This window comes from Fodinicola feengrottensis (assembly GCF_039530045.1).
GTDB classification, from domain to species: Bacteria; Actinomycetota; Actinomycetes; order Mycobacteriales; family HKI-0501; genus Fodinicola; species Fodinicola feengrottensis.
This window is the reverse complement of record NZ_BAAANY010000001.1, coordinates 282,899-474,717: the sequence shown is the minus strand read 5'-3', so window position 1 is coordinate 474,717 and position 191,819 is coordinate 282,899. Positions and strand designations below refer to the sequence as shown.

Sequence of the window (191,819 nt, the reverse complement as noted above, 5' to 3'; positions counted from 1 at the left end):
ATAATTCCCCTCTCTCGCCGAAAAGTCACGCGTCGGGCCTATTCAGCCCATCGTGCGTTTAGAATGCGGCCAACCCGATGGGGCTGCCGACGCCGGTGGGTGCGTCGTAGCCGGGCTGTGCCGTGCACAGATAGTCATTCCCACAGTCAGCGCCAGTTCCTGAGTGGTCGTTAGCGCCGGTGGTGATGTCGTTGAATGACTCCGGGTGCTGGTAAAGAGTGTCGACTGTTGCGTTGTTGTTGACTTGCCCGTACATCCCGGCGATGAACGGAGCAGCGACGCTCGTGCCGGCAACGTCGAACCAGCCTCCGTTTCCGGCGTTGAACATGCTGACGTTGTCGGCGACCGCGGAAACATCAGCCACCGTACGCATTGAGCAGTGCGGATCATGTTGCCGTGCCGGTTTCGCGACGTAGGCGGAGCAGCCACTGCTGCCGTCCGCCCAGGTGGACTCGGTGAATCCACGAGTGTTGTCGGCTTTTGTGAGCTCCGTGCCACCCACCGCGATGACACTGGCGACCGTCGCAGGAAACGACGCCTTGGTGAATCCATCGTCTCCGGAGGAGACCACCACTTGGTGATTGGGTTGGTCGTAAGCGCCGGCGAATTGTTGGGCAAGGCCATTTTCAGGGCCGCCATAACTGTTTGAGACCACGGTCGCGTGCTGGCCGGCCATGACGGTCGCCGCGGCCAGGTTGTTAAACGAGTCGTCTGTCGCTTCCACGACGACGATACGGCAGCTCGGGCAGGACGCTGACACCATCGACACGTCGAGGGTTTCCTCGACCTCCCACCCGGGATCATTCTCTGGAACGGGCGTGGCGTCGCCGTTCTGGTTCAGGACTGTCAGACATCTATTGGCGACGGTGCAGGCCGACAAACCGTACTGTTTCCGGTAAGTGTTGAGATCACTTTCCAGAGTCGGGGAGTGGAATGCGATCGCAATCGCCACAGTCGCGCCCGCTGGTGGGTTTTGCGGAAGTTGATAGGCCTTGCGCAGGTCCTGGACGCCCAGTCCATCGGGCTTCGCGGCAGCGGCTTGAGGCGACTTGCCGTTGGCGTGCCGTGGAGCAATCAAAGTGAGGCAATGAAAATAATTGCCTGAACGAGCCGTACAGGCCTGCCGGTATCCCTGCTTGGCGGAGGTGGCCGGTGGGGTGGCCGAGTATGCGGGGGCTGCCGAGATCGCGCCGAGCAATCCCATCGCCAGCGTCAAAGCGCCCACTCTGGTGGCTGTGAAACGCAACATTCCCCCTCCTTTCATACTGTCTGGTAGGCGTGATTTACGGTCTGGATGATTGAGCCGCCAACTGTGTCAGTGCCGGACACTCGCAGGCTGACAAAGCCGGTGGGAGCCGTGAAAACAGCGAGGTAATGCCCGTTTCCCACTCGCACGGTGCGCGCCTGGTGCCAGGTCGTGCCATCGTCCGTGGAAAATTCCACCTTGGCGCTGGGGATGGGGGACTGCGGTGTCAGCTGGAGATGGCTCAGCGTCAGGTCCATCGTCTGCAACCCCGCGGGTACGGTGCCGTGCAGACTCATCCCACGTACGACCGTCTGCGCGGTCATGAGGGGTTCAACCGAGCAGTTCGTGGGCGACACAAACTCGAATCCGCATCCATAGCCGGGTGGGAGGGTGCCCTCTTGGTGGTGACTCTGCCAGGTCCATTCGGAGTGATTGCCAGTGGACAGTTTGTAGTCCGGCCCGGACCTTGCCGCATCAATAGTCAGATGTAGCGTCGAGACGGCGGCCTTCACCGTCGCATCTGGTATCTGGGCTGTCTTGGCTATGACGGGGCCATCCGCGATTTTACTGCCATCCTGGTCGAGCTCATAGGTCTCCGACTCGGGGTCCCTGTGATTCCCGATATCAAGCCATCCAACATGTCCTGTCTCGTTGTCGGAAAATGGTGAGAGGTTGAACGTCTCAGTGTCACCGGATCGTACGACTCCAGGTTCGAATTGCCCGTTTGTCTGCGATCCGGCCAGATTCACCGGGGCGCGTGTGGAGAGCGGGAATTCATTCCACGCCTCAGTCACCTTCTCACCGGGCGTGTAGCGTCTCGCTGAGCCGCCCTGACCGCCGCCACTCATCGGGAAGCCTGGGAATCTGGGGTCAGTCCAAACATTCGTACTCGCAAATGCCGCCCATGCGATCGAATTGCCGGCCGAAACGTATTCCAGTCGGCGGGTAGGCATCGACAGTGGGTTACCAAAACCGTGGAAGACAAAATAATTCAGTTCGAAGGGGTAAAAGGCTGTTCGGCCTTGGAAGCCGGTCGAGTCGATGTCCGAATAGTACGAAGCGTCAATGGTGGCAGTGTTGGCGGATGAGGCCGTGTAAACCTGCTGTGGGATGACGCCGGTGCTCAAATACTGCAGTGAGTACGTGTATGGCTCCCCGCGGCCGGCCGGCGATGTCAGCCGCCGGTACGGGTAGCTGTGCATGGTGCCGATGGTCACCGGTGTCGTGGTGGGCGACACCCAGATCGGTCCGCCCGGTGCGACGGCGACGTCGGTGTATGACCCGTACCCAGCGGCGCCGCCACGGTCCAGCACGAAACCGCCCTCCTGAAGCTCGGCAGGGCGCGGTGTACGCATGGTGACTTCGCTGGTTGCTTCGGTGGCGGCGAACGACATGGTCGCATCTTCGGTTACCGCGAACTGGGGTCTGGTCACCACCCGCAGGCCGGTGACGTCGCCATCGGTGTTGACGTCGAAATAGACGATGGTCGCCGCGTAGTTGCCAACCGGGACGCTTTCTCGTGCTTCGCCATCAAAGAACGGGTCGATCTCTTCAAAGCGGTTGCCGTTGTCCAGGTTCTGCACCAGAGCCGTCGCCGAGTTGGCCGGCGCGCCATCGATGTCGCTGGCCTTGAGTGTCAGGGTCTTCATCACATACATCGGTTTGGGCGCTGGCGTGGTGGCGCCAGCGAGTGACAACTTCGCTCCGCTGGTGAAGGTGGGGCTTGCCATCGGCTTCGGTCCTGATTTGCGATGGTCCGCTACAAACTGCCTGGCGACGGCGTCACCGAAAGTCCTCGCGGATTCGGCACTCAGATAGCCGGTGTGCGGGCCGGTCATGGTGACGCCGGCCACCGCCGGCTGATTTCCCTGGTAACCGAGGCTAACGGGGATACGTCCATCAACTTCGGCGGCACGCAACGCGGCTACGTCGAACAAACTCAGATCCAACCCACGTCCCAGGTACGGCAGCGCGGCGGCGGGAATCTCGTACTGCTTCCCGTTCAGTGTCAATGACATCAGGGTCCGGCCCAGTTTGGTCGTGCTGGCCGGCGTTACCGTGCCCATCCTCCCCGATCCGGCTCCCGGAAGAGTGGTCAGCCGCTCGCCGGTAGGAAGCAGGACCGCCGACGTGTTTGCTGGCTCGGGCCCAGCTGCGGCCGCTGGCAACTCGGCCGCGGCCGCTGGCAAGTCAGCCGCGGGTGCCACCCAACTGGAGACTGCCAGTGACACCGCTATTGCGGCGCAGACAGATGTTCGCTTCCTCATGGTCATTGGCTCGCTCGATTCTTGGCGGATTCATCGGCTCCTTGATGAGAAGGGCCAGGAGGAAGTCGTCGTTTCATGCGAATTTTCTCCAGTGAGTCGGGGGTCCTCATTGAAGTGGTGTCCGGAAGTCGCCCTGTATTTCACCGCTGGCCCATATCGGCCAGCTTGTGAGCGGAACTGTGATGGTGGTTTTGGACAGTAAGAGGCGTGAAAACAACAAGAACATCTCAGCGTTTGCGCAAGAGTGTTGTTGTGGTGGCCGCGGTCATTGCCGGCGCTACCGCTGGCGGCGCGCCCGCCATCGCGACGGCGGCCCCGCCGCCCGTCCAACCGGCTCGTACGGTCATCCTTCCGACTGGCGAAAAAGTGGCCCTGACCTGGGTGAATGGTCATGTACGGGTGGGCCGGCTGGCCGGCCAGCCGGCGTCCGCGCTGACCGTGGTCACAGTCGGGGCGGACGTGTACGCCATTCCGGCCGAGGCGGTTGGGCATCTCGCGACTGGGCTTGATCGGGAGCTGTTCGACGTGACCCGGCTGGCCGCGCTGCCCGCCGACCGGATCCCGGTGACGGTCCCGCAAGGCGGCCAAGCGGTGCCAGGCGTGACGATCACGTCCCGAAACGGCACTGTGACCAAGGGCTATTTGGATGCGGCTGGGGCCAGGGTTTTCGGTGACACACTCGGTAAAAACGCCAGTCCGGTGCGGATGGCGCTGGATGCGCCCACGGCCGGCACCGTGCAGCCGAACTATGCGATGGTGACGCTGACGGTCCGCTACACCCCGCCAGCCGGAGTGACTTCGCTGGGCACGCTCGCGATGATCACCAACACCGACGACAACCGGAAATACACGAACTTCGTGGGGATAGGCAGCGAGAACTATATCAAGGTCAGCCTGCCAAAAGGTCATTACACGATTATCGTCAATACGATCGCGAAGTCAGTTGACGGCAAGGCAACAGACAGCTACTTCGCGACCAGTACGGACAATGCCGTCACCGGCGACGGACAGACTGTCGCGCTCGACGGCGGTAGGGCGACCGCGACCCCGTCCTTCACCACCCCGAGGCCAAGCTCGGTCTTGGACGCTGGTGCAGACCTGATACCGGCTCGCGCCACCGACGGGATAGCGAATGGCTTCGGGGTGCTGGATGGCCCGAACGACCATGTCTTCGTACAACCGACTTCGGCGCCACGACACGGAATCCTGGAATTCGACGCGTACGAGCGCCGGTCCGCGACCGAGCCCGACGGCACTCCCGCCACCTATCACCTCACCGCCGACTGGTCCGCTGGAATTCCGGCGGACCTGCACCGTACGGTCCAGCCGAACCAGCTGGCGCGCGTTTCCGACCGCATTTTCGGTGGTGACGCGAGCGGGCAACGTGCGTTCGGCCGCGGTCCGGTTTACCCGGACCTGCGCGGCGAAACCAGCTCCGACACGGTGCCGAACACGCCGTCGTTGGTCGACTATTTGTACGGGCCGCCGAATGTGCGTTGGGACGCGGCTGCGTATCAGGGCGCAGCCAGCGGCGCTGAAGGCATGGAGACCGTTCCGCAGGCGTACCAGCCGGGACGGTCCTACCCGGTGGACTGGATGCATGGCCTGGCGACGGCCGGTTTCTTCGGTGGTAAGCCGTTTCCGCGGCCATACTGCGTGGCCTGCCGGACGGCTGACAAGCTGGCCTTGTCGACATTCGTGATGGACTCGAATCCAGACCATTCCGGCTGGGTCGGTGGTGCGAATCCGGGTTTCGAACGGCTCCAGGTGTTCCAGGACGGCACCAGCATCGTTGACACCACTGACAAAGACGACCTGACCGTGCCCCTTCCGGCGGACTCGCACACGTACCGTATTGAGGACACCGTCGATCGCGCGGCCATGGGATTCAGTACGTCGACGAAAATATCGTCGGTCTACACGTTTTCGTCGTCGGCGACCTCGGGCGCGGCGGTGCCGACCGGCTGGAACTGCGCCGCGAGTGCGACCGAGGCGTGCACGATTTTGCCGCTGCTGACGATGAATGTCCCGCTGCCGGTGAGCCAGGCCGGCACACTGCCGGCCGGCACTTCAACTTTCGTTGTCACAGCAGGACATGTGACCGCCGCGACGAAGTCCGCGATTACCGGTCTCACCTTCGCGACCAGCGTCGACGGTGGGGCGTACGTGCCGGCGACCGTCACCGGCCTTGGCAATGGCCGCTACCGGGTGACGCTGCGGTCCGCCGCGACCGGCCACCCGGTGTCCGTACGGGTCACCGCCCAGGACGCCGCCGGCGGCTCGCTCAGCACGACGACCGAAAACGCCTACACCGTGACCGGGAGCTGACCGATGACCCGCAAAACCCTGATCGCGTTCGCCTTCGTCGCGGTGCTCAGCGCCGCCGTCCCGGCCAACGCGGCTCCCGCCCCGGCCGGCACTGTGGGCCGCACCGGCTGCGCGGTCGTACAGGCCGGCCGATTCCACTGCTTCGCCGACATCGGCCGCTCGCCGGCCAAACGCGCCGCACGTACGAGCGCGCTGCCCGCTGGGTTGGGCCCGGCCGACATCGCGAGCGCGTACCAACTGCCGGCGAATGTGCAACCCAACAGCCTGGTGGCGGTCGTCGATGCGTACGACAACCCGAATGCCGAGGCGGACCTCGCGGTCTACCGGCAGACATACGGCCTGCCGGCGTGTACGAGCGCCAGCGGTTGCTTCTCCAAGGTCAACCAGCGTGGCGCGGCCACCCCGTTGCCGACGCCGGATCCGAACTGGGGAGTGGAAACGTCGCTCGACCTGGATGCCGTGTCGGCGTCCTGCCCGTCCTGCCGGATTCTGCTGGTGGAGGCCGACAGTTCGCTGCTCAGCCCCAACGACCTGGCCGCGAGCGTGGACACCGCGGTCGCCCTCGGCGCGCACGTCGTCTCGAACAGCTATGGCAGCGATGAGTCGCCAAGCATGGGCGCGGACGCCGGGCATTACCAGCATCCGGGCACTGCGATGGTCGCCAGCGCCGGCGACTCCGGGTTCACCACCGCGTCCTTCCCGGCGGTGCTGTCCAGCACTATCGCGGTGGGTGGCACCACCCTGAGCAAGGCCGCCGGCAGTGCCCGTGGGTGGACGGAAACGGCCTGGTCACACGGAGGCAGTGGCTGCTCGGCGTACGTCTCGAAGCCGTCCTGGCAGCACGACAAGCACTGCTCACTGCGTACGACTGCCGACCTGTCCGCGGTCGCCGACCCGGCCACCGGTCTCGCTGTCTATGACACGTTTGGCCTGATCAACGGCGGAGGTTTCATCGTCGTCGGCGGGACCAGCGCGTCCGCGCCGCTGGTGGCCGGGATGATCGCTCGGTCCGGCCACGTCATCACCGACGCGCAGCCCGTCTATGCCCACCCATCGGCGTTCTTCGACGTGGTCGGCGGAAGCAACGGCTTCTGCGGTGGCGACTACCTGTGCACCGGTAAGCGCGGTTATGACGCGCCTACCGGCATCGGCAGTCCCGCCGGCCTCAGCGGACTTTAGGCGGTTGTCAGGCGATAAAGACGCGCGGTGCCCGGGGTGCATTGGTACGAGATCGCCCGGGCACTGGTCAGCGGTGTCGGCTGGTACGTCTGTGAAGCATTGACGAATTCCTCGACGGTCGTGACCGCCGGCCCGACAGCCAGGCTGGCGGTCGCGGTCGTCGAGTAGGACCGGTTGGCGACGAAGATCCACCGCTGCTTCGTGCTGTTCCGGTTCAGCCGGGTGACGATGACCGGGCTGCCGCTGATGGCCGAAATCCAGCCGTCGTTGCTGAAACCGATCACCGCGGACGGCAGTGTCTTCTCGCCGAAATGCGCGGTCCGCTCGGTGGTCAGGGTGAGCAACTCCTTGCCCATCGGACGCAGGTAGTCGTTCTGGAAGTGTTTGAGATAGCCATAAACATCGCTCTCTGCGCCGCTTACCGTGAGAACCGCGTCGCCGAAGTCGGCGCCGCCGGGGGACCAGTAGGTGAACCACTGCAGGCCGCGGGCGCCGTACGCGAGTGCCGCGTTGATCTGCCAGATCGTCTCGCCGTAGTTCGGGTGCCGGAAGTAGTTGGCGCCCGAGTGGTGGGCGACGCCCTGCAGATAGCACCAGAACGGAACGCCATTAGCGACCGACTTCAGTCGGGAATTCGCGAGGGTGGTGAAAAACTGGCTTTCCGCGGTGGCCTGCTGGGCCGGCGTGTTGTGGTAGCCGTCCGGCATCAGCAGCATGTAGCGGTCGAAGCTGAAGTACGACGGGTGCACCTGGTCGATGAAGCCCTGCACGACCCCGCCCCAGTCGGGACCGCCGAAATAGCCGGCGAGGTTGTTGTCGACGAGCTTGGTCGGCGCCAGCTGACGGACGAGCCGCACAGCGGTGCCGATCGGGGCGTACTGCGAGGGCACCGGTTCGTCGCCGGTATGCAGCCCGGCGAAGGCCGGATAGGGGTTGTAGTCGTTCAGTACGGCCTGGGTGATGGGCTGCCACTGGTCCTGCGGTGTGGTGCTGGCCCCGACCTGGCCCATCCGGGTGTCGTTGACGATCGCCAGCAGACCGTGGTTCTCGCACAGTGGAAGCAAAGTCCGGTTCGCGGCGAGGTTGTAGACATCGCAGCCGCCGGTGCCGGCCGAGACGAAGGTGAAACCCGCGTCGGCGATCTCCTGGTACCGGGCGTCGGTTGTCTGGGACAGCGGCGGCGGCCGGAACATCCCGATCGGGAAGACGCCGTTGGACAGGATATCCGGCACAGTCGCGGGCGCCGCCGATGCCCTTCCCGGGCCGAGCGAGGCGGCGAGGGCGACTCCGCCGGCGGCGGCCAGCAGTTCGCGCCGGGACAGACGGGCACCACGGTTAGCGGGCATCGGCACTGGTCTCCTTCGATAAGGCCGCGCCGATAATCTGAGCAAAAATGACAAACGTCAAGTGCCAAACCCGCATATCGCCACTTCGACCGGCTATTTAGTTAGTCGGCGTTTCGTACGCGGAAGACATGCCGATTGTGCGAAATCTCAGCCGAGCAACCGCTGGCGCTGACCACGATCATCCTTCCCGTTCAACTTAGGGCAGCCTAACTTGCAGGGTGGGGCTAGCACCACTGAGGTCTAGGCCCAGCCGGATGTCGTACGCCCGATGGCGTCCATAACGTCAACGACAGCAGGCAAAACACGACTTTCGGGAGATCGTCATGGACATTTCGTTGAATCGCCGGAAATTGCTTACCGCGGGCGGCGTCGCCGCGGCGCTCGTCCCCAAGGCGGCGGCTGCCGCGGCACCGCCGACCCCGGCGGGCTTCGGGCCGATGAGCGTACGCCCGACCGATCCGCGCTATGAGAGTTTGTTGCGTGGCAACAACTTCCGCTTCGTTGGCCGGCCGGACGAAATCCGGGTGGTCGGATCGACCGACCAGGTGGTGCGGGCGGTGTCCGACGCGGTGCGGTCCGGGCGGCGAGTCGCCGTACGCAGTGGTGGGCATTGCTTTGAGAACTTCACCGCCGACCCGGCGGTGCGGATGCTGCTGGACCTGGCGCCGATGGACGCGGTCGGCTTCGACGCTGACCGCGGCGCGTTCGCCGTACAACCCGGCGCCACCCTCGGACACGTCTATAAGACCTTGTTCAAGGGCTGGGGTGTGACGATCCCGGCCGGCGGCTGCCCGGATGTCGGCGCCGGTGGGCACTTCGCCGGTGGTGGGTACGGGCCGCTGTCCCGCCGGTACGGGTCGGTGGTCGATCACCTGGATGCCGTGGAGGTCGTCGTGGTCGACCGGAACGGCACCGCCCGCGCGGTGGTGGCCAGCCGCGAACCGGACGACCCGAACCACGACCTCTGGTGGGCGCACACCGGCGGCGGGGGTGGCAATTTCGGTGTGGTCACTCGATATTGGCTGCGTACGCCCGGCACCTCGCAGCTGCTGCCGCCGGCACCCAGCCAAGAGCTCGCATGCTTGGTTATTTGGCCCTGGGAGCAGATGACCGAATCGGATTTCGGCAAGCTGATGCGAAACTTCGGCACTTGGCATGAGCGCAACAGCGCGCCCGGTTCGCCGTACGCCGGCCTCTACGCGATTCTGATGCCGACGCACCGCAGTGCTGGCAGCTTCCAGCTGTTCATCCAGATCGACGCCGGCATCCCGAACGCGAACGCGCTGGTCAGCGCCTTTGTGAAGGAGGTCACCGCGGGTGTCACGGTGAAACCGATCCTGAACGACCGGCGGGACGATGCCCTGGTTGCATTCGACCACCTGGCCGGGCGCTGGTGAGCCGGGCGATCTGATCACCCGCCGCTACAAGAACAAAGCGGCCTATTTGCGCCGCTCGTACACGGACACCCAGCTCGCCACGATTTACCGCCACCTGACCAATTCCACCGGCAACTCGGGCGGCGGCATGCTGCTGGTCGGATACGGCGGCGAGGTCCAGGCCGTCAAGCCGAGTGACACCGCGGTGGCCCAGCGGGATGTGGTCATGAAGGCGGTTTTCGCGGCGCTCTGGACGAATGACTCCGACGATGCCAGCAATTTGGCCTGGATTCGCAATTTCTATCGTGACGTTTACGCCGACACAGGTGGGGTGCCGGTGCCCGGCGAGGTCAGCGACGGCTCGTACGTCAACTACCCCGACGTTGACCTCGCGGACCCGGTTTGGAACACCTCAGGCGTGCCATGGTCCACCTTGTATTACAAGGAAAACTACCCGCGGCTGCAGCGAATCAAATCCCGCTGGGACCCGCGAAATGTTTTCCGGCACGCCCTCTCGATCGAACCAGCCTAGTTGTCTGAAAGCGTCGCGCCGGCAATTACTCCGTTGATGAGGAGATCGACGAGCCGCAGCGCGAGGTCCCGCTGCTCTTCGGCGATCAGGGTGATCCCGCCGAGGCCCATCAGCACGTCGTACGGGTCGAGGCCGGCCCGGATCGAACCGTCGGCGGCGCCCGCGTTGAGCAGCATCGCGATCGCGTCGCGCAACAGGAAGCGGGTACGCATGAGGTCGTCCGGGGAGGTGAGGACGACCCGCAATGCGGCGGCCATGCCCCGCTTGGCGGTCATGAAGTCGACGAACCGCTCCGACCACGCCTGCACAGCGTCCACCGGCGACAGCTCAGCCAGCAGGGTCTGCGCGGCCGCACAGAGGTTCGTCACTTCGTTGCGATAGACCGCTTCCACGAGCGTCTCGCGGGTGGGAAACCGCCGGTAGAGGGTGCCGATGCCGACGCCGGCCGCTTCCGCGATCGCCTTCAGCGACGCTCCCGTCCCGTCCCGTGCGAAGGCCTTCGCGGCCATCTCAAGCAACCGTTCGTGGTTTTGCTGGGCGTCGGCGCGCACTGCTCCTCCTTGCATCCGGAGCTGACTCCGCTTATTCTCGGATTTAGCGGAGCCGCATCCGCTTAAGCGTACAGTCATCGGAGGCGCCATCATGAACACCCCTTTCGGGGCCTTCTCGACAGCGGCCGACGTGGTCGCCGGGATCGACTTGGGTGGCCGGCGGGCGATCGTCACCGGCGGCGCATCGGGCATCGGCGTGGAGACCGCCCGGGCGCTCGCGGGCGCCGGTGCTGAGGTGACACTGGCCGTACGCAACGTGGAAGCCGGCCGACGTACGGCCCTGGAAATCGGGCGGAACGTGCTGGTCGCGCCGCTTGACCTCGCCGATCAAGGGTCGGTGGCCGCGTTCGTCGACGGCTGGACCGGACCGCTGCACATCCTGGTCAACAACGCCGGCATCATGGCTACCCCCGAGACCAGGACTTCGCAGGGCTGGGAACTGCAGTTCGCGACCAACCACCTCGGCCACTTCGCGCTCGCCACCGGCCTGCACGACGCCCTCGCCGCGGCTGGGAGCGCGCGCGTGGTGTCGGTCAGCTCGGTCGGGCACGTGAACAGCGATGTCGACTTCGACGACCTCCAGTTCGTCCGCCGGCCGTACGACCGGTGGCTCGCCTACGGGCAGTCGAAGACGGCGAACATTCTCTTCGCCGTCGAAGCCGCCAAACGCTGGGCCAGCGACGGCATCGCGGTGAACGCGCTCAACCCGGGCCGGATCACCGCCACCCACCTGTCCCGGCACATCGATGACCTCGCGGCCGCGCCGGCTTCCTTCGACTCGACCAGCACGGACGTGTCGTGGAAGACCGTTCAGCAGGGCGCCGCGACTTCGGTGTTGCTGGCCGCGTCCCCGCTGGTGGAAGGTGTCACCGGCAGTTACTTCGAGGACTGCGCGCAAGCTCCTGAGCACCAGCCCGGGATCCGCCGCGGGGTTGCCGCGTACGCACTGGATCCCGAGCGCGCGGCTCACCTATGGCGAGTCTCGCTCGACCTCATCAGACTCTGATGTGCACGACCTGAGCGACGCCGAGCGAATCATGGCCGCCCAGTTCCGCGACTCCTCGATGCCCTGACGCTTCCGTCAGTCGATACCACTAGCGTTCTAGCCGTCTAGGTTGCTAGCATAGTAGCCGTGGGAGACGACGACGTGAAGCAGTTCAACGTGTACCTACCGGTTGGGTTGATCAAGCAGGTCAAGTACCGCGCCATCGAGGCGGAGCTGTCGCTCTCGGCGCTGGTCGCCGACGCGCTGCGCGCCTACCTCGACCGCGCCCACCTCGACAACCCGACCGCCGCCGACAAGGAGAAATGACATGACCACCGAAGGCATCGAGACCGTTTTCCTGGACACCCACAACTGGGGCAAGTCCGCGAAGTTCTTCCAGGCCCTGGGCTATGAGCTGGAGTTCGCGACCGACCACAACTCCGGCCAGCTGCGCAACGGCGACAGTCCGCCGATCTTCATCGCCGAGGTGCCCGAAAGTCAGCAGTTGGGGATCCAGCTGGTGCTGAAGGTGCCGGACGCCGACAAGTTCGAGCCGGACGCGATCGTTGAGGTGGTGAGTCCGTTCGAGGAAACCCACTTCGGCAGCAAGATGATGACCGTACGCGACCCCGACGGCCGGACGTGGACGCTGCAGGCTCCCGCGAAAGATGCCTGAGGCGATGGTGAGCCAAACAGTCGACGCGCCGCCTGTCCAGGCGCGGCGCGGGCTGGGCATGCTGGTCGTGATGATCGGCGTGCTCATCGCCGCGATCGACGGCACCATCGTGGTGCTCGCGCTGCCCGCGATCCAGCATGAGCTGAAGATCTCGCTGGCCTCGGTCACCTGGGTGGTGGTGGCGTATCTGCTGGTAGTCACCGTGTTGGCCACCCAGGTCGGGCGGCTGGGAGACATGTACGGCCGGGTCCGGATGTACGAGGTCGGCTTCGGGATCTTCGTCCTGGGCTCGGTGCTGTGCGCGGTGGCCTGGGACGGGCCGTCCATCATCGGTTTCCGAGTGCTGCAGGGCCTGGGCGCGGCGCTGGTCGCCGCCAACAGTGGCGCGGTGATTTCCGAGCTCTACCCGCCGGAGGAACGCGGTCGCGCGTACGGCATCAACGCGCTCGGCTATTCGCTGGGCTCGGTGCTGGGCGTGCTGCTCGGCGGGGTCATCGTCACGTACGTGTCATGGCGGTGTATCTTCTGGATCAACCTGCCGATCGGTCTGGTCGCGCTGGTGCTGGCGGCGCTGGTGCTGCGCGATCGCGGCGAGCGGGTACGCCGGCGGCTCGACCCACTGGGAATGATCACGCTGGGCCTCGGGCTGTTCGCCGTGGTGTGGGTGATGACGAAACTGGCCGTCGAGCCGTTGAACGCCGTCCAGGTCGGTTTCCTGGTCGGCGGCGTGGTGCTGCTGGTGGCTTTCGTGTTCATCGAGTTGCGGCACAAAGAGCCGACGTTGGATCTGTCGCTGTTCCGCATTCCGACGATGGTGCCGGCGTTGGTGGCCGCACTCCTGCAAAATCTCGCCAGTTTCGCGGTGCTTTTCCTGGTGATCATGTATTTGCAGGGTCCGCGTGGACTGACCCCGATCGACGCGTCGTTGCTGATGGTGCCGGGCTATCTGATCGGCGCGATCACCGGCCCGTACACCGGGCGGGTCGCCGACCGGCTCGGGCCGGTCATCCCGGCGACCGCCGGTTTGGGAATTTCGGTGATCGCCTTGGTGATTTTCGCGCAGATGACCATTACCAGCAGCCTGTGGCTGCCGGCGATCGGTAATGCGGTGATCATGGTGGGCGGCAGTTTCTTCTATTCCGCCAACAGCTCCGCGGTGATGAAGGCCGCGCCAGCGGAGCGGCTCGGGATCGCTTCCGGTGTGATGCGTACCTTTGCCAGTGTCGGCATGGTGTTTTCCTTCACCCTCGCCATTCTGGTCGCCGCATTCGCTATTCCGCGGAGCACCGCCTTCGCCATCTTCGTGGGCACCGCCAGCCTGCACGGGCCTGCGGCGGTCGCTTTCACCAGCGGAGTCAGTGTGGCTTTCTACACCCTGACGGGAATCATGGTGCTGGCCGCCGTGCTGTCCGCGATCCGTGGCCGTGCGGTCCGCGCCTAGCCTGCGCACAGATGTCCGTACGAGCGACCGGGAGACTCGTTGCATTCCACCGCGCAGCACCTGGCCAGCATCGCGGAGATCGCGACCAAACTCCGCACCCTGCGCGACGAGAGCGCGAAACTGGAGGCATTCTGATGGGTTCGCCGCCCAACTCGCAGGAGTTGAATGCGCGCGCTCTATGTTTCGTTGGGATTATTGTGAAAGTATCCATTTCCTGATCACCCGTACGCGACCAAACTGTCGGTGCCGGCGGTAGAATTAATGTCATGGCCGCCGGCGACGACACCACCACTCCAGAACTCTGGAGGTGTGACCCAGACGAGCTCGGCGAGCTGCTACAGAAGAAAGAAAAAGCGGTCCGGCTACTGCAGGTCGAAGTACTGGACATTGTCGCCGCGATCCACCGAGGAAACGTCGGCAAGACGCTCGGACACCGCAACACCCTGGGCATGCTGCAAGACCTCCTTCGACTGTCCCCCACAGAGGCATCCCGACGCTACAAACGAGCCCTGAACCTGTGCCCCAGCCAAGCCCTGACCGGGGAAACACTCGCACCCACACTCAGCATCGCGAGCCATGCGATGCGCCGCGGGGAACTCGCCGACTCCCAAATCGACACGATCGTTGGGGTCGTTAACAGGCTCCCGGCCAGGGTGACCATCAAGGACCGTGAGGAAGCCGAGGCTTCCCTGGTGGAGCACGCGAAACGGTACACCGCACCCGGTCTGGCCAAAGTAGGGCGACGCATCCATGATCACCTGGACCCCGACGGACCCGCGCCCTCCGAACACGAAAACGAGACACCACGCCGAGAACTATCCCTCCACACCGGCACAGACGGACGACTGAACTTCAGTGGCTCCTTCGACGGCGAAACCGGGACCCTCTTCAGCGAGATCCTCAGCCCCCTGGCCAAACCCCGCCCGGCCGAGAACGGGACCCCTGATCAGCGGTCAGTGTCCGAGCGCAACGGGGACGCGTTAGCGGAAGCGTTGAATCTGATCGCGGACTCCGGGAAACTCCCGATCCAGGGTGCCGAGCGGCCGCATCTCACCATTACCATCAGCTGGGACATGCTGCGGGACCGGATCGGTGTCGCCTATCCGCACAGCGGCGCACCGATTTCCCCAGAGGGCGTCCGCCGGCTGGCTTGTGACGCGGACATCATCCCGATGGTGCTGGGCAGCGACAGCGTGCCCCTTGATGTTGGACGCAACGAACGACTCATCACACCAGCCCTACGCAAAGCCTTGATAGCGCGCGACAAAGGCTGCGCCAGATGCGGTCGACCACCCCGCTGGACACGGGGGCATCACATTTGTCACTGGGCGGACGGTGGAGCTACTTCCCTTGAAAATTGCGTGCTCCTTTGCGATAGGTGTCATCGGCTCGTCCATCACGGCGGTTGGGATGTACGCATTGTTGACGGAATTGTTGAATTCCTGCCGCCCGCGTACGTTGACCGCGAACGAAGACCCATCCGCGGCATCAACCAACTCGCCGCATAGAAAAATCCACCCGGCCGCCGGGCACCACTACGCCCGGCGGCCCACAACCCTGCTCTACTAGATGACCTATTCCAAGGACATGGCTTGCTCAGAGTCGAGGCGAGGGCGTCCATGATCGTTTTGTGACGAACAACCTGGACATCCTCGCTACTGCACTTGTACGTGACGGTTGACGACTTGCTCAAAGCCGCACCCGGGCTGGCGCCGTGGCGACCGGAGGTGGGATCGCCCCGAAGCTGACCGACGCTGAGTTGGTCACCTTGGCGGTGATGCAGGCCTTGCTCGGATTCACTTCGGAGTCACAATGGCTGCGCCCGGCCCGCAAAGGCGAAACCGAACGCCCCGGAGCGCACCTGTTCAAACCTTTGCGGCAGGTCATCGAATCGATCAACCAGACCTTCAAAAACCAACTCGACCTGGAACGACACGGAAGCCGCACCCCCAACGGCGTCATCGTGCGCGTCCTGCAACGCGTACTCGCCCTCACCGCCGCCATCTGGCACAACGACAAATAGGTCATCTAGCCTCGGGATTTCGTCTGTTGGCGAGTGACACGGTCTGAAATGCACGGAAGTGCCTGTCCAGTGCTGGAAACTTGGGATTGCGATGTCTCAAGTCACTGCGTCGGGCGTTGGCGCCGTGGCGGGGCAGTCGGGCCAGTCATGATCCGGGGAAGATCGTGGGTGATATCGCGACCGCGGTCGCGTTGGGTGGGCTGCTTCCATGATCAACTGGGGTCCAACACCAAGCCCATAGTCCAAATGTCAAGCTAAGGTCAGGGTTTGTGTGCGACGGCGCCGAGAATGATGTCGTAGATCGGGTCGAGGTCGCCGTTGGGCGGCCCGGCCGGCCACCAGCGGGGCAGCGCTACCAGCCCGGGCGGGACGATCTCCAGGCCGGCGAAAAGGGTTTCGATCTCGTGCCTGGGCCGCCAGTGGGTGGTCGCGTTGGTGGACCGGTAGCCGGCCTCGATGCGCTGCGCGAGCTTGCTGGCCTCGCTCCCGTCGGCCGGGTCGTGGACGTGGGTCATTGCCACGTACGAGCCGCTGACCAGAGTGTCCACATACTGGCGCATGATCGCCTGCTGGTCGGCGAGCTGGTCGATGTGGTGGATCGTGCCGCACTGGATGAGCGCGGCCGGGCGCTCCAGGTCCAGGAAGTCCACCAGCCCGGCCATCCGGAACAGCTTCTGCGGCTCGCGCAGGTCGGCGTTCACGAACCGGGTGTTCGGGTTGTCCTCCAGCAACGCCCGGCCGTGCGCGATCACCACCGGGTCGTTGTCGACATAGACCACCCGCGCGTCCGGGTCCACCTGTTGCGCGACCTCGTGGGTGTTCTCCATGGTGGGCAGCCCGGAACCGCAGTCCAGGAACTGGTCGATCCCGACCCGCTCGACCAGCCACCGGATCACCCGCCGAGACCAGTCCCGATGCGCCCGCGCCACCGTCGGGATCTCCGGGTCGATGAGCAACATGCTCGCCAGCACCTGGCGGTCCACCTCGAAGTTGTCCTTGCCGCCGAGCGCGTAGTCGTACACCCGCGCGATGCTCGGCTTGCTGGTGTCGATCTCCGGATGCCCGCCGGTGCTCATCGGTCAGCCCCCATCATCGGTGTTGCTGACCTCGATTCTGCCTCACCAGGCGGCTGTTCGCGGTCCAACCCCAGGCAATCCGGGTGTCGTACGGCTTCGGTCCGCTAGCGGAGCCTTGCCGGGTCCTGGCCCGGTGGTACGCCGAACTGGCGGCGATATTCGCGGCTGAACTGCGAAGCGCTGTCGTAACCCACCGAAAGACCGACGCTCGCCACATCCAGCGGGCTGCTCATCAGCAGCAGTCGCGCTTCCTGCAGGCGGATGCGTTTCTGGTACTGGATCGGCGTCATCGCGGTGACCGCCCGGAAATGCCGGTGCAACGCGGACACGCTCATGGTCGACAGCCGAGCCAGCTCGTCGATCCGGATCACCTCCGCGTGGTGCTCCCGGATCCAGCGGATCGCCCGACTGACATGGGAAAGCCGGCTGTCCGCGAGGCCGATCTGGCGGACCATCGCGCCCTGCTCGCCGGTGATCAGCCGCCAGAGAATCTCCTTTTCGACCATGGGGGCGAGCACCGGACGGTCGGCTGGGCTGTCCAGCAGCCTGATCCGCCGGATGACCGCGTCGATGAGCTCGTCGGTCGCATCGCTCACCGCGATGCCGGCCGGGGTCTGCGGCCGCCGGCCGGCATCGCCGAGATGTCCGGTCTCCAGTCCAGCCTCCAGCAGCAACGAGGCAATGGCGGCCGGCCGCAGCCGCAGGCCGAAACCGAGAAACGGCCGCTGGACACTGGCCTCGGTGAAATGGCCGGTGATCGGCAGGTCAACTGACACCACCAAATACTGGCCGGCGCCGTAGTCGTAGACCCGATCGCCCACCATCAGGCGTTTCGAGCCCTGGGCGACCAGGGCCAGCACCGGATAAGAGCTGCTGGCGGTCGGCGGAGTCGGCTTTCGGACCATCGACAGCAGCATGCCGTCGAGTCCGTCGGCGGGCCGCTCGGCGTACTTGGTGATCAGCGTGCGCAGGTCAGCCAGGGACATGGACCGATTGAAACACACGCTTGGTCCTGTCGAAGTCGCCACGATCGTGCAAGAGAGCGCTCGTATCGATCTAACCTTCGCCCAGGTGGCGGCGCTGTACTCGACGTAGTGGTTCGCAAGCGTCTATCAACGGAGAGCGAAAATGACATTCGACTCGTACGTCAGCCTCGGCCGGTCGGGACTCAAGGTGAGCCCGTTCTGCCTGGGTACGATGAATTTCGGCGAGGATCACGGGTTCGGTTGCAGCGTTGAGGAATCCGAGAAGATCGTGCAGACCTATCTCGACCGCGGCGGCAATTTCCTGGACACCGCCAACTTCTACACCAACGGCCATTCGGAGCAGATCCTGGGCGACTTTTTCGCCCAGCGGCCGGGATCGCGCGATCGGATCGTGCTCGCCACCAAGTTCTTCTGCAACCTGCATCTGGGCGACCCCAATGGCGGCGGCGCGAGCAGGAAAGCCATCGTCGCGCAGCTGGAGGACTCGCTGCGCCGGCTGCGTACCGACTACGTCGACCTTTACTGGCTGCACAACTACGACTGGTCCACGCCGATCGAGGAAACCCTGCGTACGCTCGACGACCTGGTCACCGCTGGGAAAATCCGCTACGTCGGTTTCTCCGACACACCGGCGTGGCTCACCGCGAAAGCACACACCACCGCGCTGCTGCGTGGCTGGACGCCGATCACCGCCCTGCAGATGGAGTATTCGCTGCTGGAACGTACGATCGAAGGCGAGCTGGTGCCGCTCGCGCAGGACAGTGGAATGGGAATCCTGCCGTGGAGCCCACTCAAGAGCGGATACCTGTCCGGGAAATACACGCGTACCAACGAAACCCCCGACGACACCAAGCGGTCGGCTGCCCTCGGTCGGCCGAATGAGGCCCAATACCAGGTGATCGACGTGCTGGCGGGTGTCGCGCAGGAGGTTGGTGCGAGCTCCGCCGCGGTCGCGCTCGGGTGGGTCCAGCAGCGGCCCGGCGTCTCGTCCGCCATTATCGGGCCGCGCCGGATCGAGCATCTGGAAGACAACCTCGCCGGACTGGACCTGCGGCTGACCGCTGAACAGATCGCCGCGCTGGACGAGGTTTCGGCTCCTACCCTGAATTTCCCGGCCGACCTGAACCGCGAGCTCGCGCCGATGCTCAAATACTCCGGCGCCACCGTCGACGGACAGCAGACGCAGGCGTACCCACCGCTGCTGGCGAACCCTGCTCGCTATTGACCACCCTTCACGTACGGCGAGCTTTCAGCCAGGTGTCGATGTCCTTTTTCAAGCTCGGACAGTCGGTGGCCGGGTTGCTTCGAGGACATTTCAGCGAGTGCCGCAAATACGCCTTGGCCGCGGTGAGGCGCTCGATTTGTGCGTCGAAGGCGTCGATGCGGTTCTGGACGACATCATGCCAGTCATGGGCGTCATCTCGGCCGGCGAGCACCGCGCCGATGTCGTCGAGGCTCATCATGCCGGTTTCCTGCCAGAACCGGATCATCGCCGCCCGGCGGACCTCCGCCGGGCGGTAGTGCCGCCGGCCACCCTTACGCTCTGCCGGCGCGAGCAGGCCCTGCTTTTCCCACCAGCGCAACGTCGAGGTGGCGACACCTAACAGCTCGGCGACCTCGCCGATCGACAAGGACTTCATCCGCTAAGAGTCTCACTCTATCCGTACGTTGTAGACACGTAGCCACTCAGCGACCTGCAGGAGGAAGGAAAGCGTGTCGGCCGAACGCCACATGGCCTGCTCTTGCTGCTCCCCCGCGACGAGATCCAGCACAGCGGCGGGTCGTACGAGCGGCCGCAGCGCAGACTGCGGATCTGCCAGCTCGGCCCGCATTTCCTCTCGGAGGGCCTGCTCGTACGCCGGATTTTGGCTGACGGGGAAGGAAGTCTTCTTTCGGTTGAGCACGGCTGCCGGCAGCAGGTCCGCCACGGCGTCACGCAGGAGGCCCTTGATTCGGCCGTCGGCGGCTTTGAACGCCCAGGGCGTGTTCCAGACGTATTCCACCAGCCGGTGGTCGCAGAACGGCACCCGGACTTCGAGGCCGACCCGCATGCTCATCCGGTCCTTGAATTCCAGCAACATGCTGAGCCAGCGAGTGAGGTTGAGATAGAACATCTCTCGTACCCGAGCGTCGGCCGGCGCCTCCCCAGCAAGCCGCGGAACTTCGGCGATCGCCTGCGAATAGCGGTCAGCGACGTATTCGCGTGGCCGCAACGCCTGCCAGAGCCCCGGGTCCAGCAACGGCTCGAAAGCCGCCAAACTGGCAGCCCAGGGAAAAGTCGGCGCGTCCCGCATCCGTGGATCGAAAAACCACGGGTAGCCACCGAAAATCTCATCCGCGGACTCGCCGGACAGCGCTACTGTCGAGTGTCCCTTGACCTCACGGAACAGCAGATACTGGGCCGCGTTGATGTCGGCGAAACCGGGCAGATCCCGAGCCCGCAACACTTCTGGCCGGGCCTTGATCACGTCGTCGGTCCGCAGTAGCAACTCGGTGTGGTCACTGCCCACGTGCTGGGTGACCAGCCGCGCGAACGGTGTGTCCTGCTCCGGTCTTATCGCGGTGGGTGCGAAATTATCTTGATTGCCCTCGAAATCAATCGAGTACGTGGCGAGTGTGCCGCGCTCCTGTTCGCGCAGGACCTCGGTGGCCAGTGCGGTCACCGCACTGGAATCCAGACCACCTGACAGCAGGGTAGCGACCGGAACATCGGCGATCAGCTGTCGTCGCACAATGTCGTCGAGCAGGCCCCGAACCGTACCAACCGAGGTGGGAAGGTCATCGGGATGCGGTGCGCTTTCCAGCGCCCAATAACGCTGTTCGTGGCAGCCCTGGCGATCGATCCAGGCGTAATGACCTGAACGCAGCGGCCGGATATCGCGGAAAATCGGCACGCCCGGGGTCTGCGTGAAGCACAGAATCTCGGCGAAACCTTCCAGCCCAACCGCCGGCGACGCGAGTGGATGGGCGAGGACAGTCTTCAACTCCGAGCCGAACACCGCACCGGTCGCATACGGAAAATAGAACAACGGTTTCACGCCCAACCGATCACGTACGAGCAGAAGGCCCTGCCGGTTCGGGTCCCAGATCCCGAAGGCAAACATGCCGTTGAGCTTCGGCACGCATTTCTCGCCCCATTCGAGGTAGCAGTGCAGCAAGACCTCGGTGTCCGAACTGGTGCGGAAATCGTGGCCCAACTGCCGTAGCTCAGCGCGCAGCTCACGAAAATTGTAGATCTCGCCGCTAAAAGTCAGCACACACGGCTGCTGGCCATGGCGGGCCGCCCGCATCGGCTGCACCCCACCCGCAAGGTCAATCACCGCCAGCCGTCGATGTCCCAGCGTCGCCTGCGGCGAAAGCCACACACCGCCGGCATCAGGCCCACGCGGCACGAGCGTGTCGGTCATTGTCTCTATCGTCGTGCGTTCCTGGGTAAGGTCCCGCTCCCAGTCCACCCAGCCAGCAATGCCACACATCGTCTGCGCTCCTTGTCGTCGTACGAACACCACAAGGCTCACAGTTGAAGTCAACTTCAAGTCAAGCCTGTAGGTTTGCGGGCGGCCCTCGGAGTGAACATGTGTCTTGCGGCAGGATGGGGAGGTGTCCGATCCCGAATTGCCACCCATCCGTACCGGCCGTCCGCCGCTTACCTCGCGTGACCAGATCATGGCGGCGACGCGGCGGCTGATCGATCGGGATGGGTGGGAGCGGCTCACGATTCGGCGGTTGGCGGCTGAGGTCGGGGTGGGGGCGACGACGCTTTATCACCATGTACGGGACAAAGATGACCTGCTGATCCAGTTGCTCAACGACTCCGCCGCGCAGATTCAGCGGCCGGAGCTTCCGAGTGACCCGCGTGAGCGAATTATCGTGGCCACCACGGTCATGCACGATTCGCTGGGGGACTGGCCGCAGGCCGTTGAGATCCTGACCGCGGACGACCTCCTTGGCGAGTCCGCGCTGTGGATGGTGGAAACCATCGTGGGCGGTGCGGTTGACTGCGGGTGTACGCCGGAGCAGGCCGTGGAGCTTTACCGCAACCTCTGGTATTTCACGGTCGGCGAGATTCTCGTACGAGCGCACTCAAAACAGCGCGCGAACGATGACCGGCCTCGTTATCGCGACACGGTTTTCCAGAGCCTGGACGAATCCCGGTTCCCGCACCTCGCGGCGGTCGGGAACCGCTGGCCCAGCCTGGCTTCCCGGGACACCTTCCCGCACGGGCTGCGTGCCTTCGTCGACGGACTCCTCATTAGGAGATGAGCGTGTGGTGCCAGGGAGTGACCGCGCCGACGTGGACGACCGCGTCGTACGCGGCCAGTGGGTCCAGCGGAGACGGCTGGCTCCCGGTCATCGTCGAGCGGGTCGCGGCGAACCTTTCGGCGACCACTCCGGTTGTGGGCACCGAGCGCAGGTCGAGGAGGAAGCGTGGCATGCCGGAAGAAGCGAGCAGTTCGTCGATGCTGTCCGGGGCGAGTTCGGGCAGCTCTTCGACGCTCGTACGGGTGTGGCCTGGGAGCCCGCCGGGAATGGGCCGGTGGACGAACAGCTCGCCACCGCCGAAGGTCGTACCAATCACCACCAGTTCGTCGCCAAGGCTCGCGGCCAGGTGCTCGCCGACCGTGGTCAGCGGGTCGTTGATGATGGGTGGCGCCGAGAAAGGCCAGCGTTGGACGTGCCCGTTGGCGCCGGCGAGGACGATGCGTTCCTCGCGGCCCAGGATCCATTCGACGTTTTCGGCCATCGCCACATCGCGGATGTTCGCGCCGGCGTACGTACGCTCGGCACCGGCCGCCATCGCCTGCAGAAACGCGTCGGTATGGCGACCGGTGATCGCACATTGGTACGCCACCTCGAAGGCTTCTTCGCCGGAGCGGCTCACGTACGTGACTCGCATCGCCCGCATCCGCTCGACGAGTTCGCCGATGCGGGCCGTCATCTCGAAGCGGGCAGCCGGTGGCAGCGCGAGATATGCCTGCAGCGTGGGGGCCGACCAGGCCAGCCCGCCGCGGTCGGTCGGCAGGTAGTCGTACAGCGGCATCAGCCGGCCTCGGGCCGCGTCGGCGTACGGCTGGTCGACCTTGTCCAGGTAGGTCAGCGCGGTCTGCGTCGCTGGTCGCGACGACGCGCTGGAGTCCGGTATGTCCATGCCGTAGAAGTGCACCGGTAGTTCCTGTGCGCGCATCCACCTGAGCTGGTCACGCATTTCCGCGCAACGGCCCATGTGGTACGTGATTCCGTGGCGCAGCAGCGATTCCAGGTCGCCGGCGCCACCGGTGACCCACTCGTTTACCGCGAAACCCTCCGGAAAGCCGGACTCCATCACGAAGGCGGTGAATCCCAGTTCGCGGACCAGGAATCGGGTCAGCCGGTGGCGGATCTGATAGAACTCGTGGATCCGGTGGGTGTTCTCGCCAATGGCGACCACCCGGGCCGTGCCAACGATGTCCCGCAGCGGTTCCAGGTCGCTGAAGTCGTCGTCGTTCGGGTCGAGAGTTCGCAGCAGGCTGGCGTTGTCCCGCAGCCAGCCGCCGATGTCAGGGGTGGTCATACGGCGACCCTAGAACCTCACGTCGGGGGAGGTTCAACCGTTCCGGCGACGGAAATGGCCGTGGCGGTGTGTTTCTCCGCCCAGTCACAGATCGCGGCGAGCAGTGGGGCGATCTCGCGGCCAGCGTCGGTCAGGGTGTATTCGACTCGCGGTGGCACCTCGGGGTAGGGCGTACGGTCGACCAGCCCGGCCCGGATCAGGTCGCGCAATGTTTGGGTCAGCATTTTTTGACTTATTCCGCCGATGCGGCGACCGAGGTCGGCCGGGCGGCTGACGCCCTCGTCGAGCGCGTGCAAAACCAGTACGCTCCATCGCTGGGCGATCAGGGTGAGCAGCTGGCGCGACGGGCAATCGGGATCGTATATGTCGTAGGCGGACGGCAATTCTCACTCCCCGGAGGGTTACGAACCTCGGCGTACGTACTTCCGCCAGGCATCGGCCGGCCTTACCGTACCTCTGCGGGTCTCTCAAAATCAGCCACCCGAAATCAGCAATATCACGCAGGAGGACGAATGCCGCTCGACCCGAAGAACGCCGAGACGATGTCGCGCTATTACGAACGAACCAATACCGGGGATTTTTTCGGCGCGTTGGACTTTCTCAGCGACGATGTCGTCTACACCGTTCCCGGCCCGGCCGACCTGGTGCCGTACTCCGGCCAGTGGCGCGGAAAGAGCCAGGTCATGCTGTGTTTCCAGGCGTTCACCGCGGCTTTTGGCCTGGTGGACATGGTGGAGACGCGTTCGGTCGCGGGGCCCAGCGAGGTCTTCTCGCTGAACGACGAGATTTTCGTTGGCCGCTCGACCCGGCAGCCATGGCGGGTCGGCGTCGTCCATCACATGATCTTCGACGCTGACAACCGGATCTGCCGGCTGGACAACTACACCGATATGGTCACCGCGGTGCAGGCGCTCGGTGGGCAGAGCGCGATCGAGGTGCCGGTGCTGCCTCCGGACCTGGTCAGCGGTGAGCAGGACATCTCGGCGGACGCGGCGATCGCCGCGGTCGAGCGCTTCTATGCCGCGTTCCCGGACGTGCGGGAGTTGCTCGACGAGAAGGCGACCGCGCTGATGCCGGGCGACCCGCGCCGGCTCAGGTTCGCTGGTACGTGGCATGGCCGGGACGAGTTCGTCCGGATGACGGCGGCGATGCGGGACAGCCTGGAACTCACCGACAAACCCGTGCCGCATCTGGTGGCCGAAGGCGGTGCCGTCGCGGTGACGACGACCGTACGCGGCACCTTCGTACCGACCCGGACCGCCGTCGACCTCGGTGCGGTGGACTTCTTCCAGGTCACCGGCGAAGGCCGGATCGGTCGCTGGTGCCGTTACTTCGACACCCACGCGATCACCCGCTTCTGATCCGCTGCAATGGACGACAATAACCGGGTCCTAAAACCTTTCAGGACCGCAGCCACTTTCCGACCTCGCTCATCACGTCCATGTCGTAGTCGTCGCCGACCATCCGGCGCAGGTCCGCGATCGACACCTCGGCAAGCGCGGCCCGCCAGGCGCGGTCGGCGGCGAACATCGTACGAGCGATCGCGCACGGCGCGGTGCACGCCTCCGGCGGTGCGGCCAGCGGGCCACGCTGGCGGATCTCCGTGCACACGTACGTCGGCTCCGACCCGTCGACCGCCTCGACGACGTCCAGGACGGTGATCTTGGCTGGCGAGCGGGTCAGCACGTACCCGCCGGATTTTCCCTGCACGGAGTGGACGAGATCGGCGCGGGACAGCGCCTGCAGCTGTTTGGCGAGATAGGTCGCCGAGACGCCGTGCAGCTCGGCCAGCCGCGTCGCGGGCACCGGCTCGGCCGTCGACGTCAGCACCACACAACAGTGCAACGCCGATTCCACCCCACCGGACAACCTCATCCCACGAGCCTAACGGCTTGCCCGGACAATGTATGTCCGAGTTGTGGCTACCTCGCCGGGACGGCGTTCATCGCCCTCGCCAGCTCTGGATGCGCGGCCAGCCTTTCCAGGTGTACGGCCGTGATCCGCTCGCTCAGCCGCGGGTCGAGGTCGTCGGACAGCCGCATCGGATGCAGTCGGGACAGGTATGGCAGCAGTTCCAGGTCGCCGTCGATCAGGTAGTCATGGTTCATGTAGTGGTAGAGCGCCTCCTCGTCCGGCAGCATGGCGCAGTACGCGTGCGTGTAACCCTCCGCCGGATCCCCCAGGTCCTGCCCGACGGCCGAGCCCAGCGTCCCGACCGAAGCGGTTCGCTTCATCAGCTCCAGCACTCTGGCCTTCTCTGTGTCGGTCACGTCATCACGGAACGCGAACCGCAAAACGATAGCTATCATCGCGAAAACTCCTCTCGAATGAACCTGCGGGTTCAATGTAATGTTCCCGTGAGACCTGACGCAAGAGGCTGAGATACTGAACTCGCGGGTTCAGGTACGATCGGGGTCGTGAGCAGCACCGGGCGGATCGACAAGCGACAGGCGATCCTGGACGTGGCGTTCGAGGTCTTCGCCCGACAGGGCTACGCGCAGACCCAGGTGCGCGAGATCGCCGATGCCGCCGGGGTCGCGAAGCCCACCGTCTACAGCCATTTCGGGGACAAGGAAACGCTGTTCCGGGCGGCGATGGCGGCCGCGGCGGCGCAGGTCGACGCCGAGAACCTGCCGATCCTGGACCGGCTGCGCGATCCCGGCGACGACCTCGCCGCGACGCTGCGCGACGTGTCGTACCGGCTGATTCAGGCGTGTTGCGCCGAGCGCTCGCGTTCCCTGCGGTGGCTCACATATGCCCAGGTCGGGCGCTTCCCGGACCTGATCGCGACGGTTCAGGAGCGGACCCAGGTGCGGTTGCGCGAGGCGCTGGCCGATCGGCTGGGCCGGCTCTGCGCGGCTGGCCGGCTGCGGGCCGCCGACCCGGTCCAAGCGGCTGAGCAGTTGCTCGCGCTGCTCACCGCGCCGATGGAGATCCGGTCGCGGCTGGGCACCCGGCGGGTCCCCGCGGCCGAGGCGCGCAAGGTCGCCGAGGCCGCTGTCGAAACGTTCCTTTGCGCGTACGCGTGACTTGGCGGTCAATTCGGTTGCCAAGGCCTGCGCTGGTACGGATGATCTTCCGGTGAACAGTCTTCCCGCCGATGGTCGTGCTGGGATCGATGCGGCCCTGGTCGAGCGCCTTATCGCCGCACAGTTTCCGCAGTGGAGCGGCCTGCCGATCATTCCGGTCGCGGTTGATGGCTGGGACAACCGCACCTATCGCCTGGGTGAGCAGGCGACCGTACGGCTGCCCACCGCGGCCGGTTATGTGCCGGCCGTCGCCAAGGAGAACTACTGGCTGCCGCGACTCGCGCCGACGCTGCCGGTCGCGGTGCCGACCATTCTCGGCGAGGGCGAGCCGGGCGAGGGATATCCGTTTCCGTGGTCCGTACGAGGGTGGCTGTCCGGCGAGACGGCAGCGGATCTGGACCGAATCGGGGATCTGCAACGGTTCGCGCTCTCCGTAGCCGAATTCATCCGAGCCCTGCAGCGCTGCGATCCCACCGGCGGTCCGCTTGCCGGCGAACACAGTTTTTACCGTGGAGCCCCGCCAAAACACTATGACGACGAAACGCGGCGGTGCCTCGCCGAGTTGGCTGGGCACATCGACACCGATCGTGCCACAGTCGTCTGGGAGGCCGCCTTGGCGGCCGAATGGACCGGTCCGCCAGTGTGGTTCCACGGTGACATCGCGCACGGGAATCTGTTGGTGGAGGACGGAAAACTCGCGGCCGTCATCGATTTCGGCACGTCCGGGATCGGCGACCCGGCCTGCGATCTCGTTATCGCGTGGACGATGTTCTCCGGCCAGAGCCGTGCGGTGTTTCGGCACGTAGTCGACCACGACGACGGCGCCTGGGCCCGGGCGCGCGGCTGGGCCCTGTGGAAGTCGATGCTGACGCTGGTCAGTTCTCGCGGCAAGGACGACAAACTGGCAGCGGTCAACGAACACATCATCGAGCAGGTGCTGGCCGACCACGACCTTGCTCCGCGTTTTCGGTGATGGCCGCGTCGACCTCGGCGGCGTAAAGGAGCGCCGGATCGAACGCCATGCCGACGAAATGGCCGGCCAGTTCCAGGCTGAGGACGCCGTGCACCCGCGTCCAGAAGGCGAGCGCACGGTGCAGCGCCGAGTCGCCAGCGTGCTCGTTGCCGGCCCAGTCGCGGTGAGTGGCCAGGTGTTTTTCCAAGGCAGTGGCCGATTTTGAGCCAGGTGTCGACGGGATGTCCGCGAAGGCGTCCAATAGCAGCGCCATGAGACTGGCAGCGAGGGTGGTCGCTTCCGTCGGCGCCACGTAACCCGGCACTGGTGTGCCGTAAATAAGTAGGTAGCGATGCGGTTCGGCGAGCGCCCATTCGCGGATGGCCAAGGCGATCGCGGCCAGCTGGGCGGCCGGCGTTTTGGCTGCTGCGGCGGCGGCCTGGCCAGCCGTGGACAGGTCGCGGTAGGCGTCCAGGATGAGCGCGGTGATCAGCTCGTCTCGGCTGGCGAAATAGCGGTAGAGCGCCGGACCGCTCACCCCCATCTGCTTGGCGATCGCGTTGAGGGACAGTGCCGTGGCGCCGGTGGTGGCGACCTGCCGCCAGGCATGCGCCTTGACCTCGTCGCGTACCTGCTCGCGATAACGCTCTCTTGGACTTCTCAACTCACACTCCTCGACATTCACGATCGCGAACACATCGTACTCTTGTCAGACCATCTCACCCAAGTTAGCGGTAGTAACCACGCATCAGGGCCTTGCGAATAGTTGGTTATGCGCATAACGTTATGCGCGTAACCAACTCGCTGAGGAGGTCGCGTGGATTTCGAGAGCGCCGATGTCCTCAACCAGGCCATCCGCCTGCTGTGTCTGCGGCACCGCGCGAGAGCCGCGGAGTTGCTGGCCCCGCTTGGTCTCTATCCCGGGCAGGAGGCGCTGTTGCTCGAGCTCGCCCGTACTGGCCCGATGATTCAGGCCCAGCTCAGCGAGGCGCTGGGCTGCGAGCCGCCCAGCGTCACGCTGATGAGTCGCAAGCTCGAAACCATCGGGCACATTCGTCGTACGCCCGCGCCTTCCGACAAGCGCGCCAGCATCGTTGAGTTGACCGACCAGGGTAAAGCCCTCGTCGACCAGGTCAAAGAGCTGTGGCGTGGACTGGCTGACGAAACTGCCGCCGGCCTGCCCGCTCGGACGGTGGCCGAGTTGCCCCACGTTTTGGGTGCCATGACCGACAACGTCGACACCAGACGCTCCAGTCGTCGGTTTTCGGAGAAGAGAAGCTGAACTACGGAGGTTTCGATGGACTTTCTCGATTACGAGACGATATTCGCCCAGGCGTGGGCCGATCCAGCCAATACCCGCTATGAAATGCGTCCGATTGATGTCAACAGCGTGCTGGCCGAACGGTACGAACCGAGTGAACGCCTGAGCCGGGCTCAGCTGTGGGATGTCGAGGTACGCAAGGCGCGCCGACCCGATCTGTTCATTCCTGGTGTGGTGGCCAAAGGCAGTGCGCAGGCTTGGGGAGGTGACGACACCTTCGTACGCACCTCGTCCCAGCGTCTGTGGCTCGCGCGTGAGCAATACGGCTTGATTATCGAACAGACCCACCTCAACCACGCCGAACAGAAAGTCACCTTTGTCGGGGCGGCCGAACATCCGGACCGCGACGGTGTGCAGCTCCACGCCAGCACCGACCAGCCGATCTTCCATGTCGAGCATTCCGTTGGTGGCGACGAAAACCGGCCACTGAACGAATGGCGGATCGTCCATCTCGCGGCTCAGCCGGACGAGCGGCTGCTGGAAGTGTTCGCCAGGATAGACGCTGATCCGTGGTTGCCGGAGTTCATCGAGATCTACATTCGCGATGTCCTTGGCATCGGCCTGGCCCGCCGGGCGGACCTCGCTGGTGGCGATCGGCCGGTGGAGCTGGATTCTGGCGCACCAGTTTCCTAACGCGAGAGCCCTTGGTATTTTCATGCCATGAAGCTGCGCTGGGTCGTCGCCACCGTCCTGATTTCGCTGTCCGGGTCTCTCATCGCCGCCGCGCCGGCATCGGCCGCCGCCCCGGTGGTCCGGTGCACCTTCACCCCGACGCCGGAAAATCCGGCGGCCCGCCCGGTCCTGCGGCCGACGCCGTACGCGCTGACCGTAGGGACTGTGGACGTCACGTTCCGTTTCAACTACGGGCCAGTCACTGTACGGCTGAACCGCGCCGGAGCCGCGCCCTGCGCTGTTCACAACATGGCGAGCCTGGTGCTGCAGCATTTCTATGAACACAGCCAATGCTGGCGGCTGACCAACAGTGCGCGGCTGGGAGTGCTGCAGTGCGGAGATCTCGTTGAGGTGGAGAAGGGCGGTCCCGGCTATAAATTCCCCGACGAGGTCAACGGCACTGAGACGTACCCTCGGGGCACCATCGCGATGGGCAACCAAGGGCCTGGGACGAACGGCAGCGAATTCTTCATCGTGCATTCTTTCGCCCACATTCCGGCGAACTACTCGGTGCTGGGCCGGGTTGTCAGCGGCATGGACACCCTCGACCGGATCGTCGCCGCCGGCATCATTCCCAGCGACCGCGGCCCACTCGACGGCCTGCCGGCCAAGCCGGTCGTCATCAAGCGTACGAACTTCGGCTTCTGACTGGTTTAGAGTACTCGACGGACGCCGGGGAGTTTGCGGATCGCGCCGGCGAGCAGAAAACAGACCGGCAGCGCGACGACGGCCCCGATAGCGAATTTCGCCAAGGTGGGTACGGCCGCGGTGCTGAGTGCGTAACCGGCTGCCGTCACCACGAAAGCGTGAATGACGTAAACTGCGAACACGTTGCTGGACAGGTATCGGCGTACCGGTCCATGCCCGTTGACCTTGCCGCGGAAGAAAGTCAGCAACGCGAGGACCATGCCAACAGCGAAAGTGGAGTCCCAGAGGGCGTAGAACAGCGAGCTGAGAGTGCCGTGTCCGAAGATCGCCGTGGTTCCGCCCATGAGTGCGACCGGAAGGAAGATCAGGGTGGCACCGGTGGCCAGTCCGAGCCCGCCCCAGCCCATCGCGGCGGTGATGGTGGTCAGCCAACCGCGTCGGTACGCCACTGTGCCCAGCACGAAAAAGCTGATGTACTGCGGCAAGTAGCCACTGCTCGGGAAGCCGATGATCGGTACGAAGGTGCCTTCCGGAACGATGACACGCCACGCGTAGGTCGTCAAAGCGAGCGCTAGTACGAACCCCAGCACCATCGGGTAGGTGAGTGGCTGGGAACGGCGTTCGCGCGGCGTGCGGTTCCTGGTCAAGTGCCGAAAAGCCGCGTACGCGCCGTCGAAGACGAAAAGCGCGAGCACGAACCACAACGGCCCGGACCCGATGGTCCGCAGGTAGAAGTCCACTGGCGAACCGCCTGGGTAGGCGCCGAGGTAGAGCAATGGGTTGAGCACGAAATAGAACACCGCCAACGGGATCCCCAGCCGGACCAGCCGGTCACGCAGGAACGCGCGCGGACCCTTGCGATCGTACGATCCGGGCGTGAAATAGCCGGAGAGCAGGAAGAACGCGCCCATGAACCAGGACTGGTTGACCAGCGCGAAGATGGTCAGCCCGAGCCCGACGGCCGCGCTGGCCGGCTTTTCGTTGTAATACCAGACTGAAAGCCCACTGTAGGTGACCGCGATGTGGTGCAGGATCACCAGCGCGGTCAGGATGACCCGCAGATTGTCGACGAACCACAGTCGTGCGGCGGGCAGGGTGCTGGGAGCGGCCGAAATCTGGTCGGCCCTGGTGGGTTTCAGGTCTGTTTCTTTTCTCGGGGTGAATGTCATGGATGTGACAGTAGGAAACGCGGGTCATCGGCGGAATGGGCCTGGCCGCACGGTTGGGTGTGGCTAGACCTACTTCACGCTCTCAACGGCGAGAATCGGGCCGTCCAGCGTGCACAGTTGACTCACCGAAGTCGTTCCCGGCCGTACAGTCGGGTCACAGAATTGCGAAGAGGGGTCATGAAACAGCTAATGGGGTGGCTTGCGAGCGCCTGCATCGGGTTCGTACGAGCGAGTGTCGTCCTGGCTGTCGCGCTGGTGATTCCGGCTCTGTGGGCGGCCGTGGTGGTGGCGGTGATCTGGTGGGGCCTGTGGGCCTCGATAGCGCCGATTGTCTGGGCGGGCATCGGAACTGTCGCGCTCCCGCGCCCACTGTCCCGGCTGGTTCGGTTCCTGGTCGCGAGGTGGACGGGCACCGCGATTGCGGCCGGGTACCGCAAGGCCGTCCCGGTGACCCGGATGGCGACCGGCTACTGGTGGAACGGGTTCACGTACGCGCGAAGCCAGCGAGACGCCCGCCAGCAGCAGCGCTGGCGGCTGGTGTGGAACGACCCGGCCACCTGGCGTGACCTGCGGTTCGTCTTGATCGCGCCGCTGACGATGGGGGTGGTCGCGGCCATCCCGCCGGCCGCCGTGGTGGCGGCGATCCTCGGGTTCACCCGCTTCGGGGTCGCCGCCGCGGTTGCCGGCGCGATCGTCGCGGTGGGCACCGCCCCGTACGCGTGGCGGGTTATGAAGCCGGTCGCCGTCCGTTTCCTGCGCCCGTCGGCCGCGATGGAGCTGGCGGAGCGGGTGGGTGACCTGACTGACCAGCGGGCCGACGCGACGGTCGCGCAGGCCGCCGAGATCCGCCGGATCGAGCGGGACCTGCACGATGGCGCGCAGGCCCGGCTGGTCGCGCTCGGGCTTTCGCTGGCGACCGCGGAAAAGCTGATGGAAACCAACCCCGACCAGGCCCGGGCGCTGCTACGGGAGGCGCGGGTCGGCGCCTCCACGTCCCTGACCGAGCTCCGTGACCTGGTCAAGGGCATCAGCCCGCCGGTTTTGAACGAGCGCGGTCTCGTCGATGCCGTACGCGCCCTCGCCTTGGACAGCCCGTTGGAAACGACCGTCAACGCCGATGCTCAGTCGCGTCTGGACCCGCCGATCGAGTCGGCGGTGTATTTCGGGGTCGCCGAGTTGCTCACCAACGCCGTCAAGCATGCCCACGCGTCCCAGGCGCGGATCTCCGTCGCCCACGACGGCACCGGGATCGTCGCGGAGGTCGAAGACAACGGTCAGGGCGGCGCCAGCGTACGTACCGGCGGCGGACTGGAGGGGCTGCGTCGCCGGCTCGCGGCCTTCGACGGCACCCTGGAGGTCGACAGTCCGGCCGGCGGTCCGACCCGCGCGAGAATGGTGGTGCCATGCGAATCGTTGTAGCCGAGGATCTTTACCTTTTACGCGACGGAATAGTGCGCCTTATAGAGGCGTACGGGCACGAGGTCGTGGCGACCGCGACGACCGGGCCCGAGACCCTCGACGCCCTGTTGGCCTGGCAACCGGACGTCGCCATCGTGGACGTACGGATGCCGCCGACCCAGACGGATGAGGGACTGCGGGCGGCGCTGGAGGCCCGCCGGAAAGTCCCCGGCCTGCCGGTGTTGATCCTGTCGCAGCACGTCGAACAGCTCTATGCCCGGGAACTGCTGGCCGACGGCGCCGGGGGCGTCGGCTATTTCCTCAAGGAAAGCGTGTTCGACGCCGACCAGTTCATGGACGCCCTCACTCGGGTTTCTGGTGGTGGCACCGCCATGGATTCGGCTGTCATCACCAAACTGTTCGCCAGCGGCACGTCGAACCGGCGGCTGGGAAGCCTCACCGAACGCGAACAGTCCGTCCTCAGCCTGATGGCCGAAGGCCTGTCCAACCAGGCCGTCGCCCAACGGCTTTTTCTCAGCGAGAGCGCCATCAGCAAATACACCACGTCGATCTTCGGAAAACTCGGCATTACTGACGACGACAACAACAATCGCCGCGTCCTCGCCGTTCTCAGCTATCTCAACAAACCCTAATCGCTGCCGGCGGCGAAAAGGGGTCGCTGAATTCGGTCGCTGCCGTTTCTTTAGTTGGCCTGGCGGTACGCGTCGATGATGGAGCTGGACAGCCGGCCGCGGCCAGCGACCTGCATTCCCTGCCCCTGCGCCCAGGCGCGGACGGTCTGGGTGTCGATCGCGGCGCGACGGCCGGGGCGCTTCGCGGCCTTACGTGCCGGTGCGGCGACCTTCTTGCGCGGACGGCCGGGGCCGCGTTTGGCCACTGCCGGTGCGGCCTTTGCCTTGCTCGCCTTCTTGGCGGCCTTCTTCGCCGCCGCTGGCGCTGCCTTCTTGGCAGCCTTCTTCGCCGCCGGTGGAGTCACCTTGCGACTGGCCGCGACTGGGCCGCCGTCCATCGCCTTTTCCAACGCGGTGATGAACTGTCGCAACGGAATCTTCTTCGCCCGGCCGACCCGGCTGGCGCCCTTGCGCCACTCCACTCCCGAATGGCCGATCCGCACGTGCCCGACGACCGAACCGGAGTTATCCGAAAGCGACAGCTGAACTCCCTTGTCGCCAATATCGATAACCGCGTCCGCGACATCCAGGTTAACTCGCATGATGACCTTCTCCTCGGGGGAACTGTGACATGTTCCCGCGATACTAATACGAAGAGGTGATTCGCGCGCGTGGAAACGCTGGGAGCGCCACTGGAAACTGTCGGGACACTTTTCCGGGCGTTTCGGGTCTGATTATTTACCGAGGAAGGCGGCCGATGCCAACCGCAGCACGAATGGCTGTTCGGAGCCGTCCTTGTTGCCGGTCGGGTTCAACACATAGACGATTTTGCGCTTCAGGTCAGGGGTGGCGAACACGCCGTCCGTGTAGCCGGGACGTGAGCCGGTCTTGCCCCACGCGAAAATCGTGGTGCCGGGCAGCGAGACCTTCATCAGTCCCATGCTGTAGCAGGCGTTGCCGCCTGGGCAGTTGGATGCGTCAACGTACGGGACTGGTGTGCCGTCCGGGCTCACCGGCAGCGTGAACATCTCGTTGAGCTCGCTGGCGGGTACGATTTTTCCCTTGAACAGTGCGGTAAGGAAGTGGTCCAGGTCGGCGGCGCTGGAGATCAGGCCGCCTTCGGCCCACGCCCACGGGCTTTCCTCGGTTACGTCCACCAGCTTGTCGCCAACAGCTACATATCCGTGCGAATGTGGGCCTGGAATCGCGAAATCGTACGGGCCAGGGACGGACGTGTCGTGCAGTCCCAGCGGGCTGATAATCCGGTGCTGGACCTCTGCCGCGTACGTGTTGCCGGTGATTTTCTCGATCAACAAGCCGGCCAGGTAGTAGTTGATCCCGTCGTACTTCTGTTTCGTACCCGGCGCGAACTGCATCGGATGCCGACTGTCGATGGCGACGATCTGCGCTGGGGTCCACACGTCGAAACGGTGGTCGACGAACCATTGAGCGTCGCCGGTGGTCTTGAATGGACTGTCGTCGTCCGGAAGTCCGCTGGTGTGGTTGAGTAGCTGGCCGATGGTGACCGGTGGCAGATTTTCCGGTAGCAGGCCGGGAAGGTAGTGCTGCACGGTATTGGTGAGAACGATTTTGTGTTCAGCGGCGAGCTGCAGGACGACGGCCGCGGTGAAGACCTTGCTGATGCTGCCGATCCGGAACCGGCCGTTGAGTGGCACCGGCTGGTGGTTCGCGATGTCTCCGGCACCGGACGTGCCAGACCATTGGCCGGCCGAACCGGTGATCCGCAACAGCGCGCCGGTGACTTTGTCGGTCGGCCGGACTTGCAGTGCGTGGCGCAAGACCGAGTCATTGAGCGGCGGCAGGTCCTGGTGCGGAGCAGCGATCGCGACACTGGCCACCAGTGCGGCCGCGGCCAGTGCGAATGTTTTTACCATCATCGGTCCTTTGGCGTGGCATAAGGGAAGTATGCCGAGCCTGACACGGCTGGCCGGGTCCGGTGAGTCGTGTCAACCCACCAAAGCAGGGTAGGGATGCCCCTACTGTGACAAATGATGCAGGAGCCGGTTGGCTTGCCTGTGTCGCCTGGTGGAGACCTTGTTGAGCTGCGAAGATGGCCGCATGACGAGTCGTTTGAACCCGTACCTCAGCTTCCGCGGCGACGCCCGTGCGGCGTTGGAGTTCTACCAGACGGTCCTCGGGGGGACCCTGACGATGTCGACTTTCCGGGAGTTCGGCATGCCGGACTCGCCGGAGGCGGATCAGATCATGCACGGCCAGTTGGAAACCGACAGCGGCTACACGCTGATGGTCTCCGACACACCGCCGGGCATGGAGTACAACCCCGGCACCAACATCACCGTCAGCCTGAGCGGAGACGATGCCGACGAGCTGCGTGGCTACTGGGAGAAGCTGTCCGCCGGCGGCACCGTGTCGACGCCACTGGAGAAGCAGATGTGGGGTGACGAGTTCGGCTCCTGTACGGACAAATTCGGCATCCCCTGGCTAGTCAACATCACCGCCTCCTGACCTCAGGCCCAAGGCTCGATCCCAATGATGAGCGCTGTCTTTGATTGCATCATGGCGCCCATACTCTGACGAAACGCGTCACCCACCTGGCAAGTCATAAGCGGAGCCTTCCCGATCGAGTCACGCGCTTTTCCTGATCGGGCAGATGGCACGGCCGTGTCACGTCTTCTCGGTGAGTGCGGGTGAGCGGAGGCGACAGGTGGACAAGACCGGGGTGGACCAGGCCAAACAGTGGGAGGCCCGGCCGGCGCCCGCGCGGGCGGTCCCACCAGATCGCCCGGTGGCCCGGCCAGTTCTGCCGCGCGGTGGCGATCGCGGCGCCATGGCGAGGGCGATGGGAACCATCCAGCGCACGGCCGGCAATCGCGCGGTGCAACGGCTCGTACGGTCAGGCCGCCGTGATGAGGACACACCGCTGGGCAGCTGGACAGTTCAGCGGGCGCCGCTGGACAAGGACGCGGACCCGAACGGCTATTCCTCGAAGGACGGCCGGTCGTTCAAGGACGAAGGGGTGGTCCGGCGCGAGGTGCATGGGCTCAAGTACGGCCTGAAAGGCAGCTTCCAGGACAAGTACACCAGCACCCGTACGACGGTGGACCCGGTCACCAAAGAGAAGAAGACCGTCACGGTGGACCATCAGAGCACCGAACGGACCAAGACCCACGAAGACGTCGACCACATGGCAGTGGCGATCTTTCCCAGTTCGCTGGGCAAGGAGCCGGTCCAGGTGGTGCTGCACTTCCACGGTTACGGCTTCCGGGGAGGCGATCCGTACGCCGGTTACACCGTGTCGGCGGAGGCGGGCAAGAAGGGCACTGTCCGCGATGTCGATCAGGAGCACTGGGAACAGCAGCTGGGTGCGGTCGACAAGGAGCGCGAGGCGGCCAAGGGGCCGTCGGTGGTGACGATTTTGGTGCAGGGCCGTGGCATGTCCGACTTCGGCAAGGTGCCGACCTTCGACTACATCGCGGACGTGTTCAGTAAGGTGCCCGAGCTGAAGGAAATCACGAACTACTCGTTGATCCAGACCGCGCACAGCGGCGGTGGCTTCGCCCTCGCCAACAGCCTGAAGAGCGGGACCGCGAAGACGTCCGATCGGGGCAAGCTGCCGGCGGCCGAGGACGGCAAAGCCGCGCCACAGCCGTCCGACATGGTGGTGGTGTTCGACGCCGAGGGAGAGGTTGAGGTCACCAAGTGGGCGATTGAGCAGGTCAACGCCCTGACGATCGCGCTCAAAACAGTCGCCAGACCTGAGGACGCGCAGGCGGCCATCGCGGCGACCCCGAAGCTGCGGGCCTACTTCGCTGCCGGCGGGTTCTACGTGGCTCGCTACCAGAAGCAGAACGCGGCGCTCGGTGAGGCGATCGAGAAGGTGCCTGCCCCGTGGCGCGACCCGACCTCCTCAGCTGTGACTGTGGCGGACCTGTTCCGGTTCATCGAGGTTTCCGCGGCGGGTGTCGACCACGAGCATTTGATCAGCAAGGGCACCAAAGGCGGCGCGAAGAACGGGGCAGTGGCGGACGCCTTGCGCGCGTCTACGGACCCGACCAGCGACCGGGGTCAGGCAGTGAAATGGTCCTGGGCCGGTACGACGAAGGCAGCCGCACCTGTCGTACCAACCAAAATCCCGCCAGCGGTCAAGACCACGCCAGCGGTCAGCGGAACCGCCACGACCATGCCGGCCGCTATCAAGGGGACGACCGCGACGGCGCCGGCCACCGCACCCGCGGCGGCGGGCGCGCTCAAGGGCTGGCGGGCGAGTAGCGCGGCGTCGGAGTATTCATTGACTCAGGCCCAAAAAGACGCGATCGCCGCGCAGACCCCGGAGCAGCGGGCGACGGACGCCAAGGCACTCAAGGACGGTACGAAGCGGCTCGCGGCGCTGATCAAGGCCGAGAAAAAGGCCACCAAGGCCAAAACCGAGATGCCCGAGGCGGACGCCAAGGAGCTGGCCGACCTGCGAGCCCTGCGGACCAAGGTCGCGGCCGCGCAAATGGCGCTGAAGACCGAGGATGTCGAGGACATCTTGAAGGCGGCCGGTCACACGGTCGTCGGCTGGTACGGGGACGTTCAGCAGGGGAAGTTTCTCAACGTCTCGGTACGCGTACACAAGGACCTGGCCGAGGCGCTCCAGCGGGCCGAGGCGGCCCTGGTCGCCGACCCGAAAGCCAATCCGGACAAGCTGGACGCGGTCGCGCTGGGCAAGAAGCTCGGCATGAGCCCGCGGGCCGCCGACATGCGGATCCCCAAAGCCGCCGTCGGTGGCACCAGCATCAGCATGCACACGTTCGGGCTGGCGGTTGATCTGAACTACGCGGGCAACCCGTACCTGGTGCTGAACGGCCGGACCGCGCCCAACGTCATCGTGCGCGCGACCAGCCTGGTCGCTGGCAGCCCGGTGGATGTGGGTACGTCACTTGGCGACACCAAGACGTCGTACGACAAGCTCACCGGCGCCTCCAGTGCGCTGATCACGTACCTCTCGTTCAAGGATCCCGCGAACAGGCCGGCCCTCAAGGCGGCGGTCGACGCGCACACACCTCGCAAGGGCGAGCCGACGGACGAGGCCGGCTGGCTGGCCCAGATCGAGAAGGACGACAAGGCGATTGTCGGGAGCAAGGACTTCGCCGGCCACACCTCGCCGGAGAAGGGCTTCATCGACTTCCAGGAGTCGGTGGTGATGGCCCTCGCCGGCGCCGGTCTCACCTGGGGCGGCACGTACGGCGGCACCAAGGACCTGATGCACTTCGACCTCCGCTCCGGTGAGGGCGCCAAAATCGACGCGGCCCGGCAGAAACACAAGGCCGAGAAATAGCTGTTTCTCAGATCATCCGACGCAGCGCGGTCTCGACGGCATCGACCAGCGGATCCCCGCCGGTGCGTGGGTGTCGGGTGAGGCCGAGTTCCACGTCCGGCAGGGTGGGCAGGGCGTCCGGGTGGTGGCAGGCCATGGCCGGGTCGACGTTGGCGGGCATGAGGGCGGTGACGCCGAGCCCGGCCTGCAGCGCGGCGAGCAGGCCGGCGAGGGTGTCGCTTTCGAACGCGACCCGCCAGCGCCGGTCCGCGCCGGCCAGCGCCTCCAGGGTCGAGGTCCGCCACGTGCAGGTGTTCGCGAACAGCACCACGGGCAGCGGATCCGCGGCCACGTCGACGCCCTCGCCGACCGCCCACACCAGCGGACGGTGGACCGTCCAGCGGGGTGGCGCCGGCAGGTAGATGACCTCGTCGAGTACGAGCTGGACGCGGCCCGCGTCGTAGGCATCGCGCATCGCGGCGGCGGGGAGGCAGAGGACCTCCAGCGTCACGCCGGGGTGCAGCCGGGCCAGGTCGGCCAGGACCAGCGGAAGGTGGGACGGAGCGAGGTCCTCCAGGAGGCCGACGCCGCAGTGGCCAGTCAGCGCGCGCCCGGTCTCGGTGAGTGCCTGTGTGCAGAGTGAGAGGATGCGTTCGGCGTACGGCAGCAACTCCTCACCCGCCCGGGTCGGCGAAACTCCGGACGGCGACCGGTTCAGCAGCGGACGACCGACGGTGCGTTCGAGCCTGCGTAGCTGCTGGCTGAGCGCCGGCTGGGTGTGCCCGAGCGCGGTCGCGGCCCGGCTGATGCTGCCGGCCCGCACGGCGGTGACGAAGGAGCGGAGCAGAGCGGTCTCCAAGTCCCGGGCCATAAGCAGACGTTATGTCAGCTCCAACGGATTCACCAGTTCCTATGGCGTAAGGGGCGATCTATGGTTGCGCCGGTGACCAGCTACCGACAGGTGCTCGCCGCGCCGGGGATGGCGCCGTTGCTGGGCGTCTCGCTGGTGGCCCGCGTCGCGATCACGGCTGACGTGATGGCGCTGACTATGTACATCGTGCTGGGCCTGCACATGAGCTACGCGGCGGCCGGCGGTGTCGCGGCGGCCATGACCGCCGGGATGGCGCTGGGCGGGCCGCTGGCGGGTCGGATGGTCGACCGGCGAGGCCCGCGGATCGTCCTGCTGGTCACCGCCGCCGCGCAGGTGGTGTTCTGGCTGGGCGTGCCGGCACTGCCGTACGGGATCCTGCTTCCCGCCGCCGGTGCGGCGGGCCTGTTGATGGTGCCGGCCCAGTTGGTGACCAGGCAGGCGATCACCGCGACGACGACGGCGGGACAGCGCCGGGCCGCGTTCGCGCTGGAGTCGGTGCAGGGCGAATTGTCTTATATGGTCGGCCCACCGATCGCGATCCTCTGCGCGTCACAGCTGTCGTCGGGCGTGGTGGCGTGGGGCGTCGGCGCGGCGATCGCGGCGGGTGGGGTGGGGATTGCCCTGCTCAATCCGCCGCTGCGGGCCGACAGCGAGATCGATGCCGGGCCGGCCGGCCGTCCCCGTCTCCGGGAGTGGATGGGCCCGCGCATGATCGCCGTGCTGGTGATGGCGTTCGGCACCACGATGCTGCTCAGCGGCACCGACCTCGCCATCGTCGCCACCCTCAAGGCGGTCGGCCAGGTGTCCTGGGCCGCCGTGGTGGTGGCCGTATACGGGGCGTCCTCGGTCGTCGGCGGGTTGGTGTACGGCGCGCTGTCCCGGCCGCTGTCCACCTGGCTCCTGCTCGGCCTGCTCGGGCTGGCGACCATCCCCGCGGGGCTTGCCCCCGGCTGGGCCTGGTTGTGCGTGGCCGGTGTCGGTGCCGGGCTGCTCACCGCGCCGACCTTGTCCGCGGTCGCCGACGCGGTCAGCCGGCTCGCGCCGGCCGGCGTGCGCGGCGTCGCGACGGGCCTTCAGTCCTCGGCACTGAGCGCGGGCTTCGCACTCGGCTCCCCGATCGTCGGAGGAACGATCGACGCCTGGGTGCCGGTGGGCGGCTTCGCGGTAGCCGGGCTCGCCGGCCTCGTCACCGCACTCACCGGATACCTGCTGTCACGCCGACCGCCGGCCCAACACCGGCCTTCGCCCAGTGCTCCCGGGCCAGCCGAGCCACCGGCTCTCGAGTCGTGCACCGCCGCCGTCCGGCCCACCATGTGAGCGCCGGCGGCTCGCCAAGTGCCACACTTTTCTTGCCACTGAGTAGGAAGCAGCTCATCGACTGCAGCACAATGTCCCGCACTCGACATCGACTGCGGGACATTGTCCGGCGCTCGACGGCTAGCAGGTGATTTCGACGTTGGAGTAGCCAGGAATGGTGAAGTCCTCGAAAGTCGTGGAGAAGAAGGTCTCTTCGGGGGTGTCGCGTACGGAGTTAATCCGCCATTCGCCGTAATTATTGTTGTTGCTGTAGCCGTCGAACCGGTAGCCCACCTTCCAGTTCGGCGCGTTGTCGTACGAACAGAAGTGGCCCATGACCGGTGGGCTCGGGGCCAGCGACTGGCTGTTGCCGGCCCAGGCCGGGCCGGCCGTGGCGACCAGGCCGGCGAGCAGTGTCGCGGCTATCGAGGTTCGCAGTCCCCATCGCCAGCAGCTCGTACGACGCATGGAAGTGTCCCTTTCAGTGGTGGCGGGCATCTTCAGCAGGTCCATTCGACGTTGGAGCTGGAGCCGGGCGGATCCTGCTGGTAGTAGGTGGCCCAGTAGAACGTCTCCTCAGGCGTGTCCCGGATCGCGTTGATGACCCAGCCGCCTTCGGTGTTGTTGTTGGCCGTTCCGGAGAAGCCGTAGTCGACATGCCAGCCGGCCGGGTTGGAGCAGAAGATCGAGTGAGTGGGTTCCGAGGGCGCGTTCGGCGAGCTGTTGCCGGCCCACGCGGGCGAGGAAATCAGTACGAGGCTGGCCAGCGTGCCGCCGGCCAGCGTGACCGCTCGGGCCCAGGTTTTCTGACGGTTCACCATCACGTCCTTCGTCGGTGCACGGGTACGGCCAGTTCTGTCTAGCCGACCAACGTTGTTCGGCATCGACGATCGCGCACCGAACGACAAACCCCGAACATCCCCCGGGCGTACGAGTGCGGCCGGTCGAGCGGTTGTCCGGTGTTTGTCGTTCGGTATGGGCGAACCGAACGCGAACAGCCCGGATCCACTAGACAAAGGCTGTCGAACGGGAAACCAGCGATCCTTGGGAGGATGGAAGATGCGAACAGCCAGACTGATCGCCGCGACCGGGTGCGCGCTCACCGCGGTCGGCCTCTGTGCGGCGACGGCGATGCCGGCCGCGGCCGCCGAGCAGACTTCGCAAGCCGAGCAGGTTGGGCAGTCGGGGGTGCACCTGCAGATCGTCAAAGCCACCATCGGGCCCAACGGCATCGGCCCGGGATCATGCAGCGATGCGTCCGCGATCGGATTTCTCACCGGTGTGGAGACCGGTGCCCCTTGGTGGTATTGCTTCTCCGGGCACGGGACGCTTAACGAGAAAGTGTCGGACGTGAGTGAATACAAGTCCTCTTATGGTGCGGCTGGTCAATTCACCATATCGTTCGCGCCCGGTTATAACTGCCAGACTGTCCGGATCTTCTATCACAACAACAGCGAGGATTACTCTCCCGCGGTCAACGTCTGCCAGATCACCCTGGACTGACCCGCGATCGCCGTCACGAAAGGAGGAGGCCGGCTTGAGCTGGATCCTGCTCGACGACGAGCGCTGGCGGCAGCGTTTTCAGGCCGACTTCCAGTTTCGCCCGGGTACGACGGTGTCCAGCTGGCCGGCCATCCGCGAGCCGGCCGGTGCGGTGACGATCGACCTGGCGCCGATCTTCACCGCCGCCGGCCGCGGTGCCGACGACCTCGACACGCAGGTGCTGGCCGCGATGATCGAGGCATTTCCCGGCGGCACCGGGCTGGCCGCTCTTGACTGGTTCCATTCCGGCTTCTGGTTCGTACCAGCTCATGGCGAGTTGCCGCCGGTCCGCCCTTTTCCGAACGGGGATTACCATATTTTCCTTACCGAAGATCTGACCAGTGGGCTTTTCGGACATCCATGGGAACAAACCCTGTGTGTTTTCGGCGCTGGCCTGGTCGCCGCGCTGGTGCCGGAACTGACGCGATGGCTGCCGGTGAAGCGGGATAAGAGGGCCGCACCAGTCAACGAATAGCGATGTTTGCGCTAAACCGGTGGACATCGGGCGGCAACCGGTTAACCTTCGTGATCATGCCGCGTCCGGAGCGTCCGTTAGACACCGTGGACAGCGCGTTGGTACGGTTCGCCGCCGATTTGCGGGCGGTACGCGAAAAGGCCGGCAGCCCGCCGTACCGCGAGCTGTCCCGTCGTGCGCATTTCTCGGCCGGCACGCTGTCCGACGCCGCCGGTGGCCGCAAACTGCCGAGCCTCGCGGTGACCCTCGCGTACGTACGCGCCTGTGACGGCGACGACACCGAGTGGGAGCAGCGCTGGCATGCGGTCGCCGCGGCGGTGGCGGCTGAGGCGAGTGGTGCGGAATCCGAGGCCGAACCGGATCCGCACACCGCGCCCTACGTCGGGCTCGCCGCATTCCAACCCGCCGACGCCGACCGGTTTTACGGCCGGGAGGACCTGGTCGACGAGATCAGCCGCCGGCTGGAAAGGCAGCGGTTCCTGGCGGTGTTCGGCGCATCCGGGGCCGGAAAGTCCTCGGTGCTGCGCGCCGGACTGGTGCCCCGGTTCGGCGCCACCGAGTCGCGCCCGGTGCTGCTGCTGAGCCCGGGCGCGCGTCCACTGCAGGAGCTGGCGCTCGCGGTGGCCACGGCGACCGGCAGGTCCGCGAGCGCGGTGCGTACGGAGCTGGACGCCGACCCGGCGAGCCTGCATCTGATCGTCCGCCAACTGGTCTCGGAGACCGACGACGACGTGCTGATCGTGGTCGATCAGTTCGAGGAGCTGTTCACGCTCTGTCCTGACAAACAGGAACGCGAAAGGTTCGTCGACTGCCTGCTCTATGTGGTGAAAGCGCCGACGAGCAGGGTCCGGGTGGTCATTGGCGTACGCACCGATTTCTTTACCCACTGCGTCAGCCACCAGCCGCTCGCCGAGGCGTTGCAGGATGCGCAACTGCTGGTCACCCCGCTGACGGCGGACCAGTTGCGGCAGGTGACCACCAGGCCGGCGACGCTGGCCGGCTATGTCGTCGAGGGTGCGTTGCTCGCCCGGGTGGTCGCTGACAGCGTGGGTCAACCAGCCGTGTTGCCACTGGTTTCCCATGCATTGCTGGAAACCTGGCGGCGCCGCCGCGGAAACACCTTGACGCTGGCCGGTTATGAGGCCGCCGGTGGGATCGTGCATGCGGTCGCGCAGACTGCGGACGCCGTCTATCGGGACCTCGACGCGGCCCAGCGCAAGCTCGCGAAAGACCTCTTCCTGCGGCTCACCGCGCTGGGGGAGGGCACCGAGGACACTCGGCGGCGGATCGATCGTGCCGAGCTCTGCACCGACCGGCCGCAGGTCGAGGTCCTGCTGGAGCGGCTGGTTGCCGCGCGGCTGATCACCGTCGACGCGCAGTGGATCGAGGTCACCCACGAGGCGCTGATCCGGAGCTGGCCGCGGCTGCGCGAATGGCTAGCGGAGGACCGCGACGGGCTCCGGATCCACCGGTCCCTCACTGTCGCGGCCGCCGGGTGGGAGTCACTCGACCAGGATCCTGGCGCGCTTTATCGGGGTGCCCGGCTGGCCGCCGTACGGGACTGGATGGCGAGCCACGATGCTCACCTGACCGGCCCGGAACAGCGGTTCCTGACGGCCAGCGAGGCTGCCGAGACGGCGGAGAACACCGCGACCCGGCGGCGAACCAGGCGGTTGCGGCAGCTCGTCGCCCTGCTGACCGTCGCGCTCGTGCTGCTCACCACCGCGACCGGCTTCGCGACCTACGCCGAAGGGACGGCGAACCAGCAACGGGACCGGGCACAGGCGGACAGCGTCGCCCAGCAGGCCACTGCGCTGCGTGCCACCAACCCGGCGCTGGCCGCCCAGCTGAGCCTCGCCGCGTACCGGCTGAGCCCGACCACGGCGGCTCGTAGCAGCTTGGTGAGTACGCTCGCGCAGCCGTACGCGACGGCGCTGACCGGCCACACTGACAGCGTGGAGGCGGCCGCCTACAGCCCCAACGGGAAGGTGCTGGCGACCGCGGGGGTGGACGAGTCGGTCCGGCTGTGGAGCGTCACCGACCCGCATCATCCCAGCTCACTGGCCCTGCTGACGGGTCACTCGAACGTCGTTAACGCGGTTGCTTTCAGCCCGGACGGGACGATGCTGGCCTCCGCCGGCAGCGATGGCACCGTACGACTGTGGGGCGTCGCCAACCCGCGCCACCCGGTCACCGAGGGCGTGCTGCGGTGCGCAGCCGCGGTGACGTCGGTGGCATTCGCGCCGGACGGCCGGACTTTGGCCGCTGCGCAGGAAAACGGGGCGACGCAGCTGTGGTTGGTGGGCCATCCGCGGCTGGCGGGGACTATCCCCGGCACCGCCGCGGTGTTGTCGGTGGCGTTCGGCCACGACGGGGGGACGCTGGCTACCGCGACCGCGGATCACCTCGTACGGCTGTGGGATGTCGCCGATCTTTCCCATCCCACCAGCGATGCCAGCCTGACCGGCGCCGCGGACAGCGTCAACTCGGTGGCGTTCAGCCCGGACGGCCGGGAGCTGGCCGGCGCGAGCCGGGACCACACCGTACGGCTGTGGGATGTCGCGGTGCCGAGCCAGCCGAGTCCGCTGGCCACCGTCAGCCAGGACAACCAGGTCCTCTCGGTCGCTTTCAGTCCGGACGGCCGGACCATCGCCACCGGCGCGGTCGACCACACCGTACGGCGGTGGGATCTCACCGATCCCCGGCAACCGGTGGCGCTGCCGGTGCTCGGAGGGCAAACCGACGAGATCAACGCGGTGGCCTTCAGCCCGGACGGTCGGACGCTGGCCACCGCGAGCTCGGACCACACGGTCTGGCTGCACGACCTTCCCGGGCCGATGCTGGCCGGCCACACCGACACCGTGAACGCCGCCGCGTACAGCCCGAACGGCGGCATGGCGGCGACCGCGGGTGCGGACGGAACCACTCGGTTGTGGAATGTCACCGACCCGGACCACCCCGGCGCGATGGCCGTCCTCACCGGCCCGGCGACCGCGGTCTTTGGTGGCAATGCGATTTTCGGCCTCGCGTTCAGCCCGAACGGGCGGACGCTGGCGGTCGCCAGAAATGACGCCACCGTGCAGCTCTGGAACATCGCCCAGCCGCGCGACCCGGTCCGGCTCGGCGCCGTCACCGGTCACACCGCGGCCGTTTTCGCGGTCGCTTTCAGTCCGGACGGGCGCACCCTCGCGACCGGCAGTGTGGACGGCACCGCCCGGATCTGGGACCTCGCCGACCCGACCCACCCGGCCGTCGTCGCGGTGCTGCCGAACTCGCACTCCGATGGCGCGCTTTCCCTTGCGTACAGCCCAGACGGTCGGACGCTCGCGGTGGTGGACGCCAACACGATCCGACTGTGGAAGGTGGCCGATCCACACCACTGGTCGCTGTCGGCCACGCTGGGCGGGCATGGCGGAGCGGTCCAGTCGGTCATGTTCGGCCGAGACGGCCGGCTTCTGGTCAGCGGGGGCAATGACCGGACCGTACGGCTGTGGGATGTCAGCAACGGGTCGCGGCCCGCCGCCCTCGCCACCCTCGTCGGACCGACCGACGCGGTGGACGCGGTCGCCGTCAGTCCCGACGACCAGACCGTCGCCGCGGCCAGTGCCGACCACACCGTCGTGCTCTGGGACATCGCCAACCTCCGGCAGCCGAGCCCGCTGGCCACTCTCAGCGCGGCCACCGGATCCGTACGAACGGTGGCTTTCGGGCCGGATTCGCACCGGCTGATCAGCGCCGGCGACGACGAGACCGCGGTGCTCTGGCAGACCGATCCCGACCAGGTGGCGAACCAGGTGTGCGCACTGGTGTCGCCGCAGATCACCAAGGCCCAATGGAACCAGTATTTCCCCGGCATGCGCTACTCGCCGCCGTGTCGCGGGTCCTTTTCTTGATTTTGTACGGTAAAGGTCGTGGGTAGGATTCTTGGCTCCGACCAGATGAGGCAGACAAATGACGCAGGATTCCCAGACGCGAGCGCGGATAGCGGAGCACTGGACGGCCTCCGAGCGCGGGGACGTTGACACCGAGCACGCGGTCTATGCCGCCGACGCGATTTTGGACTATCCCCAGTCGGGGGAGCGGTTTCGAGGCCGCGCAAGAATCCAGGCGCAGCGTGGCGGACACCCGGCCGAGCGCCATTTCACCATCACCCGCATAGTCGGCGGTGGTGACCTTTGGGTGAGCGAATGTGTGATCACCTATGACGGCGTACCGACCAACACGGTCAGCATCATGGAGTTCGCCGACGGTTTCGTGACGCATGAAACGCAGTATTTCGCCGACCCTTTCCCAGCGCCTTCCTCGCGAGCGGCGCTAGCCGAGCCGATCACCGGCTAGATCGGCAACTTCCGGCCGTCGCGGACTTGAGCGTCAACCGACCGTTCACCAGGTGGGAGGCGCTCCTGCGGGCAGCAGGACTTAGTTCCATTCGCTGGCGAGAATGGCGTAGACGTACGTGGAACTCCACTCGCCTTTGAAGAACTCGTCTTCCCGGAAATGCGCCTCGCGCCGCAAACCAAGCCGTTCCATCAGCTTCGCTGACGCGGTGTTCCGGGCGTCGCAACGGCCAATCACCCGACGCAGTCCGAAAGCGTCGAAGGCGAGGTCAAGCCCGACCCGGGCGGCCTCGCTGGCAAATCCACGGCCTTGGTGGTCGGGATGGAAAATGAACCCGAACTCGGCCTGGTTGTTGACTTTGTCGTAGTCGAACAAGCTGATGTCGCCGATCAGTTCTCCGGTGTCCTTGCGTTCGACAGCGAGGATGAGGCCGTCGGAGTCGGGGTCGAAAACGGTCTTCTGCATGCGCCGGTCGAGCATCTCTTTGGTCTGTTCATGGGACTTCTCGGTCCAGTAGAGATAGCGCACCACGTCGGATCGGCGGTGGATGTCGTGCAGCTGATCGAGATCACTGTGCTGGTAAAGGCGGAGGAAGAGGCGGTCGGTGTCGATGGGGTAGGTCGGCTGGCGCATGCGCGGATAGTACGGGTGGGCGATCATGATGGCACCCGGTTTGTTTGCCTACCTCGCGCGTTATCTATAGTTTCCGATCATTGACGGTCCGGGTTTTGGAGAAGTGCTGCGCGGCCATCGGCGCGCGGCGCGGCTGACGCTGGAACAGTTGGCCGAGAGGTCGGGGGTCAGTGCGAGGACCCTGTCGGATCTGGAGCGTGGCCGAAGCAAGGGGCCGCACCATCGGACTGTCACGGCCTTGGTGGAGGCGCTTGCCCTGGAAGGGGATGCCGGCAAGCAGCTTGTCGAGCTGGCGCGGGACGGCCGGCTACGGGATCACTGGGCCCGTCCAGCCAGCCTCTGTGAACTGCCCCGACCGGTCGACGACTTCACCGGCCGTGCCGCGGAACTGGCCTGGACGAGTGAGCTGGAGTGCGCCGAGAGTGTGGTCTCGTTGATCACCGGCTCCGGGGGCATGGGCAAGACCACCCTTGCCGTCCGGGCGGCCCACGCCCTGCGTCCAAGCTTCCCCGGCGGAGTGTTTTTCGTTGACCTGCTGGGGATGTCCCCGCGGCCAGCGACCGCCGCGGACACGTTGTGGCTGCTCCTTCGTACGCTCGGTGTCGCGGACGAGGAGATCCCGGACGATGCCGGGGAGCGCGCTTCGGTGTATCGGTCGCTGCTGCGGGACCGGCATGCGCTGGTCGTGCTGGACAACGCCGGGTCGGAGGAGCAGGTGCGCCCCCTGCTGCCGGGAGATGGCGCGAGCCGGGCGCTGATCACGGCCCGGCGGCTGCTGGCTGGTCTGGAGGGCGTACGCCGGCTCGCCCTCGGACCTCACTCACCGTCCGAGGCCACCGAGCTGCTGGCCGGGATTCTGGGCGTGCGTGCCGCCCGCGACCAGGAATCGGCACTCCACCAGCTGGCCGAGTTGTCCGAGGGCATGCCGCTGGCGCTGCGGATCATCGGGAACCGGCTGGTCAGCCGGCCCGGCTGGGATGCCGCCGCACTGGTGGCTCGGCTCGCCGACGAGGAACACCGGCTGGATCAGTTCAAGGCCGGTGACCTGAAGATCGCCACCGCGTTCGGGATGTCGTACGAGCAGCTCTCGGACACCGCCCAGCGGGTGTTTCGGCGGCTGGCCGTGGTACCGGAAAGCGACTTTGACGCGGCCCTCGCCGCGGTCGTTGGCGAGGTGCCGATGGAGGTCGCCTGGGATGCGCTGGACGAACTCGTCGACCTTGGCCTGCTGATGGACAGCGTGGCGGGGCGCTACCGGTTCCACGATCTGGTCCGGCTGTTCGCTCGCCTGCGGCTGGAGGCAGCGGAGTCCCCAGCCGAACGTGAGGCACTGACGGCACGTGCGGCACAGGCGTACGCCACGCAGTCCTGACCGATCGGGAGCGCTCTGCGTACGCACTTCTGCGTGCTGTTCTGCGTGGTGCCGGCGATTCCCCGCCGGTTGACTTGACCGCAGCGGGACCGGCGTCACCGGTCAAGATGTCACTCGACGAGAAGGAAACAGCATTCATGTCGGATCACCCGACCAAGATCAGCTTCGTCTATTCGAACCCGAAGGACCCGGCCGCCTTCGAGGCCGCTTACCCCGACCAGCTCGCGCTGGCGCGCAAGCTTCCCGGTCTGGTTCGGCTCCAGGTGTCGAAAGTCTGGCCAAAGGAAGACGGCGGCCCAACCCCGGCGTACCGGCTGTTGGACCTTTACTTCGCCGACTACGCGGCGGCCAGCGCCGCCGCCGCTGAGGCGGGCAGCTTGGTCGGCGCCACCGTCGAGCACTCCACCGGTGGCGTAGCGATCGCATTCGCGGAAATAGTCGAGGACATTTAACCGCTTTTAGCTCCAGGCGGCCCGTACCAGGTTGGTACGGGCCGCCCGCGCGTTAGAAAGCGGTGTTGCTGGCCCAGACCGGGCGGCTGTTCTGGTTGTAGATCACCACGTTGCCGTCATTTTGGATCGCGAGTTGGCATCCGTCATACACCGCCGAGCACGCGCCTTTGGTGTTCGTCGCCCACATCGCCGCGCCGCCGGCCGCGTAGACGACCAGGTTGCCGTCGTGCTGCCACACCGCGTACTGGCCGTCGTTGTTGTTCGACGTCCATTCCGGGTCGCTCCAGTGAAAAAGCTGCAGCCCGTTGTAGCCCATCGGGAACTTGCTCAGCTGCAGGACCGTACGTCCACTTGGTGAGGCCACGCCCTGCCCCGGTGTCTGGAACACGAAGCCGTGGTTGACGCACGTGTTGCTGCCGTCGTTGCACAGGAACGCCGGAGCGGCGGTGGCTGCGCCTGGCAGCATGGCGACCGCGAGACCGATGCCGGCCGTCAAGGCGACGACCGTTCGTCTGACAAATGTCATTTTTTTGTTACCTCCCACCAAATCTTGCCAGATAGTGGTTCGATCGGGAAGCTTTTGGACGAGGTCCTGTCTGGTTATTGCGGCGGGCGATAGCCGAGCCCAGGAGCCGCCTGGCGGCACCGCGGAAAAGCCCCCATAGCGCTGCTATGAAGGCTTTCCCGCGGTGCCGCCAGCCGACTCCTGGATCTCGACTCTCATCCCACCGGAATAACCAGACAGGACCTAGCTGGCCATGCCGAACCACTGGGACAAGTGGCTGACGAGATCGGCCTGATCCTCGCCGGCCCAGGCCACGTGGCCGTCCGGGCGCAGCAGTACGGCCGGGGCGTCCAGTTCCTCGCTCACGTCGACGACGTGGGCGACTCGATCCGTCCAGCCCGTCACCGACAGTCGGCCGGTCTGGTCGATCAGCAGTCCGCGGCCGGCGTGCATCAGCTCGTACAGCCGGCCCCGCTTCAAAGCGATGTCCTTCAGCCGCCGGCCCAGCAGCGGATGGCCATCGCCGAAGTCATAGCGAACACTGATCGCGGTGACCCGCTCGATCAGCAGCCGGTTCACCTCGTCGAAGTCCATCAGCTCTGTCATCAGCCGGCGCAGGGCCTGCGGACCAGGCTTGAAGGACATCAGCTCGGCCTGCGCTCGTACGTTGTCCAGTACGCCGGCCGCGACCGGGTGCCGTTCGTCGTAGTAGCTGTCCAGCAGCCCCTCCGGAGCCCAGCCCCTGATCTGCGCGGCCAGTTTCCACCCCAGGTTGAACGCGTCCTGGACACCGAGGTTGAGGCCCTGACCACCGATCGGCGGGTGGACGTGGGCCGCGTCGCCGGCCAGCAGCACCCGATCGACCCGATAGCGGTCAGCCAGCCGGGTGGCATCGCCAAAGCGCGACAGCCAGCGCGGCGAGTGCACCCCGAAATCGCTGCCACCAAACACATTCAGCTGCCGTTTGATTTCGTCGAGAGATGGCGGCACAGTCCGGTCCTCGGCCACCGTCTCGGCTGGCACGATGACGCGGTACGACCCATCCCCGATCGGCCAGACGCCGTACCAGTGCTGGGTTTTGCGGACTTCGGCCACCATCGTGGCCACCTCGTCCTGCGGCGCGGTCAGCTGCATCTCACCCAGCAGCCACTCCATGCTCGCCGGCTCGCCGGGGAAGTCGACGCCGAGCAGTTTTCGCACCGTACTGCGACCGCCATCGCAGCCCACGAGATAGCGCGTACGCAGCTGCGTGCCGTCGGTCAGTTCGACGGTTACTCCCTGCTTGTCCTGGCTGAACCCGACCAGTTCAGTGCCGCGCCGAACCTCGGCGCCGAGCTCGACGGCGTGCTCGGACAGCAGGCGATCGATGACGCTCTGCGCGAGCCCGAAGACGTACGAATGCGCGGTGTCCATCCGCTCGGGCCACGGCTTGTTGATTCCGGCGAAATAGCCGCCGATCTGATGTTTTTTGCCGCCGTTCTCGATGAACCGCTCCAGTAGGCCGCGCTGATCCATGATCTCGGCGCTGCGTACGTGCATGCCCAACGCACGAATAACCTTGGTCGGCTCGGTCTCCTTCTCCAGCACCAGCACGGGTACGTCGTGCAGCCGCAATTCGCTGGCGAGCATCATGCCGGTCGGTCCACCACCGGCCACGATTACGTCAAACAATGAGCCATCCATTCACTACAGACTGCGTTTCGCCAATCCCGCGGATCTGTTTCCGCAGGTGGTGGCATCGGGCTCGCAGATTCTGCAGCACGATGGGGGTCTTGTGGCAAGCCCCCCCATGCGATATATGTTAATAATGGCGGGGAGTGAAACTCCTCGCTATCTTGGTTTCACCGCCGAAACCGCGCCTTTGTCGAGGTCAACTCGTCGGTGGGTTTTCTGGTACGGGACCGGAGTCCGCCGCGGTGCCGCGCGGCACGGTGAGGGTGAAGACCGCGCCCGCGGAGTTCGCGACCTCCAGCCGGCCGCCGTGCAGGGCGGCGTTCTCGTACGCGATCGCCAACCCCAGGCCGCTTCCCTCGGTCTTCTGGCGGGCGCGGTCGCCGCGGGCGAACCGGTCGAACACGAACGGGGCGAGGTCGGCGGGCAGCCCCGGTCCGGAATCGGCGACCGCGACGCGTACCAGGTCGACCGCGCTGCCGTCGATGGTGACGGTGATCGGTCGCGCGCCGTGGCGGTCGGCGTTGGTCACCAGGTTCCGTACGATCGTGTGCAACCGGCGCGGATCGCCGACGATAGTGGCGTCCCCGGTGACGGCCACCTGGATCCCGGCTTCCGGCGCGCTCAGCGCGACGGCGTCGGCCGCGAGGGGTTCCAGGTCGACGGACTCCGGCCGCAGCTCGGCCACCCCGGCGTCGAACCGGGACATCTCCAGCAGGTCCTCGACGAGCGAGCTCAGCCGCTGGACCTGACTGCTGACCAGCTCCGCCGAACGTACCCGGTCGTCAGTGTCCTTGGCGTTCAGGCTGGCCGCCGCCGCGATCATCGAAGCCAGCGGGGTGCGCAGGTCGTGCGCCACATCGGCGATGAAACGCCGCTGGCGCTGGTCGTTCACCTGCAGCTGTTGGATGGATTCGCTCAGTCGTTGGGCCATCGCGTTGAACGAGCTGGCGAGGTCGGCGAGTTCGTCCCGTCCGCGCACCGGCAGGCGGGTGTCCAGCGCGCCGTCGCCGAGCTTTCTGGCCGCCACGGCCGCGGTGCGTACGCGTCGCTGGATGCGCCCCGCGGCCACCACTCCGATGAGGACGCCGAGCAGGGCCGCCCCGGCCGCGATGCCATCGAGCTGCAGCCGCAGGGTGGACAGCTCGCTGTCCAGTTGATGGGTGTCGAACGCCTCGGCGAACAGCAGACCCGGGCCGAGTTGGCCGACGATGATCAGCTTCGGGCCGAGCTTGGTGTTGACGATACGGGTCACCGGCTGCGGACTTCGCCGCGCGAGGCTCACCGCGGATTGCACCATGTCCGCCTCGGGCAAGGAGAGCTGGCTGACCAGCAAGCTGCTGTTACCTGCTGTGACGACGAACTTCTCGTCGCCGGGGGCGGCATCGCGGCTTATGGAGCCGCCGGGGCTGCTGTCGACCTTGGCGGTGAGCACCGCCCAGATGATTCCCGGCCGGGTGAGCTTGTAGTCGCGGAACTTGTTGACGTCGATCTTGGTGGCAACAGTGGCCGCGTTGACTTGCTCGCTCAGCTGCCGGGCGTCGTAAAGGAAGTTCACCGTGGCGGCCCCGATGTACCGGTCCCTGGTGGGCCCGGTCTGCAACTGGTAGGTCACCAGTGCCATCACGGCCGCCGCGAGGGTGGTGACCAGCACGACTGTGAGCGCGATGCTGGCCCGCAGCCCCAGTCGCCACGTCATGGTGTGACCAGGCGATAGCCGAGCCCGCGTACGGTACGCAGCACGGTGGGGTTGCCGGGATCCGGCTCGATTTTCGCGCGCAGGCGGGACACCGCGGCATCGACCAGCCGGGTGTCGCCGGTGTATCCGTAGTCCCACACCCGTTGCAGCAGCGTCTGCCGGCTCAGCACCTGCCCGGTGTGGTCGGCGAACTCCACCAGCAGGCGAAGTTCGGTCGCGGTGAGGACCAGCTCGGTCCCGCCCTTGGTCACCACCAACGCCGTACTGTCGATCTCCAGGTCGCCGATCCTGCGGGTGGTCCGCTGTGCCGGTGTCGTACGCCGCAGGATCGTCTTCACCCGCGCGTCGAGCACCCGCGGTTCGACCGGCTTGACGACATAGTCGTCGGCCCCGCACTCCAGCCCCACCACGACGTCCATCGCGTCACCTCGAGCGGTGAGCAGGATGACCGGGAGCGCGTCGGCCGCCCTGATGCGGCGGCAGACCTCGAATCCGTCTATCCCGGGCAGCATCACGTCGAGCAAGACCACCTCGGCTGGTTCCCGCCGCTCGAACAGTGACTCCAGGGCCTGCTCACCGCTGGGAGTCACCACCACCTCGTGGCCGAATCCACGCAGTGCGCGGGACAGTGTCTCGGCCAGCACGGCGTCGTCCTCGACGAGCAGCAGACGAGAAACGGTGACGACTCCTTACCAGACAGTGGCCAGCACCGGTTCGACGCGACCATAACTACATTAAGCCAGGGTTATCGCAGACGTGCTGACCTGTCGACGAACTGTCACAGTCCTGGTACAAAGCCGCCCTAGCGTGATCGACATGTCACCGCTGACCTCGACGCCCCCAGCGCGCAGTCGATCGCGGTTCGCCAGTGAATGAAACCAGAACGCGGATCGCCGTTGTGTACGGCGGACCAAGCGGTGACCACGACGTGTCATGCGAGTCCGCCGCCAGCATCGTCACCCACCTCGACAGCCGTCGATACGACGTCGTCGCGGTCAAGATCAGCGTTGCTGGCCGCTGGCGGATCAGCGGCCCGGACTTCCCCAGCCGCGGGCGGCTCCCCGAGGCGGATCGACTGCGCAGCATCTGGGGCACCTTGGAGCGGTTGCGGGACGTCGACATCGTGCTCCCGGCCCTGCACGGCTGCCATGGCCAGGACGGCACCATTCAGTCGTTGCTGGAGCTGGCCCGCCTCCCGTACGTCGGAAACGGCACCTTGGCCAGCGCGGCCGGAATGGACCGGGAGTACGCCAGGAAGCTCCTCGCCGCCGCCGGGCTGACCGTGCCGGACGGAGTCGTGTTGCGAGCGGGCCGCAGTGACCTGACCACCGCGGAAAAAGAACGCCTTGGTTTGCCGGTGTTCGTTAAACCCGCGCGCGCCGGGTCCAGTCTTCATGTGTCCACAGTGGACAGTTGGGATGACCTGGCCGCGGCCATCGCGGCGGCCCGGCGGATCGACCCGAAGGTCCTGGTCGAAACGGCGGTCCGAGGACGAAAGATCGGCATCGGCGTACTCGAGACGCCCGACGGGGCCGTGCACGTGAGCCCGCCGCTGGATTCCACCGCTCTCGAAGTTCCGGCCAGCGTGGATCAGCAGACTCTCGTACGGCTGGACCGGGTGGCCCGGCAGGCATTCGCCGCGTTGGACTGCACGGGGCTGCTTCGCGTCACCTGCTTCGTCGACGCGGACGGCGAAGTCGTCGTCAACGAGGTAAACACCTTTCCGCGCTTTACCTCCGCGTCGCCGTACCCGCGAATGTGGCAGGCGGCCGGCCTGGACTACCCGGAACTGCTGGACACCTTGATTCAAACCGCTTTGCGCCGCCGATCGGGGAACCAGAAGTGATCCCGCTGTCAGACCGTCGCCCCCATGCCGTCCCCGTCACGATCTATGGATGCGAGCGGGACGAAGCCATCTTGTTCCGAGAGCTGGCGCCTCGCTTCGGCGTTATGCCCACCATGACCGAAACACCGGCCTCTGAGGGGAACATTCACCTGGCGTCCGGAAAACGATGCGTCAGCGTGGGCCACAAAACTCACATCACGAACGCCACGCTGCTCGCGCTCAGCCGAGCCGGCGTCCGGTATATGTCCACCAGAAGTATCGGATACAACCATATCGATGTGAAGTACGCCCGGAGCGTTGGCATTTCCGTCGAAAACGTCACCTATTCGCCCGACAGTGTGGCCGACTACACGCTGATGCTCATGCTGATGTGTGTACGAAACGCAAAGTCCATGGTCCGGCGTGCGGACGTTCATGACTACCGACTGGATGACGTACGCGGGAAAGAGCTGCGCGACCTGACCGTCGGAGTGGTGGGAACAGGACGCATTGGTGCCGCGGTGATTGACCGGCTGCGGGGCTTTGGCTGTCGGATATTGGCCTATGACACGTTTCCCGCGACTTCCGTCGACTACGTCCCCCTCGACGAATTGCTCGGTCACAGCGACATCATCACGCTACATACGCCGCTTAACGCGGACACGTACCACCTCTTGGACTGTCAGCGTATCGAACAGATGAGCCGTGGCGCGTACCTCGTCAACACCGGGCGCGGTCCGCTGCTGGACACCGAGGCTCTCGTCTCGGCATTGGAATGCGGTCGACTGGGTGGTGCCGCGTTGGATGTTCTCGAAGGAGAGGAAGGAATATTCTACGCGGACCGTAGAGACAGGCCCATCGAAAGCAAGTTGTTGCTGCGGCTTCAGGAACTGCCGAATGTGATCATCAGTCCGCACACCGCGTACTACACGGACCACGCTCTGGGCGACACCGTCGAAAACTCCATTATCAACTGTCTGAGATTTGAAAGCGAAAATACCGCATGAACAAGACGAAGATCGGCATCATTTTCGGGGGCGCCTGTGAAGAGCACCCCATCTCCCTCAAGTCCGCGCGAGAGGTCGCGAGGAGCCTCGATACCGACAAGTATGACCCTTTCTGGATTGGCATCACCGAAAGCGGCGTCTGGAAGCTGTGTGACGGTCCTGACGAGGGCTGGGAAAATAACGGCCGCCGTGCCGTGCTGTCACCAGATCGCAGCACCCGCGGATTGCTGGTCATTGACCAGGCGAAATGCGAAACCATCAGTCTGGACGTCGTGTTTCCGGTGCTGCACGGCAAGCTTGGCGAGGACGGTGCGATCCAGGGCTTGTTCGAGCTCTCCGGCCTCCCCTATGTGGGCTGCGATGTCCAGAGTTCGGCTCTGTGCATGGACAAAGCCCTTGCCTATACAGTCGTCGCAGGCGCGGGCATCGCCACTCCGAAGTTCTGGATTGTCACGGCGGACCAGGACATCGATCCCGACCAGCTCACCTATCCGGTCTTCGTGAAGCCGGCCCGTTCGGGTTCATCCTTCGGCGTCACCAAGGTGTCCGGCGAAGAAGAACTGCTGAGCGCGGTGGAGGCCGCGAGGGAGTACGACTCGAAGGTGCTGATCGAAGAAGCCGTCGTCGGCAGCGAGATCGGCTGCTCCATCCTGGGGAACGACCAGGACCTGATCGTGGGCGAGTCGGACCGGGTCGCCCTGTCTCATGGGTTCTTCAAGATTCACCAGGAAAGCCACCCGGAAACCGGTTCGGAAAACTCGTCTTTCATCTGTCCGGCGGACATCTCGGCGGAGTCGCGCTCGCTCGTACACGAGACGGCGAAGGCCATCTATCGCGCCTTGGGATGCGGTGGGCTGGCGCGAGTGGACGTGTTCCTGAAGGAGGACGGAAAGGTGGTGCTCAACGAGGTCAACACCCTCCCCGGCCTGACCTCCTACAGCCGCTATCCGCGGATGATGGCGGCCGCTGGATACTCCCTTGCCGAGGTGATCGACATGCTGGTGTCGTTGACCTTGACCGGAAAAGCCCAATGAAAGACGATTTCGTCTTCGTGGATGAATACGTACCCGGAATACGTTGGGACACCAAATACGCCACCTGGGACAATTTTACCGGCAAGCCGGTAGACGGATATGTGGTGAACCGAATCGTTGGTACGAGGGCGCTGTGCGCAGCTCTGGAAAGAGCCCGAGAAGCGGCCGCATCCCTGGGGTTTGGCTTGCTTCTCTGGGATGGCTACCGGCCGCAACGCGCCGTCGACTGTTTTGTTCGCTGGTCGCAACAGCCCGAGGATGGCCGGACGAAACTCAGGCACTATCCGAATATTGACAGAGCCGAGATGTTCGAAGAGGGATATGTGGCCGCCAAGTCGGGCCACAGCCGAGGCAGCACCGTCGACCTGACTTTCTACCACCTGGCTACCGGTGGGCTCGCTTTGATGGGCGGTGACCATGATCTGATGGACTCCGTTTCGCACCATGGAGCGAAAGGAATCACGCAGGTCGAAGCGCAGAACCGCCACCACCTTCGCGCTGTCATGGAAGTCAGTGGGTTCAGCTCGTACGAGTGCGAGTGGTGGCACTACACTCTGAAAAACGAACCCTATCCAGACACCTATTTCGATTTTCCTGTCACCGACTTGAGTCGACCGAGGGAGCTGGCGAAGCGTTGACAGGGAAAGGCATCCGGATACGGCTGGCGCACCCCACCGACGCCGCGGCCGTCAACGAACTGCTTCGCCAGCTGGACCATCCCCAGGACGACACCACGACGACAGCGACTCGCATCCAGGCCTGGGATGACGATCCCGCGAGCGCGGTGTACGTGGCCGAGGCGGACGGTGATCTTCTCGGTCTGGTCGCCGTCCACATCTGCCCGTTCTTCGAGCGCGCCGGTTCCTGGGGGCGGATCGTGGCTCTGGTCGTCTCCGATCAAGCCCGCGGCCAGGGTGTGGGCACTGCGCTTGTCGCAGTGGCGGAAACGTTCGCGACAAGTCATGGATGCGTACGCATGGAGGTCACCAGCGCGGACCGTCGCCAAGCCGCACACGAGTTCTACCGGCACCGTGGCTATCCCGACCAAGCGGGGAAGTCATCCCGATTTTTGCGCGATCTCAACGATCCGACCTGACCCGGAAACGGCGGTCATGCTCTCGTCCACGGCAACACTCTGGGATGCACCTCCGGGGCGGGTAGGGTTGCCCTCCCTGTCAGGCCGTGTTGAGACATCCCGGAGCCCGAAAATGTCGCGTACCAAAGGTGGGTGCGGCGCGAAATTGTCGTAGGTGTCTGTTTTTCTTTCCCCCTCCCTTTGAACGGGCGGGGGGTGGGTCGAGAGGTGGACCTTAATTTTTAGTTGAACATCGGTCCTCGAACCCGCCCCCCACCCGTCACTGGGTGGGGGTGATTTTTGGGGGTGGGTACGACAGTTTCGCGCCGCACCCTGTGCGTGCGCGTTCAAACCCTAAGCAATGTGGTGAGAATGGTGCCGCGACAGGGTCTATTCAGGCGGGGTTCGCGCCGGCGAGCAAGCCGTCGACGACAACGTCGACCGCGAACCGAAACCGCTCGTCGCTGTTGCCCGCGGTGAGCTGTGCGGCATGCGTGGAGATGAGCGGGAACCGGTCGGACGGCAGGTCGGCGAACGTCTGGCGGAGCTCGCCGACCCATTCCTGACCAGCGCCGCGCCGGAGGTCGTCTTCCACCGCGGCATGGCTGACCAGGGCGGCGAGGACATCGGTGGCCCAGACCGCGCGTTGCGGCTCGATGTCGCCCGCGAGCAGGATTCCCAGCAGGTTCTCCAGGAGGCGAAGCGAAGCTTCGGTACGAGGGGGGCTGCCCATCGCCGCCGCGGCGATTCCGGGATGCGCGAGCAGCGCGTGGCGCATGCGGCCAAGCAGTGAATGCAGCTGCGTACGCCAACGTGACGAGTTCGGCGTTTCAAGCTCGATGGTGGCGATGACGCGATCCTGCATCGCCTGCAGCAGGGCATCGCGGCCGGAGACGTAGACGTAAAGCGAGCCGGCTCCAGTGTCGAGAGCGGTCGCGACCCGCCGCATCGAGACCGCCGCCAGCCCGTCGGATTTCAGGATGGCCAGCGCCGCGTCAATGACCGCGTCCTCGCTGAGCGGTGCCTTCGCGGGGCGGTCCCGCGTCGAACGCTGGCGGCTGGTGGGGCTCATCGGTGGCGACCTCCCGGCGAGAGAAAGTGTCTTAACGAACAGTGTTTGTTACGAACGCCGTTCGGGGCGTACGGTGTTCGTAACAAACACTGTACCTGGTCCAAGCTCAGGAGGACCTCATGGAGACCGTCCCCATCAGCAGTTCCACCGCCCGGCAGCGCTACCGGCTGCGCTGGGTCGTGGCGGTCGTTGTGCTGGCCGCGAGCACCATCGACGTACTCGACGCCACGATCGTCAACGTCGCGGCGCCAGCCATCCACCGTGATCTCGGCGGCGGCGCGGCCACGATCCAGTGGCTGAGCGCCGGCTACACGCTCGCCTTCGCCGTCCTGTTGATCGCCGGCGCGCGGCTCGGCGACATCCTCGGCCGGCGTCGGCTGTTCCTGGTCGGCTCGGCCGGTTTCACCCTCTTCTCAGCCGCGTGCGCCTTCGCGCCGAGCATCGGCGCGCTCATCGTTTTTCGGGCGCTGCAAGGAGCCTTCGGCGCGCTCATGATCCCGCAGGGCTTCGGCCTGCTGAAGGAGGTCTTCGACGACGACGAGTTCGACAAGGCGACCGGGCCGTTCGGTCCCGTCACCGGAGTGGCCATGCTGATCGCTCCGCTGCTCGCCGGCGCGCTCGTGGACGCCAACCTATGGGGCACCGGGTGGCGACTGGTGTTCCTCATCAATGTGCCGATTGGCGTACTAATGCTGCCGTTGGCCATCCGCTCGTTGCCGCGGGGCGCCAGCCATCCGGGCGTCAAGCTCGACTTCGGCGGCGTTGGCCTGGTGGGGCTGGGGTTGGTCGCGATCATCTATCCGCTGATCCAGGGCCAAGCCGCCGGTTGGCCCGCCTGGTGCTTCGGTCTGCTCGCCGCCGGGGTGGTCCTGCTGCTGGTCTTCCTGCTCTGGGAACGGCGCCGCAAGCACAGCCCGCTGATCGAACCAAGCCTGCTCACCAACCGCACTTTCCTCGGCGGCATCGCCGTGACGCTGGCCCTGTTCGGGGCGTTCAGCGGGCTTCTGCTCTGCATTTCGTTGTACGGGCAACTCGGCGAAGGCTGGTCACCGGTGCACGCGGGTCTGGCGCTCACGCCGATGGTCATCGGCATGGTGCTGGGCATGGTCGCCTCGCTCGCCCTCGTCAAGCGGTTCGGCCGTCACCTGCTGCACGCCGGCATCCTGTTCATCGGCGGCGGCTCGACCGTACTCGCCCTGACGCTGACCGGTGCCCGTACGTCCTCGGGCTGGGACCTTGTCCCCGCGCTCCTGTTCATCGGCGTGGGCGTTGGCGCCTGCGTCGGGCAGCTCTTCCGGTTCATCCTGACCAGCGTGACCATGGCCGAAGTCGGTTCGGCCTCCGGTGTCATGGAAGCCGTCCAACAGTTGTCGTCCTCGCTCGGAGTCGCCGTCCTTGGCACCATCTTCTTTTCCGCTTTCGACCGCCACGTCCCGACACACGCACTGCAGATCACCGCGTGGGCCTGCCTCGTACCGCTCGCAGCCGCCTTCGTGCTGGTATTCCGGCTGCCTATGCAGCCTCGGCAAGAGGCGCATTAATACGCGCTTGAGCACCGCAGAGGGTGACATTATGTGATAGAACCAGTGAAACTGGGCCTTCGTATGGTGGGAAATTGTTGTTCGGCGTGCTGTCGCCCGATTCCGAACAATCGAAGTCTGCTAAACAAAAAAAAGCGTGTCGTCAAGACGCGAGTTGGCTTCGCATTTCCCACTTTTGGAGAGGTCTCATGCGCGGAGTACGAGTCACTAGAACTGCTGCCATCCTGCTGTCAGTTGCCGTCTTCGCGGCGATGTCCGCGGGGTTCGCGTCGCCGGCGACCGCGGCGGCCGCGAAACAGATAAACAGTGGCTATTATGGCTGCCTCGACGCGAATGCCACTCAAGGTGGCAACGGTACGACCGTGCAGCTGTGGGCGTGCAACGGCAGCGTCCAGCAGCGGTGGTACGTCAACGGAAACACCATCGTCAACGCGAAATTCAATCGCTGCCTGGACGCGGACGCGACCCACGGCGGTAACGGGACGCGGGTTCAGCTGTGGGACTGCAACGGCACCGCTCAGCAGACCTGGAACAACAGCGCCAATTTCGGCCTTGTCAACTACCGATTCGGACGGTGCCTCGATGCCAACATCAACTATTACGGCAACGGAACTCCGGTCCAACTGTGGGACTGCAACAGCGCCGTACAGCAGCGGTGGTACGTGCCCACCAGTTGACCTGCGCACGAGAGCGACAGTGCTGGGGTGGCGCGGCAATGCGGGGGCCGGCATTCGCGACCGCATGGGGACATAAGTGAACCTTGGCCACACTTGTGTCGTGTCTGTCGATGTCGTGAATCCGCCCCAAGAATGACGAAGGGATATCGGGGAGCAGCGACCAACCGTCCGGTGGTGAGACCACCTGGCGGTCCGAGATCCCTCTGCAGAAAGGCCAAAAAATGACGACTTCGATAGCCCGCCGGCTAGCCTTGACCGTGGCCGCCGCTGGTGCGCTGACCGTGGGCTTCGCGGCTCCGGCCATCGCTGCTCCAAGCGCACCTGTCACCCATTGTGAAAATACGACAAACCTGCAGGGTGGCGGCACTGTCACCCCGTGTCTGTCCTTCCAGGGCGGGCAGGTTCGTGCCTACGCCGTGTTTTCCTCGGCTCCGGCCAACTGCACTTTCTCTTTGCAACTTTGGCACAACCACTCACAGTTTTCGCCAAGTACGCCCTGCAGTGACGTGGCCAGCCTGGTTTTGACGGCCGCCACCGCCGCGAACGACTCCTACTTGACCGGCGTACTGGTCCAGCCCGGCAACGTGCAGGCCTACACGAGCTATTACGACGCTCCCTGACCCGACCTTTCGTTGTTGGTCATGGGATTTGTCCCATGACCAACAACGCCTACGGGTGTTCTCAAACCCACCCCCGGCAAGCGAGTCCGGCGGTTAGCTTTCGTAGCGGGGGTTGGTGGCGTGCCATTCGAGGCCACCGCCCATCCATGCCTTGACTCCGTTCAGGAAACGGTGCAGTTCGGGTGAGGGCACGGTTCGGAGTTTTCGGTGACCTGCCTCGAAGTCGCGTACGAGATTGTTGTGAAGATCGACGGTGATCTCGGTTGACTCCTGGATGGAGCAGTTCCGGTCGGCCGCGACCTGCAGGACCATGTTGCAGACCGGCTTCTCGTCGGCGGCGTCCTTGGCCACCGAATGGAGGTCGTTCACGAGTACGGACGCGGTGCCTGCCTGCATGAGGGCCTGTCGAACGCGAGGGTCGTAATACAGGCCCGCCGGCAGCTCGTATCCGCCGACGGGGTCCACCAAGGTCATCGAGGTGTAGAAGCTGTCGTGCTGGCGCGCGGCGAGGTATTCCCACGCCGGTGGGTAGGCACCGGTGTGCCGCCACGCCGCGTAGGCGCTCCAGGTGACGAACATCGAGAAGGTCGCGTAGCACACTCGCTGGACTTGTACGGGTGTGCCGTGGCGGGCCAGGTGGCCGACGCTGGAGTGCAGCGCCACCAGAATGGGATCGCCCCGAAGGGCCTCGTCGAGCTGACTGGAGAATTCGCCAGCGGGCGCGACCGGGTCCATCGCCGCCATGACCAGCGCGAGCCGTGGCGGGAGTTTCGTTGGCGTGGCACCGAGTTCGCTGTCGTCGGCGTAGTAGTCGTCGGCGGCCCACCAGGCCGCGTTCAACTGCGCCGCGATCAGGAGCAGATCGGGATCGTCGGCGTCGGCGTGGGTGAGCATCGCGAGCCGCCCGAAGCCGGCCTCGCGGATCTGGTCGAGTCCCTCGCCGGTGAATCCGCACTCCTGCGCCCAGACAACCAGGCGGCGGTCGACCTCCTCGGCGAGTGGCTCGTTGACCCGCTCGACCACTGGGCAGTAGAGCGGTGACGCCGACCCGTCGCCCCAGGGGATTTCCGCGTACCCCCGATCGGGTCCCCCAGCGGACGCGAACCGCGCCGTCATGCGGGCCGCTGACGTACCGAGGCCGGTCGGTCCGGTACGCAACGCGGCAGCGGTGTCCATCACCGTTGACTCCTCCTGTGGTCAGATCCGGTCGGCGGCGATGAGCAGGTAGTGGAAGCTGCCTTCGCGGTACGCGGTGAGAAACGGCTTCTCGATGCCGGTGGCGACCGCGGACTGCTCTCGCAACTCCCAGTACGGGATCGTCGCTGCCGTCAGGTCGACAACGGCGATGGGGACGAACCCGTTGGCGGCCAGGGCCTTGAAGTATTCGCTGCGGGGATGGATGTTGCAGATGTAGTGCTGATCGATCTGGCTCACCGCCCGCGACCGGCCGCCGGTGACATCGTTGTAGCAGCCGGTGATGGTGACATAGCGGCCGCCGGGCGCGAGTTGGCGGGCGTGTTCGGCGAACAGGTCGTACAGGTCGACGTACATGGTGCTCTCGTTGTTCCAGGCACCCCTGAACGATCCTGTCTCGAAACCGGTGTCCAGCATGTTGCGAAGGTGATACTTGACCTGATCCGCAACTCCGCGTTTTTCCGCCTGCCCGTTCGCGAACCCGACCTGCTGCTCCGAGATCGACACCCCGTCCACCTGGCAGCCGAAGCGCTGGTTGGCCATGATGCTGGTGCCGCCTCGGCCGCATCCGGCGTCCAGCAACCGGTCACCGGGACCGATCGCACCGAGATGGTCGAGCAGAACGTCGGCCTGCGCGGTCTCGAGGCGGTGCATCTCCTGGACGATCGCGTCGTCGCGAACCGCGGCGGCAGCGTCGAGCACCGCGGGATCGTACGCACCAATGCCGTAGTGGTGATGGTAGAGACCGTCGACATCGCCGAGCCGCAGGTTGACGGGGTCTTTTTCCTTGTTCCAGTAGTCGGCGATCGACTGCTGGTACGCGGTACGCACCACTCGCTGGTCAATGGTCGTCATTGATGCCGCTCCTTCAATTAGGACGTAACGGCATTCTTATAGAACGCGACCACCGAGAAGCCATGTCACCTTGGATCCAACCTTTGCGGGAAAGGACGCCCCAATCGGCCGCGCTATCCCAGCGGTTTCGCGAAGGTGGATCGCTGCCGCAGGGTCTGCTCGGCGATTTTGATGGCCAGCTGTACGCGCTGCTCCAGACTGCCGGTGAGCAGCGCCCAGGCATGGCCTGCCTCTTGGAGCGCGGTGGTGAACCACGCCGTCATCTCGGCCCTGACCGCGAGGTCGCCTTCGCGTAGGCCGTCGTTCAGCCAGGGCACGCCGACGTGGTCTGTGAGCAGGTAGAAATCCCCGAGTCCCCGTCGCGGTCGCCACGACCCGAGATACCGGCGCTCCCACACCGCCGTCGCGAACGCGTCCGTGTCGCAGACCAGCAGCGGCGAGCCAGCCGCTGCGGCCTCTTCCTCACGTCGGCGTTGTTCCACGGCGATCAGGTCGAAGTCTTTTTGGTCCCAGACCAGCTGATCCAGCTCGCCGCCCTCGGCCCGCCACTTCTCGTACGTGTAGTCGCGGCCGTACTCCCGCACCCAGCCGGTCCGCCGCCACCCCCCGCCCCGGTCGCGGAACGCCTCCGCGACCAGCCGGGACACCGTGGTGGTGCCAGTCGACTCGGCGCCGACGAACACCAGCCGAGCCGCGAGCCCGGCGCGTACCACCGGGTCCAGGAAGTCCCACTGGCCGGCGAGGTCCGCCCGGATTGCGGTCGCGGACACGGGTACGTGCAGGCGGTCCGGATCGACGACAACATGCTCCGCGCCGAACCGATGGGCCAGCTCGTCGCCGTACTTCTCCGAGGAGAACACGGCGTCTACCGGTGCGTTCCCGAGCGCCGCGCGCATCACTGCGACCTGCGCGGCCCAGATCGGTTCGTCCGCCATGTCCACCGGCACGTCACAACGGGTGCCAACGACCTCCACGTCCGGGTGCACCGCGCGCATCCAGGCCACCCGGTCCGCCAGCGGGATCGACTCCACGCTGGCCGCCTCCACCAACACCGTCAGCCGCCGGCAACGGGCCGCGGCTGTCCGTACGAGGTGATGGTGGCCGGTATGCGGCGGGTAGAACTTGCCTACCACCAGGCCGTGTTCGTACGTCATGCGGTGGCCAGGCTTCGCCGCCATTGCCGCAGGCCGAGCACACACAAGCCGAGGAACAGCACGTACACAATCGCCGTTAGTTCCAGTTGTTTGGCCAGGTAGAACGGCACGTAAATGATGTCGGCGGCGATCCAGAAAAACCAGTTCTGGATCTTCTTCGCGTTCAGCAGATACTGCGCGGCCAGCGAGATCGCGGTGGTCAGCGCGTCCCAGAACGGCGCCGCGTCGTGCACCGCCGTCAACAGGACCGTCAGGCTCGCCGTACCGACCAGCACGAACACCAGGCAACCGGCCAGCGTCAGCGGGCTCGCCCGCCCTGCCTCCAGCGCCGACCGCTGCGGGCCGCCTCGTACCCACTGCCACCAGCCGATGAAGCCGAGCACGATGTAGACCACCTGCAGGCCCGCGTCCGCGTAGAACTGCGCAGACACGAACAGGACCAGGAAGAACGCGCTGTTGGCAATGCCCACCGGGAAGTTCGCCACGTGGGCGACGACCGTCAGTACGACGCAGGCCCCGCCAGTCACGAATCCCAGCAGCTCAGCCACCGACACCTGGTCGTCGCCGAGCACGAACAGCACATGGTTGAGCCAGTCGATCATGCCGCCCTCTCCCGTGGTGCCTCACGATGCCACAGCTATGACATCGAGATCGGGAGTGTCACTAATTCGTCATTTGCGCAAGACCGCGTGGATCCACTGCAGTTGGGCGAAAATCTGCCCGGCGTTGGCGGTGCTGTCGCGGTCGGAGCCGTCTAGGACGCCGACCAGCACCTGCGTCCCCGCTGCCGCACCGGTCATGACCGGTCCGCCGGAGTCGCCGCCGGCGGGAATGCCCCAGACCTTCTGCGCGCAGAAGTCGGTGCCACCCGGTCCCACCAGCCCCACACAGCGTGGGTCGTGAGGAGACACCACTCGCAGGACCGATTGCCGCAGTACGTTCGACTGGCACGCGTTCTCGTCGCTGGTGCAAGTGGCGCCCCAGCCGTACTGGCGCACGATCTGTCCAATGTGGACCGACGTGGTGGCGAGCTTGGCCACCGGGACATTCATCGGCTGCACCTTGATCATCGTGATGTCGGCGTGCGGGTTGTCCACCCGGCTGTGCGGGATCGGGTGGACGAGCCTGCCCTTGCGCTGATCCAGGTTGCCGACTCGAAAGGAGAGTCGCGAGTCGGCGAAAGGAGCGTCCGGCTTGTCGAAAAAACAGTGCGACGCGCTGATGACCCACTGCGGCGAGATCGCCGTACCGGTGCACCACGGATGGCCGTCCAGCAATATCCGTACGGCCCACGGCCCGGACGGGCTCACCGCTCCGCCGATGACGGCCGAGGCTGGCGACGCCGTCGCCAGTACGCCGGCCAGCAGGAACGGGATCATCATCAACAAGACACGAATGCGGCGTACCACCCCGGAGCTCCTCTCAACGAAAAAGTCGATCAGAAGACGTCCGATGGCACCTGCCGGTTTGCTCATCAGCGGTGATGTGTCGGTCAGCTCAGTGCACCAGCAGGTCCTCGATCGTGATCGGGATGTGGCGGACGCGGATGCCGGTCGCGTTGTAGATCGCGTTGGCGATCGCCGCCGCGACGCCGACCACGCCAATCTCGCCGATGCCGCGGGCACCGACCGCGTTGTGGAGGGTGTCCGGGTACTGCACGAACTCAACATCGATGGCGGGGATGTCGGCGTTGACCGGGAGCAGGTAACTCGCGAAGTCGGCGTTCGCGAGACGGCCGTCCGATTCGATCTCCAGGCCTTCGTGGAGTGCCGCTGACACGCCCCAGATCAGGCCGCCGGACAGCTGGCTGCTGGCCAGTTTCTCGTTGATGATCCGGCCCGCGTCGAACACTCCCAACAGGCGCGACACGCGGGCCTCGCCGGTCAGGCGGTGCACTCGTACCTCACAGAACTGGGCCCCGAACGAGCTGAACGAGTGCTTGGTCATTTCCTCGCCCGGCGCCGAGGATCCCTTGGCGGACAGGGACTCGCGACCTACTGCTCGCAACAGCTCACCGAACGGCACGGTGTCGTCGGTGCCGTACACCCGGCCGTCGGCGTAGGTCACTTCCTGGCCTTCGTACGGTCCACCCGGCGCCGAGGCGAGCGCCAGCAGGTCGTCGATGACCTCGGTCGCGGCGACCATGATGGCTGTACCAGCGCTCGCCGTGGCGGTCGAGCCGCCGGACATGCCACCGGACGGATATCGGGAGTCGCCGAGTCGCGGGGTGATCCGTTCCGGTGCGATGTCCAGCGATTCGGCGCCGATGGTCGACAGCACGGTCAGCAGGCCGGTGCCCGGGTCGGCGCCACTGGTACGGACCTCGGCTGTCTCGTCCGCGTTGAGCGTGATCTCGACGGTGGCCGGGAACCGCAGCGCCGGGAACATCGCGGTCGCCGTGCCGATGCCGACGAGCCAGTCGCCGTCCACGCGCCCGCGTGGTGACCGATTAGCCCAGCCGAACCGCCGCGCACCGATGTCGAAGCACTCTTCGAGATGTTTGCTCGACCACTGCAGGTCCTTGCCGGGCGGCGCGGTGGAGCTGTTCCGCCTGCGCAGCTGGATGGGGTCCATCTTCAACGCGACGGCCAGCTCGTCCATGGCGCTTTCCAGCGCGAACGAGCCGGGCGCCTCGCCGGGAGCACGCATGAACGTGGTCAGCGGGACGTTCAGCGGGACCATCTTCTGGCTGATGGACAGGTTCTCGGTGGCGTACCACTCGCGCGAGGTGCCATGCGAGGTCGGTTCCACGAACGAGCGATCCATCGCGGTGCTGGACCACGAGTCGTGCCGTACGGCCAGCAACGTGCCGTTTTTGTCCGCGCCGAGGGCGATCTTCTGCAGGGTGGCCGCGCGGCCCGCGGTCGCGGTGAAGACCTGTTCACGGGTGAGCGCGCACTTGACCGGGCGGTTCAGGGCCCGGGCCGCGGCCGCGGCGAGGAACGCTGGCACGGACGTACGCCCCTTGCCCCCGAACGCGCCGCCGACGTACGGATTCACCGCGTGTACGGCTGAAATCGGCAGGTTCAGCGCACCGGCCACCTCCATCGCCTGCAGGTCACTGCCCTGGTTTCCGCTGTAAATGGTCAGGGTGCCGTCGGCCCAGACGGCGACCGCGGAATGCGGCTCCATCGGAGCGTGGTTCTGGGTCGCCGTACGGTAGGTCGCCTCGACGACAACCGGGCTGGCCGCGAGCGCGTCCTCAATGGACTCGACGCCCGGTGCGAGCACCGTGGCCGAAAGTTCGTTGCCCATGAACGCGGGTGCGTCCTCGGCGGTGGCGATCCCGGCCTCGAAAGACGTACGCGCCGGCTTCTGGTCGTACGACACCTGAACGAGCGCGGCGGCGTCGCGGGCCTGCTCGAACGTCTCCGCCACGACGACGCCGATCGGCTGGCCGCGGTACGCGACGTCGGTGTTGCGCAGCGGAACCCAGGTCTCGCCCATCATCGGCGACGACGCGACGGACAGCCCCAGCCCTTCGAACGGCGTGTACACGGCGACGACGCCAGGCGCGCTCTTGGCCGCTGCCACGTCCATGGCGGCAATCTCGCCGCAGGCGATCGTGCTGAGTACGACATAGCCGTAGACCATGCCGGGGAAGTTGTTGTCCGCCGCGTACTTGGCCCGCCCCGTGACCTTCGGCACGGCGTCCAGCCTGCCGGTCATCGGTGGCTCCCTTCGGTCAGCTCCAGCAGCGCGCGGACGATGGTCCGCGTCAGCAGGGTGGTCTTGAATTCGTTGCCGGACAACGGATGCGCGCCCTCGGCCGCCACCGAAGCAGCGTCCGCGAAGGCCTCCTCAGTCAGCTGCGCTCCTTGCAGCGCGGCCTCGACCGCCGTCAACCGCCACGGCACCGTCGCCACCCCACCGACCGCGACCCGGGCGTCCAGGATCCGGCCGTCGCGTACGTCGAGGGCGACCGCGGCCGAGCACAACGCGAACTCGTACGACTGGCGGTCGCGCACCTTCACGTACGTGGAGGTGGCGGCCCAGTCCAGCCGGGGCACGTACACCTCGGTGATCAGTTCGCCGGCACGCAGGTCGTTCTCCACCTCGGGGGTCGAACCCGGAACTCGGTAGAAGTCCCGCAGCGGGAGCGTCCGGGTCCCGTCCGCGCTGGTCAGTACGACCTCGGCGTCCAGTGCGACCAGCGCTACCGCGACATCGCTGGCGTGGGTCGCCACGCAGGCGTCGCTGGTGCCCAGGATCGCGTGCATCCGGTTGGTGCCGCCGATCGCGGGGCATCCACTGCCCGGAACCCGCCGGTTGCACGGCATGGTGACGTCGCGAAAGTACGAACACCGGGTGCGCTGCATCAGGTTGCCGCCGATGCTCGCCATGTTCCGCAGCTGCTGCGAGGCACTGAGCACCAGGGCCTTGGAGATCGCGGGGTAAACGCCGGGATGTGCCGCGACGTCGGCCATCCGTTCCAGCGCGCCAAAACGCATGCCGTCGGACGTACTGATGCCGCGCAGCGGGAGGTCGTTGATGTCCAGCACGCATGGCGGCGTGAGGACGTCCAGCTTCATCAGATCCACCAGCGTGGTGCCGCCAGCGAGGAAGGCGCCGGTGGACTCGAGTGCGTCCTGCACCGTGGCGGCCCTGGTCAGCTCAAACGGTCGCATCGGCCCGCCTCGTGTCTGCTGCCGCCTGCTCTGATGCCTGCTTTATCGCGGCGATGATGTTCGGGTACGCCGAGCAGCGGCAGAGGTTGCCCGACATGAACTCGCGTACATCCGACACATCCTCACGCACCGCGGCGACCGCGGACATGATCTGGCCGGACGTGCAGAAGCCGCACTGCAATGCGTCCTGATCCACGAACGCCCGCTGAACCGGATGCAGCTCGTCCCCGGTGGACAGTCCTTCGACCGTGGTCACCGGCCGCCGTACGGTGGCGGCGAGGGTAAGGCAGGCGAGCACTGGCTTACCGTCGACGTGCACCGTGCAGGCGCCGCACTGGCCGCGGTCGCAGCCTTTCTTCGGACCGGTGACGCCGAGCCGTTCGCGCAGGGCGTCCAGCAGCGTCACGCCCGGATCGACGCTGAGCGGCTCCGACCTGCCATTGATGTCAAGTGAGATGTCCACTGGGATCTCTTTCCCGCGGATCGCCATGCAGCCAGGCTTCCGGCCGCATGGCTTGTGGGTATTCTGGGGTTGGCGCCGATCCGGATAGAAATCCGCTTCGGCTTGCTCGACCGAGGCTAGCGGATTAAAATCCGCTTGGCAAACGAAGGCCGGGCATTCCAGAAGCGCGCTAGCGAGACCAGGAGGAAGGATGCCGACGGGATCGGTCAGCCCGCGCCGGGCGGACACCCGACGCAATCACGAGAGCATCCTGGTTGTCGCGGCCGAGGCGTTGAGACGCACCGGAGACGTGTCGTACAACGGGATCGCGAAACTGGCCGGCGTCGGCGTCGGGACCGTCTATCGGCACTTCCCCACGCCAGAGGACCTGATCCTGGCCGTTTACCAACGCGAGGTGAACCACCTCATCGACATCGTGCCCACCCTGCTGGAACGGCAGTCACCCGACAACGCCTTCCGCGTCTGGGTGATCGACCACCTGGCGCACTACATGATGACCAAACGCGGGCTGATGACCGCCCTGCGGGCTGGCCCGGGCGAGCTACCCACGCACACGTACAAGTCGCTGCTGGATGCGCTGGACACGCTGCGAAAAGCCAACGTCGAGGCCGGCCTGATCCGAGCGGACCTGACCGTCGAGACCCTGATGCGCGGCCTCGGCGGCCTGATGTTCCTCGACCCGGAAGGCAACTGGAAAGCCGACACGAAAGCCCTGGTCGACCTGCTGTGGGCAGGGATGCGGGCGCAGGTTTGACCGCTGCTCAGCGAATGCGGAGCCGTCCCGAGGTGAAAGCGGCCAGCGCCTGGTCGATCTCCGGAACCGGCTGCCGGAGAACTCGGGTCGCGACCCGAAGTCCGGTGGTGCCCAGCACCTTCCGGTGCAGGACGCGCTGGACCTCGGGGTGCGCGATGCCTTGTACGCCGGGGGTCGCCGGACTGACCCCGGGCATCAGGTCGATCACGAGGGACTGCTGACCTCGCCAGGCGTGGCGGCGGAGTCCCGCGACCGTGCTCCACGGCAGGAAGACCGAGTCCGGCGCCGCGTCGATGCTGGCCCGCAGCCCGAGCGGGGAGAACCGCATCGCGACCGGAGCGATCCCGCTGGCCGCCCAGGTGGTGCGGAGCCGCCGGATCCTGGCGCGCTTGCGGCATCCGTCGTACGTCAGGAAGAGTCCTGGCACGACAATCGGGCCAAGCCAGAAGGCCTGTAGCGGTTCGCCGCCAACGGTCGCGATCAAGAAGCCGACCAGGATCCCGATGCCAAGGATCAGCCCGCCGCCGACCAGGCTCACCCCGGCGGAGAAAGTCAACGCCCGCAACGTGGTCGCCCGGGCCTGGGCCACGACGCCCTGATCGACCTGCACAACGAACTCATTCGGCGCCCCCGCCCGCGCGTTCATCAGGCCACTATACGACCGCGCCAAATGTGCGCCGGCGACCCGAAATCCCGAGAATTCCAGGTCTGCCGTGCTTAGGTCCGGCAGACGAGGTTGGCCGCGGGGAGCGTTCCGTTCGCGAGATATCCGTCGATCACGCCGTCGGCGCAGGGTGAGTTGTCGAAGGCGCCATGGCCGTCGATCGTGGCGGTGACCAGTCGGCTGCCGGCCAGGTCGCTGGCCAGGCTCCGGGTCCATGCGTACGGGGAGATGGGGTCGCCGGTGGTGCCGGTGACCAGGATGGACGAGCTCGGCCGGACGCGGGCGGGAAGGGTGTACGGATGGGCTGTCGGCTGGCCGACGCAGCCGGCCATCGCCTCCCAGGCGATCGAGAGGCCGCCGGTGTGGGGTGCGCTTCGTCGGACCAGTTGGGCCAGGAGTCTCAACCGTGGCAGGCCGGCGGGTGCGGGGCTGTCGGCGCAGGTCTGGATGCGGCTGGCGGTGTAGTCGGGGTCGGTGTACGTGAGGGCCGAATAGGTGGCGAAGGTCTGGCCGTTGCCGTTGGCGGCGCTGGCTATGCCGGCGGCCAGGCCCGGCCACGCGAAGGGATAGCCGGCCAGATACTGCCCGGCGGTGATGCGGATTTCGGCGCCGGTGAGTGGTCGGGGAGACGGCGCTTGGTTCGACACACCGCCGGCGTCGGCCTTGGCGACGACCTGGTCGAAGACCTTGCCCACGTCCTGGCCGTGCAGCGCGCAGGTGGTGTCGGTGTCGCACCAGGTCGCGAAATGGGTGAACGCGGTCTCCTCGGCGCTGGCCGCGTCGATCGCCCGTACCGCCGCCGACCGGTTCGGGTCGACCGCCGCGTCCAGGACGATGGCGCCGGTACGGCCGGGATAGGCGGCCGCGTACGCCGCTCCGCGTTCGCCGCCGTCGGCCTGGCCGAGCCAGTTCAGCCGCGACTCGCCAAGCGCTGAACGGATCGCGTCCAGGTCGCGTACCTGATCGTGGACGCCCATGTGCGCGGTCAGGCCCGCGGTGCCCTGGCAGCCGGCGAAGGTGGCGGCATTGTGGGCGAGCAGCCGGTCGTACGTGCCGACCGAGGTCGCGAAGCTGGAGACAGCCGGGTCGTGGCCTGGCACCGCGCAGTGCACGCCGGCGCTGCCGCCAAGTCCGCGCGGGTCGAAGATGACGATGTCCTTCGTGGCGTGCGTACGGGGCAGCCGTGACAGGTAGTTTCCGCCGTGCTGAAGGAAGAACGAGATCTGGGAGCCGCCGTAGCCGGCCAGTTCCTCCGAATCCGACACCACCGTGCCGGTCGAGTCGCCGGTGGCCGGAACTCGCAGCAGCGCCAGCGCGATCGACGGTCCCGACGGCTTCGCCCAGTCCACCGGCACTCGTACGGTGCCGCACCGCGCCTGGTATTTCGCCGCCGCCGGCTGTTCGCACGTCGTCCACGCGATGGCCCCGGCGGGAGCAGCGGCAGTCGTACCGGTGGGGGCCGCCAGCGCGGCGACCAGTGTCAGACCGGCAAAGGTGGCCGGCAGCCGACTACCGAGCACGACGGTCACCGGCCCGTACCAGCCCGGTCCACGACACCAGCTCGCCGAGCGTGGAATCCACCGCCGAGCGTCCAGATCGGATGGTGTCCTTGCCGGCGATCCAGGACAGCACTCCACCGGCCAGTTGGTCGGTGAAGTCGATCAGACCGTGTTCTTGTTTTTCCTTCGACATCGGGAACCCCTCCGTTATGTTTGACTATCAAGCAAGTAGGACACTAGGGCAAGTATGCTTGATTGTCAAACATCTTTGGAGGTCGAATGCCGCCGAGTCGAAAGGCGCTGGTCGCTCAGGTGAGCGCGGCCCTGGCCGATTTGCAGGCCGTCTATGACGACCGCGACCAGGCCTTGGCCGACGCGTTGGGGGTCAACCGCACGGACCTGCGCTGCCTGGACCTGATCGTGCGGGAAGGACCGCAAACCGCCAGCCAGCTCGGCGCTCGGCTGCACCTGACCCGCGGTTCCATGACCACCCTGGTCGACCGCCTGGAACGCGCTGGATACGCCACCCGGCACGATGACCCGCAGCACGGCCGGCGCAAACTGGTCGTACCCACCGCGAAGCTCGTCGACGCGATCACCCCGCTGCTGGCCCCCGCCCGCCAGCACGGCGAAGCCCGCCTGCACAAGTACGGCGACGGCGAGCTGCGGCTCGTACTCGACTTCCTGCGGACCACCCACGCGGCGCAGGACGCCGTCGTCGAGTCCATCCGGGGAACGTCGAACGGGGACGCCAGCCAGCGTCATCCCTGACTCGTCTCGGTGGGCAGCAGAATTCCGACATCACTCGTACGCCGGTCGGATCTGGCATGAACCTGACAAGGCTGTGACACCCCACCCGGCACTGCTGAGACTGAGTGACAAATCGCAGCCGTGGGATGGGAGCACGCAAATGGCAACCGATTCTGGTGACATTTCCATGATCACCGACGATGCCCGATACGCCATGACAGTACTGGGACAGGCAGGTCAGGACCTTACGTCCAACTGGTCGTCCGCTCATGGTGCGATCAGCGGTGCATCTGGACAGACGGGCAGCGACCTCCTCGGTCAGACCTTCCTCCAGACGTACCAGCCCAGAGCCACCATCATCGCCAAGGCGATGCGGAAATCGGTCCAGGTTCCCGGTCTGCTCGCCGACGCGGGCCATCGCGGCATCGACAACTACGAGGCCGCCGACACCATGTCGCGCGGCTTTTTCGGGGAGATCAGTCATGACTAGCGCGCTCGACGGAACGATTCCGGAGCCGACCGGGCCGTTGTGGGGCGCGATCGTCGCACAGGGAGATCCCTGGCCGCAGGGAAACGAAGCCCAGATGACCGCGCTCGCCGACGCATGGCAGCGAGCCAGCCAGGACACCGCGACCGCCACCGCTCAGACCAACAAGGCGTTCGGCGAGACGCAGGCGGCCTGGCAGGACCCGGCCGGCTCGAGCCTCGGCTCGGCAATCGACTCGCACGGACAGCAGCTCCAGCTCCTCGGCCAGGCAATGGCGAACCAGGCGACCAAGGCCAGCAACTATGCCGGCGCGTTGACCAGCACCAAAACGTTCATCAGCAACGCTGTCAGCCAGTACGACGACACGTACGCCCAACTGGGTGACCCGCAGATGGGAGCGGACGGGCCGGCCATGCAACAGCAGTTGGCGCAGGAGCTCTCGACGTTGTTCCAGCAGAAAGTGGCACAAGAGGCCGCGGACCTGAGCGACAAGAGCAATGTCGGGGACGACGACTTCGACCGGCGGCTGAGCAGGTTCGGAGCGGGATTCGCCGCGGGCGCGGCCATCGGTGGTGGTATTGGAACAGTTCTGGAACCCGGTGGCGGCACCGCCGTTCTCGGACTGGCCGGTGGACTGATCGGTGGCTCACTAGCGCTGCTCAGGGAGATATTGCGGCAGGGAGCCGCCAACGCGGGCGGCGACTCCGGCGACAGTGGCGACTCGGGCGACAGTGGCGATTCTGGGGATTCTGGGGACAGCGGAGACTCCGGCGACAGCGGCGATTCTGGTGACAGCGGTGATTCTGGCGACGGTGGAGATTCCGGCGATTCCGGAGACGGTGGCGACTCCGGTGATTCTGGCGACGGTGGAGATTCCGGCGACTCTGGAGACGGCGGTGACTCCGGCGATTCTGGTGACTCCGGTGACAGTGGCGACTCTGGTGACAGCGGCGATTCCGGTGATAGCGGTGATTCCGGTGACTCTGGAGACAGTGGTGACTCCGGTGACAGTGGCGATTCCGGCGATTCTGGTGACAGTGGTGACTCCGGTGACAGCGGCGACTCTGGAGACAGCGGCGATTCCGGCGATTCCGGTGATAGCGGTGACTCCGGCGATTCTGGAGATTCCGGCGGCTCCGGCGACAGCGGCGATTCTGGCGACGGTGGAGACAGTGGCGGCTCCGGCGACAGTGGAGGCGGGGACGGAGGCGGGGACGGCGGCGGGGACGGCGGCGGAGATGACGGTGGTTACCCGGTCGAGGCATAGCTGCGGGAAGTGGTGGCCGCGCTCGACGCGTAGGTCAATGCGTACGGCCTCCGCTGTCTCATCTTCCTAGTCGCACTCAGAGGGCCACGTTTGGTGCGCTCGCACCAAACGTGGCCCTGAGTGACGGTTCCTCCGAACCAGGGAAACGCTCCTCGGTTCGGGTCCGAGGCGGCTTACGGAATGACGCGGTTGCGGAGGTTGTATGGGTACGGGCCCTCGCCGTGGATGTTCAGTTCGGTGGCCACATCGAAGCTGTAGTACGGGTGCGAGGTGCGGTAGCTGTCCAGGTTGTTGCCGCCGAAGCAGATGAGGTCCGCTCCGCCGGCCGAGTTCGGCCCGTTGCAGAGGCTCAGCGTCGGGTACTTGAATCCGTCGAGCGGACGGTCGCCGGTGCCACCGGGGCCGGGCACGTTTAGGTAACCGATGAGCCCGCCGGGGTCGCCCGGCCAGTTCGACTCGCCGGGCTGGCGGCGGCCGTCGGAGAAAAGCACGCCCTGGATGTTCCGGCCCGGCGGTTCGGTTTCCAGGACGGTGCCCGCGACCAGCGCGCCGAGGCTGAACCCGACGATGTAGACCTTCGTGCTGAGGTCACATCCTGAGGTGACGTACAGGTTGTAGAGCGCCGTCCTGAGGTTGGCGACACCGGCGTCGACATCGCTGTAGAGGTTCACGTCGGTGACACTGTTGGGGTAGGGGATGCGTACGGGGTCGGCTCCGCCGGGCGAGAAATTCCGGTCCAGGAGTTTGAAAGCCCCGCCGTCCTGGTAGCCGGGAACCACGAACATGACCGGACCGCAGGCCCCGGCTGGGCGTACCGCGGTGGCCTGGGCCGCAGCGGCCGACCCGATGGTCACGCTGGCGGCGGTGGCGATCGACAGCACGATGGCCAAACCCCATCGCAGTCGTGGCGGACTGAGCCTTCTCGTCACGGTTTCTCCTCGTCTGTGGTCGATGCTGCGGATGACCCAGGGTGTGGGGTCAAAGGCAAGATTGATCGTTTCGTCCGGATCGTCCGCGTACCAGGCCAGCGGCCGGCCATTTACGACCGGTCGTCGCCGCGAGCTGCGAAAGTACGGCTGAGGTGGTCCTGGAGCCGGGCGTGGCGAAACTGGTAAACCGCACCGGCCTGACGCAGGACGCCGCGCCGGTAAGCGTCGTCCAGGAAGGCGACCGTCGCCCAGGGCAGCCGGCCCGTCAGCGGCAACCAGATGCGTGACAGGACGACCCATTGGCCCCAGGCAGTGAAGGCGAACGCGTACGAGAGCCCGCCTCCCAGCCCGCCCACCGCCCCGATGACGAGCGAGTCGGGCATGCCCCAGACGAGCGGTCCCAGCGTTCCCTGGAGGAGGTCCACAACCAACTGGCCGCCAAAGATGATCGCGACCATGAGCAGCACGCCAAGCATCAGCGCCTGGCGAACCACGGTCGTACGGTTCGTGACGAGCAGCCCGGTCGGGCTGGTCGCCGCGCTCAGATCCAGCGGTGCCTCCAGGACCGCGGTGAGCCCGAACGTCGACCCGGCCGCGAGCCCGAACACTGTTCCGGTCACCAGGGTGTTGATCAGCGCGACCTTGACCACCACCCCGAGGTCGGCCGCAAACCCGTAGAACAGCCCCCGCGCCACCGCGGTCACCGGCCCGTACCCGAGGCCCACCGCGAACCCGCCCAGCAGGCCGCCGCCGAACCTGCCGGCGAACCTGCGGACGAGGCCGCCGCCGGTTCTGCCGCCCCGGCCGGGCAGCCGTACGCGGACGCGGGCGGGTTCGAACCGGACCCCGCCGTATCCGACCATCAGCCCGTACACGAGCCCGAAGGCGAGGCCGACCAGCGAGCCGACCAGCACGCCGTCCAGCAGCCCGGCGCCGAGTCCGAACGAGCCTCCGTACCTGGTCAGGTCCAGGGGCAGCGAGACGAGCCAGTCGGAACCGGCGGTGGCCAGCGCGGCCGTCAGCACGACAATGAGGATGCGCGACGAACGGCGCAGCGAGTCGCCGAGCTGCCACCACGCGAGGTCGTACGTGCCGCGCCGATCCAGGTGCCGCGCGAGGTAACCCAGCCAGCGCTGGACATCTTCGGGGTCCCATTTCCGGTGGTGGTGCGGCTGGTGCCGGTAGACGGTGCGTACGAAGCTGCCCAGCAGGTGCTCTTCCAAGGCCTGCGAGCTGGGGAAACGGTGCGTGTCCAGCAGCGCCGCCGGGTCAGGGTCGAGGGTGTCGCTGTAAACGGTCCTGGCGAGGACGACCATCAATGGGGTGCTCAGGACCGCGGCGAGGGTGGCGCACGCCGGGCGTTCCGGGTGGGCGGACAGCTCGTTCAGGACGGGATCCCACACGGTCCCGGTGGTACCGCTGCTGGTGGAGCCATTGCCCGGCGCGTTCGGGCGGGTGCTGCGGGGGAGGTAGTTGACCAGGTCGGCCGGGGTGAGATCGGTCAGCTCGACCCCGGCGGCGCGGGTCAGCACATCGGTCGCCGCCACCGCTCGCGCGTACTCGCCGGGACGGCTGGTCAGCAGCAACGGCAATGAGGAGGCGTTGAGTGCTTCCAACGCGGGGCCGTGCAGACCGTCGGCGATCTCGTCGAACCCGTCCAGCACCGGCAGGATCAGGTCGGCCCCGACCAGTGCGGCGGCCAGCGTCGACCGGGCCGGTGCCCTCGCCGCGAGGCCGGGGTAGTCGCGCAGCAGCTGATCGGTCAGCCAGTCCCGCAGGGCGGTGGTCGTCGGATCCCAAGACCCGAGGCTGAAGATCACCGGCACCGGGTCGGCGCTGGTCCGCGTGCGCAGGTAGTCCAGGGCGAATCGCGAGGTCAGGACCGTCTTCCCAGATCCGGCGCGGCCCAGCACCACCAGCCGTCCGGAGGGAATCCGCTGGTACGTGTCGGCGATCGCGGCGAGGTCGCCGGCCAGGTCCAACGGGCCGGACGTGGCCCCGGCCGGAATGCGGCGGATGTTGTCCCAGTGGTCGGTCAGCTCCGCGGCCACCGGCCGCCACCGGACCGGCAGCGGAAACGGGTCGTGGATCCGGCGCTGTTCCTCCTCGCGCTGCCAGCGGTCGCTGACCACCTGGGCCAGCTGGCCGGCGGCTTCGGCCAGCGCGATCCCGGCCGCCGAGGGCGTACCGCGCTGCTGGCCGGCCGGTTCACTGGCGACCGGAACGGCGTCCGGGGGCGGGTCCGGGGGCGTTGCGCCGCCGGCTTCGGACAGCAGGTTCTGGCGCTCTTGCGGCGCGATGCCCAACGCGTCGGCAAGCAGTTTTACTGTTCCCAACCGGGGGTCGGTCGGCTCGCCGGTTTCCAGTCTCCGGATGGTGCGTACGCCCAACCCGGACTGTTCGGCCAGTTGTTCCTGGGTCATCCCGACCTGCCGCCGCAGCTGACGCAGCAGCGTTCCGAACTGGCTCGTCACCCCGCCGACCTTAGCGGGATATCCGGCCATATTTGGCCGGTCCTCCTGCCTGGTCCGTTTATGCGTACGAACCGCATCATGAGCGGCGCCGACGAAAAGCCGGCGCTCGCCGACGGGGCGAGGTCATCTCTGGCGAAGGTGGAATGCGATGAGAATCCGTTTCCGGGCGTTACTTTGTGGTGGGGCGGGTCTGGCCGTCGCACTCGTACTGGCGGCCGCCCCGACCGAAGCCGCCGAGGCTGCGCCGCCGCACTTCGCCGACGGGTTCGGGCTGACCGTGGTCAGCCAGCCGGCGTGGGTGGATGCCAACCACCGCACTTTTACTTTCGCGGTGAGCTCCGACCAAGTTCCGAATCCGACGTTGCTGCCGGGCCAGACCGCTGGGCAGCACCTGATCATGGTTACCCTGCCAGCCGGGTACGACGGCGCAGCCGCCACCCGCTATCCGGTCCTCTATAACCTGCACGGCAACCCGGACCGGCCGAACACCGTGGCGAACCTGCAGATCACCGAGCAGTCGACGCAAGGCGTACCACTGATCACGGTGGCCCCCAACGGCGTACGCAGCTGGTACGCGAACTGGGCGAACCCCGGCGCGCTCGGCCCGCAGAACTGGGAGACCTTCCATCTCGACCAGGTGATCCCGCTGGTCGACGCCAACCTGAAAACCGTCGCCACCAGGGCTGGCCGGGCGATTGTGGGCCACTCGATGGGCGGCTTCGGCGCGTTCCACTACGCCGAGGACCGGCCGGACCTGTTCAGCTATGTGGGCAGCCTCTCCGGCGGTCTGGACCTGCTCAGCCAGGAGCAGCGAGCCGCGGTGGTGGAGACCGAACTGGACCCGGCGTCGGGCACCCCGACGGTGGCCGTCGACTCGATCTTCGGCCCGCCGACCTGGCCGCTGGACGGTGCGTGGAATGCGCAGAGCCCGGCCCAGCATGTCGCGTCGCTGCGCGGCATGGGAGTCGCGATGTACGTCGGCAACGGCGGTGACCTGACCGTCGATCCGATCCAGGCCGTGATCGAGAACCGGGCCAGGGAAACCGCCCTGGTGACCGCGACCAACCTCAAGGCCGCCGGCATCCCGTACGACTTCGCCGACTACGGCGACGGCAGCGCCTGGGCGCCGGGCTGCACCGGCAAACATGCCCAGCAACCGTGCCTGCAGGCCGACATGGACCACTTCATCCCACTGATCATGCAGCGGCTCCAGCACCCCTGACGTTTGTCGTACGGGTGTGACCCCAGTAGTTGTCAGTCCGCGGGTGCCGGCTCGGTGGTCCGCGGGGTGAAGAAGCGGACGAGGTCGTCGGCCGCGGTGGGAGACATCATCATCGCCTGGATGCGCGCGGACATTTCGGCGATCGGCTGGATCCTGGTGAACATCGCCCGCTCGTACGCACGGATCGCCGAGTCGGGATCGGCGGGATTCGCGGCGAGTTCGGCGGCGAGTTCGGCGCCGTCGAGCATGGCCTGGTTGGCGCCCTCGCCGACCGGCGGCATGAGGTGTGCGGCGTCCCCGATGAGGGTGACACCCGCCTGCGGGTCCCAGCGTGCGTCGGTGGGCATCGTCTCGATCCTGCGTACGAAAGGCGAGCCGTCGCCGGCCGCGATAAGCGCGGTGACCTGGGGAGCCCAGCCAGCGAAAATGTCCAGCAGACCGGCTTTGCTGCGGTACGTGTCCACGTGGCGATCGGTCGGCCCCAGGGACATCCCGACTCGAATGCTGCCGTCGCCGAGGCGTTGCGCCGAGAGGATCTGGCTCACGCCGACGCACCACATGTTCCCCGGACCGACCAGCTCGGCGATGTCCGGATAACGCCGGTCAACATCGCTGATGGTCAGCGCCACCGAGGTGCCGACGTACGACAGTGGCGCGTCGGTCAGCAGGGACCGGACGACCGAGCGTGCGCCGTCCGCGCCAATGAGGACGTCGCAGTCGGCGCTGTGCCCGTCATCGAAAGTCAGCCCGAAACCTCCGCCGGCTCGTGGCGTCGCCGCGACGAGCCGACGCTGCCAGGCCACCGCCTCGCCGGGGAGCGAATCGAGCAGGAGATCGCGCAACGCCCTCCGATCGATCTCGGGACGTCCAGAGAATGAGCCGGGCTTGGGTATGTGGTGCACAAGGATGCGCCCAGCCGGGTCGAGGATGCGATGTTCCTCGCCCTCCGGCCGCGCCTTCGACTGGAACTGGCCGGCGAGACCGGCCTTGGCCAGGGCCTGCTGCCCGGACTCCGCATGCAGGTCGAGCATGCCGCCCTGTGATCGCGCGGATCGGGTTGCCTCACGCTCGTACACCTGCGCGTGGATGCCGTGCAGGTGCAGGACCCTGGCCAGGGTCAGGCCGCCGAGGCCGCCACCAGCTATCGCGATTCGCATCATCGTCTCCGTTACCGTACGCTGTACCTTATGGATACGCCGTACGGTAGCGCACCGCTGCCCGTCTGGGAACGGCCGGAGCCGCACCCGCGGTCGGCGCCCGTGCCGCTCAGCCGCGCGAAGATCGCCGCCGCGGCGATCCAGCTCGCGGACGTACACGGCCTCGACGGTCTGTCGGTACGCAAGCTCGCAAAGGAGCTCGGCGTCGGTCCGATGCGGCTCTACGACTACGTGGTCAACAGATCCGAACTGCTCGATCTCATGGTCGACGCCATCTACGCCCAGATCGCCGAAGCCGACCAGCACTCGCAGTGGCGCGCCACCGTTTTGGCCATATATCACCGAACCCGCGATGCCACCCTTGATCATGAGTGGTTCTCCGACCTGCTCGGCGGAAGGCCGCACTTGGGGCCACACGCGCTCGCCGTCGGCGAATCGACCGCGGCGGCACTCAGTCAGGCACCCGCCGTACGCGACATCGACGACCTCCAGCGAATCGTCGGCGCCCTCAACGCCTTCGTCATCGGAGCGCTCCGCAGGGAAGTCACCGAGCGACGCACCGCCCGTACCACCGGCACCGACGTGACCACCTGGCAGAAAACCCTCGGGCCGTACCTGACCCGCATGCTCAAAACGGGCCGCTACCCCACCGTCGCCCGGCTCGTCATCGACGGCGCCCACCTCAACCCCGAGGAAACCTTCCACCACAACCTGATCACCATCCTCGACGGCATCACCAGCTGAACGGACATCGTCGGCTGGACAACCAACGGCGGGCGAGCGGCGTCTTAGGCGGCGAGACATGGTTACCGGGACGGTATCCGCGGGGGAGGAACGATGGGAAAGAACAGCAGCCTGTTGGTGTCAATGGGGCTGGCCGCAGTCGTTTTGGCTGGTTGCGGGCAAGGTGGTGGCAACGCAGGCCCATCGCCGTCCTCGACACCGACGCCTGCTCCGACGGCGTCGACACCGGGCGGTACGGGCTCGTCGGACGGGTCGTCCGGCGGCACGTCAGGCAGCACGTCCGGAGCCGGCAGTGGCAACGGCGGCGCCTCGAACGCGGGCCTGACCAACTGCACGGTCGGAAAGGGCCTCAAGGTCACGGTCGCGAGCGGTGATGGTGGTGCCGCCGGCCACGTGGGCTACTACCTGCGGTTCACCAACACCACCAAGCAGTCCTGCTATCTGTGGGGCTCGCCGGGCGTCTCCTTCGTCGCCGGCGACAAGGGCACCCAGGTCGGCCCGGCGGCGGTTCGCCAGCCGAAGGCGAAGGGACACAAGGTGACCATTCCGGCCGGCGGCTATGCGATCAGTACGTTGGTGATCACCAGCAACGGGCCGCTGCAGCCGTGCAACCTGGTGCAGGTCCGTGGGCTGCGGATCTACCCGCCGGACGACTACGGCGCGGCGTTCGTGGCGATGTCGCAGCAGGTGTGTTCGAACCCGAAGCAGAGCCAGCTGCAGGTCGACACGGTGCACTGAAGCGGACCGTCGAATTGGCTCTGAACTGGACCTGTTGCCACTGACAAGCGCGGATAGCGTTGACAGCGATGGCATTTCTGGTGAGGAGCTGACGATGCGTGTTTTCTTGGCTGGTGCGACCGGCGCGTTGGGGCGTCGCCTCATTCCGATACTGGTCGCCGACGGTCATCAGGTCACTGGACTGACCCGGCGCGAGACGCAGGCAGATGCCCTTCGGGCGGCCGGAGCCGACGCGGCGTGGCTGACGTCTACGACCTCGATGCGTTGACCGCCGCCGTACGGCAGGCCGCTCCGGATGTCGTTATGCACCAGCTGACGGACCTCTCGGCGGGGGACACCGGCGCGAACGCGGAGATCCGCCGGCGCGGCACCCGCAACCTCACGGACGCGGCGCTGGCGGCGGGCGTACGACGGATCGTCGCGCAAAGCATCGGATGGGCGTATGAGCCGGGGGAGACGCCAGCGGACGAGCAGACACCGCTCGATGTCCAAGCCGAGGGCGTACGAGCGACGACCGTTGCGGCGGTCGCCGAGCTGGAGCGGACCGTACGCGAGGCACCCGAGTGGGTCGTGCTGCGCTATGGCCTCTTCTACGGGCCGGGCACCTGGTATGCGAAGGACGGCCTGATGGCGGACAAGGCGCGCGCTGGCGAGCTGCCGGCCACTGGCGACATCGCGAGTTTCGTGCACATCGACGACGCCGCGGCCGCGGCGGCGATGGCGCTGTGCTGGCCCACCGGTGCGGTGAACGTCTGTGACGACGAGCCGGCCGCCGGGTCGATCTGGGTGCCAGCCTTCTGCCGGGCCGTCGGCGCACCGTCGCCCACCGCCGGCGGCGACCGGCAGCCGTGGGCCCGGGGCGCGGACAACCGCCACGCGCGCGACCGTCTCAAGTGGACACCCGAGCGGCCATCCTGGCGTACCGGCTTCACCGACCTTTGATTTTCCCCTCTCCTCGGAGGCATGCCCAGCCACAAAACGACATCAGGCTTTGACAACAAGAAGGATTTCTGGACCGGCGCCTATCAGGCGGTCGATGCCTGGGCGCCTGGTTTTTGGTCAAGTCCCGGCGAAACTTTGCATGTCGCGTCCCGGTGCGAGATGTCGGCCGCCCAGATCCGGTCACGCAGTCGGCGAAATACTGAGCTGGCGGCGACAACGCCGATTCCGGGGACTCTGGGGCTGACAACTGGGCGGGCTATGGTGAGCACAGTCCGACCCGGAGGGCCGTCGTGAAGGTTGTCGTTGCCGAGCCGTACCTGCTGCCGCACCGTGACCTGATGGTCGAGCTTGGCCCGCCGGACGCGGTGTTTTCCTGGCACGACAGCTTTACCGAGGGCCCGGTCGGCGCTGACCTTGCCGACGCCGACGCGTACGTTGGGTCGGTGTTGACTCGGTCGATGGCGACTGGCGCGCGTCGGCTGCGGTTCGTACAGGTGCCGGGCGCGGGGACGAACGGCATCGATTTTGGTGCGCTGCCAGCGGATGCGGTGTGCGCCAACACCTACCACCACGGCCCGTCGATCGGCGAGTACGTCGTTTCCGCGCTGATCCTGCTGAACCGGCGGATTCCGGAGCAGGATCGGGCATTGCGGTCCGGTGACTGGCTGACGCCGAAACGGGCCAGCCTGATGGCCCAACCGTCCACTTTGGACGGTCAGACCGTCGGTTTCGTGGGATTCGGCCACATCGGGGTTTCCTCGTGGCGGTTTCTGCGCGCCTTCGGCATGCGTGGGATCGCCGTGACCGGCCGCGGCAAAGGTGACCCGGCCGAGTACGGCCTGGACTGGCTGGGCGGCGTCGACCGGCTCGCCGACCTGCTGAGCGAGTCCGACGCCGTGGTACTCAGCGCGCCGCTGAACGAGCAGACCACCGGCATGATCGGGCCGGCGGAACTCGCGGGGATGCGGCGTTGCGCCGTCCTGGTCAACGTCGGACGTGGGCCGCTGGTCGATGAGCGCGGCTTGTACGAGGCGCTGCGGGACGGAGTGATCGCGGGTGCGGCGATCGACGTCTGGTATCACTACCCGGGCCTCGACCTGCGAGCGCAGCCGAGCGACTTTCCGTTCCGAGACCTGAGAAATGTCCTCATGAGCCCACACATCTCCGGCGTCACCGCGGCCACCTTCCGCAGCCGGACCGCCGAGATCGCGGCGAACCTGCGCCGTGTCGCGGCCGGCGAGGCACCGCGGAACCAAGTGCTGGCCTAGGGGGTTCGATCCCGCTGGCGTTTGGTGAGCTTTCGTCGTTGGTGGTCAGTGTGTGGAGCCGCCTCCGAGAATCGAACTCGGGACCTACGCATTACGAGTGCGTCGCTCTGGCCAACTGAGCTAAGGCGGCGTAGTGCTGTTTGCCGGTAAGCAGTCTAGCTGAGTGCTGGTTTGTCCAGGTGAGGCAGGGGGCATGGGTCAGTTGGAGAACCCAACGATGTTGGTCTGTGCCGGTCTGTGGGGCCTGGTTGTGGTTCCTCTGGGCACGCTCTGGGCACGCAACCGGGGCGCCCAGCCGGCTTATGGGCCGCCCAGTCCAACTTTCCGGCGGTTACGGAGAGCCAAGACAAGGACGGGTTGCGCGCGCTCCGTGACTCCGCCGGCCGGCAGTTCTGGCTCGAGCTACCCCAACACGTCGGCGAGCATGTCACGATGGGCGGCAAAGATCCGACCACCTGTTGCGGCTGCACAGGCAACGAGTTCGTCATACGTGCTGGCACTAACCCAACGCGCCTCCGCGGCGTCGTCGGCGCCGGTGACTGCCGGGAGGTTGTCGCGGTCGAGGACGCCGAGGTCGGTACGGCACAACACAGTTACCATCCATGCCTCATCGCTAGCCCGCGCGGACGGCACAGATCCCGGACTATGGCTGTTTCCCGGCCTGCAGCCCGGACGACCAGCCCTACCCGGCACCATCACCCACCGGCTCCAGCGTCTGGGCATGCAGCCCAGCGACTACCGAGAATCCGCACTGCTGCACCTGGCCGGGAGCCTGCCACCGGCAGTCACCGCTGACCTCCTCGGCCTCTCCCACCAGGCCGCCCATCGATGGTCGGTCCTCGCCGGGCGCCCCTGGGGAACGTACGTCGCTGGCCGGCTGGCTCGGCCGGTCGACCGAGACCCGAGCTGACCGCAGTCGATGTACTCACGCGTTACCCCACAAGCGCGCCAAGGCACGGCTCGACAAGGAGGCCCTGGCAGCACCGCATGAGCACGTAAGCGGCACTGTCGCCGTGCGTGACCAGCGCGTTTAGCGCTGCCCGTTGAGGGTTGCCTGCACGAGGGCGGTCAGGTCGGACTTGTCCAGGATGAAGCTGGCCTCGTACACGACCTCTTGGGCGGCCTCATCGGAGTCGGGATCCAGCGCGTAGTAAGCGAGTATGTGGGCGCGGGCAACATTGCGCCACCGGCGCCGCTCCTGATCGAGCCGGGTGATGTCGCGCCCGTCCTGCTGGGCCTGCTGGATGTCTTCCTCCCGCATGAGGCGTTCACTGTCGGCCTCGTCGCCCTGCGTCTCCAGCCATTGCCGTAGCGGAGAGTCGCCGTATTCGCCAGCGCTCAGAGCGGCCAGCAACTCCTGGGCGCCGGTGATCGGCACCAGGTTCAACACGTAGGCGGTGACCGCGGCAGCGACCTGCCGCTGGGCGGACTGCCCTGCAGCGGTGATGCGGTCGGCCACAGCCCGGTCGCCCATCCGCAAACGGCTCACCACGACGGTTCCATCCCTCTCCTCGGCGTGCGGAAAATCGCAGGATAACCAGCCGGCGGCGGAGCCACCGCGCTGGCCGGCAGCACCTGAGCCTGCTGCATGGCCAGCTGGCACTGGTAGCAGATCCGATAACCGGCCGCGATCGACTCCAACCGGAACCCCCTCAACGGATACGGCTCGTCCTCGCCGGGCGGTAACGGCAGCTCCGCCAAGTCGGTGTAAGCGATCATCCGCCGCTCCGCATCCAGCGACACATCATCTGGCAACGTGGCCCGCACCTCGGTCGACAGATGCTTCTTGATCTGCCGCGGAATGTACCCGTCGCCGGACATCGCCATCACTTCCTGCCGCGCGCCGGCCTGACTCTTCGCTACTCCGAACGCAACGCAGGGACGCGACGGCCACCGGCCCGAACGGGTCGGGCCAGGCTGTGGGATCAGATCCTGGAACCAGGCGGCCTTTCGCTCAAGATAGGCAGCCCATTGTCGGCCCAGCTCGTCGAGCCCCTCACCTCCGTCCATGCCCGCAGCATGCCACCCGGCAACGTCGTGCCGCTGACCATCAGGGAATCCGCCCTGCGGGCCCGATCCACGGAATGCGAATGCGTTCTGGCCGTCGTCCTACGTCGAGGGCGGGGCGGTGTTGGGAGTAATAGGCACCCTCGATCCTTCAGGGTGGCGACCGTCTGTATCAGCGGTGGCGGCGCGTTCGCGCCAGGCGCGTGCGCCACCCAGATCTGGAGGCTGCAGTTGATCCGACAGCAGGATGCCGAGGCAGACCATGGCGTTGGTATTTCCGGAGTTGGCGGCGCGTTCGTACCAGGCGCGTGCCCCATCCAGGTCTGGAGGCTGCAGCTGATCCGACAGCAGATTGCCGAGGTTGACCATGGCGTCGGTGTTTCCGGCGTCAGCGGCGCGTTCGTACCAGGTCCGCGCCCCGTCCAGGTCCGGCCCCTGCACCTCGAGGCACAGCAGGACGCCCAGGCTGTTCATGGCAAGGGTGTGGCCGGCTTCAGCGGCGCGTTCGTACCAGGTCCGCGCTGCCTCCAGGTCCCGCGGCTGCACCTGATAGGCCAGCATGGCTCCTATGTTGTTCATAGCATTGGTGTTCCCGGCGGCTGCGGCGGCTTCGTACCAGCCACGTGCCCCCTCCAGGTCCGGCGGCTGCATCTTGCTGGACAGGAGGATGCCCAGGCTGTTCATGGCACCGATGTTTCCGGCGGTTGCGGCGCGTTCGTACCAGACGTAGGCCCCCTCCAGGTCCGGCGGCTGCACCTGACCGGCCAGCAAGCCCCCCAGATTTGCCATCGCGATGGTGTCCCCAGCGGTGGCCGCGCGTTCATACCAGACGCGGGCCCCCTCCAGGTCCGGCGGCTGCATCTGGCTGGCCAGGAGGATACCCAGGTTGTTCAGCGCACTGGTGTTTCCGGCGGTTGCGGCGGCTTCGTACCAAGAGCGGGCTCCCTCCAGGTCCGGCGGCCGCACCTTACCGGCCAGTAAGACGCCGAGACTGAACATGGCGTCGGCGTTTCCCGCGGTGGCCGCACGCTCCAACCAGGCACGTGCTCCCTCCAGGTCCGGCGGCTGTAGCTCGTACGCCAGCAGGACACCCAGGTTGTTCATGGCGTCGGTGTCTCCGGCGGTGGCCCCGCGCTCCAACCAGTTGCGTCCTCCCTTCAGGTCCGGCGGCTGTAGCTCGTACGCGAGCAGCAAACCCAGGGCATTCATGGCGAGTATGTTGCCTGCGGTTGCGGCGCGTTCGTACCAGGTGCGGGCCCCCACCAGGTCCGGCGGCCGCACACTGTGGCACAGCAGATTGCCGAGGTTGTTCATGGCGTCGGTGTTGCCTGCGGTTGCGGCGCGTTCGTACCAGGTGCGGGCTCCCTCCAGGTCCGGCGGCCGCACACTGTCGGACAGCAGATTGCCGAGGCCAACCATCCCGTCGGTGTGACCGGCAGTGGCGGCGCGTTCATACCAGACACACGCTCGGTCTAAGTCCGGCGGCTGGAGATAGTCGGACAGCAGAACGCCAAGATTGACCATGGCGGCGGTGTTGCCGGCGGTGGCGCTGATTTCCCAGGCTGATCGTGTGATCTGCAGATTGCTGCGTTCGTAGGCGGTGATGCCGATGGTGAACGCGTCTTCTGGGTTGGCGCGCTGGAGGGCCTGGTCCCAGAAGGTGGTGGGGATGGGTCGCGGGGCGTCAGTTTGGTTGTCGTCCTGGGCGATGAGGTAGTCGAAGACGCGGTATCCGCGTGTCCCGTCAGCCAGCGGCACGGTACGCAGCGCGGCGACCCTTCCAGCACCCCGCGGCGGCATGCGGGCCGTGTGGAGCGCAGCTGCGATGTCGGCATCGCTGGGGTCAAGTTCGGGATGGTCGTGGAAGAGGCGGTCGAGGGCGAGGGTGGTGAGGTCGTCGGCGGGGATCGGCCGCTGCATGCCGACCCGTGCCCAGTCGATCGCGGTTTGCACGATTGAGAGCAGAATCGGTTGCGCGTCGCGGTATTGCCGAAGCAGCTGCGGCGCGCCCGCCAATCGTTCGCCCAGTCCCACGATCGACAGATCCGCGGACGGGTAGGCGGCTCGGGCGGCCGCTTGTTCCTTGTCGTCGTCGCTGGTCGGTCCCAGTTCGATGACAGTCGCGTCGTTGAGAAGTTGGCGGGTGTCGCGGGTCAGCTCGCCAGTGTCGGCGGTGAGGCGGTCTCGTTCCTCCCGCCGCAGTGTGGCGATGAGCAGGGTCGGTCCGGGGCGGGCAGTGAGCTGGACCAGTACGGCCGGAGTCAGGGCGTCCGTGGTGGTCAGGAACCGTTGCAGGTCATCTAGCCACACCACCAATAGATCGGTCGATCCTTCGATTCGTGGGTGGCGTGCCAGTTGACCGAGCGCGGGAACGGGGGCTAGGACACGGGCGTCGGGCCAACGCTCCTGGACGGCTTCGAACGCGGTCCTGGTCTTGCCTGTCTTCGATGGCCCAACGACCACCACGAGCCGTCCGGGCACGAGTTTGTCGCGAAGTACGTCGTCAACGTTATTGCGGGTTCGCGGAACATACTGGTCTTGCTGGCGGTAAGTGTCACGGTCACCGAACTCGGTCGGTGAGGCTCCCAATTGGTACGGGTCCAGATCCCGCATCGCCGGCAGATCTCCGTCATCCAACGGCAGTTCGACCAATCCCGTCAACGGCTGCGTCGGCACATGGGCACCGGCGGCCGTTTGCGATATCCGGATGGTGTCGCCGAACCCGATGATTTCAATGTGTCCGGCGGAGATGACCGGCTCGACAGAACCCGCAACCGTGCTGTGAATGCCCGCACCCGCCGGTCGTCGGGAAACCGGCGGCGCGGTCGCCCCCGTTGCGTGAAGCGAAGCATCGGCTAAAGCGCTGGTCGGCCCGTGCGCATGCTTGTACTTGCGGCGCCACCCGGCGGGGTCGAACGAGCCCTCCGGCGTCGCCAGCCGCTGGCTCGTAGCGTGTTGCTGACATGCCAGCACGAACGCCTCGACCGTGGCCCACGCCGGCTTGCCGTCGTTGAGCAGATCGCCCACGGTCGAACGCGGCAACGACCGACCCGCACGGGCCGCCGCAGCCTCCAACGCCCGCAACGACGGACTACCCACCAGATCCCGGAGCCCGCGCAGGGCAGCAACCAACTCCGGGCGCTGCGATGACGGTGGCGGGGCGTCCACATGGCTATGGTCGCAGTCCGGTCAACCGCCTGACACCGCGCGTCCGTCGACGTGTCCCGCTGACCGTCCGGCGGTGTCCGATCTCTGGCACCGGACCACACCGGACGCCCACCTACGTTCAGTGGACAGCATGACCAGCAACATCGTGTCCATGCTCGGCCGGGCCATCGCCACGGGCGCCGGCCTGCTCACCGCGACTCACCTGCCCGTGGCAGCAGCCACCGGCGGCGGCGTATTCCTAGCCCTGATCGTCTGGCTCGCACTCACCAGCGCCCACGCAAAAACCAAAACACGCCGCGACGCCGCCCGCGCCACCCTCGCCCTGATCCTGAACTTCCTCCGGCGCCACAACACCAGACAGAATCCATAGCCCAACACCGAAATGGGGCAACCCAGGATTCGACAACTTCGAATACCTCGCGTTCCCAGTTGTCTGCGGAACGAGCGTGCGGTGCGGGATGGGCTGGAGCCAGATGAATTCGACGGCATCCGGCTAGAGTCGGTGGCCGCTGCGTATAACGTGTGTTGGAGGCGGTGCCAGCCGGTGTTGCGTCGGGAGCGGACCAACCCGTTGACCACGCTCGCGCAGCGGCCGCCGGGTCAGCCAGAACCAGAACCGCCCTTGGCCTACGGTCCGCCGCCACCTGCCGTACGACTGGGAGCATGCCAGGATCCGAAGAAAGGACCACGTCAGTGAGGTACGCGGGCTTACGTCCGGAGCTTTCCCGGCAGATCGAGTCCGCCGGCCCGCAGGTCCAGCGGCGGCTGGCACTGTCACTGATCGTCTTGGTGACCGAACGAGTGACGGTGAACCGCGGAGCCGAGGTGCTGACCGCGGTGCACACCGGAGACTTCGGCGACACCGAGCTGCGAGCCTGGGTCGGGCAGCAAGCGAAGATAGCCAACTCGGCTCACGACAAACTGTGGAACCGACAGCGCCAAGCCGAGGATGCTGGCGAACCAGTACCCGATGGACAGGACGACCTGATAGAACGCGCGCACATGGCGGCGTCGGCATACGAAGTCCTGTACGCGGCACTGGACTCGGATCCCAACACCGCGGCGCAGGAAGTGGCGTTCCTGGCACGCCGGGCAACGTCCGACGACGAAGCCGAAACAGCGGTCGGCTGGATACTGCGTGAGGCCGGATACGACGTCAGCCGTACGGTGTTCTGGCTGCCCACCCCAACAGCCGAGCAGCACATAACGATCGGCCGTGGCCACGCCAAGGATTCCGACAGGTAATACGCCGGACCTCCCGTCGGGCGGTAGCCGGATCTGATTCTGATAAGCCTCGCAGGCACCTTCGAATCGCTGCCGCGCGGTCTGTGACTGAGGTTCGATTACAGTCGCGGACTCCGACGGCGATTTCAGTGCAATAGAAGAAAAACATATCCGCATAGTCACACGCCTGCGGCGGACAGGTCAGCATCGACGATGCTTGGCAAAGCGGCTCTATGCTGTCCTGCGAGGAATGAGCGCGGCGCCTTTCTCAGCGGCAGCTTTTGCGAGCTGGGGAAGGACGCTCGTGTAGAACTTCGAGGTGACCCGATCGCTGCTGTGGCCGAGCATTTCTTGGACGACCTTCATCTGGACCCCCGCGGCCAGGTGAATGGTCGCCGCCACGTGTCGGAGATCGTGCAGACGTACCGGTGGTAGGTCGGAGAATTCGACAAGACGGTTAAACTGCTTGCTGATCTTTCCTGGATGCAGAAGGGAGCCGTCGGCGTTCGTGAATATCCGACCAGTCTCGGTCCAAGTCTCGCCGGCGGCCATGCGGGCTTCTAGCTGGCGCTTGCGGTGTCGACGAAGGACTCCGAGGGTCTTGGCGTCCAAGGCTATCGTTCGGTGGCTATCTTTGGTCTTCGGTGCTGACTCTACGATGTCCCACCCGTCCTGGACGAGCTGCGTGGCGATGGTCAGCGATTCCTCTATCTCGTTGAGGTCCATCCACCTCACCCCACAGGCTTCACCTCGCCGCAGACCTCGGTAGGCCATTAGATGCCACATCGCGTATAGCTCGTGGTCAACGATAGTGTCAAGAAATTGCCCAACTTGCTCTGGCATCCAGACCATCACTGGAGACGGCGTGAGGCCAGTCTCCTCCCAGTATTCGACCCGCGAGTCGGTCCACACCAGAGCCTTCGCTGACCGGCCGTCATCGGCGATCTCGACGTGAGCCGCCGGATTGAAGGTAATCAACCGGTATGGGGAGATGGCCCTGTTCAGCGCGGCACGAAGTGTCGCTTTGATGTGCTTCTGGGTAGACGTACCGGTGGTTCGCCGAAACGGCGGAAGTTCGCGTAACTCCGCACATAGCGCCCGTGATTCGGCGCGAGACTTTGCCGTCTTGCGTTTGGCGTTTATCTCATGGCGGATCGCGTTATTCGCGGCGATGGCATCATTGGCTTCGTTGATCGCATCAAACATGTCGATGACGTGTCCGATGCTTAGCTTGTCCAGACGGACATGCCCAAGGTGTGGTTTGAGGTGACAGCGCACGTCCATCTCGTAGCGTTTGATTCCGGACTTCCTACCTCGCTGGTTGGCCAACCACATGTCCAGATAATCAGCCACTATTACATGGGCGTTGAGAATGTGTGGCGTCTTCAACAGGCGACGAACGGTCTCGGCGTCCGGCAGAGGCTCGCGGGTACGAGAGACCCGCGCCAAAAGCGCGGCGACATTATCGATCGCATCATCGTCTCCCGGATCCGGAATAGCGAGAATTGTCCTCACGCGGTCCAGATCAACTTGCCCCTCAGTCTGCGTGTCGTATCCCTTGCGACGAAACAACCGTCGTTCCCCGTCCGCCCCAGTCGCGAGTTCCTGGCGAACTGTCCACGTGCCATGGCGCTTCTTTCCGAGATCTGGGCACTGCGCTCCCAACTCGCGACCGGTTTTCTTGTCGCGACAGGTGCAACGCTTTGTTACTGATCCGGATGCCATTTGCTTTTCCCTTTCACGCATGAGACTAACGTCGAAACACAGGACATCGCTGCATCCTCGATATCGCGACCAAAAGGCACCGAACGAGGAAGCTCGGGAACGAGGAGGATGGAGGAATCTGTTAAATGTGTCGAGCGACGCACATCCAAGCGCCGCGGACTGCACCCTACTGGGCTCATCAGCGCGCGCCAAGTGCCCCGCCACAGACAAATATCGCATTGTCGATTTGTTGGCCGCAGGGTTCACGACGGCCGCCTTTCTCCTTGTCCGGCGGCTCTCGGTGGCGGCTGTTCTCATTCCGAGTAGCGGTTGTCATTCGTCCAGCTGTACATCGATAGCTCGACCGCATGCTTCCGGCACACATACTTGCGCGACGGACAGTCTGGATAGCCGCCGACGGCCAACGCGCACCCGCTGCCCTGGCATCGTCAACGATGTCGAGTCAATTCGTGGAGAATGCCGCCGATGCCGAGGAAGCAATCACCGCACCAACTGAAGGCGGCGGCTGACCGCCGGCACACCGAACAACGGCGGTTGACCGCCGATCTACATCAGCAAGAGGAACACCTGTTGTCGACCGAAACGCCTGAAGGCCGGCAACTCACCGGGGGCGCTGGAGCAACAACGGGACGCGTTCCGAGACAAATTCGGCCGCGAGTCCGGCCCTAGCGATTCGCTGATCCTCGACCCCGACGCGGCCGCCGACGCGCCAACCGCGATGACCTAAGGACTGGAACACCTGGACAAGCTCACGACGGATTCGCCGAAGCAGGCATCGACCCGGGTTAAGGCGTGGCGGAAGACCGCATACCAGGTCATGGACGCCAACCAGCACCTGTTCTCTGCCATCGAGGTTCAGACGTACCTGGAGATAGTCGAATGACACGAGATCCAAGCCGCCGGTGGCGAATGGGACGACGACCCCGATGGCTTGGACGACGAAGACATCATCGACGACGATGCCGCCGATGTGCTCGAACAGGTGGTTATTGACGACCGCGACGTTGTCGCCACACTCCATCTGATGGACAGGTCACCGCCGATCCCGCAACCAACGAAACTCCGAGGCCGACGCCTCCACGGCGTTGACGATCGAGATGTTCGCGATCCTGACCGGCTGGCTCACACCGCCGGCTACGACCTACCGCCAACCGCCGCTACTACCTTGATCGTCAACAGTCTCGGCAGTGAGGCAATCACCGCGCCGTCATCCTCGGCGGGTTCGTCGGTCACCCAAGCGCACCCATGGCACAAGACGATCGATGACGCCTTCGAGGAGCTCGGGCCACTGGTAGTGCCGACGATGATCTGGCTAACCGCCGCGCTGGTCGGCCCATCAGTCGCGGCGCCGCGCCTTGGATCCGCCAACACGACACCACCGACTCCCAGCACCTGAGACCGGTGCCACTGACCGGCGGTCTTGGGGAAATCGGAGCGTCGTGGGTGTAGACCTACCAACCAAACCCCGGCGGGGGATACCGAGCCGACCGGCGACGGCCGTGACGCCGCGGTGATGCCATGCGGCGTCGGTCGACGTTCCGCACTCCAGGCTGCTGGTCAAGGGCTCAGGCGCTGGTGCGGCGCGCTTAATGCCGGAGTCATGTGGGAGACCTGCTCACAATGCTGACACCGATGGGCGGGCGTTAGCAGCAGCGTCAGATGGCACCTTGCGTTGCGGCGAGTCCGCGGTGCCGCTCATGGCTGACTGGGGTGTCCGCGTCCGCTTGGTCGCTGAGGAGGTTGTGCTGCTGTGGTGTGAGCGACGCTGTCGTCCAGCTGGTGCCCGCGGTGCCCCAGGTTCCGCGGCGGGCCATTGCCCAACAGCAGCCGCCTGGCGATAAGCATCGTCGAACTTCTCCTGTGCGGCAGCGATCCGCTGGTTGGCGGCCGTCTGTACGTCCACCAGATTCTGATTGGCCCGCTCGGCTTCCAGGCGAGCCATGTCGACGGACTGTCGTTCCTTCTCACTGACCGCCGCCAGTTCGGTCAGTGCCTGCTGAATATCGGCAACCAGGGGCGCGAGCTCGCCGCTACTCGGCTCGGATGGGGACGGTGGTCGCAACGCCATTTTGAACAGCCCTCCTTAGATAGCCTTGGATAGAGGAGCACTCTACCCGCCGAATCGGACATCGTGGCCATAATGTGCCATCTCGAGCCCGCTTGGCACGCCGTCGGGCACTACGTGGGCTCAGTTGCAGCCGGCCGAACTCTTTCAAGCCCCTGCAGCACGTTCGTGGCGGCGTGGACCGTCACGGTCGATCATGATCCCGGCGGCCATCGGCGCACACTCCCATATGGCTCCTCAGTGCGTGGGGCCGCCGACGCCTTTAATCACCGAACCGTTCGTGTTACGGACCCGTCGGATTCCAAGCGTTTGAAGTCAGCCGCAGTGCGATGGATCGAGGCGCGAGTCCGCCTCTGTGGTTCCGAGGTCGATGACCGGCGCGGTGGTGGTCAGGATCTCGACGCGTCGTTTGCGGCTGTAAGACGCCAAAGCCAGTGACAACTTTGGTTCGTGGATCGGACCGGTGGGAGGTTCGCTCCGGAGATGTTCCACGAAGTCTTGGGTGAGCCGGGCGCGACCTTCCATCAGTCGTAGACCGTTGTGGCCGTACCGGTCCAGGAGCAGGACCGCCTGGTCGCGGGTCGGTTTTTCGATCAAGGACGTCATGATGGGACGGCCGCTGACGGTCGTGTCAGGGCAGATGATCACTCCGCGATGGGCGGCCGCGTCGAGGTCGAACGGACGAGCCAGCACGGTGACGGTGTCCGCCGCTGCTGCGGCCAGCATCGGCATCGGCGGCGCGGCTGGGTAGAGGTTGTCGGCGAAGGCGAGGTAGAGGTCACCGGGTGGGTGGAGGGTGGCGGCGCCGTTGAGTACGGAGGTGATGTCGGCGTAGTCGCCGCGCTGACGTACGAAGATGACATCAAGGTCGGCCCAAGCCGAGCGGATCGCAACAGGCTGCCGCGCGAGCGTCCGGTAGCGATATTGGGCACCGGCCGACAGGGTCAAGCGTGCCCAGCGGACGAACGTTTCGTAGTACGGGTGGTAGACGATCGCGGCTCGCGCCGGACCGACGGCGGCGATCTCGTCGAGCAGGTGCGCGATGCCCGGCCGGCCCTGCACGGGGTAGAACTCCTTGGGCAGGAACTGGGACCAGCTCGCGGCCCTGGTGCCGAGCCCACCCGCGGCGACGACCACATGTGCGACACGTTCGGTAGTCACCGGGTCACCGCCATTGTTGCGGACCAGCGGCTTGCTACGGTCGCTGGGTGCATATCCGCGTAACCGGGATCGTCATCGAGGACGACCGGATTCTGTTGCTGGACCAGGACACCGATGGCGATCGCACCTGGAGCCTTCCCGGCGGGAAGGTCGAGGATGGCGAGACCCTCGCCGAGGCGCTGGTGCGGGAAGTCCGGGAGGAGGCCGGCGTCGTTGTCGAGGTCGGCCGGATGCTGTACGTATGTGATCACGTTGGGGCGCACGTTGTTCACATCACCTTCGAGGCTCGCCGAGTCGGCGGCCGAGTCGGGGCCGGTGAGCCCGGTAAGGACTCCCGACCGATCAGAGGAGTGGAATTCGTGACGATCGCTGACCTGCCGGGGCGCGGGTTCAGCGAGCGTTTCGTGCAGCTGTGCCAGGATGGATTTCCGGGCGCGGGTTCGTACATGGGGCCGAAGTCAGCGATCGGCTTGGGCTGACCCGCCGCGACCGCAGGCTGGGGCGGTGGGCGCGAGCAGGTCGAGGACGGTCTGGTCGAGGGTCTGCAGCGGTTGGGCTCGGTCGCGGAGGCTGTGGATCCAGCGCCACAGCCCGCCGGCCAGCTCGGCGGTCTCCAGCGTCCGGTTTTCCGTGTCACGGACAGGGCGCAAGCCGATTCCGCGTGAGCCGCCGAGCAGCTGGCGGGATCGAATGGCGGTGATGGCCGTCCGGCCGGCTGGGGTGTTCCAGGCGGCACCGAACAGGTACCTCGCGACGGGCTGGTGGCGGCCGCCGGGTGGGCCGTCGCCGCACCAGGTCTGCAGGTTGCCGACCCGGTGGTGGATGTCGAGCTGGCTGCGGCCGGGTTCGGTCGCGGCGACCACGTCGCCGACCGCGTACATGGTGTTGGTCGGTTCGGCGCCCAGGGTGTGGCGGTGCAGCTCGGCGCGGGTGGGCAGTCGGGCACCGGTCCAGGCGGCGAAGGCCGCGGCGCCGATCCAGGTCACCCAGTACGCCGGGTGGTGCTCGTAGCCGCGGCTGACGGTCCACTGCTTCGTGGCCGGGTGCAGGTGAATCCGGCCGCCCCGTTCGTGCGGCATCGGGATGTGCAGCAGGTGGGTCCCGGTGTGGGTGTTGGGTAGACCGAGGTCGGCCAGTTGGTTGAGCAGCTCGGCGAATTCGACGTTGGTGACCAGCAGGTTGCGCCACTGCGGATCCGGGCGGACAGGCTCGACCGGACGGCGCGGGTCCGTGCTCGGCGGCGGCGGATCGGGATCGTCGATCGGCTCTGTCGGGCGAACGGGTGGGTGGGAGGTGACGTACGCCGGGTCGACCGGCGGGACGCAGACGGGACGGCGGCGGATGGTTCGCCGGCTGCGTGAACGGGTGAGCCGATAGAGGTGGGCTCCTGCCAGCCAGGTCTGCGCCCGGGCGCAGGTGTCGGCGTCGACGAGACCGGCCTGGACCAGGTCCGCGGCACGTGTCAGGCAGGCGGCGAGTTCGTCGTCGACCAGTTGGGCCTGCTCGGCGGTCAGGACCGCGTCCAGGGTGGGCCTGGGTGTCGCGGTGGTGAAAGTGTCGTCTCGCTGGCTGCTGGCGGCTGTCGATTTCCCGATCGCCGGCCGGGTTGGCGCGGTGGCGGTGAGCGTGGTGAGCTGTTCGGGATCGATGTCCAGGAAAGGCGCCAGGTCGGCCATGCACCCGGACGGGTTGAGCACGTGCTGCTCGTACGGAACGTGGGCATACGCCCGGCTGGCGACGGCAGCGGCGGTGATCAGGGCGCCGAGTGCGACCAGGCGGGTGATGCCGATGAGATCCGACGGGCTGTCTCGGGGCAGCATCGCTGCCCACCGCTGGTGTCCGGGTCGGCGGGCAAGCTGTGCGAGCTGGTCGTAGCGGTCCGGGTAGCGCCATCGCTGCCACAATCGGCCGCGCGCGAATGAGCTGGCCACACCCAGTGGGCAGCGGGTGAGCACCACAATCGGGGCGTCGGGAAAGATGCGCAGCAGGTTCGGTACGCCGAAATACAGGTTGGTCTCCTTGACTAACTGGCGCGGCGAGCTGTACTTGCTGGCCACGAATCCAGCCAGCCAATGCTGACCGAGCCCGCTGAACTCGCACGGCTGTCCTGGCTGGCCTGCCTCGTCGAGGTCGGCGGAGTGCAGGTCATGCAGCGCGGCCATGGCCGGGTTGAGCGTGGACAGGGGGTGCTGGGCGCTGATCTGTTGCCGCAGCGGCTCGTTGTTGGCGGCCAACACCGGCTGCAGGGTGTCTGTAAGCCAGTTCGAGCCGACCCGTTCGCTGATGCCCAGAACGAGCAGCGGCGGCTGGATTGCACCGCCATGCCCTTCGTGCTCGGTACGTGCCGCTTGGACGCGCTGGTCGATCTCGTCGATCACCAGCACTGCCGGGGCCGCTAATTCCTCTGCGGTGCCGTCGGCAGGGGTTGTGGTCATGCGGACCTCCGGCCAGAGCTGGAGTGGTGAGGTATTCGCATCGAACTGGCTCCGAATTCTCTTCGTCCGGCGGGAAAACAGACATAGCCGAGCCGGTCAGGCCGGGCGGTCGTCGCGGTTTCTGAGGAAACGACGGTGTTTCAGGTAGTTGGCTAGCTGACGGCGGAACTCGTGGGCCGGCCAGCGCATCCAGTCGACGTAGTTGGCTCCGTCTGCGCGGTGCTCGGCCTCGGCCCTGACCTGGGCGTCGATTTCGGCGCAGCGCCGAGCTAGAAGGCGATCATGGTGCTTTCCGGCCCGTGCTCGGCGCAGCCAGCCGTACGAGCGCCACCACACGCGCCACACCGTCCGCCCGACGCCGCGCAGGATCGTCCTGCTGCGCAGCGTCGGAGTAGGTTGGCCTTTCATGTCGCTACACGACATGGGAGATGCATTTTTCCTTCGTATTCGAAGAAAGGCCGGGCGATAACACCGCAACGGGCAGGCTGGTTGTTTTCCCACCACCCCGGCCCGACCGTTGCAGCGCTACCGCCCTTCGACCCGCCGCCGCAGCGATCAGCGGTACGGCTGACGGGGAGCTTGAAGTTGGTCATGCGCCGCGTCCGGTGACTGCCGCCGCCAGAGCGACCTTGCCCTCCGCAAGGAGGGTCGGCAGCAGTTCGCCGTTGGTCAATCGCGGATCAAGTGGTGCGGCACCAGCGAGCTTCCGCTGATAGTGACGCTGGTGGGTGACGATCTCGGCGACGGGAAACCAGACCACGTCGCGGCCGTTGCCGACGTTGATTCCGACCACTGTCAGCTGGCAGTCATCGCAGGTACCACGTAGCAGGTCGACGTGACCCTCAAGAACGGCCTCCGCGTGCAGCCGACTCGGCGCCACGACTTGGTGACCAGGACAGCGGATCATCGACGATCCCCTTCGCAGTTGAACAGATCCCTCAGGCCAACGGCCAAGGGAACGGGTGGGCGTGCGGTTCGTGCGGCCGGCCGAACAGCTCGACCAGCGGCACCCATGACTCAGACGGCGTCGTCCATGCCCGAAGGCCGACCAGCGCGCATTGACACAGGCGGCAGCGTGCAGCCATCAGATCGACCCATCCACCTGCCGGAACCCAGACCTCAAGTCCGCAGCCAGGGACGTACAGCCCGATGGGTTCGTGACGGCCGTCGCGACAGCGCACAGGTCAGATCAACGAGTTGCGCGACGGCGGCACACGGCGACGCGCGTACTCGGCCGTGGTCATCCAGCCGTGCGGAGGGTTGCCGTCGCCGTTGGCGTCGATGCCGATGATCGGCTCACGGCACCGCAGACAGCGCGACGCGGCCAACGCGGTCGTCAAACCATTGCGCGTACGCGCGACATGGAAGGCGAATTCCGTGTCGGGATCGTGGCTGCATAGCGCTTGGACCGGCGAGGCCGCGCGTACGTCGCCCAGCCCCAACACCGCCACACTCGCGCGCCCGCGATCGGCTGGGCACGGACGGCCCGCAACAGCGGTCGCGTGAAACGGCACGGTCGCCATCACGACACCTCGGCCCGCATCGCCGCGGCAGGCTGAACCGGCGCGCCCTTAGCGGGCCAGGAGTCCTCCTTCAGTGCGGGTTTTGGTTCGGCCTTCACCAGCGACAACTCCCGGCCAGCCGGTAGGCCGACCAGTGCCTCAACCTGCCTGTACAGCGGCGGCAAAACTTCGTCTCGGCCCGGCGTCCCCCGACTTCCTCGGGCGGCCGCCTGCGCCTTGCGCAGGTCGTCATAGATCATTGGACATGCCCCTTCCTCAACGATGCGGGCGAGTAGGAAACCGAGGCCGGTGCGGGTGTCTTTGGCGAGCCCCGTACCCGGCCTCGGTGCTTCTATGAGGTCACCGCCGCCTCCCGACTGACGGACTTCGCGCGTTCGGGTGCGCGCCTGCCGGGCGGATCGTCGATCCAAACCAGCTCAGTCGCACCCTTGTGGCCGTGGATCCGACGAACCTGGCCGATGGATGTCAGAACCGACACCGAGGGCTCTTGGGAGTCCCAGCACAGGCTCACCAATCCAGACGGGACCGTCCCGTGGGCGATACGCCACACCCAGACACACCTGTCACGTCCATCGTCTCGATCCAGGTGGAACCGCGTCAGCCACCGCGCGTGACCAGGTCTTTCGGCATCGATGTGGCTCAGGTCCACATCTGCAGAAGTCTCGCGCAGGTCGCTCGCCATGGATGATCGCCTCCTCGGCCCGATTAGGTGCCCTGTCAGGGGGCAGCTCTAAGGTCTCCCGGACCGGCGGACTTAACGCTGTGTGGTGAACAAGACCCGGAGAGTTCTGGATTTCCGCTGTGACTATCTTTACTGGAATCCAGCCTTACGGGCAACAGTTCGCGTAGGAATATTTTCCTCCAGTATTTGAGTCGGCGCGCGGATCGTGCGCAGATAGGCTTCACAAGGAGGAGGTGGTCATGGCAGAGGCAACGCCGCGCACGCGCCGGTTGGGCGCGCTGCTCAAGCAGATCCGCGAGGACAGAGGCTGGTCACAGGCCGAGACCGCCGCCAAGCTCGGATACAAGGCCGTCTCCACAGTCAGCAAGATCGAGAACGGCACACAGGCACTGACACTCCAGCAGCTGCCGCACGTCTTCCTGGTCTACGAACTCACCGACACGCTCGTTCAGGAAGAACTCAGAGACCTCGTGCGACGCGGCAACGAGCCTGACTACTGGGAACGCTACGGGAACGTCGTCAGCGACCTCCTGAACAGCTACCTGGTCAGCATCGACACCGCTTCCCGCCTTTTCGTTTGGAATCCTGGCGTCATCCACGGACTCCTACAGACGCCCGACTATGCGCGGGCCATAGCCCAGAGCACCAAAGTCTGGACAGACGAGCAGCTCACCGGCTTCGTCGATCTGCGACTCGAACACCAAGAGGTCGCTCTGCACAGGCAGCCGCCGCTGCAGGTCGAGGTGATCCTGACCGAAGGCATCCTGCGGCAGGAAGTCGGCGGCCGCAGCGTCATGCGCGCCCAAGTTCACCACCTCGTCGACCTAGCCCACAACGACCCGAACATCACCATCCAGGTGATCCCCTTCTCAGCCGGCGCTCACGCCGGCGTCGACGGGCCGTTCATGTACATGACCTTCCCCGGAGGACGCGACCAAGTGTCGATCGAGTCCACACGCGCAGCACTACAACTCACCAGCAAGGAGGAGGTCGAGGGATACCGCAACATCAAAGACCTGCTCCAAAAAGACGCCCTAACCACCGCCGACTCAACACGAGTCCTGGCCTCGATCGCGGAAGACCTCGCATGAACAAAAACGACCTCGACCCGCAATGGATCACCAACCAGCTCAAGAACGCCTCCTGGCAAAAAAGCAGCCGCAGCAGCGGCAGCCAAAACTGCGTCGAGATCGCCTTCCTGGACCACCACATCGTCGCCCTCCGCGACTCGAAAAACCCGCAGCAGCCACCCCACCTGTTCACCGACACCGAGTACGACGCCTTCGTCAACGGAATTCTGGACGGAGAGCTACGCCGGTAACGAACTTCCCCCGAGGGCTTAGGAAGGTTCAGCCTGGGCGACGGTCAACAGTCATGTCGCTCGTGGATGATATTCGCAGGCAACCACATGGAAGCCGGGTCTGCGGCCTCCTACGGCTGTTGAGGGCGGCAGCAGGCTATCCACGGATGCTCGGCATTGGGATGTCGTCGATTACCCAACGAACCCTTCTCCAGTGGAACCCTGATCTATCTGAGGGCAACAACAGAACGAAGCGCGAACCTCGTGTTCACTATTCACGCGCCGCCGACGGGTGGGTTGTGCGATAACAGAGACATGGACTCGAACAGAGCCGTTGACTCGTGTCGTCACCCGGACCGCAAGCGGCATGCCCAGCTCCGGCATCAGCCGCGGTCGACCCCTCTATGGGTCGGCGATCCGGACGACTGGGCGGTTGTTCGGCAGTCACCGCGGCTCCCGCTGGTCTGCCCGGAGGCTGGTTGCGAGGTCGAACTCGTGTCCCACGAGAACCCCCGCAATAGATACAACCCCCGGTATTTCCGCTTCAAGTCTGTCGACCGCTCGTGCGATCACTGGGCCGGCCACGACAGCGGCGGGGGCCAGGAGACCGCCCAGCACGAATGGGTGAAGTTCCGACTGACAAGGATCGCCCGCCAGCTCGGCTACACAGCCATCCCCGAGCACCCACCGACACGAGCCGACGTCTTCGTCCAGGAACTTGCGTACTGCCTGGAAGTGCAGCTGCGGTCCACTCAGTTCACCAAGCGGACGCAAGCACGGCGAGCCAAGGGTGGACAGGTCTGTTGGTGGATCGTTGAAGGACCGGACACCAAGGCGTTGACCACGGCCTTGTTCACGCTGCCCGCCATCCGCTTTCGGGTCATCGACAAGAACGACCCCCGAGGAAGGCCTCTCGCCCCATGGGCAGATCCCGGTAATCGTGACCTGGCGTTCCGGGCTCGTCTGCAGGTGTTCGCCACCGTCGCCCACGCTCCGGCACGGAACAGAACCCCGCGCACGTCGTCATCATGGTTCCGAACCGGGACGATGGACGGCTACACCTTTCTCGCCGAGATTCTTTCGGGGCGCCGCCGCTGGTATACCCCTTACCTCCTCGGACAGGGCACCGGACTGTGGGCGCTCGACAGCGATGTCGAAGCCTTCCGAGCTTTCCGTCGACAAGAGCGTGCCAGCACTCGCACGACAACGCTCCCGGTCGGAACTCCAAACGTCCCTGGGCATGCCCTGAACTTGCCACCCGCCACGGCGATCGTTCCCGCGCCGGCGCCACCGGCAATCCAGCCAGACCCGCCAACAGTGTCATCTGCCCTCCCTCCCCCAGCGCCGCCCGAACCCGACCCGAACTACCGCCGTACACCCCCGCCCGCTACGACCACTGCTCCACATGCACCGTGGACACCGCCTCCACCGCGACCACGCCGGTGGTGGCAGTTCTGGCGGCTTAACTAGCCTCGCGGCGCGGCACGAGGATGCGTTGCTGGTGACCGGCTAGTTGCTCCTGAACATTGCCGAGCCGCTGCGCCGTACGTTTGAGGCGGTGCCGGGTTGTGGCGGTGGGCAACTGTGCCCATAACTGTGGCGTATTCGCTGGCTTCCAACCTGCGCGCCCCCTGAAACCTGCGGCCGGCAGGCCCCCACCGCACATCACCTGACGTACGCGATCCGGCCTGCCGGCCAGCGGCCGGGAGTCACCCAGCTCCACCGGCCACGGGAACAAACCTACACAACAACGGTGTTTCCGGCGCCCCAGTCGCTCCCGTTCCCCGACCGCCCACCGAGGCCCACGCTCCGGCCGGGCCTACCGATCCTTGTGTCCAGTCGAGCAGTTGCACGGCAAACTTTCCTGCGCGCTACCGCGACGTGCGTTGCTCGATCGTATGGATAGGTGTCACGCTAAGTCCGTGGCCGTGCCAGCGCCCCCCGTCGCCGGCACGGCCACCCGCATGTCTTCACCTGAAGCCTGCAGTTCAGGCAGGCGAGTGTCGGATCGACCCTGTGCAGCGTCGCCGGTCGCCCCACCATTCACCGGGTCAGGGTTCGGTCGCCCAGAATGACCGGCGGCGCGACGTCACTGTTGTCCAACACGATCGAGGCCCGGCTGGCTTGGTGGCAGGTACCCAGGTAAATCCGTTGGCCGTTGATATCACCGGACGATCTCCAGGAGCGCTCGGCTTCGGAACGGTTACCGTCCAGTTCCTCGGCCTCATAGCTAGCCATGCCAGCGGCCTTGCTCGTCTGCTGAAGCCACTGCCGCAGATCGGAGTCGCCGTCCTGGCCAGCACTTAGTGCGGCCTCGACATCGGCCCGGCCTGTGGAGTCTGGAGTGGCGTCCAATGCCATGCCCATCACTACCTGTGCCACCTGACGCTGGGTGTTGTCGTCAGCAGCTTCTAGCTGCTGGTACAGCTCCTTCGACAGCAGCTTCCGGCGATTAGCGGCCATGCTTCGGTCCTCTGGACGGGCGTGATGGTGGAGCATACGGTGGGCGCCTGGGTGGTTGAGATGGTTGACGCTTCCGTGCTGACAGCTGATTGGTCTCACGCTGCCGCTTGGTGATCGTGCTAGGGTTTGATGCCTTCGGCTCGGATGGCCGCGGCGCAGTCGTAGCAGAGGTCAAATGCGGCGCTCATCGCAGCCAAGTCGCTTGCCCTGAGCTTTGAGGTAGCGGATGCCGCGGATCTCAGCGTCTGCCCACTCGATGCCGGGCGGCACGGCCTCGAGGTTACGAGCCTCCATCAGCTCGTTGACCAGCTCCGGAAACTCACCACTGCGGCCACTCGCGATGACGAGCCGCTGGCCACCTCGGTGTTTTCCAGCCGAGCTATGGGCCGCACTAGAGCTGACTGCCAGGATCCGGTAAGAGATCGCGTACCTGTCGTCCGTAAGGCTCGGACAGCCTCAACCTTTAGTCAACTCTCCGCGATCAGATCGTCACGAAGCGCAGACTGATAGGTGCCCGTATGGTCGCGCGGTGATGATTTCGTTGATCTGCGCAGGCCGTGGAACTAGACGAAGGCATAGCCGATGAGTATTGGCAAACGCTCGAACATCGCGATCTGGCGGCTGACCATGCCCGAAGACGTTAGTCCGAGCGAGCGAATCGACGAGGTAGTCTCCATCTATGGACAACTTGTCGAGGATGAGCCCTTCAAGCACCAACCACTAAGAAAAGTGGAGATCGTTCAGGACTTTGACAGTGTCAGCATCGCACTGTATGTGAGGCGCAAGAACAATGTGGGACTACTACCATTTATTCAGGGCCACCTCTCCGTGCCTGACGACGTGAAGTTGTTTCGTTCCGAAAGTGCAGATGCCTGCCTGTTTATCGCAACCAAATTAGCAGTATTTGCCATCACTTCGGGCGCTGGGTATCGCATCATCGAAGGGCTCGTTGACTATTCTTTCCCCTTCGACACAGCCAAGAAACTGATTGCCAACAATTTCAGCGAATCGGCCGTCCGGGAGTTCGCCGGCACAAGGACGAGTCGAGTAGAGACCTACAGGCGAGGACATTCCATAGACCGGAGCGATACTTTCGGGAAGGTCTGGAAGAAACTAGTAGGACGGATCGACAGTTCACTATTGGCGAATAGCAGCTACCTGCGAAGCATCATCGATCCCGCCCGACCGCCGGCGGTCGAGATCAAGGCCGCCTTTGTACTGCGCAAGCGGCTCGATCTTGCAGAAGTTGTTGCCCTCGTCGCCGAGTTGGAGACACTCCCGGAGCCGAATGCAGATCAAGCCCTACAACTCTCATTTCTGGACAACCTATACCCGATAAAAAACAACAAGGATATCGAAGGACTATTGACCGATCGATTCGTCGAGAACCTTCGACAAGTATTGCTCGGCAGTGCCGAGATTGACCTAGACATGTCCGACCCGGGTGACATCACCCGCTACAATGCTGGTTCGGACTTCAAAATTGGCCGCCTCGAAATCTCAACAGGGCCTCCCGATAAGGTACGCCTCGTTGAGGCTATGAGGAGCATATGTGCGTCATCTGTCAGAACTGTCGAGGGATTTCGAGACCATGCTCTCAGCCTTGGAATTAGCTACTCCATCGATCCCGATGATCACGCAACGAGGATTAGGGACAAGCTAATCAACTTCTTGCACGGCGAAGTCGACTATGAAGGGCAGACATATTTTCGACTGGACAAGATCTGGTACCGAAGTCAGGGCGATTTCCTTGAAAACCTCAAGCGAGACTTCATTGAGGAGGTCTTCTCGACGAGCCGCCCCGTGCTGCTCGCCGACGTGCCATTCCTCACATGGAGAGATGACGAAGATGAAGACGGTTTTAACAAGAGACAGGCGCTGGTAGCGGGATTCCACTATGGCGACAAAATCTTCGCCCGGTCGGACCGCGGCAAGATTGAACTCTTCGACCTGCTCAAGGTTGACGAAGACAACCAAAGGCTCTACATCGTGCATTCTAAGGATAAGTTCGACGCCAAGATGCGGGACGCGTGTTCTCAGATAGTAATGTCTTCCGAGGTGATTGACAGCGACCTCGATAATGGCCGCCCCCTACTGACCAGATACTTCGACGACTGGAAAGCAAGTCCCCATAACGCCGACAAAGGGATCTCGAAGGCGACATTCCTCAAATGGTTCGACCTTGAACTCGTGTACGTCGTCCTGTGTTCCACTCGCCGAGATTTTGTGCCAGTAGACTTTGAGAACGATGCGTTGCACTCACACATAGCACGCCGTGAGATTTTGGCTACGAAGAACGAGTTCAAGGGACGTGATGTATCATTTCGACTGGCCCATACACGGCGTCAATGATCTCCCAGGCATTCCCGTCGCACCCACTCGAGCATGGCAAAGCGGTGGCGCGCTGCAGAGCACCGGCACAACTATGCTCGTCGGTCGCGGACGACGAGCGATGAGACAGCGACACGATGACGCACGCGCCAGCCGATTATCTTGCTGAGACATGTGCCCGCGAGAACCTAGTATAGTGGTGACCCTACCCGTAGCGGACCGCAGTCTGGACGTCCCTGTCGTGCCAGAGAATTGCCTCTTTTACTGACTGCCCGACGTCCGGGGCGTGAATCACCCAGGGTGCAAGTTGGGTGGATTTTGATGCGGTTGGGAGCATACCGAGGTAGATGGCAACGTGGTGTTGGCGTCCGGTGGCGTCTCCGGGCGTGTAGAAGAAGATAAGGTCGCCCGGTGCCATCTGGCTGTTCGGGATGATGTGCCCGTACGGGACTTGCTGACCTGCGACGTGGGGTATCCGAATCTTTCCGCTGCTGGCTTGGTAGATCGCGTACATCGTGAGTCCTGAGCAGTCGATGTGTCCGCCTGTCGCGCCGGAATATCCGCCGGCTCCCCATTCGTAGGGTGTTCCCAGGAGGCGTTTGGCGTACGCGACGACGCGTTGGCCGAACGGTCCGGCCATCGGACAGACGCTGGTGGCGATGGCCATGACGATGCGGGTGGCCAGTGGTTCGTGTTTGGCGTAGGCGTCCGGATAGCCGCTGCGTTCGACTGCCTGGGCCGCGACGGTGAGCGGGAGGGTTTGCCAGCCCGGGATGGTCAGGAGTTTTCGGTAGAACTGTTGGGATGCGTACGTGGTGTCTTGGAGCTGCGCCGGGGTGCCCCAGCCTTGCGACGGGCGTTGTTGGAACAGGCCTACGGAGTCGCGGTCGCCGCCGCTGGTGTTGGTCAGGCTGGATTCCTGCATCGCGGTGGCGACCGCGATAACCCAGCCGCGTTGGGATATCCGCATCTGCTGGCCGACGGTGACGATTGTGGCGGCGTTGTTGAACATCTCGGCGGTGATCCCGGTGCGAGCGATGTCCGGCGGGAGGGCCGGCACGCACCCGCCGGTGGATCCGCCAGTCAGTCCGAGGCGGCCGGCGATCGCCAGGGCAGCGACAAGAATCAATACCAGGGGAAGAGCAATGACGAGCAGAGGCTTTGACACGGGCGTGGCTCCGTTCGAGCGGACGCGGGGAACTGCACCTACGCCCGGGGCGACGAGCAGGGTGCAGGGTGCGACAAGGATCGACAAGCGGATGCATCCGACCGGCGGTGAACGACGGACTAGCCTGAAAAAGGGGGAACGCGTCACGCAGGCTGTGCCGGTGAAGGAAGGTGACCGGCCGGGTGGCGGCACACAGCCTCGCTCCACCTTGGTCAAAACCGCGGGTGACTCCGCGCGGCTGATCCTGCCGGCCGTGACACAGACGACAGCGCATTCTGTACGGACTCGTCTGGGGATCGCGCTGGGTGACGGATCGATGAACCTGCCAGCATCCGCCGATGGTCGCCGAGTTTCGATGGTGGAAATCGGGTCCGGGGTTGTCGGTGCCGAGGGGTAGCGTGCGGCCATGAACGACTCGCCGAGCGGCCGCCGACGCGCTCGCGTGTTCGTCGGCGACTGCGGCGCGCTGATGAACGAGATCATCGAGGGCACCCGCAACGACAACCTGACCAGCCTGCTGGCCGCGCTCCACTACGACGCGGCTGTCCTTTACGTCCCCGGCACGTGGTGGCTGAGGTCGAGCGCTACCTACCGGAACAGGCGCGGGAGCGGACGCGTGCCGTCGAGCCGGCCATGGCGGTCGCGCGCTGGCGGACCATGTACGCCCCATATGTGCGGGTGGTCGATGTGCCCGACAGTTGGGGCGCCAGCGACCCCAACGTCCAGGCGGTCGCGCGGGTCGACGCCGATGACGTACCTCTCGCGCGGCTGGCCTTCGCTCTCGCCCGCTCGCCCGCAGACTCCGATCACGGCCGCGCCGACAGCCGCGACACAGGTTGCTATGTGCTGGCCGAGGACCCGCACCTGACTAGCCACGGCTTCGGGGAGAAGGACCGGCTCCCATTGCTGCTCGCCGCGGCAAACGAAGGTGAGTTGAACTTGATCGCGCGGGCGGCGGCGATCCCCCTGGCGACGGCGGAGCTGTTGCTGGTCGGCGCAGTGCGCGGATTCCAGAAGCTGCCGGTGATCGCTCAGACGGGACTAGTCGCCGCGAGCGGCTTTCTGGTCTATCACTGGGCGCACGATCCAGAACGGCCCGGGCGGCTAACACAGGTCTTCGATGTGGTCACTGATCTGGCCGCACTGACCATTCCCCCGCTGCAGACCATGTACGAGCGGTCCTACGAAAACACGCCCCTCTGGGAGGCGCGGGCCGTTCGCGCCGCCAGCGAACGGGGACTGGGCGAGCAGGTTGCGCGCACCCTGGCGGTGGCGCCAGACGGCGGCATGCTGGCCCGCGAGATCGCGCGCGATCTTCAGGTACCGGGCTCGTTGCGGGCACGGACTGCGCTGGTGCGGGAGGAGCTGACCAGCTGTACGGCGTTCTGTCAGGCCAGCCGTGGCAGGTGGCGCCTCGGGCAGCGTCTGGTTGACCACGAGCCAGAGGTGCCGGCGCGACTGATCGCGGATCGGCTACACCGCGCCCATCGCCGGTCGAGCATCACGCCGGGAGCGATCACGGCCGAGAACCCCAGGCGCGCTGGGTAACGGCGAACACGGAATCGCCTCCGGCCAAAGCACACCTTGCCTCCTCTGCGTGCCGTAGAAACGGCGGCAAGCCCGTCACCAATTCTCGACGTACGGTCGACCGGGTACCCTGCGTGCCTCGACTTCGGTCGACCACCGTCTGACGCTGCGGTTCGGGCGGAAGGCCACGCTTGTGCACGTCGGTCTCGATGCGACCGCCCGACACGACCAGCAGTCCAGACCTGCACAACGTCGTCGCCCAGGGCGACGGTGGTATCTGGCGCTCAGGTAAGGAGCGCTGGCGTACTGGGGCTACTGCTGTGGTCAGGAGTTAAGCGGGGTCGGGTCAAGGAGTCGAAGGATCGCGGCGGTCGACACCCGGTATCCACGACCGACCTCGATGACTGTGACCGGGAAGGTCCTGGTGCGGGCGAGCGCGTACGCACGGGTGCGTCCGATGCCCAGCGCCCGGCTCGCGGTGACCAGGTCAACCACAGCCGGAAGCTGGCGGATCTCCTCCAGGGTGAGCGGTGTGGTCGGTTGGCGTGGGGGCGGGCTAGTCGACATCGGTGGCTTCTTTCCCCTCATCGTCGGTGTCGTCGCCGTGGTTCAGTCGGGTGGTCGACAGGTCCAGGTATTCGCTGTTGAGGTCGATCCCGACGTAGGTGCGGTGCAGGGAGAGGGCGGCGATGCCGGTCGTGCCCGAGCCGTGGAACGGGTCCAGTACGGTGCCGGCCGGTGGGCAACCGGCGGCGATCGCGCGTAGCGGGATGTCGATCGGGTAGGCCGCGCAGTGGATGTGGCGGGTGGGCCGAGTGGCGATCGACCAGACGGTGCCAGGGTTCTTTCCCTGCGGGTGGCCGTAGGTGTGCCGGCCACCGACGTTGAGGCCGGCATAGCGGTGTGCGTGGGGCAGCTGTGGGTTGCCGGCACGGTATTTGCCGGTCCGTTGGCGTGGTGGTTTGTCGCGGGTCTGGCCGGGGCGCGGGGTGATACCGGCGCTCCGGTGCGGCACTCGGATCGCGTCCAGGTCGAAGTGGTAGTTCTTCGCTCTGGTGAGCAGCAGGACGTATTCGTGGGTGACGGCGAACCGATCGCGAACCGATTCGGGCATCGCGTTGGGTTTGTGCCAGATTGCGGCCGACCGCAACCACCACCCGTCCTCTTGCAGGGCGATCGCCAACCGCCACGGGATCCCGAGAAGGTTCTTCGCCGGTAGGCCGGTGCGGGTGTGGTGACGACGATCGCGGCGTTCGGGTTGGGTGTCGGCGAGGCTGGGATAGTGGCTGGCGGCATCGACGCGTCCGGTCTCACCGGAGGCGTAGGAGTCGCCGATGACGATCCACACGGTGCCGGTCTCGCGGAGCACCCGCCGGGCTTCGGCGAACACGGCGACCAGGTTCCGCACGTACTGCTGCGGGGTGGGTTCCAGCCCGTACTGCCCGGTGGTGGCGTAGTCACGGAGCCCGTAGTACGGCGGTGAGGTGACGATGCAGTCGACTGACGTGTCCGGTAGGCCGGTGAGGACTTGGGTGGCGTCCCCGGCGTAGAGAGTGACGCCCGGCCGCTGCCAGTACGGCGCCGGTTGGATCGTCACAGTGACACCTCCACGGTGCTCGGCGTTCCTGCCTTCGATGACCCAGGCGCGCTCGGGCTGAGTGGGGCCGGAAGGGCGTCGAGGAGGATCCGCAGTGCGGTAGCCGCCTGCTGGGGCACGACGCCGTTGCCGAGGACTTTCAGCTGCGCGCTGCGAGGCAAGGCGGTCCCAGTGACATGGCCTTCGGGCAGACCCATCAGCCATTCCACGAAGACCGGATTCAGCCGTGGCCGCCCGGTGGGGCCGATCGAGGTCGGATCCGGCGCGAGCCGCCCGAGGACGTTTTCCCAGCGGCGGATCACGGCTTCGTATGGTCCCCAGTGGGTGCTGGCGTTCGGGTCTGTTTGCCAGGCCGGCAGATTGGCAGCGGCGGTGACGGCTTCTCGGGGCGGGGTGCCGGCGGCGATCTCGATGGCTTGTTCCAAGCGCGGTCCAGAGCCGCTGACCTCGATCGCATTCCGGCTGGTGCGGCCGGCGCCTCTCAAGGGGGTGGGCATGACCCGCATCGCGGCGGCGGACAGGGTGTCGTCGCCGCGGGAGCCGGCTTGTTTCGGGGATCCTTTCGCGCCGTCGGAGGCGCGGGGGGTCGGCCATAGCCGCGCCTTGTGTTGGCGGCAGGTACACGGCTTGATTCCGGCTGCGCGGGCGTTGATCTCGACTCCGGGCGGGGCCAGCTGGCAGCGCCACACGTCGGTCAGGTTGACCTGCTGCCGAGGCTGGTGGGCTCGTCGCTCGCTGACGCATCGGCCGCCGGCGACCACGGCGTCCACGGTCTGCGGTGTGGGCAGCATTTCGTGTCGGGCGAGGTGGTCCAGGCCGGGCCTGACGTGCGCCCCCGGGGTGGGTGAGGCGTTGCTGCCGTACGGGCTGGCGGTCGGTGTGGGCAACATCAACTCGATCGCCGCGGGCAGGTTGTTGGGAATGGGAGTGTCGGGGTAACCGGCTCCCTTGCCGTCACGTGCCAGCGGCGTCGGCAGAATCCTGTCGGCGGGCGGCGAGGATGAACATCCGGTCGCGGTGGTGGGCGGCACCGATGGCAGATGCGCGTAGGCATATCCAGCTCGTGTCATACCCTGCCGCGGCCAGGTCACTCTGCACCCGGTCGAGTCCGCGAACTCGGAGGGCGGCAACGTTTTCCACGAACACGAGGCGGGGTCGAAGGACGCGAATGCCGTCGGCGACGGAGATCCAGAGGCCACTGCGGGTGCCTTCCGTGAGGCCGGCGCGGGTGCCGGCGTTGGAGACGTCTTGACAGGGGAAACCAGCGATCAACACGTCCACCGGCGGCACGTCGGCCCAGTCGACGAGCGTGATGTCGCCGAGGTTGGGTACGCCCGGCAACCTGTTGGCCAACACGGTGCCGACGTGCCGGTCGGGGTCGGCGCACCACACGACCTGACCACCCAGAACCTCGACGAGGCCCTGGTCCAGACCGCCGAACCCTGTGCACAACGAACCGATCCGAAGCCGCGGGTTCGGGCGGTGCAACCGGCTTCTCACCCGCGCACCGCAGGCGCCCGGCCGGCCACTGTCGAGCCCGTGGCAGGCGTGCCCGACACGAGAGCCGCATCGGCCCACTGCGGTATCTGCAGGTCTTGGTCCGGCGGATCGGTGATGACGCTGTCCATGTGCGGCAGGCGCCACCAACGCGGCCACCGGTACTGGTCGATGATCGACGCGACCAGAGGCGCCGGCGCGGGCCCGGGCGCGACGTAGGCGTACGAGGATCCGGCGTCGTTGATGGTGGGTACTCGCTGCCACTGCCACCGAGCGGCCCGCAGGGCGGTGTACTGACCGGCGCGAGTGAGGACGCGCTGGTAGCCAAGCGCGAACGCGGCCCGTCGAGCGGCGGCGTAGAGCATCTGCGCGGCGTGGTAGTTGTCGCCGATGTAGGTGTCGACCAATTCGAGGGTGACGGCGTCGCACAGGCGTTGCCCGGTGCTGGGCTGGCCGGCGATGGTGGCCGCGATCGGGCGCGCTTCCCACTGGCCGGTGTGGGCCTGGGTGGTGCGCGTGAAGGGCTGGTTGTCGTCCACGTCAAACACGGCCAACGCGAAGCGAGTATCCCGGTCGGGCTCCGAGTGCGGGTAGTACCGGCGACCGGTCGAGGGCACGAGACGCAGGAACGCGCGGGCGTCACGGACGGTCACGGGAACGAGGGCAAGACTCATGGCAGATGTCCCTTCAGGACGACGCCGGGTGACATGCGGGAGCGAGGGTGACGGGGCACCCAGGGGGTGGGCGGTCAGCCGCTGGTGGGCGGTTCGACCACCGGAAGCTGGTTCCGCAGCGCGACCACGATCACAGAGCCGCGGGGCATCGGCGCATGCGGATCAGCTGCCTGCGCAGCGGTGTGCGTGGCGGGGGTGGCGGGGACCCTGACGGTGGCCAGGTAGCCGCTGGGCCGCAGGACAGCGCGGATCGCCGGCAGCAGTCCTGTGCGGTCGGCGGGGTCGGCGCGGCGGGTGCTGGCGACCACCAGCGTGGCGCGGTCGGTGACCCGGGACATGTCTTCGGTGAGGATCGCCGCGACCTTCTCCGGGCGGACAAAACCGACCCGCATTATGGCGCGGCGAGTGCCGGGCAGGGCCGACTCGCGTAGGCGGCACAGCGCGTTCAGGTGCGCCTCGGTGGCGGCAATGTTGATGCTCCGCCGGCCGAGCCGGCCGGCCGCCGCGGCCAGCGCGGTGATGCCGTCGAGGTTGACTACCAGGTCGCCGGGCTGGGTGTACTCGGCGATCAGCCGCTCGGCCCAACCGGGATCGGTGGACAGGGTCCGCAACGGTGGTCCCGGGCGGCCAGCGGGCACGGCTTGGCGCGGCAAGACGTCAGGGTCCAGGTCGGTGACGAGGCCGCGGTCCGGCGCTGGACGTCGAACGGGAAGGGCAAGGGGCGGCGGCGCGATGTAGGTCATGGCGGGGCTCCACGGTCGGCGAGGGAGTCGGTGAACTGCTCTCACCTGACCAATGCCTTTTTTGGGGCCCTGACCGAACACCGAAACCCGGAATTCGTCCGCCGCTATGACCGCCAGGCGGGCTGAGCACTCGCCGGATCCCGCGCGCTGTGACCGCGACCGGGACCGCAGAACACCACCTCCCATCAGGGGTGACCGGAGTCACATTCGCGGGGATGTGTGGTGCTTCGAGATGTCGGTGCTTGCAGCGACTGCGGCACCCGATGAGTTACCTAGGCATCGTTGCATGACCTTGTACATCCCCGCTGACCAGCGGTTTCGCCGACGGGTGTCCCCGACGGGACGGCGTGGACCAGGCGGCGGCGCGGTTCCGGTGAACAACCTCCGGGACCGAGTAACAGAGCGCGTACCTGGGCGGGTAGCTCACCGAGTACGTCCGCTTCCGGCGCCGCCGGTACCCGCGCTGTCACCCGCCGGGCTACCCGCGGTCGGCGCTTTCTGTGCTGCGTCCCCGCCGCCGTCGGGACGTACCGGCAGCGGCTCCCGCATCGCATTGAGGTGACATCACATGTCCGCATCACCGGCCCACAACGAGGCCGCCGACAGCGCCTACGCGTCGACTGCCGCAGCGCCGCCCGAGTCCACTCCCAGCTCCCCGCGCAGGCCGCGGTCAGGGTCGCCGTCCGGGTCGTTGTTGGACGAGATCGACGCCGCTTTCCGGTTGCTGGTGACCGGTCCTTCGGCGTTGTCGATCGACGGTCGCCAGGTTGGTCTCGGGCTACCGGCGCGCCCGATCCCGCTGTTGGAACTGAAGGCGATGTTGCTGCACCCGTCGTGCTCGCCCCAGACCCGTGACGCGGCGTGGGCGGTACTGGTGACCCGAGCGCAGAGCGGTGACCCGAGTTGGGTTCTCGGCGCGTTCGGGGTCGCGATCCCCGGCCTTCGCAAGATGGGTGCCCGGCTCACGCACGGGCACACCGGCCGCACCGTCGACCTGGACGCCGAACTGGTGGCCTCGTTCCTAGAACACCTCAAAACGATTGACCCGGCAGCCACCGACCTGTGCGGGCGGCTGTGCTGGCACGCCTACAAGGCGGCGGCGAATCTGCGGCGCAGCGAGTCCGAACATGCCGACCGGCGCGCCTCACTTCCCGGTTCGTCGGCCCCGCGAGTGCCGTGGGGGCATCCGGACCTGGTGCTCGCCCGCGCTGTCGAGGCGCGGGTGATTACCGCGCAGGAGGCGGATCTGATCAGCCGCACCCGGGTCGGTGACGAGCTGCTCATCGACATCGCCGCGACCTTGGCGACCAGTCCGGACGCGCTGCGGATGCGGCGAAAACGAGCCGAGGCCCGCCTCGCCGCGGCGATCACTGACGGTGATCTTTGAGCGAATTCCGGGGCGCCGTGTTCGGTCGAGGCCTCTTTTTCGGCATTGGTATGGGTGAGGGGAACATTCGCCCACCCGAACCCCGAGCGGATGTCGCCCCCACACACCCCGGAGGCCGGACGAGGCCTGACCCTCCGGCCTCCGGGGACCAACACCCGCACGAAGCCCCCAGCACCGCGACCGCCTTTCTGGGTCGGCGCCGCGCGCCCCGGCACCGCGAACGCGCGGCCGGCCGCGCCACAAGCCACTCTCTCTCCTTCTTCCTCGGTAGGTGACCTGTGTCCACCGTTGTCCACGATCGTCGCGCGCTCTGCGACCCTCCACCCGCCTCCGCCTCGTCCGGTCTCACGCCACCACCCCCTCCCTCACCTCCGGTATCGCACTCACCGGTGTCCAACCCCCCGCCGGAGACTCCGTCCGGCGGCGGGCGGGTTCGAAACGCGGTACGCGTGGCGGTGGTCATCGCGGTCGCTGTCGCGGTGCTGGCGTTGGTGGTCTCGCCGCTGCTCGCGGCGACCGTGGCCAACGAGCCGCTCGCCGCAGCAGCGGACATGGCCACGGTTATCGGGCGAGCCAAGACCTGGTTGATCGGCCTGGCCGCCGCGGTCTTCGGAGCGATGTTCGCCTTCGGAACGATCCTCTACATGGCCTCGGGCATCGGCCAGAAAGAGATGGGCAAGAAGACGATGCGCGACGCCTGTGTCGGCATCTGCCTGTCCGGTCTCGCGACGCTGGTGTTGGCCATCCTGCAGAGCTTCGTGGCCTGAGATGACCACGATCCCCACATCCACATCCGGGCCCACTCACGCCGCACGGCGCCGGGCCGGTGGGCCGCGCCGGGCCGTGACGCTAGCGCTCACCGTGGCGATGCTCGCTGGTGGTCTGGTCGGCGCGAGTCTGGTCGTGGGGATCGGACCCGCGCGGCCGGCCGCGGCCGCGCCGTGCGTCGGCGGCGAGCCGGTGATGCCCCCGCCCGGGGTTCTTCCCTCGCCGTGGCCGGAGCAGCCTGCGCCACCGCCGGGAGGCTACTGCGCTCCACATCCAACCGCGTCGCCCACTCCGGTGTCGCCCAGCCCACAGCAGAGCTTCCCCGACGCGCCGCCGGAGGTCACAAACCCGGTCACGGGGTGGATCACCGACGCGATCTCCCAGTGGCTGGCCGGCGTCATCGCCTCCGCGATGACACCGGTCCTGACGTTCATGGGCCAGACCGTGCTGATCACTCCGGACCCCACCACCAACGGGCGCGTCCTGCAGTTGTGGGAGGCCACCCGGATCGCGGCGAACACCTGCTTCATTCTGCTGATCCTGGTCGGCGGGTTCCTGGTGATGGGCCGCGAGAGCATCCAGACCAGGGTCGGGATCCGCGAGATCGCGCCGCGGATCGCGATCGGGTTCATCGCCGCGAACACCAGCACGATGCTGATCTCCAAAGCCATCGAACTGGCCAACGGGCTGACCGCGGCCATCGCCGGCCAGGGCGTCGACACCGCCGCAGTCAGCGCCTCACTGCAGCAGATGATCACCAACCAACTCAACGGGCTCGGGTTCCTGGGCAGCCTCCTGGAGCTCGCGCTGTTGGTGATGGCGGTCATGGTCATCGTGACCTTCATCGTCCGGATGGCCGCGATGGTTCTGCTGGTTCTGGCCGCGCCGATCGCGCTGTCCTGCCACGCGCTCCCGCAGACCGAACGGATCGCGTTCACTTGGTGGCGAACCCTGGTCGCGTGCCTAGGCTCCCAACTCGGACAGGCGCTGTGCCTGGTGGTGTTCCTGCGGGTCTACCTGTCCCCGGCCGGCAGGACAGTGCTCGGGTCCCCGGCCACCGCCGCCGGATGGGTCAACGTCCTGGTCGGTGTCTGCCTGCTGTGGCTGATGGTCAAGATCCCGTTCTGGGCGCGCCGCGCCGCGTTCGGCGGCGGCGGTCATTCCCGCATCGTCGGCATCGTCAAGACCATCATCATCGCCAAAACCCTCGGCGTCCTGGGCGTCGGCCGCCACGCCACCAAAGGCGCCAAGGCCGCGAAGGGCGCTCAGGCCGCAACGACCGCGGCCGGCGCTCACGCCAGCAAAGGAGCACGCGCCACCACGGCCGGATCCCGTGCAGCCGGGAAACGGACCAAGGCGGCCGCGACCGGGGCGGGGCGTCCCACGGGCGCCGCCGCTGCGGCGACCTTCTCGCACGCACCCATCCATCAGGTTCCGCTGGCGTCCCCGAGCGGCACCAGCGGCGCCGCAGCTTTCAGCCACGCTCCCGGTGGCACATCCGCGCGGCAGACCGGTACGCGTCCGGCGCCGCCCACATTCTCCCATCCACCCACACCGGGACGGCCCACCGCGGCGACCGGGAAGCCACCCGCGCCCACCTCTTTCAGCAACTATCCCGGACCTGACCGTGCACGCCGCACACCGCCAGTGGGATCCCTGCGGGCCACGTTCAGTGACCCGCCCGCACCTCACGCAGCACCCAGGCGACCCGGGTACGCGGCGCGACCGGCGTTCTCCGACGACCCCCACCGCACACCGCCGAAGGCACCCGGAAAGCCCGGCGGCGGTACTCCGCCGCGACCGCCACGACGGCGGCCAATCCCACCGACGGGAGGTAAAACGTGAGCGACTACGACCCGTATGGCAGCACCCGGCTGCCCGCCGACGTGGACCGCCCGGACACGCTGATGTTCGGCCTCACCGCCCGGCAGATCCTCGTCGTCGCGGTCGTCGGCGTGGGGCTGTGGGTCGTGTGGATGCTCGCCTCGCCGCACGTGCCGCTGCCGGTGCTGGCCGTGATCACGGTCCCGATCGCGGCCGCCGGGCTCGCGGTCGCGGTCGGTCGCCGCGACGGACTCCCGCTGGACCGGTGGATCGCCGCCGCGCTGCTGCACCAACTGCGCCGCAAACACCTCGCGCCCGCCGGCACCGGCCCGGCCGCCCAGGACCCGGCATGGGTCCGCACCACCGCCAGTCGCCGTGGTGGCCCGGCGCGACCGGCGGCGCCGGGGTTGCTGCGGATGCCGGTGCGCGACATCGCCCGCGGCGGGGTGATTGATCTCGGCCGCGATGGGCACGCCGCGATCGCGGCCTGCACGACGGTGAACTTCGCGCTGCGTACCCCGGACGAGCAGGCCGCGCTGGTCGCCGGGTTCGGGTCCTGGCTCAACGGCCTGGACTCACCCGCGCAGATCGTGGTCCGCACCCACCGCGTCGATCTGACCGGCCTGGCCGACCTGATCACCGACACCGCCCCCGCGCTCGCGCACCCAGCGCTGGAAGCCGCCGCCCGGTCGCACGCCGAGTTCATCCGCGACCTCGCCGACACCCACGAGCTGCTGCATCGCGGTGTCCTGGTCGCCGTGAGGCAACCCGGCACTGGCAGCCACACCGCCGCCCGCGCGGCGCACACCGCCGAACGCACCGCCGCGACGCTGGCGGCCTGCGAGGTCAACGCCCGGGTCCTGGACGGTCCAGCGACCCGGCGTGTCATCGCCGACGCCGCCGACCCGTACCGCACCGACCAACCCAACCCCGACGACGACGACACCGCGTACGCGCCACCGGACGCCGTCATCACCGCCAGCCACAACGCGCCACCGATCTGGCAGCAGCCCTACCCGGACGAGCAGGAGGTGACCCGCTGATGTCCCCACCACGGTCATGGAGCCCGCTCGGTCTGCTGCGGCGCGGCACCCCACCGGGCGACGACGGCCAACCCGATGCGGGTGCGCGGATCGCGCCGGATGGCGTGCAGGTCGCCGCCCGGCATGTCCGGGCCGGGAACGGGTATGCCGCCACCCTCGCCGTCACCGGCTACCCGGCCGAGGTCCCCGCCGGGTGGCTCGAACCGCTGTTGGCCTACCCCGCTCGGCTGGACGTGTCACTGCACATCGAACCGATCCCGACCCTGACCGCCGCTCGGCAGCTCAAGAAGCAACGCGAACGGTTCGAGGCGTCCCGCCGGTACGCCGCCGAGCACGGCAACCTCGACGACCCCGAAGTGGAGGCCGCCGCGTACGACGCCGCTGACCTCGCCGGCCGCCTGGCTCGCGGCCACGACCGGCTGTATCGGGTCGCGCTCTACCTCACCGTGCACGCCGAGACCGAGGACGCGCTGCACCGCGACCTCGCCGAGGTCCAGGCTCTGGCCGACTCGATGCTGCTGCAGGCGACACCGGTGACCTGGCGAGCGCTGCAAGGCTGGTCGGCCACGTTGCCGGTGGCCGTCGACGCGCTCGGGTTGACGCGCACCATGGACACCTCGGCGTTGGCCTCAGCGTTCCCGTTCACCTCCGCTGACCTGCCCGCGCTCGACCCGACCCGGCCCGCCCAGGTCGGCGACGGGATCCTGTACGGCACCAACCTCGGCTCGCCGGGGGTGGTGGTCTGGGACCGGTGGGCGTGCGACAACGCCAACATGGTCATCCTCGGCCGCTCCGGCGCGGGGAAGAGCTACCTCACCAAACTCGACCTGCTGCGCAACCTCTACCTCGACGCCGACGCCACCGTCATCGACCCCGAAGACGAGTACGTCGACCTCGCCGCCATGGTCGGCGGCACCACCATCCGCCTCGGCCGCACCGGTGTACGCATCAACCCCTTCGACCTCCCCCAACCCGCCACCCACAACGTCGACATCGACATCGACATCGACATCGACGCGGACCCGGCCGGTGGATCGGACGGCCTGACCGGGCAGGCGCTGTTCATCCACACCCTGCTCGGCGTACTGCTGGAGCAGCCACTATCGGCCGAGCAGGCGGCAGCGGTGGACACCGCGATCATGGCCGCCTACCGCGGCGCGGGCATCACCACCGACCCGCGCACCTGGCGCCGCCCAGCGCCCGTTCTCGCCGACCTCGCCGCCGCGTTACGGCAGCGCGGCCTGGTCGGGACCTCGATCGCCGACCGGCTCGCGCCGTATGTCACCGGAAGCCACCGCGCGATGTTCGACGGCCCCACCACCGTACGAGCCGGCGGGCACCTGACCGTGCACTCACTGCGCGGGCTGCCCGAGGAGTTGCACGCCGCCGGCACCCTGCTCGTCCTGGACTCCGTACGGCGCACCATCACCGACCCGACACGGTCGCGACGCCACCTCGTCTACGTCGACGAAGCCTGGACCCTGCTCCGTGACGGACACGGCGCACGGTTCCTCTACCGGATGGCCAAAAGCATCCGCAAGAACAACGGCGCCCTCACCGTCACCACCCAGGACGTCGACGACGTACTGCACTCCGACCTGGGCCGCGCGGTCCTCAACAACGCCGCCACCCACATCCTGCTCGGACAGTCCCCACAAGCCCTCGGCGCCGTCGCCAACGCATTCACCCTCACCGCCGGCGAACGCACCTTCCTCGCCACGGCCCGACGCGGCCACGCGCTCCTAGCAGGCAGCAACCGCCGGGTTGGCTTTTCTGCCCAAGCCTCGCCCGAAGAACAGCGTGTCATTCGAACAGACCCAGGCTTCACCTCCAGCCCCCACCAGGGCGCGACCCACTAACCAGCACCCAGCGCCACGCCCGACGCCAACCACACGTACCCCGACGCACTTGGTCGGCGGCGACTCAGCTCCGCCATGCCTTCACCGCTCTCCAAGGAGGAAACCATGCACCAGCACCCCTCGACCGGCACCACACCGCACCGCGGCACCGCCCAGGTCCACCACCCGCACAGCGAGCAGCGCCGCGCCACCGGCCTGCCGCTCTTTTCCCACGAGCAGCTGCGCATCGTGGTCGGCCTGTTCGTGCTGACCGGAATCTCGGCAACGTTCGCGATCGGCGTGACCGCCTTTGTCGTCCTGTCCTACCTGCACGCCGCGCTCGCCCCGGCCCTGTACACGCCGTGGCACACCGGCTTCCCGTTCCTTCCGTAGAACACCTGCTGCCCGGCCCGGTGCGTCTACCCGAACGCACCGGGCTGCGCTTGCTCATTCGCCTCTGCCCGCTCATTCGCCGTCGGCGGTGCTGTCGTCGACCGGACCTTCGAGGATCGACATGCGACCGTCATCCGCCCCGCGCGTACCCACATCCGACCGTCCAACGTCCCGCCGGTGGCGCCACCTGCCTGCGACGGCGGCGGTGACCGGGTTCGCGGCCACGGTGGTGGCGGCGAACACGCTCACCGCGCGGATCGGTGTGCTGCCGGTCGGATTCGGTTTGCTCGCTCCGGCCGGTGTATACGCCGCCGGCGCTGCAATGGCCTTGCGCAACACCGTCCAGCACACCCTCGGCGCGCGCGGCGCGTGGGCGGCGCTGGCCGCCGGGACCGTGCTGTCCTACCTCACCGCCAATGGGCACGTCGCGACCAGCAGCGCGATCGCGTTCGGCGCCAGCGAAACCGTCGCGATCGCCTTCTACGGCGCCCTCGCACAGTGTCGCGTTCGGGGGCTGCTGGCCAACGTCGCAGGGATCGCGGTGGACAGCGTCGTATTCGTCTGGCTCGCGTTCGCGACCCTCGCCTTCGTCCCCGGGCAACTGGTGGGTAAAGCGTGCGGGCTGCTGATCGCGCCGCTACTCATCTCCTGCTGCCGGTGCCTGACCCCCGCCGCGCCGGTGCCGGCCCCGTGAGGTTCTTCCTCGGCACCCACCACCCGCACTGGCTGCGGCATTTGACCGTGCCGCTGTTCGTGTCCGACCGCACCCTGCGCCGCTATCGAACCCTGCCGGTCGCGACCTGCCCGTGGGCGCTGGACTCGGGCGGATTCACCGAACTGTCCACCCACGGCAGCTGGGCACACGGCCCCAGTCCGCGCGCCTACGCCGACCGGGTGCGCCGGTACCGCGACCAGATCGGCAACCTGGCCTGGGCGGCGCCGCAGGACTGGATGTGCGAACCGTTCATCACCGCGATCACCGGCCTGTCGGTCGCCGAGCACCAACGACGCACCGTGCAGAACTACCTCACGTTGACCACCATCGCCCCGGATCTGCCGTTCATCCCTGTGTTGCAAGGGTTCGCTCCGCCCGACTACGGGGCATGTGTACGCAGGTATCAGGACGCCGGGGTGGACTTGACGACCTGCCCGGTGGTTGGGGTCGGGTCGGTATGTCGCCGGCAAGGCACCGCCGAGGCGGCCGAGGTCATCGCGACGATCCGGGACGCCGTTCCCGGTGTGCGGTTGCACGGATTCGGAGTGAAGTCCACCGGGCTACGTCGGTACGGGCATGAACTTTCCAGCAGTGACAGCCTTGCCTGGTCGATGGCGGCCAGGCGAGAGGCACCGCTACCGGGCTGCGATCGGCATGCCAGTTGCGCGAACTGTCCCCGGTACGCGCTGCGCTGGCGCGACAACTTGCTCTCCTCCCTGTCTCCCAATACCGCCGGCCCCACGGTCCCCGTCCGGTCCGAGTCGAGAATTCCGACTGTCCGCGCACCGAAGCAGCGCCCGAGGTCGCCGCTGCATGGTTCCTCGCAGGTGCGACACGCACTGCGGTGAGTGGACACGTGGCCCGGTCTTTCTCTTCCATTCCTAGAAACCGTGGGGTGCTCTCATGTGGACCATCACAGCTCCGGCGGGTGCCATCGAGCCAGCTATCGGAGCCACCGCCCACACTGACGTGTCCGGCTGCGGGCGGGCGCTGTGGACCGGAGTGCTGACCGGCGACTGGCGTACGCCCCGCAGATGGCCGCTGGCGACACCGTCGCCGGGCGTCGTTCTGGCCGTGGCCGCGGCCGTGGTCGCGATGGTGGCGTTGTGGTGGGTCGCTCGGTTGGTGGCGACCCACCGCGCACGGCAGCGTGCGTGCTGGTTGGAGATCGCTGTTCCGGACGGGTTGGGTGCGCGGCAGATCGCGGGTTTGTGGCGGTTGGTCGCGGGGATCCTGCCCGCTGCCCGGTGGTGGCGGCTGACGCCGAGGCACGTCAGCTTCGAGGTGCACGCGACCCGGGACGGGCTGCGGTGCGGGTTGTGGCTACCGCCCTCGGTGCATGCCGACCCGACCAGCCGGGCGATCACCCGGGCCTGGCCGGGCGCCCACGTCACCCACACCATGACGCCGCAGTTGCCGGTCGATCGGCCGGTGGTGGGACGGAGGCTGCGGTACCGGCGCACCGCATGGGACCCGATCCGGGACGAGACCACCCTGGACCCGCATCGCGCCGGGCAGCCAGGGTGGGCGCCGTCCAGGAATGAGGAGACCCACGCGGTCTTCGACGCTCTGATGGCCGCGGGAGAGGCCGGCTGCGGCCTGCTGCAGATCGCGATCAGTCGACCGAGCACCAGCCAGCTCGCCGTCCTGCGACGTGCCGCCGACCCCACCGCTCCGACCGGCCTCAGCCACTGCGTCGCGCGACTGCCGCTGACCATCGTGCGCGTCGCAGTGGGCACCATGCTGGACATTTTCGGGCCGGACAGCCCCCGCTCCGCCGGCCCCTACGGTGTGGCCGGCGACACTGAGCCGCGGCCGATGGACGTGGTCGCCGCGCGAGCCGCGCGGGCGAAGCTCGCGGCGGCGCCGCACTATGTCGTCGAGGTCCGGGCCGCTGTGTCCAGCCGTGGCCGTCGCGGCGCGTCCGCAGTGGCCGCGGACATCGTTCGCGGGTACGCGCTGCTGACCAACGCGCTGATCCCCGCACCCTGGTGGCCGGTACGCCGCTCCGTGTCCACCCGCCGCGCGCCGGGCCGGCACGCCGTTCTCACCACTGCCAGCGAGGCCGGCGCGCTCACTCCTATACCGACCGAACCGGCGCTCTACCGGATGGCCACAGCGCCCAGCCGCCACCGCCCGGCCACGGCCGACCTGTGGACTCCGGAAGCCGGCACTTGGAGCGAACCCGCCGCCGACCAGCGGCTACCGTCTCGGCCCTTTCCTACCACCGACGAGGATCCCCGACGTGCCCACTCCCGCACCGCGCGCCCGACCGCCCGCCACCGCGCCCGACACCACGGATAAACACGCGCCCCGTCGAGGGCTGCGTCTCGTCGCAGCCGGCGACCGAACTGGACCGGCCGGCAAGGTGCTCGGACACACCACCATCGGCCGCCGTACACCGGCCGGGATCTCCCTGGCCGACGCACGTCAGCACCTGCAGGTACTGGGGCCGACCGGAACCGGAAAATCCACCCTGCTGACCCACATGGCCGTCGAAGAGGCCAAGGCGGGGCGCGGGATCGCTGTGCTGGACCCGAAAGGTGACTTGGTGCGGGGAATCCTGGACCAGTTGCCCGCTGACTGCGGCGACCGGCTGGTGCTCATCGATCCCGACGACGAGGAGGCGTGGCCGGCGATCAACCTGCTCGACCTCACCGCCTCCCCGCCCAACAGCGGCGCGGCGTACCGGGCGGCCGGATCAGCAACAGCCGTCATGGGGCAGCTGTGGGCAAGATGGTGGGGACACCGTTCCGCGGACATCGCCTACCACGCGGCACTCACCCTCGCCCATGACCCGAACGGCACGCTCGGTCAGATGTCCCGGCTGCTCACTGACCACCCGTGGCGCCGCGGCGTCGTCGCCGGGGTCCGGTCCCGGCTCGGTCCGCTGCGAGAGGGCACGCTGGGTGAGTTCTGGGGAACGTGGGACCAGATGCCCAGCGGCGCCCGGTTGGCGGTCGCCGCGCCGTTGCTGGCCAAGCTGCGCGCGGTCCTGGGGCACCCGCTGCCGGCCGGCCTTTTCGGACTGCCGCGTACGACTTTCCGGTTCGAGCAGATCCTGGATGGTGGCATCCTGCTGGCGAGGTTGCCGAAGGACGACATTGGTCTGGACACCGCGCGGCTGGTCGGCTCGATGCTCACCACCGGCCTCATCCACGCCGCGGGGGCACGAGCCAGGCAACCTGAATCCGCCCGGCTGGACGCGACCGTCATCCTGGACGAGGCGCACAACTTCCTGCATCTGCCGATCGGCGTCGACGACGCGCTCGCCGAATTACGCGGATTCCACGTGTCCCTGGTACTGGCTCATCAATACGTCAACCAGCTCACCAAACCCATGCAGGACGCGGTGGACGGCAACGCGCGGAACAAGATATTCTTCAACCTGGGTCCGCGGGATGCCAAGGAGATGGTGGGGCACGTTCATCCGTACCTGGATGAGCAGGATCTGCGGCGGCTGGGCGCGTACACCATCGTCCTACGGGCGATCGCCGACTCCCGCCCCATCCCACCGGTCACCCTGCACACGTTCCCGCGCTCACCGGTCATCCCCGGCCGAGCCGACGCACTGCGCCGCGCGGCGCGCGCCAACACCGGCATCCCCGCCTCGATACGGGAAAAACTGTACGTCCCGCCCGCCGTCGCCGACCTCCTCGCCCTTGACGACACCCTCGATCAAACCGACGAACCGCTGGCACCGTCAGCACTGTTCTCGGCCGACGGGCCGCCCTACGGCGACACCGTCACGAACCCATCCACGGCTTGGGACAGTGACACGGAACCCTGGTAATCCAGGGGACAGCCGGTGGCTCAACGGGTGGCTCACTGGGTGGCTCATTGGGTAGCCCAAGAGAAAGCCACTAACGAAAGGGCATCCGCGCAGGTCACGAAGAGCGCGCGGCGTGCGGGATGTTCCTGACTGGTCTACGACCAGGGAGTGAACGGCTGAAGGCGCGGACAAGGAGCCTTCCATGGGCAGGCTCCAAGCCCGCGCCTTCAGCCGTTCACTCCCTGGTCGCACGTTTGCGTTCGTCCGGCGCGAAGGCCGATGGCCAGATCCCGACAGGCGCGCCTCGACAGCGCGTGGAACGTGCCGGAAGGCGAAACGCGCGTGCGGCGCAGCGGCAGCTCGCAATCGCGCGCCAGCGACCCGGATAGACGGTGCGTGTAGGTAGACATGAGTGCGACCCTCCTTTGGGGGTGAATTCGCGTGCGAGCTGTGGGCACCGCACGACGTTTCACGTCTAATTCTAGCGAGCCACATGCACGGTGCCAAGAGACGCACGTTCCGTGTTTTCCTTACTGTGAGCCAAGAGTGGTGGCACATAATTACGTCACCTCAGGTCTTGGCAACTGTGGGGTGAGTCGGTAGCTTTTCATTAGTCGGAGCGAACGGGGAACCGCAAACCTCGTTCGCACCGATTCCCACGAACCAACCGAATGAAGGATGTGGCGCGACATGTCCACAGATCTGTACTGCCCGGATGTCGACAGGTACTGCATAGCTGTCGACAGCGGCCAGACTGTCCGAGAGGTGCTCGACGCATTCGAGACCGACTCCGACTCGAGTGCGGCATTTACCGAGGTTCTGGAATGCTTCCCCCAGTCCGAATCCGCGCTGTACTTGGTTCCTCTGCTGCACAGGATCCACGTGGACGACTTCGAGCCGAGGGGCGACGATCTCCCGTCGGTCGGCCGGTACGCCGAGCGTGGGTCGAGACTGTACGAACTGGAAAAACTCGGCATCATCACGGACGTCCGTACCGAGTGGACCGAAACCTCGAGCGGCGCGTACCTGTCCGACGGTCGCGCGCTGACCACCCTACACGTCCCGAAGACCGTGATCCCTGTCGAGGTGCGCTACCGTTTCCCGGACCGCTGGGACAGTTACAGCCACAGCTACGCGTCACACTGGGAAGTCACCGACCAACTCGACCCCGTACCGGCCGGCTGGTATCTGATCGGCGAAACGGGCGACTACACCGCGAAAACTGTCGGTGTCGCCTACCTCGGGGATTCATTCGGAATGAGTGACGATTTCATGTGTCACGTTGCCGAGGTAGAAGGTTTCACAGCTTCACGATGCGAGGCGCAATGCGATGCCTGCGAAACGCGATGGTTCGCCGAATCCGGCTCGTGGAGGTTTCAGCCCGAATACGGATTCGATGCCGACCCGTGGAATTTTGACGACGCTGCAGGGTTCGAGACCGACAATCGAGTCTCCTGCCCACAATGCGGCACGGGGCGCGTCGGATTCATGGTCATCTGAAGGCTTCAGAGGCTAGTACTCAGATGTGGATTCGGTAGACCCCAAGGGATTCTCAACCGTCCGAGAGAGCGCCACCTCGGTCCGCTGACCCCACGCCGACGACTGCGACCGACGCACGTCGTCACCCTTTCAGGCATATGCCACATGAACCTTTCATCAGAGTACGGAGTTTGTCATGCGAACCATGGTTTTCCGCAACAAAAAGGATGAGTGGCCGGTACTGGCGCGGTTCCTTAGCGACGGGTGCGACTTCCGGAACAGCAACGGATCCATGCGCGGAAGCGCCCATCCACACAATGAAGCGGCCGGTTGGGGCAGTGGCACGGGGAGATTGTGCCAGCGCTGGCGCGAGGTTTTCCTCACCTTGCTGCGAAGTGGTGGCCCGCAGGACGCGATGGTTTACGTCGTTTACTCCTATCGGACCCCTATCGCGTGGTACACGCCTACGCAGGGCTGGACAGTACCTGCCGAGCACTACTCCCAAACCACCACCGGACACCAGAATCTTGTGCGCCTCGCTGTCGATACCTACCGGGACCGACTCCACACGAAACGGCACCAACCATCGCAATCCTGATCGCTTCCTGAGCGAGCCACCCCGTTCATCTGATCAACAAACATGCTTACGCCTGAATACGTCTGGAGTGCGCCTGATGTCCACGAAACTCACCTGGCCACAGCTCGGCGCCGAATGCCTACACCTCGACAGCCATCGGTCCATCCAATCCCTCATGAGCGCACTGGACACGAATCCTCAGAACACTGAGGCATTGCGAGACGTACTCGGATATATACCGGACACCAATCTCTTCTTTTCCGGGTTGGCGGATCCTGACCTCGTTCAGTTCGATATCGCCAACCCGAACGACTGCGAACCGTACTCAACATCCCAAGACTCCGGCACCGACTGGGAATACAACCTTACGCGTCTCGGAGTCGTGACCAACGCGCGGACCGAATGGTACGACGCACCAGAGGACGCCTACGTCAGCGGTTGGCGTTGCCTGACGAGCGTACTCGTTCCCATCTCTGTCCGACCTACAGAGATAGCCGTCTATCAAATGGAAGACTCCGGATGGTGGCAGGGGCAGGTCGGGCGCCGATTCGACCCGATCCCAGCAGGCTGGTATCTCGTCGGCAGCAGCGGAAATGATAGAAACGATGGAGACGTCCAGTACACTTGTTGTTACCTCGGCGATGGCGGCCGGCGCGATCTTGTCGACAGCATTCGGCAGCGTATCAACGACATTACCGCCTTCCACGCTTCGCGCTGCGACATTGAGTGTTCCAGCTGCGGATCCCATTGGTACGCCGACAGCGGATCCAGGGATTTTCAGCCAACGACCATCGCAGATCCACTGCATTTCGGGGAAATCGAATTCGAGCGGCCGTACTCCCTATACGGCGACGGCAGAGCACGTTGTCCGCGCTGCGACCAGTGGACCCTGACCTTCGCAGTTTCCGCCACCCCACCCGTTACTCCCCCGCAAACCGGCATCCCCTGCGACGCCACCCCGACAGAGAGCGCTTCCTCTTAGAGAACGCCAACCAATCGTCACCCAATACAGCACTCGATCTGGCCAGACGTCCCGCGCGCGGCCCGAGAGAGCGCCACCACATCAAACCTACTTCCCCTCTGAAAGAGAGTAGCCAAACTCATGAATCGACAGGTCGCAGAACCGGAGGACGGCGAGAATGTTGTGGTCCGCACCGACCACGACGAACCCGAGAAATTTCCGGCTCTTATTTACATAGACGACGCTGGTCAGTACCGGGCGGATTTCAGACCAGAAATCGCGTCAGCGATCGTTGAGTGGATTAATGGCGAATATTACGAACGCGGAACAGGGCAACATGCTGAGTGGGATGGGGACGCGATCGTCGTGCAGTCCACCTGGCCTGGTTACGATTTCAGTCCCGAGCGCTACGAACCGCGAGACGATGGCCGATACAGCCTCGGTCACCGCTACTGGGACTGGGTGCCGGTACCCACACCCGCAGACGACGCCAAACACCCGTGGTCGATCCCTGAGTCACACAAAGGCGAACTACCGGTAACCATGTTTTTTCATCACGATGGAACCGATCCCGCCTTCCCCGCGCTCATAGCGGATGGAGCCTCCGGCGCCGCTTTCCGGCCTGAGGTAGTACAGGTAGTCATGGATTGGATCAACGCGGAGAACGCGGCCAGACCCGACATTGTGCGTGAACGCGCGCGCTGGGACGGCAACGCCGTCGTGACGACGGACAACTCAGGTCAGGAAACAGAGCGCTACGAGCTGGGATCCGACGAGGACGGTCGATACGCTCTCAGGGTGCTCGGCTGGGGCTGGGAGAGCTGGGATCCGCAACCCCAGTCCCGTAAGTCGGATTGAGAGAGCCACCCATTCATCCAGAGCCGACCCCAAAATAGGAGCCGACATGGCACAGGGAATGGTGCGCTACGCAGGGTTATCTGGTCGCCTCGGCTTGGACCGCAACGGTCAGTCGCCAAAGGGAGACCCACATGCTTGACGACGGCGGTACGAAACAGGGTTTATCCATTCCGGAAGCACAGGATGGCGAATTCGCGCTCACGATCCGGTTTCGTAACGACGGAACCGATCCACTTTTCCCGACACTCGTGGAGTGGATCAATAGTACACAAAGTCAGGCGCAACCAGGCGTCGTCGGTATGCGCGCACGGTGGGACGGTGAGGTGCTGGTGCTGACCGACAGCCACGGACACGAGCGGGAACGATGCGCAGCTGACACCGAAGCCGAGAATCGTTACCACCTCACGCAGCTGCGCGGTTGGGAATGGCGGCGGCGGCAAGATGGAAGCCCCACCGGTACCCGCGATTAATCCCTGCAATGTTTCTGAGAAAGCCCCCTCCCAAAGGGGCCGGCGCAGCCCATTCCAGGCCGACGGGCTTGTAGCCGGCATGAAACGACACGCATACACGCACCCGGGTGCCCCCTCGTACAGGGCCGCCGGGTGCGCGGCCTGACGTCTGCGTCCACCCCTGCCACCCTCGTTCGTGGCGGAGATTTTGGCTGTGTTCAAGCAAGGGAGACAACAGGATGCCCGACACATGCACGACCACGACCCGGAGTGTTGCCGACGAATTGGTGCGGATCACACCCCGGGATCTGTGGCTATTGGAGCTGCTAAGAGAGCACCGCACCCTCACCACCGAACATCTCACGACCCTCGGTTTCCTCAGCGGCCATCGAGCCCGTAAACGGCTGCTGCTGTTGCATCGCAGGGACGTGCTGGACCGGTGGCGGTATCACGTACGGCCAGGTTCACAGTCGTGGCGGTGGACGTTGGGTCCTCTAGGCGCCGCTATTCTCGCTTCCCGAGACGGCCGCCCCGTCCCGCGGCCGGCGTCGGTGCGCGCGGCGACCGATCGGCTGGCGGGTTCTGGCGCGATCCACCACCTGTTGGGCTGCAACGGGTTTTTCGTCGCACTGGCCTTTTACGCCCGCGCGCATCGGGGGTACGAGCTGGGTCGGTGGTGGTCGGAGAAGCGGGCGACCGCCGCGCTGCATCGCGTGGCGCGGCCCGATGGGCACGGTGTGTGGGTATCCGGTGATACGAGGGTGCCGTGGTGGTTGGAGTTCGATACGGGCTCGGAGGGACTGCGACAGGTGACGGAGAAGCTGACCGGCTATGCCCCGCTGGTCGGGACACAGTGGAACTTCCCGATCCTGTTCTGGTTCCCGACGCCGGCCCGCGAGCGAGCGGTGCGGCATGCACTGCACCGCCGGGTGCCGCCTGGTCTGGTGGTCGCGACCGCCTCCGGCCGGCCTGAGACCAGCAACCCGGCCGGCGCGGTATGGCGTGTAGTCGGCGATGAGGGCGCCGTCCGCACGCTCGCGGATATCCCAGTCGCGGATGAGCCAACGTCCACGATCGGTGCCCGTCCGGGCCTGCTGGGGGCCGCGGTGGACCGCGAGGGGATGGGGACTGAGACCGCGTCTATGTCGTCATCCACCGAGCCGGAGTGGCATCACCAGATGCCGGTAGGCAGCAGAGGCGCGGATACCGTTGGGCTCGTCAGTCAGCAGGATCGGTTTGATCGGTGAGGTGACGTGCAGGACGACCGTGTCGCCTTCAAAGCATCGCAGTGCGTCGACGAGGTAGGCCGCGCGGAACGCGATCGGCTTCTGGAGCTCACCGTCGATCCGCGCCGGCTGCGCCGGCCCCGTCGCGCTGTTGGCGTGCTGGTCGAGCATCGGGAAAACCGTCAGTGTGTCAGTGGCGAGCGTGAGCCTGAGTTGTTGGGTTTTGTCTACCTTGGCGACGCAGATCGCTGCCGCGCGCTGCACATCGGCCAGCAGTCGGGCGCGGTCGGCGACCACGGTCACCGTCGCTGTGTCGGGAAACAGTGTGTCGATCCTCGGGTAGTCGGCGTCGATCAGCACGTTCGTCACAATGGTCACGAGCCCGCAGGTGAACCCGACTGGGAAACCGTCACGATCATCCATCCCGATCCGCACGTGGTCGCCGGTCAAGCGCGTCGGCAGCATGGAGAGCACATGACCGGGTACCAACGCTTGGGTTCTGCGGGGCAGGTCCAGCGGTGTGGTGATCGCCGGGACGGTCGCGAGCGCCAACCGGTATCGGTCGGTGGCGGCGAGAGTTGCGCGACCGGCCCGGACTTGCATGCGTACGCCGGTCAGCATCGGCAGGGTGTCGTCGTCGCCGACCGCCGGCAGCACACGTGAGAGTCCGTTGGCGAATAGGTCGCGATCGACCCGCGCGACCAGCCGCGGCGCGGTGGCCGCGGTGGGGTACTCGTGGTGCGGGTAGGTGGTGACGGGTACTCGGTATCCGGCGAGATTGATCGTCGCATCGCCTGTCGCGTTCGTGGAGAGGGTGACCGGTTGCGCATCGGCGTCGCGTTTGCGGGCGCCTTTGGTCATCGCTGCCAGTAACCGGGTCAGCTCGCCGTGGTCGACCAGCAGCCGCCCGCAGGAGGTGGCCGCGCCCGGCACGCGTACGCGGATGCTGGTCTCGTAGTCGAAAGCGCTCACCGTCAGCTCACCATTGGGCGCGCCCTCAAGGAGGACACCGCTGAGCAGCGGGACCGGCGGACGGTTCGCTACCGCCGGCGAGACGACGCGCAACGCCTCGACCAGTGTCGCGCGGTCGGTCGCTACCGACAACAACACGGAAACGTCGGCCGCGTGGCCTTGGCCGCCCCGGTTGCTGTCGATTTCGTTAGCATGGATGGTGATTGCGGACATAGTCATGACACTTTCTCCTTACCTGATTTGGTTTCTTTCGGTGGGCGGGCGATTTGCGGAATCGCGTCGCACCCGATGAATGAAAAGCTACCGACTCGATATTGCGCCGCCAAGAGCCTGCCGCCGGTAATTATGTGCCACGACCCATGGCGCACCGTGAACCACAGAATCATCCCCCATAACTGGCTTTTCCGTCGTCACGGTGCGCCAAGGGTCGTGGCACATAATTACCGCCGGAAAAGTCTTGGCGGCGCGCAGTGCGGTCGGTACCTTTTCAATCAGTCGGCCACCGGGAACCGCAAACCCGCCGCCGGACTATCCACGAAACCAACCCGAACGAAGGTGAACCGGATGCCCGCCAGACACCATTCCTCCCCGCCGCCATAGCGCCGGAACCGACGCCTACACGAAGACAGCGGCAACCGATGAGCGAGCGCGAGAGCGCCACCTCAGGCCCGGAACTTCGTCGAGCGAGGTGCGCTCTTCATCAGCGCGCAAGAGTTTCGTTGTGGCCGGAGACACAGACCGGCGGTGGCCTGACTGCGAGGGGGAGACAGGCCGCCGCCACCTTTGCACAACCTGGTCTTCTCGGTCGTCAGACGGAAATACGAACGCGGAGGAGAAATACGCATGTCCACGTCGATTCAGCCGCGTCCGCCGCTGCACGCTACGTGCTGGAAGACAACGCCAGCCGCGGACATACGCCGCCTTTGACCGCCTCAAGTGGGCGGAGGCAGAGCTCGACACGGTGCGCGGCGCCGCCATCTGGCCGCACTGCCCCGACCGCTCCTCATCATCTTTGTCCTATGAGTGAAGAGAAAGTAGACACCGCCGTGAGCAACACCGAACTGCCACCGGTCATCGCAGGTGGTACGGATCATCTAACCGGTCTCAATGGACTGGCCGGCCGGGCGATCCAGGCGGCTATGGTCGCCCGGGCGACGGATCCGGGTTTCGCGCGTCGCAGGGAGAACTGGCAGCTGTGGCAGCAGCGCACGGCCATCGCGCGGCAGGTGGCCGTGGCGTTCGATACGCCGGTCGCCGCCATCGTCGTGATCGATGACCCCGACCGCCGATATGGACTGTCCGGTCAATGCCCGGGCACGCTGGTCGTGCTCACCGATCCGGTCGCCGGCAAGGAATGGCGGTTCATTCCCTCCAGCTCCGCGCCTTTGACGGCATGGTGCCTCCTGCAGGAGTGCCCGCAATGTGCCGGCGTGGTGCCGGTGGCGGACGTGGCCAGTTTCGCTGATCTCGGCGACTATCTCGACCGCCCCGACCCTGTCCTGCGCCCGTTCGAATTCAACGGCGACCCCGCCCACCACTACGACTGCCCGAACGGAACCACAAGGCAATAGACGAAAGCGAAGATCCAAATCCCGCTGTCCGGTCGATCCGGACCCCAACTTCGCTACAGAGAAAGGCCATCCGCCATGACCACCCTGCAGGACAAGGTCCGCGACTCGCCACGAACCGACACCGTAGAGAGCGCCACCCCCCTTCCTCCAGACATCGCCGATCCGCCGTCCAGGCTGGTCGAGGACCGCCCACCACGACGCGGCCGAGCAGACAACGGGCCGACGACACATATCCCGACGCACGCTGCCGCGGTAAACGGCGACCCGGGCTTCGAATCAGTCGGACACAGCAATTTCTGGACTAACGTTGGAATCCTGACTGTCGGCCTGACTTCCGGCACGATCTCCTGGACAGCCTGGTCGCACATGGCCGAGATCGTCGGCATGACCGGCTCCCTCAACCTGTTCGGTCTGCATGTCCAGCTGGCGTGGCTGCTGCCTATCGCTGTCGACGTTTTCCTGGTCACGACCACTGGTGTATGGCAGTCCCGGAGCCCACGAGCCGATCCGGACATGGACTGGATGGCCGACGAGGACGGTAACGAATATCCCAGCAAGTTCGCGGACGACTGGGAAAAGGTGGATCGGGAACAGACCGACCCAATTTTGACGTTCGCCCGCCGCTGCGCGCTCGGCGCGATGGCCGCATCCGTCGGCGCGAACGCCGCCTATCACCAGCTGACCCTCACCGCCGGCGTCAACGGTGTCTGGTCGTGGATCGCGATGGCAGCCGCCGCGCTCCCACCGGTGATGTTGGCGCTGGTCGCGCATCTACGGGCGCTGCTGACCGCCGACCGCCGCCATACCGACCAGCGCCGGGCCGCTCATCGCCGCGCCGTTTTGCGTTGGCATGCTGAACAGATGCGGTCGGTGCCGCAGGATGCCGGTCCGGACGAGGATGCCAGCGAGCTGGACGACACGGATCCAGACTGCGAGGAGAGAACGGTCAAGGCCGACCTGATGCGGGCGTACTTCCGCGCACATGTCGCCCACGGGCACATCCCGACCGGGCAGGAAATGGCCGACCATGCCCACGCTTCGGGCAGCCATGCCCGCACTGTCCGTCGAGACCTGCTCGAAACCCTGTCACCCGACCGACCGATGACCACGCGCGCGTCAACACCAGGCGGCCCTCCGTCCGCATCTTGAGCGAGCCAGCCCTGCCTCACCTGGCGTCGGTCTCGAACCCAGTTGTCACCAACGGCCGCCCAGGCAATCCCGCCGACACCCGATCTAAGGCAACTGGCGCTACGGACGGCGACACCACCGTATTGCGGCCGGTCCCCGTCGGCTGACCTCTCGCACCTCAGGCCAGCTCGGGAGTTCGTGATGGACGGTGGCCGGGGCGGAACGCCCTCAAAAGGGCGCCGCAAACCGCCTCGGCCACCTCACCCACGCGCTCCCACGCGGCCCAACGCGAACGCGAAAGCCGACAAAGCACGAAAGGCGTGCTGTCGATCTTACGGACACAGGGCACATGCGGAAGCACCCCGTACGTACTAACCATTTCCACGTCAGGAGACGGACATGGCCCAAAGAACGGTCGCCGGCCGGCTGCTGTTGGACCGTGACGGTGTAGCTGAACGCCTCGGCGTCTCCCCAGGCACCGTGTCCTACTGGCGCTACCGCCGTAGCCACACCCATTTCCCCATGCACCTCCCGGTCGATGACCGCTCGCACTGGTGGGACGCCGAGGACATCCGCGTCTGGTGGCACGCCCACCAGGCAGCCAAACGCGCTCGCCTGACCCCGGTCGATCGCACCGGCGACCCCGATGACCTCATCGAATCCACCGAACTCGCCCGTGTCCTGGGCTACCACGGCCCACGCAGCATCCAACCGGACCTGCTGATGCTCGCTGACGACTGCGAACCGACCTCCAACGGCGGATCACGCCGCCGCTGGCTACGCAAAACAGCCTGGCACTACGCCGACACCCGAGCCACCACCCACAGCACCGGCCGCCCGCGATCGCCCGTCCCTCACGAACGCAACGCCGACGACCCAACATCCTCCCGCGATCAAACAGAACGGTGAAACCCCATGCCCGACCACTGCGGCAGCAGCCGCCACGACACCCCGCCGCCAGACCACCACAACCCCCACCCCGATCCACCCGTCATCCAGATCACCCATTCGCACGCGACCGGAACCCGAGTCGAGGGCTCCGGTAAGGGAGACGGAGTATGGGAAATCGCACGCGAGCAAGGGTTTCGCTACAGCCGCGATGTCGGAATCTACCTGCGGCTCAGCCGGGACAAGAACGCCAACGAACCGAAGATCAACGCGCTCAAGTACGCGCTCGAACGAGCCGGGTTCGCCGTTCAGGTCGACATCGACAACACGTGGCGCGCGGCTGCGGACCGCGAGGCTGACCGCGGCGAACGCATCGCCGCCCATGCCGACCGGCTCCGCGATCGCGCCGACCGCGCCACCGCGCGCAGCTCACGCGCCGAGGACCGCGCTCAGCGAATCACAGACCTCATTCCGCTCGGCCAGCCGATCTTGGTTGGGCATCACAGCGAAACCCGCGCTCGCCGCGACCAGGCGCATATCGATGCCGCGATGACCACCGCCAGCAGCGAAGCCGAATACGCCTCCAAACTGGCTGCTCGCGCACACGGCGCCGCGGCCAACGAAGCCGCCAAACACGCCGGCCCGGCGATCATGCGACGAATCCAACAGCTCGAATCCAACAAACGCATCCTGGAACGCCACCTCGCCCTGCAGAGCGCCAGCGGCGACGCGCGCCAGCGTACGCAGGACAAGATCGATCGACTGGCCGACGACATCACGCATCAACACACCGTGCTTGGCGCGATGGCCGACGCCGGAGTGTTCGTCGCATGGACGACGGCCGACTTCCAGCCCGGCGACCAGGTGTGTGTGCGCGGCTGGGAGTGGCGCTCGGTGTCCCGGGTCAACAAGAAAACGGTCCGCGTGGACAACCGCGACCAATGCCAGCTGGTAGAGATGGACCGCATCACCGGTCTACGCCGGGATGGCCAGCAATGGGACACCCCGCACGGCCAACCGTGGCCGGTCGAACTTGCCGTGCGCGTCGCCCGGTGGGAGCACCTGCTCGCCGCGGCGTCGGTACCGTCCAACGCATACTCCGACACGACGCGCCACGTCCGATGGGCACAGCGCCTCGTCCACGGCCTCGACTTGGACGCCGCCGACGCCGAACTCGCCGCGTTCCACCCTGAACGCGCCACCCTCGACGTACGCCGCGGCCTCGCCTCCACATACCTGGGCGCCTACAAACGCCTCACCGCAGGGGAACCCATCCCTGACGTCACTGAGTCCCTGCCGGCTGTCGACCTCACACCGGACTGGCGGCTCCCTGACACCCCGGCGGTGGACCGGCGCGTCGACCAGCTGCGATCCGGTGACCTCATCAAAGGCATCTGGGACCTCACTGGCAACGCACGCATACTCCACAGACGGTTCGCCGGCCCCGTCGACTCCATCAGCGATCCCCTCAACCGCCACGAAAGCGGCACCTGGATCGGCGTCCGACTGCGGGACGGCGAAGAGGAATGGCTGCAAACGCACCGGTGGCTGTCCACCTACCCGCAAGCCGCACAGGATCCGCCGTCTTCACCGGCAACGTCACCGTGCCGTTCTGGACGAAACGGTTCCTCAAAGCAAACGATAAGACCGTAAATCCCGGAACCAAGCTCACCCAGCAAGCGCGCATCCATTACGCCCGCGATGTCACCGCATGGGCGCGCGCAATGTCTGCGGATGAGATCAGCGTCCAACAGTTCCCGGTTCCGGATGACCCCAACGATCGGAAAGTTTGGGATGGAACGGAGGTCGGTCGGGACCCGTACGAGATCCGAATCTGGTGGGACTAACAAATCGACGGACAGCCAGGGCTCGTTCGTGACCGGCCGCGCCGCGGCTGTTCGTGACTGGCGATTGTTCGTGGCCAAGACGACGCTCACCGCGGTTCGGCGATTACTTGCTGCGGCGGTTGGCTTGGCGCGGGAAGAGCTAGCGTCATTATCGATGAGTTGGCACGGGGTTTGCGGCGTCGGCGTAGAGGTTGTCGGCGAGGGCGATGCTCTCGCGGGACGGAACAACGCCAAGATCGTTCATCCTGGCGGTCAGCAGGTCGCGCACGCCGCGAAGTGCTGCCGGTTTGCCGGCGTGGGCGCGCAGGAGCAGTTGATAGAGGGATTCGTTTTCTGGCGTGACGTCGATCAGTGTTCGGGCGATGGCTGCAGCGAGGTCGTGGTCAGCGGCCAGGTATCGCTCGGCGAGCCGTCCGAACTGGCCGACGAGGGTGGAAGTGAGGTGCTGGTCGAGTTCGGGTAACCATTCTGGACTGGTGTCACCGGTGTCCAAGCGGCCACGGTAGAGCTGCAGGGCGCGGTTGGCGGCATCAGCGTTGTTGGTACTCGCAGCGGCGTCGGCGAGCAGCCGGTGAATCTCCCACAGGTCGACCGCCCACAGCTGGGAGTCGAGCCGGTAGCCGAGTTCGCTGTGGACGATGCCTGTTCCGGCCGCTGCGTCGTCGCCGCATCCAGACGCGGGCGTGGAGAGTTGGCGGCGGGTGCGTCGCAGCAATGTGGACAGGTTGTTGCGGGCGCTGTTGCGTGGGTGGTCGGGCCAGAGGGTTGTGAGCAGGTCGCCGAGCCGCACGCCGTCGGGATAGACGGCGAGCAGGACGAGCAGTTCGGCGGCTTTACCAGTGACAAATACCGGCTCCCCGGTGGTGTCGCGGACATCGAGCCGACCTAGGACACGTAGACGCAACGCGGTTGGCGGGTCCGCAGATGGCCGTTCGTCCGTCGCGGTCGCGTCGTGTTCGAGCGTCGATGCCGTACCTGACGGGTTCGAAAGGGGAGTTGGCGCGACAATCTGTGCGGCGACGTTCGATGGCGTAGTTTTGGCCATGCTCGGCCGATCGATGTCGGGAGATGTCGTCGATCGCAACACAGGCGGGGCTTTTATTGGTAAGTCCGGCAACTCGGCGGAGATCACGTCCAGGTCATGGTCGTGGTGTGCCTCTTTCTGCGTTGCGTTCGTGGTGAGCTGAGTCGACAGCGGCGGTGCCGATCGTGAAGGAGAGTGGCTGCCGGCAGCCTTGCTTGCTTGGTCTTGCGCGGAGTCGTTGCCTGCCGGCCGCGGATGCTGGCTGGACTGATCGCCGGCGAGATCTGGGGTACGGGGAAAAGCCGGACAGGCCGGGATGTTGGTTTGGACGGCGCCGTCTTGTTGTTCCGCCGAGACTGGCGTATCAGTGAGTTGGTGGAGCAGGTCGGCCAGATGCTGGGGTGGCAGTGTGCTGGCCCGGGCGCCGTCGAGCAGGGTGGGGCCGTTGGCGGTGATAGTGAGGTTGCCGTCGGAGTCGACGTGGCAGGCGCGCGGATCCGGGTGGTCGTCGAGGAGGACTCCGATGATGCCCAGGTCGCGGCGGGCGGATTCGCGCAGAATGGCCGCGAGCCGCGGATCGCGGGTGGTGGGTGTGTCGACGAGAGCGATCAGGTAGCGCGTTGTCCGCGAGGTTACTGCTGTTGGCGCCGTTGTAGGGGTGGAGAACGTTGTGCGGCGGCGGGTGATTAGCACTTCTTCTAGCCAGTCCACGAGCTGCTCAGCGGTCGGCCAGAGTCTCATGTCACCGATGCCCAGACGGACACTCTCGGCGCGGTCGTTCCAGGCGTCAGCGAGATTGGGGGCAAAGAGGTCAGTCAAGGTCGCGTTGGTCAGTGCGAGGTCCGCGCCGCCGGAGGAGTCATGGGGGTTACCGGTCGCGGCGGTGATGGCAATGATCGCTCGCGCGGCGGCCCGAGCACCTGGACCGCGAAGCTGTAGTACAGGGGTGTACTCGAGACCGACGAGCTGGCCGCTCGCGCGGACCGCGAACGGAAGAGCGGGTTGAGCCGCTGCCGCGGGTTTGGGTTGGTGTGCGGGTGATGTGGGCGCGGACCAGCGCAGCGTCCCCGGCTGGGTTTGGTGCAGTGCCCGGACAAGCGGGGTCGTGGCTTCGCCGGTGGTGGTGTCGACGTTGCGGTAGTGCACCGATCGGCGGCGGCGGCGGTAGGCGAGGGCGAGTGCCGCGCTGAGCGCGCCGGCTGCGGCGAGGGTGAGCCACCCGCCACCGGGCAGGTCGACCATGCCCGTGTCGGCCGGTCGATTGGCTGCCGGTGTCGCGGGATGAGGCGGTGAATCGTGGCTGCCGGTGGATTCCTGCGGTGCCGACGCGGGGGCGTGTGGCGACGCCGCGCCGCGTAGCGACGTGCTCGCTGAGGGTTTGGTCGCGGGTGAGTGGTCTGTTGTGGGCGGCAGCGCAGGGAGGGCCGCGACGCCGGGCTGTCCGGATGTCGCCGCCTTGGCAGTGCGACCGGGGATCCAGAGTCGCCAGTGCGGCTCGATGTGGTTGGGGTTCAGGAAGACGTTGCCTTCTGGTTGCCGGTGTCCCCGGTTCGCCTGCCAGATTTTGGTCCAGAGCCGGGGTTTCCCGTATCTTTTCTTCGCGATTTTCGAGAGGTTGTCGCCTTTGTGAACCTCGTACCACCCACCATTAGTGCTGTCTGCCTGGTCCTGTGGTGCGGCCGTCGCGGCGGCGTTGACGGGTCCGCGGCCCGTGTTCGTTGGGGCGGGCGGCGCGGTCACTGCTGGTCGGTCGCGCAGCAACTCGACAGTGGCGCTCGGGTCTGAGGCGAGAGCGGCGCGGGTCATCAGCCCGGCGATGATGAGGCCGACCAGGCCGGAGATCGCGGCCCGTAGTGGGCCGCCGGTGTTGCCGCGTGGGCTGTGGTCGTGAGTCCGAATCGCGCGGAGTTGGTCAGCGCCGTCGCGGATGGAGGTCGCGATGATGTAGCTGGCGAGGGCAGCCCAGCTGACCCAGCCTATGCAGGTGGCGGCTCGCAGGACGAGGGTGGAGACGGACAGGTAGCTGTTCCACGCCACGATGTCGTCCCAGCCGATCGCGTGGTCGGGGAGGGGAACACTAGTCAGGGTCAGCAGGAGCCACGGCGGGGCGATGACCAGCGTGATCAGGACCGCGGCGGCGAGGATCGCCCGCACAACGCGTCCCAGTCCGGTGAGGAAAGTCGGCTCCCACTGCCTCTGCGTCATTACCCTGCGCCTCCCGGAAGGGGGACGACGTAGGGGCGGGCTGTCGCGGTGGCCGTGATGGCGTCGCCGACCAGTCCGGTGAACTGCAGGAACCGGGTGTGGGTGGTCACCACCACGGTGACCGACACCTGCGAGGTCGTGGCGGTCACGGTTCCCTGTGCGTTGGAGCTGCGGAGGAATTGGTATGCGGCGGTGCGCGCGGCGGTCGGGTCGAGGGTCAGGACGCGGTTGCCGCCGCGCAGCTTCGCCAGCGAGATCTGCTGGGCGCCGGCGCGGGCGGCGGATTCGGCGACGCCCAGGGCGCGGTCCTGGGCGTTGATGGTGATCGAGGACTCCCAGAGGAAGCCGATGAAGATGATGATGCCGAGGGAAAGAACGGCGATCAGCGGGCTGATCTGTCCGTCGTCCTGTGCCCACAGCGCACGGTTGTGGACGCCTATGCCAGGAAGGTTGGGGGCGTTGTTAACGGCGAGCTCGGGTCGCTTGGATCGGGCCCGGGCCGCCCCACGACGTGCCAGCGAGGAGTTGGGCTTCATCCGACTGTCCTGAACACGTCAACGCCGCTGACGGAGCTGGCCTGGAATGTGGCCGTGCCTGGGACGCCGGGCAGGCTCAGGTCGGCCAGCTGGATGGTGCAAGAGATGCGGACGCGGACCGTGCCGCCTGGGCGGAAGTTGGCCAGGTCGACCTGCACCTGCCTGCTCGCGCACAGTTTTCCGCGTTGGTTCAGGGTTTGGTCAGCGAGCGCGGTGGCTTGGCCGCGGGCGGCGGAAACTGTACGGGTCAAGGTCGCGGCGCGGGCGGCAGCTTGGGCGGCGGACTGCACGACGTGTCCGGCGGACCCGGCGCGGCCGACGGCGAGGACCGCTCCGAGGAGCACGACGAACACCAGCATCAGTACGGCCATCTCGGCGGCGGCCGAGCCGTCCTCCGAGCTGGAGCCGTCCTTGCCTGCGTGGTGGGCGCGTAGCTGGGCGGGTTGGGTGGCCATCAATGCGCTATCTGCAGAGTGGGACTGGCCGCGACGTACCGTTCGCGGGGTCCGACGGCTTGCGCCCGCACAATGGCGAGGGGACCGGGTAGCAGGGCGAGGACACGGGCCTGCACGGTGACGTTCACGGTGTCGGCGTTTTGGGTAATGGTGACCCGTACGTCGCGCACTGAACCGCCGCCGATCTGCGTAGCCGCGGCGTTTCCGGCCGCGATGCCATCGGCCGGGGTGCCACCCAGGAGGCGGGCCGCTACGAGGGCGTGGCTGGCAGTCACGTCCGCGATCTGTTGCCCACGCTGGTAAAGGCCGACCTGGACGATCCCGATCGCGACCAGCAGCGCCAACGGGACGACGATCGCCCACTGCACGACGATCGAACCCTCCTCGCTCGACAAGCCGCGGCCGGCCCACGTCGGCGGGGGCACCGGCTCAGCCTCCGCCGATGGACGGGAACTTCAGGTTGCCGGTGACCCATGCCCTGATGGCCAGTGCGATCAGGAGGGCGGTGCCGGCACCGATGACGGTCAGGATGGCCGTTTGGGTGGTGTCGCCGGCCTCTGGGTCGCGGGCTCGGAGCGTGGTGATCCAGGCCAGCACGGCAGCCTGCGCCCATGCGAGCGCGGCGGCGCATCGCGCCCTGGTTTTCCTCAGAAATGTGGTGGTCATGGCTCAATCCCGTTTCTTCCGCTGTCGCCCGTGGCTGCGCCGATTCGTCGTAGAGCCTGCCTTCGGGCGCCGGACGCGGGCGGTTGGTCGTCACTGGTCATGGTGAGATCCCGGTGGTGGTGAACTGGGTGAGGGCGGGATAGATCGCCAGCGCGAGGACCCAGATGGTCATGATCGAGGCGGGGACCCAGATGCGTTCGGTGGCGGCCGTGACCCGTTCTTTGGCCGCCGCGCGGCGGGTCCGCCGCAGGGTCGCGGCCTGGTCGCGCAGCGCGGTTTGGACGCGGGCGCCGTCGGTGGTTCCCAGTTCGAGGATCGCGGCCACGTCGATGCAGGCCAGGACCCCGGTGCGCTCACCGAGTGCGCGGATCATGCGCCATTGCGCGACGCCTTGGTTGCGGGCTTTGATCACCGCGTCCCGGATCTGGTCGGCCGACTCGCCGCGGATGTGGGCGCTGGCACGCTCGACGGACTGTTCGACACCGGCGGCGCCGCGGGTTGCCATCGCGACCAGATCCAGCCACACCGACAGTGCGTGCCGCAGACCGTCGCGCTGCCCGGTCGCTGCCGCGGTCACCTGGCGGCCGGTCCACCAGACGCCGCCGACCGCGGCGATACCGGCTACCGCGGCGGTGACGAGCAGGGGTGCCGCGGCCAGGACACACAGGACGGCCGCGCCGAGCGCGCACCCGGCAGCCGTCAGCGCGCAGCGGCCCAGGTGCGTACGGACAGGCCGCCTCAGCAGTCGTAAGTCCGCTCTCACGGCCGGACCGAGCAGCCGCAGACTGGTGGCGAATCGCGTCAACCAGCCGTCGTCGTCCCACCAGCCGCGGGTCGGTGCGGTAGTGCCGGTCGCCGCGGCGATCACGTCAACCAGCGGCGGACGGCGCCGCCACACACCCCGCACAACCAGCAGGACACCCACCCCGATCAGTGCCCCGTACCCACACGCGACCACGATCGCGGTTGTCGCGGTCGGACCTGTCCCGCCCACCGCGGCTAGGAGGGGGATAGCTGGGACGCCGAGAGCCTGCGACCAGGCGACCATCGGCGTCACCTCGTCCAGTCGCCGCGCCGCGCGCTGACCGCCGGACCCTGGGGTGGGCCCGCTGACCAGGATGCGTGGCTCGTCGGGGATGTCGGCGACCCGGCGAATCCACCACAGACACGCCGCGTAACCGGCGGCGATCACCACCAACGCCAGCTGTCCGGCAACGCTGCGGTAGGCGGTGAGGTAGCTGGGGAACGCGAACAGCATGATCGCGACCATCGCCGCCGACGAGCCCAACACCACCCGCACCGCTGTGCGGGCGCGGGCCCGGTTCGCGTGGGTGTCCCGGCGCAGGTCGGCGTCATCGCGGGCGACGACACGGATCTCCTCCAGACAGTCCGCCAGCCCGTCGGCGTGCTGAGCTGCCATACCCAGCGCGATCATCACCAGATCACCGGTCGCGTCGTCCAGATCGGTTTGGGCGTGCCGCAGCGCCTCCTGCGTACGTTGACCGGCACGCAGTCGGGCAGCCAGGCGGCGTACGACCGGGGCGATCGCGGCCGGCGCGAGCGGCGCGGACCGCACCAGCGCCTGCTGCAGGCCGCTGGCCGCGCGGACCGAGCCGACCAGGTGTCCCGTCCACGTCGCGATCGCGTCCGACCGTGTGACCCGCTCCTCGTGCTGGCGGGTGCCGCCGACCATCAGCGGCCAGAACCACACGGTCAGTGCCGCCAACGGGCCGGCGACCGGCCAGCCGGTGATCAGCCACCCGGCCACCGCCGCTCCGACCGCCGCGACAACCGACCAGCGGCCCCGCGCTCCCCTACCGGCACCCGGTTGGCCATCGACGGCACCAGGGGCGAGGTCGTCATCGTCGCCGGGCGCTTCGACCGTCTCGCGCGGGCGCCGAGCCAGCGCGACCAACACCAGCAGCGCGCCGATCCCGACGACCGCGCCACAAGCCACCACCAGCCACGTCGTCACCGAACCGGAAAGCTGGTCGCCGCCCATATCCGGTCACCGCCCCGGCACAGCGAGCGTCCGCGGGTCGAACCCGGCCTCGACCAGTTCGTCATAGGTTTGCTGCGACGGCGGGTACGCCGGACAGGCCCGGCGGTCCGGACCGGGAGCGAACAGCTCGTTGGAGACCACCTGTCCGGCCTCGTCCACGCCGGTGACCTCCCTGATGGAGGACACCACCCGCCGCCGAGGGGATCCACTGGTGAACGCCAGGTGCACCACCAACGGCGCCGCGGTACCGGTCAACATCACCGCGGTAGGTGCCATCGCCCCGCCCGCGGGCCCGAGCTGGGCGTAGACCACCAGCCGGGTCAGGGCGTCCTGACTGGTGCGGGCATGGATGGTGCCGATTGATCCGTCCCATCCCTGGCTCATCGCCAGGAGCATCGACACCACCTCAAAACCTCTCGCCTCGCCGACCAGCAGGCGGTCGATGTGCATGCGCAGGCCCCAGCGCAGCAACTCCTGGATCTCGACCGCGGCCACGCCCTCGGCGGTCGAGTCGCGAGCCTGGAACGCGATCGCGTCCGGATGCCGTTCCTCGTCCAGGTCGAGGTCGAGTTCGAAGACGTCCTCGATGACGCCGAGCCGATCGTCCGGCGACATCTCCGCGGTCAGTGCGCGCACGAAGGTTGTCTTGCCGACCGCCTGGCCGCCGGACACGAGAATGTTCTTCCGGCCGCGCACCGCCGCCGCGAGCAGGCTGCGGATACACGCGTCGACAGTGCCCAAAGCTTGCAGGTCCGCCAGAGTGGTGTTCAACAGCCGGAAACACCGGATCGCCACCGATGGACGACGCGCCACCCAGCCGACCGCTTCCAGCCGCTGCCCGGCGGGAAGCTGCAGCCGCAGCTCCGGGGACGAGGGGTCCCAGCGCCGCTCCTCACCGCCGTCGCGGCCAGCTCGTGCCGCCGCCTCCTGTATCAGCGCGATCAGGTCGGCGTCGCTGTCCGCGACTGGCGCCACCCGGGCCTTGCTGCCGTCGGCGTACCTGAGCCACACGTTGTCGTAGCCGTTCGCGCTGATGTTCTCCACCCGCGGATCGGCCATGTACTTCTCGAACTCACCCAATCCCAGCAGCCGGTCACGGACCGCGCGCTTGGCCGCCTCCTCCGTTGCGTGGCTCATCGCCGAGGTGCCGGCCCGCATCGCCCGCCGTACTTCCACCTCGCACGCTTGCGGCAACAGCTCAGTGACCAGCTTCAAGCGGTCCTGTTCGGACAACGCCTCTCCGGTCTCGTCCGTGCGCTCGCTGATCCGCTCGGACACCCAGGCCCGCATCCGTCCGGTCACCTCCGGCGGCGCCACCTGAGTAGACGCGCTCAGTGGGACGACGGCGCGGCCGACAGCGCCCGCACGCGGATCTCCGTGCCCGCCGGAGACCTCGGTGACCGCATGCCCGTTGACCGCAGGTTGCTCCCCACCGAACCCCGGTGGGAGCGCGGTCGGGCCAGTCACGGCGTCTTCCACATCAACGGCACCTCACCAGTCGCGCCCGCCACGGACGGCGGCGCCGAAGAAATCGGGATAAAGGGAGCCTGTGCGGTGGGCAGACTATGAACTGGTGGATCCGGATACGGGGATGCATAGGGTGCGTGCGACGGCACAGCGTCCAATGCCGATCCCTGCGGCGCCACCGATGCGACCACCGCACCGGCGGCCTGCGGTTCCCGCGCTGCCGTCGGTTGAACGACGTACTTGGCTGCGAGGTCATCGGAGATGCCACGGACCAACTGGCGTACCGCGCGACCAAGCCGCGTACGCACGAGGGTGTTGGGGCCATTCGGGCGCAGCAGTACCACCCCGCGCGGATCATGCGGGATCATTCCAGCGACAGGGCAGGCGACAGCATCGGCGATCTCCCTCGCCCCGTACGGGCCGTCGTCGATCACCAACAGGCGAAGCCGACTACCGGCCGCGCTGAGAAGGTCTTCTCGCAGTGCGTCGACGTGGCTGAGCGCATCGGCCCGCGCCGCGGTCACCAGCAGGACCAGGTCGGCTTCCCGTAGCAGCTGCCAGGACGACTGGCCGGACTCGACGCCAGCGGCCTGTGGTCGTGTGGTGTCGCGACGGAGGTCCGGAGCCTGGAGACGTCCCAAGTCCGTGATGACCGCCGCATCGCGGGTAAGCGCGAGGACACCGCTGGCCACGGCCGCTCCGACGGCGCTGTGCGCCTCGCGCATCCCGACCGGCGCGGCAACGACCCCGATCAGGCGGCCACCGATCCGCACCGGCTGCGCGTGCGTGGACAGTCCGGCCGTCGCGACGCCGTGCCGCGTGGCTGTGGCGAGGGATGTGATGCCGTGCTCCGGGCGCAGCGTCAATCGCGGTACCAGATCACCACCGGAAGCATCGGCCTCGACCAGCAGTACGTCCTGGTCAGCCGGCCAGAGGGCGGCCACCGCCAGCGCCGCCGAGGTGACTCCCGGCGCGCCCGTCACCGAACACAACACCACCAGGGGCATGCCTCAGCCCCCGTCTCCGGCGACGGCGATCAGCCGAACTCCCGGCGCGGAGGCCACCAGCACCGCGCCGTCCTCGGAGGTCTGCAACTCCACGACCGCACCACCAGCCCGCGCCGCACCACCCCCACCGTCCTGCCCGGCCGCCGGAGCACCGGGAACGGTGTCCGTCCCCGTCACCGCGATCACAGTCGCGTCGACCCGCTCCCGTGCCTGCGGGCCTGACGCGGCACCGCTCGTTGACCCGCTCGGGCCGGTCGCCGGACTCGACGCTGCAGGATCGACAGAGCCACCAGTCTGCTGCTGCGGGTCCAACAGCACCGCGACGTGATCCCCTGGCGCAATCCCCGATGGGTAGCGGCCCGCCTCGACAGCGACGCCCACCACGCCCTGACGGGCCGCCGGCCACGCGGGGGCACCGATCTGGCGGGTGGTGAACGGTGCGCCCGCCTGTACGGCCACGGCCAGCCGCGAACCGATCACGGTGGCCCGATGGCTCGCAGGAATGAGGGGAACACCGGCGTCGGTGGCGATCTGGATGATCCGCAGGTCCTCCGCCGCGATCGCGTGGCCGGCCGGGAGGTCGCGGGCCGCGGCCAACACCGGCTGCCGTTGGTTGCTCGCGCTGACCAGGATCGCCGTGCCAACCACGCCGAGCGTGATCACCAGCACGCCAACCAGCAGCCATGGCAGCTGCCGCCGCCACCCCGGGCGTCGCGGTGGCCGGCCATTAGCCTGCGGCCCGGCCGTCATCCCGACCGGGCTGTACGTCGGCCCGTCCCGTACCGCCATCGCTACGTCCCCTTCTTCCAGATCTCGACCAACCGGATGCGGCTATCCGTTCAGGACCGGTGCCTCCGACACGACCAGTCGCACCGACGCGTTGGTCGTCAACGGCGGCCCGACTCCCGACAACGTGCCGTCCGAGCTCCTCCACGTCACGCGCCACGAGACTGTCGCGGACGCAATAAAAGCTCCACCAGCGGCGGCGTTCGAGGCGTGTAGATACGTGTGCCCGCACGTAGGCGATGATCGGCGAGGATCGGTCCCCGCCCGCCACGGTGTACCCGGACCACGGCATGTCACCGCGACGCCGTCACCCATTCCCCATCGAGCCACCTGTGGCGTCGCGACAGCGGTCACGCTGAACCCCGGCACGGCAGCTGTCGCTGACTGAGACGACCACGACGCGGTTGTGACCCACATCCAGGTAGGTACCGAGACCAGCTGGCGAGCGGCTACCGGCGGGCTCGTCACAATTCCGAGTTTTGGCAGCCGCAGATTCGCCGCCGCCTGTGCACCCAACTGTGCTGCCACTACCGGCAGGGGTACCGGCGTCCCACCGCCTGGTCCGCCCTGACCGGCCATATTCGCCAGGCACACCGGCGGGCCGCCGGCTGCCGGTACGCACCTCACGCCATTCGTCGCACCGCCTGCGGATGATCCTGAGCCGCTGCCTCCCGACGAGCCTTGACCGGTCCGACCTCCGTGCGCCTGATCGCCTGGCGTTCCTGCCGTTACGCGACATCCGGCTGCCCCACTATCGGAACATCCAAGGCCGCCAGACCCACCCGCGTACGCAGCTCCCGACGGCAGCGCAACGAAGAGAGCGCAGATTAGAATGAGGATCGCGCGTTTCAGCATGAGCCGACTTGGTCGTCCAGGGCGAAGCTCGTCACCCGCCAGCCGCCGAGATCCTGGACTACCGCTGTTGTGCGGTGCCGACCGCCAGGTGTGTCGTCGAGTTTCCCAGTGTCCTTCCGGTATCGGAGCCATCGCGTATCGTCAAAACAGTCTCGCAAATCCACCTTCGTCGGTGCAGTCAGAGGAGCAACAGAGGTGACCACCGGGTTGGTGGCATATGTTCCGCGTGTTACCCGTCCAGAGTTCTTATCACTGGCTAATTTTTTGGTGATCACCCCAAGCGCGGGGTCGGCGGCATACTTTGCCAAGGTCGGATCCGCCGCGTTCGACGACAGGCCTGCCGCTGCAATCGCAGCCCACATGTCCCGGTAGGCGGCCAGGGCACTCCTCTCGGCCGCCTGCCGGGCCGTCTCGCGCGGGCTCGCCGGCTTTGGGTGGTCAGGCTGCGCGGGCGAGGCATTGCACCCCACGAGGACGACCACGGCAGCCGCTGCCGTCACCGTTCTGGCCATGATCTGCGCCGCCGTCACCACGCACGCCCCTCTACCGCTCCGCCGCACCCCGGGTTACCGCCTAACGATCTTGATTACACCGGTCACACATGGTGAGACAAGAACATCGGGGTCCGGACCTGCGCGTCCGGACCCCGAGGGCCGTCGGCGGGGTGCACGTGCAGCTACAGTCAGTGACGGAACCGCGCCGCGGCTCAATGCGGCGCCGAGGTGGCTAACCTGCGCGAAGGCCACAGCGCTCCGACAAGGATGCGCGATCAACAATGCGCGCTGTCATATTTTGGAACGCAATGTCGCAGGTACCCACCATGCGTGCGATCAGGAAAAAATCTTGCTGACCAGACCGACGATAATCAAATCTTCAAGAAAACCCAGAGGTCGCGGGAAGACTTTTCTGTAGAGTGGCAGATGTCGGTACAAAGCGGACGAATCTACAGTCGGAGCCGCAGGGGTGGAGCCAATCATGGACCGTGAGCGTGTTCGCGGTGTCGGAGCGATTTTGAATCGCACTTGGGCGCCGGTCATTCTTCGCGCCCTGGACAATGGTCCGCTGACCTTCACGGAGCTGATCGAGGCACTACACGACCGAGCCGAGCCACACATCTCCGAGAGAATGTGCAGCAAGACGTTGCGTGCACTACACCAGGAAGCTCTCATCGAAAGACGGCCCGGACCTGCGGCTCGAGGACATCAGTATGCCCTCACCCCACTGGGTACTGAATTCATCGAAGAGGTGGGTGGGTTCGTTGATGACTGGCTAGCGCGGCACCCGATGTTTCCTCCGTCCGCCTGACCAGCAAACTCCTGCAGTCCGGACGGCTCCGCATTCCAGTGAGATCAGTTCAGTTGCAGCCCTCTGGCTCATTGGAAGGCGACTTCCAGACGTACTCGATCGCGCCTGCCTCGTCGTGGATCACGATAGCGGCCTCCAGAATCGTGCTCACCAACCGGCGGAGTTTGCCAGGATCCGCGCCCGCCCAATGATCTCGGATCCCATCCTCGTCGAGATCGTCCTCGCCAACGGCCTGCCGAATGTCGTCGATCGTGGCCTCCAGCGCCGCTGCGACCACCCGGCCCTCGACTGTGGTGGCGTCGATCCCACCGCGACCCGCCACACAGCCGCAGGCGTACTGGCGAGGGGCCGACCCCACCACCGGAAGGAGACGCTTATCGCAGGATCCACACCGGAGCAGGGCCCAAGCCACCCAGACATTGACTGACCGTTCACCCATGACCGAATTGATTCCCTCCATCCGCTCCACCTCTGAACTTGTGGAAACATGAGCCCATTCCGTCAAAGGTCACTCCACGGCTCGCGCCGCCGTGGGATCGGAGCCGGGAGCTTGCTTTATGTCGCCTTGGTGACACGAGTAGGGCAGAGATTTCAATGACAGAAGCGAGAAACAGCGGCAGTCGGTGATGGTCCAGCCCATTTACTGTGAGCACGTGCACGTCACTTTGGAGTAGCGAATAGCGAAGTACTGATCTCGGGTTCGATCTCGATCTCGATAATGTCGAGGATCGCTTGGAACGCCAGCGCCTTGCCGACGAAGTGATCAACTTTGCGCTGGTCGCCTGAGCGTCGCGCCGCCTCGACAGCTATGGTTGCATCCCTCTTCGCCTGCACAACTTGTTGTCGCACATTGAGCATTGGTCCGCTGTGGCTCGTCATATTCACCTACCTGACTGGCGTCAGCCGTGCGGCTGACGATGCGAGTCCTGCACCGATCTGGTGCCAAACGTCGCGATCCCGGCTACGGGTGATGCTGAGCCGTCCGGCGCAGCCGCGGCCAGTGGCTTTCAAGGCCGTACTTGAGGGCGTGGCTTGGTTGCCGTGGGAGGCGTCCGGCCGTTCATCCGTGCTACTCGCTCGGCGATGGCATCGGCGTCATGTCGAGAATCGCTTCCAGTTGCCGCTGGACGTCGCTGGTCTCGACATCCTCTTCTGTGGATGCCCCGCCGTCACATGGCGACCATTCGATACCGAGCTTCTTAGCTCTCCCGCGCAAATCTGATAACCATTGCCAAAAAGCTATTTGATCGGGCTCAGTGGATGGCAGCGGTGATCGTCCCTTCGCGGCAAGCTGCGTAAATACAGCCCGGACACCCTCGCCGCTCAACGGCCAGTCGAGTTCATGCGTATGCGCCACAAAAATCATCCCCCTGAGTGGACACGTTTGGATCAGGTTTGGAGGAAATCAATACGACTTCCCCCGCGCTCAACCTGACCGCCCCGCTTCATCGCTGAGCACGAATGATTTCCGCCACTGCTGCGACCTCACGGAAGTGAAGGTGGTGAGCCGGCGATGGTGAGACAGTGCTCGCAGACGCCGGGACGAGGCAGGTAAAGGAGCCTCGTTGCACCGTCGTGGCCGTGCACGGCGATAATGTCCTCGGTGCGGTCCCATTCGCTGGTTTGCCAGATACCGCTGCGAGGCCCGTTCCATTGCGTGGTGGCGCGACCGTTCGGCCACTCCACACCCCACGACACCAGGCCACGCCCTGAGACGCCGCTAATGTCATTGACGCGCCACAAATAGAACAATCGCGGTTGATCGGCTACCGTCCGCGCCGCCGACGTGACTGTAAGCGGCTGCTCGCGCGTGCCGGGCTCAGTACTCACCGCAGTTCGCTCCGTACCGCGTCATCGTCGTGTGCCGTCGCCAGATGCGCACCGCTGAACACCGGCATCTCCACGCCCACGCGCGCGGGTTCGAGGCGCACGATCACGTGCTCCCACGCGTCGTGCGCTGCCCGGTAGACGATCGGCGTCCTACACGAGGCGCACTCACCGCGCGCACCCTCGATCGGCGCTGAATCCGCCGCCGCTGTTGGTTCGGCCGGCATTGTGGCGGTCACCCCGATACCTTCCGTGTCCGGGGACGCGGCTTCGGACGGTCATCGACCGGCCGGCCGCGGCGTGCAGGTGACTGCTGAACCCATCCGTGAAGAACAAACGCGACCCGATACACGTCCTGGATCACGCCCTCGCTCGCGTTCTCGGCTGTGGTCTCAGACGGGTTCTGGGCTCGGCTGGGCGGCGAGACGCATCGTTGGAGGCGGGTGGGCACATCAATTTCGTTCACTGGCTCCGCGTTCGCGATCGTTTCGGCAATCACCGTTTACTCCTTGCTCGATGCGAAGAAGGTCATCAGCCGGTCGCGGATCAAGGCCGCGGACTGTTCTGCTGGTCGCTGGTTGCAGTCCACCCGTAGCACGTCGAATCCGGCTTGAATTAACCGCTCGGTGGCCTGCCGGTAGAAATGGACTTCGGCGTGACTGCTGCTGGGCGAGATCTGGAAGCGGTTATGCGGCCCGCGCTCCGTAAGTCGTTCGGAAATCACGTCGGGGTCGGCTTCGAGGATCACGGCTAGGTCGGGTCGGTCGGCTTCGGCGTTGATTTGCCAAAGGAACGCCGGGTCAATGCCGTCGAAGCGTTGCATGACCAGCCCTGAAGGGACATAACGGTCGGAGATGACGAAGCGGCCGGCCTCGGCGTGCGGGCGGATCTCCACCTCGAGGTGGTAATAGCGATCTGCCGCGTACAAGCAGGCGAGCGCGTGGCCGGTAATCGTCTCGGTTAAGTCACGACACATCGCACCAATCGGGCCAGTGGATGGCTCGGCGGTGATGTACACGTCTTCGCCAGCGGCGACAAGGAGTTGCGCCAGGTGGCGAACAATCGTTGATTTCCCGGCCCCGCTCGGTCCATCCACGCTGACGAACACGCCGCGCTGCCGCTCAGAAAAGGGCCGGAGCTTCATGTTCGTCCCCTTCTGACGGATGGCCACGGAGTTTCTCGAGCGTTGCCGCCTTGCCCGCGAGCAGCACGAACAGGCGTGCCGCGACCAGCGCGTCGTAGGTGGCGCGGTGCGGCGACAGGTCATCGGGCAGACCGTCCGCGAGGCCAAAAGACTCGACCAATCTGCCAAGCCGGTAGCTGTCCCGCCCCGGCACCAAGCGGCGGGCGAGCTTGAGCGTGTCGAACACCTCAGGCGTCTGCCAGTCATCGAGCTTGCGGCTCAGAACGCCGACATCCACGTGTGCGTTGTGGGCCACCAGGGCGTCAACGTTCAGGGCGCCGAGCACGTCGTCCTTTACCGCGTCGAATACCGGCGAGTTGGCCAGGTCTTTGTTGGTCAGGCCGTGAATCCGGGTCGCGAAGTGCGTGATCTCCTCGTCCGGGAGAACCAGCCAGCTCACCGGTTCCCCGATGGCGCCGTTCACGATCGGCACGGCGGCCAGTTCCACCAGGTCGGGCGGCTGCTGGCCGTTGCCCTCCACGTCCACGACCACGTAGCTGAGGCTCGTCCAGTCAGCCATCGCGTTTGTCTTCCTTCCAGCCGATATCGGCTCGACCGTGCCGACGCTCGACGTGCGGGTGACGCACGTCGTGCACCTGAAAGCCGAGCGCATGTTGCAGGTAGTAGCGCGGCTGCTCCGTCTCCAGCCCGGACACCACGGCTGCGCGGTCGGTGATGTCCACGACCACCAGACCACGAGCCTCTGGCAGTGTGCCGGAGGCATCCCGTATCTGGCTGGGTGACGGCACCCGGTGAGCACTGGCGCACAGGTCAAGCTGACTCAGCGGGCAGATGTCGCACAGCTCTCGGATGCCGTAGTGGCCGTTGTAATCGGGCAGACCATGCGCGTACGCCACGGCACACGAGGTCTTGCGGAACAACGGCGTCGTCGTGTCGAAGGCGGCCAAGACCCGCCGCTCCAAGGTTTCCGGCACGATCTTCCGACGCGCGGTGTCCTCGTACGGCTCGGGCAGGCCGTTGGCCTTGTAGTACTCGGCGATTTGGTCGCGGTAGAACAGACCAGTGAACACTGTCGCATCGGCGTGACCCGCCAGCCCGTATGCCTGGTCAAGGTGCTCGTCGGTGTCGTTCAGACCCGGCACCAGCGGACGCCAGTACAAAACCGTGCGGTACCTCCGGCGATCCGGCGCGCTCATGAGCTTCAAGGACTCAGCGGCCACGTGCGAGGGGTAGGGCTCGATGTCCTTATTGTCGATCCCGGAATAGGTGAACAGCAGCGTCACCTTGAGGTGCTTGAGTGCATTGAGCCGGTCGATGTCTGCCGCCTTCATCTGATGGCGCGTAATGACCAGGACGTGATTGGTCATCCCGCGGCCGTCGAGGTCTTCCAGCACGGCGAAGGTGTGCGGCCGAACGGCGGGAAGGAACGGGTCGGTCGCCCGGTTGAACACCTGGACCGGCGTCACATGCGGCTGGAAGTAGCGATGGTTGACCAACTCTTCGACGGCCTCCGCGTCGGTCATCAGGGCACGCGGCACCCGCTGATCCCAGAGGCCATAGGTGTGTCGGATGCAGTACGCGCAGTCCAGGGGGCAGCCCTGGATGTGGTTCAGGCTGAGTCCGCTCTTGCGGTACTCGACAACCTCGCGGGCGCGTGCGGGAAGTCGGTCGATCTGTTCCCTGCTCAGCAGGGCGACACGTGTCGTCACCTGGCTCACTCCCAGTCCCAAAAGGGGCGAACGCGATTCACCGTCCGAATGGCAGCGTAGAGCCGAAACTGACACCTGAAAAGAAAGTTTCTCAGTATTTCTAGAAATGAACAAACCATGCGGGCGCTCTAGAAATCAGTCGCCATCTTCGGATGTTTCCGGGGCAAGATCGTCTATGACGCGATTAATGAGGGTCCGCGCGCTACGCCCGTAGCTGGCGACTGCCGCGAGCTGTTCGAAGGCGTTCCCGTACAGCTCGATCTCCTGCGGCTGACGCAGGTCAAGCGCCGCGCTGAAGGTCTCGACCAGTACCCGCTCGTTGTCGTATATCCAGAAGCCATGCCACGGCGAGGTGGCGTACTGGGTCTCGAAGCCGACGATGCCCAGCCGCACGTTCGGTAGTTGCGAAAAAGAGATCAATCGGTCGAGCTGGCCGAGCATGACGTCCGTGGGGCACAGTCGGAACCTCAACGCTGCCTCTGTCAGCACGAAGTGGAACCGCTTGTCGGTCCGATACAGGATCTCTTGGCGCCGCACGCGGGCAGCTACCGCCTCGTTGATGTCATTCGGGAGCTTCAACCGGCGGATACCTTCAGCGAACCGAGCACGGGCATATTCCGCGGTTTGGAGGAGACCAGGAAGCACTGTCGCTTCGAACACCTGGAAGAGCCGCGTCTTCTGATCCCACTCGATGTGTTCTTGTTGCCGGGGTTTCAACCCGGTACGCAGGATCCGCTGCCACTCGGCATGTTGCACCTCAAGCGTGTGCAGCGAAGCGAGCAGAGCCTCAGCCTCAACCTCGGCGTTGGTTGCGCGTGTCCATGCACTGATGTCGTCGTCGGTCGGCGTCTGCCGGCCGTTCTCCAGTTTGGAGATCTTAGACGGCGGCCACGACAAAGACTCCGCGAGCTGCCGACCGTTGACGCCAGCGGCTTGGCGTAGCTCGCGGAGTCGTTTGCCAAGGGCATTCCGTGCCTCGTGGACGTTAGACGCCCCGGAGCTGCTGTTCAGTGGCAAAATCGTCCCGTCCGGTGGCATGATGCCAGGCAGCATCACGCCAGTAGCTGTGCTTCACGATCTCGTTCGCATCTTCGATGACCTCGCCACCAAGGAAGGCGCCGTTGTCGTCCAAGTGCATCCGTACCAGCTTCCGAGAATCGAAGAGCCAGTAGTCGTGGTTCGGTAGTCCTACGAACTCGGCCTTGTCCCGCTCCAGGTAACGGATATCTTCACCCGCCCCATTGGTGAACTGCGCGCACCACACACCAAAGCGGCTGTAGTCGGTGAGCGGCATCGTCACCACGCGGACACGGGCGAACCGGCGGCCCTTGGCCGTGGCCTCGCGCAACATGTCCAGCCAGCTCTGCATCCACGGCAGGTCATCCGGTTCCCCTGCGAGGAACTTGCGCAGGGACTCATTCTCGTAACTGGCGTCGTACTGATCGCGAGCTTCGAGCCGGTACGCCGTGTGCTCGAAGGAATGGAAGAGCTGCCGGAACTCCGGACCGGGCTTGATGAGGGAAGTCAGCGTTCACCCTCCTGCTCCAGGTAGCGGCGAGCGTAGAACGTCAGCACGTCTTCCGGGATCTCGATCAGGGTTTCGTGGTCGGGCACCTGCCCGATGTCCGCGAGCGCCTCGGCGTCGGTCACCTTCCAACCCTGCGCGATGTAGGTCACGCGGTCGGTGCGGTCCGTGGCGAACAGGGTGGGCGAGTTGTCTACCTGCGAGTTCGGGTCTTTGCCGAGGAACTTGGCGCGCATCTTTCCTCCTTGCTAGAAACTTTGTGAAGCATTCTCAACGATGATGTCTTATGAGCTACCTGAGGTCAACGGCGTGCGGCTGGCGGCACCGAGTCCAACCGGCGCGGCGGGTCTCCAAGTTGTCGTTCGCAATGTGACCGGCGGCGATTGGGCCGTGCTCGCTAAGCAGATCTCGAGGACGAGCTTGCTTCGGAACTCGTCGACCATCGCAGTCCCGCCGACCGGCCGCACCACGCCGCGACTCCGCCTACAGCGCTGTAGTACGGCGCTGGCGTGAAAGCACCTGCCTGACCGATGGTGGCCGGATGGTCGCGTGCGTTGAGCAACTGGAGAACCCCTACCGGTGGACTGGTAATTGGTGCGCGAGTTGCTGGAAGTGTGGCAACGGTGCCCATGCTGTGTGGTGTCGATGACGTTTGGCGCGACTGACGACGACGTTGAGAAGGTTCGGTCTGGCGGCGGCCCTAGCCTGACTCCGGTGGTCGTGCGGCCGAACCAGTCAACACGTACTCCAAGCTGCTCACCCAACCCGCGGCGGCCGATAGCACGAGTGGGGAGGTGAGCCGACAGTAAAAAGATCACTAGCGCTCACGAGCTCGACATTCGATCGCTAGCCAGAGCCGACACCGCAGGCATCCATCTCACTCGCGTACGATGCACCGCTCCAGCAAGGTGGTGAGCGACCAGCGTATGTGAGGTTCAGGCCGTGTTCATCCATCACCGCGAGCCCGACCCACCGCCGTGTTGCCGGTTCAGGAGGCGTCTTACTTAGCCCACCATGGCGCTAGTTGAGCGAGATGTTCGCAGACGGCCTCTATGTACGCATCCTCGGCTGGCCGGAGCGAGCTGAGGTCGACGATGGCGGGTGGAATGTTCATTTCCTGGTCGGAGCTGATAGGCGGAGCTATCCACGCGTCGTGCATGGCGCGGCCGGCTGTCGCGCGCAACTGCTTGGCAAGGCTGGCGTACGCCGCGCCGACGATGAGTGACTCCGCGGCAGTCCAGGCGAGGTGATAGGCAATATCGGCCTGAATTTGTCGGAGTTGCTCGGACAGTCGGACGCGTTCCTCGGCGGGCACATCGGCGCGGCGTCGGTGGATGGCATAGGGAAACTCTTTGTAGGCACTATAGGCGGCGAAGGCTTCGGCGAAGGCTGAGCGGATGCGACTGCGTTCTTCCTCGCGGCCTTTTCGTCGCGCGAGCCAGATGTTGATGCCAGCGGTGATGAGCGCGGCGAGAACCGCTCCAGACAGTACGGTCGCCAACAGCAGGTTCGTTCCAGTGGCCGGGGTGTCTGGAAGCGCCGCCCTTGGATTGCCAACGAGTCCGACGGCCTCGGCGCCGAGCGATGCCCCGTGTCCAGCGGACAGAGTGAGTAAGACGATCATGAGTCGGTCCTCACGCTGCGTTTAGCCACTCGTCGGGTGCAGCCATACCGGCTTGTAGGTGTGGGTACTCTTCTCCGGGCCACTCACCCGTACGACGCCACCACTGTTCTCGCAGCAGGTGGGCGATGACGTGTCCCAGCAGACTGGTTCCACCGTCTCTCTGGGTCCAGCGGAGACTGGAAGGGTCGTCTGGATGCCACATGCACAGCGTGCCGTCCCGGTATCGGTGGGGAGAATCGGCAGGGCCGGTGGTATAGACGGATGGAGCGAGCGGCGCAAGAGGGCTGAAGACGATGGTGATGGTCTGTTCAGGCAGGTGATCGACTCGTAGCTCGACGGCGAGCGCGAATCCGCCCCGATGGTGCCGCGGTGGGCGTACCGGGCGGACAGACAAAGTAGTGGCTGCGAGTTGCCTCTGGAAGAGGATGCGCGCCGCCGGCGCGGCGTACCAAGCCTGCGGCCGCCACCTGATGCCTCCTCGACTCACCGGTCGTACCGTGATTCACCGTATGCGCGGGTCGGTCGCACGACCGCCGACGTGCCGGCGAGGCCTAGCAACGCGGTCGAGATCGGTTTGTTCCTCCGTAGGGCGGCTACCGCCCGCTCAACACCAACAGCGGCCGGGTCGTCAAGATACTTGAAGAAGACCTTCGACAAGCCAGAACTGACCGCGTCACGGTCATCGTCGTGCCTAAGCGCCATGGCTAGCCCATCAGCTGCGACGCGCAGACGCTTGACGGCCACATTGCGCGATTGAAGGAGACGAACGTTTGGTGACACCCCGGCCGGATCTGTCGTCGCGGCACCGGAACTGACCCGCTCGGCGGCGTCGGACAGTACCGTGCTGAAAGCGCGGGCCAAGCCGGTGCCGCTCTGCACAAACTCCCAGGCCCACACGGTCAAATTATGTGATGAGAAGGCTGGGCTCGCATACTGCTTGTTCCATGCCTTCAGCAAGCGGATCACGCGTCGGCGAGTGCGCCGAAGCGACTGGCCTCCTGAAATGAACAGCTCAATGTGCCGCTCTGGATCGGATGCCTCCCAACGATTGGTATTCAAGTTCGGAATCCATAGGCCCGTTCCGTCCTTGCGGGTGAGAGCAAGGACGAGGTCGACTGTGGGGTCCTGGCCGTCGACCGGCTCGCCGAAGGAAATTTTCGGCCCGCGCTTGGACTTGCCGCATCGAGCACCTGGGTAGACCTCTCGGATCTCGGGGCCGAGATGGGAACATAAATCTGGAATGATCGTCTGAGGTGTTTCGCCGTCTCCATCCGGACCGAGTTTCGGGTAATACCGTCGATCTAGCACCAAACCACCATCGCCGTCACCGACCGGGTGGATGAAGGTGTGTTGCGGCAGGGAGCCGCTAGCATATGTTCGGTTCGCGCCTGGGAATCGGAGCGCGATCTTACGAGTGAGTTCGAGTCGTTGGCGGGCTTCGGCCACCGCCTCAGGGTGAGCGTCGATCTGGGCTCGCACGTAATTGAGGATGTCCTCGGTGTGGCTGGTCATATGGTTCGCCTTCGGATGTCAGGGCTGGAGGTCGCCCGCTATGGCGCGCATCAAAATGCTGCGCGGAGCGACCTTTTCAACCGCTCACTACAGACTGACGACATACCTGCGTGATTGTCCGGTCTTGGCGCGACCGTAAGTCATCCGTAGTTTCAAGCACAATCGAGGCAGGCTAAGCTGCTGCCCTCGAAACGAGTCGGCGCCAGTACAAGGAAACAGCTGTTGCATCGACGGTCATTTTGCATACGGGTTGTCGTACATCCGCAATGGCCATCCTGACATTCCGGCTGCCGGCAGGTGACACACGGCGGACCAGCCACCTTGAAGCCCTCGTCGCAGGTCGCGCAGGTCCACCAACGCGGGGATCCTGGCGTACCGGAGAACGGCCGAGAGGGGGCGAAGGAGTGCCAGCCGGCATTGTCCAACGCCAACACAGCAATCAAATACTGGACGTCACACCAGACCGCGTCCCCGTACAAGTCGTCGCTGGTACTCCCGTTGCGATACGACACGAACGTGCGGTCGCGGCGCGCTGTTCGGCCGCTGAGCAGAGCGGCCTCGATCAGCGGTGTGCCGGACTGATCCGAGCGGCGCGCGGGAGGGACAAAGGTCCGCGCTGCGGCAAACAACACGGTCCCGCGACCATCGAGGAGAACGACGGCGCCGGCTCCGGCGAGTCGTTGCGCGGCCCACACACAGCATGCTTCTCGGGATGCTTGCGTGCGGCTGAAGATCTCAACTACGTCCTGTGCGGTGGGCCCACGCGCGCCAATCAGCCCTCGTAGTTCTTCGTCCGCGAGTAGTACATGCGCAGCGAAGGCATCACACGCTTCCTCCTGGAACTGATTCGGATCCGAATACTCAAATGTGCGCTCCCCAAGCAACGGGTCTGTTTGTTGGAGATGATGCCCGAGCTCATGCAGGGCTGTGAAGCCTCGGCGGCGGTGCGACGCGGCGCGGCCAACGCGCAGGGTCGGCGGTGGCGGCGCCGGGTGGTAACTACCCGCGACGGAACAGCGGTCTTCCCCAACCGACTCGTCCACCATCTCCACGCAGACGTCAGGCCAGGTTTCTAGTTCGCTGACTGCCGCATACCGCAGACGGCTAGTAACGCCCGGCCGGTCACGCTCAAGGAAAGCCAGCATCGCCTCTGCTTGTGTCTGGGCCTCCAGGGTGTATTGGCCGAACACTACGAGTCCTCATCGGCGCGACCGACTCGATGCTCCACCACATGCCGAAGGCGAGCTCCCCAATCTGGTGCCTGCCCTCCGGTTTGCCGCGCGGCCATCACGAACGCCCCATATCCTGCTTCGATCCTCACAGCGGCTTCGTCGACACCTGATTGGTCGGCCCACGTCTTCCAGACCGATCTCCATCGAGGGTGGTCGATCTCTGCCACTAGCCCAGAAGGGAGCGGCAGCACGGCTTCCGCGACTTTCTGGGCTGACAGGCCTGTCACATCAGCGACTGATCCAACCATGGCCGGCGTCAAAGGCTTCTTGCCGCCCAGAAGAGCCATCACCTCGTGCTGAGGGATTCCAAGCGCTGTAACCAAACTCGCGAGATCGAGTGATTTGCCGAGCAACCGACCCAAGGGGACCGCCGGCCGATCGCTAATTGCTATGGGAAGTGCCGGCGCATTCCGGAGATATACAAGGTCATCTTCCAAGTCAGCGCGAAACGCTGCGGCCGGATCCAACGGTGAGTGAGTACCTTCACCGCGCCGCGTACCCGCTGGAGGCACCTGGTCAGGCGATTTCCAGATGGCGGCTGTCCACCGGACAATGTCAATAGACCAGATATCGATCGGGCGTTCCAGGACGCGTAACGGCAGAGGCCCGAGCTGGTCAACCCAAAGGGTGGATTCAACGCCAAACACTGCCGAGCCCCTATCCAACACCAAGCAGTTGTCGTCCTCGACAGGCGGATCAACCGTCACTGGCGCTCCCATCACCCCGTCCTCACAGAGAGCCACGACAAGAACGAGAAGGCTGATGTCGCCCCAGTTTGACCGCCATACCTGGCCGACCTCGATCTTCAACTCGTTGGGTTCGCCGAAGCGGCGCCGGAGCCCTTCGCGCGTCAATGCCTGCGGTCCTCGGGCCTGGCGTGTGAGGTCAAGAAGCCGCTGCGACATGGGGCGGTCACTCATGATGTCCTCCCGCAATCGTCAACCAGGTAAGTTGACGTTTCAGCTTGACGACGCAGCTCCGGACTCGTCCGGCGTCTACGTACAGCATGCTCATTTCACTTCGATGACACCACACAACCGGATCACCTCCAGCCCCACTGCGCGCACGTCATCGCCCTCCCCCACGAGTTCAGCCAGCCTCTCTTTAAGACACCTCATCTGGTGATATGCCTGGCTTCGCCCGCAGCCGACAAGCCGCCGCACCTCCTCGGCATTCTCCAGGTGCGGCACGAGCAGACGCTGTAACGGCGACAGCATGCCCACGATGGAAAGAGCGGTCGCGGCGGCATCTGCCTCATCCTCGGCAGCGATAAGTTGTTCCTCCGGAGAGAGGACATCTGCGGTCAACTCGCCAACTGATTCATCGGTCAGAGACATCTCGATCGGGTCCAGAACCACCGGAAACCGCCGAGCGAACACGACCGTCAGCTGCCCGATCTCCAAGCTTCCAGATGCCGCAGAGAGGACTGCGACGGCAACAGACCCTAATGACGCTCGGTCCGCAACCGGTGCTCGGGACTCGCCCGACCACTTCGGAATCCGCACACTGCGCACCATCCGCGCTGCGACAACAAGATCATCGGTCCTTCCGGACCACGGTGGGTCCGACGTGCCCACCATCCGCCATCGTCCGGCACCCGGCTCATGAGCCGGAACCTTCTCAATGCGGTCGTCCTTCGACAACACATCCTCGAGAGTTCGCCGCAACGATCCGAGACGTGACTTACGTGCCCGATCGATCAGCCAATGTCGGATCGACACACGTAAGTATCTGCCCAGCGCAGCGTCGTCGCTGACTTGCGCCAGCAGCGTGGCCACAAGGCCGTCCAGACGTTCGACGAGAAAGCTGTGGAGCAGGTCCTCCCTGACCGCCGGCTGCCACCCGCCTGGTGGCCGGAGCACGGGAAATCGCTGAACCTCCTGCCAAACCAGCTGATCAATCAACCCAACTGATATCGGGCCGAGGTATCCGAGGTCGTGTAGCTCGTCATAAGCGGTGATGGGATACCCCCTCAGCAGGCGCCTAGAATACGTCGAGTGTGTTCCCGATCATGACCAATCAGCGTCGATCGAACTGACTGGCCGATGACACTCCAGTCGTTCGGCCACGAGGCCAGAGGCTGATGCCCTTGTTCGCCAAGGGTGGCTGCCGGCGACGAGGCGCTGGCCAGCAGGAGCCCAGAGCGGAAGACGAACTGGGCCTCCTGTTGCCCAGAGTGACAGCCTCAGGATGGTTTCTCAACGCGGCGCGCAGCCAACAACGACCGACCACGCCGAGCGCCGACGCGGGTTCGAACACCTCTGGGCACGCTCTGGGCACGCAACTTGATCAACATGCAGACTCATGCACGCTTTTAGCACCTCGAACGAAGATCACGAAATGACGAAACCCCAGCCCACAACGTACGAGCCAGGGTTCGATGCGATAGACGTGCGCAGCAACGTTCAAGCCACAAGCAACGTATTACGAGTGCGTCGCTCTGGCCAACTGAGCTAAGGCGGCGTGGTACCAGGTGCTGTCGAGGAGTCTACGTGAGTGCCAGTCTGTGCAGCCTGCGCGGGTCGGGGTGGCTCTCTCAAGTCAACTGCCTGTGTCAGCCCGTACCAGGCTGTATCGCCTGGTTATAGATCCTCTGGGCACACACTGGGCACACAATCCGAGGTCCCCCACTCCTGGAGATCGTGACTCTGAGTCACGGTGGAGCGGGGAGACTGATTTGCGTCGAGCCTCAGTGCCACACTTGAGGGGTCCTCTTGGCCACTGTGAGGATCATGCCGCCAGAGCCGAGATCGACTGTTGTTGATGTCCGCGATCTAGTTCCGCGCAGTCGATCCCGAGTCTCTCCTGGGAGGCGTTGCGTCGTTGCGGAGATCGTGGCCGGCGATCGTGCCGATGACGCGGTTCGGTAGACCTTGCCGGCTCGGGCGTGCGCCTCTGTCCGGGAGAGCAGGTTCCCGACCTCATCCAGAACAACTGCGTCGGCTGATGGGGTAAGTGCCACCGCTGCGGAGCAGAACTGAGCCCGCAGGGTGCGTATGCGGCTGATTGGTGGCGAGACGGAAACCCAGCTCGTGTTGACGTTACGGTCTAATCGACGTCCTCGAAATACTGGGCCACGTCGTAGTTCGCGATCAGGTGAGCCAAGCCGACAGGTGTTTGTCCGGAGGCATTTTCTTTACGGGGGTCCGCTCCAGCTTTACGGAGCAGGTCTATCATCTCGCCGCGGCCTTGCGACGAAAAGACGGCGACGCCCAGTGGTGTGTTCCCGAATTTATTGACGGCATCTACCGATGCTCCACGGTCCAGAAGGACAACAGCGACGGGCACGTTTTGCTGCTGAGCCGCTAGGTGCAGTGGACTGAACCCGTCCCTGTCCTGCAGGTTGGGATCCTCGCCTGCGTCGAGCAGAATAGCGGCGTCCGCAGAGCTCCCGGTAAGGGCGCAATAGTGCAGTTCGGAGCGGCCTTGCCGATCAGTCACGTCAACTCCTATGGCTGTTCATACTTATGGCTCATATTATTGTACGGATCTTCGATCCAGTAGTGGCTCGGGTCGTTCTCGAACTCTATGAACTGACTACGTGACCAGTTGTTCGCCCGCGCCATGTCTCGATTGCGCCAGTATTCAAAGCCGGGCCGATGACCAAAGTGAAACGGGCCGTCCGCGGGAATGATTTGAAATGTATTTGGATCGATATAGTTACCGTCGGCATCTTTTGGGTGGGCGTCGAGGATAGCCTGTTTTGTCGAGTTACGCAGGGTTACTCGATCATACCTTGAGTCGGCCGCGCCGGATGCGTCAGCTGTTGAGACGAAGTGTCCGCCGGCGTCACGGATAGAGCCATCGCCTGAATAGTAGTAGGTTCCATCACCCAAATCGTAGCGTTTCGTCACCACTGGTTGACCCGAGGATGGTTGACCACCGGACGGGGAGGCGTACGCAACTGGACCTACAACTGGAACCCGTCCGTCAGGTGGTTCAGGCGGTGAGCGATCACCTGGTCCACCGGTGCCGATGGGACCTTTGGGTGGAACAAGTTGGGCGGTGGGATCCGGTGGCGACTGAGGGGTGTTCGGGCTGGTGAGGGTGTAGCAGGTTGCGTTGCAGGTGGTTGTCTTGGTGGGGTCGGTGGTGGTGCCGGCTTGGTTTTGGAGTTGTTCGCTGCCGGGGAGCAGTTTGATGGTTTGGCCGCGTGTGTTGGGTGCTTCGGTCAGGGGCGCGCGGGTGATTGATGTGGCGAGGTTTTTGAGGAGTTGCCATTCGTTGATCAGCCACTGCGGCGGGGGTGGTGGTGGGCCGTGAGGGGCGCCGCCGCTTCCGCCGTTGCCGAATCCGCCCCAGGCGCCTCCTCCGTAGCCGCCCGGAGGATCGCCGAAGGTCGTGCGTCGTGGGCCGTGGTCGAAGTCGAGCACGCTGTAGTCGTAGCCATTGCAGGGGTCGCACTCAGGGCCGTAGGCAGCCTCTGCTGGGAATGCGAAGAACCACCCTATGGCAGCAATGCCGATGATGGCCCCGCCAACGAGCAGGCCACCGACTCCGAGCGCGGCGCCGCCAACTTCGGCAGCGCCCCCGGCAAGGTCAGCTTCCCAGGCTGCGAAGTCTGATTCCGCCCCATCAATGATGCATTGGATGCCGCAATGGCCTGTGGGGTCGGAGCCGTTCAGCGGGCTGGCGTCGCCGTATGTGTAGCGGTTGGTGGAGTTTGTGGTGGGATTGAGGGTCCAGGTGTCACGGCTGGTGAAGCCGCCGGAGGTGGGGTCGTACCAGCGGGAGGCGGTGTTGAGGAGGCCGTCGGCGGACCAGCTGGACTGGTAGCCGACCGCGGGTGTGGTGCCGGAGTTGGCGGTGGCGACGCCGAAGGGGTCGAAATTGGTGCTGCCGGTGAGGGATCCGGTGGCTGGGTCGATCGCACCTGTGATGTCGGTGTGTTGGTCGGCCAGTAGCAGTCGGCCGGTGGTGCCGGGGCGGTCGCTGATGGGGTTTCCGCCGGGGTCGCGGTTGACGGTGGACGTTCCGCCGCTGGCGGTCGGCAAGGTGACGGGGGTGTTGGTCGGGTCGTCGTAGCCGACGAGCGCGTTGTTGACTGTCGCCGCTCGGTTCAGGCTGTCGTACGTGACTGCTGTGGTGTTGGTGTTCGCGCCGCCGCCGGTGTCGGTGATGGAGGTCAGTCGTTCGAACGCGTCGGTGGTGTAGCTGGTGGTCGGGGATCCGGTGCCGCTGGTGGACATGCTGGCGCGGGTGCCGCGGGCGGTGTAGCTGTAAGTGGTTCCATCGGATGTGGACGTGAGTTCGTTGCGCGCGTCGTAGGCGGCTGTCGTTGACGTGGTTTGACCGCCGGTGGTGCGAGCGACCGCGGTGCGGTTGTCGGCGTCGTCCCAGCCGTAGGTTGTTGCGGTGGCCCCGGTGGTCGAGCCGGTGAGGCGGGCTGAGCCGTCGTATGAGTACGTGTTCGTTGCCGCGCCAGCGAAACCGGAGGTCGTTTTACCGGTGAGGAGACTGTCGTTGTCGTAGGTGTAGGACGTGGCCGCACTGGTTGAGCCGGTCGTTGTTTTGGATGTGTCGCTGGAAAGGCCACCGAAAGGGTTGTAGCCGTAGGTTCGGGTGGCGCCGGTGCCGTAGCCGACCGAGGAGACCTGGCCGAGCGCGTTCCGTGTGTATGTCAGCGTACGACCGGTCAGCGGGTCCGCTGTCGTGGCCAGCTGACTGGCCTTGTTGTAGGTGAACCCGGTGGAACCGGCGGCGTCGACCCGGCTACTGAGGTTGCCGTCGGCGTCGTAGCCGAATGTGCTGCCGCTCGCGGTGTTCGCGACATTCGCCGCGCCGCCTGGAGAACCGGTCGAGCTGGTGGTCAACAACCCGCGGTCGTTGTAGCCGTAGGTGATGGTGCCGGTGGGGCTGTTGGCCGAGATCAGGCGGCTGTCCTTGTCCCAGGTCAAGGACCTGGCTGTCGTGGCGTCGACGCCGGATCCGGTCTGGTTCGTGGGGTTGCCGAGCACGTCGTACGCACTCGCGATCGCCACAGCGCCGGGTGCGGTTTGCCGGATGGTTTGGCCGGCGGCGTTGTAGATGCTGGTCCAGGTCCGGTCGGCCGGCGAGGAGTAGGTCGCTGTCGGGGGTTCGGTGACGGATTCGACCAGGCCCAGCGAGTTGTACGTGGTGTCCGTGGCGTGGGCGTTGCCGTCGACCATCCGGGTCCGGTTACCAACGGCGTCGTACCCCAGGCCGACAGTCGTCGTCTTCCCAGTGGCGGGGTGACCGACGATGGAGTTGAGCCTGTTGTCGGCGTCGTAGCTGTAGTTGGTGAGCCGTCCCTGCGCGCTGGTCGCCGAGAGCAGGTTGTCGTTGTTGTCATAGCTGTTCGTGGTGACACGCGGCGCCGGGTTGCCGGCGCTACCTGAGGGCGCGGTGACCGTGGTGTTGACTGGCCGGCCGGCGAGGTCGTGGTTGGTGGTGGTGGTGACACCGTCTGGGGTTTTGACGGTGGTTGGGCGGCCAGCGATGTCGTAGCTGTAGGTGGTGGTCAGCCCGGTGGGGTCGGTGACGGTCCAGGGTTGGCCGACGGCGTTGTAGGCGGTGGTGGTCGTGTTCCCGGCGGGGGTGGTGACGGTGGCGCGATCACCTTCGTCGGTGTAGGTGGCGCGGGAGGTGAAGTTGGACGGCGACACGCTGCGGTCCACGGCGGTGCTGGTGATCTGCAGGCCACGCTCGTCGTACGTCGCTTCGGTTCTAGCGCCCGTCGGGTCGACGGTCGACAGGACCTGACCGTTTCGGTCGTACCCGGTGGTGGTGACGCCGGGATCCTGGCCGGGCAGCGTTGGGTCGGTCTGGGTGATCGGTCGCCCGTACGGGTCGTACGTGTAGCTGGTCTGCGCGCCCAGCGGATCGGTTGTGTTAGTTGGTAGCCCGCGGGTGTCGTAACTGGTGACACTGGTCGGGGTGATCGTCGGGCCGCCGCCGGGCGGGGTGTACGTCGGTTCGGTGACCGTCGTCGGGGCGCCGTCGAGGGTGAACCCGGTGGTGGTCAGGGCACCGTTCGGGTCACGCTGGCCGGTCGATTCCCCGAAGGTGTCGTAGCCGTAGGTGGTAGTTGATGTGACGTTGTCGCTTCGGGTTCCGGCAGTCCAGGTGGTCACCGCGGGCTCAGCCTGAGTGGACAGCGCGCCGCTGTTGTCGTACCCGAGCTTGGTGATGCCGCCGTTGGGATCGGTGACGGTGATGGGCAGACCGCGCGCGTCACGGGCGGTGGTCGTGGTCCGCTGATGACTGGCGTCGATCATCTGGCTGGCGGTCAGCACGTTGCCGGCGGCGTCGTACGTGTCGGTGCTGGTTTCCGTCCGGCCCGGGCTTTCTTGGCCTGTGGTGGCGGTCGTGAGGATGTTGCCGTCAGCGTCAGGCGTCAGGTCCTGTTGCCGGTAGGTGGGGGGCGGCTCCGTTGTGGAGCCGGTGGCCGGGATGTTGGTGGTGGAGGTGACAATCTGTGTTTGATTGCCTGTGGGGTCGTACGCGTAGGTCTCGTCGGTGGCGTCCAGTTTCTCGGTGACATGGCCAGCGCCGTCGTAAAAGTAGAGCGACTGGACCACGTCACGTGCCGGTGCCGTGCCGCCCTGGGTGTAACCGGGCAGTATCACCTGTTGCAGGCCGTCGTCGTCCCAGTAGGTGTACGTGTGGGTCACGCCCATCGCGTCGGTGACCTGCGCTAGCCGCCCAGCGGGGTCGTACGCGCGGGATTCCAATGCCAGGCTGGTCGCGGACGGGTCCTGCGGATCGACGCCAGCGCCGTTGGCGGTGGTGGTGAGTAGTTGATGCCGGTCGTTGTAGGTGGTGGCTAGGTGCAGCCCGGTCGCGGTCGTCGCCGAGGTCGGGTCGCCGGCGGTGTTCCATCCGGTGCTGTTGATCTGTCCGCCGGGCGAGGTCGTCGTGGCCAGTCGGCCATGACCGTCGTAGGTGTACGACCAGCCGCGATCCGCGTCGGAACCTGTGAGGTCGCTGGTGTCCAGGTGGGTCAGTTGCCCGTCGTCGGCGTAGGTATATGTGGCGCGTTTTGTATGTGTGGCGCCGGTAATCGGGTTGGTGATAGCGGGGCTGGTGACTATCGCGGGCTGGGACAGGCCGGCGTACGTATAGCTAGTGGTCCCGTAGTCGTGGCTGCCATCGTGTGTGCCGCTTGAGGTGACGCGGCCGAGTGCGTCGTAGCCGTAGTGGGTGACCAAGCCCAGCGGGTCCGTGCTGTCGGTGAGGGCGCCAGTGGCAGCGTAGGCCAGGGTGGTGTGTTGGTTCCGGCGCCCGACAACGGAGACGAGCTGGCCAAATGAACCGGCGGTCGGGTCAGTGCCGTAGGCATAGGTCGTGACCGGGTGTGTGGTGCCGTTGGCGCCAAACGTAGGTTCGGTGACGGTCAGCGGCCGGCCGTTGGTGTCGTATGTGTACGTCGTGCAGTACGTGGTGTCGGTTTGACTCGTGCTGCGCCCGTCGCATGAGGACGTGAGTTTGTCGTTGCGCGGGTCCAGCGGCCCGGCCGTGTTCAGGTAATAGCTGTAGTAGCTGGTTGAACACGAGTTGGCGTCTGTCGTATCCGAGCAGGTGGTCCGAGACAGGGTGTTACCGCGGGTGTCGGTGGTGCGGACAGTGGAGTGGTTGTTTTCGTCGGTGACCCCGGTGGCGAACCCGTCGTCGTTGTAATCCCAGGCGGTCATGGTGTCGCCGTCGGTGCGGCTGACGGGCCGACCGCCGTGGTCCACGTCGGCTACTGAGGTGATGTCCTGGTGGATGTCCGAGTGCAGGGTGACTGATCGCTGCGGCCAGGTCACGTCACCGGGGTTGGCTGGGTCTGGGGTGGTGACGGTGGGGTCGCCCAGGGTCCAGTTTCCGCCGTTGGCGTCGGTCAGTGTGGTGAGGCGTTCGGTGGTGGGCCCGTAGCCGATCTGGGCGTATCGGTGGCCGGGCTGGTCGACGGTGGTGAGTTTCTGGGTGGGAGTGCGAGCGGCGTAGTGCGCGGCGACCTGGGTGGCGCCCAGCGGGTGCCAGTAGATCGCGACGTCGTCGATGGTGCCGGTGAACGGGTCGTACCCGTCGACCGCGGACGGCCAACTTGTGGTTCGGGTGGTGCCCAGGAACATCTTGGTGATGGCCTGGTGGTCGATCAGCCCGGACAGCGTGCCTTGCGCGACCCCGTCCAGGTACAGCGTCTGGGTGTTGATCGCCCCCGAGATGACGGCGTGGTGCCAGTTCCCGTCGTTGACGGTCGCTGCGGAGGTGATCGGATTGATGCCTCCCTGCCACCATTGGCCGCGTAGTTTCCCGTCTGTTCCCACGTAAAGAACGGGCACGAATTGAGTGGGTGTGGCTGTCAGGGCAGTGTTTTGTTGCCCGAGCAACACGCCGCTACTCGTGGTTTTGAACCACAGTTCCGCGGACAGTGACAGCGCGGGGCTGGCGAGTTTGTCCGGCAATGACGCGGAGCTGGGACCGTTTCCACCTAGGCCGGTGGGGTCGAATCCGCCTGCGTCGAACCCGGCCGCGGTGTCGTCGCCGCCGGTCGCGCCGCTCTCGCCGAGGTCGACGTTGTCATAGGTGATCTGGTCTGTGCCGGGCTGACGGGCAACGATGCTGGAACCGGCGGCGGTCCCGGAGTTGTCGTCCAGTCGCCAGTACGCGTACGGATTGTCATCCAGGGCCGTGCTGCGATACCGGGTGCCGGATTGGTACTGGTAGGTGGTGCAGGCTGTCGCCGACAGTGGAGCGCAGGCGGTGGTGAGCGCGCCGTTGGTGTACTGGTAGGTCCAGGTCAGCGGCGGCGCGTTCGGGTTGGCGGGGTCGGTGCTGATCGACGTGACGGTGCCGTTGGTCCAGTTGACGTGCAGCGAGCGCCCTGACATCGCGTCGGTGATGGTCGTCAGGTGTCCGCTGCTGTCGTCCGTCCAGGTCTGGGTGTGCCCGGAGGTGTCCACAATGGACACCAGATGTCCCGCGGAGTCGAATATTGTTCGCTGACCACTCGGATTGCTCAGGGTGTATTCGCTGTTCGCTGCCGAGTAGACCAGGGTGACGTTCTGGCCTAGCGGCGGCGCGTACGTCCCGTCGGGGTTATGGCCGAACCGGGTTTCTCGGCCGTCCTGGCCGGTGATCACGACGTTGCCCGATCCGTCGGTGTCGCTGCGAAGCCCCACGTCCAGTAGCGACGACCAGCCTGGTCCGAATGCGCCGGTGGTACGCGGGTCAGCTGAGTTGTATGAGCGGTTCACGGCCAGCGCGGGGCCGGGGACGTTGATCGACGCGTCCTGGGTCTGGGTGGTGTAATTGCCGATCTGCGCGTCCACTCCGGGCGCGCCGCGTGGATCGCTGGTCGCGGACAGATGGCTGGTGATCTCTGGCTGCGGGGCCTCGGTGGTCAACCAAATCGGCGCTGAGGTCGGTCCGGCGGTGACCTGGTCAGTTGCTTGGACCGTCCAGAAGTACTTCGTTCCCCATCTCAGGGTGCCCGCCGGTGGTGTCCAGGTGGGTGCCACCTGCCAACCGGAAGACGCACAGCCGACCGGAGCAGCGGCGGTGCCGCCGCAGATCTTGAACGAGAACTTCGCGTTCGTGGCCGGGGTGGCCTCTGCATACAGGGTCGGTGTCAGCGACGACACCGCCGCGCCCGACCCGGGCTGGTTCGCGGTGACGGTGGGACCCACGGCGCCCACCGTGAACGGCACCACCCCGAACGGCACCGCGTACGTCGAGGAGAAGAACTGCCCAGACGCGTTTCCCATGTCCAGCCATAACTGATATTGGGCAGGTGGCAATGGTGGCACCGTGATGGTGATCGACGCGTCGCTGCCGGGCGGCAGGGTCACCGTGGGCGCGAACCGGTAGGTGCCGGGGCCGACCACCACTGTCGAGCCCTTCATCACCCGGAACGTCAGCTTCCACGCGCCGTTCGCCGGCCAGGTCGAGGAACCCTCGTTGTAAACCACCACCCCCAGATTCCCGGACTGGTTGGGCGTGACCGGCGGGTTGAACACCGGGTTCCGGATCTCATACGCCGCGCCCTCAGGTTCGTAGGTCACGTCCAGATACGGAATGTTGGCCGCCACACCCGACTGCGCGGACGCGAACTTCTTCCAGTCATTGATGTCCGTGGTGCCCGCGCGCAACGTGAACCCGTACACCGCGGTCTGGCCATGCGACCACTTAGTCATCAGGTCCGCGTCCACCGGGAACCCCTCGCGCGCCGCTGGGCATCCAGAGCTATACCCGTGCGCGAAAGACTTCGTCACCCCGCGGCTGGTGTCGTACGACGCTCCCGGCCACTGCTTGAGCGTCGTCGCAGCCCACGAACCGGTGACCGGGAACATGCTGATCGCAGCCGCCTGACACGAATACGACCAGACCTCGGTCACATTCACCGTCGCCGCCACAATATACTGATTCCGGATCGACGGCAGAACCGAGTTGAAATCGATATACGCCGCAGCGTTGTGCCCACCGGTCGAGTCCGTGTAATGACCGACCTTCAACAAATCCTCACCGGAGTTGTCAGAGGTGTACGGCGACTGCACATAGGTGTCCCCGTCGGTGTTCGTCCGCACCGTCGGGTCAACCACGACCGGGAACTGCCGAGCCGGATCATGCAGCCACCCCGAATCCAGGCTGACCTGAACCACCCACACACCGCCGCGCTGGGACAGCGAATACGTCACAGCATGCGAAATCGCGCCATCGTTGGTGATCGGGCTGAGTTTCGAATCCTCCATCCAGCCAGCCGGAATCCACGCCCGCTGCACTCCGGCCGCGTCTTTCAGCACCACGGCACCAGAGCCGGGATCTATCGACGGAGTCAGGCCAGCCAGGGTCAGCGGAAAAGACCACGTCGACGGGGCATCGGGTGACGCGAGGACAATCTTCTCCTTAACGCCGTCGACAGAAGCGGCCAAATCGAGGTTCGCGTTCGGGCGAATACCGTTAAACGTCAACGAACTGCCGTCCGCCGCGGTCACCCCGGGCACAGGAGCGGCGCCGTCGACGCCGAAACCCACCGAGGTGGACCCGGTGGTCACCGTCGCCAACGACGGATCGGTGCCAGTGGTGCCAAAACTGGTCGTGACGCCGGAATCTGCTGGCACCAAACGGCTGGCGCTCGGTTTCAGTCGCAAGTCCAGGGGAACCATCGCGCCTGACGACTGGTCACGGACATTCGCCGTACCAGCGTAAAAACGAAGCGTGTGAGTGCCGTCCGGGTTCGCGAACTCGGTTTGCCGGGACGTACGCGCACCGGGAACCTCTCGTGACGCCGCGGTCATTCCGGTCGAGGGCGGCGCCTTCTCCGTCATAGCACCGGCGTGCTGTGGCGCGGGCTTCGGCTTGGCCGGCAGAACGGGAGACGAATACTTCGTCTGTGGTGGCACGGCGCCTCGCACCGCGGGAGACGTCACCGTCCCACCCAGGTGCTTGTCGGTTGCCGAAGTGGGAACCCTGCCGAGACGACCGGCAGCCGTCCCAGTCAGCTGCGTCGGGGCGCTCGCAGCTCCACCAGCAGACCGTGCGACAGCCGCGCCAGCCGGTTGTTGAAGTCCCGGAAGGAGCTGAAAAACCAGAAGAACAGCCAGAGCACACGCCAAAAACCGCAAACGAGACATACTCGCCCGCCTTCCCCGTGAAAGCCAGCCAAACGGCCAGCAGAAAGTAACAGGGGGGGCCGGCATTCAGAAGGGACAATCTCAATTCGGCCACAAAGTCATGGAACAAAAGCCTCGTGCGTGTGGTCTAGGTCGAAAATGGTAGCCCAAATCCACCTTGGTCTTGGGTGTGGAACTCTCCGACCGATAGTCAAGATTTCCCTGTGGAATGGTGAAGAAGCCGCCAACCCGTTCCGGTTCGGAACCCAAGGCTTGGCCGCGCACCCATTCAATGGGGAGTGTCGTACCCTCCTGCCACCATGTGCCGCATGCGCTTATCCAGACAGGTGAACCCTAGAGACAGGGCAGTTTCGCGAGCGGATCCGCTGGAGGTGAAGACATTCACCTAAAACCCCCTCAGCCCAGGATGGTGGTCAGCATCTTGATGTGAGCCGGAAAAACGTGGCCGTCGATCTCGGCCAGATGCGTGGTCAGGTCGGTGTAGTCGTTCGCACGTACCCACGCTGCCAGGTCGGCATCATCCAAACCACGTACGGTCGGGAGGTCGGACAAGTGTCCCAGATCGCATTGGTGCAGCGAGGTGACCATCCAGCTTTCGCCCGAGCACCTTGGGTCCTGGACATATTGGGGCCGTCCAGCAACCCATCCGAGATGATCGTCAAGTTCAGGCCGGTCTCTTCACGAAGCTCCCGGACGGCCGCGTCCGCTGATGCTTCGCCGCCGTCCACGAAGCCGCCGGGCATCGCCCATCCGTGGCCATCGCCCCGGCTTACAAGCAGCGCCCAGCGCTGACCAGATGGCGGCTGGGTGACAGTGACCAGGGCATCGGCAGCCAAGGCTTCGCCCCAGTGGCCCAATTGATTGCGGCCCGTTGGATCGCGGGCTGCTCGCAGGGATTAACCGGTCGCCCATCCTCGACTTCGAACCAGATCGCTGCCGCGCGCTGCCGTGGTGGCCAGTCGATTTTGGTCGGATCCGCCTCCGGATCTGCCCACCCCTCCTCAACGCCGCGCGTGAATACCTCAGGCGCTGTGTACTCGGTGACCACCGCGCAGCCCTCCTCTGTCAAACAGGCGGATCTCGTGGAATGAAGCAGGCTAGTTTGTCGATCACACGTACTGCCAGGTGCTGTCCGATTCGCCGGTGATCGGCGGGTATACGGAGCGGCGAAAGCCGGGGCGTGGGGAGCAAGTGGAGCCGGGACCCGACCATCATCGCCGCCGGCGTCGGTCTGCGCTAAACGAGCCCTGTCGGCGTAGGTGCCTGGGTGGGGTGTGTCCGTTCGGCACCGGAAGTCGCTGCGAGTGGTCGTCTGAGTGTCGTCTCGCGAGCTGGCCGCGCCAGTCTCGTTCAAGGAGGGTTGAATGGCACCGTCAGGTATTCCAACTCTCGGAATACCTCGTCTGGCCGGCGCTCGACAGACCCTTGTGACTGACTGTGCCGCCACGAACCAATTCCGTGCTTGGACTGATGGCAGTGCTGCGGTCGGGATCCACTCGCGGGTCGTGCCTGCGCGCAGGCGTGCGGTCTGTGGCGATCGCAGGTGCTGTCACCTAGCCGGAGTTTCCGGCCTTTCTTGATCAACATCGACGTTTCCGCTGTTCAGCAGACACGCGTCATGACCGTTGGTGTATTACCCACCTGCCCGGTCGTCGCCTCAGCTGTACTTGCAGGTCATTAGGTACGGGACCGGCGATGTCCGACTCCAGGCGTTATCTTAGAGGACTCCTTGATCCACATGTAATGGGTAATACGCTCGCGGTGGCTAAAACTCAACGCTCACAGCAAAATCCAGAAGGTCAGCGACGAAGGCCGGAAACTCAGGCTAGGAGGCCGCTGAATAATCCGCGTGTCGCCCCGGCGGCCTCCTAGTTCTGGAGCGTTGTGGTGGTCAGGTTGGTGTGGTTTTACGTGGCGGTCGTCGGCAGGTTTGTGGTTGCGGCGTGGAAGATGCCGGCGGTTGCTAGGCGGATGCGTTGGCTGGCGGTGTCTGGGTCGGGTTGTCCAGTCTCTAGCCAGATGACGATGGCGTCGATGACGACTTGTGGCATCAGGGTGGACGCCCATGTCGCCCAGGTGGGGTCGTTGATCACCTGGCTGAGTTGGCGGTGGGCGGTCGCGCGCATGGTGGTTTGGAACGCGTCGATGTCGCTGCGGAATTCTGGTTCGCGGACGGCGTGGCGGAACAGTAGGCGGAATCCGGCGGGGTCGTTGGTTGCGGCGTGCAGGAGCGCGTCGATGCTGTCGTTGGTGTAGTCGCCGTTCTCGTTCACTTTGACGGCGGCCGTGAGGTGGTCGCAGATCCGTTTGAGTGCGGCTCGGTATAGCTCGGTTTTGCTGGCGAAGTGTCGGTAAACGATCACTCTGCTGATGCCGGCTTGGGTGGCGATCTCGTCGAGGCTGGTGGCCGCGTAGCCGGTGCGCGCGAACGTCTCGGTCGCGACGGCGAGGATCTGGTCCCGGCGGTCGGTGCGCGAGAGTCGTCGTTTGGGCTGGGTCGTCGCCTGGTTCTGCGCGGATGAGTTCGCGACTGCCATCACACCTCCACCGTTGTTTACACGAGAATCTACAACACGTATGTTTACATGAATGTTAACTTAGGGGGTGGGGATGGACGACTGCGATGTGTTGATCGTCGGCGCGGGTCAGGCCGGTTTGGCCGCTGGGTATCACCTGCGAGAGTCCGGCCTTCGGACGGTGATCGTGGATGGCGCGGACAGGGTGGGGGCGAGTTGGCGGTCACGTTGGGATTCGCTTCGCCTGTTCACCCCCGCTCGGTACGCGGGTTTGCCGGGGATGCGTTTCCCGGGTCCGCCGGAGGCGTATCCGGGTAAGGACGAAGTCGCCGAGTATCTGGCTGAATACGCGGCGAGGTTCGCCCTTCCGGTGCGCTTGGGTACAGCGGTGACGGATCTGCGTAGAGACGGCGCGGGTGGTTACGTGGCCATCACCGCGAACGGTGTTCTGCAGGCTGGTCAGGTGGTGGTGGCCACCGGGCCGTTCGGGGCGCCGTACGTGCCGCCGGCCGCGGAAGACCTGAGTCCGGATGTGCCACAGATGCACAGTTGGGCCTACCGGAGCGCGGATCATGTTGCCGGGCCTGAGATTGGGGCTGGGGTGTTGGTGGTGGGTGGTGGGAACTCGGGATTTCAGATCGCCGCGGATCTTGCCGCCGCGGGGCGTCGGGTGAGTGTGTCGATTGGTCGCCGCAATGCTTGTGTGCCGCAGCGATTGTTGGGCAGGGATATTTTCTGGTGGCAGGCCACAACGGGGCTGTTGCGGGTGAGCGCGGATTCGTGGCTGGGGCGCCGGATGCGCGAGGCGGACGGTACGGTCATCGGCTTGTCCGCGAGAGAACTGCGCCGGCGCGGGATCGTGTTGCGTGCGCGGGTGAGCGCGGCTGTGGGGCGCGTGGTGCGTTTCGCGGACGGCGGCACCTTGGAGCCGGATGCGGTGGTATGGGCGACGGGTTTTCGGCAGGATTATCGGTGGTTGCACGTGCCAGGCGTCCTCGACGAGGACGGTCGTGTCCACCATCGTCGCGGTATCACGCCCGCGCCGGGCCTTTATGTCCTTGGGTTGCCGTGGCTGCATACCACCGGTTCAGCGCTTTTGGGGTTCGTAGGCGCCGACGCGGCCTATCTGGCAGGCCGCATTCAGGAATCAGCGAAACTGAGCCTTTCCTCATGATCAATGTGGATCGACGCGCTGCCTGCGAGGCCAACGGTCGCCCCCTTCGGATCAGCGGATTCCTCCTTCAACACAGCAAAACCTGCGGAAACTTTGAGGGCCGTTGCAGCAGATGAGGCATCCCTTCACGGATCGAGCGGGAGCCGACGTTAGGCGGTGCCGTCCCAGACCAGGGTGGTTAGTTCGCGTCCGGAGGAGCCCAGGTCTGGTGGCAGCTGTGGATCGATTCCGCTGCGGCGCAGGACTGTGTCCACGTCGGCGCTGGCCTCGGGTGGGAGGCAGAGTCTGCGGCAGGTCACCTCCACGAGGTCGGTCCAGGTGGCGTGTTCGGCTTCAGGTGGTCGCGACCAGCGGTGGACGCGGGGGTGAATGCCGAGTTCGGCGAGGGCGGTGATTGCGTCGGCCACGGTGGGGCCGGTGGGGCGGTCGATGCCGTGGAAATGGCGCCAGTACGGATTCAGGTCGGTCAGTGGGTGCTGGTCGGCGATCTCCACGATCACCGTTCGGCGCGCGTGCCGGGTCAGCGCGTGGATGAAGGGAGGCAGGTCCGCGATGTTGTAGAGGACGTTGCCCACCAGCACTACATCGGCGGTCAGGCCGGCGGTCGGGTCGTGGTGCTCGGTGTTGACGGCGGCGTCCGGCCAGCCAGCTCGCAGACAGCGTGCCGGGAGTTCGAGGTTTGTCGCGCGGGTGGCGTACGCGTTCAGCAGTGCGGTGTCGGTGTCGATCGCGGTGACAGCGGTGACCGCGGCGCGGCCGGCCAGCGGCAGGCTGGTGGCGCCGGCGGCGGCACCCACGTCCAGCACCGTGCCGGGTTCGGTCAGGGCGGCGCGCGCCTGCTGGTGGGTGGCACCGATCGGGTCGGTGATTTGCCGGTCGGCGCGGCGGATGAACACCTCGCGCGGCAGCACCCACGGCGATCGCGCCGGTTGTGGGATGGTGGCGGGGATCTGCCAGGCGGCCAGTTGCCGCGCCCAGTCCGTCACGGCGCTCACGACGTCACCGTTTGGTGGGCGGCTTGGGTGAGCAGCGCGGCGGCGTGCTCGATGTCGGTCTCGGTGCTCCACCGGCCCAGGGTCAGCCGTAATGCGGCGTTTGCCTGGTCGGCGGGCTGGCCCATCGCGGTGAGCACGGGTGAGGGTTGGTCGGTGCCTTCGTGGCAGGCCGAACCGGTCGAGGCCGCGATCTGATCGACGGCCGCGAGTAGTCGGTTGCCGGTCGTCCCCTCGATGCGGATGTTCAGCGTGTTCGGGAGCCGCCGATGGGAATGCCCGTTCAGGTGCACTCGCCCCGGCAGTGCCTCGTCGAGCTGTTGATGGAGGGCGTCGCGTAGCCGCGTCAGGTGTGCGCCGGTCTGGGTGTCGACCAGGGTGGCGGCGCGGCCGAGCGCGGCGATGCCGACGATGTTCTCGGTCCCGCCGCGGCGCCCGCCTTCCTGCCCGCCGCCGTATACCAACGGCTCCAACTCCACTCGTGCCCGTACGTACAGGGCGCCAACCCCGGCCGGCGCGTACATCTTGTGGCCGGTCACCGTCACCAAATCCGCACCCAGCGCGGCGACCTCGACCGGGATCTTCCCCATTGTTTGCGAGGCGTCGGTGTGCAGCAGCGCCTTGCCTGCGTGTGCGATCGCGGCCAGGTCGGCGATGGGTTGGATCGTGCCGGTCTCGTTGTTGGCGTGCATGATCGTCACCAGCACGGTGTCTGGTCGCAGCGCCGCCGCCAGCGTGTCCGGGTCGACCAGGCCGTCCCGGTCGACGGGCAGCACGGTCACTTCGAAGCCGTGCAACCGGCGCAGACTGTCGCACGCCGCGAGCACGGCCGGGTGTTCGGTGGCCTGCGTGATCACATGCCGGCCATCAGCGCGGCGCGCCAGCGCGGCACCTCGGATCGCCAACGTGTCGCCGTCAGAGCCGCCGCCGGTGAACACCACCTCGCCCGCCGCGCAGCCCAGCACACCCGCTACGGCCCCGCGCGCTTCATCCAACGCGGCCCGAGCGGCGTGGCCGTACGCGTGGCCGCTGGACGGATTCCCGAACGACTCGGTCAGAAACGGTGCGCACGCCTGCGCCACCCGTGGATCCACCGGCGTCGTCGCGTTGTAGTCCAAATAGATCGGACCACCGTGCAATGCCTGCGGGACCTGCATCGCCCACCTCCTCGCATCACGACACCGACTTGTTCTACACTATTCCATGAAACATTGGAGGATGTGGTGAGTGGACGTGCGGCGAAGACGGTGTTGTTCGACCAGTTCGCCCGGGTGGGCAAAGCACTGGGGTCCGGCAGCCGGTTGGAGCTGCTGGACCTGCTCGCCCAGGGTGAGCGCACGGTGGAGGCGCTCGCGGAGACAGCCGGGCTGGGGTTGAGCACCGCCAGCGCGCACCTGCAAACCCTCAAACGCGCGCACCTGGTCGCCACCCGCCGGGACGGCACCAAGATCTACTACCGGCTCGCCGGCGAGGACGTCGCCGCTCTGTACGCGCTGGTCCGTACCGTCGCGCAGCGGCGCATCCCGGACGTGGAACCAGCGCGGCGCGACTTCCTCGGCACGGGCATCGGAGCTGGCGCCGAACCGGTTGATCGCGAGGAACTACTGGCCCGCGCCCGGACCGGTGAGGTCACCGTGCTGGACGTACGCCCTGGCGTGGAATACCAGGCCGGTCACATTCCCGGCGCCCTCAACATTCCGCTGCACGAGCTGGCCGACCGGCTCGACGAACTACCCGCCGACCAGGAGATCGTCGCCTACTGTCGCGGCGCGTACTGCGTCCTGTCCCACGACGCGACCCGACTGCTGGCCGGGCGCGGTTACCGCGCCCGCGTGCTGGCCGACGGGATGCTCGAATGGCGCCTCGCCGGCCACCCGGTCACCACCGCGTAAACGACGTTCCTGTCCAGAACGCCGACCATTTCTGCAGATCGGAAAGGGACGAGCGTGACCCGCGAGGCCACCAGCATTAGCACGAGCGCCAGCTCTGGGCCGCCGCATCCCGCGCAACGGCGGATCCTCACCGCCCTGGTGCTCTCCCAGATCCTCAGCGGCGCGGGCCTGGCCGCCGGCATCACCGTCGGCGCCCTGCTCGCCCAGGACATGCTGCACTCCACCAGCCTCGCCGGCCTGCCCAGCGCCCTGTTCACCGCCGGCTCCGCGCTCGCCGCGGTCGGCATCGGCCGCCTCTCCCACCTGCGCGGCCGGCGCCCCGGCCTGGCCGCCGGCTACCTCACCGCCGCGATCGGCAGCGCCGGTGTCATTGCCGCCGCCGTGGCCGCCAACCCGGTGCTGCTGTTCGCGGCCCTGTTCGTGTACGGGGCGGGCTCGGCCACCAACCTCCAGGCCCGGTACGCCGGCGCCGACCTCGCCGCCCCGGCGCGCCGTGGCCGCGCGGTCTCCACCGTTCTGGTCGCCAGCACCCTCGGCGGCGTCATTGGCCCCAACCTCGGCGCCCCCACCGGCACCCTCGCCACCACCCTCGGCATCCCGCCGCTGGCCGGGCCGTTCCTGCTCGCCGGCGCCGCGTACGCCGCCGCCGCGCTCGCCCTGACCCTCTGGCTACGTCCCGACCCACTTCTGCTCGCCCGTGCCCTCGACGCCCAGTCCCAAGCCGACCAGACCGGCGATGGCCAGGTCGCAGATCTGTGCCGAACGTCGGTCTGCGGCTGCGGTAAAGCGACACGCAACATTGCGGTTGGAAGAGTCAGGTGTCACGAAACGTAACTACCGCGGGTCCATGTCGCCGCTCTATGCGTCAGCAATCGAATCTCGAGATTTCCTTCAGGGCACACTCCGGGCACACTAAGTGATCCACATGCATTTTGTTGCATGCTTCGCCGGCGCCAAGGCTGATTCCCAGAAGAAAGAACCGCAGGTCAGACGGCCTGCTCGACCCTGAAAGCAGAAGAAGCAGCCTGACGGGCAAAGCCGTCGGCGGTGCATTACGAGTGCGTCGCTCTGGCCAACTGAGCTAAGGCGGCATGGTGCTGTTCGCTGCTGATCAGTCTAGCTGAGTGCTGGTTTGTCCAGGTGAGGTAGGGGGCCGCAGGTCAGTTGGAGAACCCAACCGTGTTGGTCTGTGCTGGCCCGTGGGGCCTGGTTGTGATTCTTCCGGGCACACAATGGGCACACAACCGGAACGAGAAACCCGTTTATGACCTGCTCGGTGACTACACAGAGCCAAGATTGCCCCGTCAGTGCACCTCAACAATGAAGCGCGCCCCGCATCGCAAGGGGACGCGCGTGACAACACTTACGTCGCGCTTGCGTCCAGGCCGGGGGTGGCGATGAGTGTGGAGAGTTGGGCGAGCTTCTGCTTGCGGGGCCAGTAGTAGACCCAGGTGCCGCGGCGTTCGCAGTCGACTAGGCCGGCTTCGCGTAGCACTTTGAGGTGGTGGGAGATGGTCGGCCCGGTCAGCTCGAAGGCTGTTGTGAGGTCGCAGACGCAGCTTTCGCCGTTGGCTGAGGTGATCAGCGACAGGAGCCGCAGGCGCACAGGGTCGCCGAGTGCCTTGAATGCTTTGGCCAGGTCAACCGCGTCGTCGGGTGTCAAGGGCGCGGTGATTAGCGGCGCACAGCAACCGCCACCGACGATGCGGGCCGATTCCATGGCCAGACTCTGATTTGACACTCCTCTATATTGACATCTATCTATTCATGTTGCAAGCTTGCCGTCGCCACCTTGTTTAGATCAATGTCTAGACAGAGGATTGGGTGGTGATTCCAAGCGGAGGAGCTGGTCATGAGCACGGATGTCACCTCAGGCGGGTTCGCCGGAGATCCAGCGCAGGCGTTCACCCCAGCCGCGACTGGTAGCTGTTGCGGAAGCGCTCCGACCGAGATATCGGCAACGCCCAAAGCAAGTGCTGGTTGTTGCGGCGAGCCGACCACGACCGAGTCGACGGGCGCTTGCTGCGGAGCACCGACCTCAGCGGCATTGGCCGCGCCGACACAGACGGACACTTGCTGCGGATGAGTACGAACGCGCTCCGCGACCACCTCGCCGCACGAGGCGACGTTTCCGTAGCTCGGCTGAGGTCGACGGTCGCGCGGTTGTCCGGCAACGAGTTCACTGGGAGACGCGTCGGCACTGCCGGCGGCCTGGCATCCGGTGAATGGCTGGCCGGACAGCTGCGTACCGCTGGAGCGAACGTGAGCGTCGACCATTTTGAGGTCGCGGCTGTTCTGGAGTTATCCGAGACTCCGGTATTGGAGTGGAGCGGTCACAGGGGAATGCGAGTTTTGGTGCATCGGCGGGATTTCGCGGAGCATCTACGCTCTGCCTCGCTGCCAACGGTTCAGACGGGCTTGCTTGGTGCGATGGACGACCAGGACTGGAACGGGCGCTGGATTGTGGCTGCCACGCCGCAGCAGCGGGTGCTGCAACGAGCCTGGGCCGAAGGTGCGGTGGGGTTGTTGGTGCCGCGGGGTGTCGATGAGGCGGGCTGGATGCCGAAGATGATCGCCGGCCCCGGAGCAGCCTCGGTTCCGATTTTGAGCGTACGAACCGATCTACACCTGGAGATGGCGGCGTCGTCAAGCCGCGGCGACCGAGCGTCTGGCTCGGTGCCGCTGCAAACGGTGGCGGCGACTGGGACCAATATCTGCGGCCTATACACGAAAAGTCGACCGGGTGCTGTGTCGGTGTTGTTGACCGCGCATCGCGATGGAGTGGGTGATGATCTCGATCAGCGCCTGCCGGCCGCGGCGGACAATGCCTCCGGCGTGGCCGTGATGATGGAGGCCGCGCGGCTGCTCGCGCTCGCGTTGCCAGATGGTGTCGGGTTGGCGGTCGCGTTGCTCGATGCGGAGGAAGTCGGCGCGTGGGGTTCAGCCCACCACGCGCCTCAGGTGTCGGCAGGTACGTACGTCATCAACGTCGACGGCGCCGCCCAGCTACGTGAGGCCGTCGCCGTGGAGGCCGGAGGTCCGGCCGAACCTCTGCTGTCGGCCTTGGACCAGGCGGGCCGTCAGGTCGGGGTGCCATTGCGGGCTGGGCCAATGCCGTCGGACAACCGCCGGTACGCCGCCGCGGGACTTCCCGCGATCGGTATCGGCATGGGAATGCCCGGCTACCAGACCCCGGCCGAAACGCCCGACCGTGTCGAGCCGGCGACGCTGCTCGCGGCCACCCGTCTGATCGTCGCCACGGTGCAACTCCTGGCGGCTGCGGCATAGGTGGCGGTGTCGTCCAGGCTCATCAAAGGGGTCAACGTCCTCGTCATGATTCGCGATTATCGACCGTGATCCAACAGCATCGATAGATGAAGGTGAGCAATGAATAACCAGGTTTTCCCTGTGGTGGTGGTCGGCGCCGGCCCGATCGGGTTGGCGGCGGCGGCGCAGCTGGTCGAACGCGGCTTGGAGGCGCTGGTGTTCGAAGCCGGTGACGCGGTCAGCGCGGCGGTGCGCGAATGGCATCACGTGCGGCTGTTCTCCCGGTGGTCCGGGCTGATCGACCCGGCCGCGCGGCGCCTTCTGGAAAAGTCGGACTGGCAGGAGCCCGACCCGGACGGGTATCCGACCGGGCTGGAGTGGGCGACTCAGTATCTGCAGCCGTTGGCGGACGCGCTCGGGACCGTCGTGCGGTTGAACACGCGGGTCGTCGGAGTCGCGCGGCGTGGCCGTGATCGGGTGGTGGACGCCGGCCGGGACAATGAGCCGTTGGTCGTACGCACTGTCAGCGCCGACGGCGTCGAACACCGGGTGGTAGCGCGCGCAGTGATCGACGCGTCCGGGACCTGGGGATCCCCCTCACCGGTCGGCGCCGATGGCCTGCCGGCCATCGGCGAGCGCGCCGCGGCGGACAAGATCAGCTATCGGGTGCCGGACCTGACCGACGCCGACAACGTGGTGAGATACGCTGGGCGGCAGGTGGCAGTGCTCGGTAGCGGGCATTCGGCGCTGACCGCGTTGGTCGCGTTCGCGGGATTCGCCCAGACGCATCCGGGAACCCGAGTGCGGTGGGTGCTACGGCGCGGCGCGGTCGGGAATGCCTTTGGTGGCGGCGAATCCGATCAGCTCGCCGCTCGCGGCGCACTCGGTCAACGCGCGCAGGTGGCGGTGGACGCCGGGCACGTCGAGGTGGTCACCGGATTTCGTACGTCCGATATCGAACGGGCCGGCGACCGGCTGGTGTTGGTCAGCGACGACGGTCGGCGACTGGACGCGGTGGACGAGGTGGTGGCGGTAACTGGATTCCGGCCGGACCTGTCCTGGCTGTCGGAGGTCCGCCTGGACCTGGACGCGCGGTTGCAGGCGCCGGTGGCGTTGGCGCCGTTGATCGACCCGAACGTACATTCCTGCGGCACGGTGTATCCGCACGGCGTCAAGGAACTGACCCATTCAGAGGCCGGGGTGTTCCTGGTAGGCATGAAAAGTTACGGACGGGCACCGACTTTCCTTGCGCTGACTGGGTACGAGCAGGTCCGCAGCGTCGTTGCCGCGATCGCCGGTGACCATCAGGCCGCCGAGCGAGTGGACCTGATCCTGCCGGAGACGGGAGTGTGCGGCGGCGCCGGACTGTTCGACGAGCCAGTCAGCGATGCTGGGGCGGGTGGATGCTGCGGCGTACCGGCGCCGGTGGAACTGACGCTTACCGCGAGCCCGCGCGACTGATCCGTCGCGAGGAATGACCATCCCCAGGCACAAAACGAACGCACGTCGCCGATGGGCGCTGGTGGGTCTGTGCGTCACCGAGATCACCAGTTGGGGCGTGATGTTCTACGCCTTCCCAGTCCTCTCCCCATCCATCACCGCCCACACCAGGTGGCCGGCCACGGTGGTGACCGCCGCGTTTTCGGTTGGGCTGGTCATCTCCGCGTTCAGCGGGATCGCGGCCGGGCGATGGCTGGACCAGCACGGCCCCCGCGCCCTGATGACCGCCGGCTCGATCCTGGGCGTGGTCGCGATGGTCTGCGTCGCGACCGCACCAAACCTGGTGGTGTTCATCGCGGGCTGGGTATTGGCGGGACCGGCGATGGCCGCGACGTTCTACCCGCCCGCGTTCGCCGCGGTGACCCGCTGGTACGGCCCCGACCGGGTGAAAGCCCTGACCGCGCTCACGCTGGTCGCCGGTTTCGCCAGCACCGTGTTCGCGCCGCTGACCGCCGTGCTGGACTCCTGGGTCGGGTGGCGCGGCAGCTACCTTGCGCTGGCCGCGGTGCTGGCGGTCGTCACCATCCCCATCCACGTCTTCGTGCTGCACCTACCGTGGCCGGCGCCCGACCACTGCCCCGCCGGTCACGCTGCCCCTGGTCAGGGGGTGGGAGCGATCGTACGTAGTCGCGGGTTCGTGGCGCTGCTGGTGGCGGTGGGGCTGGGTGGTTTCGCGATCTACGCGGTGGTCGTGAACCAGATCCCGCTGCTGATCGGACAGGGGCTGAGCCCCACGGTCGCGGCGTGGGCGCTGGGGTTGGGCGGCGCCGGGCAGGTCCTGGGGCGATTGTTTTACCACCCGGTGCTGACCCGGATCCCGGTGGTGGCCCGTACGGTCACGATCTTCGCCGCCGGTGCGATCACCACGGCATTGTTGGCGATCCTGTCCGGGCCGGCGGTCGCGTTGATAGCTGCGGCGGTCGTTGCCGGCATGGCCCGGGGGCTATACACCCTGGTACAGGCCACCGCGGTGAGCGACCGATGGGGATCAGCCGCGTACGGCAGGTTGACCTCGATCCTGAGTGCCCCGACCACTACCGCGACCGCGATCGCCCCGTGGGCCGGTGCCGCCATCGCCACTGCCTTCGGCGGATACCGCGTGTTGTTCGCCGTCCTCGCCGTGATTTGCCTTGCGGGTGCCGCAGCGGCCGTATGGACCCGACCCACCGCGGCGGCGTCGTCCGCCGAGGCCATGGTCGCCGTCAACTAGCCATCCAGACCGGACGATGTTGCACGCAGGGCGACAGCGGACGGTGGTGTAGACATGCTGGTGTGGACGAGCGACGCCGACCAGCGCACGAGCTGGAACTTCAAGCATTTGGGGATCCGCCGAGGTTTGACATGCGAATGTTCCCGCTTCTTGGGTACGACGGGCGGCGCGACGGGAGGGTCATCCTGGCCGACACCTATGAATTGCGGGAGGTAATGGAACTGGTGGGGCGGCAGTTCCAACGGGAAAGCCATTTCGACTTCGCTCCGTTTGATGTCGAAGAATACGGGCAGGTCGGCGTTTTGTTTGACTCAGCTCGTCATTCAGCGTCCTTCCCGATCGTGGCCGGGGCGCTGGGCTGTGTCGTGAGGAGGACGGGTGGGTGCTGGAATGGATCTGGATTCATCCGTACGATCGCGGCGGGCGGCTGTTCTCGCAGGTGTGGCCCGAATTGGAAGCGACCTATGGCAAGTTCCACATTCGCGGGCCCTATAGCAAGCCAATGGAGGTCGCTCTCCACGATCTTGGCATCACCGATGGCCGCCTGATCTAACAGCGACAAAACCAAAAGGGGTGCGGGTCAGGCGAGCAGGTCGCGCAGCGCTTCCCATCGGTCAGGGACAAGGGAATACCAGGTCCAGGTTCCCCGTGGCTCGCGCCGTAAAAGTCCAGCGTTCACCAGCACCTTCAGGTGGTGGCTAACCGTCGGCTGACTCAGCCCGACCGGTTCGGTCAGGTCGCAAACACATGCCTCGCCGCCTGCGGTGGCCCGGATCAGGCTCAGCAGTTGCAATCGAGTGGGGTCCGCGACCGCTTTCAGCGTCTTCGCCAACTGCTCTGCGGTCGGTCGATCCAGCGGCGCCTTCGTCGGGCCGGCGCCTACACATGCCTCAGCTACCGGTGACACCGTGGCGTCCGTACGTGCCGTCGCCGTCATCGTCCACCTCGACTCGTCATCTCAGCCAAGCCTCGACCGCATGTCCACAACCATACAGTGGACATTGATGTTCATCTATCAATGCTGCTACCGTCCCCTTTCATAGATGGACATCAATGAAAGGGGGGCGAGTGGCCGCTGAGACCAGTTCCTTGGCCGCGGTGCGGCCGGGGGTGGGTCGGTTGTCGGTCCTGGACCGTTTCCTGCCGGTGTGGATCCTCGCCGCCATGGGCGTCGGACTGCTCCTTGGGCGGCTCGTGCCTGGCTTGAATGTGGGGTTGGATGCGGTCAAGGTCGGATCGGTGTCGTTGCCGATCGCGCTCGGACTGCTGCTGATGATGTATCCCGTGCTGGCCAAAGTCCGGTACGGACACCTGAACTCGGTGACCAGCGACCGGCGAATGCTCGTCTCGTCACTGGTACTGAACTGGATTGTCGGCCCGGCGGCGATGTTCGCGCTCGCGTGGTTACTGCTGCCGGACCTGCCACAGTTCCGTACCGGCCTGATCATCGTCGGGCTGGCCAGGTGCATCGCGATGGTGCTGATCTGGAACGACCTGTCCTGCGGTGACCGGGAAGCCGCCGCGGTCCTGGTGGCGATCAACTCACTGTTCCAGATCGTCGCATTCGCCGCGCTCGGCTACTTCTACCTCACCCTGCTGCCCGGCTGGCTCGGACTGCCGCGGACCGACCTGAACGTGTCGATCTGGGTCATCGCCAGCAGCGTTCTGATCTTTCTCGGCATGCCGCTGCTGGCCGGCTTCCTGACCCGGTTGATCGGCGAGCGTCGTAAAGGCACGGACTGGTATGAGAACCGGTTCCTGCCCAGGATCGGGCCGCTCGCGTTGTACGGGTTGCTGTTCACGATCGTGATCCTGTTCGCCCTGCAAGGCCACACCATCACCTCCGAGCCACTGAACGTGGTCCGCATCGCCCTGCCGCTGCTGGCGTACTTCGCCCTCATGTGGGGACTTGCGTTCATCCTCGGGAAACTGATCGGCCTGGCCTACAACCGCACCGCGACGCTGGCGTTCACCGCGGCGGGCAACAACTTCGAACTCGCGATTGCCGTCGCCATCGCCGTATTCGGTGTCACCTCAGGACAAGCACTCGCCGGTGTCGTCGGACCCCTGATCGAGGTCCCCGTCCTGGTCGCTCTGGTCTACGTGTCTCTGTGGGCCGGCCGCCGGTTCTTTCCCGGCGACCTGACCGTGCCCGCCCACCCCGACATCCGTCCCATCGCTGGCAAGGAATACTCGTGACCGACCTCCGCACACCCGCCGTCCTGTTCGTCTGCGTTCACAACGCCGGCCGATCGCAAATGGCCGCCGGCTGGCTCAGTCACCTGACCGGCGACGCCATCGAGGTCCGCTCCGCCGGATCAATTCCTGCTGACCAGATAAACCCCGCCGCCGTGCGAGCCATGAACGAAATCGGCATCGACATCACCGGCCAGAAACCAAAAGTCCTCACCACCGACGCTGTCCAGGCTTCCGATGTCGTCATCACGATGGGGTGCGGCGACGCCTGCCCCATCTTCCCCGGCACACGTTACGAAGACTGGGAACTCACCGATCCCGCCGGACAACCCATCGAGATTGTCCGCCAGGTCCGTGACGACATCCGCGACCGCGTACAGCATCTGGTCACTGAGCTGCTCCCGAACCGTGCCACCCACCAGCGGACAGTGCCCAGCAATGTACGCACGGGGACCGCCAACGGCGCGGGTGACCTCGCGTGAACTGTCTGGACTGCAACGGACCGGCGGTAGCGATCTGCACCCACTGCGGGGCCGGGACCTGCCGCGACCACACCATCGTCACCATCGACCACCTCACCCGCACCGTGCCACTGAACCGGCAGATCCAGGTCGAACCGGCCGCTCGACGAATCCGTTGTCACGCCTGCGAGACCGCCGTCAACGTCGCCCGACAAACACACGCTCCCTAACCGTCGGGGACAGTCGCAGGCTCCGGTGTACGAGAGGATCCGCGGAAGCGCAGGTCTAATTTTGCCGCCCGGCGTGGTTGGGCTTGACGATCGTCCGTACGCGTTTGATCATCTGCGTCGTGCAAAGGACTCGACGAGCAGCCAGCATCCGGACCACTGCCAGCACTGTCGCGTCGATCGTGGCCGGCGTGACGATGCTGTTGTCTGTGGTGCCAGCCGCGGTCGCCGCCCCGGCGAGCAGTGTCCGCGGCTGGGGTGACAACTCCTACGGTCAGCTCGGCGACGACACCACCACCGACAAGACCGCGCCCGTGGTCGTCACCGGCCTGACGAACGTGACCGCGATCGCGACCAGCGAAGGCTTCTCGTTCTTCCTTGCCGCGGACGGCACCGTACGTGCGGCCGGATCGAACGCGTACGGCAACCTCGGAACTGGCGACCAGACCTACTACCACGTCCCCACCCCGGTGGCTGGCCTGGCGAACGTCTCCGCGATCGCGGCCGGCGCCACCAGCGCGATCGCGCTGCGCGCCGACGGCACCGTCTGGACGTGGGGCGACGACTCGGGCGGACAGCTCGGAGACGGCCGATTCGGATCCGGCGTTCAGGTCAACCAACCCCAGCAAGTCCCCGGACTGACTGGCGTGACCGCGATCGCCGCCGGCGCCCGGCACCTGGCCGCGCTGCGATCCGACGGCACGGTCTGGACCTGGGGATCAGACGTGTACGGCGAACTCGGACAGAACAAAACCGGTCATCCCAGCGGCTGCAACTGCAACCCCACCCCCACCCAGGTTCCCGGCCTTACCGGCATCAGCAGCCTGACCGCCGGCCTGTCCACCACCGGCGTCCTGACCACCGGCGGCGCGGTGCTGGCATGGGGCAACTCGGACGCCTTCGGGGGCATCTACGAACACGACACCCCGACCGCGATCACCGGCCTGCCACCCATCACCCAACTGTCCGAGGGATTCAGCCACACCCTCGCCCTGACCAGCGACGGCACCGTCTGGTCATGGGGAGTCAACCTCGACGGCGAACTCGGCGACGGCACGTACGGCAGCGTCCTGAACAGCCCCAAACCGGTCCCCGGCCTGACCGACATCACCCAAATCCAGGCCGCCAGCGAGTTCAGTGCCGCGCTCGCACGCGACGGATCAGTGCAAACCTGGGGAAACAACAGCCAAGGACAGCTCGGACTCGGCACCACCGACGCCCGCGCCACCACGCCCAGCAAAATCCCCGGCATCCCCACCACACTCCTGCTCAGCACCGGCAGCTACGCCCACCACATGTTCGCTGCGAGCTAGAACCTTCCGGGCGATTTTGGCCGTGTTTCTTGGCTCGATCCGCGTCAGCAGGGGCTGGCTGACGCGATGATCGACCATTGGACGGCCAGCGCCCTGAAAACTACCAGCGTAGATCGCCGCGCGCGTCGGTTGAGGTGAAGCCCCCAAGCACCGCCAAGTGGTACGAGCCAATGCCAATATCGCAGGTCCAGGACGCAGGCCCGGCCTCTGCTGAGAAGTCGGTCTGGCAGACCGCCACGTTGTCCCGGTTGTCTTGATAGAGCCACCAGTGCCCGGTGCCACTGCCATTGACGTCCGCGTCGATGGAAATCCGGCCGCCTTCGAAAAATACGGTGGGGGTGGTGCAGTTGATGTGGGCCAGATGGCAACTTGTCCGTACGGCGTCCGCCGGTGCCGCCGACGCGGCCGGCGTGAGCGCGGGTGACAGGACCAGCAGCAGGCCGGCGGCGGCGCCGGCGAAGATCTTCGCTGAATTCATCATTCCTCCCAGTGACGGGTTTCCATTCCTGGGTAAGGTATTCAGGTGGATCCGGTTGGACAACCTTTTCGGCCTCCGTCGAATGCATCAATCATCGTCTGATGCTGCGGCGATGAATTTCCGGGCTACGAAAAGGGTTCCGGCGCCGGAGAGGAGATAGACGGCGGCGAGGATGAGCCAACCCGCGATGCCGAGCTGGGTGAGCAGTATCGTCATGAGCCCTGGCGCGATCATGAGTGCGACTGCCTGTCCAGTGCCGAACATTCCCTGGTATTCGCCGTGAGCGTCGGCTGGGGTGAGGCCGACGGAAAGGCCGAGGCCGCTGCCGACGAAGCACAACTCACCGACGACGTGGACAGCGGCGGCGACCAGGAGAATCGCGACGACAGTGCCTCCGCTGGTGTGATTGCTGGCCGCGAAGATGACACATGACACCGAGAGTGCGATTCCGGCCCGGTTGGCCAGCCGCGCGGCTCCGGCGATGGTCGTGCCTGCTTTGGTGACCTTGGTGATGAAAAGCGCCATGATCACGGAGTTAAGGCCGATGAGTACGCCCATTGTCCACACCGGGGCCCGAGTGTGGGTGGTG

At 66.0% G+C, this 191,819-nt stretch carries 187 protein-coding genes, 2 tRNA genes and 1 pseudogene (1 of these 190 cut by a window edge); 90 read left to right on the top strand and 100 right to left on the bottom strand.

Going from position 1 to position 191,819, the window contains the following annotated elements; translation table 11 throughout:
* Positions 1-58 precede the first annotated feature (58 nt).
* Both ABD301_RS02270 and ABD301_RS02265 read right to left on the bottom strand, forming a co-directional pair.
* The gene (locus ABD301_RS02270; RefSeq protein WP_344306624.1) at positions 59-1,216 is read right to left on the bottom strand and encodes a S53 family peptidase; all 1,158 of its coding nucleotides are present in this window, start codon (positions 1,214-1,216) and stop codon (positions 59-61) included.
* A gap of 44 nt (positions 1,217-1,260) precedes the next feature.
* On the bottom strand, positions 1,261-3,165 hold the full coding sequence (locus ABD301_RS02265; protein WP_344306622.1) for a hypothetical protein: 1,905 nt from the start codon (positions 3,163-3,165) through the stop codon (positions 1,261-1,263).
* A 603-nt stretch (positions 3,166-3,768) separates the two neighbouring features.
* On the opposite strand from ABD301_RS02265, the gene ABD301_RS02260 reads away from it, so the two are divergent.
* A complete protein-coding gene (locus ABD301_RS02260) occupies positions 3,769-5,841 on the top strand; it encodes a hypothetical protein (protein ID WP_344306620.1) in 2,073 nt (690 codons plus the stop codon).
* A gap of 3 nt (positions 5,842-5,844) precedes the next feature.
* A complete protein-coding gene (locus tag ABD301_RS02255) occupies positions 5,845-7,020 on the top strand; it encodes a S53 family peptidase (RefSeq protein ID WP_279580056.1) in 1,176 nt (391 codons plus the stop codon).
* Here ABD301_RS02255 and ABD301_RS02250 read toward each other — a convergent pair.
* A complete protein-coding gene (locus ABD301_RS02250; RefSeq protein ID WP_344306617.1) occupies positions 7,017-8,366 on the bottom strand; it encodes a hypothetical protein in 1,350 nt (449 codons plus the stop codon). The two genes, ABD301_RS02255 and ABD301_RS02250, sit on opposite strands and share 4 nt — an antisense overlap.
* A 323-nt stretch (positions 8,367-8,689) precedes the next feature.
* On the opposite strand from ABD301_RS02250, the gene ABD301_RS02245 reads away from it, so the two are divergent.
* Together ABD301_RS02245 and ABD301_RS02240 are read left to right on the top strand one after the other, a co-directional pair.
* Complete coding sequence (locus tag ABD301_RS02245; protein ID WP_279580055.1) at positions 8,690-9,763, top strand: FAD-binding oxidoreductase; 1,074 nt, start codon at positions 8,690-8,692, stop codon at positions 9,761-9,763.
* Positions 9,732-10,274: a BBE domain-containing protein gene (locus ABD301_RS02240; RefSeq protein ID WP_344306614.1), complete on the top strand. Its 543-nt coding sequence runs from the start codon at positions 9,732-9,734 to the stop codon at positions 10,272-10,274. Before ABD301_RS02245 ends, ABD301_RS02240 begins: the two co-directional genes overlap by 32 nt.
* On the opposite strand, the gene ABD301_RS02235 is transcribed toward ABD301_RS02240, so the two are convergent.
* Positions 10,271-10,825: a TetR/AcrR family transcriptional regulator gene (locus ABD301_RS02235; RefSeq protein WP_279580053.1), complete on the bottom strand. Its 555-nt coding sequence runs from the start codon at positions 10,823-10,825 to the stop codon at positions 10,271-10,273. The two genes, ABD301_RS02240 and ABD301_RS02235, sit on opposite strands and share 4 nt — an antisense overlap.
* Before the next feature lie 91 nt (positions 10,826-10,916).
* Here ABD301_RS02235 and ABD301_RS02230 point away from each other — a divergent pair, with 91 nt between their 5' ends.
* The 6 genes and pseudogenes from ABD301_RS02230 to ABD301_RS02205 all read left to right on the top strand — a co-directional run.
* The gene (locus ABD301_RS02230; RefSeq protein ID WP_344306611.1) at positions 10,917-11,831 is read left to right on the top strand and encodes an SDR family NAD(P)-dependent oxidoreductase; all 915 of its coding nucleotides are present in this window, start codon (positions 10,917-10,919) and stop codon (positions 11,829-11,831) included.
* Between the two features lie 126 nt (positions 11,832-11,957).
* Entirely contained in the window at positions 11,958-12,137 is a 180-nt protein-coding gene (locus tag ABD301_RS02225; RefSeq protein WP_163568117.1) for a ribbon-helix-helix protein, CopG family, read from the top strand.
* 1 nt (position 12,138) lies between these two features.
* Positions 12,139-12,486 carry a VOC family protein gene (locus ABD301_RS02220; protein WP_163568116.1) on the top strand — a complete coding sequence of 116 codons (348 nt, stop codon included), beginning with the start codon at positions 12,139-12,141 and terminating at the stop codon, positions 12,484-12,486.
* A 4-nt stretch (positions 12,487-12,490) separates the two neighbouring features.
* A complete protein-coding gene (locus ABD301_RS02215) occupies positions 12,491-13,927 on the top strand; it encodes an MFS transporter (protein WP_163568115.1) in 1,437 nt (478 codons plus the stop codon).
* A gap of 266 nt (positions 13,928-14,193) precedes the next feature.
* The gene (locus ABD301_RS02210; protein ID WP_344306607.1) at positions 14,194-15,435 is read left to right on the top strand and encodes an HNH endonuclease; all 1,242 of its coding nucleotides are present in this window, start codon (positions 14,194-14,196) and stop codon (positions 15,433-15,435) included.
* Positions 15,436-15,743: 308 nt separating this feature from the next.
* Positions 15,744-15,950, top strand: a pseudogene (locus tag ABD301_RS02205) (IS982 family transposase); the annotation flags it as partial.
* Between the two features lie 260 nt (positions 15,951-16,210).
* Here the strand turns inward: ABD301_RS02205 and ABD301_RS02200 are convergent.
* Positions 16,211-17,026, bottom strand: coding sequence for an SAM-dependent methyltransferase (locus ABD301_RS02200; RefSeq protein WP_344306603.1), 816 nt, complete (start codon positions 17,024-17,026; stop codon positions 16,211-16,213).
* A 104-nt stretch (positions 17,027-17,130) separates the two neighbouring features.
* Positions 17,131-18,012 (bottom strand): AraC family transcriptional regulator, encoded by an 882-nt coding sequence (locus ABD301_RS02195; RefSeq protein ID WP_163568111.1) that lies wholly within the window; start codon positions 18,010-18,012, stop codon positions 17,131-17,133.
* Between the two features lie 142 nt (positions 18,013-18,154).
* On the opposite strand from ABD301_RS02195, the gene ABD301_RS02190 reads away from it, so the two are divergent.
* Positions 18,155-19,237 carry an aldo/keto reductase gene (locus ABD301_RS02190; protein ID WP_344306600.1) on the top strand — a complete coding sequence of 361 codons (1,083 nt, stop codon included), beginning with the start codon at positions 18,155-18,157 and terminating at the stop codon, positions 19,235-19,237.
* A gap of 7 nt (positions 19,238-19,244) precedes the next feature.
* On the opposite strand, the gene ABD301_RS02185 is transcribed toward ABD301_RS02190, so the two are convergent.
* On the bottom strand, positions 19,245-19,652 hold the full coding sequence (locus ABD301_RS02185) for a MerR family transcriptional regulator (RefSeq protein WP_344306598.1): 408 nt from the start codon (positions 19,650-19,652) through the stop codon (positions 19,245-19,247).
* A gap of 12 nt (positions 19,653-19,664) precedes the next feature.
* The gene (asnB, locus tag ABD301_RS02180) at positions 19,665-21,488 is read right to left on the bottom strand and encodes an asparagine synthase (glutamine-hydrolyzing) (protein WP_344306596.1); all 1,824 of its coding nucleotides are present in this window, start codon (positions 21,486-21,488) and stop codon (positions 19,665-19,667) included.
* A 124-nt stretch (positions 21,489-21,612) separates the two neighbouring features.
* Here asnB and ABD301_RS02175 point away from each other — a divergent pair, with 124 nt between their 5' ends.
* Positions 21,613-22,275 (top strand): TetR/AcrR family transcriptional regulator, encoded by a 663-nt coding sequence (locus ABD301_RS02175; protein WP_344306593.1) that lies wholly within the window; start codon positions 21,613-21,615, stop codon positions 22,273-22,275.
* On the opposite strand, the gene ABD301_RS02170 is transcribed toward ABD301_RS02175, so the two are convergent.
* Together ABD301_RS02170 and ABD301_RS02165 are read right to left on the bottom strand one after the other, a co-directional pair.
* Positions 22,265-23,563: an erythromycin esterase family protein gene (locus ABD301_RS02170; RefSeq protein WP_163568110.1), complete on the bottom strand. Its 1,299-nt coding sequence runs from the start codon at positions 23,561-23,563 to the stop codon at positions 22,265-22,267. The two genes, ABD301_RS02175 and ABD301_RS02170, sit on opposite strands and share 11 nt — an antisense overlap.
* A gap of 17 nt (positions 23,564-23,580) precedes the next feature.
* Entirely contained in the window at positions 23,581-23,946 is a 366-nt protein-coding gene (locus tag ABD301_RS02165; RefSeq protein ID WP_344306590.1) for a winged helix-turn-helix transcriptional regulator, read from the bottom strand.
* Between the two features lie 129 nt (positions 23,947-24,075).
* On the opposite strand from ABD301_RS02165, the gene ABD301_RS02160 reads away from it, so the two are divergent.
* Positions 24,076-24,924, top strand: a complete 849-nt coding sequence (locus ABD301_RS02160) for a nuclear transport factor 2 family protein (RefSeq protein ID WP_344306588.1) — start codon at positions 24,076-24,078, stop codon at positions 24,922-24,924.
* Positions 24,925-24,964: 40 nt separating this feature from the next.
* Here ABD301_RS02160 and ABD301_RS02155 read toward each other — a convergent pair whose 3' ends face one another.
* Both ABD301_RS02155 and ABD301_RS02150 read right to left on the bottom strand, forming a co-directional pair.
* A complete protein-coding gene (locus ABD301_RS02155) occupies positions 24,965-25,438 on the bottom strand; it encodes an RrF2 family transcriptional regulator (protein ID WP_344306586.1) in 474 nt (157 codons plus the stop codon).
* Between the two features lie 47 nt (positions 25,439-25,485).
* Positions 25,486-25,872 (bottom strand): antibiotic biosynthesis monooxygenase family protein, encoded by a 387-nt coding sequence (locus tag ABD301_RS02150; RefSeq protein WP_344306584.1) that lies wholly within the window; start codon positions 25,870-25,872, stop codon positions 25,486-25,488.
* Between the two features lie 108 nt (positions 25,873-25,980).
* On the opposite strand from ABD301_RS02150, the gene ABD301_RS02145 reads away from it, so the two are divergent.
* Both ABD301_RS02145 and ABD301_RS02140 read left to right on the top strand, forming a co-directional pair.
* Positions 25,981-26,592, top strand: coding sequence for a TetR/AcrR family transcriptional regulator (locus ABD301_RS02145; protein ID WP_344306582.1), 612 nt, complete (start codon positions 25,981-25,983; stop codon positions 26,590-26,592).
* Between the two features lie 52 nt (positions 26,593-26,644).
* Entirely contained in the window at positions 26,645-27,565 is a 921-nt protein-coding gene (locus tag ABD301_RS02140; RefSeq protein WP_163568106.1) for an aminoglycoside phosphotransferase family protein, read from the top strand.
* On the opposite strand, the gene ABD301_RS02135 is transcribed toward ABD301_RS02140, so the two are convergent.
* Positions 27,516-28,208, bottom strand: coding sequence for a TetR/AcrR family transcriptional regulator (locus ABD301_RS02135; RefSeq protein WP_344306581.1), 693 nt, complete (start codon positions 28,206-28,208; stop codon positions 27,516-27,518). The two genes, ABD301_RS02140 and ABD301_RS02135, sit on opposite strands and share 50 nt — an antisense overlap.
* A 153-nt stretch (positions 28,209-28,361) precedes the next feature.
* Between ABD301_RS02135 and ABD301_RS02130 the strand changes: the two genes are divergently transcribed.
* The 3 genes from ABD301_RS02130 to ABD301_RS02120 are packed head-to-tail and all read left to right on the top strand — an operon-like array spanning position 28,362 to position 30,185.
* Complete coding sequence (locus tag ABD301_RS02130; RefSeq protein WP_344306580.1) at positions 28,362-28,826, top strand: MarR family winged helix-turn-helix transcriptional regulator; 465 nt, start codon at positions 28,362-28,364, stop codon at positions 28,824-28,826.
* A gap of 15 nt (positions 28,827-28,841) precedes the next feature.
* Positions 28,842-29,498 (top strand): SRPBCC family protein, encoded by a 657-nt coding sequence (locus ABD301_RS02125; protein ID WP_344306578.1) that lies wholly within the window; start codon positions 28,842-28,844, stop codon positions 29,496-29,498.
* A 27-nt stretch (positions 29,499-29,525) separates the two neighbouring features.
* Positions 29,526-30,185, top strand: a complete 660-nt coding sequence (locus ABD301_RS02120; RefSeq protein WP_163568103.1) for a peptidylprolyl isomerase — start codon at positions 29,526-29,528, stop codon at positions 30,183-30,185.
* Positions 30,186-30,190: 5 nt separating this feature from the next.
* Here the strand turns inward: ABD301_RS02120 and ABD301_RS02115 are convergent, their stop codons facing one another.
* Positions 30,191-31,354, bottom strand: a complete 1,164-nt coding sequence (locus ABD301_RS02115; RefSeq protein ID WP_344306575.1) for an acyltransferase family protein — start codon at positions 31,352-31,354, stop codon at positions 30,191-30,193.
* A 177-nt stretch (positions 31,355-31,531) separates the two neighbouring features.
* Here ABD301_RS02115 and ABD301_RS02110 point away from each other — a divergent pair, with 177 nt between their 5' ends.
* Both ABD301_RS02110 and ABD301_RS02105 read left to right on the top strand, forming a co-directional pair.
* Positions 31,532-32,773 carry a sensor histidine kinase gene (locus ABD301_RS02110; protein ID WP_344306573.1) on the top strand — a complete coding sequence of 414 codons (1,242 nt, stop codon included), beginning with the start codon at positions 31,532-31,534 and terminating at the stop codon, positions 32,771-32,773.
* Positions 32,758-33,405: a response regulator transcription factor gene (locus ABD301_RS02105; RefSeq protein ID WP_163568101.1), complete on the top strand. Its 648-nt coding sequence runs from the start codon at positions 32,758-32,760 to the stop codon at positions 33,403-33,405. Before ABD301_RS02110 ends, ABD301_RS02105 begins: the two co-directional genes overlap by 16 nt.
* A gap of 50 nt (positions 33,406-33,455) precedes the next feature.
* Here the strand turns inward: ABD301_RS02105 and ABD301_RS02100 are convergent, their stop codons facing one another.
* A complete protein-coding gene (locus tag ABD301_RS02100) occupies positions 33,456-33,986 on the bottom strand; it encodes an Lsr2 family DNA-binding protein (RefSeq protein ID WP_163568100.1) in 531 nt (176 codons plus the stop codon).
* Between the two features lie 132 nt (positions 33,987-34,118).
* Complete coding sequence (locus ABD301_RS02095) at positions 34,119-35,282, bottom strand: serine hydrolase domain-containing protein (RefSeq protein ID WP_344306570.1); 1,164 nt, start codon at positions 35,280-35,282, stop codon at positions 34,119-34,121.
* Positions 35,283-35,463: 181 nt separating this feature from the next.
* Between ABD301_RS02095 and ABD301_RS02090 the strand changes: the two genes are divergently transcribed.
* Positions 35,464-35,871, top strand: a complete 408-nt coding sequence (locus ABD301_RS02090; protein WP_163568099.1) for a VOC family protein — start codon at positions 35,464-35,466, stop codon at positions 35,869-35,871.
* A 199-nt stretch (positions 35,872-36,070) separates the two neighbouring features.
* Positions 36,071-38,686, top strand: coding sequence for a M15 family metallopeptidase (locus ABD301_RS02085; RefSeq protein WP_344306568.1), 2,616 nt, complete (start codon positions 36,071-36,073; stop codon positions 38,684-38,686).
* 7 nt (positions 38,687-38,693) lie between these two features.
* Here the strand turns inward: ABD301_RS02085 and ABD301_RS02080 are convergent, their stop codons facing one another.
* Entirely contained in the window at positions 38,694-39,536 is an 843-nt protein-coding gene (locus ABD301_RS02080) for a LysR family transcriptional regulator (RefSeq protein WP_344306566.1), read from the bottom strand.
* Between the two features lie 72 nt (positions 39,537-39,608).
* On the opposite strand from ABD301_RS02080, the gene ABD301_RS02075 reads away from it, so the two are divergent.
* Positions 39,609-40,853 carry an MFS transporter gene (locus ABD301_RS02075; RefSeq protein WP_344306564.1) on the top strand — a complete coding sequence of 415 codons (1,245 nt, stop codon included), beginning with the start codon at positions 39,609-39,611 and terminating at the stop codon, positions 40,851-40,853.
* 120 nt (positions 40,854-40,973) lie between these two features.
* Here ABD301_RS02075 and ABD301_RS02070 read toward each other — a convergent pair whose 3' ends face one another.
* Positions 40,974-41,330 carry a hypothetical protein gene (locus ABD301_RS02070; protein ID WP_344306562.1) on the bottom strand — a complete coding sequence of 119 codons (357 nt, stop codon included), beginning with the start codon at positions 41,328-41,330 and terminating at the stop codon, positions 40,974-40,976.
* A gap of 2 nt (positions 41,331-41,332) precedes the next feature.
* Positions 41,333-41,650: a hypothetical protein gene (locus ABD301_RS02065; RefSeq protein WP_279580041.1), complete on the bottom strand. Its 318-nt coding sequence runs from the start codon at positions 41,648-41,650 to the stop codon at positions 41,333-41,335.
* 241 nt (positions 41,651-41,891) lie between these two features.
* On the opposite strand from ABD301_RS02065, the gene ABD301_RS02060 reads away from it, so the two are divergent.
* The 4 genes from ABD301_RS02060 to ABD301_RS02045 are packed head-to-tail and all read left to right on the top strand — an operon-like array spanning position 41,892 to position 47,187.
* Entirely contained in the window at positions 41,892-42,335 is a 444-nt protein-coding gene (locus ABD301_RS02060; protein WP_344306559.1) for a hypothetical protein, read from the top strand.
* A gap of 34 nt (positions 42,336-42,369) precedes the next feature.
* Positions 42,370-42,849 (top strand): DUF2716 domain-containing protein, encoded by a 480-nt coding sequence (locus tag ABD301_RS02055; RefSeq protein WP_163568093.1) that lies wholly within the window; start codon positions 42,370-42,372, stop codon positions 42,847-42,849.
* Positions 42,850-42,905: 56 nt separating this feature from the next.
* Entirely contained in the window at positions 42,906-46,742 is a 3,837-nt protein-coding gene (locus tag ABD301_RS02050) for an nSTAND1 domain-containing NTPase (protein WP_344306556.1), read from the top strand.
* Positions 46,743-46,800: 58 nt separating this feature from the next.
* Positions 46,801-47,187: a nuclear transport factor 2 family protein gene (locus ABD301_RS02045; protein WP_163568092.1), complete on the top strand. Its 387-nt coding sequence runs from the start codon at positions 46,801-46,803 to the stop codon at positions 47,185-47,187.
* Between the two features lie 81 nt (positions 47,188-47,268).
* Here ABD301_RS02045 and ABD301_RS02040 read toward each other — a convergent pair whose 3' ends face one another.
* Positions 47,269-47,820 carry a GNAT family N-acetyltransferase gene (locus ABD301_RS02040; protein ID WP_344306553.1) on the bottom strand — a complete coding sequence of 184 codons (552 nt, stop codon included), beginning with the start codon at positions 47,818-47,820 and terminating at the stop codon, positions 47,269-47,271.
* Positions 47,821-47,923: 103 nt separating this feature from the next.
* Here ABD301_RS02040 and ABD301_RS02035 point away from each other — a divergent pair, with 103 nt between their 5' ends.
* The gene (locus tag ABD301_RS02035) at positions 47,924-49,192 is read left to right on the top strand and encodes a helix-turn-helix domain-containing protein (protein ID WP_344306550.1); all 1,269 of its coding nucleotides are present in this window, start codon (positions 47,924-47,926) and stop codon (positions 49,190-49,192) included.
* Between the two features lie 137 nt (positions 49,193-49,329).
* The gene (locus ABD301_RS02030) at positions 49,330-49,644 is read left to right on the top strand and encodes an EthD family reductase (protein WP_163568167.1); all 315 of its coding nucleotides are present in this window, start codon (positions 49,330-49,332) and stop codon (positions 49,642-49,644) included.
* Positions 49,645-49,696: 52 nt separating this feature from the next.
* On the opposite strand, the gene ABD301_RS02025 is transcribed toward ABD301_RS02030, so the two are convergent.
* The 4 genes from ABD301_RS02025 to ABD301_RS02010 form a co-directional block, all read right to left on the bottom strand.
* Positions 49,697-50,170, bottom strand: coding sequence for a hypothetical protein (locus ABD301_RS02025; protein WP_163568090.1), 474 nt, complete (start codon positions 50,168-50,170; stop codon positions 49,697-49,699).
* Between the two features lie 222 nt (positions 50,171-50,392).
* Positions 50,393-51,820 carry a rifampin monooxygenase gene (gene rox, locus ABD301_RS02020; RefSeq protein WP_425551878.1) on the bottom strand — a complete coding sequence of 476 codons (1,428 nt, stop codon included), beginning with the start codon at positions 51,818-51,820 and terminating at the stop codon, positions 50,393-50,395.
* 199 nt (positions 51,821-52,019) lie between these two features.
* Complete coding sequence (locus ABD301_RS02015) at positions 52,020-53,519, bottom strand: sensor histidine kinase (RefSeq protein ID WP_344306545.1); 1,500 nt, start codon at positions 53,517-53,519, stop codon at positions 52,020-52,022.
* Positions 53,516-54,184, bottom strand: coding sequence for a response regulator (locus ABD301_RS02010; protein WP_344306721.1), 669 nt, complete (start codon positions 54,182-54,184; stop codon positions 53,516-53,518). The genes ABD301_RS02015 and ABD301_RS02010 overlap by 4 nt, the downstream gene beginning before the upstream one ends.
* Before the next feature lie 203 nt (positions 54,185-54,387).
* On the opposite strand from ABD301_RS02010, the gene ABD301_RS02005 reads away from it, so the two are divergent.
* The 5 genes from ABD301_RS02005 to ABD301_RS01985 are packed head-to-tail and all read left to right on the top strand — an operon-like array spanning position 54,388 to position 58,481.
* Positions 54,388-55,365: a D-alanine--D-alanine ligase family protein gene (locus ABD301_RS02005; protein WP_163568088.1), complete on the top strand. Its 978-nt coding sequence runs from the start codon at positions 54,388-54,390 to the stop codon at positions 55,363-55,365.
* Between the two features lie 5 nt (positions 55,366-55,370).
* Complete coding sequence (vanH, locus tag ABD301_RS02000) at positions 55,371-56,351, top strand: D-lactate dehydrogenase VanH (RefSeq protein WP_344306719.1); 981 nt, start codon at positions 55,371-55,373, stop codon at positions 56,349-56,351.
* Positions 56,348-57,385 (top strand): D-alanine--(R)-lactate ligase, encoded by a 1,038-nt coding sequence (vanA, locus tag ABD301_RS01995; RefSeq protein ID WP_344306542.1) that lies wholly within the window; start codon positions 56,348-56,350, stop codon positions 57,383-57,385. The genes vanH and vanA overlap by 4 nt, the downstream gene beginning before the upstream one ends.
* On the top strand, positions 57,382-58,023 hold the full coding sequence (vanX, locus tag ABD301_RS01990; RefSeq protein ID WP_344306540.1) for a D-Ala-D-Ala dipeptidase VanX: 642 nt from the start codon (positions 57,382-57,384) through the stop codon (positions 58,021-58,023). Before vanA ends, vanX begins: the two co-directional genes overlap by 4 nt.
* Entirely contained in the window at positions 58,020-58,481 is a 462-nt protein-coding gene (locus tag ABD301_RS01985; RefSeq protein ID WP_344306538.1) for a GNAT family N-acetyltransferase, read from the top strand. The genes vanX and ABD301_RS01985 overlap by 4 nt, the downstream gene beginning before the upstream one ends.
* A 373-nt stretch (positions 58,482-58,854) precedes the next feature.
* Here the strand turns inward: ABD301_RS01985 and ABD301_RS01980 are convergent, their stop codons facing one another.
* Entirely contained in the window at positions 58,855-59,532 is a 678-nt protein-coding gene (locus ABD301_RS01980) for a TetR/AcrR family transcriptional regulator (protein ID WP_344306536.1), read from the bottom strand.
* 119 nt (positions 59,533-59,651) lie between these two features.
* Here ABD301_RS01980 and ABD301_RS01975 point away from each other — a divergent pair, with 119 nt between their 5' ends.
* The 3 genes from ABD301_RS01975 to ABD301_RS01965 all read left to right on the top strand — a co-directional run bounded on the left by ABD301_RS01975 (position 59,652) and on the right by ABD301_RS01965 (position 62,370).
* A complete protein-coding gene (locus ABD301_RS01975; protein ID WP_344306534.1) occupies positions 59,652-61,073 on the top strand; it encodes an MFS transporter in 1,422 nt (473 codons plus the stop codon).
* 188 nt (positions 61,074-61,261) lie between these two features.
* The gene (locus ABD301_RS01970; protein ID WP_163568084.1) at positions 61,262-61,750 is read left to right on the top strand and encodes an RICIN domain-containing protein; all 489 of its coding nucleotides are present in this window, start codon (positions 61,262-61,264) and stop codon (positions 61,748-61,750) included.
* 221 nt (positions 61,751-61,971) lie between these two features.
* A complete protein-coding gene (locus ABD301_RS01965; protein ID WP_344306530.1) occupies positions 61,972-62,370 on the top strand; it encodes a hypothetical protein in 399 nt (132 codons plus the stop codon).
* Positions 62,371-62,463: 93 nt separating this feature from the next.
* Here ABD301_RS01965 and ABD301_RS01960 read toward each other — a convergent pair whose 3' ends face one another.
* The 8 genes from ABD301_RS01960 to ABD301_RS01925 all read right to left on the bottom strand — a co-directional run bounded on the left by ABD301_RS01960 (position 62,464) and on the right by ABD301_RS01925 (position 70,691).
* Positions 62,464-63,546, bottom strand: coding sequence for a family 2 encapsulin nanocompartment cargo protein terpene cyclase (locus ABD301_RS01960; protein ID WP_344306717.1), 1,083 nt, complete (start codon positions 63,544-63,546; stop codon positions 62,464-62,466).
* Positions 63,547-63,567: 21 nt separating this feature from the next.
* Positions 63,568-64,419, bottom strand: coding sequence for a geranyl diphosphate 2-C-methyltransferase (locus ABD301_RS01955; protein WP_344306528.1), 852 nt, complete (start codon positions 64,417-64,419; stop codon positions 63,568-63,570).
* Positions 64,420-64,532: 113 nt separating this feature from the next.
* Complete coding sequence (locus ABD301_RS01950; protein ID WP_344306526.1) at positions 64,533-65,573, bottom strand: AAA family ATPase; 1,041 nt, start codon at positions 65,571-65,573, stop codon at positions 64,533-64,535.
* The gene (gene pnuC, locus ABD301_RS01945) at positions 65,570-66,175 is read right to left on the bottom strand and encodes a nicotinamide riboside transporter PnuC (RefSeq protein ID WP_163568083.1); all 606 of its coding nucleotides are present in this window, start codon (positions 66,173-66,175) and stop codon (positions 65,570-65,572) included. The genes ABD301_RS01950 and pnuC overlap by 4 nt, the downstream gene beginning before the upstream one ends.
* A 69-nt stretch (positions 66,176-66,244) precedes the next feature.
* Positions 66,245-66,982 (bottom strand): S1 family peptidase, encoded by a 738-nt coding sequence (locus tag ABD301_RS01940; protein WP_344306523.1) that lies wholly within the window; start codon positions 66,980-66,982, stop codon positions 66,245-66,247.
* A gap of 88 nt (positions 66,983-67,070) precedes the next feature.
* Positions 67,071-69,242, bottom strand: a complete 2,172-nt coding sequence (locus ABD301_RS01935) for a xanthine dehydrogenase family protein molybdopterin-binding subunit (protein WP_344306521.1) — start codon at positions 69,240-69,242, stop codon at positions 67,071-67,073.
* Positions 69,239-70,201: an FAD binding domain-containing protein gene (locus tag ABD301_RS01930; protein ID WP_344306519.1), complete on the bottom strand. Its 963-nt coding sequence runs from the start codon at positions 70,199-70,201 to the stop codon at positions 69,239-69,241. Before ABD301_RS01930 ends, ABD301_RS01935 begins: the two co-directional genes overlap by 4 nt.
* On the bottom strand, positions 70,188-70,691 hold the full coding sequence (locus ABD301_RS01925) for a (2Fe-2S)-binding protein (RefSeq protein WP_344306517.1): 504 nt from the start codon (positions 70,689-70,691) through the stop codon (positions 70,188-70,190). The genes ABD301_RS01930 and ABD301_RS01925 overlap by 14 nt, the downstream gene beginning before the upstream one ends.
* Positions 70,692-70,854: 163 nt before the next feature.
* Between ABD301_RS01925 and ABD301_RS01920 the strand changes: the two genes are divergently transcribed.
* The gene (locus ABD301_RS01920) at positions 70,855-71,418 is read left to right on the top strand and encodes a TetR/AcrR family transcriptional regulator (RefSeq protein WP_163568081.1); all 564 of its coding nucleotides are present in this window, start codon (positions 70,855-70,857) and stop codon (positions 71,416-71,418) included.
* A 7-nt stretch (positions 71,419-71,425) separates the two neighbouring features.
* Here the strand turns inward: ABD301_RS01920 and ABD301_RS01915 are convergent, their stop codons facing one another.
* From ABD301_RS01915 to ABD301_RS01905, 3 genes are all read right to left on the bottom strand, one after another.
* Positions 71,426-72,064 (bottom strand): hypothetical protein, encoded by a 639-nt coding sequence (locus ABD301_RS01915; protein ID WP_163568080.1) that lies wholly within the window; start codon positions 72,062-72,064, stop codon positions 71,426-71,428.
* A gap of 71 nt (positions 72,065-72,135) precedes the next feature.
* Complete coding sequence (locus tag ABD301_RS01910) at positions 72,136-73,611, bottom strand: alpha/beta fold hydrolase (protein ID WP_344306514.1); 1,476 nt, start codon at positions 73,609-73,611, stop codon at positions 72,136-72,138.
* Positions 73,592-73,774, bottom strand: a complete 183-nt coding sequence (locus ABD301_RS01905) for a hypothetical protein (RefSeq protein WP_163568077.1) — start codon at positions 73,772-73,774, stop codon at positions 73,592-73,594. The genes ABD301_RS01910 and ABD301_RS01905 overlap by 20 nt, the downstream gene beginning before the upstream one ends.
* A gap of 86 nt (positions 73,775-73,860) precedes the next feature.
* Here ABD301_RS01905 and ABD301_RS01900 point away from each other — a divergent pair, with 86 nt between their 5' ends.
* The 3 genes from ABD301_RS01900 (at position 73,861) to ABD301_RS01890 (ending at position 76,085) form a co-directional block, all read left to right on the top strand.
* Positions 73,861-74,352, top strand: a complete 492-nt coding sequence (locus ABD301_RS01900) for a MarR family winged helix-turn-helix transcriptional regulator (RefSeq protein ID WP_344306512.1) — start codon at positions 73,861-73,863, stop codon at positions 74,350-74,352.
* Between the two features lie 166 nt (positions 74,353-74,518).
* Positions 74,519-74,821: a hypothetical protein gene (locus ABD301_RS01895; RefSeq protein WP_344306510.1), complete on the top strand. Its 303-nt coding sequence runs from the start codon at positions 74,519-74,521 to the stop codon at positions 74,819-74,821.
* Positions 74,814-76,085 carry a WXG100-like domain-containing protein gene (locus tag ABD301_RS01890; RefSeq protein ID WP_344306508.1) on the top strand — a complete coding sequence of 424 codons (1,272 nt, stop codon included), beginning with the start codon at positions 74,814-74,816 and terminating at the stop codon, positions 76,083-76,085. The genes ABD301_RS01895 and ABD301_RS01890 overlap by 8 nt, the downstream gene beginning before the upstream one ends.
* A gap of 173 nt (positions 76,086-76,258) precedes the next feature.
* Here ABD301_RS01890 and ABD301_RS01885 read toward each other — a convergent pair whose 3' ends face one another.
* Complete coding sequence (locus ABD301_RS01885) at positions 76,259-77,014, bottom strand: hypothetical protein (RefSeq protein WP_344306506.1); 756 nt, start codon at positions 77,012-77,014, stop codon at positions 76,259-76,261.
* A 110-nt stretch (positions 77,015-77,124) separates the two neighbouring features.
* Complete coding sequence (locus tag ABD301_RS01880) at positions 77,125-79,488, bottom strand: helix-turn-helix domain-containing protein (RefSeq protein WP_344306504.1); 2,364 nt, start codon at positions 79,486-79,488, stop codon at positions 77,125-77,127.
* Positions 79,489-79,636: 148 nt separating this feature from the next.
* Between ABD301_RS01880 and ABD301_RS01875 the strand changes: the two genes are divergently transcribed.
* Positions 79,637-80,710: an alpha/beta hydrolase gene (locus tag ABD301_RS01875; RefSeq protein WP_163568073.1), complete on the top strand. Its 1,074-nt coding sequence runs from the start codon at positions 79,637-79,639 to the stop codon at positions 80,708-80,710.
* 32 nt (positions 80,711-80,742) lie between these two features.
* On the opposite strand, the gene ABD301_RS01870 is transcribed toward ABD301_RS01875, so the two are convergent.
* A complete protein-coding gene (locus tag ABD301_RS01870) occupies positions 80,743-81,867 on the bottom strand; it encodes an FAD-dependent oxidoreductase (RefSeq protein ID WP_344306502.1) in 1,125 nt (374 codons plus the stop codon).
* Positions 81,868-81,897: 30 nt separating this feature from the next.
* Between ABD301_RS01870 and ABD301_RS01865 the strand changes: the two genes are divergently transcribed.
* The 5 genes from ABD301_RS01865 to ABD301_RS01845 all read left to right on the top strand — a co-directional run bounded on the left by ABD301_RS01865 (position 81,898) and on the right by ABD301_RS01845 (position 85,559).
* Entirely contained in the window at positions 81,898-82,611 is a 714-nt protein-coding gene (locus tag ABD301_RS01865; RefSeq protein ID WP_344306499.1) for a TetR/AcrR family transcriptional regulator, read from the top strand.
* A 93-nt stretch (positions 82,612-82,704) separates the two neighbouring features.
* Positions 82,705-83,349: a DUF4232 domain-containing protein gene (locus tag ABD301_RS01860; RefSeq protein ID WP_344306497.1), complete on the top strand. Its 645-nt coding sequence runs from the start codon at positions 82,705-82,707 to the stop codon at positions 83,347-83,349.
* A 94-nt stretch (positions 83,350-83,443) separates the two neighbouring features.
* Positions 83,444-83,617 (top strand): NAD(P)H-binding protein, encoded by a 174-nt coding sequence (locus tag ABD301_RS01855; protein ID WP_279580024.1) that lies wholly within the window; start codon positions 83,444-83,446, stop codon positions 83,615-83,617.
* A complete protein-coding gene (locus ABD301_RS01850; protein ID WP_344306495.1) occupies positions 83,587-84,291 on the top strand; it encodes an NAD-dependent epimerase/dehydratase family protein in 705 nt (234 codons plus the stop codon). Before ABD301_RS01855 ends, ABD301_RS01850 begins: the two co-directional genes overlap by 31 nt.
* Positions 84,292-84,581: 290 nt before the next feature.
* Positions 84,582-85,559: a 2-hydroxyacid dehydrogenase gene (locus ABD301_RS01845; RefSeq protein ID WP_344306493.1), complete on the top strand. Its 978-nt coding sequence runs from the start codon at positions 84,582-84,584 to the stop codon at positions 85,557-85,559.
* A 53-nt stretch (positions 85,560-85,612) separates the two neighbouring features.
* On the opposite strand, the gene ABD301_RS01840 is transcribed toward ABD301_RS01845, so the two are convergent.
* A tRNA-Thr gene (locus ABD301_RS01840) sits at positions 85,613-85,689 on the bottom strand.
* Between the two features lie 272 nt (positions 85,690-85,961).
* Entirely contained in the window at positions 85,962-86,159 is a 198-nt protein-coding gene (locus ABD301_RS01835; RefSeq protein WP_279580020.1) for a hypothetical protein, read from the bottom strand.
* A 121-nt stretch (positions 86,160-86,280) separates the two neighbouring features.
* Between ABD301_RS01835 and ABD301_RS01830 the strand changes: the two genes are divergently transcribed.
* A complete protein-coding gene (locus ABD301_RS01830; RefSeq protein ID WP_344306488.1) occupies positions 86,281-86,469 on the top strand; it encodes a hypothetical protein in 189 nt (62 codons plus the stop codon).
* Positions 86,470-86,589: 120 nt separating this feature from the next.
* On the opposite strand, the gene ABD301_RS01825 is transcribed toward ABD301_RS01830, so the two are convergent.
* From ABD301_RS01825 to ABD301_RS01815, 3 genes are all read right to left on the bottom strand, one after another.
* Positions 86,590-87,051, bottom strand: coding sequence for a hypothetical protein (locus tag ABD301_RS01825; RefSeq protein ID WP_163568069.1), 462 nt, complete (start codon positions 87,049-87,051; stop codon positions 86,590-86,592).
* On the bottom strand, positions 87,045-87,569 hold the full coding sequence (locus ABD301_RS01820; protein WP_344306486.1) for a hypothetical protein: 525 nt from the start codon (positions 87,567-87,569) through the stop codon (positions 87,045-87,047). Before ABD301_RS01820 ends, ABD301_RS01825 begins: the two co-directional genes overlap by 7 nt.
* A gap of 99 nt (positions 87,570-87,668) precedes the next feature.
* Complete coding sequence (locus tag ABD301_RS01815; RefSeq protein ID WP_344306484.1) at positions 87,669-90,593, bottom strand: tetratricopeptide repeat protein; 2,925 nt, start codon at positions 90,591-90,593, stop codon at positions 87,669-87,671.
* Positions 90,594-90,864: 271 nt separating this feature from the next.
* On the opposite strand from ABD301_RS01815, the gene ABD301_RS01810 reads away from it, so the two are divergent.
* Both ABD301_RS01810 and ABD301_RS01805 read left to right on the top strand, forming a co-directional pair.
* Entirely contained in the window at positions 90,865-91,104 is a 240-nt protein-coding gene (locus tag ABD301_RS01810) for a hypothetical protein (RefSeq protein ID WP_163568064.1), read from the top strand.
* A gap of 323 nt (positions 91,105-91,427) precedes the next feature.
* Complete coding sequence (locus ABD301_RS01805) at positions 91,428-91,979, top strand: hypothetical protein (RefSeq protein WP_344306481.1); 552 nt, start codon at positions 91,428-91,430, stop codon at positions 91,977-91,979.
* Positions 91,980-92,189: 210 nt separating this feature from the next.
* Here the strand turns inward: ABD301_RS01805 and ABD301_RS01800 are convergent, their stop codons facing one another.
* Positions 92,190-93,704 (bottom strand): tyrosine-type recombinase/integrase, encoded by a 1,515-nt coding sequence (locus ABD301_RS01800; RefSeq protein ID WP_344306479.1) that lies wholly within the window; start codon positions 93,702-93,704, stop codon positions 92,190-92,192.
* A gap of 580 nt (positions 93,705-94,284) precedes the next feature.
* Positions 94,285-94,704 (bottom strand): hypothetical protein, encoded by a 420-nt coding sequence (locus ABD301_RS01795; RefSeq protein ID WP_344306477.1) that lies wholly within the window; start codon positions 94,702-94,704, stop codon positions 94,285-94,287.
* Between the two features lie 3 nt (positions 94,705-94,707).
* Between ABD301_RS01795 and ABD301_RS01790 the strand changes: the two genes are divergently transcribed.
* Both ABD301_RS01790 and ABD301_RS01785 read left to right on the top strand, forming a co-directional pair.
* The gene (locus ABD301_RS01790; protein ID WP_344306475.1) at positions 94,708-95,079 is read left to right on the top strand and encodes a hypothetical protein; all 372 of its coding nucleotides are present in this window, start codon (positions 94,708-94,710) and stop codon (positions 95,077-95,079) included.
* A gap of 417 nt (positions 95,080-95,496) precedes the next feature.
* A complete protein-coding gene (locus ABD301_RS01785; protein ID WP_163568060.1) occupies positions 95,497-95,784 on the top strand; it encodes a hypothetical protein in 288 nt (95 codons plus the stop codon).
* 279 nt (positions 95,785-96,063) lie between these two features.
* Here the strand turns inward: ABD301_RS01785 and ABD301_RS01780 are convergent, their stop codons facing one another.
* Positions 96,064-96,909, bottom strand: coding sequence for a glycosyltransferase family protein (locus ABD301_RS01780; RefSeq protein WP_163568059.1), 846 nt, complete (start codon positions 96,907-96,909; stop codon positions 96,064-96,066).
* Between the two features lie 47 nt (positions 96,910-96,956).
* On the opposite strand from ABD301_RS01780, the gene ABD301_RS01775 reads away from it, so the two are divergent.
* Positions 96,957-97,388, top strand: a complete 432-nt coding sequence (locus tag ABD301_RS01775) for an NUDIX domain-containing protein (protein WP_163568058.1) — start codon at positions 96,957-96,959, stop codon at positions 97,386-97,388.
* Here ABD301_RS01775 and ABD301_RS01770 read toward each other — a convergent pair.
* The 5 genes from ABD301_RS01770 to ABD301_RS01750 form a co-directional block, all read right to left on the bottom strand.
* Positions 97,368-99,344 (bottom strand): SUMF1/EgtB/PvdO family nonheme iron enzyme, encoded by a 1,977-nt coding sequence (locus ABD301_RS01770; protein WP_344306470.1) that lies wholly within the window; start codon positions 99,342-99,344, stop codon positions 97,368-97,370. The genes ABD301_RS01775 and ABD301_RS01770 overlap by 21 nt on opposite strands.
* 96 nt (positions 99,345-99,440) lie before the next feature.
* Positions 99,441-99,752 (bottom strand): hypothetical protein, encoded by a 312-nt coding sequence (locus tag ABD301_RS01765; RefSeq protein ID WP_344306468.1) that lies wholly within the window; start codon positions 99,750-99,752, stop codon positions 99,441-99,443.
* Positions 99,753-99,933: 181 nt separating this feature from the next.
* On the bottom strand, positions 99,934-100,251 hold the full coding sequence (locus ABD301_RS01760; RefSeq protein WP_163571985.1) for a hypothetical protein: 318 nt from the start codon (positions 100,249-100,251) through the stop codon (positions 99,934-99,936).
* Positions 100,252-100,528: 277 nt separating this feature from the next.
* Positions 100,529-100,867: a hypothetical protein gene (locus tag ABD301_RS01755; protein ID WP_163571984.1), complete on the bottom strand. Its 339-nt coding sequence runs from the start codon at positions 100,865-100,867 to the stop codon at positions 100,529-100,531.
* Positions 100,867-101,106 (bottom strand): hypothetical protein, encoded by a 240-nt coding sequence (locus tag ABD301_RS01750; RefSeq protein ID WP_163571983.1) that lies wholly within the window; start codon positions 101,104-101,106, stop codon positions 100,867-100,869. The genes ABD301_RS01755 and ABD301_RS01750 overlap by 1 nt, the downstream gene beginning before the upstream one ends.
* Before the next feature lie 682 nt (positions 101,107-101,788).
* Here ABD301_RS01750 and ABD301_RS01745 point away from each other — a divergent pair.
* The 3 genes from ABD301_RS01745 to ABD301_RS42735 all read left to right on the top strand — a co-directional run bounded on the left by ABD301_RS01745 (position 101,789) and on the right by ABD301_RS42735 (position 104,319).
* Positions 101,789-102,640: a helix-turn-helix domain-containing protein gene (locus ABD301_RS01745; RefSeq protein ID WP_344306465.1), complete on the top strand. Its 852-nt coding sequence runs from the start codon at positions 101,789-101,791 to the stop codon at positions 102,638-102,640.
* Positions 102,637-102,870, top strand: a complete 234-nt coding sequence (locus tag ABD301_RS01740) for a DUF397 domain-containing protein (protein WP_163571981.1) — start codon at positions 102,637-102,639, stop codon at positions 102,868-102,870. The genes ABD301_RS01745 and ABD301_RS01740 overlap by 4 nt, the downstream gene beginning before the upstream one ends.
* A gap of 294 nt (positions 102,871-103,164) precedes the next feature.
* Positions 103,165-104,319, top strand: coding sequence for a competence protein CoiA family protein (locus tag ABD301_RS42735; RefSeq protein ID WP_486320478.1), 1,155 nt, complete (start codon positions 103,165-103,167; stop codon positions 104,317-104,319).
* Positions 104,320-104,892: 573 nt separating this feature from the next.
* On the opposite strand, the gene ABD301_RS01735 is transcribed toward ABD301_RS42735, so the two are convergent.
* Together ABD301_RS01735 and ABD301_RS01730 are read right to left on the bottom strand one after the other, a co-directional pair.
* Positions 104,893-105,312 carry a hypothetical protein gene (locus tag ABD301_RS01735; RefSeq protein ID WP_344306463.1) on the bottom strand — a complete coding sequence of 140 codons (420 nt, stop codon included), beginning with the start codon at positions 105,310-105,312 and terminating at the stop codon, positions 104,893-104,895.
* A 171-nt stretch (positions 105,313-105,483) separates the two neighbouring features.
* Entirely contained in the window at positions 105,484-105,606 is a 123-nt protein-coding gene (locus tag ABD301_RS01730; RefSeq protein ID WP_279582165.1) for a hypothetical protein, read from the bottom strand.
* 288 nt (positions 105,607-105,894) lie between these two features.
* Here ABD301_RS01730 and ABD301_RS01725 point away from each other — a divergent pair, with 288 nt between their 5' ends.
* On the top strand, positions 105,895-107,664 hold the full coding sequence (locus tag ABD301_RS01725; RefSeq protein ID WP_344306460.1) for a DUF6119 family protein: 1,770 nt from the start codon (positions 105,895-105,897) through the stop codon (positions 107,662-107,664).
* Positions 107,665-107,848: 184 nt separating this feature from the next.
* Here the strand turns inward: ABD301_RS01725 and ABD301_RS01720 are convergent, their stop codons facing one another.
* The gene (locus tag ABD301_RS01720) at positions 107,849-108,811 is read right to left on the bottom strand and encodes a C40 family peptidase (RefSeq protein ID WP_163571978.1); all 963 of its coding nucleotides are present in this window, start codon (positions 108,809-108,811) and stop codon (positions 107,849-107,851) included.
* Between the two features lie 564 nt (positions 108,812-109,375).
* Here ABD301_RS01720 and ABD301_RS01715 point away from each other — a divergent pair.
* Positions 109,376-110,359 carry a hypothetical protein gene (locus ABD301_RS01715; protein WP_344306457.1) on the top strand — a complete coding sequence of 328 codons (984 nt, stop codon included), beginning with the start codon at positions 109,376-109,378 and terminating at the stop codon, positions 110,357-110,359.
* A 303-nt stretch (positions 110,360-110,662) separates the two neighbouring features.
* Here the strand turns inward: ABD301_RS01715 and ABD301_RS01710 are convergent, their stop codons facing one another.
* The 6 genes from ABD301_RS01710 to ABD301_RS01685 form a co-directional block, all read right to left on the bottom strand.
* Positions 110,663-110,905: a DNA-binding protein gene (locus tag ABD301_RS01710; protein ID WP_163571975.1), complete on the bottom strand. Its 243-nt coding sequence runs from the start codon at positions 110,903-110,905 to the stop codon at positions 110,663-110,665.
* A complete protein-coding gene (locus ABD301_RS01705) occupies positions 110,895-111,935 on the bottom strand; it encodes a DNA-methyltransferase (protein WP_344306455.1) in 1,041 nt (346 codons plus the stop codon). The genes ABD301_RS01710 and ABD301_RS01705 overlap by 11 nt, the downstream gene beginning before the upstream one ends.
* Entirely contained in the window at positions 111,932-112,966 is a 1,035-nt protein-coding gene (locus tag ABD301_RS01700; RefSeq protein WP_344306453.1) for a hypothetical protein, read from the bottom strand. The genes ABD301_RS01705 and ABD301_RS01700 overlap by 4 nt, the downstream gene beginning before the upstream one ends.
* On the bottom strand, positions 112,890-113,435 hold the full coding sequence (locus ABD301_RS01695) for a DNA cytosine methyltransferase (protein ID WP_344306451.1): 546 nt from the start codon (positions 113,433-113,435) through the stop codon (positions 112,890-112,892). Before ABD301_RS01695 ends, ABD301_RS01700 begins: the two co-directional genes overlap by 77 nt.
* Positions 113,432-114,085, bottom strand: a complete 654-nt coding sequence (locus ABD301_RS01690) for a hypothetical protein (RefSeq protein WP_344306449.1) — start codon at positions 114,083-114,085, stop codon at positions 113,432-113,434. The genes ABD301_RS01695 and ABD301_RS01690 overlap by 4 nt, the downstream gene beginning before the upstream one ends.
* 95 nt (positions 114,086-114,180) lie before the next feature.
* A complete protein-coding gene (locus tag ABD301_RS01685) occupies positions 114,181-114,849 on the bottom strand; it encodes a hypothetical protein (protein WP_344306447.1) in 669 nt (222 codons plus the stop codon).
* Between the two features lie 568 nt (positions 114,850-115,417).
* Between ABD301_RS01685 and ABD301_RS01680 the strand changes: the two genes are divergently transcribed.
* The 16 genes from ABD301_RS01680 to ABD301_RS01610 all read left to right on the top strand — a co-directional run bounded on the left by ABD301_RS01680 (position 115,418) and on the right by ABD301_RS01610 (position 132,160).
* A complete protein-coding gene (locus ABD301_RS01680) occupies positions 115,418-116,236 on the top strand; it encodes a hypothetical protein (RefSeq protein WP_344306445.1) in 819 nt (272 codons plus the stop codon).
* A gap of 449 nt (positions 116,237-116,685) precedes the next feature.
* Positions 116,686-117,003, top strand: a complete 318-nt coding sequence (locus ABD301_RS01675) for a hypothetical protein (protein ID WP_163571971.1) — start codon at positions 116,686-116,688, stop codon at positions 117,001-117,003.
* A 1-nt stretch (position 117,004) separates the two neighbouring features.
* Complete coding sequence (locus ABD301_RS01670; RefSeq protein ID WP_344306443.1) at positions 117,005-118,849, top strand: TrbL/VirB6 family protein; 1,845 nt, start codon at positions 117,005-117,007, stop codon at positions 118,847-118,849.
* A complete protein-coding gene (locus tag ABD301_RS01665) occupies positions 118,846-119,871 on the top strand; it encodes a PrgI family protein (protein ID WP_344306441.1) in 1,026 nt (341 codons plus the stop codon). Before ABD301_RS01670 ends, ABD301_RS01665 begins: the two co-directional genes overlap by 4 nt.
* A complete protein-coding gene (locus ABD301_RS01660; RefSeq protein ID WP_344306439.1) occupies positions 119,871-121,730 on the top strand; it encodes a VirB4 family type IV secretion system protein in 1,860 nt (619 codons plus the stop codon). Before ABD301_RS01665 ends, ABD301_RS01660 begins: the two co-directional genes overlap by 1 nt.
* Before the next feature lie 105 nt (positions 121,731-121,835).
* Complete coding sequence (locus ABD301_RS01655; RefSeq protein ID WP_163571966.1) at positions 121,836-122,102, top strand: hypothetical protein; 267 nt, start codon at positions 121,836-121,838, stop codon at positions 122,100-122,102.
* Between the two features lie 121 nt (positions 122,103-122,223).
* On the top strand, positions 122,224-122,796 hold the full coding sequence (locus ABD301_RS01650; protein ID WP_344306437.1) for a hypothetical protein: 573 nt from the start codon (positions 122,224-122,226) through the stop codon (positions 122,794-122,796).
* Positions 122,760-123,665 (top strand): deazapurine DNA modification protein DpdA family protein, encoded by a 906-nt coding sequence (locus ABD301_RS01645; RefSeq protein WP_344306435.1) that lies wholly within the window; start codon positions 122,760-122,762, stop codon positions 123,663-123,665. The genes ABD301_RS01650 and ABD301_RS01645 overlap by 37 nt, the downstream gene beginning before the upstream one ends.
* 55 nt (positions 123,666-123,720) lie before the next feature.
* A complete protein-coding gene (locus tag ABD301_RS01640) occupies positions 123,721-125,121 on the top strand; it encodes a hypothetical protein (protein WP_344306433.1) in 1,401 nt (466 codons plus the stop codon).
* A complete protein-coding gene (locus ABD301_RS01635) occupies positions 125,063-126,610 on the top strand; it encodes a type IV secretory system conjugative DNA transfer family protein (protein WP_344306431.1) in 1,548 nt (515 codons plus the stop codon). Before ABD301_RS01640 ends, ABD301_RS01635 begins: the two co-directional genes overlap by 59 nt.
* Before the next feature lie 669 nt (positions 126,611-127,279).
* The gene (locus ABD301_RS01630) at positions 127,280-128,089 is read left to right on the top strand and encodes a hypothetical protein (RefSeq protein ID WP_344306429.1); all 810 of its coding nucleotides are present in this window, start codon (positions 127,280-127,282) and stop codon (positions 128,087-128,089) included.
* Positions 128,090-128,264: 175 nt separating this feature from the next.
* Positions 128,265-128,666, top strand: coding sequence for a DUF8033 domain-containing protein (locus ABD301_RS42730; protein WP_486320477.1), 402 nt, complete (start codon positions 128,265-128,267; stop codon positions 128,664-128,666).
* Between the two features lie 76 nt (positions 128,667-128,742).
* Positions 128,743-129,627: an SH3 domain-containing protein gene (locus ABD301_RS01625; RefSeq protein ID WP_344306427.1), complete on the top strand. Its 885-nt coding sequence runs from the start codon at positions 128,743-128,745 to the stop codon at positions 129,625-129,627.
* Positions 129,628-129,747: 120 nt separating this feature from the next.
* Positions 129,748-130,464 (top strand): hypothetical protein, encoded by a 717-nt coding sequence (locus ABD301_RS01620; RefSeq protein WP_344306425.1) that lies wholly within the window; start codon positions 129,748-129,750, stop codon positions 130,462-130,464.
* A 131-nt stretch (positions 130,465-130,595) separates the two neighbouring features.
* A complete protein-coding gene (locus ABD301_RS01615; protein WP_163571958.1) occupies positions 130,596-130,934 on the top strand; it encodes a hypothetical protein in 339 nt (112 codons plus the stop codon).
* Positions 130,935-131,152: 218 nt separating this feature from the next.
* Entirely contained in the window at positions 131,153-132,160 is a 1,008-nt protein-coding gene (locus tag ABD301_RS01610; RefSeq protein ID WP_344306423.1) for a replication-relaxation family protein, read from the top strand.
* On the opposite strand, the gene dnaN is transcribed toward ABD301_RS01610, so the two are convergent.
* Positions 132,062-133,330 (bottom strand): DNA polymerase III subunit beta, encoded by a 1,269-nt coding sequence (dnaN, locus tag ABD301_RS01605; RefSeq protein ID WP_163571957.1) that lies wholly within the window; start codon positions 133,328-133,330, stop codon positions 132,062-132,064. The two genes, ABD301_RS01610 and dnaN, sit on opposite strands and share 99 nt — an antisense overlap.
* 800 nt (positions 133,331-134,130) lie before the next feature.
* Between dnaN and ABD301_RS01600 the strand changes: the two genes are divergently transcribed.
* The 4 genes from ABD301_RS01600 to ABD301_RS01585 all read left to right on the top strand — a co-directional run bounded on the left by ABD301_RS01600 (position 134,131) and on the right by ABD301_RS01585 (position 138,351).
* Entirely contained in the window at positions 134,131-134,682 is a 552-nt protein-coding gene (locus tag ABD301_RS01600) for a hypothetical protein (RefSeq protein WP_344306421.1), read from the top strand.
* 75 nt (positions 134,683-134,757) lie between these two features.
* Positions 134,758-135,831, top strand: coding sequence for a hypothetical protein (locus ABD301_RS01595; RefSeq protein WP_163571955.1), 1,074 nt, complete (start codon positions 134,758-134,760; stop codon positions 135,829-135,831).
* Positions 135,832-136,209: 378 nt separating this feature from the next.
* Positions 136,210-136,719 carry a helix-turn-helix transcriptional regulator gene (locus ABD301_RS01590; protein WP_163571954.1) on the top strand — a complete coding sequence of 170 codons (510 nt, stop codon included), beginning with the start codon at positions 136,210-136,212 and terminating at the stop codon, positions 136,717-136,719.
* Between the two features lie 6 nt (positions 136,720-136,725).
* Entirely contained in the window at positions 136,726-138,351 is a 1,626-nt protein-coding gene (locus ABD301_RS01585) for a DUF3560 domain-containing protein (protein ID WP_344306418.1), read from the top strand.
* Positions 138,352-138,693: 342 nt separating this feature from the next.
* On the opposite strand, the gene ABD301_RS01580 is transcribed toward ABD301_RS01585, so the two are convergent.
* The 10 genes from ABD301_RS01580 to ABD301_RS01535 form a co-directional block, all read right to left on the bottom strand.
* Positions 138,694-141,774, bottom strand: coding sequence for a hypothetical protein (locus tag ABD301_RS01580; RefSeq protein ID WP_344306416.1), 3,081 nt, complete (start codon positions 141,772-141,774; stop codon positions 138,694-138,696).
* Positions 141,774-142,310, bottom strand: coding sequence for a pilus assembly protein TadG-related protein (locus ABD301_RS01575; RefSeq protein ID WP_344306414.1), 537 nt, complete (start codon positions 142,308-142,310; stop codon positions 141,774-141,776). Before ABD301_RS01575 ends, ABD301_RS01580 begins: the two co-directional genes overlap by 1 nt.
* Entirely contained in the window at positions 142,307-142,765 is a 459-nt protein-coding gene (locus tag ABD301_RS01570; protein WP_344306412.1) for a TadE/TadG family type IV pilus assembly protein, read from the bottom strand. The genes ABD301_RS01575 and ABD301_RS01570 overlap by 4 nt, the downstream gene beginning before the upstream one ends.
* A complete protein-coding gene (locus ABD301_RS01565; protein ID WP_163571947.1) occupies positions 142,765-143,190 on the bottom strand; it encodes a TadE/TadG family type IV pilus assembly protein in 426 nt (141 codons plus the stop codon). The genes ABD301_RS01570 and ABD301_RS01565 overlap by 1 nt, the downstream gene beginning before the upstream one ends.
* 4 nt (positions 143,191-143,194) lie before the next feature.
* A complete protein-coding gene (locus tag ABD301_RS01560; protein WP_163571946.1) occupies positions 143,195-143,431 on the bottom strand; it encodes a hypothetical protein in 237 nt (78 codons plus the stop codon).
* 97 nt (positions 143,432-143,528) lie between these two features.
* Positions 143,529-145,433, bottom strand: coding sequence for a type II secretion system F family protein (locus ABD301_RS01555; protein WP_344306410.1), 1,905 nt, complete (start codon positions 145,431-145,433; stop codon positions 143,529-143,531).
* A gap of 6 nt (positions 145,434-145,439) precedes the next feature.
* Positions 145,440-146,912: a TadA family conjugal transfer-associated ATPase gene (locus ABD301_RS01550; RefSeq protein ID WP_344306409.1), complete on the bottom strand. Its 1,473-nt coding sequence runs from the start codon at positions 146,910-146,912 to the stop codon at positions 145,440-145,442.
* Positions 146,897-147,907: a MinD/ParA family ATP-binding protein gene (locus ABD301_RS01545; protein ID WP_344306407.1), complete on the bottom strand. Its 1,011-nt coding sequence runs from the start codon at positions 147,905-147,907 to the stop codon at positions 146,897-146,899. The genes ABD301_RS01550 and ABD301_RS01545 overlap by 16 nt, the downstream gene beginning before the upstream one ends.
* Positions 147,908-147,910: 3 nt before the next feature.
* The gene (locus tag ABD301_RS01540) at positions 147,911-148,696 is read right to left on the bottom strand and encodes an SAF domain-containing protein (protein WP_344306405.1); all 786 of its coding nucleotides are present in this window, start codon (positions 148,694-148,696) and stop codon (positions 147,911-147,913) included.
* Between the two features lie 845 nt (positions 148,697-149,541).
* Positions 149,542-150,081 carry a hypothetical protein gene (locus ABD301_RS01535; RefSeq protein WP_163571939.1) on the bottom strand — a complete coding sequence of 180 codons (540 nt, stop codon included), beginning with the start codon at positions 150,079-150,081 and terminating at the stop codon, positions 149,542-149,544.
* Between the two features lie 442 nt (positions 150,082-150,523).
* On the opposite strand from ABD301_RS01535, the gene ABD301_RS42265 reads away from it, so the two are divergent.
* Positions 150,524-150,853 (top strand): winged helix-turn-helix transcriptional regulator, encoded by a 330-nt coding sequence (locus ABD301_RS42265; RefSeq protein ID WP_163571938.1) that lies wholly within the window; start codon positions 150,524-150,526, stop codon positions 150,851-150,853.
* Positions 150,854-150,902: 49 nt separating this feature from the next.
* On the opposite strand, the gene ABD301_RS01530 is transcribed toward ABD301_RS42265, so the two are convergent.
* The 21 genes from ABD301_RS01530 to ABD301_RS01445 form a co-directional block, all read right to left on the bottom strand.
* A complete protein-coding gene (locus tag ABD301_RS01530; RefSeq protein ID WP_279582159.1) occupies positions 150,903-151,211 on the bottom strand; it encodes a hypothetical protein in 309 nt (102 codons plus the stop codon).
* Between the two features lie 302 nt (positions 151,212-151,513).
* Positions 151,514-151,732, bottom strand: coding sequence for a hypothetical protein (locus tag ABD301_RS01525; protein ID WP_163571936.1), 219 nt, complete (start codon positions 151,730-151,732; stop codon positions 151,514-151,516).
* A 190-nt stretch (positions 151,733-151,922) separates the two neighbouring features.
* Positions 151,923-152,219: a hypothetical protein gene (locus ABD301_RS01520; RefSeq protein ID WP_163571935.1), complete on the bottom strand. Its 297-nt coding sequence runs from the start codon at positions 152,217-152,219 to the stop codon at positions 151,923-151,925.
* A gap of 460 nt (positions 152,220-152,679) precedes the next feature.
* On the bottom strand, positions 152,680-152,919 hold the full coding sequence (locus tag ABD301_RS01515) for a hypothetical protein (RefSeq protein ID WP_163571934.1): 240 nt from the start codon (positions 152,917-152,919) through the stop codon (positions 152,680-152,682).
* 263 nt (positions 152,920-153,182) lie between these two features.
* A complete protein-coding gene (gene tmk, locus ABD301_RS01510) occupies positions 153,183-153,824 on the bottom strand; it encodes a dTMP kinase (RefSeq protein WP_344306399.1) in 642 nt (213 codons plus the stop codon).
* Positions 153,802-154,356, bottom strand: coding sequence for a 3'-5' exonuclease (locus tag ABD301_RS01505; protein ID WP_344306397.1), 555 nt, complete (start codon positions 154,354-154,356; stop codon positions 153,802-153,804). The genes tmk and ABD301_RS01505 overlap by 23 nt, the downstream gene beginning before the upstream one ends.
* A gap of 19 nt (positions 154,357-154,375) precedes the next feature.
* The gene (locus ABD301_RS01500; protein WP_344306395.1) at positions 154,376-155,533 is read right to left on the bottom strand and encodes a radical SAM protein; all 1,158 of its coding nucleotides are present in this window, start codon (positions 155,531-155,533) and stop codon (positions 154,376-154,378) included.
* Positions 155,534-155,668: 135 nt separating this feature from the next.
* Entirely contained in the window at positions 155,669-156,586 is a 918-nt protein-coding gene (locus ABD301_RS01495; protein ID WP_344306393.1) for a helix-turn-helix domain-containing protein, read from the bottom strand.
* Entirely contained in the window at positions 156,519-157,049 is a 531-nt protein-coding gene (locus ABD301_RS01490) for a DUF6879 family protein (RefSeq protein WP_344306715.1), read from the bottom strand. Before ABD301_RS01490 ends, ABD301_RS01495 begins: the two co-directional genes overlap by 68 nt.
* An 8-nt stretch (positions 157,050-157,057) precedes the next feature.
* A complete protein-coding gene (locus ABD301_RS01485; RefSeq protein ID WP_163571932.1) occupies positions 157,058-157,294 on the bottom strand; it encodes a hypothetical protein in 237 nt (78 codons plus the stop codon).
* 764 nt (positions 157,295-158,058) lie between these two features.
* Entirely contained in the window at positions 158,059-158,682 is a 624-nt protein-coding gene (locus tag ABD301_RS01480; protein WP_344306391.1) for a hypothetical protein, read from the bottom strand.
* Between the two features lie 10 nt (positions 158,683-158,692).
* The gene (locus ABD301_RS42725; RefSeq protein WP_486320476.1) at positions 158,693-159,169 is read right to left on the bottom strand and encodes a type II CBASS E2 protein; all 477 of its coding nucleotides are present in this window, start codon (positions 159,167-159,169) and stop codon (positions 158,693-158,695) included.
* Positions 159,166-160,194: a hypothetical protein gene (locus tag ABD301_RS01475; RefSeq protein ID WP_344306389.1), complete on the bottom strand. Its 1,029-nt coding sequence runs from the start codon at positions 160,192-160,194 to the stop codon at positions 159,166-159,168. Before ABD301_RS01475 ends, ABD301_RS42725 begins: the two co-directional genes overlap by 4 nt.
* A 152-nt stretch (positions 160,195-160,346) precedes the next feature.
* Positions 160,347-161,240 carry an ImmA/IrrE family metallo-endopeptidase gene (locus tag ABD301_RS42260; RefSeq protein WP_425551876.1) on the bottom strand — a complete coding sequence of 298 codons (894 nt, stop codon included), beginning with the start codon at positions 161,238-161,240 and terminating at the stop codon, positions 160,347-160,349.
* A gap of 143 nt (positions 161,241-161,383) precedes the next feature.
* Positions 161,384-162,346, bottom strand: coding sequence for a hypothetical protein (locus ABD301_RS01470; RefSeq protein ID WP_344306387.1), 963 nt, complete (start codon positions 162,344-162,346; stop codon positions 161,384-161,386).
* A gap of 90 nt (positions 162,347-162,436) precedes the next feature.
* Positions 162,437-163,204 carry a hypothetical protein gene (locus ABD301_RS01465; RefSeq protein ID WP_163571927.1) on the bottom strand — a complete coding sequence of 256 codons (768 nt, stop codon included), beginning with the start codon at positions 163,202-163,204 and terminating at the stop codon, positions 162,437-162,439.
* Between the two features lie 1,270 nt (positions 163,205-164,474).
* Positions 164,475-164,867, bottom strand: coding sequence for an ankyrin repeat domain-containing protein (locus ABD301_RS01460; RefSeq protein WP_163571926.1), 393 nt, complete (start codon positions 164,865-164,867; stop codon positions 164,475-164,477).
* Positions 164,868-164,875: 8 nt separating this feature from the next.
* Positions 164,876-173,698, bottom strand: a complete 8,823-nt coding sequence (locus tag ABD301_RS01455; protein ID WP_344306383.1) for a GH-E family nuclease — start codon at positions 173,696-173,698, stop codon at positions 164,876-164,878.
* Positions 173,699-174,400: 702 nt separating this feature from the next.
* Entirely contained in the window at positions 174,401-174,529 is a 129-nt protein-coding gene (locus ABD301_RS01450; RefSeq protein ID WP_344306381.1) for a hypothetical protein, read from the bottom strand.
* The gene (locus tag ABD301_RS42255) at positions 174,475-174,840 is read right to left on the bottom strand and encodes an NUDIX hydrolase (RefSeq protein ID WP_425551867.1); all 366 of its coding nucleotides are present in this window, start codon (positions 174,838-174,840) and stop codon (positions 174,475-174,477) included. The genes ABD301_RS01450 and ABD301_RS42255 overlap by 55 nt, the downstream gene beginning before the upstream one ends.
* A 1,071-nt stretch (positions 174,841-175,911) precedes the next feature.
* Positions 175,912-176,541: a TetR/AcrR family transcriptional regulator gene (locus tag ABD301_RS01445; RefSeq protein WP_163569946.1), complete on the bottom strand. Its 630-nt coding sequence runs from the start codon at positions 176,539-176,541 to the stop codon at positions 175,912-175,914.
* Between the two features lie 73 nt (positions 176,542-176,614).
* Here ABD301_RS01445 and ABD301_RS01440 point away from each other — a divergent pair, with 73 nt between their 5' ends.
* Complete coding sequence (locus ABD301_RS01440) at positions 176,615-177,694, top strand: flavin-containing monooxygenase (protein WP_344306378.1); 1,080 nt, start codon at positions 176,615-176,617, stop codon at positions 177,692-177,694.
* A gap of 149 nt (positions 177,695-177,843) precedes the next feature.
* Here ABD301_RS01440 and ABD301_RS01435 read toward each other — a convergent pair whose 3' ends face one another.
* Both ABD301_RS01435 and ABD301_RS01430 read right to left on the bottom strand, forming a co-directional pair.
* Positions 177,844-178,689 (bottom strand): class I SAM-dependent methyltransferase, encoded by an 846-nt coding sequence (locus ABD301_RS01435; protein ID WP_344306376.1) that lies wholly within the window; start codon positions 178,687-178,689, stop codon positions 177,844-177,846.
* Complete coding sequence (locus tag ABD301_RS01430; protein WP_344306374.1) at positions 178,686-179,843, bottom strand: cysteine desulfurase family protein; 1,158 nt, start codon at positions 179,841-179,843, stop codon at positions 178,686-178,688. Before ABD301_RS01430 ends, ABD301_RS01435 begins: the two co-directional genes overlap by 4 nt.
* Before the next feature lie 66 nt (positions 179,844-179,909).
* On the opposite strand from ABD301_RS01430, the gene ABD301_RS01425 reads away from it, so the two are divergent.
* The gene (locus ABD301_RS01425) at positions 179,910-180,578 is read left to right on the top strand and encodes an ArsR/SmtB family transcription factor (protein ID WP_163569945.1); all 669 of its coding nucleotides are present in this window, start codon (positions 179,910-179,912) and stop codon (positions 180,576-180,578) included.
* A gap of 54 nt (positions 180,579-180,632) precedes the next feature.
* Positions 180,633-181,412 carry an MFS transporter gene (locus tag ABD301_RS01420; RefSeq protein WP_425551866.1) on the top strand — a complete coding sequence of 260 codons (780 nt, stop codon included), beginning with the start codon at positions 180,633-180,635 and terminating at the stop codon, positions 181,410-181,412.
* Positions 181,413-181,597: 185 nt separating this feature from the next.
* Here the strand turns inward: ABD301_RS01420 and ABD301_RS01415 are convergent.
* Together ABD301_RS01415 and ABD301_RS01410 are read right to left on the bottom strand one after the other, a co-directional pair.
* A tRNA-Thr gene (locus ABD301_RS01415) sits at positions 181,598-181,669 on the bottom strand.
* Positions 181,670-181,941: 272 nt separating this feature from the next.
* Positions 181,942-182,298, bottom strand: coding sequence for an ArsR/SmtB family transcription factor (locus tag ABD301_RS01410; protein ID WP_344306373.1), 357 nt, complete (start codon positions 182,296-182,298; stop codon positions 181,942-181,944).
* Between the two features lie 362 nt (positions 182,299-182,660).
* Between ABD301_RS01410 and ABD301_RS01405 the strand changes: the two genes are divergently transcribed.
* From ABD301_RS01405 to ABD301_RS01390, 4 genes are all read left to right on the top strand, one after another.
* The gene (locus ABD301_RS01405) at positions 182,661-183,866 is read left to right on the top strand and encodes a M28 family metallopeptidase (RefSeq protein WP_344306371.1); all 1,206 of its coding nucleotides are present in this window, start codon (positions 182,661-182,663) and stop codon (positions 183,864-183,866) included.
* Positions 183,867-183,965: 99 nt separating this feature from the next.
* The gene (locus tag ABD301_RS01400; protein ID WP_344306369.1) at positions 183,966-185,306 is read left to right on the top strand and encodes an NAD(P)-binding domain-containing protein; all 1,341 of its coding nucleotides are present in this window, start codon (positions 183,966-183,968) and stop codon (positions 185,304-185,306) included.
* 13 nt (positions 185,307-185,319) lie between these two features.
* Positions 185,320-186,555 carry an MFS transporter gene (locus tag ABD301_RS01395; RefSeq protein WP_344306367.1) on the top strand — a complete coding sequence of 412 codons (1,236 nt, stop codon included), beginning with the start codon at positions 185,320-185,322 and terminating at the stop codon, positions 186,553-186,555.
* 382 nt (positions 186,556-186,937) lie between these two features.
* A complete protein-coding gene (locus ABD301_RS01390) occupies positions 186,938-187,108 on the top strand; it encodes a hypothetical protein (RefSeq protein WP_344306363.1) in 171 nt (56 codons plus the stop codon).
* A 27-nt stretch (positions 187,109-187,135) separates the two neighbouring features.
* Here the strand turns inward: ABD301_RS01390 and ABD301_RS01385 are convergent, their stop codons facing one another.
* Positions 187,136-187,492 carry an ArsR/SmtB family transcription factor gene (locus ABD301_RS01385; RefSeq protein WP_344306361.1) on the bottom strand — a complete coding sequence of 119 codons (357 nt, stop codon included), beginning with the start codon at positions 187,490-187,492 and terminating at the stop codon, positions 187,136-187,138.
* Between the two features lie 131 nt (positions 187,493-187,623).
* On the opposite strand from ABD301_RS01385, the gene arsB reads away from it, so the two are divergent.
* The 4 genes from arsB (at position 187,624) to ABD301_RS01365 (ending at position 190,752) form a co-directional block, all read left to right on the top strand.
* Positions 187,624-188,754 (top strand): ACR3 family arsenite efflux transporter, encoded by a 1,131-nt coding sequence (gene arsB / locus ABD301_RS01380; RefSeq protein WP_344306359.1) that lies wholly within the window; start codon positions 187,624-187,626, stop codon positions 188,752-188,754.
* 59 nt (positions 188,755-188,813) lie between these two features.
* Complete coding sequence (locus tag ABD301_RS01375) at positions 188,814-189,233, top strand: arsenate reductase ArsC (protein ID WP_425551875.1); 420 nt, start codon at positions 188,814-188,816, stop codon at positions 189,231-189,233.
* Positions 189,230-189,442: a DUF2180 family protein gene (locus tag ABD301_RS01370; RefSeq protein WP_344306355.1), complete on the top strand. Its 213-nt coding sequence runs from the start codon at positions 189,230-189,232 to the stop codon at positions 189,440-189,442. Before ABD301_RS01375 ends, ABD301_RS01370 begins: the two co-directional genes overlap by 4 nt.
* A gap of 119 nt (positions 189,443-189,561) precedes the next feature.
* A complete protein-coding gene (locus tag ABD301_RS01365; RefSeq protein WP_344306353.1) occupies positions 189,562-190,752 on the top strand; it encodes an RCC1 domain-containing protein in 1,191 nt (396 codons plus the stop codon).
* A 100-nt stretch (positions 190,753-190,852) separates the two neighbouring features.
* On the opposite strand, the gene ABD301_RS01360 is transcribed toward ABD301_RS01365, so the two are convergent.
* Together ABD301_RS01360 and ABD301_RS01355 are read right to left on the bottom strand one after the other, a co-directional pair.
* On the bottom strand, positions 190,853-191,230 hold the full coding sequence (locus ABD301_RS01360; protein WP_279581403.1) for a hypothetical protein: 378 nt from the start codon (positions 191,228-191,230) through the stop codon (positions 190,853-190,855).
* 87 nt (positions 191,231-191,317) lie between these two features.
* Positions 191,318-191,819 carry the 3' end of an MFS transporter gene (locus tag ABD301_RS01355; protein ID WP_344306350.1) on the bottom strand. Its footprint extends 719 nt past the window's final position, so 502 of the gene's 1,221 nt are visible here — the last part of the coding sequence; its start codon lies off the right edge, out of view; the stop codon is at positions 191,318-191,320.

What these genes read in the sequence shown, in the direction of transcription:
- ABD301_RS02050 (WP_344306556.1), top strand. Translation starts at nt 42,906, where the DNA reads ATGCCGCGTCCGGAGCGTCCGTTAGACACCGTGGACAGCGCGTTGGTA.
- ABD301_RS01410 (WP_344306373.1), bottom strand. Translation starts at nt 182,298, where the DNA reads ATGGAATCGGCCCGCATCGTCGGTGGCGGTTGCTGTGCGCCGCTAATC.
- ABD301_RS01615 (WP_163571958.1), top strand. Translation starts at nt 130,596, where the DNA reads ATGCTTGACGACGGCGGTACGAAACAGGGTTTATCCATTCCGGAAGCA.
- ABD301_RS01810 (WP_163568064.1), top strand. Translation starts at nt 90,865, where the DNA reads ATGACCAGCAACATCGTGTCCATGCTCGGCCGGGCCATCGCCACGGGC.
- ABD301_RS01820 (WP_344306486.1), bottom strand. Translation starts at nt 87,569, where the DNA reads ATGGACGGAGGTGAGGGGCTCGACGAGCTGGGCCGACAATGGGCTGCC.
- ABD301_RS01670 (WP_344306443.1), top strand. Translation starts at nt 117,005, where the DNA reads ATGACCACGATCCCCACATCCACATCCGGGCCCACTCACGCCGCACGG.
- ABD301_RS01360 (WP_279581403.1), bottom strand. Translation starts at nt 191,230, where the DNA reads ATGAATTCAGCGAAGATCTTCGCCGGCGCCGCCGCCGGCCTGCTGCTG.
- ABD301_RS02230 (WP_344306611.1), top strand. Translation starts at nt 10,917, where the DNA reads ATGAACACCCCTTTCGGGGCCTTCTCGACAGCGGCCGACGTGGTCGCC.
- ABD301_RS01375 (WP_425551875.1), top strand. Translation starts at nt 188,814, where the DNA reads ATGGCCGCCGGCTGGCTCAGTCACCTGACCGGCGACGCCATCGAGGTC.
- ABD301_RS01395 (WP_344306367.1), top strand. Translation starts at nt 185,320, where the DNA reads ATGACCATCCCCAGGCACAAAACGAACGCACGTCGCCGATGGGCGCTG.
- ABD301_RS01955 (WP_344306528.1), bottom strand. Translation starts at nt 64,419, where the DNA reads ATGACGACCATTGACCAGCGAGTGGTGCGTACCGCGTACCAGCAGTCG.
- ABD301_RS01755 (WP_163571984.1), bottom strand. Translation starts at nt 100,867, where the DNA reads ATGGCGACCGTGCCGTTTCACGCGACCGCTGTTGCGGGCCGTCCGTGC.
- ABD301_RS01895 (WP_344306510.1), top strand. Translation starts at nt 74,519, where the DNA reads ATGATCACCGACGATGCCCGATACGCCATGACAGTACTGGGACAGGCA.
- vanA (WP_344306542.1), top strand. Translation starts at nt 56,348, where the DNA reads ATGAACAAGACGAAGATCGGCATCATTTTCGGGGGCGCCTGTGAAGAG.
- ABD301_RS01790 (WP_344306475.1), top strand. Translation starts at nt 94,708, where the DNA reads ATGGACAGGTCACCGCCGATCCCGCAACCAACGAAACTCCGAGGCCGA.
- ABD301_RS02245 (WP_279580055.1), top strand. Translation starts at nt 8,690, where the DNA reads ATGGACATTTCGTTGAATCGCCGGAAATTGCTTACCGCGGGCGGCGTC.
- ABD301_RS02210 (WP_344306607.1), top strand. Translation starts at nt 14,194, where the DNA reads ATGGCCGCCGGCGACGACACCACCACTCCAGAACTCTGGAGGTGTGAC.
- ABD301_RS01570 (WP_344306412.1), bottom strand. Translation starts at nt 142,765, where the DNA reads ATGGCCACCCAACCCGCCCAGCTACGCGCCCACCACGCAGGCAAGGAC.
- ABD301_RS02025 (WP_163568090.1), bottom strand. Translation starts at nt 50,170, where the DNA reads ATGACATTTGTCAGACGAACGGTCGTCGCCTTGACGGCCGGCATCGGT.
- ABD301_RS02215 (WP_163568115.1), top strand. Translation starts at nt 12,491, where the DNA reads ATGGTGAGCCAAACAGTCGACGCGCCGCCTGTCCAGGCGCGGCGCGGG.
- ABD301_RS01960 (WP_344306717.1), bottom strand. Translation starts at nt 63,546, where the DNA reads ATGGACACCGCTGCCGCGTTGCGTACCGGACCGACCGGCCTCGGTACG.
- ABD301_RS02045 (WP_163568092.1), top strand. Translation starts at nt 46,801, where the DNA reads ATGACGCAGGATTCCCAGACGCGAGCGCGGATAGCGGAGCACTGGACG.
- ABD301_RS01640 (WP_344306433.1), top strand. Translation starts at nt 123,721, where the DNA reads ATGTGGACCATCACAGCTCCGGCGGGTGCCATCGAGCCAGCTATCGGA.
- ABD301_RS01900 (WP_344306512.1), top strand. Translation starts at nt 73,861, where the DNA reads ATGCCGCCGAGTCGAAAGGCGCTGGTCGCTCAGGTGAGCGCGGCCCTG.
- ABD301_RS01620 (WP_344306425.1), top strand. Translation starts at nt 129,748, where the DNA reads ATGAATCGACAGGTCGCAGAACCGGAGGACGGCGAGAATGTTGTGGTC.
- ABD301_RS01980 (WP_344306536.1), bottom strand. Translation starts at nt 59,532, where the DNA reads ATGAGCCCCACCAGCCGCCAGCGTTCGACGCGGGACCGCCCCGCGAAG.
- ABD301_RS01655 (WP_163571966.1), top strand. Translation starts at nt 121,836, where the DNA reads ATGCACCAGCACCCCTCGACCGGCACCACACCGCACCGCGGCACCGCC.
- ABD301_RS01740 (WP_163571981.1), top strand. Translation starts at nt 102,637, where the DNA reads ATGAACAAAAACGACCTCGACCCGCAATGGATCACCAACCAGCTCAAG.
- ABD301_RS42735 (WP_486320478.1), top strand. Translation starts at nt 103,165, where the DNA reads ATGGACTCGAACAGAGCCGTTGACTCGTGTCGTCACCCGGACCGCAAG.
- ABD301_RS01555 (WP_344306410.1), bottom strand. Translation starts at nt 145,433, where the DNA reads ATGGGCGGCGACCAGCTTTCCGGTTCGGTGACGACGTGGCTGGTGGTG.
- ABD301_RS01430 (WP_344306374.1), bottom strand. Translation starts at nt 179,843, where the DNA reads ATGCAGGTCCCGCAGGCATTGCACGGTGGTCCGATCTATTTGGACTAC.
- ABD301_RS01760 (WP_163571985.1), bottom strand. Translation starts at nt 100,251, where the DNA reads ATGATCCGCTGTCCTGGTCACCAAGTCGTGGCGCCGAGTCGGCTGCAC.
- ABD301_RS01580 (WP_344306416.1), bottom strand. Translation starts at nt 141,774, where the DNA reads ATGACGCAGAGGCAGTGGGAGCCGACTTTCCTCACCGGACTGGGACGC.
- ABD301_RS02250 (WP_344306617.1), bottom strand. Translation starts at nt 8,366, where the DNA reads ATGCCCGCTAACCGTGGTGCCCGTCTGTCCCGGCGCGAACTGCTGGCC.
- ABD301_RS01650 (WP_344306437.1), top strand. Translation starts at nt 122,224, where the DNA reads ATGCGACCGTCATCCGCCCCGCGCGTACCCACATCCGACCGTCCAACG.
- ABD301_RS01660 (WP_344306439.1), top strand. Translation starts at nt 119,871, where the DNA reads ATGTCCCCACCACGGTCATGGAGCCCGCTCGGTCTGCTGCGGCGCGGC.
- ABD301_RS01950 (WP_344306526.1), bottom strand. Translation starts at nt 65,573, where the DNA reads ATGACGTACGAACACGGCCTGGTGGTAGGCAAGTTCTACCCGCCGCAT.
- pnuC (WP_163568083.1), bottom strand. Translation starts at nt 66,175, where the DNA reads ATGATCGACTGGCTCAACCATGTGCTGTTCGTGCTCGGCGACGACCAG.
- ABD301_RS01540 (WP_344306405.1), bottom strand. Translation starts at nt 148,696, where the DNA reads ATGGCGGTACGGGACGGGCCGACGTACAGCCCGGTCGGGATGACGGCC.
- ABD301_RS01935 (WP_344306521.1), bottom strand. Translation starts at nt 69,242, where the DNA reads ATGACCGGCAGGCTGGACGCCGTGCCGAAGGTCACGGGGCGGGCCAAG.
- ABD301_RS01725 (WP_344306460.1), top strand. Translation starts at nt 105,895, where the DNA reads ATGAGTATTGGCAAACGCTCGAACATCGCGATCTGGCGGCTGACCATG.
- ABD301_RS02160 (WP_344306588.1), top strand. Translation starts at nt 24,076, where the DNA reads ATGCCGCTCGACCCGAAGAACGCCGAGACGATGTCGCGCTATTACGAA.
- ABD301_RS01470 (WP_344306387.1), bottom strand. Translation starts at nt 162,346, where the DNA reads ATGAGTGACCGCCCCATGTCGCAGCGGCTTCTTGACCTCACACGCCAG.
- ABD301_RS01745 (WP_344306465.1), top strand. Translation starts at nt 101,789, where the DNA reads ATGGCAGAGGCAACGCCGCGCACGCGCCGGTTGGGCGCGCTGCTCAAG.
- ABD301_RS02200 (WP_344306603.1), bottom strand. Translation starts at nt 17,026, where the DNA reads ATGAGCACCGGCGGGCATCCGGAGATCGACACCAGCAAGCCGAGCATC.
- ABD301_RS01795 (WP_344306477.1), bottom strand. Translation starts at nt 94,704, where the DNA reads ATGGAGTGTGGCGACAACGTCGCGGTCGTCAATAACCACCTGTTCGAG.
- ABD301_RS01770 (WP_344306470.1), bottom strand. Translation starts at nt 99,344, where the DNA reads ATGACCACAACCCCTGCCGACGGCACCGCAGAGGAATTAGCGGCCCCG.
- ABD301_RS01730 (WP_279582165.1), bottom strand. Translation starts at nt 105,606, where the DNA reads ATGGAGGCTCGTAACCTCGAGGCCGTGCCGCCCGGCATCGAGTGGGCA.
- ABD301_RS01560 (WP_163571946.1), bottom strand. Translation starts at nt 143,431, where the DNA reads ATGACCACCACATTTCTGAGGAAAACCAGGGCGCGATGCGCCGCCGCG.
- ABD301_RS02110 (WP_344306573.1), top strand. Translation starts at nt 31,532, where the DNA reads ATGAAACAGCTAATGGGGTGGCTTGCGAGCGCCTGCATCGGGTTCGTA.
- ABD301_RS01830 (WP_344306488.1), top strand. Translation starts at nt 86,281, where the DNA reads ATGCAGCCCAGCGACTACCGAGAATCCGCACTGCTGCACCTGGCCGGG.
- ABD301_RS01905 (WP_163568077.1), bottom strand. Translation starts at nt 73,774, where the DNA reads ATGTCGAAGGAAAAACAAGAACACGGTCTGATCGACTTCACCGACCAA.
- ABD301_RS01440 (WP_344306378.1), top strand. Translation starts at nt 176,615, where the DNA reads ATGGACGACTGCGATGTGTTGATCGTCGGCGCGGGTCAGGCCGGTTTG.
- ABD301_RS01865 (WP_344306499.1), top strand. Translation starts at nt 81,898, where the DNA reads ATGGATACGCCGTACGGTAGCGCACCGCTGCCCGTCTGGGAACGGCCG.
- ABD301_RS42260 (WP_425551876.1), bottom strand. Translation starts at nt 161,240, where the DNA reads ATGGTGGACGAGTCGGTTGGGGAAGACCGCTGTTCCGTCGCGGGTAGT.
- ABD301_RS02100 (WP_163568100.1), bottom strand. Translation starts at nt 33,986, where the DNA reads ATGCGAGTTAACCTGGATGTCGCGGACGCGGTTATCGATATTGGCGAC.
- ABD301_RS02090 (WP_163568099.1), top strand. Translation starts at nt 35,464, where the DNA reads ATGACGAGTCGTTTGAACCCGTACCTCAGCTTCCGCGGCGACGCCCGT.
- ABD301_RS01385 (WP_344306361.1), bottom strand. Translation starts at nt 187,492, where the DNA reads ATGACGGCGACGGCACGTACGGACGCCACGGTGTCACCGGTAGCTGAG.
- ABD301_RS01495 (WP_344306393.1), bottom strand. Translation starts at nt 156,586, where the DNA reads ATGCTGCCTGGCATCATGCCACCGGACGGGACGATTTTGCCACTGAAC.
- ABD301_RS01525 (WP_163571936.1), bottom strand. Translation starts at nt 151,732, where the DNA reads ATGACGAGCCACAGCGGACCAATGCTCAATGTGCGACAACAAGTTGTG.
- ABD301_RS01585 (WP_344306418.1), top strand. Translation starts at nt 136,726, where the DNA reads ATGCCCGACCACTGCGGCAGCAGCCGCCACGACACCCCGCCGCCAGAC.
- ABD301_RS01875 (WP_163568073.1), top strand. Translation starts at nt 79,637, where the DNA reads ATGAGAATCCGTTTCCGGGCGTTACTTTGTGGTGGGGCGGGTCTGGCC.
- ABD301_RS02150 (WP_344306584.1), bottom strand. Translation starts at nt 25,872, where the DNA reads ATGATAGCTATCGTTTTGCGGTTCGCGTTCCGTGATGACGTGACCGAC.
- ABD301_RS01800 (WP_344306479.1), bottom strand. Translation starts at nt 93,704, where the DNA reads ATGCGTGAAAGGGAAAAGCAAATGGCATCCGGATCAGTAACAAAGCGT.
- ABD301_RS02060 (WP_344306559.1), top strand. Translation starts at nt 41,892, where the DNA reads ATGCGAACAGCCAGACTGATCGCCGCGACCGGGTGCGCGCTCACCGCG.
- ABD301_RS01475 (WP_344306389.1), bottom strand. Translation starts at nt 160,194, where the DNA reads ATGACCAGCCACACCGAGGACATCCTCAATTACGTGCGAGCCCAGATC.
- ABD301_RS02015 (WP_344306545.1), bottom strand. Translation starts at nt 53,519, where the DNA reads ATGACGTGGCGACTGGGGCTGCGGGCCAGCATCGCGCTCACAGTCGTG.
- ABD301_RS01590 (WP_163571954.1), top strand. Translation starts at nt 136,210, where the DNA reads ATGGCCCAAAGAACGGTCGCCGGCCGGCTGCTGTTGGACCGTGACGGT.
- ABD301_RS01445 (WP_163569946.1), bottom strand. Translation starts at nt 176,541, where the DNA reads ATGGCAGTCGCGAACTCATCCGCGCAGAACCAGGCGACGACCCAGCCC.
- ABD301_RS02105 (WP_163568101.1), top strand. Translation starts at nt 32,758, where the DNA reads ATGCGAATCGTTGTAGCCGAGGATCTTTACCTTTTACGCGACGGAATA.
- ABD301_RS02120 (WP_163568103.1), top strand. Translation starts at nt 29,526, where the DNA reads ATGAAGCTGCGCTGGGTCGTCGCCACCGTCCTGATTTCGCTGTCCGGG.
- ABD301_RS02095 (WP_344306570.1), bottom strand. Translation starts at nt 35,282, where the DNA reads ATGATGGTAAAAACATTCGCACTGGCCGCGGCCGCACTGGTGGCCAGT.
- ABD301_RS01765 (WP_344306468.1), bottom strand. Translation starts at nt 99,752, where the DNA reads ATGAAAGGCCAACCTACTCCGACGCTGCGCAGCAGGACGATCCTGCGC.
- ABD301_RS01610 (WP_344306423.1), top strand. Translation starts at nt 131,153, where the DNA reads ATGCCCGACACATGCACGACCACGACCCGGAGTGTTGCCGACGAATTG.
- ABD301_RS02195 (WP_163568111.1), bottom strand. Translation starts at nt 18,012, where the DNA reads ATGTCCCTGGCTGACCTGCGCACGCTGATCACCAAGTACGCCGAGCGG.
- ABD301_RS02155 (WP_344306586.1), bottom strand. Translation starts at nt 25,438, where the DNA reads ATGAGGTTGTCCGGTGGGGTGGAATCGGCGTTGCACTGTTGTGTGGTG.
- tmk (WP_344306399.1), bottom strand. Translation starts at nt 153,824, where the DNA reads ATGAAGCTCCGGCCCTTTTCTGAGCGGCAGCGCGGCGTGTTCGTCAGC.
- ABD301_RS01855 (WP_279580024.1), top strand. Translation starts at nt 83,444, where the DNA reads ATGCGTGTTTTCTTGGCTGGTGCGACCGGCGCGTTGGGGCGTCGCCTC.
- ABD301_RS01520 (WP_163571935.1), bottom strand. Translation starts at nt 152,219, where the DNA reads ATGATTTTTGTGGCGCATACGCATGAACTCGACTGGCCGTTGAGCGGC.
- ABD301_RS01890 (WP_344306508.1), top strand. Translation starts at nt 74,814, where the DNA reads ATGACTAGCGCGCTCGACGGAACGATTCCGGAGCCGACCGGGCCGTTG.
- ABD301_RS01545 (WP_344306407.1), bottom strand. Translation starts at nt 147,907, where the DNA reads ATGCCCCTGGTGGTGTTGTGTTCGGTGACGGGCGCGCCGGGAGTCACC.
- ABD301_RS02040 (WP_344306553.1), bottom strand. Translation starts at nt 47,820, where the DNA reads ATGCGCCAGCCGACCTACCCCATCGACACCGACCGCCTCTTCCTCCGC.
- ABD301_RS01480 (WP_344306391.1), bottom strand. Translation starts at nt 158,682, where the DNA reads ATGATCGTCTTACTCACTCTGTCCGCTGGACACGGGGCATCGCTCGGC.
- ABD301_RS01920 (WP_163568081.1), top strand. Translation starts at nt 70,855, where the DNA reads ATGCCGACGGGATCGGTCAGCCCGCGCCGGGCGGACACCCGACGCAAT.
- dnaN (WP_163571957.1), bottom strand. Translation starts at nt 133,330, where the DNA reads ATGACTATGTCCGCAATCACCATCCATGCTAACGAAATCGACAGCAAC.
- asnB (WP_344306596.1), bottom strand. Translation starts at nt 21,488, where the DNA reads ATGTGTGGCATTGCTGGCTGGGTGGACTGGGAGCGGGACCTTACCCAG.
- ABD301_RS01835 (WP_279580020.1), bottom strand. Translation starts at nt 86,159, where the DNA reads ATGGTAACTGTGTTGTGCCGTACCGACCTCGGCGTCCTCGACCGCGAC.
- ABD301_RS01870 (WP_344306502.1), bottom strand. Translation starts at nt 81,867, where the DNA reads ATGCGAATCGCGATAGCTGGTGGCGGCCTCGGCGGCCTGACCCTGGCC.
- ABD301_RS01455 (WP_344306383.1), bottom strand. Translation starts at nt 173,698, where the DNA reads ATGACGGAGAAGGCGCCGCCCTCGACCGGAATGACCGCGGCGTCACGA.
- ABD301_RS01685 (WP_344306447.1), bottom strand. Translation starts at nt 114,849, where the DNA reads ATGACCTACATCGCGCCGCCGCCCCTTGCCCTTCCCGTTCGACGTCCA.
- ABD301_RS01750 (WP_163571983.1), bottom strand. Translation starts at nt 101,106, where the DNA reads ATGATCTATGACGACCTGCGCAAGGCGCAGGCGGCCGCCCGAGGAAGT.
- ABD301_RS01600 (WP_344306421.1), top strand. Translation starts at nt 134,131, where the DNA reads ATGAGTGAAGAGAAAGTAGACACCGCCGTGAGCAACACCGAACTGCCA.
- ABD301_RS02170 (WP_163568110.1), bottom strand. Translation starts at nt 23,563, where the DNA reads ATGACCACCCCTGACATCGGCGGCTGGCTGCGGGACAACGCCAGCCTG.
- ABD301_RS02030 (WP_163568167.1), top strand. Translation starts at nt 49,330, where the DNA reads ATGTCGGATCACCCGACCAAGATCAGCTTCGTCTATTCGAACCCGAAG.
- ABD301_RS01975 (WP_344306534.1), top strand. Translation starts at nt 59,652, where the DNA reads ATGGAGACCGTCCCCATCAGCAGTTCCACCGCCCGGCAGCGCTACCGG.
- vanX (WP_344306540.1), top strand. Translation starts at nt 57,382, where the DNA reads ATGAAAGACGATTTCGTCTTCGTGGATGAATACGTACCCGGAATACGT.
- ABD301_RS42730 (WP_486320477.1), top strand. Translation starts at nt 128,265, where the DNA reads ATGCGAACCATGGTTTTCCGCAACAAAAAGGATGAGTGGCCGGTACTG.
- ABD301_RS01965 (WP_344306530.1), top strand. Translation starts at nt 61,972, where the DNA reads ATGACGACTTCGATAGCCCGCCGGCTAGCCTTGACCGTGGCCGCCGCT.
- ABD301_RS02255 (WP_279580056.1), top strand. Translation starts at nt 5,845, where the DNA reads ATGACCCGCAAAACCCTGATCGCGTTCGCCTTCGTCGCGGTGCTCAGC.
- ABD301_RS01735 (WP_344306463.1), bottom strand. Translation starts at nt 105,312, where the DNA reads ATGGCCGCTAATCGCCGGAAGCTGCTGTCGAAGGAGCTGTACCAGCAG.
- ABD301_RS01970 (WP_163568084.1), top strand. Translation starts at nt 61,262, where the DNA reads ATGCGCGGAGTACGAGTCACTAGAACTGCTGCCATCCTGCTGTCAGTT.
- ABD301_RS02220 (WP_163568116.1), top strand. Translation starts at nt 12,139, where the DNA reads ATGACCACCGAAGGCATCGAGACCGTTTTCCTGGACACCCACAACTGG.
- ABD301_RS01860 (WP_344306497.1), top strand. Translation starts at nt 82,705, where the DNA reads ATGGGAAAGAACAGCAGCCTGTTGGTGTCAATGGGGCTGGCCGCAGTC.
- ABD301_RS42265 (WP_163571938.1), top strand. Translation starts at nt 150,524, where the DNA reads ATGGACCGTGAGCGTGTTCGCGGTGTCGGAGCGATTTTGAATCGCACT.
- ABD301_RS01930 (WP_344306519.1), bottom strand. Translation starts at nt 70,201, where the DNA reads ATGCGACCGTTTGAGCTGACCAGGGCCGCCACGGTGCAGGACGCACTC.
- ABD301_RS02070 (WP_344306562.1), bottom strand. Translation starts at nt 41,330, where the DNA reads ATGCCCGCCACCACTGAAAGGGACACTTCCATGCGTCGTACGAGCTGC.
- ABD301_RS01630 (WP_344306429.1), top strand. Translation starts at nt 127,280, where the DNA reads ATGTCCACAGATCTGTACTGCCCGGATGTCGACAGGTACTGCATAGCT.
- ABD301_RS02190 (WP_344306600.1), top strand. Translation starts at nt 18,155, where the DNA reads ATGACATTCGACTCGTACGTCAGCCTCGGCCGGTCGGGACTCAAGGTG.
- ABD301_RS01595 (WP_163571955.1), top strand. Translation starts at nt 134,758, where the DNA reads ATGACCACCCTGCAGGACAAGGTCCGCGACTCGCCACGAACCGACACC.
- ABD301_RS01915 (WP_163568080.1), bottom strand. Translation starts at nt 72,064, where the DNA reads ATGAACGCGCGGGCGGGGGCGCCGAATGAGTTCGTTGTGCAGGTCGAT.
- ABD301_RS01925 (WP_344306517.1), bottom strand. Translation starts at nt 70,691, where the DNA reads ATGGCGATCCGCGGGAAAGAGATCCCAGTGGACATCTCACTTGACATC.
- ABD301_RS01625 (WP_344306427.1), top strand. Translation starts at nt 128,743, where the DNA reads ATGTCCACGAAACTCACCTGGCCACAGCTCGGCGCCGAATGCCTACAC.
- ABD301_RS01400 (WP_344306369.1), top strand. Translation starts at nt 183,966, where the DNA reads ATGAATAACCAGGTTTTCCCTGTGGTGGTGGTCGGCGCCGGCCCGATC.
- ABD301_RS01680 (WP_344306445.1), top strand. Translation starts at nt 115,418, where the DNA reads ATGTCCGCATCACCGGCCCACAACGAGGCCGCCGACAGCGCCTACGCG.
- ABD301_RS02115 (WP_344306575.1), bottom strand. Translation starts at nt 31,354, where the DNA reads ATGACATTCACCCCGAGAAAAGAAACAGACCTGAAACCCACCAGGGCC.
- ABD301_RS02185 (WP_344306598.1), bottom strand. Translation starts at nt 19,652, where the DNA reads ATGAAGTCCTTGTCGATCGGCGAGGTCGCCGAGCTGTTAGGTGTCGCC.
- ABD301_RS01710 (WP_163571975.1), bottom strand. Translation starts at nt 110,905, where the DNA reads ATGTCGACTAGCCCGCCCCCACGCCAACCGACCACACCGCTCACCCTG.
- ABD301_RS01485 (WP_163571932.1), bottom strand. Translation starts at nt 157,294, where the DNA reads ATGCGCGCCAAGTTCCTCGGCAAAGACCCGAACTCGCAGGTAGACAAC.
- ABD301_RS02125 (WP_344306578.1), top strand. Translation starts at nt 28,842, where the DNA reads ATGGACTTTCTCGATTACGAGACGATATTCGCCCAGGCGTGGGCCGAT.
- ABD301_RS01405 (WP_344306371.1), top strand. Translation starts at nt 182,661, where the DNA reads ATGAGTACGAACGCGCTCCGCGACCACCTCGCCGCACGAGGCGACGTT.
- ABD301_RS02080 (WP_344306566.1), bottom strand. Translation starts at nt 39,536, where the DNA reads ATGGCCCGGGACTTGGAGACCGCTCTGCTCCGCTCCTTCGTCACCGCC.
- ABD301_RS01575 (WP_344306414.1), bottom strand. Translation starts at nt 142,310, where the DNA reads ATGAAGCCCAACTCCTCGCTGGCACGTCGTGGGGCGGCCCGGGCCCGA.